Source organism: Cellulomonas sp. NPDC089187 (genome assembly GCF_040685135.1).
GTDB lineage: Bacteria > Actinomycetota > Actinomycetes > Actinomycetales > Cellulomonadaceae > Cellulomonas.
This window is the reverse complement of record NZ_JBFBHI010000001.1, coordinates 683,893-891,858: the sequence shown is the minus strand read 5'-3', so window position 1 is coordinate 891,858 and position 207,966 is coordinate 683,893. Positions and strand designations below refer to the sequence as shown.

Below are 207,966 nucleotides of genomic sequence, written 5' to 3'. Positions count from 1 at the left end.
GCCCGTGAGCCCGTGAGCCCGTGAGCCCGTGAGCCCGTGAGCCCGTGAGCCCGTGAGCCCGTGAGCCCGTGAGCCCGTGAGCCCGTGAGCCCGTGAGCCCGTGAGGTGTCGGTCGAGGGCCTGCGCGTAGACGCGCGCTCTGCGCTTGGGGCGGTCAGGCGGGTGTGAGGAACAGTGCGCCGAGGGGCGGAACGCGCAGCATCGCGGAGAATGCGCGACCGTGGTGGGGCTCGGGACGGGCGTCGACGCGTCCGAGGTTTCCTACGCCGGAGCCGCCGTACTCGTGTGCGTCCGTGTTGAGGGCTTCGGTCCACGCTCCACCCTGGGGAAGAGCGAGGCGGTAGTTCTCGTGCGGGACGCCGGAGAAGTTGATGACGACCGCGACGACATCACCGCGGTCGTCCCGGCGGAGGAACGCCAGCACGTTGTGGTCGGCGTCGTTGGCGTCGATCCATTCGAAGCCCTGCGGGCTGTGGTCGAGCGCCCAGAGGGCAGGGTGGCGGCGGTACAAGCCATTGAGGTCGCGGACGAGCGACTGTACGCCGCGGTGCTCGAGATGATCGAGGAGGTACCAGTCGAGGGAACGGGATTCGGCCCACTCCGTGCCCTGGGAGAACTCGGTCCCCATGAACAGCAGTTGCTTGCCGGGGTGCGACCACTGATAGGCCAGCAGAGAGCGGACGCCGGCACGCTGTTGCCAATCGTCCCCGGGCATCTTGCGCATGATCGAGCCCTTGCCGTGCACCACTTCATCGTGGGATAGCGGCAGGACGAACTGTTCGGAGAAGGCATACACCAGGGAGAACGTTGCCTCGTGGTGGTGGTACCGGCGGTTGATCGGCTGCTCGGCCAGGTAGCGGAGCGTGTCGTTCATCCAGCCCATGTTCCATTTGAGCCCGAACCCGAGCCCGCCCTGGTCGGTAGGTGCGGTGACACCGGGCCAGGCGGTCGACTCCTCGGCGATCATCATGATGCCGGGTGTACGCCGGTAGGCGGTGGCGTTGGCTTCTTGGAGGAAGGCGATGGCCTCGAGATTCTCGCGTCCGCCGTGCACGTTGGGGCGCCACTGCCCGGGCTCCCGGGAGTAGTCGAGGTAGAGCATGGACGCCACCGCATCCACCCGGAGCCCGTCGGCGTGGAACTCCTCCAGCCAGTACGTCGCGTTCGCGACCAGGAAGTTGCGCACCTCGTTGCGGCCGAAGTCGAAGACGTAGGTGCCCCAGTCGAGTTGCTCGCCGCGCATGGGGTCCGGGTGCTCGTACAGGGGAGTGCCGTCGAACCGGGCCAGCGCCCACTCGTCCTTCGGAAAGTGAGCCGGGACCCAGTCGATGATGACGCCGATGCCGGCTTGGTGCAGGGCATCGATGAGGTAGCGGAAGTCGTCGGGGTGGCCAAACCGTGAGGTCGGCGCGTAGTACGAGGTGACCTGGTAGCCCCACGACCCACCGAAGGGATGCTCGGCGACCGGGAGGAACTCGACGTGAGTGAAACCGAGTTCGACCACGTACTCGGTGAGCTGAGTCGCGAGATCGCGGTAGGACAGTCCCTTGCGCCACGAACCGAGGTGGACCTCGTAGATGCTGATCGGACCGGAGTGCGGGTCGGTGGCGGACCGGCGGGCGATCCAGTCGTCGTCGGACCAGGTGTGTGCGGACTCGACCACGACGGAGGCCGTCGCGGGTGGGACCTCGGTGCCCTTGGCCAGGGGATCGGCTTTCTGACGGAACTGACCGTCCGGCCCGACGACCTCGAACTTGTAGCGGGCACCGGCGACCACACCGGGGATGAACAACTCCCACACCCCTGAGCTCCCGAGCGAACGCATCGCGTGGGCTGCACCCTGCCAGTGGTTGAAGTCGCCGACCACCCGGACCGCGCGGGCGTGCGGGGCCCAGACCGCGAAGGCGGTGCCCTCGACCGGGCCGAGCTCACCGGGGTAGTGCTTCACGTTGGCACCGAGCACCTGCCACAGCTGCTCGTGTCGACCTTCTGAGATCAGGTGACGGTCGAGCTCCCCTACGGTGGGCAGGAACCGGTAGGGGTCGTCGACTGTGCTGGTGTCCGAGCCGTAGGTGACCTCGACCCGGTAGTCGAGGACCTCGGTCTCCGGCAGCACAGCGGTCCAGATGCCGTCCTGCTCGTGCTCGGCGGCGGTGCGGCCATGGGGGGTGACGATCACCACCGCATCCGCCAGCGGGCGGAGCGTCCTGACCACGACGCCGTTGGGTGTGCGATGCGGCCCCAGCACCGAATGCGGCTCGTGGTGGAGGCCACCCGCGACAGCACGCAGGGTGTCCGGGTCGACGGTGACGGGCGATGCTCCGCGGTCCATACACCCACCCAACCACCACCGGGGCATTCGCGCAGCGACATGGACTGGTGAATGACCCGGCGTGGCGGCAAGAACCCAGACCCGTCGAGGGGGATCGTGCGGCGAGTCCCGGCGAGTCCCGGCGAGTCCCGGCGAGTCCCGGCGAGTCCCGGCGAGTCCCGGCCAGTCCCGGCCAGTCCTCGTGAGTTCGGCCAGTCCGGTTCGACCCGGCGCGTCCCGCCCGGTCTGGTGCGATCTAGCCAGTCCGGCCAGTCCGCCCAGCCCCGGTGAACGGGAACGGGCAGCGGGCAATCGTGGCGAGCGGATGAGTCTCCGCGCGCCGGTGAGCGGTCAGCTGAGGGTGGGGCCGACCGTGCGCCACCAGAGGTCGGCGATGCGCTGGTGTCCGTCGGGAGTCGGATGCACTCCGTCGGCGGCGAGTGCGGGGCAGCCGTGCTCGATGGCGGCAGCGGCCAGCGCGTGATGGGTTGGCACGAGGATCGCTCCGTGGTCGTCGGCGATGCGGTGGACGGCATCGACCTTCGCGGCGAGGTCCTCGTCCCACCAGCGGGTCTGCTCGTCGGTGACCGGGAGGACGAACGGCTCCATGAGGACGACGACGGTCCGGGGGTCGAGGCTGGTGATCAGGGCGCGGTAGTGGCGTTCGAAGTCGGCGATCGGGGTGAGCTGGTCGGAGTCGTAGCGGCGCCAGGTGTCGTTGATGCCGATCATGAGACTGACGACATCGGGCTTGTCGGCCAGGACATCGGTGGACCAGCGGGCGGCGACATCGGTCACGCGGCTGGCGTCCACCCCGACGTTGCGGACGGTGTGCCCGGCCAGCGGTCCTTCGGCGAGGCGTCGGACGTAGCCGTGGCCGAGCGCATCGGGGTCGTGGCGGCGTCCGCAGTCGGTGACGCTGTCTCCGGCGAAGACGATCTGCATGGCTGTCAGCATGGTGGGCGGTGACCGCCGGTGGCAAAGCGCCCGGCGGGGTAGGTCAGTCCAGCAGGCGCTCGATGCCGTGGAGCGGGATGGGCAGCCAGCTCGGGCGGTTGCGGGACTCGTAGACCGCCTCGTACAGGGCCTTGTCGAGTTCCAGGGCGCGGAGCAGGACGGCGGCGAGGGCCGGATCGAGTGCGGGGGACTGCGCGCTGTAGCCGGACCAGAACGCGTCACGTGCCACCCGGGTCCAGGCGTCCGGCGCGTGGCCGATGGCGGCGGCATAGTCGAAGGAGCGCAGCATGCCGGCCGCGTCCCGCAGCGGCTGGTCGGGTCGGGTGCGCTCGGAGACCGGTCGCAGCGGTTCCCCCTCGAAGTCCAGGACGTACCAGGTGCCGTCGCCGCGGAGCACCTGCCCGAGGTGCAGGTCGCCGTGGACGCGTTGACGGCGGGGTAGGTCGTGCAGGATGCGGACCCGGTCGGCGAGGTCATGGACCCTGTCGTGGTGCACGGCGAGCTCCGGGACGATCTCGGCGGCCCAGGCGAAGCGTTCGGTGAGCGACTCGGCCAGGTCGCGGGCGGCGGGACAGCCCCGCGCGGGGTGTGAGGTGCCGTCCACGGAGCCGGGCGGGGCGTCGGGGTCGGGCGGCGTGTCAGCCCCGGGTAGCGCCTCTGGGTTGGGCTGCGCCTCGGGGTCGGGCCGGGTGTCAGGGTTGGGCTGCGTGTCCGGGTTCGGCTGCGCCTCCTGGGTGGCCTGTGCCTCCGGGCCGGGGCGCGCGTGGGAGTCGGGCTGTGCTTCCGGGTCGGGGAGCACGTCGGGGACGGGCAGCGCCTCGGCCAGGGCGGTGTGCATCTGGGCGATCACCTCACCCAGCTCGCGTGCGAGGTCGGCGAAGGAGTCGCCGCGGGTCGCGAGCGCGCAGGCGAGTTCGAATCCGTCCTGGGCCCCCGGGACGAAGGCGCTGAGCACCTCCAGGTGGCCGTGCACCACACCGTGGCGGTCCGGCCAGTGGGCGGACATCCACGCCAGGGGGCGGGGCACGTGATCCCAGCCGACGCGGGCCAGCGCGCGGGGGACGTCGACGTCCGGGTTCTCTCCCTCGGACAGGCCGCGGAAGACCTTGAGCATGGCGGTGCGTCCCTCGGGGCCGGCACCGGGGAGGATCACCGAGGTGTTGGACTGCTCACCGGAGATGACGCGTGGATCACCGAGCGCTTCGGGGCGGATCGAGGTGGCGGGATCGACCTCGGCGTCGGCGAGCCAGGCGCGCAGGAAGGCGGGATCGCCGGCGCCGTCGCGCACCGCGGTGCCGTCCGGGAGCACACCGATCAGGGCGGTGTCGGCCTGTGGCTCTGTCGCCTTGGGCTCGGGTGGTGCGGTCGGTGCCGGTGCGGCTGACGGGGTCGAGGCGCGCGGCGCGGCGGGGCTGGGGCGCAGGGTGAGCGGCACTTGGAGCACGGACTCCCCGCGGCCGGATTCGACGCGCAACAGCAGGACGCGGACCTCCGCTTCACCCTGTGGATCGACCAGGGTGGTGCCACCGACCGCGGAGACATGAGCGTCGGTGCCTTTGGCCGGGAACCAGCGCCGGTGCGGCAGCCAGGGGCCGAGCAGGGTGGCCAGCGCATCGTCGCGCGGCTCGTGGGTGACCTGTCGGTCAGTCATCACTCCACCGCCAGCCAGTAGAAGTCGCGTGACCCGAGGGTCAGGATGACCGTGCCGTCATCGGACACGGTGGGGAAGTCGCCGCCACCAAAGACGTCGCGCAGGGTGTGGCCGGCCAGGGCGGGGGCGCTCAGGGTGGCGGAGCGGGCGGTGGCGGCAAGGTTCGCGACCACCAGCAGCGTGTGCTCATCGTCACTGCGGGTGAAGGCGAGCACGGCCTCGTTGTCGCTGGCGACGGCGCGATAGTCGCCCAGCCCGAGGGCACGGTGACGGCGGCGAACGGCGAGCATGCCGCGGACCCAGTGCAACAGGGAGGTGGTCTGGGCGAGCTGCGCCTCAACGTTGACGTTGTTGTAGTGGTGCACCAGCGACTGGATGACCGGCAGATGAAGTTTGCCGGGGTCGGCGGTGGAGAAGCCGGAGTTGCGGTCGGGGGTCCACTGCATGGGGGTGCGGACGGCGTCGCGGTCAGGCAGCCAGATGTTGTCGCCCATGCCGATCTCGTCGCCGTAGTACAGGCACGGGCTGCCGGGCAGGGACAGCAGTAGCGCGTGGGCCAGCTCGATCTCTTTGCGGGAGTTGTCGAGCAGCGGGGCCAGTCGCCGCCGGATGCCGATGTTGGCGCGCATTCGGGAGTCGGGGGCGTACCAGCCGTACATCGAGGCGCGTTCCTCGGTGGAGACCATCTCCAGCGTGAGTTCGTCGTGATTACGCAGGAAGGTGCTCCACTGCGCGCCGGCGGGGATGGTGGGCGTGTCGGCGAGGATGTCGACGATGGCGGTGGCCCGCTGGTCGCGCAGGGCGTAGAAGATCCGCGGCATCACGGGGAAGTGGAAGCACATGTGGCATTCCGGCTCGTCCTCGGTGCCGAAGTACTCGACCACGTCCTCGGGCCACTGATTCGCCTCGGCGAGCATGATCCGACCGGGGAATTCGGCGTCGATGGTGGCGCGCAACCGGCGCAGGAACTGGTGGGTCTCCGGCAGGTTCTCGCCGTTGGTGCCGTCCCGCTCGAAGAGGTAGGGCACCGCGTCGAGTCGGAAGCCGTCCACCCCGAGCCGGAGCCAGAACCGCGCGACGTCGATCATCGCCTCAGCCACCCGCGGGTTGTCGAAGTTCAGGTCGGGTTGGTGGCTGAAGAACCGGTGCCAGAAGTACTGCCGTCGCACCGGGTCGAAGGTCCAGTTGGAGGACTCGGTGTCGACAAAGATGATCCGGGCGTCCGGGTAGCGGGTGTTGTCATCGCTCCAGACGTAGAAGTCGCCGTAGGGGCCCTCCGGGTCGGAGCGGGAGGCCTGGAACCACGGGTGTTGGTCGCTGGTGTGGTTCATCACCAGGTCGACCACCACGCGCATGCCCCGGTCGTGGGCGGCCTGCACCAGCACGGTGAAATCCTCGGTGCTGCCGTACTGCGGCGCGACAGCGGTGAAATCCGCGACGTCGTATCCACCGTCCCGCAGCGGGGAGGGGTAGAACGGCGGCAGCCACAGGCAGTCGACGCCCAGCCATTGCAGGTAGTCGAGCCGGTCGGTCAACCCGCGCAGGTCACCCGCCCCGGCACCGGAGGAGTCGGAGAACGAGCGGATCATCACCTCGTAGAACACGGCGGTGCGGTACCACTGCGGGTCATCGGCGAGTCCGGAGGGCTGTGGGCGCTCGGGCACCTCGGGTTGGCGACGCGGGGGCAGCGCGTGTTCGGCGGGCGGCACCGGCACACCGCCCGTCCCGCCCGCCGGGCTCACACCCGCTCCACCTGGATGACGTGCGCCACCCGCTGGTAGGGATCGAGACGCACCCACGGGTGGGCGTCCCAGGCGTAGACCTCCTGGGAGAGCACATCATGGGCGACGAACTGGGCGTCCGGCTCCAGGCCGAGTGCGCCCAGGTCTAGGTCGAGGGTGCCGTCGTGCGCGCCGTGCGGGTCGAGGTTGACCACCACCAGCACGGTGTCGGCGCGCCCGGTGGGGGACAGCTCGGCAGGCAGATGCCGGCTGAAGGCCACCAGGTTGTCGTCGGATGTGGGGTGCACGGTGAGGTTACGCAGCTGCCGCAGGGCCGGGTGCTCACGCCGGATGGTGTTCAGAGCGGTGAGCAGTGCCGCGATGCCGATCGGCTCGGCCTGCGACCAGTCCCGTGGCTTGAACTCGTACTTCTCGTTGTCGATCTGCTCCTCGACACCGGGACGGGGGACGTCCTCGACCAGCTCGTAGCCGGTGTAGATACCCCAGGTCGGTGAGCCGAGGGCGGCGAGCACCGCCCGCAGTGCGAAGCCGGCTGTGCCGCCGGTCTGCATGAAGGGGGTCAGGATGTCGTGGGTGGTCGGCCAGAAGCTGGGTCGCATCCAGGAGCCCTGCTCACCGGAGACCTCCGCCAGGTACTCGGCCACCTCCTCCTTGGTGTTCCGCCAGGTGAAGTAGGTGTACGACTGGTGGAACCCGATCCGCGCCAGGTTGAGCATCATCGCCGGACGGGTGAAGGCCTCGGAGAGGAAGATCACCTCCGGGTGAGCGGCGCGGATGTCGGCCAGCAGCCGTTCCCAGAAGCTCAAAGGCTTGGTGTGCGGGTTGTCCACCCGGAAGGCGGTGACGCCGTGGTCGATCCAGACCTGGAGCACCGCGCGCACGGCGGCGTAGATGCCCTCGGGATCGTTGTCGAAGTTCAGGGGGTAGATGTCCTGGTACTTCTTGGGTGGGTTCTCGGCGTAGGCGATGGTGCCGTCCAGCCGGGTGGTGAACCACTCGGGGTGCTCGGTGACCCAGGGGTGGTCGGGCGAGCACTGGAGCGCCAGGTCGAGGGCGATCTCCAGACCGAGTTCCCTGGCCCGTGCGACGAAGGCGTCGAAGTCCTCGAAGGTGCCCAGAGTCGGGTCGATGGCGTCGTGACCGCCCTCCGGCGATCCGATGGCGTACGGGGAACCGGGGTCACCCGGGCGGGGGTCCAGGGTGTTGTTCCGCCCCTTGCGGTGAGTGCTGCCGATCGGATGGATCGGGGTCAGGTACACCACGTCGAAGCCCATGTCGGCGATCCGCGGCAGGTCCTCGGCGGCGGTGCGCAGCGTGCCGGAGGTCCACTGACCGGTGGCCTCGTCGTAGGTCGCACCGATCGAGCGCGGAAAGATCTCGTACCAGGACCCGGCCAGCGCCAGGGTGCGGTCGACCACCAGCGGGTAGGTCGGCGAGACGCTGAGCAGCTCGCGCACCGGGTGGGCGGCCAGGACGGCGCGCACCTCCTCGGTCAGACCGGCGGCCAGGCGGACCTGTGCGGGTCGGGCACCGTCGCGCAGGGCGGTGGCGGCGTCCGTGAGCGTGCGGGCCTCGGCACCGCTCAGTGGCTCCGCGGCGCGGTCCAGCAGCAGGGCGCCCTCCGCCAGCATCAGCTCGACGTCGACACCCGCATGCACCTTCAGTGGCGCATCGTGTGACCAGGTGCCGTAAGGGTCCGACCAGCCCTCGACCCGAAAACCCCACCGGCCCGGACGGTCCGGCACCAGACGCGCCTCGTACCGGTCCAGGCCGGGGGCAATGTCCACCATCAACGCGTGGGCGTGGTCGCGGCCCTCGGGATCGACCAGCACCGCGGTGGCGGCCACCGCGTCATGGCCCTCGCGGAAGACGGTCGCCCGGATCGGCACCGCCTCGCCGACCACAGCCTTGGCCGGCCACCGTCCGGCGTCCACGACGGGGGAGACGTCCACGACGGGGATGCGGCCGATCGGCGGGTGGCCGAGCAGCGGGGCGGGCGTGGTGGCGGTGGCGCTCGGGGCGCGGCGGGACCGGCGCGGGGCCGGAGTCGTCGGTGTCACATCCGCGAACCTATCCATTGCCGGGGGTCGCAGGCATCCGGTGGCGGAGATGTCCGGCACCGGATGGGTGCCGTGACGGGTGTCACGTGCGTAGGCTGATTGGCGTGAGAGCGATCCGTCGATTCACCGTCCGCACCTCGCTGCCTGCCGCGCTGGCTGATCTGGATGAGCTGGCGCACAACCTCCGTTGGAGCTGGCACGCGCCCACCCGCGATCTGTTCGCCCGGATCGACCCGGAGCTGTGGGAGCAGGTGCACGGGGACCCGGTGGCGCTGCTCGGCGCGCTGGCCCCGGAACGCTTGGCCGAGCTGGCCGCCGACCCGGAGGTGGTCAGTGCTGTCCGGTCCGCCGCACTCGACCTGCGCGAGTACGTGAGCGCGCCCCGGTGGTACCAGCGCCGTCAGGAGAGCGAGCCCGGGCTGCCGTCGTCGATCGCGTACTTCTCCCCGGAGTTCGGGATCACCGCGGTGCTGCCGCAGTACTCCGGTGGTCTGGGCATCCTGGCTGGTGACCACCTCAAGAGCGCCTCTGACCTGGGGGTGCCTATCGTCGGGGTCGGGCTGCTCTACGGTGCCGGGTACTTCAAGCAGGCGTTGACCCGAGACGGTTGGCAGGTGGAGAGCTACCCGGTGCTGGACCCGGACGGGATGCCGCTGACCCTGTTGCGCGAGGAGGACGGCACGGCGTCCACCATCCGGATCGGTCTGCCCGGGGATCGCACGCTGCATGCGCACATTTGGGTGGCGGCGGTCGGCCGGGTGCCGCTGTTGCTGTTGGACTCGGATGTGCCGGAGAACGACGAGCAGGCCCGCAAGGTCACCGACCGGCTGTACGGCGGTGGCGGCGAGCACCGGCTGCAGCAGGAGTTGCTGTTGGGGGTCGGTGGCGTCCGCGCACTGCGGGTGTGGGCACGGTTGAGTGGCACTCCTGCGCCGGAGGTCTACCACACCAACGAGGGCCATGCCGGGTTCCTCGGGGTGGAGCGGATCCGTGAGCTGGTCACCGACGCCGGGCTGGGATTCGACGAGGCGCTGGAGGCGGTGCGTGCGGCGACGGTGTTCACCACGCACACGCCGGTGCCGGCCGGGATCGACCGGTTCGAGACCGGGCTGATCGAGCGGTACTTCGGTGGATCGAATGCGGAGCCGGGCGTGCCGGTGGACCGGGTGTTGGCACTCGGTGCTGAGGACTACCCGGGCGGCGACCCGCTGGTGTTCAACATGGCGGTGATGGGGCTGCGACTGGGTGGCCGGGCCAATGGGGTCTCCCTACTGCACGGTGAGGTCTCCCGGGGGATGTTCGACGGGCTGTGGCCAGGGTTCGACGACACGGAGGTGCCGATCACCTCGGTGACCAACGGTGTGCACGCGCGGACCTGGGTTGACCGGCGGCTGAGCGACCTGGCCGAGGCCCGGCTGACCGACGACCAGGACTGGCTGCGCGCAGACGCGATCACGGATGCCGAGCTGTGGGGCATCCGGCACACCCTGCGTGAGGCGCTGGTGGCGGAGGCCCGACGCCGGGTGCGTCGATCCTGGGGCGACCGAGGTGCCAGCCCGGCCGAGCTGGGCTGGGTGGACGGTGTGCTGGACCCGGATGTGCTCACCATCGGATTCGCCCGTCGGGTGCCGACCTACAAGCGGCTGACCCTGATGTTGCGCGATCCCGAGCGGCTGACCCGGCTGCTCACCGACCCGGAACGGCCGATCCAGCTGGTGATCGCCGGCAAATCGCACCCGGCTGACGAGCAGGGCAAGCGGCTGATCCAGCAACTGGTGCGATTCGCCGACCAGGCGGATGTCCGGCATCGGATCGTGTTCCTGCCGAATTACGACATCGCGATGGCGCAGTCGCTCTACCCGGGCTGCGACGTCTGGCTGAACAACCCGCTGCGTCCGCTGGAAGCGTGCGGAACCTCCGGGATGAAGGCCGCGCTGAACGGCGGGCTGAACCTGTCGATCCTGGACGGCTGGTGGGACGAGTGGTTCGACGGGGAGAACGGCTGGGCCATCCCCACCGCGGACGGGGTCGAGGACGCGGATCACCGCGATGACCTGGAGGCTGCGGCGCTGTACGACCTGATCGAGAACCAGGTCGCCCCGCGGTTCTACGACCGGGATGACCACGGCCTGCCGCAGCGCTGGCTGGCGATGGTCCGGCACACCCTGGCGACCCTTGGCCCCAAGGTGCAGGCCACCCGGATGGTCGGCGAGTACGTCGACCGGCTGTACACCCCGGCGGCAGTGGCAGGCCGGGCGCTCGCGGGATCGGCGGACTTCACCGGGGCGCGGGAGCTGGCGGCGTGGAAGGGCCGGGTCCGGTCCGGCTGGCACGGGGTCCGGGTGGATCACGTCGAGTCCGGTGGGGTCGGTGAGGTGCCCCAGGTCGGCGACAGCCTGCATGTGCGCGCCTATGTATCCCTCGGCGAGTTGGACCCGGCGGATGTCGAGGTCCAGGTGGTGCACGGTCGGGTGTCCGAGAACGACGAGCTGGACGCGTTCAGCACCGACCCGTTGACCCTGGACGAGAGCTACGAGGCCGGTCGGCATGCCTTCGCCGGGGATGTGCGGTTGGAGTCGTCCGGGCCGTTCGGGTACAGCGTCCGGGTGGTGCCCCGGCACGCGGGTCTGAGTTCGGTGGCCGAGGTCGGCCTGGTCGCGAACGCCTAGCCGACGTAGAGCCGCAGACTGAGCGGCTCCATCACCTCGTCCCCCGGTGTGGTCTCGTCCGGGTGCTCCCACACGGAGTCCCAGACCAGCTGCCAGTCCGCGCCGGGGGCGAGGGTGAGCGTCTGCGGTTCCAGGGAGCCGTTGAGCACCAGGAGCGCCCGGTCCTCGCCCTCCACCCGGAGCATCTGCAGGGTGCGCAGGTCTCCGTCATGCCAGCGCGCATGGGTGAAGGGTTCGCCCTGCGGGTCGAACCACGACAGGTCGGGCAGCTCAGCGCCATCGATCGGCCGACCGGTGTAGAACCGCTGTCCGCGTAGCGCCGGGTGGGCACGCCGCAGCGCGGACAGGTGCCGGGTGGTGGCCAGCAGATCCTGCCGCCAGGGGGAAAGCTTCCAGGGCAGCCAGGACAGCTCGCCGTCCTGGCAGTAGGCGTTGTTGTTGCCGTGCTGGGTGCGGCCCATCTCGTCGCCTGCGGTCAGCATCGGGGTGCCCGCCGACAGCAGCAGTGTGCCGAGCAGATTGCGGATCGAACGGCGGCGGATCGGCAACAGGTCGGCAGCGACGGCGGTGGCCTCGACCGGGCCCTCCACCCCGTGGTTCCACGACCGGTTGTCATCGGTCCCGTCCCGGTTGTCTTCACCGTTGGCCTCGTTGTGCTTGTGCTCGTAGGCCACCAGGTCGGCGAGGGTGAAACCGTCGTGGGCGGTGACGTAGTTCACCGCGGCGCGGGTGCCACGGAGCAACGGGGGATCGGAGTGACCGAACAGGTCCACCGACCCCGACAGTCGGGTAGCCAGGTCCCGCACACGATGGCCGTCATCGCCGTGGGTAGCCCGGGCGGGGTCGGCCAGCCAGAAGGACCGCGCGGAGTTGCGGAACCGGTCATTCCATTCCGACCACGGTGACGGGAACTGCCCGGTGCGCCACCCGCCCGGCCCCAGATCCCACGGCTCGGCGATCAGCTTGATCCCCTGCAACACCGGGTCGGTGGCGGTGGCCACCAGGAAGGGGTGATCGGGGTCGAAGCCCATGTGCCCGCGTCCCAGCGTCACCGCCAGGTCGAATCGGAACCCGTCCACCCCGAGCTGCTGCACCCAGTGCCGTAGGGAATCCAACGCGAGTCGGACCACCTCGGGTCGGCGGAAGTCGAGGCTGTTGCCGCAGCCGGTCACGTCCGCGAGCGCCGCGGGGTGCCCACCGTCGTGCAGGTAGTACACCGCTGAGTCCAACCCGCGCAGGCTCAGGTGCTGGCCGCCGAGCCCGCCCTCACTGGTGTGGTTGTAGACCACATCGAGCAGCACCTCGATCCCGGCCTCGTGCAGGCGGTGCACTGCGGTGCGCAGCTCGGCAAGGACGGCGGCGGGACCCGCTGCCCGGGCGGCGGCGCTGGCCCAGCGTGGGTCGGGGGCGAAGAACCCCAGGGTGTTGTAGCCCCAGTAGTTGGTCAGGCCGCGCTCGACCAGGTGTGGTTCTGGTGCGCAGGCGTGGATCGGCAGCAGTTCCAGGGCGGTGACACCGAGCCGGTGCAGATGCTGGATCAGTGCCGGGTGGCCGAGAGCGGCGTAGGTGCCGCGCTCCTCGGCGGGGATCTCCGGGTGACGTGCGGTCAGTCCGCGGACGTGGGCCTCGTACACCAGGGTGTCCGCCCAAGGCACCTGCGGACGGTTGCGGGTCGGGTCGGACGCCGGGTCCGGGGTGAGGTCCAGCACCACACCATGTGGCACGTGGCCCAGTGAATCGCGGTCGTCGGCGGGGCCGTAGGGGTCGCCGTCCTCCACCCGATGTCCGTAGGTCTGCGGTCCGTAGCCGAGCTCACCGCTCAGCCCCACGGCGTAGGGGTCGACCAGCAGCTTGGCGGGGTTGTAGCGCAGCCCGTTGGCGGGGTCCCAGGCACCGTGCGCCCGTAGCCCGTAGTGCTGCCCGACCCGGACACCGGGCACCTGGGCATGGAAGATGCCGAGCTCCGGGCCGTCCAACCGGATGCGACGTTCGGTCCACCCACCCTCGGGGGCGGGGTCCAGCAGGCACAGGTCGATGGCATCGGCATGCGGGGCGAGCACGGCGACCTCGATGCCGTCGTCGATCGGGTGTACGCCGAGGCGGGTGGGGGTGGGGGCGCTCACCGGTCCATTCTGCCGCGCGCACGGACGGGTAACGTTCGGGGGGTGAAGATCGTGGTGTGCGTCAAGCATGTGCCCGACATCCAGGCCGATCGCGAACTCGGCCCCGACCACCGAATGGTGCGTGACGGCGGGGACGGGACGATCAACGAGCTGGACGAGAACGCGCTGGAAGCGGCCGCCCAGATCGCCGAGGCGCTGGACGACGTCGAGGTCGTCGTGGTGACTGTCGGTCCGGATGACGCGGAGGACGCCGCACGGCGCGGGCTGCAACTGGGGGCCGACGCCGCCGTGCACGTTCTGGACGACGGCATCGCGGGCTCGGATGTCTTCGCGACCGCCACCGTGTTGGCTGCCGCGATCCGCCGGATCGGTGACGTGGACCTGGTGCTGACCGGGATGGCGGGGCTGGACGGGTTGACCTCACTGCTACCCGCCGCGCTCGCGGACCTGCTCGAGCTGCCAGCGCTCACCCTGGCCGCCGATCTGCGGGTGGAGCAGGGGGAGGTCATCGTGCGCCGGGACCTCGACCACGCCACCGAGGTGCTCGCCGCGCCGCTGCCCGCGCTGGTGTCGGTCACCGACCGGGCGAACGAGCCGCGGTACCCGAACTTCCAGGCGATCATGGCGGCCCGCAAGAAGCCGGTCGAGACGCTGACGCTCGCGGATCTGGGCGTGGACCCGGTGACGGTGGGGGAGTCCGGCTCGCGGACGAAGGTGCTGGATGCCGCACCGCGTCCGCCACGCACCGAACAGGTGGTAGTCACCGGCGGTGCGGAGCAGGGTCGTCAACTGGCGGCCTGGTTGATCGAGCAGGGGCTGGTCCGGGAGGGCGACCGATGAGCGAGGTCCTGGTCCTGGTGGACCACACCGAGGACGGCGTGCTGCGTCCGGCAGCGCTGGAGGCGGTCACCGCCGGGCGCGCGGTGGGCGAGGTGCACGCGGTGTGGATCGGCGAAGCCATGGCCGAGGACGTGCCCGAGCAGCTCGGGCGGTACGGCGTGGGTGTGCTGCACCGAGTGTTGGTCACCGACGCCGACACTCGGCTGACGGCAGTGCAGGGTGCGGCCCTGATCGCGGTGGCGGGTGAGGCTCATGTAGTGCTCGGCACCTCGGGCTTCGATGCCAAGGAGGTCGCTGCACACCTCGCCGTGGCCACCGGCGGCGGCGTGGTGTCGGATGCGACGGCGGTGCGGCGGGACGACCAGGGTCGGCTGGTCGCGGAGAAGACCGTGCTGGCCGGGACCTGGACCACCCGGTGCGCGGTGCTGACCGAACCGGCTGTCGTGCTGCTGAAGGCCGGTGCCGTGGTCGCGGAGCCGGTCGACGGCCCGGCTGCGACGGTGCAGGAACATCAGGTGTCCGCCGCCTCCGCGGTGCGTGGCGTCCGGGTGGTGGAGCACACCCCCACCACCCCCTCCGACCGGCCCGAGTTGGGCTCGGCGCAGATCGTGGTGGTGGGCGGTCGCGGCACCGACGGCGACTTCGGTCCGTTGGAGGAGCTGGCGGATGTCCTGGGTGCTGCCGTTGGCGCGACCCGGGTGGCCACCGACGAGGGGTGGATCGGTCACGAGGCGCAGATCGGTCAGACCGGGGTCACGGTCACCCCGCGGCTGTACATCGGTGCCGGAGTGTCCGGGGCGGTGCACCACCGCGGCGGTATGCAGGCCTCGGGCACCATCGTCGCAATCAACCCAGACCCGGAGGCACCGATCTTCGAGATCGCGGACTACGGGATCGTGGGCGACCTCTTTGAAGTGATCCCGGCGCTGACCGAGGCGCTGCGGAGCCGCTGAGGGCCGCTGACGGCTCAGGCCAGCTCGGCCAGCCAAAGCAGTGCCTGCTCCGCCTGCACCCGCTGCAGGCGGCGCAGGTTCGGGATGCCCACCGGAGCCGGTTGCACGGCGCCGTAGGTGAAGTACCCGGCCAAGCCGGCGAGCGCTGCACGCAGCTGCTCCGGCTCCACGCCCGCGGACATCGGCTCGGCCCAGAAGATCTCCTGCGGACGGCCACCGCCCTGCATCGCCACACTCGGCAGCAGGAACATCAGATCGGCCCAGCCCGCACCCACGCTGGCGTGCGGCCAATCGATCAGGCTGACGTGGTCACCGTCGAGCAGCACGTTGTCCGCGCGCAGGTCGGCGTGCACCAGGCGGTCTCCGGCCAGAGCGGCGGTGGCGTCCCCCGCCCACTCGGCGAGTTGGTCCAGGTGTGTGCGCAGCCAGTCGCCGGTGCCGGCCGCCCACCCGGCGGTGCGGTCCAGATCCGAGCCGGGGCCGCCCGCGAGCGCGCGCCAGCCACGGAAGTCCTCGGCGAAGTGCTCCGCTGTGGTGATCAGCTGGTGTCCGGGCAGCGGACGCGCCTGCGACAGCACCGCCATCGCATCCAGCACCCGACGCAGCTCGGCCGGACGCCAGGGCAGCAGCGGCGAACGCCCGGTGGCCACCTCGAACCCGAGCAGCACCCAGTCACCGTCGTCGTCGTGCCACAGCAGCGCCGGAGCGGGGACTTCGGGCGGGATCGCCTGCGCGGCGCGCACCTCGGCCCGGGCCAGATCGGGGGACTGCGGGTTCTGCTCCGGGGAGACCGCCTTGACGAACACCCCGCGTCCGTCGGCCAGCTCGAGCACTGCCGCGAAGCCTGGGCTCAGCCCGGAGGTGGCGCTCATCTCCGCGGTGACCTGCGCCCCGGCCAGCTCCTGGATGCGTGCCCGCACCGAGCGCGGAAGGTCGCGCCAGTCCAGGCGCTGCCCACTGAAAGCCAGCGGGGCCGGGTCAGGCGTCGTCGCGTCGTCGGCACTCACGCGCACATCTTGCCAAACCCGTTCGTAGACTCGGAGGTGTGAACGCGTATCTGGACCACGCGGCGACCACGCCGATGACCCCGGAGGCGGTGGCGGCGATGACCGCTCAGCTCTCCGCGGGGAACCCGTCGTCGCTGCACACCGCGGGCAGGACCGCCCGGCGTGTGGTGGAGGAATCGCGGGAACGGATGGCTGCTGCCCTGGGCGCGCGCCCGTCCGAGGTGATCTTCACCAGTGGCGGCACCGAGGCCGACAACCTGGCGATCAAGGGCGCGTTCTGGGCTCGACAGGGCGCTGACCGGCGGCGACGCCGTGTCGTCGTGTCGGCTGTGGAGCACCATGCCGTGCTGGACCCCGCGCAGTGGCTGGCCACGCACGAGGGCGCTGAGCTGGTGTTCCTGGAGGTCGACGGGGACGGCCGCGTCGACCCGGGAGCACTGGCGGCCGAGCTGGCCGAGCACGGCGAACAGACCGCGCTGGTGTCGGTGATGTGGGCGAATAACGAGGTCGGGACGGTGCAGCCGGTGACCGAGATCACCCGGATCGCCGCGGAGCACGGGGTGCCGGTGCACTCCGATGCGGTGCAGGCGGTGGGGCAGGTGCCGGTCGACTTCGCCGCATCCGGGCTGGATGCGCTGACCGTGACCGGGCACAAGCTGGGCGGACCGGTGGGAGCCGGTGCCTTACTGGCTCGGCGGGGTCTGGACCTGACGCCGGTGCTGCACGGCGGCGGACAGGAGCGCGGTGTGCGCTCCGGCACAGTGGACGTGGCCGGGATCGCGGCGCTCGCCGTGGCCGTCGAGCAGGCGGTGACCGAGCGCGCTGCGGTGACCGCACGGCTGGCTGCGCTGCGTGATCGCCTGGTGGCCGGGGTGCGGGCGGCGGTGCCCGATGCGGTGCTGCGTGGGCCGGAAGGACCGGACCGGCTGCCCGCGAACGCGCACTTCACTTTCCCGGGCTGCGAGGGCGACTCCCTGCTGTTCCTGCTGGACAGTGCGGGGGTGGACTGCTCCACCGGCTCGGCATGTCAGGCCGGGGTGCCACAGCCTTCGCATGTGTTGCTCGCGATGGGACTCGACGAGCCGACGGCGCGGGGGGCACTCCGGTTCAGCCTGGGCCGCAGTTCCACCGATGCGGACGTCGACGCGCTGCTGGCGGCCCTGCCCGGTGTGGTCGAACGGGCGCGTGCCGCCGGAATGGTAGGAGTGCGCTGATGCGGGTGCTGGCGGCGTTGTCCGGCGGTGTGGACTCCGCGGTGGCGGCGGCCCGGGCGGTGGAGGCCGGGCACGACGTGGTGGGGGTGCACATGGCGCTGTCGCGCAACCGCGCCCAGATGCGCACCGGCTCACGTGGTTGCTGCTCCATTGAGGACGCGGGCGACGCTCGGCGGGCGGCTGATGTGCTGGGCATCCCGTACTACGTCTGGGACCTGTCCGAGCGGTTCGAGGACACGGTGATCGCCGACTTCCTGTCCGAGTACGAGGCGGGCCGGACCCCGAACCCCTGTGTGCGCTGCAATGAGCACATCAAGTTCGACGCGCTGTTGGACAAGGCACTGGCGCTGGGATTCGACGCGGTCTGCACCGGGCACTACGCCCGCGCGGGCGTCGACGGCGATGGGTTCCCCCTGTTGCGTCGCTCGGCGGATCTGGCGAAGGACCAGTCCTATGTGTTGGCGGTGATGGGGCCGGAGCGGTTGGCCCGGGCGATGTTCCCGCTGGGTGATGTGCCGTCCAAGGAGCAGGTGCGTGCCGAGGCTGCCGCCCGGGGGCTGAGCGTTTCGGCCAAGCCGGATTCCTACGACATCTGCTTTGTCGCTGACGGGAACACCCAGGGGTTCCTGCGTGACCGCCTGGGCTCGCGGCCCGGGCAGATCGTCGACGCTGATGGCACCGTCCTGGGTGAACACGACGGTGCCTATGGCTTCACGGTGGGTCAGCGCAAGGGGCTCGGCATCGACCGACCCGCCGCGGACGGTCGGCCGCGCTATGTGCTGTCCATCGAGCCGGTGTCGAACCGGGTGGTGGTGGGCTCGGCCGAGGATCTGTCGGTGGGCGCGGTGATCGGCGAGTCCGCGGTGTGGTTCGTGCCCGCTCCGACGCAGTGGACCGACTGTCTGCTCCAGGTCCGGGCGCATGGTGCCGCGGTGCCGGTGCGGGCGAGGGCGCTGCCCGAGGGTGGGTTGCGGATCGAGGTGTCCGACGACCGACTGCGCGGGGTCGCCCCCGGCCAGTCCGCCGTGCTGTACCAGGGGGACCGGGTGCTGGGCCAGGCCACCGTGGCGGCCACTGAGCCGCTGTCCCCGCGTCCCGACTCGGCCGCGGTCGAGGTCCGATGAGCGTGCTGGTCTCCGGGGCCGGGCCGTGGCCCGGCGTCGCACAGCTCGAAGCGCAGAGCGCAGTGATTGGTGAAATCGCCGGGGCGCCGGAGCCCGCGGTGGGCATGCCCTGGGTGGTGCGCCTGCCCGAACGAGGGCCGGAACACTCTGCGGTGGGTGCCGGCCTGGGGCTGCTGGTCGACATGCCCGCGGAGATTGGACCTCACGGTTGGCGGCTCGCCGACCGGCCAGGCCACGACGCCGCACGCTTGGACTCGGCGCGCCGGGAGACGGTGGAGGCGCTCGCGGTGGCCGCCCACGGCTGGTCCGGGCCGCTTGCCATGCCGGTGTGTGGTCCGCTGACCCTGGCGGCGTCCACCTATCTGGCCCGGGGCGATCGGGCGGTGGCGGACCGTGGCGCGGTGACCGAGATTGTCCAATCGCTGTCCGCCGGCATCGTCGACCAGCTCGCGGCGATCACACGGACGCTGCCCGAGGTCGAACCGACGGTCCTGCTGCACGAGCCGCTGCTGGATGCCGTGGTCGCCGGGACGCTGCCGACCTTCTCCGGGTATGCCAGGCTGCGGGCGATCCCCTCAGCGGAGGTGGCTGAGCTGCTCGGTGACATGGTGCGGACGCTGCGGGCGGGCGGAGCCCGACGGGTGGTGGTGCACCTGGACGCCGGAGCTGGTCTGGCCGAGGTGGTCCGTCGTGCCGGGGCGGATGGGCTCGGGGTGCGGGTCTCGACGTTGGACGAGCGACGCTGGGAGCAGGTGGCCGAGGCGGTCGAGGACGGCGTTGCCCTGTGGGCCCAGGTCGAGCCGCCGCAGACCTCGCAGTGTGCGGGGCCGGATGTCCGCGGGGTGGCCGAGCCGGTGCTGGCGGGGTGGCGTCGGGTTGGGCTGCCCGTCGCGCAGTTGCGCGAGCTTGCTGTGGTGGCACCGGCGGCCCGGACCGGGGCTCCGGACTCGGTGCAGCGTGCGCGTGCGACGTTGGCCACGGTCACCCGCGCGGCCGGGTTGATCGCGGAACGGGCGGAGGACTGACGATGGCGGGAGCGCGGATGGGTATCCGGCGCGCGGCGGTGCTGCTGGCGGGGTCGGGACTGGCTCTGGTCGGGCTGATCACGCTGATCGTGTGCTGGGTGCAGGTGGCGACCGGGTCGATGCTGACCGGTGCCGGTCAGGAGCAGCCCTGCGTGGCGGCTGCCGCAGCGGGTACGGACGGGGCGCGGGTGCACTACGCGGTGCTCCCTCCTGCCGCGGAGTGCCGATGGGTGCCGGAGGGTGTCGCGCAGACGGTGCCGCTGGATGCCGCCTCGGCCACACTCAGCTGGGCGGCTGCGGCCGCGGTGCTGGTGGGTGTGGTGCTGATCGCCGTGGTCAGTTGGCAGAGCTGGCGGACTCGACGCGCGCAGACGGGATGATTCGCCAAAATCGTGCATGAGCTGGGCTGAGCTACTCATCGATCTGTCGACGGATGTGTAGCGCGGCACGACGCTGGCACGCATGGATCGGGAACTGCATCTGACGCTGGGCGCGGCCCTGCGCGCGATTCGGCAGCAGCGCGGTCTCAGCCAGGAGCAGCTCGCGCATGCGGTGGGATATCACCGCACCTTCATCGGCGCGGTCGAGCGTGGCGAGCGCAACCTCACTCTGAGCACGGTGACGGAGCTGGCTGGTCGACTCGGTGTCGGGTGGCGCGATCTGCTGTGCGGAGCGCCCGGCGCCGACTCCGCGCCGCCGCGCGACTGAGCGCACATCGTCGTCGTCCCCAGGGGTGACGGCCATCGGGGTGATCTGCCTGCTGTCGAGCTGGGCTCTCCCGACCGGACTCGCATCGACCCCTGCGCGGGGCTGCGACCACCTCATCCGCGGTCGGTGACCCCTCAAATCTGGGGCTGGACATCGACCTGTGCTCACCCGGATGCTACTCATCAGTGTGTAGACGGATCAGTAGCGAGGATCGACCGTTGACCAGGTGAGGGGAGAGCTACAGCGCCGAGTTGGGCGGGAGTTACGCCGATTGCGCGAGGAACGCGGGTTGAGCCAGGAGGCCCTGGCTGACCTGCTCGGCGTTCATCGCACGTACATCGGCGGTGTCGAACGCGGGGAGCGGAATCTGACCCTGCAATCGGTGGAACAGCTCGCCGACGACCTCGAGGTCAGCCCGGCACAGTTGCTCGGAACTTCCTGAGCCGACCGGACCCTGTGGATAACTCCGGGTCGATGTCGGCGCTCCTGGTGAATGTGTCGGCACCGAGGGAAACCGCCCTCGGGATCGACCCCAGGAGGAGCCGTGCGGAGTTCGATATCGCCGGAGTGGTTGTCCGAGTCCTGCCCGCCGTGGTGTGTGGTGCTGCACGAGCAAGCGGACCTCGAGCCGGACCGACGGCACATGAGCGCCTCCTTGACCGTGCCGGTCATCGAGCTGCGCGGAGTCGGTGAGACATCGGCGCCCGGTGGTGAGCAGCCGGTGGCCGAGGAGTTGGCGCTGTCGCTGCATCGGATGGCGGGGTCGACCGAGACATGGCTGTACGTCGGGGACGGCCGTCATCAGGCGCTGGAGCTGTCGGTGGGGTCCTGGTCGCGGCTCATCCCCGCGCTGGACCGGATGGTCGGGCGCGCCCATGGCTGAGCCGAGGGGTGGATGTGGGTGGGGCGCGGCATGATGTCCCGCGTGAACGCGACGCCTGAATCCCGCCGTGACCTGGACCCGGCTGACCTCGGCCTGAGCGGTGAGGCGCTGCAGTCCCGCTGGACGGAGTTGGCCGACCGGGTCCGGGCGTTGCAGTTCGCGTACTACCTCAAGGATGCCCCGCTGGCCTCCGATGCCGAGTACGACGCCACGCTGCTGCGCCTGACCGCGCTGGAGGACGCCTACCACTACCGGCCCGCGGATTCGCCGACGCAGCAGGTGGGCGGAACCTTCTCCACCGAGTTCACCGCCGTGGACCACGTCGAGCGGATGCTGTCCCTGGACAATGCGTTCTCGGCTGAGGAGGTCGCCGCCTGGGCCGGGCGGGTGCACCGCGATCTGGAGCTCCCCGATGAGGCAGGGCTGCACTACCTCACCGAGTTGAAGATCGACGGGCTGGCGATCGCGCTGCTGTACGAGCGCACCGGGGACGGGCCGGCCAAGCTGGTCCGGGCGGCGACCCGCGGTGACGGTCGCACCGGCGAGGACGTCACGCTCAACGTGCGCACCATTGACGTGATCCCCGCGGTGTTGGGCGGGGACCCGGCCACCCATCCGGAGCTGATCGAGGTCCGGGGCGAGGTCTTCTTCCCAGTGGCGGAGTTCGAGCGGCTGAACGAGGCCCAGGTGGCCGCGGGCAAGGCTCCGTTCGCCAACCCCCGTAATGCGTCGGCGGGATCGTTGCGCCAGAAGGACCCGCGGGTGACCGCCGGTCGGCCGCTGCGGATGTTCGCTCACGGCATCGGAGCGCTGCGCTGGGGTGCGGGCACCGGGGGGACCGACCTGACCAGGCAGTCCCAGGTGTATGACCTGCTGGCGGGTTGGGGCGTGCCGGTCTCGCCCTACAGCCGGGTGGTCACCGGTCTCGCCGAGGTGCAGGAGATGATCGAGCACTACGGCGAGCACCGGCACGAGGTCGTGCACGAGATCGACGGCATCGTGGTCAAGGTGGATGAGATCGCCCTGCAACGGCGGCTCGGAGCGACCAGCCGTGCCCCCCGCTGGGCGATCGCCTACAAGTACCCGCCGGAAGAGGTGAACACCCGGCTGCTGTCGATCGAGGTCAACGTTGGCCGCACCGGCCGCGTGACCCCCTATGGCGTGATGGAGCCGGTGCGGGTGGCCGGGTCCACAGTGTCCATGGCGACGCTGCACAACAAGGACGTGGTGGCGGCCAAGGGTGTGCGACCCGGGGACATGGTGGTGCTCCGCAAAGCCGGTGACGTCATCCCGGAGATCGTCGGCCCGGTGGCCGCGCTGGCCGACGACGGATACCCGCGCACCGACTGGGTGATGCCCACCCACTGCCCAGAATGCGGTGCCGAGCTGCGACCGATGCGTGAGGGCGAGGTCGACCTGCGCTGCCCGAACGCACGCACCTGCCCCGCACAGGTTCGCGGCCGGGTGGAGCACATCGGTTCGCGCGGGGCACTGGACATCGATGCGCTGGGCGAGGTTACCGCCGCCGCGCTGACCCAGCCGGAGGTGCCCGAGCAACCGCCGTTGATCAACGAGGCCGACCTCTTCGACCTGGTCGGGTACCGGGACGACGCCTCGCAGGAGGACCGCCGCGCACTCCGGGAAGCCAGTCTGGCCACGCTGATGCAGGTCGAGGTGATCGTCCGGGACGCGGAGACCGGTGAGCCCAAGGCCGATGACGACGGCGTGGTGCGTCGTCGGGCGCCCTTCCGCCGCAACCGCACCCCCGCGGAGCGGAAGGCGGCAGGGGAGTCGGCGAGCGACTTCACCTACTCCAAGCAGGCGGTCACGCTGCTGGACGAGCTGGACCTGGCCAAGACCAAGCCGCTGTGGCGGGTGCTGGTCGCGCTGAGCATCCGGAACGTCGGCCCGACCGCCGCTCGGGCTCTGGCCCAGGAGTTCGGCTCGATGCAGGCGCTGCGCGCCGCGCTGGCCGAGGAGGACGCGGTGGCCCGCCTGAGCCAGGTCGAGGGCGTCGGCCCGACCATCGCCGAGTCGATCCGCGACTGGTTCGCCGAGGACTGGCATGTCGAGATCGTCGAACGGTGGCAGCGTGCCGGGGTGCTGATGCGCGACGAGCGGGACGCCACGGTGCCGCTCACCTTGTCCGGGCTCACCGTTGTGGTGACCGGCAGCCTCGCCGGATACAGCCGGGACGAAGCGAAGGAGGCGATCCTCGCCCACGGCGGCAAGGCGGCCGGCAGTGTCTCCAAGAAGACCGACTATGTAGTTGTCGGGGAGAATGCGGGCTCCAAGGAGGCCAAGGCCCGTGAGCTCGGTCTGCGCATCCTGGACGAGGACGCCTTCACCGCGCTGCTCGCCGGTGGACCGGAGGCGGTTCCTGCGCCGCCCGGCGAGGACGAGCCGACGGGGGAGTGACCGGCCCCTCCGCCGCGACCGCCGTGACCAGCACCTGCCGGGTGAGGTTCAACCCGAACATCCGCAACGGCAGGCCGAGGTCCACCAGCACCTGCAAGGCCTCGGGGTCGGCCTACACAGTGAGCTCGGCCGCGGCGGTGGGTCCTGGTCCGGTGCGGGAGTCGATCGCCCCGGAGCTGATCGTGCGGGAGTGGACCGCCGCGCGGTGAGCGCCTCCGGTGGCGATACTGGGCCGATGATCTCCCTGGACCGCGCCGAACTGCTCCAGGCCGCCGGTCTGCGCTGGAGCCCGACCTCCGGCGACCGCTTCGCGATCCGTGCCCCCGGCATGGCCGAAGAGGTCTTCACGATCAGCGAGATGACCATCGAGGCGCACGAGTACCCCACCGGGACGGTGCTGGGCTTCAACGGCACCACCGAGTGGGCGCTGGACTCGGTCACCCAGGAGGACGCGATCTGGCTACCGCGTGAGGACCAACTGCGCGAGCTGCTGGGCGGCACCTTCCGGTCGCTGGCGCGGGCCCTGGACGGCAGCTACCTCGTGGTGGTCGAACTGCCCGGGCAGCCCGAGCGCTCCTTCGCCGCAGGGAGCGCGGCCGATGCCTATGCCGACGCGGTGATGGCGCTGGTCTCAGCCGCGCGGGTCTGATCCCGCCGCAGACCGGGCGACGACTAGACTCGCCGCCATGTCCTCTCTCTCTCGTGACGAGGTCGCGCGCGTCGCGGGCCTGGCGCGGATCGACCTGAAGCCGGAGGAGGTCGACCGTCTGGTCGGCGAGCTCCAGGTGATCGTCGACTCGGTCGCCCGGGTCAGTGAAGTCGCGACCCCTGATGTCCCGGCCACCAGCCACCCGCTGCCGATGACCAACGTCTTCCGCGCCGACGTGCCGGAGCAGCCGCTGTCGCAGGCCGACGCGCTGTCCGGTGCTCCGGCGTCTGAGGACGGCAAGTTCCTGGTCCCGCAGATCCTCGGGGAGGAGTGAGATGACCGATCTGACCCGTCTGAGCGCCGCCGCCCTGGCCGAGCAGCTCACCGCCGGTGAGGTGTCCAGCGTCGAGGCCACCCAGGCGCACCTGGACCGGATGGCGGCCGTCGAGCCCGCCGTGAACGCCTACCTGCACGTCTCAGCCGATGAGGCACTGGCCACCGCCGCCGACGTCGACGCCCGCCGGGCTGCTGGGGAGCAGCTGCACCCGCTGGCCGGTGTGCCGATCGCGGTCAAGGACGTCGTGGTGACCAAGGGACTGCCCACCACCGCGGGCTCCAAGATCCTCGAAGGGTGGGTGCCGCCCTACGACGCCACCCTGGTCGAGCGGATCAAGGCCGCTGGGCTGCCGATCCTGGGCAAGACCAATATGGACGAGTTCGCCATGGGCTCCTCCACCGAGCACTCCGCCTACGGCGACACGCACAACCCGTGGGACCTGGAGCGGATCCCCGGTGGCTCCGGCGGTGGCTCGGCCGCTGCGGTCGCCGCCTTCGAGGCGCCGCTGGCCATCGGCACCGACACCGGTGGTTCGATCCGGCAGCCCGCTGCGGTCACCGGCACCGTCGGGGTGAAGCCGACCTACGGTTCGGTGTCCCGCTACGGCCTGATCGCGATGGCGTCCAGCCTGGACCAGGCCGGTCCGGTCACCCGGACCGTGCTGGACTCCGCGCTGCTGCACGAGCTGATCGGCGGGCATGACCCGCGCGACTCGACGTCCATCCCGGAGCCGCTGCCCGGCCTGGTCGCCGCCGCGAAGCAGGGTGCCTCCGGTGACCTGACCGGTGTCCGGGTCGGTGTGATCACGGAACTCCAGGGTGAGGGCTACCAGCCGGGTGTGCTGGCTCGGTTCACCGAGTCGCTGGAGCTGCTGCGCTCCGCGGGTGCCGAGATCGTCGAGGTCTCCTGCCCGCACTTCGAGTACGCGCTGGGTGCGTACTACCTGATCATGCCGTCGGAGGCGTCCAGCAACCTGGCGAAGTTCGACGGGATGCGCTTCGGCCTGCGGGTCGAGCCGGAGGAGGGGCCGGTCACCGCCGAGCGCGTGATGGCCGCTACCCGTGGTCAGGGCTTCGGCGACGAGGTCAAGCGCCGGATCATCCTGGGCACCTACGCCCTGTCCGCCGGGTACTACGACGCCTACTACGGCTCGGCGCAGAAGGTCCGCACCCTGATCCAGCGGGACTTCGCGAATGCCTTCGCCGCAGCGGATGTGCTGGTCTCGCCGACCACGCCGACCACGGCGTTCAAGCTGGGCGAGAAGCTGGACGACCCGCTGGCGATGTACCTGAACGACGTGGCCACCATCCCGGCGAACATGGCCGGGATTCCCGGTCTGTCACTGCCGAGCGGCCTGTCCGACGACGGTCTGCCCGCTGGGTTCCAGGTGCTGGCCCCGGCCAAGGCCGACGACCGGCTGTACCGGGTGGGCGCCGCCCTCGAGGCGCTGCTGGAGAAGTCCTGGGGCGGTCCGCTGCTCGCCCAGGCCCCTGAGCTGGAGGTGCGCAAGTGAGCGTCGAGCTGGTCGACTACGACGAGGCGGTCAGCCGCTTCGACCCGGTGATCGGGATCGAGGTCCACGTCGAGCTCGGCACCAAGACCAAGATGTTCGACGCCGCCCCGCAGACCTTCGGTGCGGAGCCGAACACCGCGGTCACCCCGGTGTCGCTGGGCCTGCCCGGTGCACTGCCGGTGGTCAACGGCACCGCGGTGGAGTACGCGATCCGGATCGGCCTGGCGCTGAACTGCCAGATCGCCGAGACCTGCCGCTTCGCCCGGAAGAACTACTTCTACCCGGACGTGCCGAAGAACTTCCAGACCTCGCAGTACGACGAGCCGATCGCCTTCGACGGGTGGATCGACGTCGAGCTGGAGGACGGCGCGGTGTTCCGGGTGGACATCGAGCGGGCGCACATGGAGGAGGACGCCGGCAAGAACACCCACGTGGGTGGAGCCACCGGCCGGATCCAGGGTGCCGATCACTCGCTGGTCGACTACAACCGGGCGGGCATCCCGCTGGTGGAGATCGTGACCCGTCCGATCACCGGTGCGGGGGAGCGCGCGCCGGAGGTGGCTCGGGCCTACGTCCAGACTCTGCGGGACATCTTCCGGGCGCTGGAGGTCTCCGAGGCGCGGATGGAGCGCGGCAATGTGCGCGCGGACGTCAACGTGTCGATCCGGCCGACCGCGGAGTCGCCGCTGGGGACCCGTACCGAGACCAAGAACGTGAACTCGTTCCGCTCGGTGGAGCGTGCGGTCCGCTACGAGATCAGCCGCCAGGCCGCAGTGCTGGATGCGCAGGGCAGTGTGGTCCAGGAGACCCGGCACTGGCATGAGGACACCGGCATCACGACCTCCGGGCGGATCAAGTCGGATGCCGAGGACTACCGGTACTTCCCGGAGCCGGACCTGGTGCCGGTCGCCCCGTCCCGGGAGTGGGTGGCGGAGATCCGCGCGAACCTGCCGGAGCTGCCCGCGGCGCGTCGTCGCCGTTTGCAGACCGAGTGGGGCTACTCCGACCCGGAGATGCGCGATGTGATCAACGCCGGTGCGGTGGAACTGATCGAGTCCACCGTCGCCGCTGGGTCCAGCCCGGCTGCCGCCCGCAAGTGGTGGATGGGTGAGTTGGCCCGGACCGCTAAGACCCAGGAGGTCGAGCTCGCCGAGCTGCCGATCACCCCGACGCAGATCGGCCAGCTCCAACAGTTGGTCGACGCCGGGCGGATCAACGACAAGCTCGCCCGCCAGGTGCTCGAGGGTGTGCTCGCCGGTGAGGGCGACCCGGAGAAGGTCGTCGTCGCCCGTGGGCTGGAAGTGGTCTCCGACGATGGTCCGCTGTTGGAGGCCATCGACGCCGCCCTGGCCGCCCAGCCGGACATCGCGGAGAAGATCCGTTCCGGCAACCTCGGCCCGGTGGGCGCGATCATCGGCTCGGTGATGAAGGCCACCCGTGGCCAGGCCGACGCCGGTCGGGTCCGCGAGCTGGTGCTGGAGCGCGTCAACGGCTGATCGACTCACCGGCAACGGCGCGGCGGACGGAATGTCCCCGCGCCGTTGCCATGTCCAGGAAACATCCCCGGCCTAGCATCGCCGGGACGACACCAGGAGGAGTCATGGACAAGCCCACCCTTGAGGGGGAGATGGTCCGATTGCGTCCGGTGCGGGCCGACGACGCCGACGGCATGTGGGAGATGGTCAACGACCCGGAGGCGATGCGCACCACCGGCACCACTGCCACCTTCACCCGGCAGCAGATCGAGCGTTGGTGCGCGACCATTGCCGAGCAGCCGGACCGGATCGATCTGGCGATCACCGCGAACGGCTCCGACGAGTACCTGGGCGAGATCGTGCTCAACGACATCGACCCGGTGCTCAAGAGCGCGAACCTGCGCCTGGTGATGCGACCGGGTTACCGCGGGCGGGGTTACGGCACCGAGGCCATCGAGCTGGTCCTGGGGCTGGGATTCGACGGGATCGGACTGCACCGGGTGGAGTTGGACGTGCTGAGCATCAACGCCCGGGCGCACTCGCTGTACGAGAACATCGGCTTCCGGCATGAGGGCCGACGTCGGGACGCCTACCGCGACGGTGCGGGGTGGTGCGACGCCATCGTGATGTCGATGCTGGAGGACGAGTACCGGGCCGGTCGCGGGGTCTCGTCGTGACATAGCAGAAGGCCGGTCCCCTGGAGGGGGACCGGCCTTCTCGCGAGGTCTGCGGGTGATCAGCGCAGCCACTGGTTGTTGCGGACGATCGGCAGGTTGCTCCACCACTTGCCCAGGCCCCAGGTCTCACCGGCGTAGGAGAAGGCGAACAGGATCAGGGCGATCGCGTAGATGACGTGGTAGTCGACAACCGGGTTCGAGCCCGCGGCGCCGATCGGCCACTCGGCCAGCCACATCATCGCCATGATCAGACTGCCGGCGATCGCAGCGACCCGGGTGCCGATGCCGAGCATCACGGCCAGGCCGATGCCGAGCATCCCGAGCATGAACAGCACGTCGGTGGCGGAGCTGGCCATCCCGTTGAACAGGTCCTTGAACGGGCCGATCACCATCGGGCTGTTCAGGAACCCCTGGCTCGGCTTGCCGCCGTTGATCCAGGCGTTCTCCGAGGGGGTCGAGAAGCCCAGGCCGAAGGTCTTGTCCAGGAACGCCCACAGGAAGATGAAGCCGGTGGCGTACCGCAGCACAGCCAGAGTCCGGCGAACCGGCGCCGAGAGGATCACGTCCTGCTGGGTGCGGATGGCCGGCGCGGCGGCAGCGGTGGCGGCGGCGCTGGGTGCGGTGGTGGCGGTCATGTGTCGGCTCTCCGAATCGTCGGTGCCATCTTTGTGATGGTTTTCCCAATGTCCTGCATGGAGGGGCCTCCCGGCCGGGTCGAAAGTCCTGGTGGCAGCCGGGGGTGTCGTCCGCTCGGGTGATCGTGGCGGTTCGTTCCGCACGGGCTGGGATCTAGGTCCCACGTTCCCGCGGATGCGGAGCGGGGTTCTGCGACGGGCGAGGGTTGGGCGGGGGTGGGCCTGGGTCCGAAGTCCCGGCGGTCAGCGGCGGCGCTGCTCCTGGTACGCCTCCAGGGTGGCTGCCCGCTCCTCGGCGTGGTCCACCATCGGAGCCGGGTAGTCAGGTGCGGCGGAGCGGGGCAGCTTCCACGGTTCGTGCACTGCCTTGCTCGGGATGTCGCGCAGCTCAGGAACCCACCGGCGCACGTACTGGCCCTCCGGGTCGTACGTCAGGCCCTGGCGCACCGGGTTGAACACCCGGAAGTACGGCGCGGCGTCCCGGCCAGTGCCGGCCACCCACTGCCAGTTCAGCTGGTTCTGCGGCACATCACCGTCCACCAGCCAGGCCATGAAATGCTCCGCCCCGCGCTGCCAGCGCACGTGGAGGTCCTTCACCAAGAAGGACGCCACCACCATCCGGACCCGGTTGTGCATCCAGCCCTCGGCGCGCAGCTGTCGCATCCCGGCATCCACCAGGGGGTAACCGGTGCGTCCCTCGGACCAGGCAGTCAGTGCCGCCCGCTCTGCCGCCCCCTCGGCCCAGGAGTCCTCCGGCAGCACCGTGGTCAACGAGGTGTCCCGGGCGGAGGGACTGTGGAACAGCACGTCGGCGTGGAAGTCACGCCAGGCGATCTGCCCGCGGAAGGTGTCCGCTGCGATGGAGCGGCGACGGGCGAGGTCGTGCAGCACGGTGCGCGGGTGCAGCTCGCCCCACTTCAAGGGCACCGACAGGCGTGAGGTGCTGTCCAGATCCGGCCGGTCGCGCTCGGTGTCGTAGCGGTTCAGTGGGCCGTCCAGCATCTCGGCCCAGCGGTCCAGGGCCGCCTCCTCGCCGGCGGCGGGCAGTGTGAGCCCGTCCGGCACTTCCGCCGCGGGCAGATCATCGGACCGACCGGCATCCACCAGTGACAGCCGACCGCGCGCGGTGTGGGCGTCCGGGGCAGGGGAATGCCACCCGTGGTCCTGCCATGCGCGGCGGAACGGGGTGAAGACCTTGTAGCCCTCGCCCGCTCCGGTGCGCAGCCGACCGGGGGTGATCGCATAGGGGGAGCCGGTGCGGACCAGCGGCACGTCCAAGGCTTGCTCCACCCGCTCGTCCCGGCGGCGACCGGCCGGGGCGCAGTCCTCGGCGATGTGCACGGCCTCGGCTGCGACCTCCTGAGTCAGGTCGACGATGACCTGCTCGGGGCGGCCGCGGCGGATCAGCAGGCCGCCGTCCAGCTGCTCGTCCAACGCCCGCAAGCTGGCCAGCAGATAGGCGCGCCGCGGTGCCCCGGAGGCGGCCCACAGGGCGGGGTCGAGCACGAAGACCGGGAGCACGTCGCCGGAATCCGCGGCGGCCATCAGGGCGGGGTTATCACCGAGGCGCAGATCGCGGCGGAACCAGTGCAGGGTTGTCATCGCCGGTCACGCTAGCCAGCGTGTCATGGTCGGGCGACCTGAACCGTGGGCGAGCGACTCTGGACCGGCGGCGATGACCCCGCGCCCAGTCGGGAGGGGACCGGGACCGTCGGCGACGACCCCGTCCCGTCCGTTGGTGACCCGAACCGGCGGTGACGGCCCCGGACATGAGCCGAGGCACCACTGGCCCGGGCGATGAGCCAGTGATGCCTCGACATTCGTTCCCCGAGAGCGGGTCGGCGCTCCGGGAGTGTGCGGAGGTGGGGTGGTGGCCCCTGATCCGCGAACGACAGGGTGCCCTGGGGCACCACGGCTGACCTGGGTCAGTGGTCCCTGGACAGCCCCGCGACCTCGGCGGCGTGTGCGCTGATCGCGTCCCGCAGATAGACCGCCAGGCCCGGTGCCACCGCGTCATAGGTGGCGGTGAAGCGCGGGTCGTCGGCGTACATCGCGCCCAGGTTCCGGTACGCCTCGGCATCGGGGGTCCAGAATCGGCTGACCCACCGGTGATGCCGGGCGACCAGCTCCCGGGTGCGTGGATCGTCGGCGGGGACCCCGGCGGTCATCAGGTCGGCCAGCGCCCGGCTCAGGTCATCGGCCTCGACCTGGTGGGCGTCGCGCTGCTCCTGGGACATCGACTCCCAGCGGGCGGTGCTGCGATTCACGGTGTCCTCACCCCAGCGCTCGCGGGCCTCCTGCTCGTACTGCCGGTGGTCGAAGCCGTTGTACAGGTCGTCTGCGGACATGGTGCTCCCTTCCTCCAGGGCGTCGAGGGTGTCGCGGACGGTGCCGGCCAACCGGTCCAGGCGGTCCCGTTCGGCCAGCAGTCGGTCGTGGTGCTCCCGGAGTGCGGTGGTCCGGTACTCGGGTGAGGCCAGCGCCCGCCCGATGGTGGCCAGCGGCACGCCCAGCTCGCGCAGCACCAGGATCTCCTGCAGCCGCAGCAGCTCCTCGGCGCGGTAGAGCCGCTGCCCACCGGGGGTCGACCCCGCCGGGGTGAGCAGCCCGATCGCGTCGTAGTGCCGCAGCGTGCGCGAGGTCACGCCGGACAGGCGCACCAGCTCCGCGGTGGTCCAGGGACCGCCGTCGACCGTCATCTCGTCCTCCCTCGGCCACGGACTCTCCGTGGCGTCGATGACCACCGTTCCGGTTGACGCTACGTCAAGAGCAAGTCGACTGTGGGTGGTCGGTGTCACAGTGGGCGCATGTCCGATCGCGTCGATTCCACCACCGCCACCCGGCACGCCGACTCGCGACACTGGCGGGTGCTGTTACGCACCCTGACCGGTGCCTTCCGCCCCGCCGACTACGCCACCGGTGCGAGCTTCGCGGCCGAGATCGCCGCCCTGGCCGAGGCCCAGCAGCACCACCCGGAGCTGACCCTGTCCTGGGGCCGAGTAGGCATCCGGTTGACCAGCCATGACATCGGCGGGCTGAGTGCGCGGGACCTGCGTCTGGCCGCGGCGATCACCGACCTGGCCGACCGGATGGGGATCCCCGGCGTGCCGGACACCCTGTCCGCACAGGAAGTCGCCATCGACGCCCTGGACATCCCAGCCGTGCGCCCGTTCTGGCGCGCGCTGTTGGCCTATGTCGACGACGGGGACGATGCGCTGACCGATCCCACCGGCAGCGGACCTGCCTACTGGTTCCAGCAGATGGACGCCCCGCGCCCACAACGCAACCGGATCCACCTGGACATCACCGTCCCGCACGACCAGGCCGAGGCCCGGATCGCGGCGGCGCTTGCGGCGGGCGGCGCCCTGCTATCGGACGAACGGGCACCGGCGTTCTGGGTGCTGGCGGACCCGGAGGGCAATGAGGCCTGCATCTGCACCTGGCAGGCGCGGGACTGACTCGCCTGTCTCGCCGGGTGGTCGATCACTGGACGGACGCTGTCACCAGCATCGGTGCTCCGGACGTACCGTGACGGCTATGAGTCGTCCCCTGCGCTCCCGTACCTCCACCCACGGACGCAATATGGCCGGAGCCCGGGCGCTCTGGCGCGCGACCGGCATGGGTTCCGAGGACTTCGGCAAGCCGATCATCGCCATCGCGAACTCGTACACCCAGTTCGTCCCCGGGCACGTCCACCTCAAGGACATGGGCGACCTGGTGGCCTCCGCGATCCAGGAAGCCGGCGGTGTGGCGAAGGAGTTCAACACCATTGCCGTGGACGACGGCATCGCCATGGGCCACGCCGGGATGCTCTACTCCCTGCCCAGCCGCGACCTGATCGCCGACTCGGTGGAGTACATGGTGCAGGCGCACTGCGCCGATGCCCTGGTGTGCATCTCCAACTGCGACAAGATCACCCCGGGCATGCTCAACGCGGCACTGCGGCTGAACATCCCGGTCATCTTCGTCTCCGGTGGTCCGATGGAGGCCGGCAAGGCGGTGATCGCCGACGGTGTCGCCAAGACGCACCTCAACCTGATCAACGCGATCAACTACTCCGCGGACGACAACGTCTCCGACTCCGCGCTCGCCAGCGTCGAGGAGAACGCCTGCCCGACCTGCGGCTCCTGCTCCGGCATGTTCACCGCCAACTCGATGAACTGCCTCACCGAGGCGCTGGGTCTGTCCCTGCCCGGTAACGGCTCCACCCTGGCCACGCACTCCGCCCGCCGCGAGCTGTTCCTGGAGGCCGGTCGCACCATCGTCGACCTGGCCCGCCGGTTCTACGACGACGAGGACGACACCGCTGCCCCCCGGGGCATCGCCACCCGCGCGGCCTTCAGCAACGCGATGGCGCTGGATGTGGCGATGGGCGGCTCCACCAACACGGTGCTGCACATCCTGGCCGCCGCGCAGGAGGCCGAGGTCGACTTCACCCTGGCCGACATCGACGCGATCAGCCGTCGGGTGCCCTGCCTGGCGAAGGTCGCCCCGAACCACCCGGACTACCACATGGAGGATGTGCACCGGGCCGGTGGCATCCCCGCACTGCTCGGTGAGCTGGACCGTGGCGGACTACTCGACCACGACGTGACCAGCGTGCACACCCCGACCCTGCGCGCCTGGCTGGACGACTGGGACATCCGTGGCGGCAAGGCCACCGAGCGGGCACAGCAGCTGTTCCACGCCGCCCCCGGCGGGGTCCGCACCACCCAGGCCTTCTCCACCTCGAACGTGTGGGAGTCCCTGGACACCGACGGTGCGGCGGGCTGCATCCGCGACGTCGAGCACGCCTACACCGTCGAGGGCGGGCTGGCCGTGCTGCGCGGCAACCTGGCCGAGGACGGCGCGATCATCAAGACCGCCGGCATCGACCCGGATGTCTTCCACTTTGTCGGCAAGGCCCTGGTCTGCGAGTCGCAGGACGAGGCGGTGGAGAAGATCCTCACCAAGCAGGTCGAGCCCGGTCATGTGGTGGTGGTCCGCTACGAGGGTCCGGCCGGTGGCCCCGGCATGCAGGAGATGCTCTACCCGACCTCCTTCATCAAGGGCCGGGGCCTGGGCAAGGTTTGCGCGTTGATCACCGACGGTCGGTTCTCCGGCGGGTCCAGCGGCATCTCGGTCGGCCACGTCAGCCCGGAGGCCGCCGCCGGTGGTGCCATCGGCCTGATCGAGGACGGCGACGAGATCGAGATCGATGTCGAGACCCGGCTGATCCGGATCAACGTCCCGGATGCTGTCCTCGCCGAGCGTCGCGCCAAGATGGAAGCCAGCGAGAACCCCTGGCAGCCGAAGGACCGCGACCGGGTTGTGTCGCCCGCACTCCAGGCGTACGCCGCGATGGCCACCAGTGCCGACCGCGGCGCGGTTCGGGATGTAAGTCGGATTCGCCGCTGAGTGGGATGCGCTAGCCACCCGGTCCGGTGCCGTGCCTCTCGCGCTGCTGACGGGGGCACTCATCCGTAGCTGATCGGGCGATTCGTGCCTACAGTCGGCGCATGAGCCCGGACATCAAGCCGCGGTCGCGGCAGGTCACCGACGGAATCGAGGCTACCGCCTCCCGGGGCATGCTCCGGGCGGTCGGGATGGGCGACGACGACTGGGCCAAGCCCCAGATCGGTGTCGCCTCGTCCTGGAACGAGATCACCCCGTGCAACCTGTCGCTGCAACGGCTCGCGCAGGCGGTCAAGGGCGGGGTGCACGCCGCCGGTGGCTACCCGCTGGAGTTCGGCACCATCTCGGTTAGCGACGGCATCTCGATGGGCCACGAGGGGATGCACTTCTCCCTGGTCAGCCGGGACATCATTGCCGACTCGGTGGAGACCGTGATGTCCGCCGAGCGGCTGGACGGCTCGGTGCTTCTGGCCGGTTGCGACAAGTCACTGCCTGGCATGTTGATGGCCGCGGCCCGACTCGATCTGGCCAGCGTCTTCCTCTACGCCGGGTCGATCATGCCCGGCTGGGTGAAGCTGGAGGACGGCACGGAGAAGGACGTCACACTGATCGATGCCTTCGAGGCGGTCGGTGCCTGCGCGCGCGGTCTGATGTCGACGGCGGACCTGGACCGGATCGAGCGGGCGATCTGTCCGGGGGAGGGTGCCTGCGGTGGCATGTACACCGCCAACACCATGGCCTCAGTGGCCGAGGCGATGGGGATGTCCGTGCCCGGGTCAGCCGCCCCGCCCAGTGCCGACCGCCGTCGCGACCACTTCGCGCACAAGTCCGGTGAGGCTGTCGTGGAACTGCTGCGTCAGGGGATCACTGCCCGGCAGATCATGACCAAGGAGGCCTTCGAGAACGCCATCGCCGTCGTGATGGCCTTCGGCGGGTCCACCAACGCTGTCCTGCACCTGCTGGCCATCGCGCACGAAGCCGAGGTCGATCTGACCCTGGACGACTTCAAGCGAGTCGCCGCGAAGGTCCCGCACCTCGGTGACCTCAAACCCTTCGGTCGCTACGTGATGAACGACGTCGACCGGATCGGCGGTGTGCCCGTCGTGATGAAGGCGCTGCTGGACGCGGGCCTGCTGCACGGCGACTGCCTCACCGTCACCGGCAAAACCGTCGCTGAGAACCTCGCCGACATCAACCCGCCGGACCCCGACGGCAAGATCCTGCGCGCGCTGGACAACCCGATCCACCACACCGGCGGCATCACCATCCTGAACGGCAGCCTCGCCCCCGAGGGCGCTGTTGTGAAGTCCGCCGGCTTCGACTCGGACGTCTTCGAGGGCACCGCCCGGGTGTTCGAGCGCGAACGCGCCGCCCTCGACGCCCTGGAGGACGGCACCATCCGCGCCGGGGACGTGGTGGTCATCCGTTACGAAGGCCCCAAGGGCGGACCCGGAATGCGGGAAATGCTCGCGATCACCGGGGCGATCAAGGGCGCCGGACTCGGCAAGGACGTGCTGCTGCTCACCGACGGACGGTTCTCCGGCGGCACCACCGGACTGTGCGTCGGACACATTGCCCCCGAGGCGGTCGACGGCGGCCCGATCGCCTTCGTCCAGGATGGCGACCGGATTCGGTTGGACGTGGCGAACGCGACCATCGACGTGCTGGTCGACCAGAAAGAGTTGTCCTCCCGGCGCGAGGGATGGGCGCCGTTGACACCCAAGTACACCCGGGGAGTGTTGGCGAAGTACGCCAAGTTGGTGCAATCGGCGTCGACAGGGGCGGTGTTGATCTAAGCTGACGCGCAGCCGCAGCAATCTCTGATTCCCACAAGAGGGCCCGGCTGTGCCCTGGTGCGACTGAATGTGGACACCAAGTCCATCGAGAAGGCGGCGTATGTCATCGACGCGGTGAGTGAGAACGAGCTGAGGAACCTGTTCGACGAACTCAGTCAAGGCGGCGTCGACATCACTCCGTCTACCGGGTATTACGCGAACGGAGGTGGCAAGATGGTGAGGCTGCCTGACGGAACCGAGATCGGGCTCCGGGAGATGTCTACCTCGACGGGGCGTCCGACGATCGATATTAGGTACCCTGATCGGAGGACGTTGAAGATCCATGTTGAGTGACCAGCAACGCGCTGACATCGTGGTCGCGGCCGTGCAGTCAGCTCTCGATGATTGGGTGTCGTTGGGGGAGCTAGACGCCATCGCATGCTTCTACGGGGCCCCGGGGCAACGCGCGGATTCCGGAAGTTTCCGCGCTAGCCAGTCTGATATCGAACCGGTGGTGAGGCACCTCCTCGTGTCCGGATTTGTCAATATCGGCGAGGTGTACGCTACCGGCAGTTTTGTACCATTCGATGGAAGCTCGGATGATGCCCTTCGCTGGATGATGGACATCTTGGCTGCCGCGGAACCGGGATGGTCTTTGAGTGCTTGGCTCGAGGTGACTCCACGTGGCGCGGAATTCGCTCGTTCGATGCCGCGGGCCCGCTACCGCACCGAGCCCTGGACCGATGAGAATGGATCCTCGTCGTGAAGTTGACCGTGACACCTACGGTGGCCCCAGTGGCGGACCGATGGCCGATCTCAGGCTTCCGAATGGAAGGCAGATCAAGATCCGTGTTGAGTGACGCGCAACGCGACGAGTTGGTCGCGGCGGTGCTCCAGTCCGGGCTCGATGATTGGGTAGCTCTGGGTGAGGTCGATGCCATCGCACTCTTTTACAAAGTTGCCGAACCGGTCACACGCTCCAAGATGACCAGTGCTCCTGAGTGGGCAATTGAGCCGGTGATCCGCCACGTGGTGGAGCGCGGACTGATGCTCGCCGGGGAAGTCTATTCGCAGGGCGGGTTCGTTGCCCACGAAGGGGATCGGGAGGCCTCCATCGTCTGGATGATGGATATCTTCCGCGAGGCGGGAGACATGTGGCCGTTTGCGGCGTGGCTTGCCTTGACGGATGAGGGCGAGGCCGCGGCGAAGACGCTGCCTCGGGCTCTATACCTGGACGAGCCCTGGCCCGATGAGAACGGAGCCCTGTCGTGAAGCCGAGCGGCGACACCTACGGTGGCCGCATCGTCCAGAAGCCCGACGGCACCCTCGTCGCGAAGCGCGAGGTATCAAAGCACGGCGGCCCAGTGATCGACATCCGCTACCCCGACGGTCGAATGGAGTCGATTCGTGTCGCATCGCGATGATCTGTCCGCGGATGCCCGCGCCGTGCTGCAGTGCGGCCTCGAGGATTGGGTGTCCCTCGGCGAGTTGCATGCCATCGTGACCTTCCACGGGGCTGCGGTGCCGTTGAACGCGATCAGGTCGTTGGTGACCGAGCTGACCGACCGGGAGCTGGTGCGGATCGGTGGTCTGACGGCGACCGGATTCGAACCCTTCGACGGTGATGTTGCCGGGGCACGCTCGGTGCTGCTGTCCGAGTACGTCGCGGCAGCGCCGACTTGGCCGTTCAACGTGTGGCTGGACAACACCGCCGCCGGTGACGAGCTCGCGCGGTCGCTGCCGGTCGATGGATACCTGACGCGGCCTTAGGGTCCTGGCCTCCGTCGTGGACGGTGTGCCAGGCTTCCCGCCATGAGCTTCACCGTCGAAGACGCCCCCTGGTGGACCCGCTCCACCGTCTACCAGATCTACCCCCGGTCCTTCGCCGATTCGGATGGCGACGGCATCGGCGACCTGCGCGGCATCCTGGAGCATCTGGACCACCTGACCGCCCTGGGCGTGGACGTGGTCTGGCTGTCGCCGATCTACCGTTCCCCGCAGGACGACAACGGCTACGACATCAGCGACTACCAGGATGTCGACCCGTCCTTCGGGACGTTGGCGGATCTGGACGAGCTGATCGCGCAGCTGCATGCGCGCGGGATCAAGCTGGTGATGGACCTGGTGGTGAACCACACCTCGGATGAGCACCCGTGGTTCGTGGCCAGCCGGTCGAGCAAGGACGATCCGAAGCGCGACTGGTATTGGTGGCGTCCGCCCCGCGAGGGGATGGAGCTGGGTCAGCCGGGCGCGGAGCCGACCAACTGGCACTCGTTCTTCTCCGGCGGGTCGTGGGAGCCGGATGAGGCGACCGGCGAGTACTACCTGCACCTGTTCAGCGTGAAGCAACCGGATCTGAACTGGGAGAACCCGGAGGTTCGGCAGGCGGTCTACGCGATGATGCGGTGGTGGCTGGACCGGGGCGTGGACGGGTTCCGGATGGACGTGATCAACCTGATCTCCAAGGACACGTCGCTGCCGGACGGCGCGGTGGTGGCCGGGATCTGGGGCGACGGCAGCCCGCACTACACCGACGGCCCCCGGGTGCACGAGTTCCTGCAGGAGATGCACCGGGAGGTGTTTGAGGGGCGGGACGCCCAGCTGATCACGGTGGGCGAGACCACCGGGGTGACGCTGGCCGAGGCACAGAAGTACACCGACCCGGCCCGGCACGAGGTCGACATGGTGTTCCAGTTCGAGCATGTGGGTTTGGATCACGGTCCGGGTGGGAAGTTCGACCCGCGGCCGATGCGCCTGACCGACCTCAAGGCGACCTTCGGGCGCTGGCAGGTGGGGCTGGCCGAGGCGGGCTGGAACAGCCTGTACTGGGACAACCACGATCAGCCGCGGGTGGTCAGCCGGTTCGGCGACGACGGGGTGTACCGCCGGGAGTCGGCGAAGGCGCTGGCCACCCTGCTGCACCTGCACCGGGGCACGCCCTACGTGTATCAGGGCGAGGAGCTGGGCATGACCAACGCGCACTTCACCCGCTTCGACCAGTACCGGGACATCGAGTCGCTGCGGCACGTGGCCGAGGCGCGGACGTTGGGCACCGCCACCGATGAGCAACTGCTGGCCGGGCTGGCCTGGATGTCCCGGGACAACGCGCGCACACCGGTGCAGTGGGATGCGAGCCCGCAGGCCGGGTTCACCACCGGCACGCCGTGGCTGGCGGTCAACCCGAACCACGTTGAGATCAACGCCGAGGCGGAGCGGGCCGACCCGGATTCGGTGTTCCACCACTACCGGCGGTTGATCGAACTGCGCCGCACCGATGACACGGTGGCGCTCGGCGACTTCCACATGCTGCTGCCCGAGGATGAGCAGATCTACGCCTTCACCCGCACCCTCGGCGACGACGCACTGCTGGTGGTGGTCAACGTCTCCGGGCAGTCGCGGGCGGTGGACCTGGGCGAGGACTGGCCGCTGGTCGACGGGCAGTGGGGTGAGCTGGTGCTGGGCACCCACCCGGTCGAGGGTCAGGAATCGACGGTGCTGCGGCCGTGGGAGGCGCGGGTGATCCGCGCCCGGTGAGTCAGGAGGCGATGTCGATCACGATCCGGGTGGGGTCCGACAGGGCGAACACCCGGTAGTCGGCAGCGGCGGAGCCGAGCCCGATGAATACCTGGCCCTCGCCTTCGAAGGTGCCGGTGAACGCTGCGCCGGTCACCGCGGTGCCGACGGCGGGCAACACGGTGTCGGCGGGCAGCTCGGTCTGTCCGGTTTCATACGGCAGGCCCAGGCCGGACAGGTACAGCGTGAGCACGGCCTGCCCGCCGAGTTCGATCGGGGCGCCGGTCGGACTCTCGAACGCGCTCTGGCTGACTTCGGCGTGCCAGCCGGGTGTGCCGGTGCCGGCCAGTTCGATCACGACACGGTCGTAGCTGTCGTGGCTGCCGGTGCGTAGATCGGTCACGCTCAGCAGCGCGTCCGCGGAGGCGGTGCCATCCGCGCCGGTGCCGAAGCCGGGGGCGGAGCTGTCCGCGTCGGAGTCCGCCTCTGTGGCGGGGGAGACGGTCGGGCTCGGGGTGGACGAGCTCACCGTGCTCGGGGTCGGGGTGGTCGGCTCCGGGGCGGTGTCGCTCTGCTCGGCAGTACCGCATGCGGTCAGAAGGAGTGCCGGGACTGCGACGCTCATCCCTACGTGTGCGAACCGACGACGGCGGGCTGCGATGTCCATGTCCGCCACAGTAGAGGGGGTGGCCGCAGCTGCATCGGGGCGCACCGGATACGTCCAGAGCACGGACCTGCGAACCACGATGTGAGACGGTCGGGTCCGGCGCGTGACACGGGGACCGTCCAGGCGTAGCCTGCCGGACATGCAGACGATCTCCCTCGTAGTACTTCCCGGGCGCGCTGGCTGAAGCCCCGTCGAAGGTCTCGTCAGCGCGCACCCCTCGTCCGGCCCTCACCCGAGGACCCGAGGGGTTTTTTGTTGCCGACGGACCCCCGACGGCACGTCCCGATCAGCCGCAGCACCCGCCCCCGAAGCCAGGAGAGTTCGATGGTCCAGGGCCCACACCCGGCACCGCCCCGCCGCCCGACTGCGCCCGCAGCCGCTACCGCCCAGTCGCGCCTCGCCGCGGCACCGACGGCCACCCCCACCGTGACCGAGCAGGTCACCGGCGCGCAGTCCATCGTCCGCTCGCTCGAGGAGGCCGGTGCGGAGGTCGTCTTCGGCATCCCCGGTGGTGCGATCCTGCCGACCTACGACCCGCTGATGGACTCGACCCGCCTCCGGCACATCCTGGTCCGGCACGAGCAGGGCGGCGGGCATGCGGCTCAGGGCTACGCGCACGCCACCGGCAAGGTCGGCGTGTGCATGGCTACCTCCGGCCCGGGCGCGACCAACCTGGTCACCCCCATCGCGGACGCCAACATGGACTCGATCCCGTTGGTGGCGATCACCGGGCAGGTCGCCGCGCCGCTGATCGGCACCGACGCCTTCCAGGAGGCGGACATCGTCGGCATCACGCTGCCGGTGACCAAGCACAACTTTCTGGTGACCGACCCGGCGGACATCCCGCGGACCATCGCCGAGGCCTTCCACATCGCCAGCACTGGTCGTCCCGGGCCGGTGCTGGTCGACATCGCCAAGTCCGCGATGCAGGCGAACACCACCTTCAGCTGGCCGCAGCAGCTCGACCTGCCCGGCTACCACCCGGTGACCAAGCCGCACGCCAAGCAGATCCGTGAGGCGGCTCGGCTGCTGGCAACTGCCCGCCGCCCAGTGATCCTGGCCGGTGGCGGCATCATCCGCTCCGGTGCCGCCGCCGAACTGCGCCGCCTGGTCGACACCTCTGGTGCCGCGGTCACCACCACGCTGATGGCACGCGGGGCACTGCCCGACACCCACCCGCAGCACCTGGGCATGCCTGGGATGCACGGCACGGTGGCCGCGGTCGCCGCGCTGCAGCGGGCGGACCTGGTGGTGGCGCTGGGTGCGCGCTTCGACGACCGGGTTACTGGCCGCCTGGACTCCTTCGCCCCGAACGCCGCCATCGTGCACGCGGACATCGACCCCGCGGAGATCGGCAAGAACAAGGCCGTCGACGTGCCGATCGTCGGCGACCTGCGCGAGGTGATCGCGGATCTGCTGCCCGAGCTGGAGGCAGCACACGCCCAGCACGGCAAGCCCGACCTCGAGGCCTGGTGGCAGCAGCTGGACTCCTGGCGTGAGACCTTCCCGTTGGGCTACGACGACACCGCGGACGGTCTGATGGCCCCGCAGCAGGTGATCAGCCGGATCGGGGAGATCTCCGGGCCGGAGTCGATCTTCGTCTCCGGGGTGGGCCAGCACCAGATGTGGGCCGCGCAGTTCATCCGCTACCAGCGGCCGAACTCGTGGATCAACTCCGGCGGCTTGGGCACGATGGGCTTCTCGGTGCCCGCCGCGATGGGTGCCAAGGTCGGCGAGCCGGACCGCACCGTATGGGCCATCGACGGCGACGGTTGCTTCCAGATGACCAACCAGGAGCTCGCCACCTGCACGATCAACGACATCCCGATCAAGGTGGCGGTGATCAACAACTCCTCCTTGGGCATGGTCCGGCAGTGGCAGACCCTGTTCTACGAGCAGCGGTACTCCAACACGGACCTGCACACCGGACACGGCACCCGCCGAGTGCCCGACTTCGTGAAGCTGGCCGACGCCTATGGGGCGGTCGGGCTGCGCTGCGAGTCGCCCGCCGACCTGGACGCGACCATCAAGCGGGCGATGGAGATCGACGACCAGCCCGTGGTCGTGGACTTCACCGTCTCCCGCGACGCGATGGTCTGGCCGATGGTGGCCGCCGGCGTCAGCAACGACGACATCCAGTACGCCCGGGGCATCAGCCCGGCCTGGGACCGTGAAGAGGACTGACCGATGACCCGACACACCCTCTCCGTCCTGGTGGAGAACAAGCCCGGCGTGCTGACCCGCGTCGCCGGACTGTTCGCCCGCCGCTCCTTCAACATCCACTCCCTGGCGGTGGGCCCGACCGAACACGAGGAGATCTCCCGGATCACCGTCGTGGTCGACGTCGACTCGCTGTCCCTGGAACAGGTGACCAAGCAGCTGAACAAACTGATCAACGTGATCAAGATCGTCGAGCTTGAGGACGCCGCCTCCGTGCAGCGTGAGCTCGCCCTGATCAAGGTCCGCGCCGAGGGTGCCCAGCGCACCCAGGTGCTCGAGGTGGTCGACCTGTTCCGCGCCCATGTGGTCGATGTGGTGCCGGACACCGTCACCATCGAGGCCATCGGCAGCCCGTCCAAGCTCAACGCCCTGCTGAACGCCCTGGAGCCCTACGGTGTCCGGGAGATCGTCCAGTCCGGCATCGTGGCCATCGGCCGCGGCAACCGGTCGATCACCGACCGCGCACTGGAGCGGGTCACTCGCTCCGCCTGAATCCGTCTGAACCCCACAGCACCAACCAAGAGGAGACCCATCGTGGCCGAGCTGTTCTACGACGACGACGCCGACCTGTCCGTCATCCAGTCCAAGAAGGTCGCCGTCATCGGCTACGGGAGCCAGGGGCACGCCCACGCCCTGAACCTGCGTGACTCCGGCGTCGACGTCCGAGTCGGCCTGCGCGCGGGCTCCGGCTCCGTCGCCAAGGCCGAGAACGAGGGCTTGCGGGTGCTGCCCGTCGCCGAGGCGGTCAAGGAGGCTGACGTCGTGGTGATCCTCGCCCCGGACCAGGTGCAGCGTCACCTGTACCGCGACGAGATCGCCCCGAACCTGAACGAGGGTGCCGCCCTGGTCTTCGGCCACGGCTTCAACATTCGCTACGGCTACATCACCCCCGAGGCCGGTCACGACATCGTCATGATCGCGCCCAAGGGCCCGGGCCACCTGGTGCGTCGCGAGTACGTCGACGGCCGGGGTGTGCCGGTGATCGTCGCCGTGGAGCAGGACGCCTCCGGTGCGGCCTGGGACCTGGCGCTGTCCTACGCCAAGGGCATCGGCGGTCTGCGCGCGGCCGGTATCAAGACGACCTTCACCGAGGAGACCGAGACCGACCTGTTCGGTGAGCAGGCGGTGCTCTGTGGCGGTGTCTCGCAGCTGATCCAGTACGGCTTCGAGACGCTGACCGAGGCCGGCTACCAGCCCGAGGTCGCGTACTTCGAGGTGCTGCACGAGCTGAAGCTCATCGTCGACCTGATCTACGAGGGCGGCATCACCAAGCAGCGGTGGTCGGTCTCCGACACCGCTGAGTACGGCGACTACGTCTCCGGCCCCCGGGTGATCGACCCGCGGGTGAAGGAGAACATGAAGGCCGTGCTGGCGGACATCCAGAATGGTGCCTTCGCCGAGCGCTTCATCGGTGACCAGGACGCCGGTGCACCGGAGTTCGCCGAGCTGCGCGCGAAGGGCCAGAACCACCCGATCGAGCCGGTCGGCCGCGAGCTGCGCAAGCTGTTCGCCTGGGTCAAGCCCTCGGACACCGACTATGTCGAGGGGTCGGCGCAGCGCTGAGCGGAGCGTAGGGGCGAGGGACGAGTCCCTGCCGTAGCTCAGGGCGTAGCCACGGCCCCGACCATCAGGACCGAGGGGTCGGCGCAGCGCTGATCTGCTGGCCATCCGCAGGGGCCGCATTCCCGGATATGGGGTGCGGCCCCTGCGGCGTTCCCTGGCAGGATCGACGCATGACTGACGACCTGAACCCCGAGGACGACAACGCCGCCGCGATCCTGGCGTTCTGGGAGGCCGCCCGGCACCGTGCCGGTGTGGTCCGCACGTCGGTGGTCACCGGGCTCGGCGTCACCGGGGCGATGGTGCCGCCGACCTGGTCCTTCGGGGACAACGCAGCGCTGGCCGATCAGCTGCTCGACCTGGTGCTGGCGGGGGAGAAGACCGGCACCTCCACCGCACTGGCCGAGTTCGAGCACGCCGACGAGCCGCTGCCGGTGAAGGGCGACCTGTCCATCGTGCTGGACTCCGCTGGTCAGCCCCGCGCGCTGGTGCGCACCACCGAGGTCGCGACCGTGCCCTTCGACCAGGTTCCGGCCGAGCACGCTGCCGCTGAGGGCGAGGACGACCGCACACTGGCCACGTGGCGGGCCGAGCACGAGAAGTACTGGCGGCGGGTGCTGGCACCGCTGGGCGAGGAGTTCAGCGAGCAGCTGCCGGTGGTGACTGAGCGCTTTGAGCTGCTCTACCCGCGCACCGGCGACCGCTGAACGGGGCGCATTCGCATGAGGATCGCCCTCCGGGTCCTGGGTGTGCTGCTGGCCGGCCTGGTGTCGATCCGGTTGATCGCGAACGTCGTCACGCCGGCGCAACGCATCTACGTCATCGTCGGTGTGCCGCTGGTGCTGATCATCGCGGCGGTGCTGGTGGTGGTCCTGGCCGGTCGTCCTCGGATGCTCGCGAGCCGGGTGGCGCGGCTGCGGCCGGGCGCGGTCGTGATCGCGGCGGTGACCGTGATCGAGACCCGGGCCGATGCCCGGATGTCCGGTGCGGTGGAGCGACGCTGGGACGAGTTGGGCGGGTCGCCGGTGGCACTGGCGGCGCTGCCGGACCGGATCGAGGTCTGGGCGGCGGGGGAGGACCGGCCACGGTGGGCGATCACCCGGCGCGTGGAGTTCCCGCCGACCGCCGTCCTGGCGACGATGCCCGGGGCCGGCACGGTCAATGTGCAGCCGACTCCCGCGCTGCTGTGCACCGACGGGGTGTCCCGGGTGACGGTGTTGCCGGTGTACTCCTCGGTCGGGGCGACGTCCCCGCAGCGGGCACAGGTCAGCGTGCACCGGGCGCTCGCGGAGCTTGGCGCGCCGCCGTCCAACATGTGACCGCGCGGTTCCGCAGAGTGGGACGGCGGGCTAGGGTCGAGCGCATGGCGCAGCAGATCGACCTGGCAGTCGTCGCAGGTGACGGCATCGGCACCGAAGTGGTGGAGCAGGGGCTCCTCGCCCTGGAGGCGGCGCTGACCGGCACCGACCGCACGCTGCGCACCACGGACTTCGATCTGGGCGCCCGCCGCTGGCACGCCACCGGTGAGACGCTCACCGAGGACGACCTGGCCGCGATCCGCACCCACGACGCGATCCTGCTCGGCGCGATTGGCGACCCGTCCGTGCCCTCCGGTGTGCTGGAGCGCGGTCTGCTGCTCAAGCTCCGCTTCGCGCTGGACCACTACGTGAACCTGCGCCCGGCCAAGCTGTTCCCCGGGGTGTCCTCCCCACTGGCGAACCCGGGGGAGATCGACTTCGTGGTCGTCCGCGAGGGAACCGAGGGCCCATACGTCGGCAATGGCGGCGCGATCCGGACCGGCACCCCGCACGAGGTGGCCAACGAGGTCAGCGTCAACACTGCCTTCGGTGTCGAGCGCGTGGTCCGGGACGCCTTCGCCCGTGCCGCGGCCCGCCCGCGCAAGAAGCTCACCCTGGTGCACAAGCACAACGTGCTGGTGCACGCCGGTCACCTGTGGCGGCGGACCGTCGAGGCCGTGAACGCGGAGTTCCCGGATGTCACCGTCGACTACCTGCACGTGGACGCGGCGACCATCTTCTTGGTCACCGACCCCGCGCGCTTCGACGTGATCGTCACCGACAACCTGTTCGGGGACATCCTCACTGACCTGGCCGGTGCCGTGGTCGGCGGGATCGGACTGGCCGCCTCCGCCAACATCAACCCGGATCGGACCGGACCCAGCATGTTCGAGCCGGTGCACGGTTCCGCGCCGGACATCGCCGGGCAGGGCAAGGCCGACCCGACCGCCACGGTGCTGTCCGTGGCGCTGCTGCTGGACCACCTGGGTCTGCCCGAGGCTGCCGCGAAGGTCGAGGCCGCGGTCGCTGCTGACGTGCTCGAGCGCTCCGGCCGAGTACGGACGACGGCCGAGGTGGGCAAGGACCTCGCCGCGCGCATCGCCGGCTGAGGCACCCTCGATCTGTCCGTCCGGCCGTCGCCCCGGGTACCGTCGTCCCCGTTCCCAGGTGAAAGGCCCCGCGCGATGAGCATCTCCGACACGACCCCCCGCACCTTCCTGGTGCACCCCACCGACACCCCGACCACCGGCGCGGACCTTGAGGCTCTGCTCGCCGCGCCTCGGTTCGGCTCGGTGTTCACCGACCACATGGCCCGGATCTCCTGGACCCAGGACGCCGGGTGGCACGACCACCGGGTGGAGAAGTACGGCCCGCTGCAGCTCGACCCGGCGACCGCGGTGCTGCACTACGCGCAGGAGATCTTCGAGGGCCTCAAGGCGTACCGCCACGACGATGGCTCGGTCTGGACCTTCCGCCCGTGGGCCAATGGTGAGCGGCTACAGCGCTCGGCCCGTCGTCTGGCGCTGCCCGAGCTGAGCGTCGAGGACTTCCTCGGGTCCATCGAGGCCCTGGTCCGCACCGACATCGACTGGGTGCCCGGCGGTGAGGAGACCAGCCTCTACCTGCGTCCCTTCATGTACGCCTCCGAGCCGTTCCTGGGTGTGCGGGCCAGCCTGGAGGCCGAGTACCTGGTCATCGCCAGCCCGGTCGGCTCGTACTTCGCCGGGGGCGTGCGCCCGGTGTCGATCTGGGTGGCCGAGGACTACCATCGCGCGGGCCCCGGCGGCACCGGCAACGCCAAGTGCGGCGGGAACTACGCGGCGAGCCTGCTCCCGCAGCAGGAGGCGTATGCCAAGGGCTGCGAGCAGGTCTGCTTCTTGGACGGGGCGACGAACACCCTGCTCGAGGAGCTGGGCGGGATGAACGTCTTCCTGGTGAAGGCGGACGGCACCGTGGTCACCCCGCGACTGACCGGCACCATCCTGGAGGGCGTGACGCGGTCCTCGATCCTCACGCTGCTCGCCGAGCAGGGCCACACCATCGAGGAGCGGGACATCCCGCTGACCGAGCTGCTGTCCGGTCTGGCTGACGGCAGCATCGCGGAGGTCTTCGCCTGCGGCACCGCCGCTGTGATCACCCCGATCGGTCGCCTGGCCGGTGAAGGCTTCGACCAGACCGTCGGCGACGGCTCGGCCGGTACCACCACGATGGCCGTGCGCGCCCAGCTCACCGACATCCAGTACGGCCGCGCCGCCGACCCGCACGGCTGGATGCACCGCCTGGTCTGAGTCTCCCCGCGCCGAGGGGTCACATTCTGAGCCGCAATGCGCCCGGATCGCCTCAGAAAGTGACCCTTCGGTGTGCACGGCGTCCGGGGTGCGGACGGGTGGGGTCGTTCCGGCGGCGTGTGTGTCAGGATGTGGCCGTGACCACACTGTCGCTCATCGTCATTGCGTAGCGCGTCCGCCTCACCCCGCGGACGCGCCGACCTCCCGAACCCGGGGGGTCTTTTTGTTGTCGCACATCTCCTCGCCGAGAAGAGTCATCGTGAGCAAGAACCCGACTGGTTGGGCGCACCCGCCGCGTGGCGCCGGTGAGCGCCCCGGCACCTTCGACGTCTATGACACGACCCTGCGCGACGGTGCGCAGCAGGAGGGGATGAACCTCTCCGTCGCCGACAAGCTGGCCATCGCACCGCTGCTGGACGAGCTGGGTGTCGGGTACATCGAGGGCGGCTGGCCGGGTGCGATCCCCAAAGACACCGAGTTCTTCGGCCGCGCCGCCAAGGAGCTGACCCTGCGCAACGCGGTCCTCGCCGCCTTTGGGGCCACCCGCAAGCCCGGGGTGCGGGCCTGGGACGACCCGCAGGTACGGGCGCTGCTCGACTCCGAAGCACCGGTCATCACCCTGGTGGCCAAGAGCGACATCCGCCACGTCGAGCGGGCGCTGCGGACCGATGGCGCGGAGAACCTGGCGATGATCGCCGACACCGTGATCGCGTTGCGCGCCGAGGGTCGACGGGTCGTGGTGGATGCCGAACACTTCTTCGACGGGTACGCCTACGACCCGGACTACACGCTCAGTGCGCTGCGGGCGGCGGTGGAGGCCGGCGCGGAGACCGTCGTGCTCTGCGACACCAACGGTGGCATGCTGCCCAGCGGCATCTTCGCCGCGGTCAGTGCCGTCCGCGAGCACCTGCCCGAGGCCCGGCTCGGCATCCACGCGCACAACGACTCCGGCTGCGCGGTGGCCAACTCGATCGCCGCGGTCGAGGCCGGGTGCGTTCACCTCCAGGGCACCGTCAACGGGTACGGCGAGCGCACCGGCAACGCCGACCTGCTCGCCACCGTCGCCAACCTGGAGCTCAAGACCGGGCGCTCCGTGCTCGCCCCACCGCCAGATGGCACCGGGGGGCTGGCCGAGATGACCCGGATCGCGTATCAGATCAGCGAGATCACCAACATCGCGCCCTTCGCCCGGCAGCCCTACGTCGGGGCCAGTGCCTTCGCACACAAGGCCGGACTGCACGCCTCGGCGATCAAGGTCGACCCGGACCTGTACCAGCACATCGACCCCACCGCCGTCGGCAATGACATGCGGATGCTGGTCTCCGACATGGCCGGGCGCGCGTCGGTGGAGCTCAAGGGCCGCGAGTTCGGGCTGGACCTGACCGGACAGCACGACCTGCTCGGCCGGGTCACCCAGCGGGTCAAGGACGCCGAGGCGCAGGGTTACACCTATGACGCCGCCGATGCCTCCTTCGAGCTGCTGCTGCTGGAGGAGGTCGAGGGTCGTCGTCCGGGCTACTTCCGGGTCGAGAGCTGGCGCACCATCGTCGAGCGGGCCGGTTCCCGTGGCACCCCCGCCACCGCCGAGGCCACTGTCAAGCTGCACGCCGGGGGGGAGCGGATCGTCGCCACCGGCGAGGGAAACGGTCCGGTCAACGCCCTGGACGCGGCCCTGCGCCTGGCCCTGCTGCGGGTGTATCCCGAGCTGGCCGAGTTCGAGCTGATCGACTTCAAGGTGCGCATCCTCGACACCAACCACGGCTCGGACGCGATCACCCGGGTGCTGATCGAGACCACCGACGGGAACACTGCCTGGAGCACGGTCGGGGTGGGGCCGAACCTGATCGAGGCCTCCTGGGAGGCGCTGACCGACTCGGCGATCTGGGGTCTGCGGAACCGGGGGATTGCGCCGCGGTGAAGGGTTCGGCACAACCTAGAATGACGCCGTGGTGACGAACGAATGGCATGAGGATGGTCCGCCTGTGACCGTGGAGGACATCGCTGCGGCCGAACGCGCCATCGGAGTGCGATTCCCGGCTGCGCTGCGGGCGTTCTACCTGGAGCACAACGGTGGTTCCCCCGTCGACTCCGCGCCGCATCCGCTGGGGGTGCACGGGTACGAGCCGTTGGGGACACGGGGTGACCTGGTGCAACTGCATGGCGATCTGTCGGAGATCTCCGATGAGGCACGCGCGTTCATTCCGTTCGCCTATGACGCCGGTGGTGCGAGTTTTCTCGCGCCGAGTGCGGATGATCCCGATCCTCGGCCCGCGCTGTTCTTTGTCGATGGTGGCGATCTGGAACGGATCGACCACCCTCTGGAGGCATTGCTCCCGCCCGGGCGCTCATCCGCGCGCTGATCGCGGGCCGGCCCGGATCGACCTCTCCTGAATCGTGAACACATGAACCCCTTTCCGATCGGACAGATCGATGTCGCGCCACGGCGTCGCGCGCCCTCGGGTCCGCCGGTTCAGTCGGTGGAAATCCGTCGGCATCTACGCAGCGGACGACTTCTGCTCAGCGTGGCGGTCCCGCTCGCCGTCGTGGCGGTGATCGGGTGGGTCTGGTGGTCGACTGTCATGAGCGGCGCCGAGGCCGTGCTGGTGAACGGAAGCTGGCGCTCGGTCCCGCCGGGTTTCGTCCCCTCGCGACCGCATCAGCTCGGATGGGTGCTGCTTGCCGTCGTCGGGTTCGGCTGGGCATCGGCGAGTGCGGCAGCGGTCGTGCTGGGCGAAGCACAGGGCAGGATGCGCCGCTTGCACACGCTGTTGCTGTGGCCGATCCGGCACCCGGTGTGGTGGCTGGCTCTGTCCGGAGCCACCGCGGTCATGGCCGCCGCCGCCATCGGGTTGGTGACGGCCACGGCCGTTCTGCTGCTCCGAGGTTCGCGCTCGACGCTGTCCCTCGTCTGCGGGACGATCGCGCTGATCCTGCTGCTGGCGACCGTGCGCGCCTCCCTCGTGCCGCTGTTCCGGCTGATCTACCGCGGCATCATGCGTCAGATCGCGCCCTCCCTTGTCGCGGAACACGGCGAACCGGCCACGACGATCGTGCGGCGGGGCGCGATCGCTCCGGTGTGGTGGTCCTGCGTCGTGGGGATGTCCGTCGGGGCGGTCGCGACCTGGGCCAGCATGCGGTTCGGCTGGCCGGGCTGGGTGAACGGTGGTGTCGCGGCGATCATCGTGCTGGGCTGCGAGGGCGCGGTGCTGGCCGCGTCGCTCGACACCGTGCTGCCGGATGTCCTGCCCGCTCAGGTGGACGTGTCCGGGCCGGTCGTGGCGCGTCGCTGGTCGGGTGTCGTGTTGGTGGCCGTCCTTCCGGTCTTGCTCATCATCGGCACGCCGGCGATGCTGCCCACCGGCGTCATCGCCTTCCGCCAGACCACGATCCCCGGGGGCGTCGCAGCGACCGACCTCAGTGTGGGGGGAGATCGCGCCCTGCTGATCAGCGAGTACTCGCACGACCGCGACCGCATCACCTGTCTCGGGATGGAGTGCGTGCAGCGGCACACGCTTGGCCTGCACAGCGATCGGGTGCTGTCGCAGGATGGTGCGTTGGAGTGGCGGGCGTTCTGGTCGCAAACCGAGGAGGAAGTCGTCGAGGGCGACCCGTGGAGGTCCTCCGATGACTGGGAGAGTGATCCGGACGCCCTCGTCACCTTACGGCTCGATGCGTCGGCGACGGTGGAGTCAGCGGAGGCCAGCGTCCCCAACTCCAGAGAAGTGGTGACCACCACCGCGGGGGAGCTCTTCCCGGAGCTGCCCATCGACGTGATCGGTGCCCAGGGAACGGTGGCCATGGCCGAACGCGACGGTGTGGTCGCCATCCTTGCCACCGGCAACCGCGGTGACCACGTCCCGGTGTATCTGATCCGGTGTGTCACCGGGGAGGAATGCACCGTCGGCCAGACCACCCTCGCCCATCAGGGCAGCACGGTGTTCTCCGGGGGTGCAGTGGCGATCGACTCTGCGGGTGTGGTGCATGCGGTGATGGACGGCATCACTGCGCCGAGCGGCCACGGTGAGTCAGGTGTCGCCGTTCTGTCTCTCGACGCGGGTGGCGCACTGCACAGCGAGTATGTGGCACCCCCATCCGGTGAGGTGGCCCCAGCCGATGGCCGGGGCGTCTCGTTGGCGATCAGCCCCGACGACATGGTCTGGGTGCTCCACGTGGCGGGCGCTGACCGTGGACAGCTCTTCCGATGTGACGACGCGCTGTGTCGCAGCCGCACGGAGAGCGAACACGCCGGGATCGAGCAGGGCACTGATGCGTTGGTGGTGGATGACAGCAACCGGCCGCTGATCGTCACCGCGGACTCGCGACGCCATGGGTTGGTGGTGCGCAGCTGTGTCGACACCGAGTGCAGCGACCTGCGATCGAGATGGTTGAGCGCGACGGCGGAGCGGTATGAGACCGACCCGACATCCTTGGACGACCACGTCGGCCTGGCACTCGACGACGGTCGTCCGGTCATCGCCTTCACCCCGGCCCTCGGCCTCAGAACCGAGGAGGCTCGGCTCATCCGGTGCGAGCGACCGAGGTGTGGGATCGACTGAGCTGCCACCACCCTGAGAGTGAGGCTGTCCGCCCCGGCGGGCCTAGGATCGTCCCCGTGCGAGGCGAGTACAAGGTTCCCGGCGGCAAACTCGTGGCGGCGGAGGTCGAGGTCACCGATGGTGTGCTGTCCACCGTGCACCTGAGCGGAGACTTCTTCTTGGAGCCCGACTCCGCCTTGGAGGTGATCGACCGGGCATTGACCGGTCGGTCCGCCGATGCGCGGGTGCCGGAGCTGACCGAGGCGATCGAGTCGGCGCTGAGTCGGGCGGAGTCCGACGGGACGCTCGACCAGCCGGTGGCGATGGTGGGCTTCACCGCGGAGTCGGTGGCGATCGCGGTGCGCCGGGCGCTGGGGCATGCAACGGGGTGGCAGGACCACACCTTCGAGGTGATTCACCCCGGCCCGCTGCCCCCGGCGATGCTGGGTGCGCTGGACCAGGTGCTGACCGAGGAGCTGGACGCGGGACGACGTGGACCGACGTTGCGGTTCTGGGAGTGGGATGAGCGCGCCGTGTTCATCGGCTCGTTCCAGTCGCTGCGCAATGAGGTCGACCCCGAGGGTGTCGCCAAGCACGACGTGACCGTGGTGCGCCGGATCTCCGGTGGTGGCGCGATGTTCATGGAGGCGGGCAACTGCATCACGTTCTCCCTGGTGGTGCCGGCGTCGCTGGTGGATGGGTTGTCCTTCGAACAGAGCTACCGGTTCCTGGACGACTGGGTGATTGGGGCGCTTGCGGAGGTGGGGGTGAAGGCGACCTTCGCCGGGTTGAACGATGTGGCCTCGCCCGCGGGGAAGATCGCCGGGTCGGCGCAGAAGCGGCTCGCCGGGGGAGCGGTGCTGCACCACATGACGATGGCCTACGACATCGACAGCGACAAGATGCTGGAGGTGCTGCGGATCGGCCGGGAGAAGCTGTCCGACAAGGGCACGACCAGCGCGAATAAGCGGGTGGACCCGGTGCGCTCGCAGACCGGGATGGCACGCGAGGATGTGATCGCGGCCTTCGATGCGTACTTCCGTCGCCGGTACCGCGCGGTGGACTCCGAGCTGCGTCCGGAGGAGATCGCCCGGGCCGAGCAGCTGGTCGAGGAGAAGTTCGGCAACCCGGAGTGGACCGCGCGGGTGCCCTGACGGTCGCCCGAGTTCGGTGCCGCCGCTGCGAGCACGGGGGCGCCGCATCCGAACTCGCCGCCCCTGCGCCGAACTCGCGCCAGCGGGTGTGGCAGGAGAGCGGGTCTGCGTGCCAGCGAGAGCTGCGGTGCCAGGCACGGCAGCTGGCAGGCGAGGAGGGCGATGCCCTTCGCGGAGCCGGAACGGTCAGTGGGTGAGCACGACAGCCAGCGCGGTCAGGCCGAGCAGGAGGGTTCCGCCCGCGCAGAGCACCAGTGTGCGACCGCCCGGGCCGGGTGGTTGGGTCGGTTCCGCAGCGAGGACGGCGGCCCATCGCTGCGCCCGACGCCGACCGGCACGGACCAGTGTCAGCCCACCCAGCGTTCCGGCCACCGCGAGCACCCAGATCAGCGGACCGGTCATCGGCTCGACGACCCGACCGGCCACCAGGGACCCGGCGGACAGGGCCAAGGCTGTCCGACGCCAGGCCAGGGCGGTGCGCTCCGGCTGCACGCCCGGCGGCGCGGTGCCGCTGTCAGCGCTGGGATCGGAGTCGCTCATCGGGTCAGGAGTCCGACCAGCACCAGCACCCCTGCCAGCGCGACACCCGCCGCCAGTGGACCACTGAACGCGGGTGCGGGCAGTGGCCGCCGCTCGCGCAATGCACGTTCTGCGCGCGCCCAGCCCCACCAGGCCTGGGCCGGTGCGAGCACCCCCAGGGCGATCAACAGGAGGGACGCCGCCAACCGCCAGTGCGGTTCCACCGGCAGATCCAGTGCCTCCAGGGCGACCCCGCCGGCGAGCAGGGCCAAGGCCGTGCGGATCCATGCGAGGAAGGTGCGCTCGTTCGCCAGCGAGAATCGGGCGTCGGGTTCGCTGCCTCGCCCGAACACGCTCCGGGGGAAGCGCCGCTCCGGGCCGCTCATGTCCGCGCCCCGAACACGGCGCTGCCGACCCGGACGATGGTCGCTCCTTCGGTCACCGCGAGCTCCAGGTCCCGGCTCATCCCCATGGACAACTCCGACACCCCGATCCGCTCGCCGAGCTCCCGCAGGGTGGCGAAGCCCCGGCGCACGAGGCTCTGGTCCGGGGAGTTCGCCCCGATGGTCATCAGCCCGCGCAGGCGGAGACGGTCCAGCGCGTCGACCTGCTCGGTCAGGCGTGCGGCGTCCTGCGGGGAAACGCCGCTCTTGGTGGGCTCGCCGGAGACGTTGACCTGGATCATCACGTCCAGGGTGCGGTCGGTGGCAGCGCAGCGGCGGTCCAGCCGTTCGGCCAGTTCGGCGGTGTCGACGCTCTGCACGCAGGTGGCCCAGCGCAGGGCGGCGTTGACTTTGTTCGATTGGAGCGGGCCGATCAAGTGCAGTGCGGCGCGCAGGTCGGTCAGATCCGGGGCCTTGGCAACCAGTTCCTGCACCCGGTTCTCACCGAGCAGAACGCGGTGGACGGTGCCGGCGCTGGTGGCCCGTGCCGCGGCGTCGACCTCGACAGCGGCGCGGATGAGGTCGATCGGCTGGGTCTTGGTGGCCAGCAGCAGCCGCACCGAGCCGGGTTCACGTCCGGCGGCGGACTCGGCCGCAGCGATCCGGGCGCGCACCCGAGCCAGGTTCTCGGCGATGCTCATCGTCAATCCCGCGCGACCGGTGCGACGGTGGCGCTGGTCAGGCGCACCAGATCCTCCGGGGCCAGCTCGACATCGAGCCCGCGGCGGCCGCCGGAGACGTACACGGTGTCGAAGAGCCAGATCGACTCGTCGAGGACGGTCGGGTGGGCTGTCTTCTGACCGAGCGGGGAGATCCCGCCGACCACGTAGCCGGTGGCGCGCTCGGCAGTGGCGGGGTCGGCCATCGTCGCCTTCTTGCCGCCAGCGGCCTGCGCCAGCGCTTTGAGGTCGAGAGTGCCGGTCACCGGGACCACGGCAACAGTCAATGCACCGTCCACGCTGGCCATCAGGGTCTTGAACACCCGCTCCGGTTCCACACCGAGCGCAGTGGCTGCCTCCAGGCCGTAGCCCAGGGTGGAGGCCGGGTCGTGCTCGTAGGCATGGGCAGTGTGCGGGACATCGGCGGCAGTCAGGGCGACCAAGGCCGGGGTGCCGGAGGGGGTGTGCTTGGCGCGGCTCACCCGTGCAGCGTAATCACGCGGGACGGGTCAGACCGCCAGACCCACCAGGCTGCCGATGCCGTAGGTGACCGCCATCGCCAGCGAGCCACCGAGCACATTGCGTGCCACCGCACGGGGCACACGGGCACCGCCGAGCTTGGCCGAGATCGCACCGGTCAGGACCAGCGCCAGCACCACGGCACCGAAGGCCGCGGGGATGCGGGCGGTGCCCAGGGGCAGCAGCACCATCAGCAGCGGGATCACGCCACCCACCACGAAGGACAGCAGCGAGGCGAGCGCCGCGTGCCACGGGTTGGTGAGTTCTGCGTCCTCGGCCAGGACGCCATGGGCGCGCATGGTCAGCTCGGCGTCCCGCTGGCTGCTCACCGACACGTACTCCCCAGCGGCCATGGACAGCGCGCCCGCGACCAGGGCGGCGATGCCGGCGACCACCAGCGCCCGGTTGTCCACTGCGGCACCGGCGACACCGACGACGGTGGCGGCTACCGACACGATGCCGTCATTGGCACCGAGCACGCCCGCGCGGAGCCAGTTCAGCCGCTCGGCGCTGGGCACCGGGGCGGGCGGAACGGAACCGGCGGCGGAGGCCGGCAGCGTGTCCTGGCCCGCCGGGGTAGTGGCAGGACGTCCGATCAGGTGCTCCGACAGCGTGCTCATACCGACACGGTAGGCCGCGTTCCTCACACTGTCATCGAAGGAAAACCTTGCCTGACCTGCGCAAACATAGGCCAGCCTGTCCTATCTGAGGTCAGGCTCAGCTGAGCGCGTGCCGGTGCCGAACGAGCGCTTGCGCAGGTCAGAGCGGGCCGACTGCCAGTACCCGCAGCCGGACCTCACCCGCGGCATCGGAGGCGGCCAGGTCGACCAGTGCATCGATCCGCCAATCGTGGTCGCCCTCGGGATCGTCGAGGATCTGCCGCACGGTCCACAGGTCGCCGCGTCCGCCGTGGGCGGCGGGCTTCTCGTCCACCTGGAACAGTCGCGGACCGCGGGCGGGCGGGCCGGTCAGGATCTCGTCGTGGTCGTCGTAGAACGGGTCCAGGGCGTCACCCCAACGGTCCTCGTCCCAGGGGGCGTCGTCGGCGTCCAGGTCTCCGAGGGCGGCCAGCGCGCGATAGTCCTCCCGGGAAGCCAGGTCGACCCGTCGGAACAGCGCACCGCGGACCAGGGCCCGGAACGCCCGGTGATTGGCGGTGATCGGCGGGGGCGCGTCGTCCTCCGGTCGGGCCTCGGTGACGGTGGCGTCGTCCAGGTCCTCCGGGTGGGCCAGCCGCTCCCATTCGTCCAGCAAGGAGGAGTCGGTGCCACGGACCAGCTCGCCCAGCCACTCGATGAGATCGCGGAGATCTTCGGTGCGCGCGTCCTCCGGCACGATCTGGCGCAGCGCCCGGAAGGCGTCGGCCAGGTAGCGCAGCAGCACGCCCTCGGTCCGGTCCAGCTGGTAGAGCGACACGTACTCGGTGAAGGTCGCTGCGCGCTCGTGCATGTCGCGGACCACGGACTTGGGGGAGAGCTCGTGGTCGGCCACCCACGGGTTGCTCTGCCGGTAGGTGGCGAAGGCGGCATTCAACAGCTCGGCCAGGGGCTGCGGGTAGCTGATCTCCTCCAGGAGGGCCATCCGCTCCTCGTATTCCAGTCCGTCGGCCTTCATCTGTGCGACGGCCTCGCCCTTGGCCTTGTTCAACTGGGCGGCGAGCACCTGGCGGGGCTCGTCCAGGGTGGCCTCGATGACACTGACCACGTCGTGCGCGTAGCCCGGGTCCTCGATGTCGAGTAGGTCGAGGGCGGCGTAGGCGAAGGGGCTCAGCGGCTGGTTCAGCGCGAAGCTCTGCGGGATGTCCAGGGTGAGTCGGACCGTGCGTCGACCGTCGGGCAGCGTGACCCGCTCGATCACCCCGGCGGTGCGCAGCGAGCGGTAGATGGCGATGGCCTGGCGGACCAGTCGCCCCCGGGTCGCCTCCGGCTCGTGGTTGTCGAGCAGCAGATGGCGCATGGCGGCCACCGGGTCGCCGTCCGGCCGGGCCAGCACGTTGAGCACCATCGCGTGGGAGACAGCGAAGGAGCTGGTCAGCGGCTCGGGGTCGGCGTCGCGCAGTCGTTCGAAGGTTTTGTCGGTCCAGTTCACTGACCCGGGCGGGGCCTGCTTGCGGACGATCTTCTTGAGCTTCTTTGGGTCGTCGCCGGCCTTGGCCAGTGCCCGACGGTTCTCGATCACGTGCTCGGGTGCCAGGACCAGCACCTCGCCGACGGTGTCGAACCCGGCCCGTCCGGCCCGTCCGGCGATCTGGTGGAACTCCCGGGCGGTCAGGTGCCGCATCTTCACGCCGTCGTACTTGACCAGGCTGGTCAGCAGCACGGTGCGGATCGGGACGTTGATGCCCACCCCGAGGGTGTCGGTGCCGCAGACCACCCGGAGCAGGCCCTTCTGGGTGAGGCGTTCCACCACACGGCGGTACTTGGGCAGCATTCCCGCGTGGTGCACGCCGACGCCGTGCCGCAGCAGCCGGGACAGTGTCTTGCCGAAGCCGCTGCCGAACCGGAAGTCGCCCAGCTCGTCGGCGATGGCCGCCTTCTGTTCCTTGGAGGTCAGGGTCATGGACAGCAGCGCCTGCGCCCGCTCCACCGCCTCCTTCTGGGTGAAGTGCACGATGTACACCGGCGAGCGGTGGGTGCTCACCAACTCCTCGACCAGCTCGTGCAGCGGTTCGGCCACATAGCTGAACGTCAACGGCACCGGGCGCTCGGCCCCGGCAACCACGGCCACATCCGTGCCGGTCCGGCGCTTCAGGTCGTCGACGAAGAACGACACATCACCCAGGGTCGCGCTCATCAACAAGAACTGGGTGCGGGGCAGCTCCAGCAGCGGCACCTGCCACGCCCAGCCGCGCTGCGGGTCCGCGTAGAAGTGGAACTCGTCCATCACGACCTGACCGATGTCCGCGTCTCGTCCCTGGCGCAGCGCCTGGTTCGCCAGGATCTCCGCCGTGCAGCAGATGATCGGTGCGTCCGGGTTGACCGCCGAGTCGCCGGTCATCATCCCGACGTTCGCCGAGCCGAAGGCGTCCACCAGCGCGAAGAACTTCTCCGACACCAGCGCCTTCAACGGCGCGGTGTAGTACGTCCGTCGACCCTGGGCCAGCGCGACAAAGTGCGCCGCGATCGCCACCAGTGACTTCCCGGAGCCGGTGGGGGTGGCCAGGATGACGTGCTGGCCGGTCACCAGCTCCAGGATCGCCTCCTCCTGGTGCGGGTACAGCGTCAGCCCGCGGTCCTCCGCCCACCCGGCGAAGGCCTCGAACAGCGCGTCCGGGTCGGTGGGGTCAGCGGGGATGCGGTCGGCGAGGGAGGACACCGAGCGATCCTGTCATGTTCGACATGCGGATTAGGGTGCAGCCCATGAGCGAGGACACCCCCACCGTGGAGATGTGGACCGACGGTGCCTGCAAGGGCAACCCCGGCGTCGGTGGCTGGGGGGCGCTGCTTCGGGCGGGCAGTCACGAGCGCGAGCTCTTCGGCGGTGAGGAGCTGACCACCAACAACCGGATGGAGCTCACCGCCGTGATCGAGGCGTTGCGGGCGCTGAACCAGCCCTGCCGTGTCACGCTGCATGTCGACTCGCAGTACGTGATGCAGGGCGTCACCACGTGGATCGCGGGCTGGAAGCGCAACAACTGGCGCACCGCGGATAAGAAGCCGGTGAAGAACCAGGACCTCTGGCAGGAGTTGGACGCCGAGGTCGCCCGGCACGCGATCACCTGGCAGTGGGTGAAGGGTCACGCGGGCGACCCCGGCAACGAGCGGGCGGACCAGCTGGCCAACAAGGGTGTGGACCAGATTCGGGCTGCGGGCTGACACAGGAGTGGGCCGCCCGATAGTCGGACGGCCCACTCCGCATGGTGCTGCGGTCAGCTGCTGGGTCGCGGCTCGGTCGGCGCTCCGGTGTCACCGGCCACGGCGGCGGCCTGCTCCACGCGCTTCTCGTCCGCGGCCTCGGTCTCCGGGTCGTCCTCCCGGCCAGGCGTCTTCATGTTGAACTTCACGATGGCCCAGCGGAACAGGAAGTAGTACACGACCGCGTAGCCCAGTCCGATCAGGATCAGCAGCAGCGGCTGTTCCGCGATCCGGAAGTTGAGCACGTAGTCGATGGCCCCGGCGGAGAAGCCGAAGCCGTCCCGGATGCCGAGGGCGTTGACCAGGGCCAGCGAGGTGCCGGTCAGCACCGCGTGGATCGCGTACAGCGGGTACGCCACGTAGACGAAGCTGAACTCCAGCGGCTCAGTGACACCGGTGACGAAGGCGACCAGCGCGGCCGAGCCCATCACACCGGCGATGACCTTGCGGTTCTTCTTCTTGGACGTGTGGATGATGGCCAGGGCAGCCGCGGGCAGCGCGAACATCATGATCGGGAAGAATCCGGTGGTGAAGGTTCCTGCGGTCGGGTCCCCGTTCAGGAAGCGCGGGATGTCACCGCTGACCACCTCGCCGGCGGCGTTGGTGAAGTTGCCGAACTGGAACCAGGGCAGCGAGTTCAGCAGGTGGTGCAGGCCGAAGGGCAGCAGGAGTCGGTTCAGCGTGCCGAAGATGAATCCACCGAGCACGGCCGAGCCGGTGACCCAGTCGCCGACGGCGGTGAAGCCACTGTCGAACCACGGGTAGATCAGGGAGAGCAGCACGCCGATGATCACGGCCGCACCGGCGGTGACGATCGGCACGAACCGGCGTCCGCCGAAGAACGCCAGATAGGGCGGCAGCTTGATCCGCGAGTACTTCTGGAACAGCAGCGCAGCGGTCAGGCCGATGACGATGCCGCCCAGGACGCCGTAGTTGATCAGCTCCTGGGTCTCACCCTCGGCGGCTGCACCCAGGATGGAGGGCGAGAGGGCGTCGGTGACGCCGGTGAACACCAGATAGCCGACCAGGGCGGCCAGGCCGGTGGACCCATCCGCCTTGCGGGCATAGCCGATGGCCACACCCAGGGCGAAGAGGATCGGGAGGTTGTCCAGGAGGGCACCTCCGGCGGCGGCGAACACATCCGCGACCGGCTGCATCCAGGACCAGGTCCCGGCCACGCCATCGGCGCCGAGCATGTCGGCCTGGCCGAGGCGCAGCAGCAGAGCGGCGGCAGGCAGGGAAGCGATCGGCAGCATCAGGGAGCGGCCGATCCGCTGGAGTTGGGCGAAGCCGGGGATGCCCCGCTTCTGCTTAGCGGGGCCGCTGGCGGCCTCGGCGGTGATGGTGGTCATGGCACTCCTCGTCGCGTGCTGGCTGAGTGTCACCGATGTGACGCGGGCAACTTGTCTGGACCAGTTGCGCAAGAGTGGTCTGGACCACCAGGATGTGTCAAGATCGCCCGAAAGGACATGCGATGACGAAGACGTCCGGCTTCAAGCACCAGACGGTGCGGGCCTACCTGGCCGATCTGGTCGGTGAGCTCGGGGTCGGCGACCCGATCCCCTCCGAGCGAACGCTCTGCGAGCGGTTCGATGTGTCCCGGATGACCGTTCGACAAGCCGTGGACGCCCTGGTGGCCGAGGGCGTGCTGCGTCGTGAGCAAGGCCGCGGCACCTTTGTGGCACCCCGCCGGATCGACTTCGAGATGCGGCTGACCACATTCGGCGAGGAGATGCGCTCGCGGGGGATGGAGCCGGATTCCCGGGTGCTGTTCTCCGGGCAGGCGCCCGCCACAGCCGCCATCGCCGAGGCATTGCAGATCGCTCCCGGCGACCCGTTGCACCACCTGGAGCGGGTACGCAGCGCCGACGGTCTGCCGATGAGCGTCGAGCGGCTCTGGGTCCCGGTGTCCCTGGTGCCCGGGCTGTTGGAGGACGGCACCCCGGACAGCGTCTACGCCGCGCTCCGTGAGAACGGTTGCGTACCGTCCTGGGGCGAGGACACGTTGACCGCCGGCGAGGCCACCGAGCACGAGACCCGACTGCTCGGACTGCCGGTCGGCAGTCGCGTGGTGATGCGGGCCGAACGCCGGACCTACTCCGACGACGGACCGTGTATGTACTCCACGGCCTCCTACCGCGGGGACCGGTACAGCGTCTGGGTGCCGTTGAAGGCCCCCGGCGATGTGCTGGTGCCCCGGACCCGAACCAACGACGAGCAGGTGAGTGCATGAACACCCGTCGACTTCGCGTCGCCCCCGCCTCCAGCACCCAGGCCGCCGAGATCCTGGCCGGGCTGGGCGGCGTCAGCAACATCGTCGAGATCGAGCCGTGCACCACCCGACTGCGCTGTCTGGTGACCGACCCGGACCGGGTCGACCTGCCCGCACTGCGCTCCGCCGGGACCTTCGGCGTGATGGCGCAGGGACGGGTGGTCCAGATCGTGATCGGCCCGCAGGTCGACACGCTGGCCTCCGACCTCGACGACCTGCTCTGACCCCCGCACCTGCACCACCCACGAAGGAGAACACCATGAGTAAGGCAGCCCAGATCCTCGCCGCCCTCGGTGGCGACGACAACATCGTCGACCTCGAGCCGTGCATCACCCGGCTCCGGGTCGAGGTCAACGACCCCGAGCAGGTCGACGAGGCGGGGTTGAAGGCCGCCGGTGCGATCGCGGTGGTCTTCGGCGGTGACGGCGTGCAGGTCATCGTCGGCCCGGAGGCGGACACCCTGGCCGCGGACATCGAGGACCTGCGCTGATGGCGGCGCTGACCGTGCTGGCCCCGGTGGCCGGGACCGTGGTGGCACTCAAGGACGTCGACGACCCGGTGTTCGCTGGGGAGATCGTCGGACCCGGGCTCGCCATCGAGCCGGACCCGGTGGCCGGTGCCCGAGTGATCGCCCCGGTGGCGGGCACCGTGATCAAGATGCACCCGCACGCCTTCGTGCTGGCCACTGACGAGGGCAAGGGCGTGCTGGTCCACCTGGGGATCAACACCGTGCAGATGGGTGGCGAGGGATTCACTCTGCACGCCGCCGAGCAGGACCGGGTCGAGCCCGGGCAGCTGTTGGTGGAGTGGGACCCGGCAGCGGTCACCGCCTCCGGTCGTCCCGCGGTGTGCCCGGTGATCGCGCTGGACGCCGACCCGCAGACCGTCGCCCGTCTGATCGAACCCGGCGCGGTCGTCACGCCGGAGGAGCCGTTGTTCACCATCGGCTGACCTGCAGAACCGCACGTCCCGGGCGGCGGATCGAGGACACCGCGATACTGGTCGGGTGTCCTCGATCGCCGCCCGTCTGCGTACCCTGCCTGCCCTGACCGGCGACCTGCCCGAGGTCGATCCATTCAGTCTGTCGGCGGACCCCGCGGAGGCCTTCGTCGAGTGGTTGACCGTGGCGATTGATGCCGGTGTGCCCGAACCCCATGCGCTCGCGGTCGCCACCGTGGACAGCGCCGGGAACCCGAGCGCCCGGGTGGTGCTGTTGACCGACGTCCGCGACGGGTGCTGGGTCTTCGCCACTGACGCCCGCTCGGAGAAGGCCCGGGACCTGACCGCCGATCCGCGTTGTGCCCTGACCGTGTACTGGCAGCCGCTGGGCCGTCAGGTGCGGATCACGGGGCGGGCCGAGCACGTGCCCGAGGCGGAGCGTCGCGCGGACTTTCTGGCCCGGTCGCCGAGTTCGCGTGCCTCGTTGATCGCCGCGCACCCGGGGGAGTCGTTGGCCTCGGTGGAACAGATGCAGCAGGCGGTCAAGCGGGCCCGGGACCGGGTGGACCGTGAACCCGGGCTGGTCGCTGATGACTGGCAGGTGTGGGCGGTGCGCGCCGAGCAGGTCGAGTTCTGGCAGGGCGTCTCCGACCGGGCACACATGCGGTTGCAGTACCGCTGGGACGGCGTCAGGTGGGATCGCCGGTTGGTGTCGCCGTGACCTTGATGTCGGAAGCCCGGTAGGCGATCCGGTGCAGCGCCCACTCGGCCGGACCGCGGCCGATGTGGGTCCGCCAGGCCCAACAGCCGACGATGATCACGACCAGGAACGCCAACCAGACGGTGGCGGTCGGCTCCCAGACAACCTCGCTGCCCAGCAGCCGGATGGCGACGATGTGCCCGATGTACGCGGTCAGGGCCAGCGCCCCGGTGGCAGTCAACGGTGCCACCGCCCGCGGCCACCGCTCGGCGACCCAGAGGCAGCAGGCCAGCGTGACCAGGGCGACCCCGATGTTGCCGAGCACCTCCGGTGAGCTGGAACTGTGCGGCTCCGAGGTGATCAGCTGCGAGACGATGAAGGACGGGTCGTCGATCACCCGGGTGAGCACCGCCGCAGAGCCGTAGCCGAGCACCGCAGCTGCGACTCCGCCGCCGAGCATCCAGAGCCGGGTGGCCCGGGCACCCAGGTCAGCACGGGTGACGGCCACTCCCACCAGCAGGTAGGCGATCCACACCAGAGCCGGATAGTGCTCGCCGATCACCAGGTCGACCACCCCGGCACCGCCGGGCCCGGCCATCGTCGAGACCTGCAACCACATCCGGATCGGCGGGGCGATGAGTGCCACCACCGCCGCGCTGACCAGCAGTGCGGTCGATGAGGTTCGCAGCACGCAGGCGGCCACCGCGAACAGCACCGCATAGGTCGACAGGATCACCACCACCGGCGTGTTCATCAGAGCGAGCACGCCGCCGACACCCAGCAGCACGAACGCGCGGGCCAGGATCCGGATGCGGGACTGCACCAGGGGGACTCCGGTGCGGGGGAGGACGCCGCCGGACATCAGCGCGACGGACACTCCCGACAACACCACGAACAGAGCGGAGGGTCGGCCGTCCGCCACCTGGGTCAACGACCAGGGCAGCGGGCTGTCGGGGCCGCCAGGCGCGACATGGGCGGTGACCATGCCGAGCACCGCCAGTCCCCGGGCGAGGTCGATTCCGTCGATGCGCATCCGGTCACGGTAGTGAGGTGCTCTCACATCTCAGAAAGCAAGACAGCTGGTTCCGGACCCTGGGCGGCGGTTCTAGCGTGGCCCCGTGATCACCCCTGCATCCGAGGTCTACACCCACGGCCATCACGAGAGCGTGCTGCGTTCCCACCGCTGGCGGACCGCGGAGAACTCCGCCGCCTACCTCCTGCCTGCCCTCGAGTCCGGGCAGACGCTGCTCGACGTCGGCTGCGGACCGGGCACGCTGACCCTCGGCCTGGCTGCCCGGGTGGCACCGGGCCAGGTCGTCGGCATTGACCGCTCGGAGGCGGTGATTGCGCTGGCCCAGGACGAGGCTCGGCGAGCCGACGCCGGGAACGTGCGCTTCGTGGTCGGCGATGCCTACGCCCTGCCCGCCGAGGACGACAGTGTTGACGTGGCCCACGCGCACCAGCTGCTCCAACACCTCCAGGACCCAGTGGCCGCGCTGACCGAGCTGCGCCGGGTGGTCAAGCCCGGTGGGCTGGTTGCGGTGCGGGATGCCGACTACGCCGGCATGACCTGGTTCCCTCAACACCCGGCGCTGGACGAATGGTCGGCGCTCTACCACGAGGTCACCCAGGCCAACGGCGCGGAGGCCGATGCTGGACGACGACTGCACAGCTGGGTGTTGGAGGCCGGGTTCGACCCGGACTCGGTGGTCGCCACCGGTGGTGTCTGGTGCTACGCGTCGGACGAGGACCGGCGCTGGTGGTCCGGGCTGTGGGCGGAACGCTGCACCGCATCGGACTTCGCCCGGCAAGCCGTGGCACACGGTTTGGCCGACGAGGTCGGGCTGGAACAGCTCGCCGCGGGCTGGCGCGAATGGGGCGAGCAGCCGGGCGGGTGGTTCGCGGTGCTGCACGGCGAGGTACTGGCCCGGGTCTGACGTCTAGGCTTCCCGTCATGCGTATCGCGAGATTCACCACCGGAGACGACCCCCGCTACGCCATCGTCGAGGGTGAGCCCGGCGCCGAGCAGCTGGTGGTCATCACCGGCGACCCGATCTACACCCCGGTGCAGCCCACCGGTGAGCGCATCCCGCTGGGCGACGGTGTGCGGCTGCTGGCCCCGGTGATCCCGCGCTCCAAGATCGTCGGTGTCGGCCGTAACTACGCCGACCACGCCGCGGAGCTGGGCAATGAGGTGCCGGTCGCCCCGCTGCTGTTCTTCAAGCCGAACACCGCCGTCGTCGGCCCGGACGACCCGATCGTGCTGCCGGACTGGACCGAGGAGGTCTCCTACGAGGCCGAGCTGGCCGTGGTGATCGGCAAGGTCACCAAGGACGTCACCCCGGAGAACGCGCTGCACTACGTCTTCGGGTACACGGTCGCCAATGACATCACCGCCCGCGACGCCCAGCGCACTGACGCCCAGTGGGTCCGGGCCAAAGGATTCGACGGTTCCTGCCCGATCGGCCCGTGGGTCGTGCCCGGACTGGACGTCGAGGACCTGGCGGTGCGCGCGCGGGTGAACGGCGAGGCCAAGCAGGATGGCCGCACCTCCCAGATGATCTTCGACGTGCCGAACCTCATCGCATACATCTCCGAGGTGATGACCCTGCTGCCCGGCGACATCATCCTGACCGGCACCCCCGCCGGTGTCGGGCTGCTGGAGGACCGGGACGTGGTTGAGGTCGAGGTGGAGGAGATCGGCACGCTGCGCAACCCGGTGCTGCGTCGTTCCTGACCCGACCGTTAGGGTCTGCGGGTCCCGCACCCACCAGAACAGGAGCCAGGCGTGGATCTGCAGGCCGTGCTGGATCGGGTCACCGACACCCTCTACACCCACTGGTTGATCTACGTCCTGGTCGGCGTCGGTCTGTGGTTCACGGTGCGCACGGGTGCCGCGCAGATCCGGATGTTCCCGGCGATGCTGCGGCAGCTGGCGTCGTCGCGCTCCGGTGCCCAGGGCGGGATCTCCTCCTTCCAGGCCTTCGCTATCGGGCTGGCCTCGCGGGTCGGCACCGGCAACATCGCTGGTGTTGCCGTCGCGTTGACCCTGGGCGGCCCGGGCGCGGTGTTCTGGATGTGGGTGGTGGCGGCGGTCGGCATGGCCACGGCCCTGGTCGAGGCGACGCTGGCGCAGGTGTTCAAGGTGCGCGATCCGGACGGCTCCTACCGCGGTGGTCCGGCGTACTACATCGAGCGCGGCCTCGGCTCGCGCCGGTGGGGCATTGTCTTCGCGGTGCTGCTGGTCTTCACCTTCGGCTTCGCGTTCAACATGGTGCAGGCCAACACCATCGCCGGCACGCTCGGCTCAGCCCACGGGGTTCCGGTCGGCTGGACGGCGGTGCTGTTGGTCCTGCTCGCCGCCCCGGTGCTCTTCGGCGGCCTGCGCCGAGTCGCGCGCGTCGCCGAGGTGATGCTGCCACTGATGGCCGGTGCCTACCTGCTGCTGGCCGCGGTGATCGTCCTGCTGAATGTCACCTCCATCCCCGATGTGCTGGGGCAGATCGTGCGCGGGGCCTTCGGTCTGGACACCGCCCTGGCCGGGACGGCGGGTGGCATTCTCGCCGCGGTGCTGAACGGTGCGCGGCGCGGACTGTTCTCCAATGAGGCGGGCATGGGGTCGGCACCGAACACGGCCGCCACCGCCACCGTGACCCACCCGGTCAAGCAGGGGCTGGTGCAGTCCCTCGGTGTGTTCGTGGACACCATGCTGGTCTGCACCGCCACCGCGTTCATCGTGCTGTCCGCCGGTCCGGAGGTGTTCGTCCCCGGTCGCACGGAGCAGAGCGCTGGTGCAGTCCTGACCACCGACGCCGTGGTGCACGAGCTGGGCGGGTGGACCAGCGCGCTGATGACGGTGATCGTCTTCGTGTTCGCCTTCAGCTCGGTGCTGGGCAACTACGCCTACGCCGAGGTCAACCTGGTGTTCCTTCGGGTGCGCGGGCGGGGGCTGACGCTGGTGCGCGCCGGGGTGCTGATCGCTGTCGCCCTCGGCTCGCTGGCGGCGCTGAACACGGTGTGGGCCATCGCCGACATCGCGATGGCCCTGATGGCGACGGTGAACCTCGTCGCGATCCTGCTGCTGTCCCGGTGGGCGCTGGGCACGCTCGCGGACTACCGACGCAGTCGGGCGGCCGGTGGCGACGAGCGATTCATCGGGCACGGCAACCCCCTGCTGCCCGCGGATGTGCCCGGTGACATCTGGGCACCCGATGCACAGGACGGTCCACCCCGCACGGAGACGACAGGTCGGGCTCCGCGGGCTCGCTAGGCTGGCGGGCGTGACCTCCGACATCCGCGTTCGCTTCTGCCCGTCCCCGACCGGAACCCCGCATGTCGGGCTGATCCGGACCGCCCTGTTCAACTGGGCCTACGCCCGGCACGTCGGCGGGACGTTCGTGTTCCGGATCGAGGACACCGACCCGGCACGCGACTCTGAAGAGAGCTACCAGCAACTGCTGGACGCACTGCGGTGGCTCGGCCTGGACTGGGACGAGGGCGTCGAGGTCGGCGGTCCGCATGAGCCCTACCGCCAGTCGCAGCGGATGGATCTCTACCGTGACGTCGCCCGGCGTCTGCTGGAGGGCGGCTACGCCTACGAGTCCTTCACTACCCCGGAGGAGGTTGAGGCCCGGCACCGCGCGGCGGGGCGCGACCCCAAGCTGGGCTACGACGGGTACGACCGGCACCTGACCGAGGAGCAGAAGGCCGCCTACCGCGCGGAGGGCCGCGAGCCGGTGCTCCGCCTGCGGATGCCGGAGGAGGACATCACCTTCACCGACCTGGTCCGCGGCGAGGTCACCTTCAAGGCCGGGGCGGTACCGGACTACGTCATCGTCCGGGCGAACGGCCACCCGCTGTACACCCTGGTCAACCCCATCGACGACGCGCTGATGAACATCACGCACGTGCTGCGCGGCGAGGATCTGCTGTCCAGCACCCCGCGTCAGGTCGTGCTCTACCGGGCGCTGCTGGAACTCGGCGTGGCCAGTGTGATGCCCCAGTTTGGTCACCTGCCCTACGTGATGGGGGAGGGCAACAAGAAGCTGTCCAAGCGCGACCCGGAGTCGAACCTGTTCCTGCACCGGGAGCGCGGTTTCACCCCGGAGGGCCTGCTCAACTACCTGTCGCTGCTCGGCTGGTCCATCGGCCCGGACCGGGACATCTTCACCGTCCCGGAGCTGGTCGAGGCCTTCGACATCCACGACGTGAACCCGAACCCGGCGCGCTTCGACCTGAAGAAGGCCGAGGCGATCAACGCCGACCACATCCGAATGCTCGACGCCGAGGACTTCCGCGACCGCCTGGTGCCCTACCTGCACCGCGCCGGACTGGTCGCGGCGGACTCCTATGCCGACCTGGAGCCCGCGCACCGTCAGCTCCTGGACGCCGCGGCCCCGCTGATCCAGACCCGGATCAAGCTGCTCGGCGAGGCACCGGACATGCTGGGCTTCCTGTTCGTGTCCGACGCCGACCTGGTGATCGAGGACGACGCGAGGGCTGCGCTCAAGGGTGAGCCCGCGCAGGTGCTGGATGCCGCCGTCGCCGCGCTGGAGCCCCTCACCGACTTCGGCACCGCGACGGTGGAAGAGGCGCTGCAGAGCGCCCTGGTGGACGGGCTGGGCATCAAGCCCCGGTTCGCCTTCACCCCGTTGCGGGTGGCGGTCTCTGGTCGCCGGGTGTCGCCGCCGCTGTTCGAGTCGCTGGAGCTGCTGGGCAAGGAGTCGTCGCTGGCTCGGATCGCTGCCCTGCGCGCCACGCTCTGACGGACACCTGCCCTCACTGGCCCACGGTGTCACGGCCGGTGGGGGCGGTTCCGTGGTCGGTGCGGCCCTCGGCCGGGGGTGATCGGCGGCACATCGGAGCCGGTTTGGTCTGAGGGCCAGTGGTCCGGTAATGTTCCCGGTCGGTACGGCGTCCACTGCGCGCCGGTCCTCCTCTCCCTCGTGGCGCTGGTCGCCGCGATGGAAAGCGGCCGAACCAGGGGAAATGCCCGACCATTGGGGTATGGTGTAATTGGCAGCACGAGTGATTCTGGTTCACTTAGTCTAGGTTCGAGTCCTGGTACCCCAGCGCACGACCTGAGAGAGATGTCCGATCCGGGCGGATTTCACAGGGCGAGCAGGATGCTGTAGAGTAGTTCCCGGTCAAGCCCGCAAGGGACTGATCACTTAGGCCCCCATCGTCTAGCGGCCTAGGACGCCGCCCTCTCACGGCGGTAACAGGGGTTCAAATCCCCTTGGGGGTACAGAGGAAAGGCCCGATCACAGGAATGTGGTCGGGCCTTTCTGGTGTGTGCTTGGGGAATGCCGCAGTCGAGGTTCGACGATCCGGGTGTGACTTAGCGGTCCTGTCCCGGGGCCTCGGCCACGCGAACCTGGGGCACGCAAGCCTGGACCGTGCGTGCTCGGGCGGCATGTGCCTGGACCGCGCGAGCATGGAGCGCACGAGGTCGGACCGCGCGAGGCCGGACCGCACGAGGCCGGACTGCCCCGCAGGGCAGCCCGGCCTCGGATCGACTCGGGTCGGCTCAGTCCGCAGTGCGCCGTAGGACCTCGGTCAGCCGGTTCGCCGCCGACACCACCGCGGCGGCGTGCAGTCGACCGGGCTGACGGGACAGTCGCTCCACCGGTCCGGAGATCGACACGGCAGCCACGACGCGCCCGGACTGTCCGCGCACGGGGGCGGAGACCGAGGCCACGCCGACCTCACGTTCGGACACCGACTGTGCCCAGCCGCGGCGTCGCACCCCGGACAGGATGGTGGCGGTGAATTTGGAGCCTTGGAGCCCGCGGTGCAGCCGGTCCGGCTCCTCCCAGGCGAGCAGGATCTGTGCGGCGGATCCGGCGGTCATCGTCAACGTGGCGCCGACCGGGATCGAATCGCGCAAACCGATCGGGCGCTCGGCCGCGGCCACGCAGATCCGCTGATCGCCCTGTCGACGGTACAGCTGGGCGCTCTCGCCGGTGTGGTCGCGCAGGGCGGTCAGCACCGGGCCCGCGGCGGCCAGCAGGCGGTCCTCGCCCGCGGCGCTGGACAGTTCGCTCAGCCGGGGCCCGAGCACGAATCTGCCCTGCATGTCGCGGCCGACCAACCGGTGATGTTCCAGCGCCACGGCCAACCGGTGGGCAGTCGGCCGGGCCAGGTGGGTGGCGTTGACCAGCTGCGCGAGGGTGGCGGGGCCCGCCTCCAGAGCGTTGAGGACGGCCGCGGCCTTGTCCAGAACGCCGACTCCGCTAGAGTTGTCCATAGGTCGATATTGGCGTCTCATTCGCTGAGACGCAAGTGCGATACCGACATCAGCATCTCAGCGAGCCCCCACGCGAGAGGATCAGACATGGCCGGCACCCTGGCGGAGAAGGTGTGGGACGCCCACATCGTGCGACGAGGCACGGACGGCGCCCCAGACCTGCTCTACATCGACCTGCACCTGGTGCATGAGGTCACCAGCCCGCAGGCATTCGAGGGTCTGCGGCTAGCCGGACGTCCGGTACGCCGCCCGGATCTGACCCTGGCCACCGAGGACCACAACACCCCGACGCTGGATATCGACCTGCCCATCGCGGACGAGACCAGTCGCACCCAGATCGACACTCTGCGCAACAACGCGAAGGAGTTCGGCATCCGGCTGCACTCGCTGGGTGATGCGGACCAGGGGATCGTGCACCAGGTCGGTCCGCAGCTGGGGCTGACCATGCCGGGGCTGACCGTGGTCTGCGGTGACTCGCACACCTCCACCCACGGGGCCTTCGGTGCGCTGGCCTTCGGGATCGGCACCAGCGAGGTCGAGCACGTGCTCGCCACCCAGACCCTGCCGCTGGCCCCGTTCAAGACCATGGCGATCACGGTCAACGGGCAGCTGCCGCTGGGTGCTACTGCCAAGGACATCATCCTGGCCGTGATCGCCAAGATCGGTACCGGAGGCGGGCAGGGCTACGTGCTCGAGTACCGCGGCGAGGCCATCCGCTCCCTGTCGATGGAGGGCCGGATGACGATCTGCAACATGTCGATCGAGGCCGGAGCCCGTGCGGGGATGATCGCGCCGGACCAGACCACCTTCGACTACCTCAAGGGCCGCCCGCACGCCCCGGAAGGCGCGGACTGGGACGCCGCGGTGGAGTACTGGTCGACGCTGCGCAGCGACGACGACGCCACCTTCGACACCGAGGTGATCATCGAGGCCGCCGAGCTGGAGCCCTTCGTCACCTGGGGCACCAACCCGGGCCAGGGGCTGCCGCTGTCCGGCAACGTGCCGGTGCCGGAGCAGATCGCCGACGCGAACGAGCGGGTCGCCGCCGAGCGGGCCATCGAGTACATGGGACTGACGCCGGGTCAGCCGCTGCGGGAGATCGCGGTGGACACCGTGTTCATCGGGTCCTGCACCAACGGTCGGATCGAGGATCTGCGGGCCGCCGCCAAGCTGATGCGGGGTGCCAAGAAGGCTGACTCGGTGCGCGTCCTGGTCGTGCCGTCCTCGGCGCGGGTGCGGCTCCAGGCGGAGGAGGAGGGCCTGGACCGGATCTTCCTGGACTTCGGGGCCGAGTGGCGCAACGCCGGTTGCTCGATGTGCCTGGGCATGAACCCGGATCAGCTGGCACCGGGGGAGCGCTCGGCCTCCACCTCCAACCGCAACTTCGAGGGTCGGCAGGGCAAGGGCGGACGGACTCACCTGGTGTCCCCGCTGGTCGCCGCCGCCACCGCCATCCGCGGCACGCTGTCGTCGGTCGCCGACCTCGGTGAGGGCGTCGAGGTGCCGGACGGATCCCCGCTCACCGACCTGCAGCCCGCCTGATCCCGACGAATCGAATCGAGAACTGACGATGGAGAAGTTCACTCAGCACACCGGCGTCGGGGTCCCGCTGCGGCGCAGCAATGTCGACACCGACCAGATCATCCCGGCGGTGTACCTCAAGCGGGTCACCCGCACCGGGTTCGAGGACGCACTGTTCTCGGCCTGGCGCAATGACCCGGAGTTCGTGCTCAACCAGGACGCCTACCGTTCGGGGTCGGTGCTGGTGGCCGGTCCGGACTTCGGCACCGGGTCCTCGCGGGAGCACGCGGTGTGGGCGCTCAAGGACTACGGCTTCAAGGCCGTGCTGTCGGCCCGATTCGCGGACATCTTCCGCGGTAACTCCGGCAAGCAGGGTCTGTTGGCCGCCCAGGTCGCGCAGGAGGACATCGAGCTGATCTGGAAGGTGCTGGAGACTCACCCCGGTGCCGAGATCACCGTGGACCTGGCGACCCGCACGGCGACCTGCGAGGACGTCGTGGTGCCGTTCCACGTCGACGACTACACCCGCTGGCGGCTGATGGAGGGACTGGACGACATCGGTCTGACCCTCCAGCACGAGGAGGAGATCACCGCCTTCGAGCAGACCCGTGCCGCCTGGCGACCGAAGACGCTCCCGGCCAAGCACCTCCCGCCCGCCCCTGTTCGCCCGGCACGTCCCATCGAGCTCACCCTGGGCCGCCGCCCCGCCTGAGCCCCCGAACTCACCCCGGCCTCGCCTGAGCCCTCCGAACCTGCCCGGGCTCTGCCTGAGCCCTTCCCGAGCTCACTCTGGGCCCGTCGAGACTACGGAAACCGACGCTGAACGCTCTGTTCGGCGTCGGTTTCTGTCATCTCGACGCGGGACGGTCGCAGCGTGGTGCGCGGGCTGTGCGGGCACGGTGGGGGATGATGTGCGGCATGAGTGATCTGCTGTACGTGAACGGTGGGACTCCCTTGAGTGGGGAGATCACTGTGCGGGGGGCGAAGAACTTCGTCTCGAAGGCGATGGTGGCGGCCCTGCTGGGCGAGACGCCCTCCGAGCTGCGCAATGTGCCGCAGATCCGCGACGTCGGCGTGGTGACCGGGCTGCTGGAGCTGCACGGTGTCCGGGTCGAGGCCGACGCCGAGGCCGGTGTGCTCAAGCTCGACCCGTCGGCGGTTGAGTCGGCGCATGTGGCGGATATCGACGCCCATGCCGGGTCCAGCCGGATCCCGATCCTGTTCTGCGGCCCGCTGCTGCACCGGCTCGGTGAGGCCTTCATCCCCGACCTGGGCGGCTGCCGGATCGGCGACCGGCCGATCAACTACCACCTGGACATCCTGCGGCAGTTCGGCGCGGTGGTGGACAAGCGGGACAGCGGCATCCACATCCGGGCACCGCGTCGGCTCCAGGGCACCAAGATCGCGTTGCCGTACCCCAGTGTCGGGGCGACCGAGCAGCTGCTGCTGACCGCGGTCCGGGCCGAGGGCATCACCGAACTGTCCAACGCGGCCATCGAGCCCGAGATCATGGACCTGATCAACGTCCTGCAGAAGATGGGCGCGATCATCTCGGTCGACACCGACCGGGTGATCCGGATCGAGGGTGTGGACCGGCTGACCGGATTCCAGCACACCGCCCTGGCCGACCGGATTGAGGCGGCCTCCTGGGCGTCCGCGGCGCTGGCCACCGGCGGCGACATCTACGTGCGCGGGGCGACCCAGCCGGAGATGACCACCTTCCTCAACACCTTCCGCAAGGTCGGCGGCGAGTTCACCATCGACGATGACGGCATCCGGTTCTTCCACCCCGGCGGCGACCTGCGGTCCATCGTGCTGGAGACCGACGTGCACCCTGGGTTCATGACCGACTGGCAGCAGCCGCTGGTGGTGGCGCTGACCCAGGCCAAGGGGCTGTCCATCGTGCACGAGACCGTGTACGAGAACCGGTTCGGCTTCACCGATGCGCTGCGGGGGATGGGTGCCACCATCCAGGTCTACAAGGAGTGTCTGGGCGGGCGTCCCTGCCGGTTCGGGCAGCGGAACTTCTACCACTCCGCGGTGATCTCCGGCCCGACGCCGCTGTCCGCTGCCGACATCGAGGTGCCGGATCTGCGCGGTGGATTCAGCCATCTGATCGCGGCCCTGACCGCCAAGGGCACCTCCCGGGTGCGCGGGATCAGCCTGATCGACCGGGGCTACGAGCGGTTCATGGACAAGCTGACCGCGTTGGGTGCGGAGTTCGACCGGGACTGAACACCGCCCGGGTAGCATCGCTTCCCGTGCATCCTGCCCGATCGAACCGTGCCTATCGCAACGTCGCCCGTCTGCTGCGGCCGCTGCTCTACGCGATCCAGCGTCGTGACTGGCGAGGTCAGGAGCACCTGCCGACGGACAGCGGATTCATCGCCGCGGGGAACCACATCACCAACCTGGACCCGGTGACCTTCGCGCACTACCTGTACGACAGTGGGGTCGCGCCGAAGATCATGGCCAAGTCCTCGCTGTTCTCCGTCCCGGTGCTGGGCTGGGTGCTGCGGGTGACCGGGCAGATCCCGGTGTTCCGTGGCACCTCGGAGGCCGGACGGTCGTTGGAGGCGGCCGAGGTGGCGCTGGCTGACGGGGAGTGTGTCGCGGTCTTCCCGGAGGGCACGCTCACCCGTGATCCGGACCTGTGGCCGATGCTGGCGAAGACCGGTGTCGCACGCCTCGCATTGGACACCCGGGTGCCGGTGGTGCCGATCGCCCAGTGGGGTGCGCAGGATCTGCTCGCGCGCTACGGGAAGGTGTTCAAGCCGATCCCGCCCAAGAGGGTGACTGTGGTGGCCGGGCCTGCGGTGGACCTGTCCGACCTGTACGACCGACCCCGGGACGCGGCAGTCCTGCGGGAGGCCACCGCCCGCATCATGGCCGCGATCACCGCACAGCTGGCCGAGATCCGCGGTGAGGAGCCCCCGACCGAGGCCTTCGACATGCGGAAGAGCAAGGCATGACCCGGGCGACGGTGTTGGGCGCCGGGGCGTGGGGGACCACCTTTGCCGCGGTGCTGGCCGATGCGGGCTGTGAGGTCAGGGTCTGGGGCCGGGACGCCGCGGTCTGCGCCCAGATCACACAGGAGCGGCGCAATGAGCGCTACCTGCCCGGTGTCGAGCTGCCGGAAGGGGTCACCGGCGAGGCTGATCTGCTCCGCGCAGCGCAGGACGCACAGGTGGTGGCGGTGGCTGTTCCGGCCCAGTCCGCCCGTGCGGCCCTGGCCCCGTTGAGCGGCACCCTGGGGGAGCAGACCGTGGCGGTCTCCCTGATGAAGGGGGTCGAGCTGACCACCCACCGGCGGATGAGCCAGCTGCTGGCCGAGGCGCTGGATCTGCCCGAGCGGCGGGTGGCGGTGCTCTCCGGCCCGAACCTCGCCGACGAGATCGCCGTCCGGCAGCCCACCGCCACTGTGGTGGCTGCCAGCGATCCGTCCACCGCGGAGCTGGTCGCCCAGGCCTGCGCCAACCCGTACTTCCGGCCGTACACCAACGATGACGTGGTGGGTGTCGAGCTGTGCGGGGCGGTCAAGAACGTCATTGCGCTGGCGGTCGGCATTTCTCAGGGCCGGGGCTTCGGCTACAACACGATGGCCACCGTGATCACCCGCGGCCTGGTCGAGATCACCCGTCTGGGACTGGCGCTCGGTGCCCGGGCGGAGACCTTCGGCGGGTTGGCGGGGATGGGCGACCTGATGGCCACCTGCGCCTCACCGCAGTCGCGTAACCACCGGCTGGGCGTGCACATCGGTCAGGGTCTGAGCCTGGACGAGGCCATCGTGGCCACGGGGGGCACCGCAGAGGGCGTCAAGACCTCCCGCTCGGTGCTGGATCTGGCCGAGCGCGCTGGGGTGGAGATGCCGATCACCGCGGCGGTGGTGCGGGTGCTGGACGAGGAGCTGCCGGTGGACGCGCTGGCACCGCTGCTGTTGGAACGGCCGCGCAAGGCCGAAGGGCTCTGACCGTCACCGCCAGCCCGGGGACGGTCACCGTCCGCTCAGTGCCTGATCCAGGTCGCGCCAGAGGTCCTCGACGTCCTCGATGCCGACACTGAGCCGCAGCAGATCCTCCGGCACGGTCACCGACTCCGACGGCAGCCGGCGACGGCGCTCGATGGTCGACTCCACACCGCCCAGGCTGGTGGCAGGCACCCACAGCCCGAGCGCCGCCACGACCGCATCCGCCCCGTCTGCTCCGCCGGTGGGGCGAAGACCGATCACTGCGCCGTAGCCGGTCATCTGGGCGGTGGCCCGGGCGTGCCCCGGATCGTCGGGCAGCCCGGGGTGACGCACCTCGACCACCTCCGGGTGCGCGGACAGTCGACGGGCCAGCTCCAGTGCGTTGGACTGCGCCCGTTCCATCCGCAAGGCCAGGGTGCGCACGCCGCGCAGGGCCAGGAACACCTCCGCCGGACCCGCGATGGCCCCGTGCAGGGTGCGGTAGGTGAGAAGCCGGTCGTAGAGCTCGGCATCGTCGGTGAGAGCGGCACCCAGCACGACGTCGGAGTGCCCGGCCAGGTACTTGGTCACCGAGTGCACCACCACGTCGACGCCCAGGGCGAGCGGGCGCTGCACCAGCGGGGTGGCGAAGGTGTTGTCCACCACCGTCAGTGCCCCCACCTGCCGAGCGGCGGCGACCAACGCGGGCACGTCAGCGACCTCCAACATCGGATTGGTCGGCGACTCGATCCACACCATCGAGGTGCCCGGGGTGATGGCCGCGACCACCTGGTCGGTCTCGGCGATGTCGACGATCACCACCTCGACCCGAGAACGTTCGCTCAGATCGGCCAGGTACCCGTGCAACGCCTGGTACGCGTGCCGGGGCACCACCACCCGGCCACCGTGTGGGATCAGGGACAGCGCCGCCGCGATGGCTGCGAGCCCGGAGCCGTAGACCAGTCCGGGCTGTGTCGCACCCTCCAGCCGGGCCAGGGTGTCCTCGAAGGGCACCCAGGTCTCGGTCCCGCCGCGGGCGTACAGCAGCTCTGGCGGAGCACCGGGCACCCCCTGGGACACATAGGTGGAGGAGAACACCACCGGCGGATTCACCGGCGCCCCCTGCACCCGGGTCGGGCGACCGGCGGACACGGCCACCGTCGCGGGGGAGAGCTGGTCCAGATCATGGTTCTGCGGCACGGATCGCACACTAAACCCGCCGACCGCGCTGCGGGGAGCACGGTCCACGGATCGGTAGGCTCGGGGCCGATGTCCACTTCATCCGCACCCCGTCCCCGCGTCCTCGTGCTCTTCGGAGGGCGCTCCGGTGAACACGCCATCAGCTGCGCCACCGCGGGCGGGGTCCTGCGGGCCATCGACCGGGAGCGCTATGACGTGCTGCCGATCGGGATCACCCCGCAGGGCCGCTGGGTCCGGGTGGCCGACGACCCCGACCAGTGGGCGATCACCGACGGTCACCTGCCCGAGGTGGCCGAGGCGCCGGAGCGGGTGCTGCTGCCCCAGGAGGCGGGGGCCCGTGAGGTCCGGGTGATCGAGCCCGGTCTGCCCGCCGCCGACCTGGGCCCGGTCGACGTGGTGCTGCCGCTGCTGCACGGCCCCTACGGGGAGGACGGCACTCTGCAGGGCATGCTGGAACTCGCCGATGTGCGCTACGTCGGCGCTGGTGTGCTGGCCTCCGCGGTGGGCATGGACAAGCACTTCATGAAGGTGGCACTGGCTGCTGCCGGGCTGCCGGTCGGCCCCTTCGCCACCCTGCGCGGTGACGACTGGGACACCGACCACGGCGGCATCCGGGCCCGGGTACAGGCCCTTGGTATGCCGTTGTTCGTCAAGCCCGCCCGCGCCGGTTCCAGCCTGGGGATCACCCGGATCACTGACCTGACCGAGTTGCCCGCGGCCATCACCGAGGCGCAGCGACACGACCCCAAGGTGGTCATCGAAGCCGGGATCGTCGGCCGGGAGATCGAATGCGCGGTGCTGGGTGGTCGCGGTGGCGCCCGGGGGCGCGCGTCGCTGCCCGGCGAGATCGTGGTGACCGACGCCGAGCACACCTTCTACGACTTCGAGGCGAAGTACCTGGATGAGGCGGCGGTGTCGCTGCGCTGCCCGGCTGATCTGCCCGCGGAGGTGATCGCCCGGGTGCAGGACGTCGCGGTGCGGACCTTCGAGGCCATCGACTGTGAGGGCCTGGCCCGGGTGGATGTCTTTGTCACCGAGGACGGTGAGGTCATCGTCAATGAGATCAACACCATGCCCGGGTTCACCCCGTACTCGATGTACCCGCGGATGTGGCAGGAGTCCGGGCTGAGCTACCCCGACCTGCTCGACGAGCTGTTGCAGCTGGCGTTGGAGCGTCCGACCGGGCTGCGCTGAACCAGCGGCCACGCGCAGGGCGGGCTCAGACGCAGGACCGGTCCGCGGGCACCTGGGACACGGCCGGAACCAGAGCGTCCAGGAAGGTCGTCGACCGGTCACCGACCACAGCGGCCGGCACCTGCACCTCGATGGCCGGATCGCGCCCGTAGCTCAGGAACGTCCAGTCCGACCCGCCGGGGTCCGACGCCGGGTCCAGTGTCGCCGTCGGGCTCGGCGAGGTGCCGTCGGCGGGCAGTGACTCCGCGCGCACCAGCCAGTCCACGGTCGCGCCGGAGGCGGTCTCCATCGTGACGCACTGTTCGGTGGTCGGACCGGGGGGTTCGACCCCGCAGCGCAGCACTACTGCCTGGTCCGGTGTGCCCCAGGCGGCGGTGGCCTGACTCGTGGTGTCGAGCCGGTCCAGTCCGTCGCCGAGCGAATCGGGCAGTGCCAGGATCACCCGCGCGCACTCCGGGTCCTGCGCGTACTCGGCGGCGGGCACCCCGACCGTCTGGGCGCAGCCGGACAGGATCAGGACAACGCCCCCGAAGGCGACGGTGCGACGCAGGCTCATCGGGCCAGGCTAACCGGCAGCGCTCGGCTACCGTGACCGGCGTGAATGACGCCACACCCGCGCCCGTTCCCACCGGGATCACCGTCGCCGAGCTCGGCGAGGAACGCCTGCTGGCCCGGATCTTGCCGCTGCTGCCCACCGGCGACCACACCCTGATCGGGCCCGGTGACGACGCCGCAGTGGTTGCGACGCCGGACGGACGGTTCGTGGTGTCCACCGATGTCCTGGTCGAGGGCCGGCACTTCCGCTCGGACTGGTCGGACGGGCGTGCGGTGGGACGGCGCGCTGCGGCGCAGAACCTGGCGGATGTCGCGGCGATGGGTGCCCGGCCCACCGCGCTGGTGGTGTCATTGGTGATCCCCGGGACGTTGCCGGTGTCCTGGGTGGAGGGTCTGGCGCAGGGGCTGGCGGAGGTCGCTGGTCCGGTCGGGGCTGGGGTGGTCGGCGGAGACCTGTCGGGTGGTGACGCGGTGGTCGTGGCGGTCACGGTGCACGGGGACCTGGACGGACGTCCGCCGGTGCTCCGTTCGGGTGCGCAGCCGGGGGATGTGGTGGCGTTGGCCGGGACGGTGGGACGCTCCGCCGCGGGGCTGGCGCTGCTGTCCGCGGGTGAGGCCCGGGCCGAGGACGACGAGCTGGTCGACCGGTACCGCGCCCCGCGTCCGCCGCTCGCCGCGGGGCCGCTTGCCGCGCAGGCGGGGGCGACGGCGATGTTGGACGTGTCCGATGGTCTGCTGCGTGACGCGGGCCGGATCGCCCGGGCCTCCGGCGTGGTGCTGGATCTGGACCGTCCGGAGGAGGCGCTGGCGGAGGACCTCGAGGCGGTACGGTCCGCCGCGGACTCGGTGGGTGCGGACCCGGTGGCCTGGGTGCTGACCGGGGGAGAGGATCACGGACTGCTTGCGACCTTCCCCGGGCAGGTGCCCGCGGGATTCCGGGTGATCGGGCATGTGCGTGCTGGGGAGCCCACCGTCCTGGTGGCCGGGCGAGCGCCTGCGGTCGGAGGTCTGGGCTGGGATCACTTCGGCGGCTGATCACCGCGCGGAATCGGACGGCTCAGCCCCGGCGGTAGCGCACCTCGGACAGATCGGTGCCGCCGATCTGCTCGATCCGCTCGGTGCCGTCCGGGCTGAAACCGTGCCGCCGGTAGAAGTGACGGCCGCGCTCGTTCTCCGCCGCGGTCCACAGGGTGACGGTAGAGCGGGCCGGGACTTCGGCCAGGGCGGTCCGCATGAGGTCGCGGGCGATGCCGCTGCCGAACAGGGCCGGCTCCAGATAGACCGTGTAGATCTCCAGCGTGCGGGTGTCGGCGTCCTCGTCCCGGGACGGACCCAGCGAGAGGAAGCCGACAATGGCGTCCTCCTGCACGGCGACCCAGGTGGTGGCCCAGTCGGGGTGTTCCAGCAGATTGCGCCACCATCGACCGCGTTCGGCCAGGTCGAGGCCGTCCAGGTAGGAGTCGGGGAGCATGCCCCGGTACGCGCTCTGCCAGGACCGGATGTGGACCCCGGCGATGCCCTCGGCATCCGCGACCACGGCGGGGCGGATCAGGTGTTCGGCGCGCTGCTGCGACATACCGACCAGCGTGCCACAGCCCTCGGACAGCACGAAGGCCCGCACCGGAACGAATCCGGGCGGGCCTTCGCGGGGAACTGGGGTCAGATGGCGCGCTGCACCTTGCCGGCCTTGAGGCAGGAGGTGCAGACGTTCATCCGCTTGGGGGTACCCGCCACCACCACGCGCACGCGCTGGATGTTCGGGTTCCAGCGCCGCTTCGTGCGCACGTGCGAGTGCGAGATGCTGTGCCCGAAGGACGGGCCCTTGGCGCAGACTTCGCAGTTGGCAGCCACGGTCTTCTCCTGAATCGAATGATGCGTCCGCCCACGCGGGGCGACTCATGCTTGGTCGGATGGGGCGGCCCGCACCGCTGGCTCAGGGCCGGGGCGGAGCTGCCACCTGTGCCAAAACGCGAGACATCGCGGTCGGGCAACCGGGACAGATTAGCTCACGAGTCGGCTCGGACCCAAACCCACCCGGTACGGCACAGTAGTCCCCGGGACGTGAGGCGAGAGGAACTGTCGAGGAACGTGGCTGCGCGACTGTGGGACGGGCCGGTGCTGAGCCGGTGGCTGGTACGGGCGGTGGAGGGTCTGGCGCATGCCGGGCCCCGGATCGACGCGGTGAACGTCTTCCCGGTCGCCGATCAGGACACCGGGACCAACTGCCTGCTCACGTTGCGCGGTGCGCTCGATGAGGTCGGCGCGCTGGACCCGCAGGCCGACGGCCCGACGGTGCTCGCGGCTGCCGCCCGCGGGGCACTGCTGTCCGCCCGGGGTAACTCCGGGATGATCCTCAGCCACTGGTGGGCCGGGCTGGCCCGCGGTGCCGAACACGGGATGGCGGCGGCGCTGACCGGTGCGGCAACCTCGGCGCGCTCGGCGGTGATGCAGCCGGAGGCCGGGACGGTGCTCGACCTGGCCGACGAGTTCGCCCGCGCCGCCCAACAGGCATGGGACCCCGCGACGGATGACCCGGACCGTGTCGCGTTGGATGCCGCGCTGGCCGCCGGTCGCGACGCTCTGGACGCGATCAGCGCCCGGCACCCGGTGCTGCGCGACGCGCGGGTGCTGGACGCCGGGGCGTGCGCCCTGCTGGTGGTGCTCGGTGCCTGGACCCTCGATGACGCTCCGTCCGACCTGTCGTGGCTGCCCGAGTCCGCCCCCACGGCGCTGCCCGCCGCCGGGCTGTCCGGATTCGAGGTGATGGCCGTCCTGCCCGCCGGGGACGATGACGTGCTCCGGGCGGCGCTGGCTGCGGTCGGCGACTCGGTGGCGGTGGTGACTGAGCCCGCCGGCCCGGGACAGACCGGCAGCCGGATCGGGCGGGTGCGCCAGACCCATGTGCACACCCCCGACCCTGCCGCCGCCCTCCGGGTGCTGCGCTCGGCGGCAGGCGGCACGCCCCTGGCGGCGACGGTGCATGCGCTCGATGCGGCGGAGTGCGCGGCGGTGGCCGTGACCGGGTCGCCGGAGCGGGCGCAGGAACTGACCCGGGCCGGAGCCGTGGTGGTGGTCGTTTCGGATGATCCCTCCGCGTCGGCATGGGGTCACGCGCTGGGGCGGGCGGTCCACGACGCTCGCCGTGGAGGTCCGCATGCCCCCGTCGCCGCGGCGACCGTCGATCGGGACCCGCTCCCGGTGCTGCCGGGAGCCTGGGCGCGTGACTGCGCTGCGGTGCTGCCGCCGGACACAGTGCTGGTCGCTGAGGCCGATGACGACGACCGGGTGCTGGCTGTCCTGCGTGCGCTGACGGGGCAGGTGCAGGGATGACCGGCCGAGCGCAGGGCGGACAGTCCGGTGGTTCCGGCCCGGCCCCTGAGGATGCGGTGGTCCGTCCTGGTCCGCTGCTCGACCAACCGATCGGTGCGGTGCTTGGCAAGGCCACCGGGGAGAAACTCGCCAAACTCGGCCTGAACACGGTCGGTGAGCTGCTGCGGCACTACCCGCGCCGGTACGCGCACCTCGGGGAGATGACCGATCTGGCCTCGCTCACCCCCAAGGAGCATGTGACGGTGATGGCGCGGGTCGCCCAGGCCACCGTCCGCACCACGCGCACCGGCAGTGCGCTGATGAACGTCGAGATCACTGACGGGCGCAGCACGCTCGGCCTGGTGTTCTTCGCCAAGCACAAGGGCGCGCTCCGCTATCACGAGGGCCGGTTGAAGCCGGGGGTCGAGGGGCTGTTCTCCGGGGAGGTCGGCACCGACAAACTGAACGGTCGTCCCCAGTTGGCGCACCCCACCTACCGGCTGATCGGCATCGATGTGGCCGATGAGGCCGAGGGGCGGGAGGAGGCGCGACGGCCGATCCCGCTGTACCCGGCCAGTGCCGCGGTGCCGACCGAGCAGATCCAGAAGGCCATCGGCGCGCTCTTCCCGGTGCTCACCCCGGCGGATGTGCCCGATCCGCTGCCGACCGAGCTCCTGACCCGTCGTCGGATGCCCGAGCTGTTGGGGGCACTGCGCGAGCTGCACCGACCGGAGGACGATCAGGAGATCCGCCGGGCGCAGGACCGGTTGAAATTCGAGGAAGCCTTCGTCCTGCAGACCGAGCTCGCCCGGCGTCGAGCCCGGGTGGCACGGGAGGGCGCGGTGGCCCGTCCGCGCCGTCCGGGCGGGATCCTGGACGCCTTCGACGCGCGGCTGCCCTTCACCCTCACCGAGGGCCAGCTCCGGGTCGGGGCCGAGTTGGCGACCGAGATCGCGGGGGAACGGCCGATGCAACGGCTGCTCCAGGGGGACGTCGGCTCCGGTAAGACGGTGGTCGCACTGCGGGCGATGTTGCAGGTCGTCGACGCCGGGGGTCAGGCGGCGCTGCTCGCCCCCACGGAGGTGCTGGCCGCCCAACACGAGCGCACTCTGCGTGCTCTGCTCGGCGAGTTGGCCGAGGCGGGGATGCTCGGCGGCGCGCAGGACGCCACCCGGGTGGTGCTGCTCACCGGTTCCCAGTCGGCGGCGGCACGGCGGCGTGCGCTGGCTGAGGCTGCCTCCGGTGCGGCCGGGATCGTGGTGGGCACCCATGCGCTGTTGTCCGAGCAGGTGCAGTTCGCCGACCTCGGACTGGTGGTGGTGGACGAGCAGCACCGGTTCGGTGTCGAGCAGCGTGACACCCTGCGCGCCAAGGCCCGCAGCACTCCGCACCTGCTGGTGATGACCGCCACCCCGATCCCGCGCACGGTGGCGATGACCGTCTTCGGTGACCTGGAGACCTCGGTGTTGGACCAGATGCCCGCGGGCCGCGCCGAGGTGGTCACCCATGTGGTGCCCGCCGGAAACGACCGGTGGATGCAGCGCACCTGGGAGCGGGTGCGTGAGGAGGTCGCCGCCGGGGGACGGGCCTATGTCGTCTGTGCCCGGATCGACCCCGATGCCAAGGACGACGACGGTGCCGAGCTGATCGCCGACGACGGTCCGACCAAGCGGCCACTGCGCGCGGTGCTGGAGGTCGCCGAGGAGCTGAGCGCCTCCCCGGAGCTCGGCGGGGTCCCGGTCGGGGTGTTGCACGGCCGGATGACCCCGGAGGAGAAGGAGCGGGCGCTCGCGGACTTCGCCGCCGGGACCGTGCCCGTGCTGGTGTCCACCACCGTGGTCGAGGTCGGGGTGGATGTCCCCGATGCCACCGTGATGGTGGTGCTGGACGCAGACCGCTTCGGGGTGTCTCAGCTGCATCAGCTCCGCGGGCGGATCGGTCGTGGCAGCAAACCGGGCGTCTGTCTGCTGGTCGCCAGTGCGTTCCCGGGCAGCCCGGCCGAGACCCGGTTGATGTCGCTGGCCGAGACCCGGGACGGTTTCGCGCTGGCGGCGGTCGATCTGGAACTGCGACGCGAGGGCGATGTGCTGGGCGCGGCACAGTCCGGTGGGGCCACCTCACTGCGGCTGCTGCGGGTCACTCGGGACGCCGACGTGATCGATGAGGCGCGCACGGAGGCACGGGCAGTGATCCACGACGACCCGGAGCTCGTGGATCACCCGCAGCTGCTGGCGGCCATCGAGCTGCTGCTGGACGGGGAACGCGAGGAGTTCCTGGACCGGACGTAGGGCGTGTGGGGCGGCCCGGCGGCGTGCGTAGGCTGGCCCCCGTGTCGAAGCCGCCTGTCATCCGTGCCGTCGATCTGCGCGTCGGGTACGGCGGGGAGCCGGTGTGCGCCCCCGTGTCCTTCGCCCTGCCGCCCGGACGGGTGCTCGCCCTGGTGGGGGCCAACGGGTCGGGCAAATCCACTGTGCTGCGCGCGGTCCTCGGCCTGCTGGAGCCCGCGGGGGGCACGCTCCAGGTGTGGGGCCGCGATGTGGATGAGCGTGAGGTCGGCTTCCGCACCCGGGTGTCCAGCGTCCTGGACGACGACGCCTACTTCCCGGCGCTCACCGTTGCCGAACACCTGTACCTGACCGCCCGCGGGCACGGGGTGGCGGGTGCCGATGACGTGGTGCACGAGCTGTTGGCGGAGTTCGGGCTGGCCGATCACGCCGACTCGCTGCCGGTGGCGCTGTCCTCCGGGCAACGGCGTCGACTGCTGCTGGCCGCCGGTCTGGTGCGGCCACGTTCGCTGCTGGTGCTCGATGAGCCGGAGCAGCGCCTGGACGTGGCGATGCGCGACCGGCTGGCCGACCGCCTGATCGCGGAGAAGCAAGCCGGGGGCGCGGTGCTGCTGGCCACCCATGACCCTGACCTGCTGCGCGCCTGCGCGGATCGCGCCGTCCTGATCGCCGACGACGAGTGCCGCCTGCTCAGCCCAGATGCCGCCGCCGAGGCACTACGCCCGGGGGTGCTGTGACCACCGTCGACGCCCCGGTGCTGCGGCCCGGGGACGGTGTCGGGGCGATCCCCGGTCCGCGGTCGATCCGCCGGTTCACCGCCGCGGTCGCCCGCACTAAGGCCGGGGCCAGCCTGGGCTCGGTGCTGAACGACGCCTACTACGCGGCGATCATGCTGGCGATCGGCATGGGGGTCGCCCTCGGCATCGCGGGGCAGCTGCGTGCCTCGTTGCCGCCGCAGGACGATCAGTCGCTCGGCGAGGGGATCAGCCTGCCCACGGTGGTCGGCGTGGTCGCGGTGGCCCTGCTCGGTGCGGTGCTCTCCTTGGCCGGACGACTCGGCCCGGTCGGTGCGGAGGGTGCGGAGGCCGCCTGGTGGCTCGACCTGCCGGTGGACCGTCGTGGCCTGCTGCGTCCCGCCTCGCTGCGCATCCCGCTGCTGGCCGGTGTGGTCGGTGGCCTGCTGCTGGCCTTGCTCGACGGCGGACTGCTCGCCGATCACGGGTTGGGCCACGTGCTGCGGCTCGGGGTGCTGGCGGTGCTGGTGTGCGCGGCGGTGGTGTTGCTGGCCGGACTGGCGCAGACCGTGCAACTCCCGCGCCGGACGGTGGCGTTGATCGGTGATCTGGTGATCGCGGCGGCCCCGGTGCTGGCCCTGATCGCGGCCTTCACCGGGTGGCGGCTGTCCGCGCTGCCGGATCTGCCGGTGTGGGCGCTGGCCGCGCTCGCGGTGGCCACGGTGGCGCTGGGGTGGTGGCAGGACCGGCGACTGGGCCGGATCCGTGGCCGAGACCTGCGCGAGAGCGGATCGGTGGCCTCCCAGGCTGCCGGTGCGGTCGTCTCGCTGGATTCGCGCGAACTGGGTCAGGCGCTGTCGGAGGCCTCGGCCCGGCAGCGGCGACGCAGGTCCCAACGGATGCGGCTGGTGCGGGGTCCCAAATCCGCCATCGTGGTCGCCGATCTGACCGTGTTGCTGCGTTCCCCGCGACACCTGGTGCAGCTGGTGGTCTCGGCGCTGGTGCCGGTGCTGGTGGTGGTGACTCCGCGGTTGGCCGGGGCGTTGGGGGTCGGGCTGGCCGTGCTGGTCAGCGGCTATGTCGGCATGCTGGCCACCGCTGAGGGTGCCCGGCGGGCGGAAATGGCCCCGATTCTGGACCGGTTGCTGCCGATGTCCGCTCAGGCCACCCGCCGCACCCGTCTGCTGGTGCCCGCCCTGGCGATGTTGCTGTGGTCGCTGGTCGCGTTCAGTGCGGTGGGGTTGTGGCACGGTGACTTGCCCGGCTGGATCGCGCTGGGGGTGGCCTCCACGCCGGTGTGGGCCGGTGCCGCGCTGCGCGGGGCTTTCCGCCCGGCACCCAATTGGCAAGGTCCGCTGGTGTCCACCCCGGCCGGGGCGCTGCCCGGTGGGGTGCTGGCCGTGCTGGCCCGCGGCCCGGATGTCGCGGTGCTCGGACTGATCCCGGTGATCATCAGCGTGGCCCTGGGCAAGGTGCTGCTGCCGGTGCTGGCCGTGCAGCTGGTGTTCTCCCTGATTGCCTGGACCGTGGGGGCGAGTACCCAGACCAAGCCGCTGATGGAGCGTTTGATGGATACCCAGGAATCGTTGGAGAAGCGGTCGTGACCCGGATCGTCGCGGGGGAGTGGGGCGGCCGGGTGCTGGCGGTCCCACCTGCGGGCACCCGTCCGACATCCGAGCGGGTGCGGGAGGCGCTGTTCTCCCGGCTTGAGCACCTGGACGCGGTCGAGGGCGCGCGGGTGCTGGACGGCTATGCCGGCTCCGGGGCGCTCGGCTTGGAAGCCCTCAGTCGTGGTGCCGCGCAGGTGGTACTGGTGGAGCTGGGTCGGACCGCCGCCGAGGTGTGCCGCCGCAATGTGGCCGACCTCGGGCTGCGCGACCGGGCACAGGTGGTCAAGGACAAGGTCGAAACCTTCGTGACCCGCCCGGTGGCCGCACCCTGGGACCTGGTACTGCTCGACCCGCCCTACGACGTCTCGGTGACCACCGTCGACCGGATACTGACCGACCTGGTCCCGGCGCTCGCCCCGGAGGCGGTGGTGGTGGTGGAACGGTCCTCGCGCGGGGTCGCACCGACCTGGCCGGAGGGGTTGGCCGATCTGGGGACCAAGGCCTACGGCGAGACCGTGGTGCACCTGGCCGAGCGAGTTGCCGATGAGCCCGCGGACGAGCCCAGGTAGGTTGAGCCGGTGACCATCGCCGTCTGCCCCGGATCCTTCGACCCGGTCACTCTCGGGCACCTGGACGTGTTCCGGCGTGCCCGGTCGCTGGCCGACGAGCTCGTCGTCCTGGTGGCGCACAACTCGGCCAAGCAGGCCTTGCTGTCGGTCCAGGCCCGGGTCGAGCTGATCCGCTCCGCCACCGCCGAGCTGGACGGGGTGCGGGTGCAGGCCGTCTCCGGGCTGCTGGCTGACGCGCTGCGCGAGCTGGGTGCCGATCTGGTGGTCAAGGGCATCCGCGGTGGGGCGGACTTCGACGCGGAGCTGCCGATGGCACTGATGAACCGGCATCTGTCCGGGGTGGAGACCGTGTTCGTCCCCGGCGACCCGGCGCTGGCCCATGTCGCCTCCTCGCTGGTCAAGGACGTGGCCCGGCACGGCGGTCGGATCGAGGACCTGGTGCCCGCCGGGGTGGCCGAGGCGGTCCGGAGCGCACTGACGTCAGGAGAGAGCCGATGAGTGACCAGACCGACGGACTGAATGGGGTGCTCGACGCCCTGGAGCAGGCGGTGACCGGTGCCCGCCCGATGCCGATGTCGTCCTCGGTGCTGGTCAGTCGGGCCGAGTTGCTGGACCTGATCGCCCAGGCTCGTGATGCGCTGCCCACCCAGATCGCCGACGCCGCCCGGGTGCTTACCGAGGCCGACGCTGCCCGCGCCGCTGCCCGTGAGGAGGCCGAACGGATCGAGGCCGCCGCTCGTCGTCGTGCGGAGGAGCTGGTCAGCGAGCAGGCCGTGATCGAGCAGGCCGAGCAGCGGGCCGCCGAGATCGTGCGCGCGGCGCAGGAGCGCGCGGTGGAGCTGCGACGCGAGGCCGACGACTACTGCGATCGACGGTTGGCGGACTTCGAGATCGACCTCGGCAAGGTGCTCGCCCAGGTGCAGGCCGGACGCGCCAAACTCGCCCAGCGGCTCGACGACGGGGTGTGACCGAGTCGATTCGGTAACCGCGGTCTGGTGCCGTAGGATTGGTCGCTGGTCCTGCCGGTGATTCCACCTGTGGACGGGACCGAGAACCCTCAGCTAAGGAACCGTGGACCGTGGAGCGCGCGACTCACCTCGATCCCCGTTCGCCGTTCGTGCTCGATTCACACGAGCTCGGTCGGCGTCCTGGGTCGATGCGTCATGTGCAGCGCACGGTCGAGGCTCCGGAGGATCTCGGGACCGAGGTCATCGGCGTCCCCGTCGGCACGAATGTCGAGCTGGATCTCCGGCTCGAGGCCGTGATGGAGGGGGTGTTCGTCTCAGGTTCCGCCAAGGCCCGGGCGGTCGGGGAGTGCGTGCGCTGCTTGGATGAGGTTGTCGAGGACATCGACGTCGCCATCCAGGAGCTGTACGTCTATCCCGAGCGTGCCGCTGCTGCGTCGGAGGCCGGGGACGAGGAGGACGAGGACCTGCGCGAGCTGGACGGCGAGTTGATCGACGTCGAGCCCGCATTGCGGGATGCGGTGGTGGTTGCGCTACCGTTCCAGCCGTTGTGTCGGGACGACTGCCCGGGGCTGTGTTCCATCTGCGGAGCGCACCTGGCTGATGATCCCGAACACGGGCATGAGACCCTAGACCCTCGGTGGGCTGCGCTTGGCGGCCTGCAGAGCACGCTTGACGATCAGAAAGAGAGCTAGCCGTGGCTGTTCCGAAGCGCAAGATGTCGCGCAGCAACACCCGTGCGCGTCGGTCGCAGTGGAAGACCACTGCCACGACGACGAGCACCTGCCCCCGCTGCAACGCGGTGACGCGGCCCCACCAGGCCTGCCCCACGTGCGGCACCTACAAGGGCCGGGTGTACGCGGACGCGATGCGGTCCGAGCACGCGGGCTGATTGCCCCGTCGTTGGCCGTCCTCGGATGGTCGCCGGTCAGCATGAGCACCACCGCAGCACAGCTTGCCGAGCAGCTCGGGATCCATCTGGACCCCGAGCTGCTCGTGCTGTCACTGACCCATCGCTCGTTCGCCCACGAGGCGGGTGGCATCCCCACCAATGAGCGACTGGAGTTCCTCGGTGACACCGTCCTCGGACTGGTGGTCACCGAGGAGCTCTACCGCCGGTACCCGGATCTGTCCGAGGGTGAACTGGCGAAGATGCGCGCCGCCTCGGTGTCGCAGCGTGCCCTGGCCGCCGTCGCCCGGACCCTCGATCTGGGCGCGTACACCCTGCTCGGCAAGGGTGAGATCGCCACGGGCGGTCGGGAGAAGGACTCAATCCTCTCTGACACTCTGGAGGCCCTGTTCGGCGCGGTGTACCTGTCGCACGGCCTGGAGCCCTCCCGCGAGCTGGTACTCCGGCTGGTCGGCCCGACCCTGACCGCTGCCTCCCATCTGGGTGCCGGCCTCGATTGGAAGACCAGCCTGCAGGAGCTCACCGCCCAGCTCGCGTTGGGGGCACCCACCTATCAGGTGACCAGCGACGGCCCCGATCACGCCCGGGTGTTCTCCGCTGAGGTGGTGATCGCCGGGCAGGTGCGCGGCACCGGCACCGGATCGGCCAAGAAGCTCGCGGAGCAGCAGGCCGCCGAACACGCGTGGACCACGCTGTCCGCCGAGCAAGCCGCGTCGCAGAACGCCGTTGACGCCGGGTCCGAGGCGGACACCGCGCACGCCGCACTCGCCGACTGACCGACCGTGCCCGAACTGCCCGAGGTCGAGACCGTCCGCGACGGTCTGGAACGCCATGTGGTCGGCCGCCGGATCGCTGGGGTCGAGGTCCGTCGACCCGCGAGCATCCGTCGGCACCTGGGCGGTGCCGCTGATCTGACCGGGCGGCTGGCGGGTCGACGCTTCACCGCCGCCGTACGCCGCGGGAAGTTCCTCTGGTTGCCGCTGGGCGATCCGGAGTCGGATGACGCGCTGCTGGCCCACCTCGGGATGAGTGGGCAGCTGCTGGTGCGCTCCGACCCGAGTGAGGGCGGCGACCACCGCCACCTGCGGGTGCGGTTGCTGCTCGAGGATGGCGGCACACTGGACTTTGTCGACCAGCGGACCTTCGGGCACCTGGCTGTGGTCGACCTGGAACCGACGGTGGACGGTCGTCCGGGTGGGGCCGGGTCGACGGCGGCGCTGGTGCCCGCACCGGCCGCGCACATCGCCCGTGACCTGCTCGACCCTGCGCTGGACCGGGACGCGCTCACCCGGGCGCTGCGTCGCAAGCGCACGGTGGTCAAGCGGGCGCTGCTGGACCAGACGCTGGTGTCCGGGGTCGGCAACATCTACGCGGACGAGGGGCTCTGGCGTGCCCGGGTGCATCCCGAACAGCCGACCCCGGAGCTGTCCGTCGAGCAGGCACACCGGGTGTGGGACAGCGTGGCCGAGGTGATGCGTGAGGCGTTGCGGCAGGGCGGGACCAGTTTTGATGCGCTCTACGTCAACGTGAACGGTGCCAGTGGGTACTTCGACCGGTCGCTGGCGGTCTACGGCCAGGGTGGTCGCGCCTGCCCACGCTGCGGCGCTCCGGTGGTGCGGGAGAAGTTCATGAACCGCTCCTCGCACTTCTGCCCGGTCTGTCAGCCGCTCTAGCGCCGGACCTGGTTCCGCAGCGGCTCGCCCCGGTGGAATGCCGCGATGTTGTCCGACAGCAGCGTGTCCGCCCCGACCGGACGACCCCCGGCGGCATGCGGGGTGAGCAGCAGATTCGGCAGATCCCATAGTGGCGAGTCGGCCGGGAGCGGCTCGACGGCGGTGACGTCCAGGGCCGCCCCAGCCAGCCGCCCGTCCTGCAGGGCGTGCACCAGCGCGCCCTCATCCACCGTGGATCCTCGCCCGACGTTCACGAACACCGCGTGGGCTGGCAACCGCCGCAGCACGCCGTCGTCGATGATCCGCCGGGTCGCCGCGGTGGCCGGCAGGATGTCGATCAGCACGTCGGTGCGGGGGAGCAGATCCATCGCCTCCGCGGCGGTCACCACCGGGTAGCCGGCGCGCTCACCCGCGGTGGAGGCGATCCCCGCCACCTGCGCGCCCAGCAGGGTGAGCGCCGGGGCCAGCCGAGCCGCGATGGAGCCGAATCCCCAGATCAACACTCGGGCACCGCACAGCGAGGTGAAACCCGCCCCGTCCGATCCCGGGATCGGTTGCAGACCGCCCAGGTCGGTGGACCACTGGCGCCGTTGCCCCGCCCGCACCGCGTCGGGCAGCCGTCGGGCGAGGGCCAGGACCAGCGCCAGGGTGTGTTCGGCCACCGGGCCGTCGTGCAGCCCTCGCCCTGAGGTCACCTGCACCTGCGGGTCGAATCCCGCCGCCAACACCGCGTCCGGGCCGGCCGCGAGGGACTGCACCCAGCGCAGTCCGTGCAGGTTACGCGCCGCCTCAGCCAGGCGGTCTGTCGGATTGCCCCAGGCCACCAGGACCTCGGCGTCACGCCATTGCTCGGGGATGGGCTGGTGGACGTCGTACTGCGCTGTGCGCACCCCGTCGGGCAGGCGCGGGTCGAGCGTGATCGTGTCCGGGAGCAGCACGAGTGTCATGGGGGTGAGCGTGACGCACCCGGGGCCGCGCGCGCCAGCCCCGATGCGGGCTTGAGACCCAGGCAATCGCTAGGATGAGCGGGTGTCCGCGACGAATGCCACCCCTGAGCCCGCTCGCACCGCCCCGATCTCGGTCATGATCGTCGACGACCACGAGGTCGTCCGGCGAGGCATTGCCGAGGTCGTCGAACGCGCCGACGGCATGAAGGTCGTCGCCGAGGCGGGGTCAGTGGCCGATGGCGTGCGCCGGGCCGGTTTGGTGCACCCCCAGGTCCTGCTGGTGGACCTGCAACTGCCCGACGGCACCGGGATCGATCTGATGAACCAGATCCGGACCCTGCTGCCGGATGCCCGGGCGATCGTGCTGACGTCCTTCGACGACGATGACGCCTTGGCCGCCGCCCTGGAGGCCGGTGCCGCCGCCTACCTGCTCAAGAGCGTGCGCGGGGCGGAGATCACCGATGTGATCCGCGCGGTCGCTGCCGGTCGCACCCTGCTGGACGAGCGCACGGTCACCCGTCGCCGGGCCGGACACGAGGACCCGACCGAAAATCTCACCCCCAGCGAGCTCAAGGTCCTGGACCTGATCGGCGACGGCATGTCCAACCGCGAGATCGCCGAGAAGCTGGGTGTGGCGGAGAAGACGGTCAAGAACCACATCACCTCCTTGCTGTCCAAGATGGGCTTGCAGCGGCGGACCCAGGTGGCGGCGTGGGTGGCGGCCCGTCGGCACTCCAGCTGGCGCGCCGACAACAGCCAGCACTGATCACTGTCGGCCACCGTCAGGACAGGGCCGCTGCGCCGACACGGGGCGCAGCGTTGGCCATGACCGGTTGAGCAGCGTCCCCAGTGGTCTCCCGTGGGGACCGCAGCCGATCAGCCCAGCGGAACTTCCCAGCTGAGCAACGTGCCCGCACCCTCGGGTGCTGCCCCGAGGGAGAACGTCCCGCCGTGCTGGCGCGCGCGGGTGGCCAGGTTGCCGGTGCCGGACCGTCGGTCGCGCACGGCGGGCAACCCGATGCCGTCATCACGGACCTCCACCCGGACGGTGCCGGTCGGACCCTGACCGTCGACGCACACCCGCACCGACACCGAGGAGGCGTGTGCGTGTCGGGCAGCATTCGCCAGCCCTTCGCGGACCACCGCCACCACGTCATCGGTGCGGTCCTGCCCGATTCGCTCGTCCACCAGGTCGGCCACGATGTAGTCGCCGTCCGGCACGGTCTCGCCGTCCAGCTCCACGATCAGTGAGGGGGCGAAGCCGAGTCCGGTCCGGGCCAGGGACGCTTCCCGGCGCAGGCGCTCGATGATGCCGGTGGCTGCATCCGGGTCACGCAGGGCGTACACGATCTGCCGGATCTGGCGAACGGACTCGTCGACATTGTCCAGCGCCTCCTCCACGATGCTGGTCAGCTCCGCCGGGTCGACGCCACGGGCGGAGCGACGGCGCACCGTCTCCAACTGCATGCCGGTGGCGAACAGCTGCTGGATCGCCAGGTCGTGCAGATCCCGGGCGATGCGCTCGCGCTCGTCCAGCAGGGCCGCGACGTCCTGTGCATGCCGCGCCTCGGCCAGCACGAAGGCCAGTGCCGCCTGGGAGGCAAAGGACTCGGCGGTGGTCAGGTCGTGCGGCTGGAACACCGGGGCGCCTACCCGGCGCAGCAGGATCAGCACACCGACGCCACGCCCGGAGGTCTGCAACGGGGCGAAGATCGCCGATCCGAATGCGCGCATCGCGGGGATCTTCACCTGGCGGGAGGCGGAGATCGACTCCACCAGCATGCCGGAGCCCTCCTGCATCACCGCCCAGGAGCTGCCGTCCTGCGGGAGTGCGGAACCGATCAGGCTGTCCGCGTTGTACCCGTCGGCCAGCTCGATCAGGAGCTCGCCCCCCATCCCGGGCAGTGCCAGGGCCGCCGCGTCCGCCTCGGCCACATCACGGGCGGTCGCGGCGATGTGGGCGAGGGCATCCTCCTCATCGGCTCCGGACAGCAGCATGGTGGTGATCTCCTGGCCCGCGCGCAGCCAGTGTTCACGACGGGCGCCCTCGGAGAACAACTGGGCGTTGGCGACGGCCACACCGGCGGTCGCGGCCAAGGCGATCACGGTGGTGTCGTCCTGGTCGGTGAAACCACCCTTCTTGTCGGCCAGGTACAGGTAGCCGTAGACCTGCTCACGGACCCGCACCGCTGCGCCGAGGAACGAGCCCATCGGCGGGTGGTTGCTGGGCCAGCCCTCGAATGCCGGGTGCTGGGTGAGGTCGGCAAGGCGCAGGACGCCCTGGTCCGGGATCTCGCCCAGGACGCCGCGGGCGTGCGGCGGGTGGCCCATCATCGCGGCCAGCTGCGCGGAAACCCCGGCCTGAACGAAGGTGGTCGACTCGCCGTGGGAATCCAGTACGTTGATCGCGCCATAGGCCGCGCCGGTCAGCTCCACCGATACCCGGACGAACCGCTCCAGCACCGTGGGCAGCTCCAGATCGGACGCCACCGACAGCACGGCGTCCAACAGATCGTTGAGGTGATCGCCGGACTCGTTCTGCGCACCGATCTCGACCCGCGGTCGTCCGTCGGGGTCAGTGAGGTGGATCGTGGTGGTGACGCCGTGCCCGGGGTGCCGGTCGGTCAGTTGGTCGGCCATGCGTCGTTCCCACCCTCGTCGAGCTCTGCGGCGTGGGCCTCACGGTACTGGGCATTGGTCTCCAGCAGGTGGTGATGGGTCCCGCGCGCCGCCACTCGGCCCTCGTCCAGCAGCAGCACCTCATCGGCGGCGGCGAGCGGGGCCAGGCGGTGCGTCACGACCAACACACCACGATCTCCACCGGTGGCACGGGCCAGCAGATCGCCGACCAGGCGGTCCGCAGTGCCCGGGTCCAGGTGTTCGGCGGGCTCGTCGATCAGGAGGAGGGGAGCGGGGGACAGCAGCGCCCGGGCCAGCAGCAGCCGACGCCGCTCACCGCCGGAGACACTGCGGGCATCCGATCCGAGGGCGGTCTCGACACCGTCCGGAAGCCCAGCCAGCCACTCGCCCAGTCCGGCGGAGGTGAGCGCCTGGACGGCCTCGCCCTCGGTGGCATCCCCCCGGGCCACCCGCAGGTTCTCCAGCACAGTGGTCTCGAAGACGTGGGCGTCCTCGGTGGTCAGCGACAACCTGGCCAGACGTGCCCCGGCGTCGGTGTCGGTGATCGGAACCCCGTCCAGCAGCAGATCGCCACCGCGCGACGGCAGGAACCCGGCCAGTGTGAGCAGCAGGGTGGTCTTGCCGATGCCCGAGGGGCCGACCACGGTCAGCGCACGGCCCGGGCGCAGCTCCAGATCGAGTCCGGTCAGCACCGGTGGCCGTCCGGGCCAGCCCACCGCGAGGTCGCGGGCGGTGATCACCGGGCCGCAGGCGGGGATGTCGACCGGACGGGGAACGTCCGAGGTCACGGCAGCGGACTCGGCCGGGTGACCGTCCACGGGTGTGGCTGCACCGGACCCGACAGCCCCACCACCCACCGACCCACGTCCGGGCTCAAGCTCGTCCGCCGCGTCGATCAGCGCCATCAGTCGGGCCGCAGCGGACCGGGACCGGTGCACCTGGATCGCCGCCGCGGGCAACACGCTGGTCGCCTCGAATGCCGCCAGCGGTGTCAGCACGATCACGGCCAGTTCCACCGCAGCAATCTGCCCGTTGGCCAGGGCGGGGATGCCGGTCAGGAGTGCGCCGAGCACCGCGATGCCCACCGCGACGTTGCCCAGAGCGGCGGCCACCGCAGCGGGTCCCGCACCGGCGTCGGTCGCGTCGGCCAGATCGGCATCGGCACCGCGGAGTCGGTCCAACTCACTGTCCGTGCGTCCCTGCACGGCCAGCGGCCCGGCGTCATCCAGCAGCCCGAGGGCGGCCGACGCCATCCGTGCTCGGGCATCCGCAGCCCGAGCCTCCGTGGCCTTCGCCGCGCGCTGGGCCAGCCACGGTGCGACCACTCCGGCGAGCACCAGGCACAGCGCGAGAATCAGGCCGGCCACCGGGAGGAAGGCCGACATCGCCACGACGGTGCCGACACCGAGAGCCAGGGCCACGGTGGCCGGGAGCAGGCCGCGCACGACCACGTCACCGACCGCATCCACATCCGCACCGACCCGCGCGAGCAGATCACCGCGGCGGACCGCCAGCGTGGCCTCGGGACGACCGGTGGCCAGCCGCGTGTACAGCGTGGTCCGCAGCGTGGTCATCCCGCGCAGGGCGACATCGTGTGACACCAGGCGGTCCAGGTACCGGAACACCCCGCGACCGATACCGAAGGCCCGCACGCCCACGGTGGCGACCGACAGCTTCAGCACCGGTGGCATCTGGGCGGCCCGGGTGATCAACCAGGCGGAGACCGCCGCGAGGGCGACCGCACAGCCCAGGGCCAGCGTGCCGAGCAGGGCGGACAACGCGAAGCGCCGACGGTCGACATCGAGCAGCGCCACTGCCCGCCAGAGCGGGTCGCGTCGTCGACCCCGGGCGGTGAGGGTGCCGGGGGTCGCGTCGACGGTGGGCTGCTCCGAGCGCAGCGGAGTGGTCATCACAGGCTCCCGTTCGGTGCCGGGGCGGTGATCGTCTCGGCCCGGACCTGGACCACCTGGTCGGCCAGCGCGATCAGCGAGGGGCGGTGGGCCACCAGCAGCACCGTGCGGCCGTCCGCACGCATCCGTCGGACGGTGTCCAGGACGACCCGCTCACCTGCGGTGTCCAGGTGCGCGGTGGGCTCGTCCAGGATCACCAGAGGGGCGTCGGAGAGCAGGGCACGGGTCAGGGCGATGCGCTGGCGTTGGCCGACGCTCACCCCCGCTCCGCCGCGGCCGAGGTCGGTGTCCCACCCGGCGGGCAGCTCTGCGATCACCCGGTCCAGACCGGTCAGGGCAGCAGCCTCGTCCCGGCGGGCGGCATCGACGTCACCGACCAGCCGGCCGATGGTCGCTGGTTCCAGCACCGGACGCTGGGGGAGCCACGCCACCTGCGGCCAGTAGGTCCGGGAGTCGACCTCGGACAGCGGCAGCCCGACGTCGTCGGGGCCGATCACCTCGGCGGTGCCCGAGTCGGGGCGCAGCAGACCGAGCAGCAGCTCGATGGTGGTGGATTTGCCGGCCCCGCTGGGCCCGGTGACCGCCACGGTGCTGCCCGGCGTGATGGTCAGATCCAGGTGAGCCGGTGCGAGCTGGTCACGTCCGGGTGCCCGCACTGTGACGTCGGTGAGTCGCAGGCTGCTCTGGCGCAGGTCCGGAGCGGGCCGGGTCCCGGTGTCCGGCAGGGGAGTCTCCAGCACCTCGAAGACCTGCTCGGCTGCGGCAACCCCATCGGTGGAGGCGTGGAACTGCGCGCCCACCTGGCGCAGCGGCCAGTAGACCTCCGGTGCCAGGATCAGCACCGCGAGGCCGTCGACCAGCGTCATGTTCCCGTAGACCAGACGCAGGCCGATGCTCACCGCGACCAGGGCGACGGAGAGCGTGGTGAGCAACTCCAGCACCATGCCGGACAGGAAGGCGATCCGCAGTGTGCCCATCGTGGCCTTGCGATGCGCGTCACCGAGGGCCTGCACCCGACGCACCGGACCGCGCTCCCGGCCGAAGGCACGCAGCGTGGCGATCCCGGCGATCAGGTCGAGCACCTGCGAGCCGAGCCGTTGCATGACGGCCAGGCCACGTTCGGAGCGGCCCTGGGTGAGCTGTCCGACCAGGATCATGAAGATCGGGATCAGCGGGAGTGTGCCCGCTGCGATGGCTGCGCTGATCCAGTCCAGTCCGAGGATGACCACCAGCGTGGCGGGGGTCACCGTGGCCGAGAGCACCAGCTGCGGCAGGTACTTCACAAAGTACGCGTCGAGGGCGTCCAGTCCCCGGGTGGCCAGTGTGACCACGCGGGGACCGGCGCCCTCGGCCAGCCAGCGCGGGCCCAGGGCCGCGGCCCGGGCCACCACCTGTTCGCGCAGCTCGGCCACCGCACGGGTGGCGGAGCGGTGTGCGTAACGCTCCTGCACCCCGGTGGCCAGGGCGCGGGCAGCGATGACCACTGCGAGCCACCCGATCCGCGGCAGCAGGTCGGTCAACGGGACGCCGTCATGGGCCGCCGAGGCCAGCACCTGCGCGAGCAGGATGGCATGGGCGATGACGAGTCCGGCGGTGACCAGCCCGAGCGCCACTGTCAGGGCCAGATAGCCCCGGGCGGCACGGGCGTAACGCAGCAGTCGCGGATCGAGCGGCTTCACGCGGTCAGTGTCCCCCTCAGACCTGAGAGGGGGTGGAGTCCTTGCGCGCGGTGACCTGCGCGAAGGTGAGGCCGGCGTGCTCGGGGATGTGGTCGGCGGAGATCCGCTTGCGGAACACCCAGTAGGTCCAGCCCTGGTAGAGCAGCACCACCGGGGTCAGGATCACGGCCACCCAGGTCATCACCGTCAGGGTGTACGACGTGGAGGATGCCGCCTCGATGGACAGCGAGTTCGCCGGGTCGAGGGCGGGCATCACATTCGGGTACATCGACCCGAAGATCAGCACCACCGCGGCCACGATCACCACCGCCGAGCTGATGAAGGCCCAGCCCTCGCGCCGCATCCGGGTCGCGAACACCGTGCCCACCAGACCGAGGGCCGCGACGACCACGGCCGCCCAGGTCCACGCCACGGAGAAGGCCAGCTGAGCCCAGATCGCCCAGGCCGCGGCGACCACCAGGGTCACCACCGACAGGGTGGAGGCGAGCTTGCCCGCCTTCTCCTGGATCTGCCCGGAGGTCTTGAGCGCGAGGAAGATCGCACCGTGGGTGACGAAGATCATCGCGGTGGTCAGACCACCGAGCAGAGCGAAGGGGTTGAGCAGGGCGAAGAACCCGCCCACGTACTGGTAGTCGGCGTCCAGCTCGACACCGCGCACCAGGTTGGCGAAGGCCACACCCCACAGCACCGCCGGCACATAGGAGCCGAAGACGATGCCGCGGTCCAGCCAGGCCCGCCAGGTGTCCGAGTTGATCTTGCCGCGCCACTCGAAGGCGACGATGCGCACGATCAGCGCCATCAGGATCAGGAACAGGGCGAGGTAGAAGCCGGAGAACATCGACGCGTACCACTCGGGGAACGCGGCGAAGGTGGCACCACCAGCGGTGAGCAGCCACACCTCGTTGCCGTCCCAGACCGGGCCGATGGTGTTGATCATGACGCGGCGGTTCTTGTCGTCGCGGCCGAGGAACGGCAGCAGCATGCCCACGCCGAAGTCGAAGCCCTCGAGGACGAGGTACCCCGTCCACAGGACGGCGATCAGCAGGAACCAGAGGATCGAGAGGTCCATTGCGGTGACTCCTGCCTCAGTAGGCGAACGACAGCGGCCGGTCGGCGGACGCGGGGTCGTTCGGGTCGGGCTTGTTGTCCGGGTTGTCGGGGGAGACGTCCTTCTCCTTGTCGGCGACGCCTTCCACTGCGTAGCGCTTCATCAGGCGGAACCACACCACAGCGAGCACCCCGTAGAGCAGGGTGAACAGCACCATGGAGATGATCACCTCGGTGGGGCTGACCACCTCAGAGACGCCGCGCTCGGTGAGCAGACGAATCTGGTCGATGCCGCTCGGGTTCGGGGCCACCACCCAGGGCTGACGGCCCATCTCGGTGAAGATCCAGCCGAAGGCCGACGCCAGGAACGGGGTCGGGATGGCCCAGATAGCGAGCCGGCCCAGCCACTTGTTGCCCGGCACCTTGCCCTTGCGGGTCATCCACAGCGCGGCCAGGGCCAGGGCAGCCGATCCGAGTGCGAAGCCGATCATCAGGCGGAAGGACCAGTAGGTCACCGTCAGGTCGGGGATGTAGTTGACGTCGGTGGCACCGTCGCCGTAGCGCTCGGTGTACTCCTGCTGCAGGTCGTTGACCCCGCGCAGCTCGGAGGAGAAGTCGTTGTTGGCCAGGAAGGAGAGCAGTCCGGGGATCTGGAGGTAGTGGGTGACGCCCTCACAGTTGTTGGTGAGGTCGCCGACTGCCAGCAGGGAGAAGCTCGCGCCCTCCTCGGTCACACAGAGCGCCTCGGCTGCGGCCATCTTGGTGGGCTGCTGCTCGAACATCAGCTGGCCCTGGGCGTGGCCGGAGATGGCCAGGCCCACGCCCGCGATCAACATCGTGACCACACCCATCTGCACCGCCGGGCGGTACACGGTGCGCGCCTTCTCGGCCTGGCCCTTGCGGACCAGCCGCACCATCCACCAGGCGGCGATGCCGGCGACGAAGGTGCCCGCGGTCAGGAACGCCGCGGTGATGGTGTGGGGGAAGGCTGCCAGCAGCGTGTTGTTGGTCAGCACCGCCCAGATGTCGGTCATCTCGGCGCGACCGGTCTCGACGTTGAACTCCGCGCCGACCGGGTGCTGCATCCAGGAGTTGGCAGCCAGGATGAAGAAGGCCGAGAGGTTCGTGGCCAGCGCCACCGCCCAGATGCAGGCCAGGTGGATCTTCTTGGGCAGCTTGTCCCAGCCGAAGATCCACAGGCCGAGGAACGTCGACTCGACGAAGAACGCGGCCAGGGCCTCCATGGCCAGCGGTGCGCCGAAGACGTCACCGACGAACCGGGAGTACTCGGACCAGTTCATGCCGAACTGGAACTCCTGGACGATGCCAGTGGCCACGCCGATCGCGAAGTTGATCAGCAGCAGCTTGCCGAAGAACTTGGTCAGCTTCAGCCAGGTCTCGTTCTGGGTGCGCACCCAGATGGTCTGCATGATGGCGACCAGCGGAGACAGTCCGATGGTCAGCGGCACGAAGATGAAGTGGTAGACGGTGGTGATACCGAACTGCCAGCGTGCCAGGTCGAGGGCTTCCACAGGGGGCTCCGTCCGGGGTTACTGAGGGCGTCGTGGGGGCCGGATGCGGTCAGGTGACCGCGCTGTCGAAAGTATTGCGCCCGCGTTCACAAGCATAGGACGAAGGTCCCGCGATCTGACACCCTGTCGCTTCGTCGTGACGTGTCGCACACGCGTGATCTAGGGCACTGTGCGATACTCGCTCTCGGCAGCAGGGCCTCACACACCCTGTGCGCTGACTTTGCGAGTACGCCTCACCGGCGCGCCGAGTACGCCAGCCGCCGCTCCAGTGCCCCCGTCGAGATGACGGTGGGCCAGGGGCAGGCGATGGTGCCGAGCGCACGGTCGGGCGACCGACACCGACGACTTCCGTCGCCGCGGGGACGCGAGCGACGACCGAACCGCCCACGGAGCACCGGATGTGTGGCCGGGAATTCCGTGGCACTCAGGAGCACACGCACGTGACATCCGAGAACACCGACGCGACCACCGAGAACGCGTCCACCACCCCCACCAAGCGCCCCCGTCGGGCCACCCGCGCCGTGACGACTCCGGCCGCCGCCGCTGCCTCGGCTATCGATGTGACCCCCGCGAGCGAGCCGACCTCCGGCACCGCTGCCCCAGAGGTTGCGGCCGAGACTCCGGTGGCCCCCCGTCGCCGGACCCGCAAGGTCGCCGCTGCTGAGGTGTCCGCCACCCAGACGACCCCCGCATCCGAGCCGCCCGCCGCCGAGGGCTCTGCGGACCAGGTGCCGGTCAAGAAGGCCACCCGCACCCGGAAGAAGGCGGCTCCGGCGCAGGACACCGACGCGCAGGCGGGCTCCAGTGCCGCGTCGACACCCACTGCGGCACCGGTGTCGGACGCCGCCGCTGCGGAGCCGTCCGCGCCCAAGAAGCGCACCCCCCGCACCACCGCGAAGAAGGACGTCGACGAGGTTCCGGCTGCCGCGACCGCGGAGGGAACGGCCGAGTCCGAGGCACCTGCCGCGCCGAAGCGCCGTCGCGCGACCCGCACGGCTGCTGCCCCGGCTGAGGCGGGCGCCGCCGCTGCGGAGTCCGCTGCACCGGCCGCTGAGGGCACGCAGACGCCTGCCAGCCCGCAGCAGGAGAAGTCCGCGTCGACGCAGAAGTCCGCAACGGCCAAGAAGTCGACGGCGAAGAAGACGGCCGGGCGTGCGTCGCAGAAGGCCGCCGATCAGGACTCTGCCGCCCCGGCAGACATCGAGCTGGACGCGTCCGGGCAGCCCGCCGCGGACTCCGTCGAGGCAGACCAATCCGCCGCCGAGCAGGCAGCACCGGCCCGCCGCACCCGGTCGCGTCGCGCCACCCGGCCCGCCGCGGCGTCCACCGCAGTGGTGGAGCCGACGGTCGAGGCACCCTCCGAGGAGTCGGAGGAGGACGAGGAGACCACCGAGGAATCCCCGGCGCTGGACGTGCTGGCCGCGTTCTCCGGTGTCACGCCCGAGCCGGAGAAGCCGACCGCCACCTCCGGGCGTCTGGCGACCACCGCGGTGCTGTTCCAGGCACCGGAGACCCCCCGGCGTCGTCGCCGTGCGCAGGCCCCGGCCGGTTCCCCGGAAGAGATCGCCGCCGCCGCGCACGCTGCCGAGCAGGCCGCCGCCGAGCAGGCCACGGAGCAGTCGGAGACCGATTCGCAGTCCGACAACGGCCAGGACAGCACCGAGACCGGTGGCAGCGGGCGTCGCAGCCGCGGCCGCCGCGGTGGCCGCAAGCGCAACGGTGGGCAGTCCGCAGCGGAGACCGCCGAGGACACCACCGAGGAGTCCGCGCAGGAGCGCCCCGGCGCGCAGCAGCTGGTGGACAGCGACGAGGTCGAGGCCGACGAGACCACGGACAGCCAGCAGACGGACGAGGAGCGCGAGGACAGCGAGGACTCCGGTCCGCGCCGTCGCCGCCGTCGCGGGGGCCGCGGTCGTCGGTCCCGGGCCAAGTCCGAGGGTGAGGACGCCACCGACTCCGACGACGAGTCCGGTGAGGACGAGTCTGCCGATGACCAGTCGGATGCCGAGCAGGACGCGGACGGCGAGGAGGAGGGCACCGGTGGCAGCAGCCGTCGTCGTCGCCGTCGTCGTCGTTCCCGCGGTGGCGAGGGTGGCGAGTCCTCCTCGTCGTCCGGCAGCCGCAGCGGCCGGGATGAGGTGACTGCCCTGCGCGGGTCCACCCGCCTGGAGGCCAAGCGCCAGCGCCGCCGCGAGGGTCGGGACGCCGGTCGCCGCCGTCAGATCATCACCGAGGCCGAGTTCCTGGCCCGCCGGGAGGCCGTCGACCGCAGCATGATCGTGCGGGAGAAGGACGGTCGCACCCAGATCGCCGTGCTCGAGGACGGCGTGCTGGTCGAGCACTATGTCTCCAAGCAGGCCCAGGCCTCCATGGTGGGCAATGTCTACCTCGGCCGGGTGCAGAACGTGCTGCCCAGCATGGAGGCGGCCTTCGTTGACGTGGGCCGGGGGCGCAATGCCGTGCTCTACGCCGGTGAGGTCAACTGGGATGCCGCCGGGGTCGAGGGTGGCAAGTCCCGTCGGATCGAGCAGGCGCTCAAGTCCGGTGACTCGGTGCTGGTGCAGGTCACCAAGGACCCGATCGGTCACAAGGGTGCCCGCCTGACCTCGCAGGTCACGCTCGCCGGTCGCTACCTGGTCTACGTGCCCGGTGGTGGCATGACCGGGATCAGTCGCAAGCTGCCCGACAACGAGCGCAGCCGCCTGAAGAAGATCCTGCGCGAGGTGGTGCCGGACTCGGCGGGCGTGATCGTGCGCACCGCCGCAGAGGGTGCCTCGGAGGAGGAGCTGCGCGCGGATATCGCCCGACTGCAGTCGCAGTGGGAGGCAATCGAGAAGAAGTCGAAGACCGCGTCCGCGCCGTCGCTGCTGCAGGGTGAGCCGGATATGGCCATCCGCGTGGTCCGTGACATCTTCAACGACGACTTCAGCTCCCTGGTGATCCAGGGCGACGAGGCCTGGTCGACCATCTCCGGCTACATCGGCGAGCTGGCCCCCGACCTGGCCGAGAAGATGAGCAAGTACACCGGCACTGGCGATGTCTTCCATGACCACCGGGTGGACGAGCAGCTGGCCAAGGGCATGGACCGCAAGGTCTGGCTGCCTTCCGGCGGCTCGCTGGTGATCGACCGTACTGAGGCGATGACCGTCGTCGACGTGAACACCGGCAAGTTCACCGGCGCCGGTGGCACGCTGGAGGAGACGGTGACCCGCAACAACCTGGAGGCCGCGGAGGAGATCGTCCGCCAGCTCCGGTTGCGGGACATCGGCGGCATCATCGTGATCGACTTCATCGACATGGTGCTGGAGTCGAACCGGGATCTGGTGTTGCGCCGGTTGGTGGAGTGCCTGGGCCGGGACCGCACCAAGCACCAGGTGGCCGAGGTCACCTCGCTGGGTCTGGTCCAGATGACGCGCAAGCGTGTGGGGCAGGGCCTGGTGGAGGCGTTCTCCGAGACCTGTGAGCACTGCCATGGACGCGGATTCATCGTGCACTCCGAGCCGGTGGAGAAGTCCGGCGGCAACAACGGCGGACAGCAGCACCAGCACCAGCCGGAGAAGCCCGCTGCCGAGGGCGGCGAGTCCAAGCGGTCGCGGCGCAAGCGTGGTGGCAGCGCGGCTGCGGCGACGGTCGCTGCGGAGAAGGAGCAGGTCCCGGTATTGCCGGAGGCTCGCGAGCAGGTGAAGGCCACGCTGGCCACCATCGCGGCCGCCGCGGCGCATGCCCATCACGACGAGGAGCCCGCTGCAGGGGAGGCGCAGTCCGCCCCCGAGCAGAGCAAGCCGGTGCTCGACGTGATCGCGGCGTTGGGTGAGCTGGGGGAGCAGAGCTCGACCCCCGGTGACGAGCCTGCCGACGAGCCTGCGCTGGAGTTGACCGCCGTCGACCCGAGCCTGTTCGAGGACGGCGAGCCGATGCCAGAGGCACCGCTGGAGGAGTTGGCCGACGGCGCGGAGCAGCCCGAGGAATGAGTGTCGGATGCGCGGGCCGCACCGCGGTTTGACCCCTGCCGAGCGGCCCGCGTATCCTTGAACGTCGGTGCGCTCTGGCGCGTGCCTCATGGCGACATGAGGCAAGTCGGAGAGCGCCGTTCGTGTGTGAAGCCGCCAGAGTTCTCGATCCGCCGCCGATTGACCGGCGCGTGTGGGACGCGGGCGGGACACACGCCCCAGAACCTGTAGTTCGACGAGCAGAGATGAGCAGCAACGTGGTGTACGCGATCGTGAAGGCCGGCGGCCGTCAGGAGAAGGTCGCCGTTGGCGACGTCGTCGTGGTCGACCGCCTCGCGGCCGGTGCCGGTGCCACCGTCGAGCTGCCTGCGCTGCTGCTCGTCGACGGGGAGAAGGTGACCTCCGACGCCGCGGCGCTGGCCAAGGTCACCGTCACCGCGGAGGTCGTCCGGGACGAGAAGGGCCCGAAGATCGACATCCTGCGGTACAAGAACAAGACCGGCTACCGCCGTCGCCAGGGTCACCGTCAGGCGCTGACCCGTCTCAAGGTCACCGGCATCAAGTGACCTGCCGCGGATTCGTCCGCGTCATGAATTCCCGGATCTAGAAAGCAGGCCTTGAGATGGCACACAAGAAGGGCGCGAGCTCCTCGCGCAACGGTCGTGACTCGAACGCCCAGCGTCTGGGCGTCAAGCGCTTCGGCGGCCAGGTCGTCGGCGCGGGCGAGATCATCGTGCGGCAGCGTGGCACCCACTTCCACCCCGGCGTGAACGTCGGCCGTGGCGGGGACGACACCCTGTTCGCCCTGGCCCCGGGTGCGGTGCAGTTCGGCACCCGCCGCGGCCGCAAGGTCATCGACGTCGTCACGGCGGACTGACCACAGTCTTTCGGTCGAAGGGGCGTACCGCGTCGGCGGTGCGCCCCTTCGCCGTGTTTCAGTAGGGCCCGGACGGTGTGTTCGGGGAGCAGAGGAGTGAACCATGGCCGCCTTCGTCGATCGCGTGGTGCTGCACGCCAGTGGCGGTGACGGCGGCCACGGCTGTGCCTCGATCCGCCGGGAGAAGTTCAAGCCGCTGGCCGGGCCTGACGGCGGCAACGGCGGCAACGGTGGTTCCGTGGTCCTGGTGGTCGACCCGCAGGTGACCACGCTGTTGGATTACCACCACGCCCCGCACCGGCATGCCCCCTCCGGCACGCAGGGGATGGGCGACAACCGGTCGGGTTCCACCGGCGCGGATCTGGTGCTGCCGGTCCCGGACGGCACCGTGGTCAAGAGCCCGGACGGTGAGGTGCTGGCCGATCTGGTCGGCATTGGTGCGACCTATGTGGTGGCCGAGGGCGGTCATGGCGGACTGGGGAACGCGGCCCTGTCGTCGCAGCGCCGCAAGGCCCCCGGCTTCGCGCTGCTGGGCGAGCCCGGTGACAGCGCGGATGTGGTGCTGGAACTCAAGACCATCGCCGACGTCGCTCTGGTCGGTTACCCAAGCGCGGGCAAGTCGAGCCTAGTCGCCGCGATCTCCGCCGCACGCCCCAAGATCGCCGACTACCCGTTCACCACCCTGGTGCCGAACCTCGGGGTGGTGCAGGCCGGTGACGCCCGCTACACCGTCGCCGACGTGCCCGGCCTGATCCCGGGTGCCAGTGAGGGTCGCGGACTGGGGTTGGAGTTCTTGCGGCACATCGAGCGCTGCGCGGTGATCGTGCACGTGCTCGACTGCGCCACGCTGGAGTCCGATCGGGACCCGATTCGCGACCTGGACGTGATTGAGGCCGAGCTCGCCGCATACAGCGGGGACCTACAGATCGAGGGCGGTCGGGTGCCGCTGAACGAGCGCCCGCGCCTGGTCGTGCTGAATAAGATCGATGTGCCCGACGCCCGGGACATGGCCGAGATGGTGCGCCCGGAGCTGGAGGCGCGCGGACTGCGGGTCTTCGAGATCTCCACTGCCAGCCATGAGGGACTGCGCCCGTTGAGCTTCGCTCTGGCCGAGCTGGTCGAGCAGGCGCGCAAGGACGCGCCCGCGCCGGAGGTCGCCCGCGTGGTGCTGCGCCCCAAGGCGGTCGACTCCAGCGGGTTCACCGTCACCCGCCGTCAGGACGGCGATCACGAGTTCTTCCAGGTGCGCGGCAGCAAGCCCGAGCGCTGGGTGCGGCAGACCGACTTCACCAACGACGAGGCGGTCGGCTACCTCGCGGACCGGCTGGCCCGGCTCGGCGTGGAGGAGAAGCTGCTGAAGTCCGGTGCGGTGGCCGGCGCGGAGGTGGTGATCGGCGAGGGCGACAACGCCGTGGTCTTCGACTGGGAGCCGACGCTGATGACCGGCTCGGAGCTGCTCGGCGGTCCGCGCGGCACCGACCTGCGACTCGAGGACCACAGCCGTCCGACCCGCGGTGAGAAGCGCAAGGAGTACAAGGACCGGATGGACGCCAAGGCCGAGGCGCGTGAGGAGCTGTGGCAGGAGCGTCAGGCCGGGCACTGGGCTGACCCGGAGGCCTGATCTGCGGCGGATTCGTCCGCGGGCCGGATGTCAATGACGGGCGGACCCGTCGACGCGGGATGATGGTGCCTGTGAGCGCTGCACCCTTGACCGACCGCCGTCTACTGCCCGAGGTACACCGGGTGGTGGTCAAGGTCGGATCGTCGTCCCTGACCGACGCCGACGGGAAGCTCGACCCGCAGCGGCTGCGCGCCCTGGTGGATGTGCTGGCCGCGCGGGTGGCCTCCGGTCACCAAGTGGTACTGGTGTCCTCCGGTGCGATCGCCGCCGGGATGGACCCGCTCGGGCTGCCCCGTCGTCCGCGCGATCTGGCGACCCAACAGGCCGCGGCCTCGGTGGGGCAGGGGCTGTTGGTGGCGCACTACACCCGGGCGTTCGCCGACCACGGACTGCGGGTCGGGCAGGTGCTGCTCACCGCGGACGACACCATGCGCCGTGGCCAGTACCGCAACGCCCAGCGTGCCCTCGACCGGCTGCTCGACTTGGGCATCGTGCCGATCATCAACGAGAACGACACCGTCGCCACCGATGAGATCCGGTTCGGTGACAACGACCGGCTCGCCGCGCTGGTCTCCCACTTGGTGCACGCCGACGCGATGACCCTACTGACAGACGTCGACGGGCTCTACACCGGACCGCCCAGCCATCCCGGCTCGGAGCGGATCGCGCAGGTACGTGGTCCGGGCGATCTGGACGGCATCGACGTCAGCGCCAAGGGCAGCCGGGTCGGCACCGGAGGCATGGTGACCAAGCTGGAGTCGGTGGCCATCGCGACCGCCTCCGGCATCCCGGTGGTGTTGACTTCTGCGGCCCAGGTCGGCGCGGCGCTGGCCGGGCAGGATGTGGGCACCTGGTTCGCCGCCACCGGTCGACGCACCTCCACCCGTCTGCTCTGGTTGGCCTATGCCGCCCGGACCCGGGGCCGGTTGGTGTTGGACGAGGGTGCGGTGCGTGCCGTGGTCGAGCGGGGCAAGTCGCTGCTGCCGGCCGGTGTGACCGCCGCGGAGGGGGACTTCCATGCGGGCGACCCGGTGGAGCTGGTTGACGCGAATGGTGTGGTGATCGCCCGGGGGTTGGTGGCCTACTCCGCCGAGGAGGTGCCCGATCTGCTCGGGCACTCCACCTCCGACCTGCGCGCCGAGCTGGGCAAGGGCTACGACCGGGAACTGGTGCACCGCGACGACCTGGTGCTGGTCCGGCGTCGCCACTGAGACGGCGGTCGTCGGCTGACGACACCCGGACTACCCTGGTCCGATGACCACCACTGCTGCGCAGCCCGCCGCCGAGGTGAGCGAGCAGGTGCTCGCCGTGGCCCGTCGCGCCAAGGACGCCTCCCGCGCGCTGGCCGTCGCCACCCGGGGCACCAAGGACGCCGCCCTGCACGCACTGGCCGACGCGCTGATCGCCCAGGCCGACCGGATCGTCGTGGCCAACACCGACGACCTGGAGCGTGGCCGGGCGAACGGCACCTCCGCGGGGCTGCTCGACCGATTGGCGCTCACCCCCGAGCGGATCGGCTCCATCGCCGCCGCGTTGCGGGACCTGGCGGCACTGCCCGACCCGGTCGGCGAGGTGGTGCGCGGGTCGACCCTGCCGAACGGGCTGCGTCTACAGCAGGTGCGGGTCCCGATGGGTGTGGTCGGGATGATCTACGAGGCCCGACCGAATGTGACCGTCGATGCTGCCGGGCTCGCGCTCAAGAGCGGCAACGCGGTGATCCTGCGCGGCGGTTCCGCAGCGGCGAGCTCCAACGAGGTGATCGTCGATGTGCTGCGCGAGGCGCTGGAGGCCCAGGGCCTGCCCGCCGACCTGGTGCAGTCCATCGACGCCTGGGGTCGACCCGGGGGAGTGGCGCTGATGCACGCCCGAGGGCTGGTCGACGTGCTGGTGCCGCGCGGTGGTGCCGATCTGATCCGCACGGTGGTCCAGGAGGCGACGGTGCCGGTGATCGAGACCGGCGTCGGCAACTGCCATGTGTACGTGGACGCCACCGCCGACCCCGTAATGGCGCTACCCATCCTGCTGAACTCCAAGACCCAGCGCGTCGGTGTGTGCAACGCCGCCGAGACCCTGCTGGTACACCAGGACGCGGCCGCCGAGTTCCTGCCCTCCGCGCTGACCGCGCTGGCCGAGGCCGGGGTCACCGTGCACGCGGACAACATCACCGCCTCCCTTGCGCCGACCGGGGTCACCGTGGTCCCCGCCACCGACGAGGACTGGGCCACCGAGTACCTGTCGCTCGACATCGCCGTGCGGGTGGTCGACGATCTGGATGAGGCGATCACGCACATCCGGCGCTGGACCTCCGGGCACACCGAGGCCATCGTCACCCGCGACCTGGCGTCCTCCGAGCGGTTCGTCGCCGAGTTGGACTCCGCGGCGATCATGGTCAATGCGTCGACCCGGTTCACCGACGGTGGTGAGTTCGGGCTCGGTGCCGAGATCGGCATCTCTACTCAGAAGCTGCACGCCCGGGGCCCCATGGGACTCGCCGAACTGACCACCACCAAGTGGATCGTGCACGGCGAGGGCCAGATCCGCCCCTGATCGCTGCCCGGGCCGGTCCGGGCATGCGACACTGAACTGTTCCGACGACAACTCCCAGGAGGACCTGTGAACACGGTGCTGCGCGCCGCTGAGGCCGCTGCCGAGCACGGCAACGAGCTCCCCTTCTCGCCCGTGGTGTTCGGGCTGGCCGGATTCGGCGTCCTGATCGCGCTGCTGCTGGTCACCTACGCCTTCCGGAGCGTCGGCACCCGCCACTGAGGCAGGGGCACGGTATGACGCAGCGACGGACCCGACTGGGCGTGATGGGTGGCACCTTCGACCCCATCCACCACGGCCACCTGGTCGCCGCCAGTGAGGTGGCCGCCCGGTTCGACCTGGACGAGGTGGTCTTCGTCCCCACCGGGGCACCCTCGTTCAAGCAGTCCGTTGACGTCACACCGGCTGAGCACCGCTACCTGATGACCGTGATCGCCACGGCGTCGAATCCGCGCTTCACCGTCAGCCGGGTCGACATCGACCGGCCCGGTCTGACCTACACCGTGGACACCCTGCGCGACCTCGCGGCCGAGCGTCCGGATGCGGACCTGTACTTCATCACCGGGGCGGATGCCATCGCGCAGCTGCTCACCTGGAAGGATTCCGCGGAGCTCTTCGAGCTGGCGCAATTCGTCGCGGTGACCCGCCCCGGACACCAGCTCACCCTGGACGGCTTGCCCTCGCACCGGGTCAGCCAGTGGGAGATCCCCGCGCTGGCGATCTCCTCCACCGATGTGCGGGCCCGTGCCCGGGAGGGCCGACCCGTTTGGTACCTGGTGCCGGACGGTGTAGTCCAGTACATCTCGAAATACCGTCTGTACGAAGGTCTGGAGTCATGAGCACACCCGGCACCCCGCTGACCCGGCGGCAGCTGCGTGAACTTGAGGCGGCCCGGTTGGCCGCACAGGGCGGCGCAGCGACGGGCTCTGGCGAGGAAACGACGACGCGGCCGAGCGCGGGGGAGGGCGCCCCGGACGCTCGGTCTGCTGCTGGTCGGGAGGCTTCGGCCCCGACCACCACGGGGACGGCCCGAGTCGCTCCGGCGACTCCCGCTGCCGCTCCGGCGGCCGGGGCTGCTGCTCCGTCGACCGGGGCCGTCGACGCCGCGGCGACCTCGCGGCGGGCGCTGCGGAACCGTCCGGTAGCAGCGGTGGGTCCGGACGGGCAGACCGCAGGACAGGGGGGTGCGCCGTACCAGGTGCCGGGTCTCCACCCGGAGACGCCGGCCCGCACCCGCCGTTCGATCCGGTCGACCGACGACACCGCGGCGACGGGCTCGGCTCCGAACAGCGCAGGAACGGACGAGTCCGCTGTCGTCTCGGGTGCCGGTGCAGGCAGCCGTGCAGCAACACAGTCGACAACCGGGGCACTGGCGGGTGCTCGCTCGTGGAACCCGCTCGGCGCTGCCCCCTCCTCCGCCCCGCTCGCGCCCTCTGCGAGCACCGCCGGGCCGACAGGCGAGTCGGACGAGGCCACACCGCCCCGGGGAACTCCGGTGACGGCTCCGGCCACCGTTGCCGGGAACGGGGGTGCGTCGTCGGAGGACTCCGAGCAGGACGTGCCGGACTGGCGCTCGCTGCTCAAGGCGATGGCGCCCCCGCCGGGGCCCGCGCAGGAGGTCGCCGAGACCGGCAGCATCCCGGTGGTGTCCATCGATGAGGTCGATGCCGAGCCGGACGAGGTGCCCGAGCGCATCCGTCGCCCGCTGCCCTTCACCTGGTTGCAGTGGATCATCCTGATCCTGGTGTTCTTCGTGCTGGGCTTCCTGATCGTGCTGGTCGGCAAGACCGCCGCCGGGGCCGACGGCGACCTGGCACCCACGCTCGCCACCGCGGCCGCTCTGTGGCCCGCACCCCTGACCTGATCCACCCGACCACCCCGAGGAGACCCGTGTCGGCATCCGACCGCGCGATCGACCTGACCATCGCAGCCGCCCGTGCCGCCGCCGACCTGAAGGCGGAGGAGATCATCGCTCTGGACGTCAGCGAGCAGCTGGTGCTCACCGACGCCTTCCTGATCGCCTCCGGTAGCAACGAGCGCCAGGTGAACGCCATCGTCGACGCGGTGGAGGAGTCGCTGCACAAGCTGGGTGCCAAGCCGCTGCGTCGGGAGGGCCGTTCCGAGGGTCGCTGGGTGCTGCTCGACTTCGGCGATGTGGTGGTGCACGTGCAGCACGCCGAGGATCGGGTGTACTACGCCCTGGAGCGGCTGTGGAAGGACTGCCCGGTGATCGAGCTGCCCGCGGATGTGCAGGGTGGCGAGGGAGCCGAGGCGGCGGAGTGACCGCCGGGCGGGTCGTGCTCTGGCGGCACGGCCGGACCGCCTGGAACGCCGGTGCTCGATTGCAGGGCCAGTCGGACATCCCGCTGGACGAGGTCGGACTCTGGCAGGCCGCCACCGCCGCCCAGGCACTGGCCGGTCAACACCGGGTCACCCGAATCGTCAGCTCCGATCTGGGCCGCGCCTACGCGACCGCGCAGGCCCTGGGCGAGGTCACCGGGGTGAGCGTGCAGACCGACATTCGGTTGCGTGAGCGCTCCTTCGGTGACTGGGAAGGGCTGACCGGTGACGAGATCGCCACGGGGTGGCCGGAGCAACAGAAGATCTGGCGCGCCGGGGGACACCCGGAGGGCATCAACGCCGAGTCCCGTGCCACGGTGCAGGCGCGGATGACCCAGGCCGTGCACGCCTATGCCGCCGACCTGGACCGGGACGACGTGCTGGTCGTGGTCTCGCACGGGGCTGCCATCGGATCGTGCCTGACCGGGCTGTTGGGGTTGCCCGCTGAGTGGCGGGGGCTGTCCGGGATGTCCAACGCGCACTGGGCCGAGGTGGTGCCGACCCGACCGGGCACCGACCCGGCATGGACGGTGCAAGTGCTCAACTTCGGGCCGGTCTGGGCGTCCTCGGACTGGAACGCCGGTCCGGACACCGAGGCGCAATCGCTCGCCGAGGAGGTCCGCGATCCGGCGTGAGTCGGATCACCGGAGCCGATTGGCGTTTTGCCTCGTCGATCACCTATGCTCGTACACGCCCGCACGGCGGGTGATGGGGCAGGACCCTTCGGGATCGTGACTCATGGGGCTGTGGCGCAGCTGGTAGCGCACCTGCATGGCATGCAGGGGGTCAGGGGTTCGAGTCCCCTCAGCTCCACCCGTAAGACATGAACCCCCGACCTGGTCCAGGTCGGGGGTTCATGCGTTGTAGGGGGTGACGGGCCCTAGAGTCGTCCCATGCCCACACCTCCCTTCGTCCTCGCCCTGCGCGAGAAGATCGGCCATGACCTGCTCTGGATGCCGGGGGTGAGCGCCGTCGTCTTCCGGGCTGCCGAGCACAGTCCCACCGGGCGCGAGCAGGTGCTGCTGGTCAAGCGGGCGGACAACGGGGCGTGGACGCCGACCACCGGGATCATCGATCCGGGGGAGGAACCCGCGGTGGCCGGTGCCCGGGAGGTGCTGGAGGAGACCGAGGTCACGGCGCAGGCGGAGGCGCTGGTCTGGGTGCACACGTTGCCGCCGATGACCTACCTCAATGGCGACCGCTCGCAGTATCTGGACCTGACCTTCCGGTTCCGGTGGACCTCCGGTGAGCCAGGTCCCGGCGACGGGGAGAACTCCGACGCGCGCTGGTTCCACCTGGATGAGCTGCCGGAGATGTCGGCGGAGATGCTCGCCCGGATCGAGCACGCTCGCACTCCGGAGCTGGGCTGCCGGTTCACCGCGTGACCGGGGGTCGATCCGGCCAGCTCACCGTGATCGCCGCGCTGGTCGGTGCCACGCTGTTCTGGGCGGGGAACTATGTGGTCGGCGCGGCGGCGGTGGAGGAGCTCAGCCCGGTGTCGTTGACCGCGCTGCGATGGGCGCTCGCGGCGGTGCCGCTGCTGGTGATCGCGCAGGTGGTCGAGCGACCGGACTGGCGGGCGGCGTGGCGGGACTGGCGTCGACAGCTGGGGTTGGCGCTGCTCGGGATGGTCGGCTACGCGGTGCTGGTCTACAGCGCGCTGCAGCACACCAGCAGTGTGAACGCTTCGCTGGTGAACGCCCTGAACCCGGCGTTGATCGCGCTGCTGGCCGCCGCGCTGGCCCGTCGTGCGCCGAACCGGCGGTCAGTGGTGGGGATGCTGGTGGGGTTGGCCGGTGTGCTGGTGGTGTTGACCGGCGGACGGCTGGACCAGTTGCTCGGGCTGCGGTTCAACGTCGGGGATCTGCTCATGCTGGGTGCGATCCTGGTGTGGAGCCTGTACACGCTGGGCGGTCGGGGGAGTGCGGCACCGCCGATCACCGGCACCGCGATCCAGGCGACCCTGGCCGCCGCGGTGATGGTGCCCTTCGCGCTGGCCGGGCAGGTGCACTGGCCCTCCACCGGGTCCGGCACGGCGGCGCTGCTGTTCATCGCGGTCTTTCCCTCGGTGGGCTCGTACCTGCTGTGGAACTTTGCGCTGCGTCGGGTACCGGCCGGGTCGGCCGGGGTGTACCTCAACCTGATCACGGTGTTCACGGTGCTGATCAACGCGGTGCTGGGCTACCGGATCGGTGTCGCGCAGCTGGTCGGTGGCGGGCTGGTGCTCGGTGGGGTGCTGCTGGTGCATCGCGCGCCTCGGTAGGGTCCGGGCATGGAACTGCGTCGTTTCGCCCGCTGTGACCTGCCGGGGTTGTACCAGGTCTGCCTGCTCACCGGTGCCGCCGGACAGGACGCGACCGCCGACTACCGGGACCCCGATCTGCTCGGCCACCTCTACGCCGGGGCGTATCCAACCGCCGACCCGTCGCTGACCTGGGTGGTCCGGGACGAGCAGGGTGTGGCCGGGTATCTGGTGGCCACCGACGACTCCGCCGCCTTCGCCGCCTGGCAGGAGCAGCACTGGTGGCCGGAGCTGCGTGAGCGCTACCCGCTGCCCGGCACCGGCCTGCCGGCGGACCTGCGCGCGATCGAGACGATCCACGCCGGGCAGCCGCCGCGGGCCGAGTTGGTGGAGCGGTTCCCGGCACACCTGCACATCGACCTGCTGCCGCGCACCCAGGGGCGTGGGATGGGTCGACGGCTGATCGAGACCCTGGTGGGGGAGCTGCGCGCCCGGGGTGTGCCCGGTCTCCAGCTCGGGGTCGCGGAGACCAACACCGGTGCCATCGCGTTCTACGAGCGGGTCGGCTTCGACACGGCGTCACGCCACGACTGGGGCCGGATGCTGGTGATGGACCTGACCACCGCGTAGGTTGGCCGCGTCAGGGCAGGGAGGAAGCACATGAGCGACACCGGGTACGGCGACTTCGAGTTCGAGCGACGGTTCTTTGTCCGGGATCTGCCAGTGGAGTTGCTCGCCGAGCCTGATCCGGTGTTGATCGTGCAGAGCTACTTCCTGGCCGCCGACGGGTACGCGCTGCGGCTGCGGGTGCAGGCAGACAGCGTCCGGGTGCCGTTGGGCCCGGATGTCGATCCGCTGGACGTGCTGGACCAGATCGGTGACGGCTTCGACTTCTGCGCGGTCAGCCTCAAGGGGCCGATGAACACCGGCACCCGCTATGAGGCCGAGCGGGAGATCGACGTCACCGTCGGGATCGAGATGATCCGCCGTGGCGGGCAGCGTCTGGTGAAGAACCGGTACGCCACCTGGCTGGGCCAGGACGGGTGGGTGATCGACGTCTTCGGCGGTGCGAACGCCCCGCTGGTGATCGCCGAGTGTGAGCGCTCCGGACCGGTGACGGACCTCCAGATCCCGGCGTTCTGCCTGACCGAGGTCACGGACGACCCACGCTTTGCGAACGACGGACTCGCCGGTGCGCCCTACCGTGGCTGGGCAGGGGAGTTCGAGCAGGAGCTGGCCCGCACCGGTCCGCGATTCCTGGCCGGATTCGGCCGCAACGACATCCAGCGCTGATCAGCACTCGACGACGTTGACCGCCAGGCCCGCCTCACTAGTCTCCTTGTAGCGCGAGGACATGTCCGCGCCGGTCTGCCGCATGGTCTCGATCACGGTGTCCAGGCTGACCACGTGCTGCCCGTCGCCGAGCAGTGCGATCCGGGCGGCGGTCAACGCGGTCGCGGCGGCCACCGCATTGCGCTCGATGCACGGGATCTGGACCAGCCCACCCACCGGGTCGCAGGTCAGGCCCAGGTGGTGCTCCATCGCGATCTCGGCGGCGTTCTCCACCTGACGGGGGGTGCCACCCAGCACCGCGGTGGTGCCGGCCGCGGCCATGGCGCACGCCGATCCGACCTCACCCTGACAGCCCGCCTCCGCACCGGAGATGGAGGCGTTCGCCTTGACGATAGATCCGATGGCGGCGGCGGTGAGCAGGAAGGTGTGCACGGCGTCCCGGTCGGCCCCGTGCTCGTTGACCAGGTAGTGCAGCACGGCGGGGAGCACGCCAGCAGCGCCGTTGGTCGGAGCGGTGACCACTCGGCCACCGGCGGCGTTCTCCTCGTTGATCGCCATCGCCCAGACGGCCAGTCGCTCCTCGGCGGCGACCCGCTCGCCCCGGGCGACGCGCTCGTCCAGGGCCCGCTGCGCGGCGGCGGCCCGGCGTCGGACCCGCAAGCCGCCGGGCAGCACACCCTCGGTGCTGACCCCGGCAGCCACGCAAGCGCTCATCGCCGCCCAGATCGCGTCCAGACCGCGGGTGGCCTCAGCCTCACCGTGCAGCGCGACTTCATCGGCCCAGGCCACATCCGCGATCCGGCCGTTCTCACCGACCGCCTCCAGCAACTGGGTGGCGGTGCGGTACGTCGACGGCACCGGGGTCGGCTCCGGCGGACGCGCACCCGCCCGCAGGATGAAGCCGCCGCCGATGGACAGATAGCAGCTGGACCACAGCTCCTCACCGTCCCGGGTGGCGGCGAGGGTGAGCGCATTCGGGTGTCCGAGGTCCCGGGCGAAGGGCTCGAAGGCCACATCCTCGGCCCGCACCGTGATCCCCTCGACCTCCAGCGTGCCGCCGGCGGACAGCTCCGCCCAGCGGCCGTGCACCGCAGCGGGGTCGCAGGTCTCCGGCTCCATGCCGCGCAGCCCGGCCAGCACCGCATCGGGGGTGCCGTGGCCGATGCCGGTGGCCGCCAGCGAGCCGTGCAACCGGATGTGCAGCCGGTCCGCCTGACCGAGCAGACCGTGCTCGCGCAGCTCGGTGATGAAGGCGTGCGCCGCCCGCATCGGCCCGACGGTGTGTGAACTCGACGGGCCGATGCCGATGGAGAACAGCTCCAGCGCGGAGACGTAGACGCCGCTCACGGTGCTCCTAGTTCCAGATGGTCAGTGCCAGCTGCGCGACGGTCGAGGCCAGCAGGTAGGCGGAGGTGATCGAGACCAGGCCGACCGGGATGATCTTCCACCCGATGGCCTTCAGCATGGGCAGGTCCTTGCCCAGACTCAGGCCCGCGATGCTCAGCACCAGGGTACAAACCCCGAGGAAGTCGATCCCGTTCACCAGCTCCAGCAGTGGCTCCTGGATGGGTGACCAGGGAGTGGAGATCAGCGCACCGAGGGTGATGACGATAAACATCGCGCCGATCTTGCCCCGGGCGAGCTTGGCCAGACTGATCCCGACGGCGACCAGCGCAGCCAGCACGAGGAACCCGCCCAGCGCCTTCCAGTCCAGGTTCAGCTCCAAGCTGCGCGGCACCACGGAGTTCACCAGGAACCCGGCGAGCACCAGCACACCGAGGATGGTCCAGGTGGCGATGCTGACCGGCGGGGCCTGCACCATCGTGTGCACCGCGGAGGGCTTCTTCTCCACCACCGAGCCGCGCAGCTGCTGGCGACGGGTGAGTAGCTGGTAGTACTTCTCGGCCAGCGGCAGCGCCACGTACATGCCGACATAGACACCGAGCAGGCTGGTGATCACATTCGAGGTCGCGGCCAGGGCCAGCACGTCGTTGGCGAGCTCCGGGTGCGCGTTGGCCACCGCACCGGAGGCGGCTGCCATCATCGAGCCGGAACCGACGCCGGAGCCCATCGCCAGCGCCCGCGGGTCGAAGATGTCCAGCGCCGCCATCACCGAGGCGATGACCGTGATGATGATCGCGCCGAACAGGGTGCCGAAGGCGTACATGGACAGCACACCGCGGTACTGCGGAGAATCCGGGCCGTAGCGCTCGCTGACCATCGCGAACGCGCCCTCCCGGTCGATGGAGAAGGTTGCACCCACCGTGGCCGGCCCCATCTTGAGCAGCACGGCCAGCGGGAGTGCCAGTGCCAGGGTGCCGAACAGGTGCCCGACCTCCTGGAGCAGCAGCGCCGGACCCGCGTTGAACAGCATCTCGATGTTCGGGCCCATGGTGAAGGACAGTCGGGCGATCAGGAACAGCACCGCCACACCCATCACGGTGGAGGCAGTGGACTGCAGATCGAGCGGGAACTTCTTCCACGGCTGGGCGCTGATCGCGCCGCCGATGAGCAATCCGTACACCAGGGGCAGCACGGCGATGTCGGCGAAGCTCCCGACCGAGATCGTCCACTTGTCGATGAACTGGGCGGTGCCGGCGATCACGATCATCAGCACCACCACGATCCACAGCCGTGGCGAGCGCCACGAGTAGCGCAGCGGAGCTGGCGGGGCGGTGGCGAGGGGCTCGGATTGTTCGGTGCTGGCGGTGCTGGTCATGGGTGTCACATCTCTCGCGTCGTCGGGGGAGGGGTGGGACGCGGCTGAAGCGTGCGGTCAGGCCTGGAGGGTGGTGCGGGTGGCTCCGGCCGGGCGCTCGGCCTGGCGGCGGAGCAGGTCGGCTCGCACCGCGGGGTCGAGGGCGGCATCGATCACCGTCATCGCCAGTGCTGTGGCCCCGTCCAGCGCGGCCTGGTCCCCGGCGGGGGTGGCGGCAGCAGCGGCGAAGTCGGGGGTGTGCGGAGCGGCGGTGCTGCCCAGGATCGAGATGGTCGGGTGGATCGCCGGGACCACCTGCGAGACATTGCCCATATCCGTCGAGCCGCCGCGCAGGGCGGTGTTCGGGTCGATGGTGCGGCCCAGCTCGCCCAGGGCGACATTCCAGAACCGGCTCAGGTCCGGGTCGGAGTTGACCGGGGCGTAGGGGTGCTCGGTGGGCTCGACGGACCACTCGCAGCCAGTGGCGATGGCTGCCCCCTCAAAGCAGGCCAGCACGCGGCGGTAGGTCTCCCGCCAGACGTCGATGTCCGGGGAGCGCACCTCCAGCTGCACCACGGTGCGGGCCGGGATGATGTTGGTGACCTCGCCGCCGTGCTGGACGAAGGCGTTGACGCTGACCCCGGCCGGGAGGTGCTGGCGCAGCAGGCCGATGCCGGTCAGCGCCAGGGTTGCGGCGGCACCCGCGTTGATGCCGTGCTCAGGGGCGGCTGCGGCGTGCGAGGCGCGCCCGGTGAACACGATCTGCACCCGCTGCACCGCCTGGGCCGCGAAGGCCCCGCAGGGTGCGTCCAGCCCGGACATGCCATGCACCATCAGGGAGAGGGTGCTGTCCTCCCAGGCACCCGCCAGCAGCAGGTCGACCTTGCCGCCACCGTGCTCCTCGGCGGGGGTACCCAGCAGCTTGACCCGCAGGCCGGCCTCCGCGGCCAACGGTGCGAGGGCGATGGCCGCGCCGACGCCGGCGGTGGCAATGATGTTGTGCCCGCAGGCGTGCCCGATGCCGGGTAGGGCGTCGTACTCGGCGCAAACGGTGACGGTCATGTCGCCGGTGCCGTAGGTGGCCTCCACCGCGGTGTCGAGGCCGTAGGCGCCGACCGTGACGTCGAATCCGTGGCTGGTCAGCAGCTCACCGACCCGGGCGGCGGCCCGGTGCTCCTCGTAGGCCAGCTCGGGGTCCTGATGGATCGCGTGGCTGAAGGCCAGCAGCTGGTCGCGGTGCTGGTGAACGGCTGCGCTGATCCGGGTCTTCGCGTCGGCGGGAGAGAGAGTCATGGGGTCACTGTGGCCTGTGATTGAATTCACAGATGGTCAATCGCACGGATCACGCGGGAATCGACGTCTCAGCGCAGGAATATCAGCCTGATCGGGTCGATATGCGCATCCTGCATGCCTTGCAGGTGGAGCCGCGGGCGACCTGGGCCGAGCTGGCACCGGTGGTCGGCGCGGATGCCACGAATCTGTCGCGGCGCTGGGCGCGATTGCGCGACGCGGGGATCGCCTGGGTGACCGGGATGACGGACGGGGGTGATCGTTCCGGTGCGGCGCTGATCGAGATCGAGTGCGCCCCGGGTGATTTGCACGCCACGGCAGCCGCCCTGTCCCGCGATCCGGAGGTGGTGACCGTCGACTACACGGTCGGTGGCCGGGACCTGGTCGCGACGGTGATCACCGACAGTCCCCACCAGGTGGCTGACTATGCGCTGGGTCCGATGGCCCGGTTGTCCGGCATCCGCGCCGCCCGCACCCATCTGGTGACCGAACGGCTCCTGGACGCCCGTCGGTGGCGTCTGCGCGAGCTGAGCTCTGCCGACGTGGCCCGCATCCCGCGGTTTCGACCGCCGCGTAGTCGAGCGGCGCGTGCCATCGCCCCGGAGTTGCGGGCGGTGATCCGCCGGGAACTCGCCGCGGACGGTCGGGCCAGCGCGGCGGCGATTGCGGCGCGCAGCGGGTTCTCCGCGCAGCGGGTCACCGATGCCATTGCCACGCTGCGCACCAGCGGGGAGCTCTATCTGCGCACCGATCTGGCCCGCGATCTGTCGGACTGGCCGATCTACACCTGGTACTTCCTCCAGGTGCCGGCCCCGGCGATGGCGCAGGCCCGGATCACCCTGGCGCAGGTGCCGGAGGTGCGATTGGCGGTGCTGTGCGCCTCTCGCTACAACCTGGTGCTCGCCGTCTGGCTGCGCAGCATGCAGGACGTGCAGGCGTTCGAGGTGGCCCTGGCGCGGGCGCTCCCCGGGGCGGTCATCGCGGACCGGTCGGTGGTGGTGCGGATCGCCAAACACCTCGGGCATGTGTTGGGGGTGAACGGTCGGGCGACGGGGGAGGTGGTGCCGATGTCTCGGGAGACTTCGCCTTTGGTTGAACACTCAACTACCATGGAGCCATGACCACGACTCAGGACCGCCTCGCCGCCGACACCGCCATGGGTCCGGTGACCCTGTTGGTGGGGGATCTCGACCTCCAGCTGCGCTACTACCGCGATGTGCTCGGGCTGAGCGTCGTCGAGCGTCCGGATGAGCGAATCGAGGGAGTCGGACGACCGGATGTGGTGGTGCTCGGTCGGGGGAGCACGGCGTTGCTGGTGCTGCGGCACTTCCCGGACCTGCCCCCGACCAGTCGTTCCCAGGCCGGGTTGTTCCACACCGCGATCCTGTTCGACACCCGCGCGGCGTTGGCCGGTGCGCTGGCCTCGGTGGCCGCCCGTGCGCCGCAGACCTACATCGGCAGCGCGGACCACCTGGTCTCCGAGGCCTTCTACCTGACCGACCCGGAGGGCAACGGCGTCGAGCTGTACTGGGATCGGGCACGGGACACCTGGCAGTACGACGACTCCGGACATGTGGTGATGGACTCGCTGCTGCTCGACCCGAATGCGTTCATCGACCAGCACGGCGGACAGACGGTGCAGACCGGGGCGGGCCGCCCCGTGGTGGGGCATGTGCACCTTCAGGTCGGCGACGTGCCCAGTGCGCGGTCGTTCTACGTCGACGCGCTGGGCTTCGACGTGACCGCCGAGTGGCACGGGGCGCTGTTCGTCTCCGCCGGCGGCTACCACCACCACCTGGCGGTCAACACCTGGAACTCAGCCGGGGCGGGTCCGCGCGCATCATCCCTGGGCCTGGGCGAGGTCACCCTGGTGGTCCCGGGCACGGACGACATCGGCGCGTTGCGCGAGCGGTTGACCCACCACGGGGTCGGCGTGCAGGACGACGGCGGCACCGTCACCTTCACCGACCCGTGGCACAACGTGGTGCGAGTCCGCGCGGAGATCTGAACCTCAGCCGCGCATCGCCGAGGCGGTGTGCGCCGGATCCACCTGCTCACCTTCGCGCACCGGGCCGGGCGGGGTGCCGTCACCGAACGGGCGACCACCCAGCACCTCCCGTCCGTGCGGGGTGAGCCAGCCGCTCAGATCCGGTCCGGCGGGCACGATCCGGGTCGGGTTAATGTCCTCGTGCACCACGTAGTAGTGCCGCTTGATGTGGTCGAAGTCGATGGTGTCGCCGAACCCCGGGGTCTGGAACAGATCGCGGGCATAGGCCCACAGCACCGGCATCTCGGTCAGCTTGGACCGATTGCACTTGAAGTGCCCGTGGTAGACCGCGTCGAAGCGCACCAGCGTGGTGAACAGCCGGATGTCCGCCTCGGTGATCGTGTCCCCGACCAGGTAGCGCTGTCCGGACAGTCGCTCGCTCAACCAATCCAGACGACCGAACAGTCGGCGGTGGGCCCGGTCGTAGGACTCCTGCGACCCGGCGAACCCACAGCGGTACACCCCGTTGTTCACATCGGTGAAGACCGCCCGCGCCACCTGGTCGATCTCGTCCCGCAGCGGTTCCGGGTACAGGTCGGGCGCGCCAGCCCGGTGGTAGGCGGTCCACTGCGTCGACAGGTCGAGCGTCATCTGCGCGTAGTCGTTGGTCACCACCTGCCCGGTGGGCACGTCGACGAGTGCCGGGACCGTGATACCCCGGGGGTACTGCGGGTCCCGGGCGAAGTAGGCGTCCTGGATGCGGGGAATGCCGAGCACCGGATCGACCCCGCCCGGGTCGAGGTCGAAGGTCCACGAGCGCACATCGTGGGTCGGACCGCAGACCCCCATCGAGATCGCGTCCTCCAACCCGAGCAGCCGGCGCACGATGATCGCCCGGTTCGCCCATGGGCAGGCACGGGACACCACCAGCCGGTAGCGCCCGGCCTCCACCGGCCAGCCCTCGGCACCGTCCACCGTGATCCGGGTGGTCAGGTAGTTCTGGTCGCGGACGAACTCGCTGCCCTGGGTGACATAGGCGCCTGCCGTGCTGTGCTCGGTCATGGCCTCATCCTCACCCGCCGAGGTCGCCGGTGCCCAGCGGGCCGCGGCCCGGATGCCTACAGTGGAGAGACGTCCCGACTCCGACCCGGTGAGGATCGTGCCCGCCCTGACCCGCTCCCGCTTCGCCGTGTTCGGCGTGCTCGTCGCCGGTGGCCTGATCGCCACGGCCTGCACCGTCGACCCGACTCCCGTGCCCACCCCGGAACCTGTCGCTCTGACCGCCGCTGCCACCGACGCGTTCTCCGGGCCGGTGGTGGTCGATATTGCGGACCCCGTGTCGGCCTCGGTCCGGGTCAGCGAGGAGCTGTATTCGGCTGCGGACCTGGTCGTCCTGGCTGCGCCCGAGCAGGCCGACCTGGCGACCGCAGCGTCCCTGGCCGTGGCCGCCGGAGTGCCGTTGCTGAGGGATGGCCCGACCGGGGACGACGACCCGGTGGCCGACGAGTTGGAACGGTTGGGCGTCACCCACGTGCTCACGGTGGGTGACGTGCGCGAGCTGCCCGAACTGACCGTGACACCGGTCGACGGCGTGCAGACGACGGACGAGTTGGACGCGGCGGGGGTGGAGCTGGCGGAGCCGCAGACCGTACCCGCGGACGGTCTGGTCGACGCCGTCGCAGCGCTGGCACGGCCGGACACCCCGATGCTCACGCTCACCGCCGAGGACGCGACGGAGCCGACCGGAACCGATGACACTGTTCACACGGGCCGCCCGACACCGGGGGACGCCCCCTGGCAGGTGACGGCCGCCGAACCCCGTTCCGACCGCACCGCCCTGCTGATCGACCCTGCGGCCGACGACGACCCCACCAGCCTGCTCGCACCCCTGGCCACCGCCCGCGCTGCGGACCTTCCCGTTGTCCGCGTGCCCGGAGGCGACCCGCGCGTGACCACCGACACCGTGGGCGCGCTGACCGACGCCACCGGTGCGATCGCCCTCGGCGACAGCTTCGGCAGCGCCGACCGGCTCGCGCCCCGACTCGCCTCGGCGGCCACCGGCCAGCAGCTGCCCGGCGGCGGGCAGCTGGTCTTCCCCCGCCAGGAGGGCATCCCCGGCAAGCGGTACATCGCGCTCTACGGCACTCCTGGCACCCCCGCGCTCGGTGTCCTCGGCGAGCAGGACGTGCCCGCCACCATCGCCCGCGCCCAGCAGACCGCCGACGCCTACCGCGCGCTGACCGGCGACACAGTGGTCCCCACCCTGGAGATCATCGCCACCATCGCCTCCGCCGGACCGGAGGCAGACAACTCCTACTCCCGACCGCGCAGCGTCGACGAGCTGCGCCCCCTGATCGAGGCCGCCGCCGACGCGGACATGGCCGTCGTCATCGACCTGCAACCCGGCCGAACGGACTTTCTCACCCAAGCGAAGCAGTACGCCGAACTGCTCGAATACCCGCACGTCGGGCTGGCCCTCGACCCGGAATGGCGTCTCAAACCCGACCAGGTGCACCTGCGCCAGATCGGGTCGGTCTCCGTCGATGAGGTCAACCAGGTATCGGACTGGCTCGCCGGATTCGTCCGCGAACGGCAGCTGCCGCAGAAGATGTTCCTGCTGCACCAGTTCTCGCTGCGCATGATCACCAACCGGGAGCGGCTCAACGTCGACCACGACGAGCTCGCCACGATCATCCACGCCGACGGCCAGGGCACGCAGCCCGCCAAGACCGACACCTGGAACGCGCTACACCAGGGGGCACCGGCGGTGCACTGGGGGTGGAAGAACTTCTACGACGAGGACCAGCCGATGCTGACGCCGGAGCAGACGTACCAGGTGGTGCCGGTGCCGGATCTGGTGACGTACCAGTAGGTCACGCCACCGCAGTGCCTTCGGCGGCCACATCCTCCGCCCGCACGTACACCCGCTGGTGCCCGCTGATCGCCGCCAGCCGGAACGGCGAGCGGCTGGTCACCGGGATCGGGTGCTCACCGCCGTCCACCGGGTTGGCGGGGGCGACGATCCGCAGGTACTCCGCGTGGTCCACCCGGCGGCGGTCGTCTACCCGGCGCTGGTGCTCGGCGGTGCGCAAGTGGTCGCGGTAGCCGGGGACGACCAGGCCGGTGAAGAACTCGCCGACCGCGCCGGAGCCGTAGGAGAAGAAACCGATCCGGTTGCCGGACAGGTCCGCGGTGGCGTGGTCGAGCAGCGAGATCAGGCCGATGTACATCGACGCGGTGTAGCTGTTGCCGATCAGCTTGTTGTAGCGCAGCGAGTCGCCGATCTGCGCGTCCAGCACCTCCGGGTCGCGGGGGGCTCCGACGACCTTGGTCAGGTGCTGGTGCGCCTTGACGGCCATCTTGGTGAACGGCTGGTGGTAGCAGAAGGTGTCGATGTCGGCGAAGCCCGGACCGCCCTGCGCCTGCAGGTCCGCCCACGCGCCGGACAGCGAGTCGGTGTAGGCCCGCAGTGACAGTCGACCGTCGACCACCGCGGTGGTCCGGTAGTTCGGCCGCCAGAAGTCCATGACGTCGTTCGTGTTCAGCCCGGACAGCGGCTCAATTTCCACCAGTCGCGGGTCGGCGGATATCAACATCGCCACCGCGCCGGCGCCCTGGGTGGGCTCACCGGAGGAGCCGATGTCGTAGCGGGCGACATCGGAGCAGATGACCAGCACCTTCTGCTCCGGGTTCCGGGTGACCAGGGCCAGTGCCATCTGCACTGCGGAGGTACCGGCGTAGCAGGCCTGCTTGAGCTCGACGACCCGGCAGGCCGGGTTGAGCCCGAGCAGGTGGTGCACGTAGACCCCGGCCGACTTCGACTGGTCGATGCCGGACTCGGTGGCGAGCAGGACGGTGCGGATCGCGGCCCGGTCGGTCTCGTCCAGGTCGGCGACGATCGGCTGCGCGGCGGTGGCGGCCAGCGTGACCACGTCCTCGTCCGGGGCGGCGACGCTCATCCGCTCCTGGCCCAGACCCACGTAGTACTTCGCGGGCTCTACGCCGTGTACCGGTGCCAGGTCGGCGAGATCCAGGTACTGGTCCGCCGTGGCGAATGACAGGTCGTCGATGCCGAGCCGCATGGAGGGTCCTCAGGGTGTCGCAGACACCGACGGTCGAAGGAGGCCGCCGGTGACCCCCGCCGAGTATGTGCCGGTCGGGAGCCCGGACGACTGTAGTCCGCGTGCGAAGGGGCCACCAATGGCGCAGCGCACACCTTCACCACCCTCGCACGGGACGGTGACGGCGCCGTGATCCGGCCTCAGACGGCGTTGCTGCCGCGCTCCAGCTTCAGGTGCGCGGCCATCAGCTCGCCGGGGTTGGTCTGGGCCGCCATCAGCGACAGCTCCCCGCACAGGACGGTCGCCGCACACAGCACCGCCAGTCGTCGACCGTTCGCCCCCGGCTCGCGGTCCTCCCGGCAGCCCAGGCGTGCCAGGTTCTCCTCGACGAAGTCCAGGCCCTTGCCGTTGCCCACCGACCCGACGATCAGGTTCGGCAGCGTGCAGGAGAAGTACAGGTCGCCGTCCCGGACCTCCGCGTGGGTCAGACCCTGCGAGCCTTCGACGATGTTCGCCGCGTCCTGACCGGTGGCCAGGTAGAACGCCAGCAGCATGTTCGCGTAGTGCGCGTTCGCCGACCGCAGACCGCCGGCCAGCATGGTGCCGATCAGGTTCTTGCGGACGTTCAGCTGGGCGATGGCCTCCGGTGTGGTGTGCAGGAAGCGCTCGACGATCCGGCGCGGCAGCACGATCTCGGTCACCACGTTCTTGCCGCGCCCCAGGATCCCGTTGACCGCAGTGGCCTTCTTATCCGAGCAGAAGTTGCCCGAGATCGACCCGTACCGCAGCCCCGGCACCCGGGTCAGCACGTGGTCCATCAGCCGCTCGGAGGCGTGCGTGACCATGTTGTGGCCCGCCGCGTCCCCGGTGCTCAGCTCGAACCGCACGAACAGCAGGTTCCCCGCGATCTGGGTGTGCACGTCCAACAGCCGCGCGAACCGGCTGCTCCCGGCGACGACCTCCTCCAGTTCGGAGCGGTGCGCCGCCAACCACTGCACCCCGGCGAATGCCACTCCGGCGTCATCGGCCTCGAACAGCACCGACCGGGTCATTCGCTCATCCACCAGCGTCGCTCGGATGCCGCCCTCGACCATCGTCGACAGTCGGGCACCCCGCCGCACACTCGGCCACAGCGTCTGCTCGTAGGTGGCCATCGGCACCTCGGACTCGCCGGTCATCACATTCCCGCTGATCCGGACGGGTCCTACCCACTTCAGCGGGACGGCGGCGGCGGAGTCGGGGGTGATCGCGGTGGACATGGTGCCAGCGTAGGTGAACCGCGTCGCCGTCACTCCGGGGCGATCTCGGACACCGTGACCCCGGTCGCGAGCACGTCGAAAACGTCGTCATAGGACCACAGCCGGAAGTGCTCCACCGGAGCCCAGTCGGGACGGATCGGCAGCCGCTCCCGATAGCGCGACCCCTCGATGCGTTCCAGATCGCTCTGCGGGTCCGGGCCCACAGTGAAGGCACTCGCGGGAATGGCCTCGTAGGTGTCGAGCTCGGCGTGGAACATCGAGACGACGCCCGTGAACGTGATCGTGGCCTGGATGTCCTCGGCTGTCCCGGTGTAGCCGGTCAGATGTGACGTGTGAATGTCGCAGGTGAGGGTGATCGTGCGGCCCTCCCACTCCACCCGTTCGACGATGATGGTGTTCCGCCAGAACCCGAAGACACCCAGGTCGGTGGACACCGGCACGGCACGTTCGCTCATCGGCCCAGGCTAAAACCACCCTCTACGATGCCGCGATGGACATCCGTGCGTCGTTCGGCTGCGGGGGCGAGTCGGTGGTCATGGATCGACCTCTGCGACGGCCGCGCCAGAGTCGTAGCGTGGCCCCATGACCAACCCCCTGCGCATCGGAGTCCAGCTCCAGCCCCAGCACGCCGACTACGCCCAGATCCGCGACGCTGTCCGCCGTGCCGAGGACCTCGGGGTCGACATCATCTTCAACTGGGATCACTTCTTCCCGCTGTACGGCGATGAGGACGGCAAGCACTTCGAGTGCTGGACCATGCTCGGCGCCTGGGCGGAGCAGACGAGCCGGGTGCAGATCGGCGCGCTGGTCACCTGTAACAGCTATCGCAACCCGGAGCTGCTGGCGGATATGGCTCGGACGGTCGACCACATCAGCGGTGGGCGACTGATCCTCGGCATCGGCGCGGGCTGGTTCCAGAAGGATTACGACCAGTTCGGCTACGAGTTCGGCACCGCAGGGTCGCGGATCGCGGAGCTGGGGGCGGCGCTGCCGCGGATCAAGGCCCGGTTGGCTGCGGGCAATCCGGCACCGACCCGGGACATCCCGATCCTGATCGGTGGCGGTGGGGAGAAGAAGACGCTCCGGATCGTCGCCGAGCACGCGGATGTCTGGCACTCCTTCGGTGACTTGGAGACGCTGACCCGCAAGAGCGCGATTCTGGACGACCACGGTGAGGCGGTCGGTCGGGACACGGCGGCGCTGATCGAGCGCAGTGTCGGGGTGGGCGCACCGCCGAGCGAGGTCGGGCAGCAGCTGGTCGACGCCGGGGTCACCCTGTTCACGGTCGGGACCGGGGGACCGGACTACGACCTGTCCCTGGTGGAGGAGTGGGTGCGCTGGCGGGACGCGCAGGGCTGAGTCAGCCGACGCCCTGCCCGGGCACGGTGGGCAGGGTGAGCGTCTCGTCGATCAGCGTCTGTAGCTCGGCCATCTCCTCGTCGGTCCAGCCCTCGACCCGGGTGGCGTCCGCCCAGGCGGTCACGATCTGCGACGCGTAGTTGTGCCCGTGCCCATCCGGCACCGACACCCCGAAGAACTGGTCCACGGTCACCTGGAGGAAGGTGATCACCGGGAACCAGTGCACCCGACCGGAGACGTCGGGGCCACGCGGCTCGGCGAGCCAGTCGGGTTGACGGGTCAGCAGGTCCCAGCTCCACCACACCACCGGGTCGGAGGCGTGCTGGAGGTAGACGACCCGGGGTGACTCCCAGTCGGCGTCGGGCGCGTCCAGATCGCCCGGTGCGGCGGCGAAGCGGATGGTCTCCCCGTCATCGATCACCGGCTGGTACTCCGGGCTGCCCGGGTCGCGGCCGTCAACGACGGTGCGCCACAGACCGGTGAAGTTCGGGGTGCCGACGTAGAGCGCGCCGTCGGTGCGGGTGGTCAGGTCGCCGGCGGAACCGAAAGCTGACTGCGCGGCGTAGGAGCCGAGCGACAGTCCGTAGGAGATCAGCCGCGGTCGGTCGTCCTCGGGGAGTTCGGACCAGCGGGCGTGCACGGCGTCGAAGAGTTCTCGCCCGGCGTCGGCTGCCCGCTCAGCGTCGACCAAGAAGGACAGCCAGGACGGCAGGAACGAGTACTGGACGGTCGCAACAGCGGTGTCCCCGCCCCACAGGAACTCCAGGGCGGCGAGTTGCTGCGGTTCGGTCCACCCGGTCCCGGTGGCTCCGGCGACGACGAGCACACTGCGGTCGAAGGCACCGGTGCGTTCCAGCTCGGACACGACCAGCTCGGCACGAGCGCTCGCGGTGTCAGCAGAGTCCAGTCCTGCGTAGACCCGGATCGGCTCCAGCGCGGGCTCGCCGGTGACCTCGCGGATCTCCGGCGCGGAGGGGCCACCGGCAACGAAGGTCCGCCCGTAGCGGCCGAGCGACTCCCAGCTGACCGCCGACTGCGGCGACCCGGAGCGCAGCGCGGACTGTGGCTGGTGCACCCCCGGCTCGGTCTCGGCGTTGGTTCCGGCGTAGACGCTGTCCGACACGCTGATCACACCGCGGAACAGCACGCCGGCCGCCAGCCAATAGACGACGGCGGCGACCACGACGACACCCGCCAGTGAGGCCACCGGTGCGGGGACCCAGCGGCCCAGGACTCGGGCAACACGTCGAGCGGCCCGACGGAACGCCCGGCAGAGGGTCAGGACCAGAGCGAAGACGACCAGGGCGACCGTGCCCACCAGGATGCCGGAGGAACGGTGCCGTTCCTCGCCGACCAGCACGCGCACGTCGTCCTGCCAGTCCGCGCCCACACCCACGACCATGATCGCCAGCACCGGGCCGAACAGGGTCAGCAGCTGCCAGGCCTGCCGGCGCACACCGGGCCGGGGTTCGCGGACGCCGACCTTGCGCAGAATCCACGCGATCAGCACACCCCAGCCGTAACCGACTACCGCGCCGAGTCCGGCGATGGCCCCGAGGTACAGGGTCGGGCGGGGCAGCAGGGAGGGCGTCATCGCGGCGGCCAGGCCAAACAGTGCCCCGAGCATGCCGGCCCAGGGCAGCTCGCGACGCCGCAGCCACTGCCCGATCCCGATCAGAGTGGTGGCGACGGCGGTCCGCAGAGTGTCGGTGCGCACGGTGCGCTGTCTATCACGCGGCCGGATGTGCACGGAGGAACTCGCGCAGGCCGCGCTCGCCCCGGTTCATCGCATGGGTGTGGGCGAGGCGGAACATCGGGGCCAGCAGGGGCGCTGTCCGGATCATCCACGCCCGGGTGGTGCGGACCTGCCAGTCCAGCTCCAGGGTGCTGCCCTCGGCCGTCGGGGCGATGTGGACCAGGCCGGTGCCGACCAGATCGCCGGCGACCCGCAGGGTGGCGTGGCTCGGTGCATCGCGGTGTTCGATGGCGAGGGTGAACCGGAGCGCGTAGGCCCAGCGGCTGGGGCGCAGGGTGAAGCCGGCGCGATCCGGCGTGGACCAGTCGGCGATCAGGCCGGGCCACCAGCGCGGCCAGGTGAGGTCGGGATCGGCCAGCACAGCCCAGACCCGATCGGGTTCGGCGGGCAGCGTCCAGCGGGTGATCAGGCGGTAGTCGGGCGGGGTGGGCTGCGGCACGGCGGTCACGCTAGGGCGGAATGCCGTCAGCCGCGCCCCGTACCCTGATCCCCGTGAGCGAGACCAGTGAGCTGACCTCCGTGGCCCAGGACTACCTGAAGGTGATCTGGACCGCGGGGGAGTGGTCCGACCGCACCGTGACCACCAAGATGCTCGCCGACCGGTTGGGTGTGGGCCCGTCGACGGTGTCCGAGACGATCCGGCGCCTGGCCGACCAGGGTCTGGTGGAGCACGCTCGCTACGGGGCCATCGCGCTGACCGAGGAGGGCGCGCGGCACGCGGTGCAGGTGGTGCGTCGACACCGGCTGATCGAGACCTTCCTGGTCAGCGAGCTCGGCTACGGCTGGGACGAGGTGCACGACGAGGCCGAGGTGCTCGAACACGCGGTTTCCGACCTGATGGTGCAGCGGATCGACACCCGCCTCGGTCACCCCACTCGCGACCCGCACGGCGACCCGATCCCCGCGCCGGACGGGTCGGTTCCGACGCCCCCGGCGGACATGCTGTGGGATCTGAGCGCGGGTACCGGCACTGTGGCTCGGATCTCGGACGCCGACCCCGGTCTGCTGCGCTACCTCGCCGAGATCGGGGTGGTGCTGGACGCCCGGGTCGAGGTGGTCGAACGACGGGACTTCGCGGGGATGACCTCCGTGCGGCTGACCCCACCCGGTGCGCCGTCGCGCACAGCCGACCTCGGCGAACCTGCCGCCCGGGCGATCTGGGTGCTGCTGGACGATTCGCCACTTTAGGCTGGGTGCACTCCGGAACAGCGACGGCGCTCGACGGCAGGCACCCCGACCGCAGGAGCGCATCCGCATGACCGACGTCCTCGACCCGAATCCCATCGTCCGGCGTGCTCGGTTGCCCTTGCTCGCGCTGGCCCTGGGCGGGTTCAGCATCGGCACCACCGAATTCGCCACGATGGGTCTGCTTCCGCTGATCAGCGAGGACCTGGACGTGACGATCCCGCAGGCGGGACACGTGATCACCGCCTACGCGCTCGGCGTGGTCGTCGGTGCGCCGCTGCTCACTGCTGCCGCGGCCCGGATGGACCGCCGCCGGTTGCTGCTGGTGCTGATGGCGGCGTTCACGGTCGGCAACCTGCTGTCCGCGCTCGCGCCGTCCGCCGGGTGGCTGGTGGTGGCCCGATTCGTCGCTGGACTGCCGCACGGGGCGTTCTTCGGGGTCGGGGCGGTGATGGGCGCACATGTCGCCGGTCCGGGCCGTCGGGGGCAGGCGGTGGCGACGATGATGGCCGGTCTGACCATCGCCAACGTGGTCGGGGTGCCGCTGTCCACCGTGCTCGGACAACTGCTCGGCTGGCGGGTGGCCTTTGTTGCGGTGGGCGTACTCGGCGGCCTGACGCTGCTGGCGCTGTGGCGCTGGATCCCTGGACTGGCGGTGGCCGAGGGTGCCTCGGTGCGGGCGGAGGTCGGTGCCCTGCGCAACCCGCGACTGTGGGTGGCGGCCGGTGCGGGAGCCATCGGCTTCGGGGGAATGTTCGCGGTCTACTCCTATGTCTCCCCATTGCTCACCGAGGTCACCAGGCTGAGCGAGGCGACGGTGCCGATCGTGCTGGCGCTGTTCGGGGTCGGGATGACCGGGGGCACCCTGCTCGGCGGTCGCCTGGCGGACCGATCAGTGATCCGCACCGTGCTGGTCGGATTTCTGGCGACCATCGTGGCTCTGGTGCTGATCGGGTTGCTTGGTCAGTGGGTGGTGCCCGGGGTGCTGGCGGTGGTTGCGCTGGGGGTGGCCTCCCAGGTGCTCGGGCTGGCGTTGCAGTCCTGGTTGATGGATCTGTCCCCGGCCGCGCCCTCGCTCGGCGCGGCGCTCTGTCACTCGGCGCTGAACGCGGGTAACGCGTTCGGCGCGTGGTCCGGTGGGCTGGTGATCGCCGCGGGGTTGGGCTACCTGGCCCCTGCCTGGGTCGGCGCGGGGCTGGCGGTGGTCGGCTGCGTGATCGTGGCGGGGACGGTGGTCCTGAGCCGGAACCGGTCCTCGGCTCGCTAGACTCCAGCGGGTGACCTCGCCCGTTTCCCCCCGCAGCCCTGAGTCCAGCGCGCCCGCCGAGGTGCCCTTCCGCTACACCGCGGCCCTTGCGGAGCAGATCGAGCTCAAGTGGCAGCAGGAGTGGGTCGAGCGCGGGACGTTCTTCGCGGCGAACCCTGATGGTGACTTGACCGACGGTGACGGCGCGCACGCGAAGGCCGGTGCCAAGCCGTTCTTCGTGATGGACATGTTCCCGTACCCCTCGGGGGCAGGCCTGCACGTCGGACACCCGCTGGGCTACATCGCCACCGATGTGGTCGCCCGGCATCGCCGCATGCAGGGCGACAACGTGCTGCACGCGCTGGGCTACGACGCCTTTGGCCTGCCCGCCGAGCAGTTCGCGGTGCAGACCGGTGCCCACCCGCGCACCACCACCGAGGCCAATATCGAGATCATGGCCCGGCAGCTGCGTCGACTGGGCGTCGCGCATGACCCGCGTCGGTCTTTCGCCACCATCGACCCCGGCTACGTGCGCTGGACACAGTGGATCTTCCTGCAGATCTTCGAGTCCTGGTACGACGAGGACGCGGTCCGCCCCGACGGTGGCCGTGGTGCCGCCCGCCCGGTGTCGACGTTGGTCGAGGCCTATGAGAACGGTCGCCCGCTGCCGGACGGTGGCTCCTGGGCTGAGCTGGACGAGGTCGCCCGCCGCAAGGTGATCGACTCCCAGCGCCTGGCCTATGTGTCCGAGACCCCGGTCAACTGGTGCCCGGGCTTGGGCACCGTGCTGGCCAATGAGGAGGTCACCAGTGAGGGGCGCTCCGAGCGCGGCAACTTCCCGGTGTTCCAGCGCACGCTGCGGCAGTGGAACATGCGGATCACCGCCTACGCCGACCGCCTGGCCGACGACCTGGCGCTGATCGACTGGCCGGAGAAGGTCTCCGCGATGCAGCGGAACTGGATCGGTCGTTCCGAGGGCGCGCATGTGCACTTTGAGGTGACCGACGCGGATGAGCCGCTGACCGTCTTCACCACCCGCCCGGACACCCTGTTCGGCGCGACCTATGTGGTGTTGGCCCCGGAACACCCGCTGGTCGACCAGATCGTCGCCGGTGCGGACGAGGCCTGGGGGGATGACATTCCGCAGGTGTGGCGCGGTGGGGCGTCGACTCCGGCCGAGGCGGTCGCCGCCTACCGTCGCGAGGCTGCCGCCAAGACCGCCGTCGAGCGTCAGGCCGATGCGGGTCGTAAGACCGGTGTCTTCACCGGGGGCTACGCGCTGAACCCGGTCAACGGTGAGTCGCTGCCGGTGTTCATCGCCGACTACGTGCTGATGGGTTACGGCACCGGCGCGATCATGGCGGTGCCCGGTGGTGACGCCCGTGACTTCGCCTTCGCGCAGGCCTTCGAGCTGCCGATCGTCTACACGGTGCAGACCCCGGAGGGCTTCGCCGGGGACGCCGCCTGGACCGGCGACGGCGCGGTGGTCAACTCCGCGAACGAGACGCTGGACCTCAACGGTCTGACGGTGGCCGAGGCCAAGACCCGGATGATCGACTGGCTGGAGGCGGAGGGTGCCGGCGAGCGCACCATCACCTACCGGCTGCGCGACTGGCTGTTCAGCCGGCAGCGCTACTGGGGTGAGCCGTTCCCCATCGTCTACGACGAGAACGACCTGCCGGTGGCGCTGCCTGACGACCTGCTGCCGGTCAACCTGCCGGAGGTCCCGGACTACGCCCCGCGCACCTTCGACCCGGAGGACGCGGACTCCTCGCCGGAGGCCCCGCTGAGTCGGAACACCGACTGGGTGGAGCTGACGCTGGACCTGGGTGACGGCCCGAAGACCTACCGCCGCGACACCAACACCATGCCCAACTGGGCCGGCTCCTGCTGGTACTACCTGCACTACTTGGACCCGGAGCACCGCAGCGGGCAGGTCGTCGACCCGGAGCTGGAGCAGTACTGGATGGGCCCGGGCCACAACCCGGGCGACACCCATGGCGTCGGCGGCGTCGACCTGTACGTCGGCGGGGTCGAGCACGCGGTCCTGCACCTGCTGTACGCCCGGTTCTGGCACAAGGTGCTCTACGACCTGGGGCACGTCGCCAGCCGTGAGCCGTTCTACAAGCTGTTCAACCAGGGCTACATCCAGGCACACGCCTACACCGACGCCCGCGGCAGCTACGTGCCCGCCGCCGAGGTGGTCGAGAGCGAGGACGGCTTTACCTGGAACGGCGAGCAGGTGTTCCAGGAGTACGGGAAGATCGGCAAGTCGCTGAAGAACGTGGTCTCCCCGGACGAGATGTACGCGGCCTACGGTGCGGACACCCTGCGGGTCTACGAGATGTCGATGGGTCCGCTGGATCTGTCCCGCCCGTGGGAGACCCGTGCGGTGGTGGGTGCCCAGCGCTTCCTGCAGCGGGTGTGGCGCAATGTCGTCTCCGAGGAGACCGGTGAGGTCACCGTCACCGACGAGGCACCTGCCTTGGAGACCCTGCGCCTGCTGCACCGCACGATCGCCGGCGTTGCCGAGGACATGGCGGAGATGCGGATCAACACCGCGATCGCCAAGCTCATCGTGCTGAACAACCACCTGACCTCGCTACCCGCCGTGCCCCGTGCGGTGGCCGAGCCGCTGGTGTTGATGGTCGCGCCGATCGCCCCCCACCTGGCCGAGGAGCTGTGGCAGCGCCTGGGTCACGAGCGGTCGTTGGGTCACGAGCCCTACCCGGCCCTGGACGAGCAGTACCTGGTCGAGGACACGGTCACCTGCGTGTTCCAGGTGCAGGGCAAGGTCCGTGGCCGCGCCGAGGTCAGCCCGGACATCACCGAGGAGGCGCTGCGTGAGGCCGCCCTGGCCGACGCGAATGTGCAGCGCGCACTTGACGGCCGCGGGGTGCGCACCGTGATCGTGCGCGCGCCCAAGCTGGTCAACGTGGTGCCGGCCTGAGCAGCATGCCCAGCTGGATCGGGCGGCTGCGACTGCCACGGCGGTCGCAGCCTGCCCCGGTCCTGCCCCGGGTCGCTGTGGTCACTGACTCCACGTCGGCACTTGACCCGGAGCAGGCCGCGGAGTGGGGGATCACGGTCGTCCCCCTGGACGTGGCCGCCGGGCAGGAGCGGTTCCGCGACGGCGTCGACCTCGGCCCCGCGGAGCTGATCGATCTGCTGGACCACGGCACCCGGGTCACGACCTCCCAACCTGCCCCGGCGGTCTTCGCGGAGGCCTACCAGCGATTGGCCGACGAGGGTGCGCAGGAGGTCGTCTCGGTACATCTGTCCGGTGCGCTGTCCGGCACGGTGCGCGCCGCGGGCCTGGCTGCCCAACTCGCCCCGTTGCCGGTGCACGTGGTGGATTCGCTGAGCGCCGGGCTCGGTCTGGGCTTCGCGGCCCGTGCGGCTGCCCGCACGGAGGGCGACGGCAGCCGGGTCGCCGCGGAGGCCGAGCGGGTGGGGCGCTCCACCTCCGCCTGGTTCGTGGTGGACTCCCTGGATCACCTGCGCCGGGGCGGACGGATCAGCGGCCCCGCGGCTGCGCTCGGCACCGTGCTCGGCCTGCGCCCGGTGCTCGCCCTACGGGAGGGCCGGATCGACGTGGTCGAACGCGTGCGCACCCGCCCTGCCGCCCGGGACCGGCTGGTGCAGCTGGTGCGTGAGGAGTCCGCACGCCGGGACGGACCGGTGCGGATCGCCGTCCACCACCTTGGCCGCGCGGAGGTCGCCGAGTCCCTGGCGGAGCGACTGCACGAGGTGGACGGAGCGGCGGAGATCCGGGTGGCGGAACTGGGCGCGGTGCTCGGTGGACACCTGGGGCCGGGGGCGCTGGCGGTAGTGGTCGTCGACGACTGACCGGTCTTCGGCTGTCCACAGTGGCGGCACCGGTGGCCGCGTCCCCAACGCAGAATGTGCGGCCTCCGGCCGGTGGCAGCTGTCTCTCTAGCGTGCCGGGATGGACGGGGAGACGACGGGGGAGCGGCAGGTGGGCGCGGGCACCCTCGCCGCGGCGCTGCGGGCGGTGGGTGGTGAGCGATGGCCCGCCGTGCCCGTTGCCGACGAGCAGGCTGCCAGCAGGGCGCATACCGGCGAACAACCACCCGGAGCCCGCAATCGACTCAGAGCAGCGACCGTGGCCGACGGTGATCGGTCGGATCGACCCGGTGTGGAGCTCCCCGGCCTGACGACCCGAGCGCAGCTGTCCGCCGCAGCAGCCGTGGCGCCACCTCAGCTCGACCTCATCCCGGCGCGGCCCCGACCGCGCGCGCGGTGGTCGATCCCACCCCGGACGGCTCTGCTGGCCCTCCTGGCGCTGGCCCTGGTGGCCGGAGCCGCGATCCTGCGCAGTGTGTCCGCTGCCTCCGGCACACCGGTCGACCTCGCCGAACCGCGAGCCACACTGTCGGCATCGGCACCGACTCCCGCGGCGTCCTCGACGCCGGTGTTGGTGCATGTGGTGGGGCAGGTCGCGAACCCGGGTGTGGTGGAGCTGCCTGCGCAGGCCCGAGTGTCGGAGGCACTGAATGCCGCCGGTGGCCCCCTGCCCGACGCGGACCTGTCCGCCCTCAACCTTGCCGCCGTCGTTCAGGACGGTGCCCAGATCGTGGTGCCTGCACCCGGTGAGGCCGCCCCCGCCGCCCCGAGCGCCGCCGGTGCTGCCACGTCTGGACTCATCGACCTCAACCGTGCCTCGGCCACCGAGCTGGAAGAGTTGCCCGGTGTCGGCCCGGTCCTGGCCGAGCGCATCGTCGCGGACCGCGAGTCGCAGGGCCCCTTCTCCTCCGTGGACGACCTCGACCGGGTGTCTGGGATCGGCCCTGCCGTGCTGGCGAATCTGCGGGATCGGGCCACGGTGTGAGCAGCGCGGCCGCGGTGACCACCCCCACGCACCGTGATCCCCCCGACCGGAGCATGCTGGACCTGCGGCTGGCACCGGCGGCGCTCGCGGTGTGGGTTGTCGCGCTGGCCCTGGTCCGTGCCCCCGCATGGTGTGCGGTGGCGACTGCTGGCGCGGCGGCGGTCGCCCTGGTGCTGTTGCGTGCCCTGGGCACCTCCACCAGCCGGCTCTCGCTCACCTTGCTGTGCGGTGCCGTCGTGCTCGTCGCGCTCAGCACCGGCGGCCGCGTCGCCGCGCGCGAATCCGGTGGACTGCGTGAAGCAGCCCGGGATGGTGCCACGGTCGAGCTCCGTGGCACCGTGCGATCGGTCACGGCCCTGGCCTCCGGCGCACCCGGCACTGCACGGGTGGTGGTCGCCTTGGACGCCACCCGTGCTGACGGCGATGACCCATGGACCGCCACCGGCGCGGCGGTGCAGATGTTCATTCCTGACGCACCCGCCCTGGGCAGCCGGATCGAGCTCACCGCGCGCCTGGCACCCAGCCGCAGCGCCTCCGACCGTGCTTTGGCCACCGCCCGGCCACTCGGGGAGATCCGCGTGCGCGCCGGTCCTGATCCGGTCACCGCCTTGCTCGCTGATCGACGGGTCGCGCTGGTCGACATCGCGGCCGCTCTGCCCGGGGACGCGGGTGCGCTCATCCCGGCGGTGGCAGTGGGAGACATGTCGGCCGTGGGGGAGCTGGACGCAATCATGCGAGCGTCCGGACTGGCACACCTCACGGCGGTGTCCGGTGCCCACTTCAGCATGGTCGGGGTCGTCGTCTTGGCGCTGTCCTCGTGGTGCGGTGTGCCCCGGCGGTGGCGGTGGTCGCCGGTTGTCATCGTCAGCGTCGGGTTCGTGATGCTGGTCGGGCCCGGGCCCACGGTGGTTCGGGCGGCGTTGATGGGTGGCGTCGGTGTGCTCGGGGTGGGGGTCGGGCGGCCTTCGCGTGCCGTTCCGGCGCTGTGCGCGAGCGTCCTCACCCTGCTGGTCGCCGACCCCTGGCTGTGCGCTGACCTCGGGTTCCTGCTCTCCGTCGTCGCCACGGCGGGCATCACCCTGCTGGCGGGGCCGTTGGCCGGACGACTGGGCAGTGCCTTGCCGCGGACGGTAGCGATGGCGCTCGCGGTGCCCGTGGCCGCGCAGGCAGCGTGCGCGCCGGTGATCCTCCTGATCGACCCGGCGGTGCCGCTGTACGCGATCCCCGCCAACATCGTCGTCGCCCCGGCGGTGGGCCCGGCCACCATCGGCGGGCTGTGTGCCGCAATGCTCGCCGGGTGGTGTCCCTGGGCGGCGGACTGGGCCGCGGCGGTGGCAGGGACCGGATGCTGGTGGATCGGTGCGGTCGCCCGGGTGGCGGTGGCACTGCCCGGGGCCCGGGTGTCCTGGTTGGCGGGTTGGCCGGGTCTGCTCACCCTGGCCACGGCGACCGGCACCGGCCTGGCGCTGCTGCTGCGTTGTCGCCGGGCCATGGCACCCTAGGGGCGTGCCCGCACCCACCGCAGCCCGCCGCCCCGCCGCCCGTGGTGGGTCCCGTGGCGCGCCCGCCGGCATCGCCTGGGACGAGGTCGAGCTCGCCCCGCTCATCCTGGTCAGCGGCCCGGAGAGCCTGCTGGCCGAACGGGCAGTCGACCGGCTGATCGGCCTCGCCCGGGAGCAGGAGCCCGGGGTGGAGATCTCCCGCATCGACGGTTCCGCCTACGCCGCCGGAGAACTGCTGCTGGCCACCAGCCCGTCGCTGTTCGCCGAGGACCGCGTCATCGTGATCGAGAACGTGGAGAAGGGCACCGACGAGCTGATCCGCGACGCCATCGCCTACGTCACCACCCCCGCCGACGACGTCGTGGTCATCCTGCGGCACGGCGGCGGACAGCGTGGCAAGAAGCTGCTCGACACCGTCAAACAGGCGGGATGCCCGGTCGTCTCCTGCGAGGCGATGAAGCGCGACGCCGACAAGGCCACCTTCGTCACCCAGGAGCTGCGCCGTGCCGGACGGCGGATGGATGCCCGCGCGGTGCGTGCCCTGGTCGACGCGGTCGGCTCCGACCTGCGCGAGTTGGCCTCGGCCTGCACCCAGCTGATCTCGGACACCACCGGGGTCATCGGGGTCGAGGTGGTCGAGCGGTACTACGGCGGTCGGATCGAGGCCACCGGCTTCCGGGTCGCCGACGCCGCCGTCGCGGGATCCTCGGGGGAGGCGGTCGCGCTGCTGCGCCATGCGCTCGCCACCGGTGTCGATCCCGTGCCGCTGGTCGCCGCCCTGGCTGCCCGGGTGCGCACCCTTGCCAAGGTCTCCGCCGTGCGTGGACGAGGGTCCGCTGCGGAGAAGGATCTGGGCCTGGCCCCCTGGCAGATCGACCGCTCCCGCAAAGAGCTGGCGCACTGGTCACCGGAGGGCCTCGCCGACGCCATCACCGCCATCGCCCAGGCCGACGCCGAGGTCAAGGGCGCGAGCCGCGACCCCCAGTTCGCCGTGGAGCGTGCGGTCCTCCGGATCAGCCGTGCCGCGCAGCGCGGCTGACCCCACGCCTCAGATCAAACGCCCGATACTGTCGTGATCCGGCCCCATCAGCGGGGCCGCACTGCGATCCACCACCAAGCACCGCTCCAGCAGATTGCCCTGGTACAGGTCGAAGCCCAGCTGCCGTGACCCGCGCAGCTCCGCGCTCGACTCCACGAACTCGGCGACCAGCAGCGCGCCGTGCGAGCGGGCCAACTCGACCACGGGTTCGCCCTCGACATCGAGATCCCGGGCGTCGATCTTCACGAAGTCCGCCTGCGGCAGCAGCATCCGCTGATCCTGCCGCGACACGAACCCGGACATCGCCACCCGGTAGCCGCGCTCCCGCAATCGCCGCACCCCACCCAGGATCTCCTGGTCGATCCGCGTCGTCCCCGCGATCTCTACCACCAGCCGATCCGTCCGCGTCGGCAACGGCAACGCCCCCACCAGGAACGCCCGCGGGCACCGCACGAACAACCATCGTCCGTGCCCCACTTCATCGACATCCGCCCGACCGAACGTTGCCCGCAGCACCGCACTCGTCGCACGCTCGTGCTGCAGCTCGCTCCACCCCGCGGCATCGATCCCGGCCGACGACTCCGGCGTCCGGAACGCCAACTCGTACCCGAAGGGGTGCAGCCTGGGGGAGAAGATTCCCTGCCGCCCGATCACCGTGCGCTCCGCTGAGACATGCGCGTTCCACTGCTCACGCAGCCGTGCCGGGAACGCGGACTCCACATCAGCGGCGAGGAGCCGGCCGGGCAGACCCTCGGGTCGTGTCATGGTGGTCATGACAACACACGGGGTGCAGATGTGACATCCCGTGGCCCGCGCATTCGCGTCAAATTGCCGAGCGATTGAGGTGATTTCACCCGGACGGCGGAGGAGATGGCCTGTCGTGGTTCCCACGCCGTCTCAGCGTGCGGTGCGTGCCAGCGGCCACCCGAAGGAGGTACCGTCCGCCAGTAGGGGAAATGCGCATCGAAGGGGAATGACGGTGTCCAGGTTGGGCGAGCGTGTCCGGCGAGCCCGGGAACTCGCTGGCCTATCCCAGGCCGACCTGGCGCGCGGTGCGATGTCCGCCAGCCTCGTGTCCCGCATTGAGTCTGGAACTCGACAACCATCCGAGCGCGCCCTCACTCACCTAGCCGCTCGCCTGGAGGTGTCGCCCGAGTGGCTGCGGCGAGGTCCAGCCGAGGCGGAGTCGACATGTGACGCGCTGTGCCGGATGGCGGAGAGTGACCTCGCCTCCGGCGACACGCACTCGGCCCAAGCTCGGCTAGACATGGCCAGCCCCCTCGCCCGCTCGGCGGTCGACCACACGCGCGTCGCGCTGCTGCGCAGTCGGGTGCGGGCGCGGTGCGGTGACCTGGACTCAGCCGTCGCTGAGCTGATGCCGGAATGGCAGCGGGCCCTTGGAGAGGGGGACACCACTAACCTTTTGACCCTGACCCGTGCACTGCTCTACCCCTGCGTTGCAGGCGGGCACAGTCGTCAGGCTGTCGGGCTGGGAACCCGAGCACTCCACGCGTTCGAGGGTCACGACCTCGACGCGGATGAGGTGCAACGAGTGGGGGCAACCGTCGTTTGGGCGCGCGTCGAGTCCGGTGATCACAAGTACGCCCGCTACCAGGGAGAGACGCTGCTGGCTCGGGCCCGAACGTCGGGTGGGCACACGGGGCGGGCCGCGGTGTTGTGGAACCTCGCTCACGTCGAGAGCACCGCAGGGCGGCACGACTGGGCGATCCGCTACGGGGAGTCCACACTCGCTGTGTTGGGTGACCGAGCTGGCGCGCGCGACGCCGACTTCTTCCGCGCGCGCCACAGTATGGGGTGGTTGCTGTTACGAGCACGCCGCTTCGGTGATGCCCTGCGGTATTTCCAGATCGCGAGGTCCAGTCTGGTGATTTTGGGGGACCCTGACGAACTGTTGTGCTTGGACGTCCACCAATCGGCGGCGCATCTGAGTCGGGGTGAGCTGCGTGACGCCAGGCGCTGTGCTGAGGGGGCGGTAGAGCGGATGGCAGACGAGCCTCGGTGTGACCAGGCAGAAGCCGCGATCGTCCTTGCCGATATTCACATGGCGCGGCGTCGACGTCGTTCGGCGGTCGACCTGTGTCGACGTGCCGCCACTCTCGTCGCGGATGCACCCACCGGAGTGCGGACGGCGGCGCTTTGGCGGGGAATCGGTCAACGTTTTCTGGCTCAGGGCGAGTCTGAGGAGGCGTGCCGCGCGTTCACGCGAGCGCTTGCTGATGCAGGTCTGCGGCCTTCCCGTGCTGCCGTTGAAGACGTGGCCGGAGGGGGTCGTCCGTGACCTCGCTGGGCGACCGGCTGCGGGCTGCACGGCGTGATGCAGGCATGACGCAAGTTGCCCTGGCCGGGAGGGATGCCTCGCCGAGTCTGATCTCCCGGATCGAGTCCGGAGACCGAGAGCCCGGGCCGGAACTGTTGACCACTCTTGCCCAGCGGCTCGGCGTCAGCGCGAGGTGGTTGCACGACGGCGAGTCAGAACCTACCGATGTGTCGATTTCTCTGGTGCTGGCTGCAGCCGAGGTCGATCTCGACGCGGGCCGACCTGAGGGTGCCCGCCAGCGATTGCGCTCGCTCGACCTCGACCAGGTGCGGTCCGCTGATCGCGTTTCCGTCGCGATCCTCGTGGCGCTAGCGGAGGAGCGCTGCGGAAACTATGAGGCTTGCTGCGCGCCGCTCGAGCCCTTATGGGATGCCGCCATGAAGGAACGCAACGCCGACGACGTGCTGACACTCAGCCGCGGGCTGGCGCATCGATACATCGTGCTGGGACGAAGCGACCAGGCGCTTCGTCTCGGCGGGGAGGCCGCCACGCTGTTCGCGGACCATCCTGTCGACCCAGACGAGGCGGCCAAACTCGGTTCGACCATGATCTGGGCTCGAGTGGAACAGGGCGAACTGGTTCGTGCCAGGAGCGAGGCACACGCCCTCCTCAACGAGGCGATCACGAACGGGAGTGTGCTTGGGCGATCCGTGGTGCTCTGGAATCTCTCGCTGGTCGAACGTCACCTCGGCCACTTCGAGTGGGCCGCGCGATACGCCCGGGCTGCGGTGTCGCTGCACGAACGGGCGGGTGGAGCAGAGGATGCCAACTTCTTCCGGTTGCACCACCATCTCGCTACTCAGCTGCTGGTCGGCGACTCCGCGAATGTGGACGAAGCCATGGAGCACTTGCGCGTGGCGCGTTCCGGTCTCAGCCGGCTAGCCACTCCCGTCGATATCGTCAACCTGGACGTCGACCAGTCGAAAGCACACCTCCTCAGCGGGGAGTACGGCCTGGCGCAACGTTGGGCGGAGTCGGCTGTGGAACACAGGGGAGCGCCGACACCGCTGTGCTGGGCTGAGGCGGCGCTCATGCTCGCCGATTCGTTGATCGCGCAACGGAAGAGATCGCAGGCGGTCGAGTGGTTGCATGTCGCAGCCGAGTTCCTGACCGAGTGCCCCGAGGGACGAGAAGTGGCGCTCCTGTGGCGTCAGCTAGGGACGCGTTTGGCGGACTGCGGTGCGTCGGGCCCAGCGGCCCACGCGTGGCGTAGCGCACTGACCAACCTCGGGCTAGTCGCCGGGGTGCGGGTTCCTTCCCGTTCGGGCCGATCGGCGAAGACAGGGCAAAGTCAGGGTCTGCCGTGACTTGAAGTCGTGCCTTCAGGTGACTTGCGTGTCCAGGTGACCTGCGTCGTCATGCCTCTCCGTGCTAGCGCCGACGACGGATTTCACCCGTAAAGGGGTGAAACGTCGAGGGGCGGTCCAGGTGTTTGGCGGGACGGCGGAGGTCTTGTCATGATGGTCCTGACAGGAAGTCATAGTACTTGTGAAGGGGCTTGACATGCGACAGTTCAAGAACGTCCTCGCGGTCACTATCGTGACCGTGCTGCTCTCGCTCGGAGTTGCCAGCGGTGCCACCGCGGCACCGGTCGCCACAGCGGCGGTGTGCTGCCGACAGATGCAGTGATGCGGCTGGGCGGTCTATCTCGAATGTGCGGCGCTCTCGCTGGATGGGCCTGTAACAGCTACTCTGACAACCATGACGACTATCGGTGACCGCGTCCGCCAGGCGCGGGTAGCGTCAGGGCTGTCTCAGACGGCTTTGGCTGGTGGCAGCTTGTCGCCCAGCTACGTATCGCTCATCGAGTCCGGTCGTCGAGAGCCGACCGACTCAGCTCTCGCCCTGCTCGCCGAACGATTGGGGCTGACAGTCGAGTACTTGAAGTTCGGTGATCAGGGACCTGTGGAGGCGCGAGCACGGCTCGCGCTCGACTACGCGCAGCTCGATCTGGTGTCGGGGGAGTTCGCGGCTGCTCGCGATCGCGTGCTCGCGATGGATACGTCAATCGTGACGCGGTCGGTCCGGATCAAGGCGCAGTTGACGCTGGCGAGTGCACACGAGAAGTTGGGCGACCTGGACTCCTCTGTCGCGATCCTAGAGCCGCTGGTGCAAGAGCTCAGCGAATCGGGGGACATGATCGATCTCGCCCTGGCGGCTACCGCTCTGGTGGGTGATTATATGGAGAGTGGTGACTTCGGTCGAGCCAAGGAGATCGGGGAGAGCACACTGTCGGCGCTCGACGGAAGCGGGTTGACCGGGACCGATGAGTACCTGCGGCTTGGCGCGACCGTCCTGTGGGTGTACTTCGCTCGTGGTGATCTGGTGTTCGCGACACACCGCGCTGCGGAGTTGGTCCGCGAGGCGGATCGTCTAGGTACCCCCCGGGGTCGGGGATCGGTGTATTGGAATGCTGCTGTCATCGCCGAGCAGCGACACGACTACTCGCTGGCCAAGCGTTATACAGAGCGAGCGCTCGCGCTCCTCGACGATGGAGAGATCAGCCGCGATCTACCTCGTCTTCGAATGCACTTTGCCACTCTGCTCTTGCGGGGCGATTCGCCAGAGCCGGGTTCCGCTTTGGAACAGCTCGATCTGGCCGAGCCAGAGATCAGATTGCTCGGATCGCAGGTCGACCTTGCCGAGATCGATACCGAACGCGCCCGTGCCCATGTGCTCCTTGGTGACGCGTTCACAGCGGTGACTCACGCGCGCTCTGCGCTTGACCGACTGGCGGGGGAGACGCGTCTGGAAGGTGCCGACGCTCAAGTCGTCCTCGGCGACGCCCTTTACGCCCTCGGCGACAAGGACGCCGCCGCCCGCGCCTACAGCTGGGCTGCCGAGATGCTCAGCATGATGACCGCGTCCCGCCAGTCCGCCGCGGTGTGGCGTGACCTCGGTGACCGCTTCTACGGCAGCGGCGAGGTGTCCCGTGCCGCTGTTGCCTACGACCGAGCGCTGCGCGAGGCGGGCTACCCGGCGAATGTGCCGACCCCGGTACGCGAGCTCTGGGCGAGCACCACCGGCTGAACACGCCGGTCCCACAATCTCGAGGGCGCCATCCTGCAGGGGGGATGACGCCCTCGAACCATGTTCGGGCATGAAGAAGGGGCGCCACCCCGACCGGGATGGCGCCCCTTCTCAGCGTTCGAGTCGCGTCAGAGCGCGTGAACCGCCTTGGCCAGCGCCGACTTCTTGTTGGCGGCCTGGTTGGCGTGGATGACACCCTTGGACACGGCCTTGTCGAGCTTCTTCGACGCGGCGGTCAGGGCGGTCGCGGCGGCGTCCTTGTCGCCACCGGCGACAGCCTCGCGCACGCGGCGGATGTACGTCTTGAGCTCGGACTTCACGGCCTTGTTGCGCAGCCGGGCCGCCTCGTTGGTACGGATCCGCTTGATCTGGGACTTGATGTTGGCCACGTTGGACTTCCTCGTGTGTTCGCCGGAGCGATGGACAGGTCGTAGAGGGCGCGTCCGATGCCGGGACTGGGGCGTGGGGACACCCGCGGAGAGGAATCGAACTAGTGCCCGCCGACCTGGGCGGACACGCGACTGACGAGACTACCAGGCAGACGCCGTTCCTCCCTAGTCGCGGTCGGACCGTGAGGCGTGGGCTCGATCACCGGCTGGCATGGGACGATGGTGGCAGTCCGTGTCCCGTGAAGCCGAGAGTGATCGTGTCCCCGATTCCGACGCCTGCCCAGTCCCAGCGCATCGCGCCCGCCGCGACCCCGCCGGAGCTGCTGCGCAACTTCTGCATCATCGCGCACATCGACCATGGCAAGTCCACCCTTGCCGACCGGATGCTCCAGCTCACCGGGGTGGTCGAGGCGCGGGCGATGCGTGCGCAGTACCTGGACCGGATGGACATCGAGCGTGAGCGCGGCATCACGATCAAGTCGCAGGCGGTCCGGATGCCGTGGGCGGTGGATGACACGCCGTACGCGTTGAACATGATCGACACCCCGGGGCACGTCGACTTCACCTATGAGGTCTCCCGGTCGCTGGCGGCGTGCGAGGGCGCGGTGCTGCTGGTCGACGCGGCGCAGGGGATCGAGGCGCAGACGCTGGCGAATCTGTACCTGGCGCTGGAGAACAACCTCCAGATCATCCCGGTGCTGAACAAGATCGACCTGCCTGCCGCGCAGCCGGAGAAGTACGCCGAGGAGTTGGCGAACCTGATCGGCGGTGACCCGGCGGACTGCCTGAAGGTCTCGGGCAAGACCGGTGAGGGCGTCGAGGCGCTGCTGGACCGGATCGTGCAGTTGGTGCCGGCGCCGGTGGGCAATGCGGACGCCGAGGCACGGGCGATGATCTTCGACTCGGTGTACGACACCTACCGGGGCGTGGTGACCTACGTCCGGGTGGTCGACGGTGAGCTGAGCCCGCGCGAGCGGATCACGATGATGTCGACCAAGGCCTCGCACGAGCTGTTGGAGATCGGCGTGATCTCCCCGGAGCCGGTGCCGACCAAGGGGCTGGGTGTCGGTGAGGTCGGGTATCTGATCACCGGGGTGAAGGACGTCCGGCAGTCGAAGGTCGGTGACACGGTCACCAACCAGCATCGTCCGGCAGCGGAGGCGCTGGGTGGCTACTCGGACCCCAAGCCGATGGTGTTCTCCGGTCTGTATCCGATCGACGGCTCGGACTACCCGGCATTGCGGGACGCGCTGGACAAGTTGAAGCTGAACGACGCGGCGCTGAACTACGAGCCGGAGACCTCGGTGGCGCTGGGCTTCGGGTTCCGGGTCGGGTTCCTTGGCCTGCTGCACCTGGAGATCATCCGTGAGCGGCTGGAACGGGAGTTCGGGCTGGACCTGATCTCGACCGCGCCGAACGTGATCTACGAGGTCACGATGGAGGACCGCACGGAGGTGTTGGTCACCAACCCGAGCGAGTTCCCGGGCGGCAAGATCCGTGAGGTCCGCGAGCCGGTGGTCAAGGCGACGATCCTGGCACCCACCGAGTTCGTGGGCGCGATCATGGAGCTGTGTCAGTCGCGGCGCGGTGACATGCAGGGGATGGACTATCTGTCCGAGGACCGGGTGGAGATGCGGTACACCCTGCCGCTAGCGGAGATCGTCTTCGACTTCTTCGACCAGTTGAAGTCCAAGACCCGCGGGTACGCCTCGCTGGACTACGAGCCCATCGGCGACCAGGCGGCCGATCTGGTGAAGGTCGACATTCTGTTGCAGGGCGAGCAGGTCGACGCCTTCAGCGCCATCGTGCACAAAGAGAAGGCCTACGCCTACGGCGTGATGATGGCCGGCAAGCTCAAGGACCTGATCCCGCGCCAGCAGTTCGAGGTGCCGATCCAGGCGGCCATCGGGTCGCGGATCATCGCCCGCGAGACCATCCGGGCGATGCGCAAGGACGTGCTGGCCAAGTGCTACGGCGGTGACATCACCCGTAAGCGCAAGCTGCTGGAGAAGCAGAAGGAGGGCAAGAAGCGGATGAAGACCATCGGTCGGGTCGACGTCCCGCAGGAGGCCTTCATCGCGGCGCTGTCCTCCGATGCCGCACCGGCGAAGGACGCGAAGGACGCCAAGAAGAAGTGACGGTCGAGGGGGCACGTCGCAGGTTCGCCGAGCTGCACGCACGGCCGGGTGTCTGGGCGCTGCCGAATGCGTGGGACCTCGGATCGGCGCGGCTGCTGGCCGCGTCGGGGTTCGAGGCGGTGGCGAGCACCAGCTCCGGGTTGGCCTGGTCGATGGGCATGCAGGATCAGCATCTGACTCGTGACCAGGTGCTTGCTCACGTGCGCGCGGTGGCCCCGGCGCTCGACATCCCGTTCGCAGTGGACGCGGAGGATGGCTACGCGCCGGATGCGGCCGGAGTCGCCGAGACGGTGGCGTTGGTCGACGATGCCGGTGCGGCCGGGGTGTCGATCGAGGACTATGACGCGCGGACCGCGACGGTGCGGGCACTGGATGTGGCGGTCGAGCGGGTGGCGGCAGCGGTGCAGGCTGCACATGCCCGGGCCACGCCGATGGTGGTGACGGCGCGCTGCGAGAACCCGCTGTACGGCATCGCCGATCTGGACGACACCATCACCCGGTTGCGGGCCTACGCCGCCGCGGGTGCGGACTGTGTGTACGCACCGGGACTGCGCAGCCTGGACGAGGTGGCGACGGTGGTGCGCGCCGTTCCGGTTCCGGTCAACGTGTTGGCGTGGGCGGATGGTCCGACAGTGGCCGAGCTCGGGTCGGTCGGGGTGCGGCGGGTCTCGGTGGGGGGCGTGCTCGCCTCGGCGGCATACGGAGCGCTGTTGCGGGCGGCCGATGAGCTGGCTGAGCGTGGCACGACGACCTTCCGGGCCGGTGGGCTGACCGAGTCCGACCGCGCGGCCTTCGACCGGTGATGGCTCCGGCGCTGCCCGAGGGCGACCCGGCACCGCAGGACGGTCAACTGCCGCAAACCGTGCGGGACGGGGCGGAGGGTCGCGGGTTCGGGGTGTACCTGCATGTGCCGTTCTGCACGGTGCGGTGCGGGTACTGCGACTTCAATACCTACACCGCCACAGAGTTGGGCGGTGGGGCCAGCCAGTCGTCCTATGCGGATACCGCGCTGCGTGAGCTGGCCCTGGCCCGTGATGTGGTCGCGGCTGCCGGGCTGCCGGAGCGCTCAGTGCAGACCGTCTTTGTCGGGGGCGGCACTCCGACGGTGCTGCCCGCGCGTGACCTGGGCCGAATGCTCGACGGGGTGCGCGATGCCTGGGGCCTGGCGTCCGATGCGGAGGTCACCACGGAGGCGAACCCGGACTCGGTGACACCGCAGTCGTTGGCGGAGTTGGCGGCTGCGGGCTTCACCCGGGTGTCGTTCGGGATGCAGTCGGCGGTGCCACGGGTGTTGGCGACCCTGGACCGCACGCACGATCCCCGACGCATTCCGGATGTGGTGCGGTGGGCGCGGGAGGCCGGTCTGGCGGTGTCCTTGGATCTGATCTACGGCACGCCGGGGGAGAGCCTGGACGACTGGCGGGCCAGTGTGGAGTCGGCGCTGGCGACCGGGGTCGACCACATCTCCGCCTACGCGCTGGTGATCGAGCAGGGCACCCGGATGGCAGTGCAGGTCCGGCGCGGAGAGCTGCCGCTGCCGGAGGAGGACGACCAGGCGGCCAAGTACGAGCTGGCCGATGACCTGTTCACCGCCGCTGGACTCGGCTGGTACGAGGTGAGCAACTGGGCCCGCACCCCGGATGACGCCTGTCGGCACAACCTGGCCTACTGGCGCAATGACGACTGGTGGGGGATCGGTCCAGGTGCGCACAGTCACATCGGCGGGGTGCGCTGGTGGAATGTGAAGCATCCCCGGGCGTATGCGGACCGACTGTCCACCGGCGCGAGTCCGGCGGCCGGGCGGGAGCTGATCGAGCCGGAGAGCGCTCAGTTGGAGCGGGTCATGCTGGGCGTGCGACTGCGGGAAGGCTTGCCGTTGACCGCGCTGTCCGCGGCGGCGCGGACCCGGGTGGCGGCGTTGGTGGCGGATGGTCTGGTCGACGGGATGGCGGCGCTCGGGCGGGGTGTCGACCAGCCGCGGGTGTGTCTGACCCGTCGCGGTCGGCTGCTGGCGGACGCGGTGGTGCGGGAGCTCACCGACTGACTCGAGCGACATGTCGCCATGGCGGGGAACCCGGGTTTGACCTGGGTGAATGCTGTGCGCTGAAGTCGCGGCGTGAGCCTCACTCAAGCCCTCGGCCCGGCGTTTCGCTTCGCCTGGGAGACCTTTGCCGCGCGATGGGGTCGGCTGGTGGGGATCTACGCGATCATCTGCGGCGTCGTCTTCGTGCCGATCTTTGTGCTCTGGGCGGCGATGGTCATTCACCTCACCCGGTGGGGGATGTTCGAGGCAGATCCGCGACTGGGTTCGCCGGCTCCGGAGGCACCTCCGGCGTGGCTGTTCGTCGGCTTCGGCGTCGTGTTCGTGACGATGTTGCTGCTCGGACTCTTCGGCTGGGTGTGGACGGCGCGGCTGGGCCTGGACGCGACAGCGGGACGTGAGTTGAATCTGCGCCGGTTCTTCACCCTGCGAGGCACGGGGAAGGTACTCGGCGCCACCGTCCTGTTGAGTCTGGCGACCGCGGTCGGCTGTCTGCTGTGCTATGTCCCCGGGCTGGCTATCGCGGTCTTGACCATGTTCGTGGTCCCGTTGATGCTCGATCGGGGGATGGGCTTCGGTGAGGCCGTCGCGGCGAGTGGACGGCTGGTGCGGGAGAACCTGGGAGGCTGTCTGCTGTGGGGGATCGTCGGGGGTGGCCTGATCACGGTCTCGGAGCTGACCGTGATCGGCATTCTGGTGGCGCTGCCGATCGCGGCGATCCTCAACGGCTGTCTCTATCGCGAGGTGGTCAGTCGTGGTGCGCGCACCTGAGTGGTGCCGCGTGCCGTCTTGACACCGGGAATCGGACTTCGGTTCGCTGAGCCGGTTCGGGCGATACGCGCCTGACACGAGGAGGCCTGTGATGACCGACCCCACCGGCGCGAATCCGCCGCGCGACGACGACCCGAACGGAGCGCAGCCTGACGGTCAGCAGCCGACTGCGCCGTCGTACGGCCAGGAGCCGCCCGCCCAGCCGTACGGCCAGGAGCCGCCCGCCCAGCCGTACGGCCAGGAGCCGCCCGCCCAGCCGTACGGCCAGGAGCCCGCGGGTCAGCCCTATGGCCAGGAGCCTCCTGCCCAGCCTTATGGCCAGCAGCCTCCCGCTCAGCCCTACGGCCAGCAGCCTCCGGCGGAGCCCTACGGTCAGCAGCCCCCCGCCCAGCAGCCGTACGGCCAGCCGACGGGTCAGCCCTACGGCCAGCCGACGGGTCAGCCCTACGGCCAGCCGACCGGGCAGCCTTATGGCCAGCCGACGGGTCAGCCCTACGACGCTCAGCAGCCCTACGCCACCGGTGGCTACCAGGCTCCGGTGTCCGCAGGATCGGCCATCGGCGACGGTTTCTCCTGGGCCTGGAACAAGTTCACCCGGAACGCCGGTCCCTTGATCGGCGGACTGGCTGTCTACGGTGCGGCGCTGGTCGTGCTCTCGCTGATCCTCTTCGGGCTGATCATCGGCGGCACCGTGGCGGCCACCGACCAGTACGGGAACCTCCGACCGGGTGCGGCGGGTGCCGCCCTGACCGGGTGGCTGTTCTTCATCGCCCTGGTGCTGCTGTTCTCGGTGTTCGTGCAGGCGGCGGTCGTCCGGGTCACCACCGAGATCATGCAGACCGGACGCACCACCTTCGCCAGCTTCTTCCGGATCGAGCGCTTCGGCACCGTGCTGCTCGCGGCGCTCCTGGTCGGCATCGGCACCTCGATCGGGTCCCTGCTGTTCTACGTCGGCGCGATCGTGTTCGGGTTCTTCGCGCAGTTCACGCTGTTCTACGTGATCGACAAGGGCCTGGGCGCCATCGACGCGATCAAGGCGAGCTTCCAGCTGGCCGCCCGCAACTTCGGCACTGCCGCGCTGCTGTACCTGGTGGTGCTGGTCGCCGGTTCCATCGGTGGCGCGCTGTGCGGCATCGGTGCGTTGGTCACCACGCCGCTGGCGATGCTGATCTCCGGCTTCGTCTTCCGCCGACTGCACGGTGAGGCCGTCGCCGCCTGATCGGCCCCGCACAGTGCGCAGCGCCGTCATCCCCTGCGGATGGCGGCGCTGCGTCGTGTCAGGCGGTGACGAAGTCGATCAGCTCCTCCACCCGGCCGAGCAGCGAGGGCTCCAGGTCCGCGTAGGTCCGCACACTGCGCAGAATGCGCTGCCAGGCCCGGGCGACATCCGCCTGCTCGTCGGCGGGCCAGCCCAGCTCGCGCAGAATGCCGCGCTTCCACTCGGTGCCGCGCTCGATCACCGGCCAGCGGTCCAAACCAATCCGCTGCGGGCGCACCGCCTGCCACACGTCGACGTAAGGGTGGCCGAGCACCATGACCGTGCCGGGCCGCACGGTGCGCAGCGCGGCGTCGGTGATCCGCTGCTCCTTGGACCCAGGCACCAGGTGATCGACCAGGACGCCCACCTTGCGGTCGGCGGTGGGGGAGAAGTCCCGCAGGGCGTCCTCCAGGTTGTCGACGCCCTGGAGCAACTCGACCACGACGCCCTCGGCGCGCAGATCGTCGCCCCAGACCTTCTCCACCAACTCGGCGTCGTGTTTGCCCTCGACCCAGATCCGCGAACCCCGTGCGACCCGGGCGCGCTGGTCGGGGGCGGCCAAGGAGCCGGAGGCGGTGCGCTTCGGGCCGGTGGGAGCGTCGGGGCGGTGTGGCACCAGCTCGACCGGTTTGCCGTCGATCCAGAACCCCGGACCGAGCCGGAAGGTGCGGGTGCGACCCCGCCTGTCCTCCAGGACGACCACGTGTTCACCACCGGACTTCTCCACCCGGGTGATCGCCCCGACCCAGCCGGTGGTGACCTCCTCCACCACCAGGCCACGCTCGGCGGGCACGGGCCGCGAGGTGGGTCGCCGATGTGCGGAGGGGGTGCCGGAGGACAGGACGTCGGAGCCGTAACGGTCGATCACGTCGGGCAGCGTAGGTGTGCACGTCGGTCCACCGTGGTAAGACACGTCGGTGACATCCCCTGCCGCCCCTGCCCCGGACCCGAACCGCTGGCGCGCCCTCGGTGTGTGTCTGGCGATCGGGTTCATCACCATGCTGGACGTCTCCATCGTCAACGTGGCGCTGCCGTCCATCGAGGACTCGTTGCAGGCCTCGGCCAGCCAGCTCCAATTGATCGTGGCGGGGTACACCCTCGCCTTCGGGCTGGTGTTGGTCCCTGCCGGGCGGATCGGGGATGCCCGGGGACGCCGCACGCTGTTCCTGATCGGGCTGGTCGGGTTCGCGTTGACCAGCCTGGGTGCGGGATTCGCGCCCTCGGACGAGGCCCTGGCGGTGTTGCGGCTGTTGCAGGGTGCCAGCGCGGGCATGCTCAACCCGCAGGTGGTTGGCACGATCCAGCAGCTGTTCTCCGGCTACGAGCGTGGTCGGGCCTTCGGGTACTTCGGGGCGACCATCGGGGTGTCCACCGCCATCGGCCCGCTGCTGGGTGGATTGATCATCCAGGCTTTCGGGGCGGAGCACGGGTGGCGCTGGGTGTTCTTCGTCAATGTGCCGGTGGTCGCGGTGGTGCTGCCGCTGGCCCTGCGCTGGTTGCCGAAGACGCCCGCCCGCCCCGGTGCGGCCCTGACTGCCCATGGCCGACCGCGGCTGGACATCCCCGGTCTGGCGCTGATCGCCGTCGCCTCGACCGCGGTGATGCTGCCCTTCGTCACGACCACGGGCAGCGGGGACGACCCGACCCGGTGGTGGTGGCTGGCGGTCGGTCTGACTTTCGCGGTCGGCACTGTGCTCTGGGAGCGGCGGTACCAGCGTCGGACCGGGGCTGCGGTGCTCGACCCGCGGGTGATCGGTGACCCGGCGTTCCGCAACGGCGCATTGTTGGGGATGGCGTACTTTGCCGGGTTCACCTCGGTGTTCCTGGTGGTGACGATCTTCTTGCAACAGGTCTCCGGGTACACCCCGTTGCAGGCCGGTCTGGTGGGGATGCCGTTTGCGATCGGGTCGGCGGTGGCGGCACAGCGCTCGGGCACCTTGGTGGCGCAGCACGGTCGGTCGCTGGTGGTGATCGGCCTGGTGTTGGTGCTGCTCGGCCTGGCCGGGACCGACCTGGTGATCCGGTGGGTCGATCCGCCCGCGGTGGCTTGGGCGGTGGCGGCGACGCAGTTGGTGGCCGGGGTCGGCTCCGGTCTGGTGATCTCCCCGAATCAGACCCTGACGTTGGCGAATGTGCCGGTGGAACGGGCTGGGGTCGCTGGGTCGATGTTGCAGGTCGGACAGCGGATCGGCTCGGCGCTGGGTGTCGCGGTGGTGCTGTCGACCTTCTACTCCGGGCTGTCGGCCGGGCTGCCCGGTGGCGAGTCGGCCAGCCGTGCGCTGTTGGTGACGGTGGGGTTGGTCGCGGTGGCCCTGGTGGTCGGTGTGCTCGATCTGGTGGGCCGTCGACGGGACCGGGAGGGCGTGGACACCGAGGCGTAGGATTGGCACTCGGTGTCCGAGAGTGCTACCCGACGGATCAGGGAGGTGGGGAACCGTGGCCGAGGACCGCAGGCTCGACGTGCTGCGCGCCATCGTCGAGGACTACGTCTCCACCAAGGAACCGGTCGGCTCGCGTGCGCTGGTCGAACGGCACGCCCTCGGGGTCTCCCCGGCGACGATCCGCAATGACATGGCGGCGCTGGAGGAAGCCGGGCTGATCGTCCAGCCGCACACTTCCGCCGGGCGGGTGCCCACCGACAAGGGCTACCGGCTGTTCGTTGACCGACTGGCCACGATCAAGCCGCTGTCCACCCCGGAACGCCGGGCCATCGAGACCTTCATGCAGGACGCGGTCGACCTGGACGACGTGGTGGACCGGGCGGTGCGGCTGCTCGCGCAGCTGACCCACCAGGTCGCTGTGGTGCAGTACCCGTCGCTGCGCCGCACGGCGCTGCGGCACGTCGAGCTGGTCCCGGTCTCCGAACGGCACCTGCTGGTGGTGATCATCACCGAGCACGGCCGGGTGGAGCAGCGCACGTTGGAGCTGGCCGACCCGTTGGACCTGGCGACGGTGGCCCGGCTGCGGATGCTGCTGAACGTCGCCGCCACCGGTCGTCGGCTGGCGGATCTGGACGCGGCGCTGGCCGGGGTCGCCGATGAGGTGGAGCCGGAGTCCTCGGCGCTGCTGCGCGCGGTGATCGGTGTCATCGAGGACACCCTGGCCGGGGAGAGCGAGGAGCGGGTCGTCGTGGCCGGCACCGCTAACCTGGTCCGGGGCAATACCGATGTGGCCCGTTCGCTGAGCCCGGTGTTGGAGGCCCTGGAGGAGCAGGTCGTGCTGCTCCGCCTGCTGACCGACGCCGCGGAGGACGAGGGCGTGTCGGTGCGGATCGGGCGTGAGACCCGGCACGAGGGACTGGTGGACGCCAGCCTGGTGAGCTCCGGCTACGGCGCGGACACCGACACCGGTGGCCCCGCGGTGGCCCGGATCGCCTCCCTCGGCCCCCTCCGGATGGACTATCCGGGCACCATCGCGTCGGTGCGGGCGGTCGCCCGGTACCTGTCGCGCATCCTGGCCAACTGAGCACCGTCAACCCCGAGGAATCCACTCTGTGAACGACTACTACGAGGTTCTCGGCGTCCCGCGTGACGCCGCCCCGGAGCAGATCAAGAAGGCCTACCGCCGACTCGCCCGCGAGCTGCACCCGGATGTGGCCGGTGCGGATGCGGCCTCCGAGGAGCGGTTCAAGGACGTGCAGCGTGCCTATGAGGTGCTCTCCAACCCGGAGAAGCGCCAGATGTACGACCTGGGCCAGGACCCGACCGCGCCCGGCGGTGGCGGCGGTCAGGGTGGCGGCTTCGGGTTCCAGGACATCTTCGAGACGTTCTTCGGGGCGGCGGCCGGGGGTGGCCAGCGTGGCCCGATCCCGCGCGCCCGTCGCGGCCAGGACGCGCTGATCCGACTGGACATCGACCTGTCCGAGGCGACCTTCGGCACGCATCGTCAGGTTCCCATCGACACCGCGGTGGTCTGCCCGACCTGCTCCGGTTCCTGCTGCCGACCGGGCACCTCGCCGCGCACCTGCGAGGTCTGCGGCGGGCAGGGCACGGTGCAGCGGGTCGCCCGGTCGTTCCTCGGCCAGGTGATGACCACTCAGCCCTGTGCGGCTTGCCACGGCTTCGGCACCGTCATCCCCGAGCCCTGCACCGAGTGCGCGGGCGAGGGCCGGGTCCGCTCGCGCCGGACGCTGGAGGTCGACGTGCCCGCGGGTGTGGACACCGGCACCCGGATCAAGCTCACCGCTCAGGGCGAGGTCGGTCCGGCGGGTGGCCCTGCCGGGGACATCTACCTGGAGGTGCGCGAGCATCGGCACGAGACCTTCCTGCGTGAGGGCGACGATCTGCACTGCACGCTCCAGGTGCCGATGACCGCCGCTGCGCTGGGCACCGTGCTGACCCTGGACACCCTGGACGGTCCGCAGGAGGTCGACCTGCGCCCGGGCACTCAGCCGCAGCAGGTGGTCACACTGAAGAACCTCGGCGTCGGACACCTGCACGCCGGGGGTCGTGGCGATCTGCATGTGCACGTCGACGTGCAGGTACCCACCGGTCTGGACGAGGAGCAGTCCGCCCTGCTGCGGCAGCTGTCCACCCTGCGCGGGGAGGAGCGTCCGGAGGCCCGGTTGCAGGCCGCCAGCACGGGAGTCTTCGCCAAACTGCGCGACAAGCTCGCGGGTCGCTGATGACGGCGCCGGTCTTCCTGACCGACCCCGGCACGCTGGACGGGTACCAGGTCGACGATCTGTTCGTGCTCGGCGGGGCCGAGGGTCGGCACGCCGGTGTGGTCCAGCGCCGCTCCGCCGGGGAGCGGATCGACGTCGCCGACGGGGCCGGGCTGCGCCTGATCGGCGAGATCGAGTCGGTCGGGCCCGAGGGTGTGCAGCTGCGGGTCCGCGAGCGGGTGCAGGAGGAACGCTCCGCCCCGCGTCTGGTGCTGGTGCAGGCCCTCGCCAAAGGTGACCGGGACGAGATGGCCATCGAGGCAGCCACCGAGGTCGGCGTCGACGTGGTGATCCCGTGGCAGGCCGAGCGGTCCATCGTGATCTGGCGTGGCGACCGCGCGGCCAAGTCCCGCGCCCGCTGGCTGGCCACCGTGCGGGCCGCAGCCAAGCAGTCCCGACGCTCCTGGGTGCCCGAGGTCGAGCACGCGGCGGACCGGCGCGCCCTGGTCGAGCGCACCCGGCAGGTGGTCGCCGCCGGAGGTGCGGTGCTGGTGCTGCACGAGGAGGCGCACGCGCCGCTGTCCGGCCCCGAGATCGCGGTGCCGGTGGACGGTACCGATGCCGAGGTGCTGATCGTGGTCGGGCCGGAGGGTGGCATCTCCGAGCAGGAGACCGCCGCGCTGGTCGAGGCGGGGGCGCAGACGGTGCGGCTGGGACCGCATGTGCTGCGGACCTCGACGGCGGGGACGGTGGCGCTGACCCTGCTGGCGGCGCGCCTGGGGCGCTGGCACTGACCTGACTGAGGGCTGGCGGGCCGGGCGACGGCACCCGGGCCTCGGACGCAGGCCCGGCGGTCACGCGGCTGCGTGACCGCCGATATCCACGGGCGGCCTGTCATCGCCTGCCGGTAAACTGACACTCACTGTCCACACCACCGAGGGAGCGCGACGGCGCAAGCCGAGCACATGGCTGAATCCACACCGGAGCCGCAGGCCTCCGTATCGTTGCCCGCCGCGCGGGTCGAGCACCGGATCACCGTCCCCGCACGGGTGTCGATGGTCGAGCTGCTCGGGTTCCAGGACCAGGTGCTCCGGGCGGTGGAACAGGGTTTCCGCACGGTCGACCTGCACGTGCGCGGCAATGAGATCCGGATGGCCGGGCCTGCCGGTGACGTGGCCCTGGCCGCGAGACTGGTGGATGAGCTGGTCGAGATGGCCGCTGCCGGGACACCGTTGACCCCGGACGTGGTGACCCGCTCGGTGGCGATGCTGACTGCCGGCACCGACACCCGGCCCGCCGACGTGCTGACCTTCAACATCCTGTCCGGTCGCGGTCGCACCATCCGGCCCAAGACCACCGGGCAGAAGGCCTACGTCGACGCCATCGACCGCAACACCATCACCTTCGGCATCGGCCCGGCGGGGACGGGCAAGACCTACCTGGCGATGGCCAAGGCGGTGCAGGCGCTCCAGGCGCGGGAGATCCATCGGATCGTGCTGACCCGCCCGGCGGTGGAGGCCGGTGAGCGGCTCGGATTCCTGCCCGGCGGACTGTCCGAGAAGATCGATCCCTACCTGCGCCCGCTGTACGACGCCCTGCACGACATGGTGGACCCCGACTCGATCCCGCGCCTGATGGAGGCCGGCACCATCGAGGTCGCCCCGCTGGCGTACATGCGCGGGCGGACGCTCAACGACTCCTTCATCATCCTGGACGAGGCGCAGAACACCTCGGCTGAGCAGATGAAGATGTTCCTCACCCGGCTCGGATACGGCTCCAAGGTCGTCGTCACCGGCGATGTGACACAGGTGGACCTGCCCTCGGGCACCCAGTCCGGCCTGCGGGTGGTGGAATCGATCCTGGCGGATGTCGACGATGTCGCGTTCTGCCGGATGTCCTCCTCGGATGTCGTCCGCCACCGGTTGGTGAGCGACATCATCGACGCCTACGCACGCTGGGATCACAACAAGTGAGCATCGAAGTCAACAACGAGTCCGGCCACGAGGTCGACGAGGCGGAGTTCGCCGCACTGGCCCGGTTCGTCCTGGACCAGATGCACGTGCACCCGCAGACGGACCTGTCGATCCTGTTCGTGGACACCGCCGTGATGACCGACCTGCACATCAAGTGGATGGACGAGCCCGGCCCCACTGACGTGCTGTCCTTCCCCATGGATGAGCTGCGCCCCGGCCGCGCGGATGAGCCGACCCCGCCCGGACTGCTGGGTGACGTGGTGCTCTGCCCGGACGTCGCAGCCGAGCAGGCCCGCACCGCCGGGCACTCCACGGTGGAGGAGATGCTGCTGCTCACCACGCACGGCATCCTGCACCTGCTCGGGTACGACCACGCCGAGCCCGAGGAGGAGAAGGAGATGTTCGCGCTGCAGCGACATCTGCTGCTGACCTTCCTCGCCGGTCGGTGACGCAGGCGATGAACGAGGTCCCGATCGGCCTGCTGGTCGCGCTCGCGGTGCTGGCACTGCTGATCGCCGCCGTGCTGTCCGCCGGGGAGGCCGCGATCCTGCGGGTCTCCCGGAGCCAGGTGGCGGATCTGGCGGCGGCCAAGCATCCCGCCGCCGGTCGGATCGAGCGGCTGTGCGAGGACCGGGCCCGTGTGGCGTCCTCGGCGGGCACGCTGCGGCTGCTGTGCGAGATGGTCGCGGCGGTGTGCATCACCCTGGCCATTGCCGCCAGCACGTTGACCTGGTCGGTGGAGCTGGTGATCGCGGTGATCGCCTGTGCGTTCCTCACCGTGGTGTTGGCCCGGCTGAGCCCGCGGTCGGTGGGTCAGCGGCGCGCGGTCCCGGTGCTGCGGTTGACCTCCGGGCTGCTGTCCGGGGTGCGTCGGGTGATCGGCCCGCTGCTGCGGATCGCCGAGCCCTCGGGTGATCTGGACGAGCGTGAGCTGCGCGAGATGGTCGAGCGGGACGGTCGGGAGACCATCGACGACGAGGAGCGCGAGATGCTGCGCTCCGTGCTCGGTCTGGGGGAGACCCTGACCCGTGAGGTGATGGTGCCCCGCACCGACATGATCACCACCGGCGAGCAGACCCCGTTGCGCAAGGTGCTGTCCCTGCTGCTGCGCTCCGGGTACTCCCGGGTGCCAGTGGTGGGCGACCAGGTCGATGACCTGCGCGGGGTGCTCTACCTCAAGGACCTGGTCCGGCGGATGGAGGAGGACCCGGCGGCGGTGGACGCTCCGGCAGTCTCCGTCGTCCGCCCGGCGGTGTTCGTCCCGGAGTCCAAGCCGGTGGACGAGCTGCTGCGCGAACTGCAAGCCGGTGCCTCGCACATCGCGATGGTGGTGGACGAGTACGGCGGGATCGCCGGGCTGGTCACCATCGAGGACGCGCTGGAGGAGATCGTCGGCGAGCTGACCGATGAGCACGACCCTTCTGCTCCGCAGGTTGAGGACCTGGGCGGTGGGACGTTCCTGGTGCCGGCACGGCTGGGACGGGACGAGCTCGGTGAGCTCTTCGACATGGAGGTTGAGGACGACGAGGTCGACACGGTCGGCGGTTTGCTGGCCAAGGCGCTGGGCAAGGTGCCGATCCCGGGTTCTGCCGGGGAGATCCACGGCCTGCGTCTGGTAGCGCAGGGCACTGAGGGCCGCCGCAAGCGAGTGGCTAGGGTGCTGGTCAGCCGGGTCCCGGAGCGGGAGCCCGCACACGAGTCTGACGCGGAGCACGCGTCGGTCAGCAACATCGAGGAAAGGCCCTGAGGTGACCCATCGTTCCGGCTTCGCCTGCCTGGTCGGACGGCCGAACGCCGGCAAGTCCACCCTGACCAACGCCCTGGTGGGGCAGAAGGTGGCGATCACCTCCGGCCGTCCGCAGACCACCCGGCACACCATCCGTGGCATCGTGCACCGCGAGGACGCCCAGCTGGTGCTGGTCGACACCCCGGGGCTGCACCGCCCGCGCACCCTGCTGGGTGAGCGGCTGAACGAGCTGGTCCGGGACACCCTGACCGAGGTCGACGTCATCGGCTTCTGCCTGCCCGCGGATCAGAAGGTCGGTCCCGGGGACCGGTTCATCGCCGAGCAGCTGGCCGAGCTCAGTCGCGGGCGACGGGGCACCCCGGTGATCGCCATCGCCACCAAGGCCGATCTGGTCAGCAAGCAGCGTCTGGCCGAGCACCTGCTGATGATCTCTGAACTGGGCGATTGGGCCGAGATCATCCCGGTTTCCGCGAAGGACGGGTACCAGGTGGCCGAGCTGGAGTCCCTGCTGACCGGCTACCTGCCGGAGGGGCCCGCGCTGTACCCGGAGGGTGAGCTGACCGACGAGCCCGAGGCCGTGATGGTCGCCGAGCTGGTCCGGGAGGCCGCTCTGGAGGGCGTGCGCGACGAGCTGCCGCACTCGCTGGCCGTCCAGGTGGAGGAGATCGTCCCCCGTGAGGTCGGTGCCGGTGAGCAGCCGATGGTCGACGTGCGGGTGAACCTGTTCGTCGAGCGCGACTCCCAGAAGGCCATCATCATCGGACGGGCCGGCTCCCGGCTGCGGCAGGTCGGCACCGACGCGCGCCGTGGCATCGAGGCGCTGCTCGGCACCCGGGTGTACCTGGACCTGCACGTCAAGGTGGCCAAGGACTGGCAGCGCGACCCCAAGCAGCTCGGTCGCCTGGGCTTCTGATGACCGAAGTCGACGACACCGCCCCGCGCTCGGGCGAGAGCGCATCCCGGCACCGTCGCCGACTGGCCCGGGACGCCGAGCGCGCTGCTGGTGCGCACCGTCCGCGGTCGCCTCGCCGTGATGCGCTCTACCGGCTGATCGGCGGTGTCCTGGCCGGGGCGATCCTGCTCGCGGTGATCGGCGCGCTGATGGGACCTGACTGGCGTCCGCTGCCGGTGACCGACCCGCTGACCGTGCAGTCCGCGTCCACAGCCGTCGGTGACGCTCCGGAGCTGGGCAGCTACGACGTCGAGACCCGGGTGGTGGAGGTGCCGCTGGATGGGGCGGTGGTCCAAGCCCGCATCCTGACCCCGGTGGACGCCCCCGCACCGGTGCCGGCGGTGCTGTTCGTGCACGGTGCCGGGACTGGGAAGTTCGAGGACGCTTTTGTCGACCAGGCCTATGCGCTGGCCGAGGCCGGGGTGGCCACGATGGTGCCGGATAAGCGCCTGGACACCTACTCCATGCGGCACCGCGACTACGTGGCGATGGCGCAGGACTACCTGGTGTCCTTCGATCTGCTGCGCGGTCTGCCCGAGGTCGACTCCAGCCGGGTCGGCATCTACGGGGAGAGTGAGGGCGCCTGGATCGCACCGGTGATGGCCGCCGAGCGCGCCGCGGTGGACTTTGTGGTGCTGGCCTCTGCGCCGGTGGTGCCGCCCCGGCAACAGGCCGCCTTCGCCGTCGACCAGTACCTGCGGAACACCGGGGTGCCCGATCAGGTGTTCCGGGCCATCCCGCGCGCGGTCGGGATGTCGCTGCCCGGTGGCGGGTTCGAGTACGTGGACTTTGACGTCGCGCAGTACCAGCGGCAGATGACCCAGCCGGTGCTGATGGTCTACGGCACCGCGGACCAGTCGATGCCGATCATCCAAGGCCCGGAACAGGTGATCCGGGATATCGCGATCGCCGGGAACAGCGACTACACGCTGCGGTACTACGGCGGTGCCGATCACGGCATCCGGGTCGACGGCGAGGTGTCGGTGACCTTCCTGCGTGACCTGTGTGGGTGGGTGCTCGGCCTGCCGGAGACCGCCGACGCTGCGCCCCGGATCGCCGGCGCGCAGCCCGAGCAGCTGTACCTGGCCCAGCCGGTGCCGCAGCCGCGCTGGCTCGGCGACGGGGACGTGTTGCTGGTGCTGATCCTCGGTGCGATCGGGGTAGCGGTGCTGCTGCCCGGGACGCGCTGGGCGATGGTCGGGTGGCGAAGGCTGCGACACCAGCCGCCCCACGACGGGCGGGATGTACCCCTCACTCAACGGCTCACACTGCTTTCTCTGGCCACGATCACCACTGTGATCGCCCTGGTCTGGTACCTGTTGTCGGTCGCCAGACTCGCGTTGGACTACGAACGCAACGGTTGGGTGGTGCAGGGTGGGTGGCTCGGTGTGCGATTGCTCGGCCTGGCCGCAGTGGTCGCCGCCGTGCTCGTGATCGATCGGATGCGGACACTACGTCGCATGCGTCGCCCACTCGCCCACGGAGTGATCGGACATGTGGCGTTGTGGGGCACGAGTGTCGCCTGCGCCACCCTGCTTGTGGTGCTCGCCTACTGGGGCGTGTACCAGCTCGGGATCTGACCGGCGTCGGCCGGGAACGGGGGAGAGATGCGGACGACCTGGGGTTCGGCCACCGACCGCGGACGGGTGCGCGCACTCAACGAGGACTCGTTGCTCGCCCACCCGCCGGTGTTCCTGGTCGCCGACGGCATGGGCGGACACGAGGCCGGTGACGTCGCCAGCCGACTGGCGGTGGAGGAGTTCGCGCAGACCGCCGGGCTGACCACCGTGGAACCCGCGGACCTGCAAGGCTGCTTCCAGCGGGCGGCGGCCCGAATTCGCAGCACCTTCGAGCGGCGCGAGGGCGGGACCACTGTCGCGGGGGTCGGCCTGGCCGAACAGGACGGCGCCGCGCACTGGCTGGTGTTCAACGTCGGCGACTCCCGGGTGTACCGCTGGTCCGACCAGGACCGTGAACTCGGTCAGCTCAGCGTGGACCACTCGGTGGTCCAGGAGCTGATCGACGCCGGACAGCTCACTCGCTCCGCAGCCGAGCAGCACCCCGAACGGCATGTGCTCACCCGGGCGCTGGGCACCGGCACCGATCCCGACCCCGACTACTGGCTGGTCCCCGCGCACCCCGGTGACCGGCTGCTGCTGTGCTCAGACGGCCTGACCAACGAGCTGACCGCCGAGCAGATCGCGACCGTGCTGGCTGACGGTGCCGACCCGAACGAGACCGCAGCGGCGTTGGTCCGGCTCGCGGTGCAGGCCGGCGGACATGACAACACCACCGCGGTGGTGGTGGACGCCCACGCCGGACCGGAGAATGCGCCGGGATGGCTCGCCTTCAACGGCATTCCGGCCGATGGGACGTGGGACGAGAGTGTGGACGGCGCGACGATCCCGCGCCCCCGGACCCAGGTGGAGGACCAGTGAGCGTGCCCGAGTACAGCCCCGGTGAGTGGTACGGGGTGATCGTCGCGGACACGGCTGTGCTGCTCGACCCGCGCACCCCCGCCCCCGTGGTCCGCGAGGTGTGGACCACCCTGCGCGAGCGTGCCGGACTCAACCGTCCGCTGGAGGCGCTGCTGGTCGACGGGATCAGCGGGCTGCGCCCCTTCGCCGCCGTACGCGTGGTCCCGGACGGACTGCACACCGCGCTACGCGGCGAGGCCAGCATCGTCACCACCCGCTCCGGCACCGAGCAGCGTCGTACCGCCCCGCAGGTAGTGCTGTGGACGGAGGACAGCGAGGCCGCCGCCGACCGGGTCGAGTTGCGCGCCACCGGCACCGACGGGTCGGGGGAGACCCTGCCCGTGACCGAAGGCGTGGTGCGCGCGTCGCGGATCGTGTTGGACGGGGTGACCCCTGCCCGGACGGATCGTGGCGCGGGCTCGGCCGATGCGGCAGAGCAGCGGTCGGCGACGGCTGCGTCCTCCGGCGCGTCTGGTCCGGCCTCCGGGTCGAAGCCCAGCGCCGCATCGAAGCCGAGCCCCGGGCCGAAGCCGGCCCCCGCGATGGGTTCGGGTCCGGCGGGAACGGAGAGTCCCGCCGCAGCCCCGCGCGCGACTGCCGCGTCGTCGGACTCCGGTGTATCGGGTGCGGGGGTGCGTCCTGCCTCCGCGACGGCATCAGGGGCACCGGCCCCCGCCACGGCAGCGCCCGCACGTGTCGTGCCTGCGCCTGTTGCGACGTCGTCGACGGGGGCCGCGGCAACGGGGGAGGCAGCGCCGTCCCCGGTCGCTGCTCAGGCCGCATCGGCTGCACCCGCACCGGCCTCCGCTCCTGCCGCGACGGAGGCCCCGACCGCGTCTGCCGGGGTCACGCCGAAGGCCCCCGCCGCGCCCGCCTCGCCCGCCGCGCCTAGCTCTGCTGCACCGAAGGCCCCGTTTGCCCCGGTCGCACCGAAGGCTCCCGCCGCCCCCGCCACGCCGCAGTCGCCTGCCGCCGCTCCGCAGTCGGCACCCGGCGCATCTCCGGTGGGCGCACCGTCTCCGGCACCCGCGCCGTCCCTGACCCCCGCGTCGTCCACGCCCGCAGCTCCGAGCCCGGCTGCACCATCCGCCCCGACCGCCTCGCCCGCACCGTCGGCACCGGTGTTCCCGGCCCCCGTCACCACCGCCGCGGCACCTGTCCTGCCCGGCCCGGCGTCTGAGGACGACCACGACGGCATGACCATCCTCAGCGGCGAGCTAGCCAGCATCCGTCAGAACCTGCCGTCCTGGGCGGTGTCCCAGTCCGGTCAGTTCCCCTCCACCGGTGCCACGCCCGCGCCCGCCCCGGCACCGGGACCGTCGGCAGCCGGTGCGACGCCGCTGGCCGCTCCGGCCCCGGCACCCGATTCCTTCCCGCGGGTGGCACTGTCCACCGGGGTGGTCGTGCCGGTCGACGGCGTGCTGCTGATCGGCCGCGCACCGCAGGCGGCCCGGGCGCCGGAGGGCGTCCGTACCCGCACGGTGGCTGTGCCCAGCCCCACGCAGGACATTTCCCGCACCCACGCCGAGGTCCGGGTGGAGAGCGGCCGTGTGCTGGTCACCGACCTGTTCTCCACCAATGGGATCACGGTGTCCTCCGGTGGCCTGCCGCCCCGCAAAATCGCTGCGGGTGAGGCCGTGGCGGTGCAGCCGGGCGAGGTCGTCGATCTGGGCGATGGAGTCACCTTCACCGTGGAGCCGCCTGCATGAGTCCCCGCGAGGCCGCGCCGGCACCGCGACTTCCCGGCTACACGTTCCAGAGCGTGCTCGGCGGCGGGGGCGCGGCCGACGTCTACGTCTACGAGCAGCAGCTGCCCCGTCGTGCCGTGGCGGTCAAGGTTCTGCTGCCTACCGTCGGTGATGCGGAGAAGTCCGCATTCGAGCGTGAGGCGGACCTGACCGCTCGGGTCTCCGGGCACCCGTCCATCGTCACCGTCTACCAGGCGGGTGTCACCGAGGACGGCCGCGAGTTCCTGGTGATGGAGTTCTGCTCCCGCCCGAATCTGGGCCAGCGCTACCGCACGGAGCGGATCGGCGTGGCCGAGGTGCTGCAGATCGGGGTGCGCTTGGCCTGTGCGGTGGAGACCATGCACCGGGCCGGCATCGTGCACCGGGACATCAAGCCCGCGAATGTCCTGGCCAACGATCTGGGCCGACCGATCCTGAGCGACTTCGGGATCGCCGCGCCCGTGGACGACCCGCAGCCCGCGCAGGGGATGTCCATTCCGTGGGCGGCACCGGAGCTGCTGGCCGCTGTGCCGCAGGCCGGTCCCCGTGCGGATGTGTACTCCTTGGCGGCCACGCTGTACTCCGCGTTGGCGGGCCGTTCGCCCTTCGAGCGTCCTGGTGGGCAGAACGACGCGGCGGATCTGGTCGGTCGGATCGAGCGTGGGATCCCGACGCCGTTCACCCGGGATGACGTTCCGGCCCGGTTGCGCACGGTGCTGGCCCGTGCGATGGCCGCCGACCCCTCGCGTCGGCATGCGCAGGCTGTCGAGCTCGCGATGGATCTGCGCGCGGTGGAGGCGGACCTCGGCTTGCCCCTGACCCCGCTGGACCTCGGTGAGGAATCGGGTGCCCTGACCGTTGGCGGACAGCCTGGTGTCGGGGTCGGCGACCCGGATGCGACACGCGCACGCGGGGTGCACCAGGTCGAGGCCCAGCCGCGGACCGCGGTCGATGCGGACGCCACCCGGGCCCGGACGGTCACCCAGGTGTCGCCGGTCGCCCCTGGTGCTCCGGCCTTCTCAGGGGCACCGGTGCCCGCGTTGGACGACGACTCCACCCGGATGCGCCCGGTCCGCTCGGTGCCCCCGGGTCAGGCCCCGCTGGTTGACCCGACGCAGGGGGTGGACATTCGGGTCTCGGTGGACCCGGAGCCACGTCAGCGCCGGATCGGTCGTCTGGTGGCCGGCATCGTCTCCGCCGTGGTGCTGGTGGCGGCGGTCGCCGTCGTCGTCCTCGTGACCAGGAACCCGGATCGCGCCGAGAACCTGGACAACGACCAGATGACCGCCCCCGCACCCACGGTGGGGCTGACGGTGCCCACTCCGGTCGGGCTGACCGGTGTGTGGCAGGCCGATGGCAGCGTGGTGTTCACCTGGACCAACCCCGATCCGCAGGACGGCGACAGCTACCTGTGGGGCGTGCGGTCGGCGACCGGACTGACCCAGTTGCAGCCGGTGGAGGAGGAACAGGTCACGATCCGCCCCGAGGATCTGGACGACCTGGCCGGTCAGGTGTGTGTGGAGGTGTCCGTGGTGCGCGCCGACCGTCGTGCCTCCACCACCCCCGCGGAGGGATGTACCCCGTGAAGTGGCCCTGGGATCGCAAGCGGACAGCCTCGACGGCGGCGGTGGTCACCGTCCCGGCGGTATTGGCGACCCTTGCGGTGGTCAACCCGGGGTTCCCGCTGGCCCAGGTCGATCTGAACGACGGAGCGGTCTGGTTGACCGCCACCAGCACGCTGCAACTCGGCCGCTACAACGCCCAGGTCGAGGAGCTGAACGCCGGGCTGGTCGCCAAGAGTGGCGACTTCGATGTGCAGCAGGAGGCCGCGGACGTCCTGCTGGTGGAGCCGGGCGCGCTGACCCTGGTCGACCCGGCGTCGGTGGCGGCAGCGGCCGAGGTGGCGGTGCCCGCCGGTGCCCAGGTGTCGATGCAGGCCGGCACCGTGGCCGTGCTGGACGCCGAGGGGCAAGTCTGGGTCCGCACCCTCGCTGACCTGCCGGCATTGCAGACCTCCACCGATCCGGCCGACGCCACCGTGGACGGCGACGCGCGTGTGGTGGTGGGCAGCTCCGGAGACGCGTTCCTGGTCGCCACGGACACCGGTGCGGTGACCCGATTGACCCCGCGCAGCGGCGGCGCTGCGACCACCACCGAGGAGTCCAGCCTGGACGGCGGCGTCGACGCGGTGACCGCGGTGGGTGACACCGTGATCGGGTTGGACGGCGACACTCTGCGCACCCAGGGCGGCTCGGCCTCACTCGGCCTGAGCTCGCCGGTGCTGCAACAGCCCGGACCGCAGGCCGATGTGGTGTTGGTCGCGGGCAGCTCCGGGCTGGTCGAAGCCTCCATCGCCGACGGCTCGGTCGTGGCCGCGCACGACGGTGGTGGCGGTGGCACTCCGGCTGCCCCGGTCCGGGTCGGTGACTGCGGTCATGCCGCGTGGCCGTCGGTGAAGGACAACTACCTCCTGCTGTGCGACGGGCAGTCTGAGCAGCTGGTCACCCTGGACGGCATGACCTCCGGTGCGACGCTGAAGTTCCGGGTGAACCGGTCGGTGGTGGCGCTGAACGAGACCACCGACGGTCGACTCTGGTTGCCCCTGGAGGACACCGAGCTGCGCGAGCCGGACTGGTCCCAGGTGATCCCGGAGGAGGAGACCGAGGACGAGAACGAGGAGGCCGAGGGCGACCGCACCACCCACCAGCTGGTGGCGGAGTGCTCGACCAACAGCGCCACCCCCACCGCGGTCGATAACGACTTCGGAGTGCGCCCGGGCCGCTCGGCGATCCTGTCGGTGATCGACAACGACACCTCCTCGGACTGCGGCATCCTCGCGATCACCGAGTACGACCCGCTGCCGGAGGCCTTCGGCACCCTGGAACCGGTCTACGGTGGCCGCGCGATGCAGGTGCGGGTGAACCCCGAGGCCAGCGGCAGCGTCAGCTTCACCTACTCGATCAGCGACGGGCGCGGCACCAGCTCCCCGTCCACCGCCACGGTGACGCTCACCGTCCGGGACAGCCAGGACGAGCCCCCGGTGCAGGACCGCACCGGCAGCATCCTGATCGAACAGCAGGCCACCGCGACCTACCCGGTGCTCGCGGACTTTTCCGATCCGGACGGCGATGAGCTGACCCTGGTCGGGGCCACCGCGGAGAAGGGCACCGCCCGGTTCCGCCAGGACGGCACGCTCACCTACGTCGCCGATGGCGGCGACCTGGGGCCGACCACGGTGCACCTGCTGGTCTCGGACGGCACCCACACCACGGAGGGCACCGTCGACGTCGACGTCCGGGCTGCCGGCACACTCGACCTGCAACTGGACCCGGTGCACGCGGAGACCTACGTCGATCGCAAGGTCACCCTGCTACCGCTGGAGGCAGTGCGCACCCACGGTGCGGAGACCCCGCGCCTGGCGGGGGTGGATCAGGTCTCCGGCACCACGATCACCCCAGATCTGGACCAGGGGACGATCCAGTTCTCCGCGCCCCGGGCCGGGACCTACTACGTCTCCTTCACCGTGGCTGCCGCCCCGCAGCAGGCCACCGGTCTGGCCCGGATCGACGTGGTGGACCCGCCGGAGGTGCCGGACCCCCCGGTGGCCGTGCTGGATCGTGCCTGGCTTCCCACCGGTGGGGACGTCACCGTCGCACCGCTCGCCAATGACGTCGACCCCGCCGGCGGGGTGCTGGTCTTGCAGTCGGTGGGCTCCAACGACGAGCTCAAGGTGGCGGTCCGGGGCCACGAGCTGATCGAGATCTCCGCCGTCGGGGCGCTCGCCGAGCCGGTGTTGCTCGAGTACGTGGTGTCCAACGGCAGTGCGGTCGCCACCGGGCAGATTCTGGTGCAGCCCGTGCCACCGGCGACCACCTCGCAGCCCCCGGTGGTGCCGAACGCCGTGGTCGAGGTCCGCACCGGGGGTGTGGTGACAATCCCGGTGCTGGAGGACGCCTACGACCCCGATGGCGACACCATCGCGCTGTCCACCCAGTTCGCTGAGCCGTTGGGCGAGGGCCAGGGGCTGATGTTCGTCTCCGGTGACGTGCTGCGCTATCAGGCACCGGACACTGCCATGACCGTGCGGGCCACCTTTGTGGTGACCGACAGCGCCGGGAACCAGACCGCGGCGACCGCGACCGTCCGAGTGCACGAATCCGATCCGGCGACCAAGGTCCCGCCGCGGCCGAAGGAGGTGGTCGGCCGGGTGTTCGCCGGTGACACCGTCCGACTGGCGATCCCCCTGGTGGGCATCGACGTTGACGGCGACGGTGTGACCCTGCTCGGCGTTGACACGGCGGGCACCAAGGGCCGGGTCACCGCGGTCGGCGCGGACTGGATCGAGTACGAGGCGCTGCCGGGGGAGTCCGGCACCGACGACTTCACCTACGCGGTCGAGGACTGGACCGGGCAGCGCGCGGTCGGCACGGTCCGGGTCGGCATCGTGGACCGTCCGGAGGACAGCAACCGCGTCGTCGCCCGTGATGACGAGGTCACCGTCCGACCAGGCCAGCGGGTCGAGGTCCGCGTGCTGGACAACGATGTGGATCTGGCCGGTGGCGATCTGTCCCTGGACGAGGATCTGGAGGTTCCCGCCGAACTCGTCGCCGAGGTGGACGGTTCGCGCATCGTCGTCGACGCGCCGGGTGGTGAAGGCGCGTACACCATCGGCTACTCGGCCTCCAACGAGCGGGGTGCCCGCTCCGGTGCGGTGCTGACCGTGCGAGTGGACCCGAATGCGACCCTGCTGCCCCCGGTGGCCAAGGACGTGGTGGTGCCGCCCGCCGACACCATCGACAAGACCTCGGTCGACGTGAATGTGCTGGAGGTCGCGCAGAACCCCAGTGGCCCGATGTCCGACCTGGCGGTGTCGGTTCCGGCCAGCGCGCAGGATGTCGCCACCGTGCGGGCGGACGGCACCGTGCGGATCACCTTGACCGAGACCGCGCAGACCCTGCCCTACCAGCTGACCAACACCGCCGATGAGACCGGCACGGCAACCGCCTACGCCTTCATCACGGTGCCCGCGCTCGGCTTCTTCCCGCCGCAGCTGCGCCCCAAGGCAGATGAGCTGCGGGTGGCCAGTGGTGAGACGTTGACGATCTCCCTCGGTGCCCAGGTCCAGGTCGCACCCGGGCGGAGCGCGCAGATCGCGGACGCCACCGCCGTCACCGCCACCCGGTCCAACGGTGCCGAGTTGGTGGTGGACGCCACCACGTTGCAGTTCACCTCCGAGGCGGACTACGTGGGTCCGGCGTCGATCACGGTGCCGGTCACCGATGCCACCGGCCCCGATGACCTGAATGCCCGCACCCGCACCCTCACGCTGCCGATCACGGTCTTCACCGAGGACGACTACCCGCCGACTTTCTCGCCCAGCAGGATCGAGGTCGCTCCCGGTGAGGCGCCGGTGATGGTCGATCTGAAGAACTTCACCCAGGGCGTCGAGGGCGCGGACGGTGACCAGACCTATGGCTTCCGCCTGACGTCGGGCGCACCCGCCGGGTTCTCCGCGTCTCTGGACGGCAGCCGACTGAGTGTCTCCGCGGCCACCACCACCATGAAGGGCTCGGCCGGGACCGTCCAGTTGCAGCTCACCTACGGCCGCGCCGGGGTGATGGACGTGCAGGTCGAGGTGCGGGCCATCGCCAGTACCCGTCGCCTGGCCAGCGTGCCCGACCGGATGATCAACGACGGTGTGCAGGGCCAGGAGATGCTGGTGGACATCCTCTCCGGTGCCTACAACCCGTTCCCGGATCAGCCGTTGACCCTGGTGGGGGCGAGCGTGCAGACCCCCGGCACCGGCACCGCGTCGGTCTCCGGCAGCTCTGTGGCGATCCGACCGGATGCCGACCTCACCGGCCAGATGGTGGTGCAGGTCCGGGTCCGGGACGCCACGGATGACGCCAGCCGCGAGGTCGCCGCCACCATCACCCTGCGGGTGCGTGGCAAGCCGGCCGTGCCCAAGGCCCCACGGATCGGCGATGTCAGTGACGCGACCGTGGTGCTGAGCTGGGATGCGCCGGATGCCCGTGGCGAGCCGATCCAGGGCTACCGGGTCACTGTCAGTCCGGGTGGGGAGCAGCGGGCCTGCGCCTCGACCACGTGCACGATCAACGGGCTGACCAACAACGTCGAGTACACCTTCACGGTCGCCGCACAGAATGCCGTCGGCTGGTCCGACCCGAGCCCGGCCTCCGCCAAGGCCCGGCCCGATGCGATCCCGGATGCACCGGGTGCACCCAGCACCGAGTGGGGTGACGGGTGGATTTCGGCCAGCTGGAATGTGCCGCACACCAACGGGTCGCCGGTCAGCTCGTATACCGCGGTCATCTCACCCGCGCCGCCGGGTGGCCAGGCCAGCAAGACGGTCACCTCGCCGCAGGTGCGCTGGGACGGGTTGGTCAACGGCACCGCGTACACCGTGCAGGTGCGTGCACACAGCGCCGCCGAGTCGCCGAGCGCGTTCAGCCCGTCCTCCTCCCCGCAGATCCCGGCGGGCAAGCCGGACGCGCCGACGGTGAGCGCCAACCGGGAGAACACCCCGGCCGGTGGTCAGATCAACGTGAACTGGACACCAGGTGCCACCAATGGTGCCGAGATCGTCGAGTACCAGCTGGTCATCTCCGGCGGGAGCCCCATCTCCCTGGGCGGTGGCACGACCTCCTACGTGTTCAACGGTGCCCGCAACGGCACGACTTACACCTTTGAGGTCAGTGCGCGGAACAAGGCGGGATTCGGTGCCGCGGGACGTGCGGAGGCCAAGACCTACGGCGTGCCCGGTCAGGTGCAGAACCTCCGCCTGACCCCGTCGACGTCCGGTCCGGCCGGTTCCGGGTCGGTGGCGGCGAGCTGGTCGCCGGTGACCGACACCAACGGCTCCGACCTGCGCTACTACGAGATCGCCATCGACGGCGGCGGGTGGCAGAGCGTGGGCCTGGCGACGTCCTACACCGTGACCGGTCGCCCGGCCGGTCAGGAGGTGGCGATCAAGGTCCGAGCCGTCAACGAGGGCGGCTCCGGTGCGGAATCCGAGACCAAGCGCGCCACCCCGCAGACTCTGCCCTCACAGCCCGGATCGATTACCGCCACACCGCTGGCCGGCGGTGGCCAGACACCGGTGACGCAGGCCCGGATCACCTGGTCCGCGCCGGACAGCGGCGGTTCGACCGTGACCTTCCGGCTGCGGATCACGGCTGCGGACGGTGAGTTCACCTCCGGACAGACCACCGCGAGCTCGCTGGACATGGCTGTGCCCGCCACTGTGGGCCAGGACGGCTGGGTCCAGGTCACCGTGACCGCCGTCAACGCGGTGGGGGAGGCCATCGGCACCTGGTCCGGGAATCCGTTCCCCTGGACGCCGCCCGACCCCGACCCCGGCGACGGAGGGTCCGACGGATGACCCGCGCCACCCCGACCCGCCCGCACCACCCGACAGGAGCACTGCCCCGATGACCCCCGACGAGTCCGCCTGGTTCTCCCACACCTTCGGTGCCCTGACCCGCAATGTCTCGCAGGCGGTGCTGGGTGCCGATGGCCCGGTCCGCCTGGTACTCACGGCGATGGTGGCCGAGGGACACGTGCTGCTGGAGGACGCCCCCGGTACCGGGAAGACCTCGCTGGCCAAGGCGATCGCCGCCTCGGTGCGTGGCGATCATCAGCGCATTCAGTTCACCCCGGACCTGCTGCCCAGCGATGTCACCGGCGTGACGATCTGGGATCAGGGCACCGGCCGGTTTGTCTTCCACGAGGGCCCGGTGTTCACCTCCGTGCTGCTCGCGGACGAGATCAACCGTGCCTCGCCCAAGACGCAGTCCGCGCTGCTGGAGGTGATGGAGGAGGGCCACGTCACCGTCGATAAGGACACCCGTCCGGTGGGTCGCCCGTTCATCGTGATCGCCACGCAGAACCCGATCGAGCAGGCCGGTACCTACCGGCTGCCGGAGGCGCAGCTGGACCGGTTCCTGGTGCGCACCTCCCTCGGCTACCCGGACCGCACCGCCACGGTGGAGATCTTGTCAGGGCAGCGCGACCGCACCGCCGCCTTGCCCGCGGCGATCGGCACCGAGGACGTGGTGCGGATGGCGGACCTGGCCCAGGGCGTGCACATCGACGGTGCCGTGCTGGAGTACGTTGCTCGGCTGCTTGAGGCCACCCGTGAGGACCCGCAGACGTCCTTGGGTGCCAGCGTCCGTGGTGGCCTGGCCCTGGTGCGCTGCGCCCGGGTGGTGGCCGCCGCGGCCGGTCGGGCCTATGTGATCCCCGATGACATCAAGGAGCTGGCGATCCCGGTGTTGGCCCACCGTCTGGTGATGGACCCGGAGGCGGACTTCCTCGGGGCGACCAGCACCGATGTGGTGCAGCGCGCGCTGGACAGCACCCCGCCGCCGGTCGCCCGGGCGTGAGTCGATGACCGGACGTTCGCACACCCGGCTGTCGCCGGTCGGGTGGGGCGCGCTCGCGCTCGGCCTGCCCGCGCTGGTGGCAGGGCTGTGGCTGGGCTGGGCCGAGCTGACCGCGCTGGGTGCGGTGGCGGTGGTCGCGGTGCTGGTCGCGCTGGCGAGCACCCTGGGCCGGTTGCCGCACCGGGTGCGCCTGGACCTCGCCGATCGGCGGGTGCGGGTGGGGGAGCGTGCCTTCGGTGGTGTGGTGGTCACCGCCCCGCAGCGGCGCACCCGCCCCATTGGTCTGGAACTCCAGGTCGGGCAGGGCCGCGCCGAGTTGGACGTCCCGGCGCTGGCACCCGGCGGTGTACACGAGGAGCTGTTCGCGGTGCCGACCCACCGGCGTGCGGTGGTCACGGTCGGGCCCGTGCGTGCAGTGCGCGCCGATCCGCTCGGACTGGCCGTCCGCCACGCCACCACCACCGGTGCCGAGGACCTGTACGTCCACCCCCGGATCGTGATGCTGACCGGCGCGGACTCCGGGCTGCTGCGTGATCTGGAGGGTGGCTCCACCCGCGACCTGTCCGACTCCGACCTGGCGTTCCACGCCCTGCGCGACTACGTGGTCGGCGACGACCGGCGCTCGATCCACTGGCGCACCACGGCCCGTCGCGGCGTGCTCACGGTCAAGCAGTACGAGGACACGCGGCGTACCCAGACCGCGGTGGCGCTGTCCACCGACCCCCGGGACTACAGCCGCGACGAGGAGGACCTGGAACTGGCCGTCAGCGTGCTGGCCTCCCTCGGCGTCCAGGTGATGGCCGAGGAACACCCGCTGGCCGTACTGGCGGGCAGCACCCGGGTCCGCACCACCACCCGTCGCCCGTTCCTGGACGACTGCTCGGCGCTGGCCTGTACCCCCGATGGCGCGCCGTCCTCGATGCTCGGACGTCGGGTGGCCCGGGAGGTCCCCGATGTCACGCTGGCCTTTCTGGTGACCGGATCGCAGCCGAGCGACGCTGATCTGCGCGCGGCTGCCCGGCACGTCCCGGAGGGCACCCGCACCGTGGCGATCGGCTGTCGGCCCGGTGCCGAGGTGCAGGTGCGCACCCAGCGCGGCCTGAGCCTGGTACAGCTCGGTGCTCTGGAGGACCTGCCCCGGGCCCTGCGACTGGCGGCCCGGTCATGAGCGCCCCCGCCACCGCCCCGGCACCGACCCGGACCCGGCGGCGCTCCACCACCCCGCGCACCCCCGCGCGTTCCGGTGCCGCCCGGGTATTGGACGTGATCGTGCCGCTGGTGGCGGTGCTGCTCGCGTTGACCCCCCTGCTGCCGGTCTACGGCGGGACGACCCTGCTGCGGCCCGCGGTCGGTGGTGCCGTGCTCGGCACCCTGTTGGCGCTGGTGATGATCCGCTGGCGGTGGAACGGCCTGGTCGCCACCGCCATCACCCTGGCGGTGGCGGCCATCGTCGGTGGTCCGCTGGCGACCCCGGAGACCACCATTGCCTCGGTGGTGCCCACCCCCGCCTCCCTCGCCCAGGTGGTGCGGGGTGCCGCGCTGGGCTGGAAGGACTCGCTGACCCTGCAACCCCCGCTCGGCGACACGGGGTGGCTGATGGTGCCGCCGTACCTGCTCGCCCTGGTCGGAGCGCTGGCCGGGGTGCGGTTGGCCGCAGCGGACCGGCGTTGGGCACCGCTGGCCGCCGTACCCGCGCCGCTGGTGCTGGCCGGTGCGGTGGTGCTCGGTGCTCGGGACACGGTGCTGCCCGCCGTGGTCGGTGGGGTGCTCGCCCTAGGACTGCTGCTGTGGGCCTCCTGGCGCGGTGGCCGGTTGCGGCTGCGACGCCCGGCCGTGCTGGCGCTCCTGGTGGTCGCCTCGCTCGGTACCGGGATTGGCGGGGGTGCGGCGGTTCAGGCGAACGACGACCGGTTCGTGTTGCGCGAACAGCTGATCCCGCCCTTCGACCCCTACGACTATCCGAGCCCGCTGTCGGCCTTCCGTTCCTATGTCAAGGACGACGACACCGTCGACCTGTTCACCGTGACCGGTCTGCCGCAGGGCGGTCGGATTCGCCTGGCCACCTTCGACCGGTTCGACGGGGTGGTGTGGAACGTGGCGGGTGATGGCAGCTCGCGGTCCTCCGGTCAGTTCCGCCGGGTCGGCAGCACCGTGGACGAGGACGGCCCGACCGCCGCGGGGGAGCGCGCCGAGGTCGAGTTCACCATCGACGGCCTGTCCGGGGTGTGGCTGCCCACCGTCGGCGAGGCCGCCGCGATCACCTTCGACGACAGCACCGCACAGTCCGAGCTGCGCTACAACGACGCGACCGGCTCCGCGGTGGTGACCGGTGGCATCGGCTCCGGCACGCACTACACCGTCGACACCGTCGTGCCCACCGAGCCCGAGGACGAGCAGATCGGCGATGCCGCCGCAGCCAGCACCGATTTGCCGGAGTCCAGCGGGGTGCCCGATGCCGTCATCACCGCCGCGGGCGACGCCGCACGCGATGCCGAGACCTCGTTGCAGGTGGCCCGCGCCCTTGAGCAGGAGCTGTCCGAGGGCGGCTACTTCTCGCACGGACTCACCGCTGCCGGGGACTACCCGTCGCTGTCCGGGCACGGTGCGGACCGGTTGACCAGCCTGCTCGGCGGGGACCTGATGGTCGGCGACGACGAGCAGTACGCCGCGGCGATGGCCCTGATGGCCCGGCAGATGGGGTTGCCCGCCCGAGTGGTGATGGGCTTCATCCCCGGCATGGAGGAGGACGGCAGCATCGCCGCCCGGGATGCCGACGAGCCGATCACCGTCACCGGTGCCGATGTGCACGCGTGGGTCGAGATCCAGTTCGCTGGGTACGGCTGGATCACCTTCGACCCGACCCCACCGGAGTCGCAGACCCCGCAGGAGGACGACGAGACCAGTCCGTCCGAGCCCGAACCCCAGGTCGCCCAGCCGCCGCCTCCGCCCGCCGACCCGGTCGACCCGCCGAATGACGACGCCGAGGACCCGCAGACCGACGACCAGGACGATGCGGGCGCGCTCGCGGTCTGGCAGAAGGTGCTGGTCGGTGTGGCCGCCGGCTCTGGTCTGCTGCTCCTGATCGCCGCTCCGTTCCTGGTGATCATGGCGCTCAAGGCGCGTCGTCGGTTCAAGCGACGCTCCGATCCCGAGCCGGTGCGCCGGGTGATCGGCGGCTGGCAGGAGGTGCTCGACCTCGCCACCGACCTGCGGCTGAGCACCGACCCGCTGGCCACCCGTCGGGAGACCGCCGCCGGACTCGGTGCCGCCTTCACCTCCGGGGGAGCGATGGCCGCGGCCACCCCCGACCGTCGCAGTCGCCGACGCCGTCGCTCCGGCCCCGCCGCCGACGATCCCGCGGTCGCCCCCGCCGTCCGCGACCTGGCCGCACACGCCGACCAGGTCGTCTTCGGCCCGGTCGACCCCTCCGTCGACCAAGCCCGCCGGTTCTGGGCCGACGTCGACAGCACCCTGGCCCGGATGCGGGCCGCCCTTCCCCGTCGGGCACGATGGCGGGGACGGATCACCACCCGGTCACTGCGCACCCGCGCGGCCGCGCGCCGCCAGCGCCGGGCGATCAGAACAAGGAGACAGCAACGATGAGCACCGCCGCCGTGATCGGCGCACCGCCCGCACCCCTGGGGCGACGCATCCTGGCCGTCGTGATCGACGGGGTCGGCACCTCGTTGTGCGCCCTGCCGATCTGGCTGTCGGCGCTGCTGTCCGGTCTGGGCACCAACGGCACCGGTGCGCGGCCCACGCTGGCGCTGCTGCCCACACTGATCGGCGGTGCGCTGCTGCTGGTGTGGGGGATCGTCCAGTGGGTGCTGCACGGCACCCAGGGCTGGACGATCGGACGTCGATTGGTCGGGCTGCGGGTGGTCGATGTGCTCACCGGTCGACCGATCGGCATGGGCCGGGCGCTCATCCGCGGGCTGATCGTCTCCCTCGGCACTCTCGCCTGCGGGGTCGGCCAGTGGGTGGTGTATGCCTCGGTGTTCTGGGACCCCAGTGGCCGTCGCCGTGGTTGGCACGACCGGGTTGCCGAGGCCATCGTGGTCGATGTGTGGGCCCGGCCCGCCTCCGCCCGTCTGGATCAGCACCGGGTTGGTGTGGACGACCGCACCGGATTGGCCGCGGAGTCCGCTGGTTCGCCCGTCGCGAGTGCGCCGCAGGGCGCGCCGGACGCCGGTCAACCCTTCGGCACTGTCCCCGGGGCACCCTCCGGCCCTGACACGACGCGGGCCACGGGCGGGCCATCCGCTGCCGCGCCGGAACTCGGCACACTGTCGAGTTCGCCAGAGTTCAGCCCGCTGTCCGGGGCGGTGCCCACCGTCGCGCCCCGCCCCGGTGACCCGCCGGTGCCCGAGCACACCCGGTGGGCGGGCATGATCGCCAGCGGCCAGCCCGTGCAGGGTCCCGAGTTGGTGCTGCCGCCGCTGCCGGCATCCGAGCGGCCCACGGACCGCGACACCCGCGCGATCCCGCTCGGTGACCGGCTGCCCGGCTGGGTGAACGGTGCACCGGGTGCCGAGCCGGTCAACCCGCCACACTCCGACGCCCCGGTAGCCGCACGGACCGAGCCGTTGCCGCCCGCGAGCCCGGTGACGTCCGGTGGCCCGTCGCAGCCTGGAGCCCCGGTAGCCCCTGGAACCCCGGTGCCCTCCGGAACCCCGGTAGCGCCCGAAGCGTCGTTGCCACCCGGTGGTCCATCGCAGCCGAGACTCCCGCTGCCACCGTCGCGAGCCTCGGTGTCGCAGGCGACGGCGGGTGGTGCCATGCACGACACCACCCAGCTGCCGCCGGTTCCCGCCGATCCGCGGCCAGTCCCGGGGACGCCGGGTCATGCCCCGCAGACGCCCCGCGATGCGGTCGTGCCGCCGATGGACTCGTTCTGGTCCGACCCCGCGGCGACATCCGGCCCATCCAGCCAGTCCGGTGCGGGGCAGGGTCTCGCCGATCTGCTCGGCCCGGCCCCGTCGTTGGCCGGATCGCCCGCTGTGACCACTCCGGAGGGTCGCCCCCCGCAGCCCGGCGAGGTCGCCGCCTCCCGACGACCCGGGGAGAGCCGCGACGCCTCGTCGGCTGGCCGGCAGGACTCCGCATCCGGTCCCGAGCGTCAGCCCGGTCCGGCTGGGTGGGCCGCGCGGCTGCCGGACGGCACGCTGGTCGATCTGGACGGGGGTCCGGTGCTGATCGGACGCAATCCGGCCCCGCTGGTCGGCCTGCGCGCGGTGGCGGTGCAGGACCCGGGCATGTCGGTGTCCAAGACCCACCTGGTGTTGGGCGCGGATGTCGCCGGTGCCTGGGTGATGGACCGCGGGTCGACCAACGGCACGCTGGTCACGCTGCCGGACGGCCAGCGGATCGTCTGTTTGCCGGACCAGCGGGTGCGCGTCGCCCCGGGCTCCGTGGTGTTCTTCGGCGACCTGTCGTTGACCATCGGGCAGCGAGGCGCGGAAGACCTGCCCGGATGACGGACAGCGCTGGCAGCGGCACCCGGCCGGAGTATGGTGGCCGGGTGCTCACGAGCGGCAGCCTCCTCCTTCGCCGCCGCGGCGGGGTCCACTAAGCCGGGTCCCTCGTCGCGGCGTTCGGCATGCCCGGCTCACCCGTAGCGACGATGAGGGACCGACCGATGAGCAAGTACAGCGAGGCCACCGCCCAGCGCCCGTCCGGGATGCCGGTGCACAAGTACCGCCCGTTCGCCGACCAGATCCGGGTCGAGCTGCCGGACCGCACCTGGCCGACCAAGCAGATCACCACCGCCCCCCGTTGGTGCGCCGTGGACCTGCGGGACGGCAACCAGGCGCTGATCGAGCCGATGAACGCCGCGCGCAAGCTCGCGATGTTCGAGCTTCTGGTGCAGATGGGCTACAAGGAGATCGAGGTGGGCTTCCCGTCCGCCTCGCAGACGGACTTCGACTTCGTGCGGATGCTGATCGAGGAGGATCGCATCCCGGACGACGTGGTCATCCAGGTGCTGACCCAGGCCCGGGAGCACCTGATCGAGCGCACCTATGAGGCGATCGCCGGGGCCAAGCGCGCCATCGTCCACCTGTACAACTCCACGTCGGTGCTGCAACGCGAGGTGGTGTTCCGCAGCGATGAGGACGGCATTGTCGACATCGCGGTGCAGGGCGCGCACCTGTGCAAGAAGTACGAGGAGACGATCCCGGACACCGAGGTGTTCTATGAGTACTCCCCGGAGTCGTACACCGGCACTGAGCTGGAGTTCGCGGTCCGGATCTGCAACGCCGTGATGGACGTCTTCCAGCCCACCGCGGAGCGCCCGGTGATCATCAACCTGCCCGCCACGGTGGAGATGGCCACCCCGAATGTGTACGCCGACTCCATCGAGTGGATGAGCCGGCACCTGCACTACCGCGAGCACGTGGTGCTGTCCCTGCACCCGCACAACGACCGGGGCACCGCGGTGGCCGCCGCCGAGCTGGGCTACCTGGCTGGGGCGGACCGGATCGAGGGCTGCCTGTTCGGCAACGGTGAGCGCACCGGCAACGTCTGCCTGGTGACGCTGGGGATGAACCTGTTCAGCCAGGGCGTCGACCCGCAGATCGACTTCAGCGACATCGACCACATCCGGCGCACCGTGGAGCACTGCAACCAGATGCCGGTGCCCGAGCGGCACCCCTACGGCGGGGACCTGGTGTTCACCGCGTTCTCCGGCTCGCACCAGGACGCGATCAAGAAGGGTCTGGACGCGATGGAGGTCCGCGCCGCCGCCGAGGACAAGACGGTGGACGAGATCACCTGGGCGGTGCCGTACCTGCCGATCGACCCCAAGGACCTGGGCCGCAACTACGAGGCGATCATTCGGGTCAACTCGCAGTCCGGCAAGGGCGGCATCAGCTACCTGATGAAGTCCGAGAAGGATCTGGACCTGCCCCGTCGTCTGCAAATCGAGTTCTCCCAGGTGGTGCAGCGGCACACCGATGCCAGCGGCGCGGAGGTCACCGCGGACGCGCTGTGGCGGATCTTCACCGACGAGTACCTGCCGGTGGACGCCGAGTCCGACCTGGCACCGTGGGGCCGGTTCGCGCTGCGCGGCACCCAGGTGACCACCACCGAGGACGGTCGTGCGGACCTGACGGTGGATCTGGTGGACGGTGGGTCCGACCGGACGGTGCACGCGGCGGGCAATGGACCCATCGCGGCCTTCGTGGAGGCGCTGGCCGAGGTCGGGCTCCGAGTGCAGGTGCTGGACTACGCCGAGCATGCACTGTCCGCCGGTGGGGATGCGACCGCGGCGGCCTACGTCGAGTGCGCGGTGGGCGACCAGACGCTGTGGGGGGTCGGCATCGACCCGTCGATCACCACCGCCTCGCTCAAGGCCATCGTCTCCGCGGTGAACCGCGCGCTGCGCTGACAAGGCACTGCTGACGTCCGGGGTGCTAGCACCCGGGCCCCGGACGTCAGCGGGTGATTCCGACCGGCGTCCGGGTGAAAGCCCCGGTCGCAGCGTCCGCGGCGACCTGACGTGGTCAATCCTCGACGCCACAGCACACGCGGCCGAGGGGAGGGGCCATGGGCGTCGAGCTCGCGGTGGTACCCGAGTTCGGGCCGCTGCACGCCTTGGCTGAGCGGGGCTTCGCCGCGCTGCAGCACGGGGACGCGGATGCTGCGGTCCGACAGTCCCGGCTGGTGGCCGTGCTGGCCGCCGCTGCCGGAGACGAACCCACCTGGCGGTACGCGCACTATGTGCTGGGTCGGGCGCTGATCGCCCAACAGCTGCCGTGGGAGGCACTGACCGTCATCGACGCGCTGATCGCCGCCACCCGGACCGATCCGCAGCCGTACTGGCGGGCCAAGGCGTTGGGTGCTCGGGCGGTGGCCCTGCGCGGCACCGGCGCGGAGCACGAGGTGATCGACGTGCTGGCCGAGGTCTGGGTGCTCACCGACGCCGCGGACGGCCGGATCTACAACCAGGTCTCCGCCACGGTGATGCTGGCGAATGCGCTGCGCACCGTCGAGCTCTACGAGCAGGCCGACCGGCTGCTGTCCGGGCTGTGGCGCGTGGTGGAGGCGGGGATTCGGCCGCTGGTGGTGCTGGACGGTGCCCGGGCCCTTGCGGAGTGGACGCTGCACCTGGCCCTGGTCGGTGATCGGCGTCGTGGCGCAGCCGAGCAGCGCCTCGCCTCGCGCGCGCACCTGCTGTGCCGAGTCGCACCGCGGGATGCGGAGCTGCACATGGCCGCGACGGTGTACGAGGCGCTCGCGGCCTACGGCCTGGGCGACCTGCACGGTGCGGCGGCGCTGATCACCCAGGTCAGGCACGAGGGCTGGCCGCGACGGGGCAGCGTGGAGTGGGAGGCCGCCACCTACGTCTCCGGGATGCTGGCCGGGGCGGAGGGCCGGTTCGTGGAGGCGACCGAGGACCTGGGTGATCTGCGCGAGGTGGCCACCGAACACGGTCAGGATCTGTGGACGGTGGTCGCCGAGGAGGGCCTGGTCCGGGTGTCCACCGAGCGCTTCGGTCCGCACCCGGCGCTCGGGCACGCGCGGAACATGTTCCGGCGGGCGGTGTCCCGATGGTCGGCGCAACAGGCGGACCGGTTCGAGGCGGTGCGGACCCGGATCCGCTTGCACGAGCTGCTCCGGGAACACGATGCGATCGCCCGCCTCACCCGGGTCGACCCGCTGACCGGAGTCGGCAATCGACGGGCGTTGCAGGACCGGTTGGACGGGTCGGGGCCGGTGAGCGCGATCTTTGTCGACGTGGACGACTTCAAGCAGGTCAATGAGCGGTTCTCCCACGTCATCGGGGATGCGGCGCTGGTCGAACTCGTTTGTGTGCTGCGGTCATCGGCGGGTCCGGGGGAGGTGGTGGCCCGGTACGGCGGCGACGAGTTCGTGCTGGTGCTGCCGGGCCGGGAGGCGGATGTCACCGAGTTGGACCGCCGCGGTGCCGAACTGGTCCGGCTGGTCCGGGAACACGACTGGTCCGATGTCGCACCCGGGTTGGGGCTGACCGTCTCGGTCGGGGTGGCGGTCGCGGTGGAGGCGGCGTTGGTGTTGGCCGAGGCGAGTATGGCGGTGCTGTCCGCCAAGCGGTCGGGTCGGGACCGGGTGACGGTGGCCGGGCTCGGTGTGTGAGCGTTCCGCGTGCGTTCGGCGCGCTGGTGCGCAGCCCGTGGGTGGCATGGCGGAGAATGGTCCAGTGAGCCTCTATCGCGATGAGGCGATCGTGCTCCGCACCCACAAGTTGGGGGAGGCGGACCGGATCGTCACGCTGCTGACCCGCGGCAACGGCAAAGTCCGTGCCGTCGGCAAGGGGGTGCGGCGTACCACCAGCCGGATCGGTTCCCGGCTCGAACCGTTCATGCACGTCGACCTGCAACTGAACACCGGCCGCAACCTGGATGTGGTGACGCAGGCGGAGACGCTGGGCCCCTACGGTCGCCGGATCAGCGAGGACTACGCGCTGTACACAGTGGGCACGGTGATGCTGGAGACCGCCGAGCGCCTGGTCGAGGCCGAACACGAGCCCGCCCTGCCGCAGTACTGGTTGCTGGTCGGTGCGGTGCGCTCACTGGCCACCCGCGAGCACGCCCCCGGGCTGATCCTCGACTCCTACCTGTTGCGGGCGCTGGCCATCGCGGGGTGGGCACCGAGCTTTACCGACTGTGCGCGCTGCGGTCGACCGGGGCCGCACCACGCCTTCAACGTCGCCGCGGGTGGCGCGGTGTGCTCGACCTGCCGTCCGCCCGGATCGCCCGCTCCGGCACCGGAGACCTTCACGCTGCTCGCCGCCTTGATGACCGGTGACTGGGCCACAGCCGACGCCTCCGCGGAACGGCACCGCCGGGAGGGCAACGGTTTGGTCTCCGCGTACTCCCAGTTCCACCTGGAGCGCCAGCTGCGCTCACTGCCCCTGGTCGAGAGGATCTGATGAGCCCGCAGTTGCCACCGCCGCACCCCAGTGGTGCCCGTCCGCCGTCGATCCCGCCGGCCCTGGTGCCCAGGCACGTCGCCATCGTGATGGACGGCAACGGTCGGTGGGCGAATGCGCGGGGCCTGCCGCGCACCGAAGGCCACAAGGCGGGGGAGGCGGCGCTGCTGGATGTGGTGGCCGGTGCCATCGACCTGGGCATCACGCATATCTCCGCCTACGCCTTCTCCACCGAGAACTGGTCTCGGTCGCCGGAGGAAGTGCGGTTCCTGATGGGCTTCAACCGGGACGTGCTGCGTCGTCGACGGGACATCATGCACTCCTGGGGGGTGCGGGTCCGGTGGGCTGGGCGTCGACCGCGGCTGTGGCGGTCGGTGATCGCCGAGTTGGAGGAGGCCGAACGGCTGACCGTCGACAACACCGCCTGCACGCTGACCATGTGCGTGAACTACGGTGGTCGGGCCGAGATCGCCGATGCCGCACAGGCCATCGCCCGGGATGTCGCCGCCGGGAAGCTCAAGGCCGACCGGGTGTCGGAGAAGACGGTCGCCCGCTACCTGGACGAGCCGGATCTGCCCGATGTGGACATGCTCTGGCGCACTGGTGGGGAGCAGCGCACCTCCAACTTCTTGATCTGGCAGGCCGCCTACGCGGAGATGGTCTTCACCCCGGAGCCCTGGCCGGAGGTCGACCGTCGGGCGCTGTGGCGCGCCGCAGAGACCTACGCACGACGGGATCGGCGCTACGGCGGAGCTATCGACCAGCCGGAGGTCGCGGGCTGAACACGGGGATGTCCGCCCGTGTCGATACCGTGCCGACATGAGCACAGCCCAGCCCAGTACCCGTGAGTCCGGTTCCGACGCGCCCCGCGCGACGATGGCGATGATCACCGTCGATGCTCTCGACGCCACGGCGCTCGCGCACTGGTGGGCCCGACGCTTCGACACCGAGGCGGTCGACCACAGTGGTGGAACTGGTCAGTTCCTCGCGGTGACGATTCCGTCCGCGCCCACCCTCGGGTTCCAGAAGGTGGCAGACCCGACGCCGGGCAAGAATCGCCTGCACCTGGACGTCACGGTTCCCGACCGGGCGGCTGGGGTCGCCGACCTCGTCGCTGACGGTGCCACCGTGATCGCGGAGCACAATCTTGCCGACCTGGGCGGAGCTGACTTCGCGTGGACAGTGCTGACCGACCCGGAGGGCAATCATTTCTGCGTCTCGGACGCGGCCGGTTCCTGAGCCCGCTGTCGCCGACGACGGACCACCACCGCCGCTGTGATCACCGCGACGAGCAGGACCAGCACGCCCGCTAGTGCCCACGGCGAGGCCAGCGACAGCCGGACCACCGCCCACACTGCGCCCAGCCCGACGGTGCCCCAGATGAACGCCCAGGCGATCGAGCCCGGGATCGACGCGAGCACGAACCGCGGGTACGGCATCCGCAGCAGCCCGGAGCCAACGAAGACCGCGGTCTGCACGCCGACGGTGACATAGGCGAAGGTCACGGCCAGCGGCCCCCACCGGTGCACCAGGTCCAGACCCCGCCGTGCGGTGGGGGTGCGCATCAGCCGTTGGGCGTGGTCGCGCCAGATCTGCCACCGGCTGTCGACGCTGGGCTGGTCGCCGCGCTCATCCACCCGCTCGGCCAGCCGCCCGGCACCGGAGAACACCCCACGGCCCAGCCAGTAGAACAGGTGCGAGCGGCCCATCACGATCACGAACAGCGCCCCGATCACGGCCCAGAACGGCCACCCGGCCATCCCGTACGCGGCCGCCACATCGGTCATGCGGTCAGTCTACGAGTGCGTGGTTCAGGCATGATCGGCCGGTCGGCGACGGTCACCGGGCCGCACCGAGGTCGACGTCGTCCGGCAGTTCCGGGTGCGGATCGCGGGCCAGGGCGGCACCGCGGCGTCGGGTGAACAGCGGCCGCAGCACCGCCGTGCCCGCGTAGAGAGCGATGGCCAGCAACACGATGGTGGCACCGGGCGGGTAGTCCTCCCAGTAGGTGATCGACAGCCCGACCACACTGACCGCGATGCCGATCCCGCTGGCGACGCCCATGGTGCGCGTGAACGACCCGGCGAACAGCTGGGCCACCGCCACCGGCACGATCATCAGCGCGGACACCAGCAACAGTCCGACCACCCGCATCGCGACAGTCACGGTCAGCGCGGACATCACCGCCACGATCATGTTGAGGAAGGTCACCGGCAGACCCGATCCGCGGGCGAACTCCTCGTCGTGACTGACCGCGAACAGCGCGTGCCGCAGCCCGAGTCCGACCAGCAGCACCCCCACCGCCAGGCCGACGGTCCACCACAGGTCCTGGGTGCTCACGGTGGCGATGGACCCGAAGAGGTAGCTCATCAGGTTGGCGTTGGTGCCCCCGGCGACCTTGATCAGCAGCACACCCCCGGCGATGCCGCCGTAGAACAGCAGAGCCAGCGCGAGATCCCCGGAGGTTCGGCCCCGGGCGCGGACCCACTCGATGATGACCGAGCCGATCACCGCGGCGATCACTGCGCCCGGGATGGCCAGGGTGTCGGCGGGGGTGAGGTTGGCCCAGGTGCCGACCAGCCAGCCCATCGCCACACCGGTCAGTGCCACGTGGCCGATGCCGTCGCCCATCAGCGCCAGTCGTCGCTGGACCAGGAAGGTGCCCACTACCGGTGCGGCAGCACCGACCAGCACGGCGGCGATCAGGGCGCGCTGCATGAGCGGCGAGCTGAGCATGGTGCCGAGAGTGTCCAGCCAGGTCATGGCAGCACCTCCATGGCCAGGCCGGTTCCGGACTCCGGCGGGGTGTCGGCATGCGGGTGGGTGTGGTCGTGCTCGGGGTCGGCGTGCTCGCCGCGCGGGGTCGGGGGCGGTCCGTCGTGCACCACCCGGCCGTGCCGGAGCACCACCGCCCGGTCGATCAGGGTCTGGAAGGACCCGATCTCGTGCAGGATCACCAGCACCGCGCTGCCGCCGTCGTGCAGTCGCCGGACGGTGTCGACGAACGTCTCCTGGGTGGGCAGGTCGATGCCGGAGGTCGGCTCGTCCAGCACCAGCAGTTCGGGGTCGCGGATCAGCGCGCGGGCGATCAGCACCCGCTGCTGCTGACCGCCGGACATCTCCAGCACCGAACGCTTGGCGAGGGCGGCCATGCCGACCTCTTCCAGTGCGGCCATCGCCTGACGGTGGGCACCGCGGGGCGGCCGCAGCCGACGACCGTGCACCAGCCCGGAGGTGACGACCTCCAGTGCGGTGGCCGGGACGCCGCCGCCGGCCGGGAGTCGCTGGGGGACGTAGCCGACCCGGGCCCAGGGCACCTTGGGGCCGAGCGGCGCGCCGAGCAGGTCGACCCGCCCCGCGGTGTGGGCGGTGATGCCCAACACCGTGCGAACCAGGGTGGACTTGCCCGAGCCATTCGCGCCGAGCAGCGCGACGACCTCACCCGGGCCGACAGTCAGGTCGACGCCGAACAAGATCTGCTGGCCGCCCAGATGGACGTCGACGCCCTGGGCGCGGACGGCGGGTGCGCGCACCACGTCGGCGGATTCGCAGTTCACGAGCACGACAATGCCGTGCGGAGCGCCTCAAGGTTCGCATCCGCGACCGACAGGTAGTCCTGCGTGTCGTCGGTCAGGCCCTCCAGCGGGTCGAGCACGGCGGTCTGCACGCCCAGCTCGGAGGCAAGGGTCTCGGCGACCTTCGGGCTGGCCAGCGTCTCGAAGAAGATCGTGCTGACCCCCTCGGACTCCACCAGGTCGGAGATCTCACGCAGCCGGGCGGGGGAGGGCTCAGCCTCCGGGTCGACACCGGAGATGCCCACCTGGGTCAGGTCGTACTGCTCGGCCAGGTAGCTGAAGGCCTCGTGCGTGGTGACGATGGTGCGGTCGGTGCAGGTGGCCAGCCCCTCGGTGTAGCGCTGGTCGAGGTCGGTCATCGAGTCGGCGAAGGTCGTGGCATTCGCGGTGAACTCCTGCGCGTGCTCCGGGTCGATCTCACCCAGAGCGGCGGCCACGTCGTCGGCGACGCTCGGCAGCAGGGTGGGGTTCAGCCAGAAGTGCGGGTCGGCGGAGCCGTGGTCGTGCTCCTCCTCGTCCTCCTCCTCGGCGTGATCGTCGTGGTCGGCGGCGTGCAGGGTGACGTCCTTGGCGGCGTCCACCACCTGCGACGGCGGATTGGCGTCCACCGCCTGGTCGACGCTGGCCTGGAAGTCGGAGAGGTACACCACCAGATCGGCGCTGCCCAGCTGGTCCACTTGGGAAGGCGAGAGCTCCAGATCGTGCGGCTCGGCACCCGGCGGGGTCAGGGAGGAGACGCTGACGTACTCGCCGCCGACCTGCTCGGCGATGTACTGCAACGGGTAGAACGAGGCGAGAACCGTCAGCCCGTCGCTGTCGCTGCCTCCGGGGGACGTCGAGGAGCAGGCGGACAGGGCCAGACCGGAGGTGGTCAGGGCCGCGGTGAGCAGGAGGGCGCGGCGGGGGGTTCTCATGACATTGATTCTCAACTAGATGAGAACCAGTGTCAAAACGCCTGGCCCCGCACCCGGGTAGCCTGGGCGGAATCTCCCCGGGTCAGCCAGACGCGGGGTCCTCGGCCCTCCAGGAGAGCAGTCACTGTGGCAGCACCGTCCCGTCTCGATTCCGTCATCTCCCTCGCCAAGCGCCGGGGCTTCGTGTTCCAGAGCGGAGAGATCTACGGCGGATCCCGCTCGGCCTGGGACTACGGGCCGCTGGGCGTGGAGCTCAAGGAGAACATCAAGCGCCAGTGGTGGAAGACCTTGGTGCAGGCCCGCGACGACGTGGTCGGCCTGGACTCCGCCGTCATCCTGCCGCGCAAGGTGTGGGAGGCCTCCGGTCACGTCGGGGTGTTCACCGACCCGCTGACCGAGTGCCTGTCCTGCCACAAGCGGTTCCGCGAGGACCAGATGATCGAGGAGTTCGAGGAGAAGAAGGGCCGCGCCCCCGAGGGTGGCCTGGCGGAGATCGTCTGCCCGAACTGCGGCACCCGTGGTCAGTGGACCGAGCCGCGTGACTTCAACATGATGCTCAAGACTTACCTCGGCCCGGTCGAGGACGAGTCCGGTCTGCACTACCTGCGGCCCGAGACAGCGCAGGGCATCTTCGTGAACTTCAACAACGTACTGACCACCGCGCGCAAGAAGCCGCCGTTCGGCATCGGCCAGATCGGCAAGTCCTTCCGCAATGAGATCACCCCGGGCAACTTCATCTTCCGCACCCGCGAGTTCGAGCAGATGGAGATGGAGTTCTTCGTCGAGCCGGGCACGGACGAGACCTGGCACCAGTACTGGATCGACGCCCGCACTGACTGGTACGTCGACCTCGGCCTGTCCCGGGAGAACCTCCGGCACTACGAGCACCCGGCGGAGAAGCTGTCGCACTACTCCAAGCGCACCGTCGACATCGAGTACCGCTTCGGGTTCAGCGGCTCCGAGTGGGGTGAGCTGGAGGGCATCGCCAACCGGACTGACTTCGACCTGAGCACGCACGCGAAGCACTCCGGTCAGGACCTGTCCTACTTCGACCAGAACAAGAACGAGCGCTGGGTGCCCTACGTCATCGAGCCGGCCGCCGGTCTGACCCGGTCGCTGATGGCGTTCCTGATCGAGGCCTACCACGAGGACGAGGCCCCGAACGCCAAGGGCGGCGTCGACAAGCGCGTGGTCCTGCGCCTCGACCCGCGGCTCGCCCCGGTCAAGGCCGCGGTGCTGCCGCTGTCCCGCAATGAGCAGCTGTCCCCGGTTGCCCGGGAGCTGGCCGCCGAGCTGCGCAAGAACTGGAACGTCGACTTCGATGACGCGGGTGCGATCGGTCGCCGCTACCGCCGCCAGGACGAGATCGGCACCCCGTTCTGCATCACGGTGGACTTCGACTCCCTTGAGGACAAGGCCGTCACCATCCGGCACCGGGACGACATGACGCAGGAGCGTGTCCCGCTGGACGAGGTGGTCGGCTACCTTGCGGCGCGGCTGATCGGGGCCTGACCCTGGCACGGTTCTGGCGGTCCGGCCCCCGGGAGGAATCCCCGGAGGCCGGGCCGTCGGCGACTGTCCCGCCCGCGTCGCAGGACCGGGACCTGTCGGCACGCACACCGGTGCACACGCACACGCACGGTGCCGGCCTGCCCCCGGTGGCGATCGGCACTCGACCGCGGGCGGTGGTCTACGGCCTGCTGGTCGCGGCGCTCCTGGTGACCGTCCTCGGGCTGGTGCTGCTGTGGCCGCGCGGCGAGTTGCCGGTGTTGCAGACCGCGCCGGACGGGGCGAGCTACCAACAGATGACGGTGACCGCGGTCGACCCGGACAGCACTGAGCCGACCATCACCGCCGAGGATGCCGCCGGGGATCCGGTGAGTGTGCAAATCGCCCCGGAGTACCTGGAGGTCATTGAGGACGGTGACGCCATCCGGGTGCTGGTGCTCGACGCGTCCCTGACCGGCGGGGTGCCCACCGCGGTGTTCGTCGACCTGGTGCGTGGTCCGCCGATGCTGTTGATGGCCGTGCTGCTCGGGGTGCTGGTGCTGGTGGTGGCGCGCTGGCGGGGGATCGGTGCGCTGCTCGGACTCGCTGTGTCCGTCGCGGGCGTGTTGTGGTTCACCGTCCCGGCGCTGGCCGAGGGGCGACCGGCGCTCGGGGTGGCGTTGGTGACCAGCTCGGCGCTGATGTTCGCGCTGCTCTACCTCGCGCATGGGTTCTCGCTGCGCACCTCCACCGCTCTGCTCGGCACCCTGGGCGGGCTGCTCGCCACCGGTCTGCTCGCAGCCTGGGCCACCGGTGCCACCCAGTTGACCGGGCTCAACGGGGAGAACGCCCTCGACCTGCGCCAACTCGCACCGGAGGCGAATCTGCGCGGCATCCTGCTGTGCGGCATCGTGCTGGCCGGGCTCGGCGTGCTGAACGACGTGACCATCACCCAGGCGTCCTCCGTGTGGGAGATGCGGGCGCTGTCGCCCACCGCCGGACGCTGGGAGCTGTTCCGCGGTGGCATGCGGGTGGGCCGCGACCACATCGCCTCCACGGTCTACACCGTGGCCTTCGCGTACCTCGGTGCCGCGCTGCCGCTGGTGATGCTGGTGGCGATGTCCGACCGGACGCTGTTGGACAGTCTGACCAGCGGGGAGATCGCCGAGGAGGTGGTCCGCACCCTGGTCGGGTCCATCGGACTGGTGTTGGCGATCCCGCTGACCACGGCGGTGGCGGCGCTGCTGGTGCCCGGGCCGGCATTGCTGAGCGGGGCTGAGGCCGATCCTGAGCCCGCGCCCACGGCCTGAGGGAGGGACTGCTGGCGCGTGCCGGCGGGGTGCGGCCATCCCTGGTGTCCGGCGTGGCGGCCCCTGGCGTCGGGGTGTGGCGACTGCTCGCGTCGGGGTGCGGTGCGGCTACTGCTCGCGTCGGGTTGCGGCTACTGCTCGGGGCGGGGTGCTCAGATGTCCCGCGCGCCGTCGCGGCGCCAGCTGGCGAGCAGCCGGCCGGCCAGCGCGGTGACATGGTCGGCGTCCAGCGGCTCACCGAGCACGGCCACCCGGTAGAGCACTGCGCCAATGGCGGCGTCCACCAGATCGGCGGGTTGTGCGGCGGCGGACAGCAGGCCGCGGTCGATCGCGGACTGCACCAGGGTGATGGCCGGCTCGCGGACCGGGTCGATGATCCGCTGGCGGTAGGCGGAGCGCAGCTCGGGATCGGCCTGGCGGTGAATGTCCTGGGCGATGGCGACCAGTGAGGCACCATTCGCGGCCAATCCGGCGACCGCCGTGGTCACCAGGCGCTCCAGATCGGCGAGGGGATCGCCGGTCGGGGCGGTGGTCCGATCACCGAGGGCGCGCTCCACGGCTGCGACCGCCAGGTGCGCCAAGCTCGGCCAGCGGCGGTAGATCGTGGTCTTGGCCACCCCGGCAGCGTCGGCGACGTCGTTGATCCGCAGCCCGGTGTACCCGTGGGTGGCGAGCAGGTCGAGCGTTGCAGCCAGCACTGTCTCATCGACTCCGGCGCGGCGTGGGCGACCCGTGGAGGCAGACATGGGCGCGATCCTGCCATGCCTCTAATTACGCTACTATTGGTAGCGTAATGCCGTGAGAGGACGATGATGGACGAGCTGACCCGGACCTGCGGCGGCCTGCTGGGAGCGTGGCTGGTGCATGACGCTGAGGAGTGGCTCACCATGGGCCCCACCTCCGCCGAGTTGCTGGCAGCGGTGCCGCAGTGGGTGCCCCTGCCGGAGAATCTGCGCTGCCATGGGCTGTCCGACCACCACGTGCGGCTCAGCATCACACTGACCGGCGTGCTGGTCGCGGTCGCCGCAGCAGACGGGGTGCGCACCCGAGGCACGTCGACGCTGTTCCGTGGCGCGCTGCTGCTCTTCGGAGCCCACGGCGTCACTCACCAGCTCGCGTCGGTCACCCGCCGTGGGTACACCACCGGGGTAGTCACTGCCCCGCTGGTCGTGGTGCCGCACTGGTGGCGCGCCCGGCGGGTTCTGCGCCGCCATGGCGTGCGAGACCTCGATCGGCGTTCGGTGCTGGCCGCGGTCGCGATGACGCCGCTGTTGCTCGGAGCGCACCTGCTCAGCTACGCGATCCTGGGGGAGCGGTCGATCCGGCCGGTTGGGTCTGCCCGCGGCCAGGGGTGACAATTGTGCGGTGACTGCCTCGACCGCCACCCCGGTGCTGCCCCCGCTGCGGATCGGCCCGCTGACCATCGACGTGCCGGTGGAGCTGGCCCCGATGGCCGGGGTGACCAATGCGGCGTTCCGCCGGCTGTGCCGGGAAGCCGGCTCCGGGCTGTATGTCGCGGAGATGGTCACCAGCCGGGCCCTGGTGGAGCGGACACCGGAGTCGATGCGGATCATCGAGCACGACCCCACGGAGACCCCGCGGTCGGTACAGGTCTACGGCGTTGACCCGGTGACAGTCGGGGCCGCCGTGCACTTGATCGCCTCGGAGGACCGCGCCGACCACATCGACCTGAACTTCGGCTGCCCGGCACCCAAGGTCACCCGACGTGGCGGTGGCGCGGTGCTGCCCTGGAAGAGCGAACTGTTCCGCAGCATCCTCACCGCTGCGGTGCGCGCCGCCGAGCCCTACGGCGTGCCGGTGACCATGAAGATGCGCAAGGGCATCGACGACGACCACCTGACCTACCTGGAGGCAGGCAAGGTGGCGCAGGACCTCGGGGTGGCCGCGGTCGCGCTGCACGGTCGGACCGCCGCCCAGCACTACTCCGGTCAGGCCGACTGGGAGGCGATTGCCCGGCTCAAGGAGGCGGTCACCGACATCCCGGTGCTGGGCAACGGTGACATTTGGTCCGCCGAGGACGCGCTGGAGATGGTCCGGCAGACCGGCTGCGACGGGGTGGTCGTCGGGCGGGGCTGCCAGGGTCGGCCATGGCTGTTCGCCGACCTGCAGGCGGCGTTCACCGGGTCTGACGTGCGGGTGCGTCCCGGTCTGCGCGAGGTCGCGGCGACGATCCGGCGGCACGGTGAGCTGATGATCGAGCACTTCGGCGAGGAGCTGAAGGCGATGCGGGAGCTGCGCAAGCACATGGCCTGGTACCTCAAGGGGTACCCGGTCGGTGGGACGCAGCGGCAAGCCCTGGCCCTGGTGTCCTCGATGGCCGAGCTGGATGACCGGTTGGCCGCCCTCGACCTGGACCAGCCGTACCCCGGCGAGGCCGCGGAGGGTCAGCGCGGCCGGGCAGGATCACCCAAGCGCCCGGTGCTGCCCGAAGGATGGTTGGACTCCCGCGAGCTGTCCGAGGACTTCCGCCGCCAGCTCCACGAGGCCGAGCTGTCCATCTCCGGCGGCTGACCCCGCCACCCCTCGCCCCCACGCCCTGCCCTCGCGCCCGTCGCCCCGCGCCCCGCCACCCCAACGCTCTGCCTCCTCGCCTCCTCGCCTCCTCGCCCTCGCGCCCCGCGAGTTCGAGGCGTCGGCGTCGAGGTCGGTGCGCGCGCATCCGAACTCGGCGCGGCATGTCCGAACTCGGCGTGCGCGGGCCGGTGTGCTCGTGCGGCAGGGCCGAACTCGGGGTCGAGGGTCAGACCCGGCGCGCCGTGGTGGTGGTGCGACGTAGGGTCGCGCGGTCCAGCGTCGGTGCGCCGAGGTCGGGGGTCGAGACGGCTGCGGCACCGGCGGTCGATGCCCAGGCCAGCGCCGTCGGGATGTCTGCGCCGTCCAGCAGCCCGGTCAGGAGCCCGGCGAAGAACGCATCCCCGGCACCGTTGCTGTCCACCGCGGACGCCGGGGTCGGGTCGACCTCCCAGAACCCCGTGGCATCGCAGGCCAGCGCACCGGCCTCACCTCGGGTGCACACCGCCAGCCGGGTGCCACGGTCGACTGCGGCGCGGAGGTAGGCAACCGGGTCGGTGAGTCGATCGGCGCTGACCTGGAGCACGTCGGCGACCTCCACCCAGGGGCGGTGGAATGCCGCGACGCCGTCGTCATCGTGCACGTCACAGCACAGCAGGGTGCCGGTCGCCCGGGCGACGGCGAGCAACGGTGGCGTCCACGCAGCCAGGTCGACCACCAGGGCATCCGCGGCGGCCACTTGCTCCGGAGTGGGACCAGCGTCCGGCGGGGCCTGCGGTACCTCCAGGTAGACGGACAGCCGGCCACCGTCGTCGGCCATCAGGTTCAGGTGCTGCTCGCTGTGACCGTCGACTGCGGGCCACACGGTCAGGTCGACCCCGGTCAGGGCGGCGCGGATCTGCGCGGCCTCGGCGTCGTCGGCGAGCACCGTGTGCAGCTGGGTGCGCACGCCCAGCGCTGCCAACGTGACCGCCTTCCCCGCTGACGTCCCACCCAGTCCGGCGCGGCGTCCGGTGGCGACCAGGGTCTGCGCGCCACCGCGGGGCAGCTGCGGCACCCGGATCAGGGTGTTCCACGACGCGGGGCCGGCGACGATCACGTCACCGGCCCCGCGCTTGACGCTGCTTGTGCTCACCGCACCCGCAGCCACACGGTGGTGTCGCCGGGTAGATCGGTCGCCGGTGTGGGGTCGCCGGGCAAGCCGGAGGCCAGCACCAGTTCCGCGCCGGTCGGCAGTGGCACCGGGGTCGAGCCCAGGTTGGCCACCACGAGCAGGTCACGGTTGCGGAAGGCGATCACCTGGTCAGTGTCCGCGTACTCCTCGGCCCAGGTCAGCCCGCCCAGACCCAGTCCGAGCTCACGGCGCAGACGCAGGGTCTCGCGGTACAGCTCCAGCGTGGAGCCCTCCTGCCCGGCCTGGACGTCTGCGGCATACGCCTTCCAGGACTCGGGCTGCGGCAGCCAGGCCTTGCCGGTGGGGGAGTAGCCCATCGCGGGGGCGTCGGCCTCCCACGGCAGGGGCACCCGGCAACCGTCACGACCACGCTCGGCACCGTTGGTCCGGAAGAACGCCGGGTCCTGGCGCAGCTCGTCGTCCAGCGCGGTGTGCTCGGGCAGGCCCAGCTCTTCGCCCTGGTACAGGTATGCCGATCCGGGCAGGCCGAGCAGCAGCAGACTGGCCGCCCGTCCGCGCCGCAGTCCGAGCACCTCATCCGGCTGCGGGTCGCCATGGCCGATGCCGTTCGGACGGTCGCCCGGGGTGGGCAGTCCGAGCCGCGAGGGATGGCGGACCACATCGTGGTTGGACAGCACCCAGGTGGTCGGTGCGCCCACCGAATCGTTGACCTGGTAAGAGGCGGCGATGATCTGGCGCAGCGCGGGTGCGTCCCACCCGGTGGCGAGGAAGGCGAAGTTGAACGCCTGGTGCATCTCATCCGGGCGCACGTAGCGGGCCAGTCGGGACAGCGGGTCGACCCAGGCCTCGGCCACCAGCATCCGGTCACCGTCGTACTGGTCCAGGATCTTCCGCCACGCGCGGTAGATCTCGTGCACGCCGTCCTGGTCGAACATCGGGCCCTGGTTGCCGCCGCCACCGCTGGCGTCGGCGTCGGTGCCCTCGATCATCGACACGTGGCCGTCCCAGTCGGGCAGACCCTCGGCCTTGACCATGCCGTGCGCGACGTCGATCCGGAACCCGTCCACCCCGCGGTCCAGCCAGAAGCGCAGCACCGATTCGAACTCGGCCCGCACCTCCGGGTTGGTCCAGTCCAGGTCGGGCTGCTTGGAGTCGAACATGTGCAGGTACCACTGGCCGTCCGGCACCCGGGTCCAAGCCGGTCCGCCGAAGATCGACTCCCAGTTGTTCGGCGGCTGCGACCCGTCGGTGCCCTTGCCCTCACGGAACAGGTAGCGCGCCCGCTCCGGCGATCCGGGCGCGGCAGCGAGCGCCTGCTGGAACCACACGTGCTCGTCGGAGCTGTGGTTCGGCACCATGTCGACCACGACCTTCAGGCCGAGTCCGTGCGCCCGCTCCAACAGTGCGTCGAAGTCCGCCAGCGTCCCGAACAGCGGGTCAACATCCCGGTAGTCCGACACGTCATACCCGGCGTCGGCCTGCGGGGAACGGTAGAACGGGGACAGCCAGACCGCGTCGACCCCGAGGGCGGCCAGGTGGTCCAGGCGGGCGGTGATGCCGGGCAGGTCGCCGATCCCGTCGCCATTCGCGTCGGCGAAGGAGCGCGGGTAGACCTGGTAGATCACCGCGTCGCGCCACCACTCGCCGTGGTCCGGTCCGGGGGCGTGGACGAGCTGGGTGCGGGAGTCGAGCGTGGTCACAGGGGAGTGCCTTCCGGGTGCGAGGGGGGTGCCGAGCCGGTCGACCCACGGACGATCAGCTCGGGATGGAACAGGAGTTCGGTGCGTGAGGCGGGGGTGCCGGCGATCTCGCTCATCAAGGCGGCGACCGCGGCGCGGCCCATCGCCTGCACTGGCTGGCGCACGGTGGTCAGCGGCGGGTCGGTGAAGCCGATCAGCACGGAGTCGTCGAAGCCCACGACGGACAGATCATCAGGTACCTGGAGCCCACGCTGTCGGGCGGCGCGGATCACGCCGAGCGCCATCAGGTCGGAGCCGCAGATGATCGCGGTGTGCCCGCTGTCCAGCAGCTCGTGCGCGGCGGTGGCCCCGCCCTCGACGGTGAACAGGGTGGAGACCACGTGGGCGCTGTCGTCCTCGACGCCGAGTCGTTCGCGCAGGGCCTGTGCGAAGGCCTGGCGCTTGCGCTGGGCGGGGACAAAACGTTCGGGGCCGATGGCCAGACCGATCCGTCGGTGCCCCAGCGAGAGCAGGTGGCGCATGGCCAGGTCGATGGCCACCGAGTCGTCCGCCGCCACGGTGGGGGCGTCGATGCCCGGGGCCGCGCCGTTGACCAGCACGATGGGCAGCCCGCGTCCGCGCAGCGCCTGGTAGCGGTCCACCGGTTGGTGGGTGTCGGCGTGCAGCCCGGACAAGAAGATGATCCCGGCCACATCGTGGTCGAGCAGGATCTCCACGTACTGGTCCTCGGTCGTACCGCCGGGTTGCTGTGCGCACAGCAACGGGGTGTAGCCGCGCTGGGTCAGCACCGACTCGATCACCTGGGCGTAGGCCGGGAAGACCGGGTTGGACAGCTCGGGCACCACCAGGCCGACCAGTCCGGTGGACCGCGGCCGGAGTCGGTCCGGGCGCTCGTAGCCGAGCAGGTCCATTGCGGTGATCACTGCCTGCCGCGCCTGGGCAGAGACGCCCGACTTGCCATTCAGCACACGGGAGACGGTGGCGGTGGAGACCCCAGCCTGTTCCGCCAGGTCAGTGAGTCGAGTACGCACGGTGGGGAGCGTAGAAGACATGGGCTCCTCCTCGTCGTCATCGTCCGTGAGCCGGTGCGGTTGCAAGCCGTTGCAACCGATGCCTGAAAGTTACCGTAACGGGTTGCAAGATTCGTCGCAACGACGTTAACGTCCCGTTTCACCGAGCCAGCGTGGGCACAGATCCGCCATCGCTGGACCCCCGTCAACACTTGGGAGACTCACGATGCGACGGAGCATCTCCGCCGTGGCCGTCATGGCCGGCCTGGCGCTCACCCTCACTGCGTGCTCCTCCGGCGACGACACGTCGTCGGACGACTCCTCGACCGCTGCCGCTGCCGGCGACGGCTCGACTCTGACCATCTGGGTCGACGAGACCCGCCAGGCGGCCGTCGAGGCCGCCGCCGAGGACTTCACCGCCGAGACTGGCACCGCGGTCGAGACCGTGCTGAAGAACTACGACGACATCCGCACCGACTTCATCTCCCAGGTGCCGACGGGCAAGGGCCCGGACATCACCGTGGGTGCCCACGACTGGCTGGGTGAGCTGACCAAGAACGGTGTGGTCGCCCCGATCGAGCTCGGCGACCTGGCCGACGACTTCGAGCCGGTCTCCGTCGAGGCCTTCACCCAGGACGGCCAGGTCTATGGCCTGCCTTACGCGGTGGAGAACATCGGTCTGATCCGCAACACCGCACTCGCCGCGGACGCGCCGACCACCTGGGACGACATGATCGCCGCCGGGCAGGCCGCAGGCACCCAGTACCCGGTGCTGATCCAGACCGGGGAGGAGGGTGACCCGTACACCTACTACCCGTTGCAGACCTCCTTCGGGGCCCCGGTGTTCGAGCAGAACGAGGACGGCTCCTACAACTCGACCCTGGCGCTGGGCGGCGCGAACGGTGAGGCCTTCGCCGCATGGTTGGCCGCGCAGGGTGCTGCGGGCACGCTGGACACCGCGATCACCTACGACATCGCACTGGAGGCCTTCAAGAACGGCGAGTCGCCGTTCATCATCGGCGGCCCCTGGATGCTGGAGAACTTCAGTGACCTGGACCTGGCCGTCTCGGCCATCCCGTCCGCCGGTGGCCAGGAGGCGCAGCCCTTCGCCGGTGTGCAGGGCTTCTACGTCTCCGCGCAGAGCGAGAACGCGCTGCTCGCCAACGACTTCCTGCTGAACTACATGTCCACCGAGGACGCCCAGCTGGCCCTGTACGAGGCTGGCAACCGGGTGCCCGCGCTGACCGCCGCCGCCGACACCGCCTCGCAGGACCCGGTGACCGCCGGCTTCCGTGAGGTCGGAGCCGACGCCGTGCCGATGCCCTCCATCCCGGAGATGGCCTCGGTGTGGACCTTCTGGGGCGTGACCGAGGCGGCGATCCTCACCGGCGCGCAGGAGCCCACCGCCGCCTGGCAGAAGATGGTCTCGGACATCCAGGGCGCCATCGGCGGCTGATCCGCCATCCACGCGGCCGGTGCGGGGGAGCGATCCTCCGCACCGGCCGCGCCAGCTCCACCCCGACAGTCGTAGAACCGCCCGGAGGCACCGATGCCCACCCCCGAAGCTCGCGTGGTCGAGCCTGACGCCGACCCCGCGGCGCCGTCCGCGCGCCGCCGCGGTCGCAACGCGGACAGCTCCCACGCCCGCGACTTCCGCCCCGGCTTCATCGTCAAGCTGGTGCTGATCGCCCTGATCGACGCCTTCGGGGTGTACGGCATCCTCGCCGCCTGGGGTCAGGAGGCCTGGGGCATCCTCACCTCGATGGTGGTGCTGCTGCTCATCGCCAACTGGGTGTACTTCGCCAAGAAGGCGCTGCCGCTGAAGTACATCCTGCCCGGCCTGGTGTTCCTCTTCGTCTACCAGGTCTACGTGATGGCCTACACGGGCTACGTCGCGTTCACCAACTACGGCGACGGCCACAACTCCACCAAGGGTCAGGCCATCGAGGCGTTGCTGGCGCAGAACGAGCGCCGAGTGGACGGCACCGAGACCTACCCACTCACCGTGGTCACCGCCGGGGATGAGCTCGGCTTCGCGGTGCTGGACTCCGACGGCGACGTCCGGGTGGGCACCGCCGAGGACCCGCTGAACGAGGTCGACGCCACCGTCGACTCCGGCATCGTCACCGCGGTGCCCGGCTACGACGTGCTGGACCGCACCGCCGTGCTCGAGCGTCAGGACGAGGTGACCAGCCTGCGGGTGCCGGTCTCCGACGACCCGAACGACGGTTCGATCCGCACCCAGGACGCCCGCACCGGGTATGTCGCCGAGTCGACGCTGCACTACGACGCCGACGCGGACACCATGACCGACTCCACCACCGGGACCGTCTACACCCCGAACGACCGCGGACAGTTCGAGGCCGAGGACGGCAGCACCCTGGCCGTCGGCTGGCGCGTGTTCGTCGGCGGGGAGAACTTCACCACCGCCTTCACCGACAGCCGCTACGCCGGACCGTTCTGGAAGATCCTCGCCTGGACCTTCGCCTTCGCCATCGGCTCAGTGGCCACCACGTTCCTGCTCGGATTGTTCCTGGCGATCGTCTTCAACGACACCCGCCTGCGCGGCCGCAAGATCTACCGGACGCTGCTGATCCTCCCGTACGCCATCCCCGGGTTCCTCGGGGCGCTGCTGTGGGCCGGCATGCTGAACCGGAAGTTCGGCTTCATCAACGAGGTGATCCTCGGTGGGGCCAACATCGGCTGGCTGACCGATCCGGTGCTGGCCAAACTCGCGGTGCTGGGCGTGAACCTCTGGCTCGGCTTCCCGTACATGTTCCTGATCTGCACCGGCGCTCTTCAGTCGCTGCCCGGCGATGTGATGGAGGCAGCCAAGATCGACGGTGCCAGTCCGTGGCGGGCCTTCCGATCGGTCACCATGCCGCTGCTGCTGGTGTCCACCACGCCGCTGCTGATCAGCAGCTTCGCCTTCAACTTCAACAACTTCACGTTGATCTACATGCTGACCGGCGGCGGGCCACGGTTCGCCGACGCTTCCGTGCCCCTGGGCCATACCGACATCCTGATCTCGATGGTCTACAACATCGCCGGAGTAGACGGCAGCGGCGCGAGGAACTACGGCCTGGCCAGCGCGCTGTCGATCATGATCTTCGTGATCGTCGGTGGGATCTCGGCCCTGGCCTTCCGCAAGACCCGTCAGCTGGAGGAGATCAACTGATGTCCGCGACGACTGCTTCTGACCACACCCGGATGTCCTTCGGTCGGTGGACCCGTGAGCTGGGCTGGCGCCACCTGATCGGCGTGATCTTCGTGATCTACGCGGCGTTCCCGCTGGTGTACCTGGTGTCGGCCTCGCTGTCCTCCGGCGGCACGCTGACCGGATCGAATGCGTTGTTCTCCGAGGTGTCCGGCAGCAACTTCGAGTCCCTGAACGCCACCAAGTTCTGGACCTGGCTGGGCAACTCGTTGGTCATCTCCATTACTGCCTCGGTGGGCGCGATGCTGCTGGGAGCCGCCGCGGCCTACGCCTTCAGCCGGTTCCGCTTCAGCGGGCGGCGCGCCTCGCTGACCGGGCTGCTGATCATCCAGATGTTCCCGCAGATGCTCGCCTTCGTCGCGATCTTCCTGCTGGTGCTCGGCCTGGGCGAGGTCTTCCCCGCGCTGGGGCTGAACGGCAAGCTCGGGCTGATCGCGGTGTACCTCGGTGGGGCGCTGGGGTCGAACACCTTCTTGATGTACGGCTTCTTCAACACCATCCCGCGCGAGCTGGACGAGGCCGCCAAGATCGACGGTGCCAGCCACGCACAGATCTACTGGACGATCATCCTGCGCCTGGTCGCACCGATCCTGGCCGTGGTGACGCTGCTGGCCTTCATCAGCACCTTCGGCGAGTTCATCGTGGCCCGAATCCTGCTGCCCGCCGAGTCCAGTTGGACCGTGGCGGTCGGGCTGTACTCGATGGTCTCCGACCAGCTGGCCGCCAACTGGGGTGTGTTCGCCGCCGGTGCGGTGATCGCCGCGCTGCCGGTGCTGCTGCTGTTCCTCTTCCTGCAGAAGTACATCGTCGGCGGCCTGACCGCCGGTTCTGTGAAGGGGTGATCCGTGCTCCAGCCGCATCACGACGGGTCCGCGCTGTACGTCCCGGCGGGCACGCCGCGGCTGGGCGACATCGTGCCGGTCCGACTCCGGGTTCCTGGCCATGCCCCGGAGTCGGTGTGGCTGCGGGTGGTCGAGGACGGCGAACCGCGGGTGTACCCCGCCCGGCACGACGGGCAGACCCACGGCGAGCACTGGTTCACCGCCGACCTCCCGATGACCAATCCCGTCACGCAGTACCGGTTCCTGCTGGTCGGCCCCCAGTACGACGGCGGACAGGCCTGGCTGAACGGTGAGGGCCTGATCGCCCGCGATGTCACCGACGCCGCCGACTTCCGACTCTCCACCACGGAGCCGGGACCGCAGTGGGCGCGCGATGCCGTGGTCTACCAGGTCTTCCCCGACCGGTTCGCCCGCTCGGCCGGTGCCGACCACCGTCCGACCCCCGACTGGGCGCTGCCCGCCGCCTGGGGCGACGAGCCCATCGGCGGCGGACCGGGCACCGGCACCCAGTTCTACGGCGGTGACCTGACCGGGATCGAGGAGCACCTCGACCATCTGGAACGCCTCGGCGTCACCACCCTGTACCTGACGCCGTCCTTCCCGGGCCGTTCGAACCACCGCTACGACGCCTCGACCTTCGACATGATCGACCCGCTGCTCGGCGGCGACGAAGCACTGGTCTCACTCTCGGCTGCGGTGCACCGGCGTGGGATGCGGATCGTCGGGGACCTCACCACCAATCACACCGGTGCCGCCCACGACTGGTTCCTGCGCGCGCAGGCACACCCGGACGCCCCGGAGCGATCCTTCTACTACTGGACCGACACCGCCCCCGGGTACGTCGGCTGGCTCGGGCACGCCTCACTGCCCAAGCTCAACCACAACGCCCCGGCGTTGACGACCCGGATGGCCGAGGTGGTCACCCGCTACCTGGCCGATCCGATGGGCCTGGACGGGTGGCGGATCGACGTCGCCAACATGACCGGACGCCAGGGTGCGGACGACCTCACCCACCAGGTGTCCCGCGAGCTGCGCGCCACCATCGAGGCGACCCGGCCGGACGGGGTGCTGATCGCTGAGCACTTTCACGATGCCGGTGCCGACCTGGTGGCCGGTGGCTGGCACGGCACCATGAACTACTCCGGCTTCACCCGCCCGATCTGGAGCTGGCTGGCGGGCGAGGCCCCCGGTGTCCGCTACGTCGAGCTGCCCACCCCGATCCCGCACCGGCGCGGACCCGAGGTCGTCGCCGCCATGCGGGCCTTCGGCGCGGCGGTGCCGTGGAGCGTGACCACCCGGCAGTGGAACCTGCTCGGCTCCCACGACACCGCGCGCATCCGGACCATCCTGGGCGGTCGGGCGAAGGTCGAGGTCGCCGCCGGGCTGCTGTTCACCTACCCGGGAACGCCGGTGGTCTTCGCTGGGGACGAGGGTGGCGCGGTCGGCACCAACGGCGAGCACGCCCGGGTCACCATGCCCTGGGAGCAGATCGCCGCCGGTGACGGCCCGGACTGGGACGGCGACACCTTCGCGCTCTACCAGCGGCTGATCGCGTTGCGCGCCGGACACCGGGCACTGCGCGAGGGCGGACTGCGCTGGGTGCTGGTCGAGGACGACGCGCTGGGTTACCTGCGGGAGACCGCGGAGGAGCGGCTGTTGATCCTGGCGACCCGCGGGCCGTGGTCCGGGCGCGTGCTGCCGCAGTCGATGGGTCAGCCCACGAACGTCTACGGCAACGCTGTTCTGGGCGCGGACCTGACGGTGACGACACCGGGCCCGAGCGTCCAGGTCTGGCGGCTGGGCTGAGCTGGCCGAACCCTCACTCTCCGCCCCCTCGTGCCTGCCCAGCCCCTCTTCATCGTCGAGGAGTCACTTTCTGATGCTGAATTCGCTCGAATCGTCTCAAGAACTGCCCCCTCGGCGCGGGGCGGCCCACGGGTGAGCACGGGGGTGGGGGAGCGTGTTGATTAGGCTGGGCCTGTGAGCAGCAGCGACCTTCCCGACGGCTACACCGAGGCCGACCGGGAACGGTGGGTCCCGGAGGCTCCGAAGTCGCGTGCCCGCAGCCCCTTCGAGCGTGATCGCGGGCGTCTGGTGCACTCCTCGGCGCTGCGCCGACTCGGTGCCAAGACCCAGGTGCTCGGCCCCAGCTCCGACGACTTCATCCGGACCCGGCTCACCCACACCCTGGAGGTCGCCCAGGTCGGCCGTGAGATCGGCAAGGCCCTCGGCTGCGACCCGGATGTGGTCGACACTGCTTGCCTGGCGCACGACCTCGGCCACCCGCCGTTCGGGCACAACGGAGAGCGCGCACTGGCACACCTGGCCCGAGACATCGGCGGGTTCGAGGGCAATGCTCAGACACTGCGCCTGCTGACCCGGCTCGAGCCCAAGGTGATCGCCGACGATGGCCGCACTGCCGGACTCAACCTGACCCGAGCCAGCTTGGACGCCTCGGTGAAGTACCCCTGGGCGGCCGGCGACGGCCCGATCAGCGCCACCAGTGGCAGGCCCACCCACAAATTCGGGGTCTATGCCGACGACCAGCCGGTCTTCGACTGGTTGCGCGGTGATGCTCCGGCGGGTCGCAAGTGTCTGGAAGCTCAGGTGATGGACCTGGCCGATGACATCTCCTACTCGGTGCACGACGTCGAGGACGCGGTGGTCGGCGGCCGGTTCGACCTCGGGGTGCTGTCCCAGCCGGAGGAGCGGGCCCGGCTGATCGACGCGATCCACACCTGGTACGGCGACGCCATCGACGCCGCCGGTCTGGAGGCGGCGATGGACCGCCTGGTGCATGCCGAGTTGTGGCGGACCGGATTCGACGGCAGTCGCCCGGCGCTCGCGGCGCTGAAGAACACCACCAGCCAGCTGATCGGCCGCTTCGCCCGGGCCGCACAGCTCGCCACTCGCGAGGTCTACGGCCCCGGACCGCTGACCCGCTACGCCGCCGACCTGATCGTGCCCACCGCCACCACCGCGGAGATCCTGGTGCTCAAGGGGCTCGCCGTCGCCTATGTGATGGCCCCGCGCGAGTTGGAGCCGCTCTACCAGCGCCAGCGGGAGATCCTGGCCGATCTGGTGCACGTGCTCGCCGACCGCGCCCCGGTCAGCCTCGAACCACCCTTCGCCGCCGACTGGCGTGCCGCTGCCGACGATGACGCTCGCCTGCGCGTGGTCATCGATCAGGTGGCCTCACTCACTGATGTCTCCGCCGCGGCCTGGCACGCCCGCCTGGCCCCGCCGCCCCGGTACTGAGGTTCGCCCTCGAATCGCCCTAGTCGACTGTGATCTGGGACTCAGATCGGCGGATGAGTCACGGTCCGGGCACGAAGTCCCATGCGCCAGCGCGTTCCACCGGCTGAAATGGGTAAAAGCGGACACCCCGCGCAACCGAGAACCTTCGGAGGAACCATGAGCACGATGAAGGCAGCTGTCGTTCGTGAGCTCGCAAAGCCGCTGAGCATCGACGAGATCCCCGTGCCGACCCCCGGTCCGAACGAGGCCCTGGTCAAGGTCCGCTACACCGGTGTGTGCCACACCGACCTGCACGCCGCCCACGGCGACTGGCCGGTCAAGCCCACTGCTCCGTTCGTTCCCGGTCACGAGGGCGTCGGCGAGGTCGTGGCCGTTGGCGACCAGGTCACCCGCGTCAAGGTCGGCGACATGGTCGGCAACGCCTGGCTGTGGAGCGCGTGCGGCGAGTGCGAGTACTGCGAGACCGGCTGGGAGACCCTCTGTCCCAAGCAGGAGAACGGCGGCTACTCGGTCGACGGTTCCTTCGGCCAGTACATGCTGGTCGACGCCCGCTACGCCCCGCTGATCCCGGAGGGTGTCGACCTGGCCGCGGTCGCCCCGATCCTGTGCGCCGGCGTCACCGTCTACAAGGGCCTGAAGCAGACCGACACCAAGCCCGGTGAGTGGGTGCTGATCTCCGGCATCGGTGGTCTCGGCCACATCGCCGTGCAGTACGCGGTCGCCATGGGCCGTCGCGTCGCCGCCGTGGACGTCGACGACGAGAAGCTGGCCCTGGCCCGCAAGCACGGCGCCGAGGTCACCGTGAACGCCCGGACCTCCGCCGACCCGGCTGCCGAGCTCCAGGAGCTCACCGGCGGTGGCGTGCACGGTGCGCTGGTCACGGCGGTCAACGCCCACGCCTTCCCGCAGGCCGTCGGCGCGCTGCGTCGGGGTGGCACCGTCTCCCTGGTGGGCCTGCCCCCGGAGAAGTTCCCGCTGGACATCTTCACCACGGTGCTCTTCGGTCTGACCGTCCGCGGCTCGATCGTCGGCACCCGCAAGGACATGGCCGAGGCGGTGGAGTTCTTCGCCCGGGGCAAGATCAACCCGACCTACACGGTCCGCCCGCTGGCCGACATCAACGACATCTTCACCGAGATGGAGCAGGGCAAGATCGACGGCCGGATCGTCATGGACATGGAGTCCTGACCTCCCGCTGAGCTCGGCATCGACGGCCGTCGTCCCCCGGTGGGGCGGCGGCCGTCGTGTGCGTCATGGGGGCGGTCCCCAGTGGGTTGATCGTCGGTCCTGGACGGCCTGGCGACGGCCTAGGATCAACCCGTGGCAGGACGGATCCGGCGGGAGGACGTGGAGACAGTCCGCGAGCGTGCCCGGATCGAGGACATCGTCGGCGAGCAGGTCACGCTGAAGACCGCCGGCGTCGGCTCCATGAAAGGCCTGTGCCCGTTCCACGACGAGCGCACCCCCTCCTTCCACGTCCGCCCCCAGGTCGGGCTGTACCACTGCTTCGGCTGTGGTGAGGGCGGCGACGTCATCGACTTCGTGCAGAAGGTCGACGGACTGCCCTTCGCCGAAGCCGTCGAGTATCTGGCCGGACGGGTCGGAGTGCAGCTGCGCTACGAGGAGGGCGGAGGCCCGCGGCCCGGTATAGAGCCCGGCACCCGTCAGCGCCTGCTGGAGGCCCACCGGGTGTCGGCGGAGTACTTCGCCGAGCAACTGCTCACCCCCGGCGCTGCGGTGGCCCGGGACTTCCTGGCCGGACGCGGGTTCGACCGTTCCGCCGCCGAACAGTTCGGGATCGGCTACGCCCCGCAGGGCTGGGACCACCTGCTCCGCCACCTGCGCGGTCGCGGGTTCACCGACAAGGAACTCATCGCCAGTGGCCTGATGAGCCAGGGCGGTCGCGGGATCTACGACCGGTTCCGCGGTCGACTGATCTGGCCGATCCGTGAGGTCACCGGCGACACCGTGGGATTCGGCGCGCGGCGGCTCTACGACGAGGACCAGGGCCCCAAGTACCTCAACACCCCTGAGACCGTCCTCTACAAGAAATCCCACGTGCTCTACGGCATCGACCTCGCCAAGCGGGAGATCGCCAAGACCAAGAAGGTCGTGGTGGTCGAGGGCTACACCGATGTGATGGCCATGCACCTGTCCGGCGTCGGCACCGCCATCGCCACCTGCGGCACCGCCTTCGGCTCGGAGCACGCCCGGATCGTCCGACGTCTGATGGGCGATGTCGGGGACAAGGGCGCGGTGGTCTTCACCTTCGACGGTGACGAGGCCGGTCAGAAGGCCGCGATGAAGGCACATGAGCAGCAGGGTGTGCTCGGTGTTCCCGCCTACGTCGCCGTCGCCGACGAGGGCATGGACCCCTGCGACCTGCGCCAACGTAAGGGTCCGGACGCCGTGCGAGCCCTGGTGGACGCGCCACCGCCGCTGTTCCGGTTTGTCATGCGCCGACAGCTCGCCGATTACGACCTGAGCACGGTCGAGGGTCGGGCCGGTGCGCTGCGGGAGACCGCCCCCACGGTGGCCGGCATCCCGCGGTCCGACCTGCGTGAGGGCTACACCCGGGAGTTGGCCGGCTGGTTGGGGATGGAGCTGCGACCGGTGCAGCAGGCGGTGCGTGCTGCGGCCGCCCGCTCCGCCGCCGACCGTCGACCCGGTGGCCCTGGTCAGCGTCCGGGGCCCGCTGGTGGCGAGAGCGGTCGACCTGGTGCCATGGACGAGGGCCGTAGCCCGAACCAGACGGCCGCCATCCCGGTGGCCCAGATGCCGATGCCCGACCCGCGCGACCCGGTGGCCACCACCGAACGGCGCGCCCTCGAGGTCGTGTTGCAGCTGCCCGAGCTGGTCCCGGTCGAGTTCGACCACCTGGAACCGGAGACCTTCAGCGCCCCCGCGTACCGCGCGGTGCACACCGCCATCCGTGCAGCCGGGGGAGCCGCACAGGCGAAGGTGCTCGCCGGTCAGCACGGGCCGGCCGCCTGGGTCGAGGCGGTGCGGGAGCAGGCGGCCGGACCGGTGCACTCGCTCATCACCCGCCTGGCTGTCGAGCCCATCCCGGAGGACCGCCCGGACAAGCTCCCGGAGTACGCCCGGGGCCTGGTGATGGCCCTGGTGGAGCTGGCGTTGACCCGACACATCGCGGACCTGCGCGGACGGTTACAGCGGATGGACGCGGTGGCAGAGCCGGATGCGCAGCGGGAGTTGTTCCAGCAGTTGTTGGCGGCGGAGGACCGGCGCCGGATGCTGCGGGAGAGCGCCTGACACCACCGTGGAATCGGTGGCCATGGCCGTTCAGTCCTGAGCTTGGCCGAATGGTCGGCGACACCATGCTGGGTGCGGCACACGCCGCACCCAGCAG

The 207,966-nt window shown here is 70.4% G+C and carries 183 protein-coding genes, 3 tRNA genes and 1 pseudogene; 137 read left to right on the top strand and 50 right to left on the bottom strand.

Translation table 11 applies throughout. The features are described from left to right. Window positions 1-154: 154 nt before the first annotated feature. The 5 genes from glgB to AB0N78_RS04200 form a co-directional block, all read right to left on the bottom strand. On the bottom strand, window positions 155-2,332 hold the full coding sequence (glgB, locus tag AB0N78_RS04220) for a 1,4-alpha-glucan branching protein GlgB (RefSeq protein ID WP_363386185.1): 2,178 nt from the start codon (window positions 2,330-2,332) through the stop codon (window positions 155-157). Between the two features lie 330 nt (window positions 2,333-2,662). Continuing rightward, window positions 2,663-3,256 (bottom strand): SGNH/GDSL hydrolase family protein, encoded by a 594-nt coding sequence (locus AB0N78_RS04215; RefSeq protein ID WP_363386183.1) that lies wholly within the window; start codon window positions 3,254-3,256, stop codon window positions 2,663-2,665. A gap of 55 nt (window positions 3,257-3,311) precedes the next feature. Further along, window positions 3,312-4,919, bottom strand: a complete 1,608-nt coding sequence (locus tag AB0N78_RS04210; RefSeq protein ID WP_363386181.1) for an aminoglycoside phosphotransferase — start codon at window positions 4,917-4,919, stop codon at window positions 3,312-3,314. After that, on the bottom strand, window positions 4,919-6,583 hold the full coding sequence (gene treS, locus AB0N78_RS04205; RefSeq protein ID WP_363386243.1) for a maltose alpha-D-glucosyltransferase: 1,665 nt from the start codon (window positions 6,581-6,583) through the stop codon (window positions 4,919-4,921). Before treS ends, AB0N78_RS04210 begins: the two co-directional genes overlap by 1 nt. 74 nt (window positions 6,584-6,657) lie before the next feature. Beyond that, the gene (locus AB0N78_RS04200) at window positions 6,658-8,649 is read right to left on the bottom strand and encodes an alpha-1,4-glucan--maltose-1-phosphate maltosyltransferase (RefSeq protein WP_363386241.1); all 1,992 of its coding nucleotides are present in this window, start codon (window positions 8,647-8,649) and stop codon (window positions 6,658-6,660) included. Window positions 8,650-8,825: 176 nt separating this feature from the next. On the opposite strand from AB0N78_RS04200, the gene glgP reads away from it, so the two are divergent. Then, window positions 8,826-11,390 (top strand): alpha-glucan family phosphorylase, encoded by a 2,565-nt coding sequence (gene glgP, locus AB0N78_RS04195; RefSeq protein WP_363386179.1) that lies wholly within the window; start codon window positions 8,826-8,828, stop codon window positions 11,388-11,390. Here glgP and glgX read toward each other — a convergent pair. After that, complete coding sequence (gene glgX / locus AB0N78_RS04190; protein ID WP_363386177.1) at window positions 11,387-13,582, bottom strand: glycogen debranching protein GlgX; 2,196 nt, start codon at window positions 13,580-13,582, stop codon at window positions 11,387-11,389. The two genes, glgP and glgX, sit on opposite strands and share 4 nt — an antisense overlap. Between glgX and AB0N78_RS04185 the strand changes: the two genes are divergently transcribed. Together AB0N78_RS04185 and AB0N78_RS04180 are read left to right on the top strand one after the other, a co-directional pair. Beyond that, a complete protein-coding gene (locus tag AB0N78_RS04185; RefSeq protein WP_363386175.1) occupies window positions 13,556-14,353 on the top strand; it encodes an electron transfer flavoprotein subunit beta/FixA family protein in 798 nt (265 codons plus the stop codon). The genes glgX and AB0N78_RS04185 overlap by 27 nt on opposite strands. Next, the gene (locus AB0N78_RS04180) at window positions 14,350-15,306 is read left to right on the top strand and encodes an electron transfer flavoprotein subunit alpha/FixB family protein (RefSeq protein ID WP_363386173.1); all 957 of its coding nucleotides are present in this window, start codon (window positions 14,350-14,352) and stop codon (window positions 15,304-15,306) included. Before AB0N78_RS04185 ends, AB0N78_RS04180 begins: the two co-directional genes overlap by 4 nt. Before the next feature lie 14 nt (window positions 15,307-15,320). On the opposite strand, the gene AB0N78_RS04175 is transcribed toward AB0N78_RS04180, so the two are convergent. After that, window positions 15,321-16,313 (bottom strand): phosphotransferase, encoded by a 993-nt coding sequence (locus AB0N78_RS04175; RefSeq protein ID WP_363386171.1) that lies wholly within the window; start codon window positions 16,311-16,313, stop codon window positions 15,321-15,323. 38 nt (window positions 16,314-16,351) lie between these two features. On the opposite strand from AB0N78_RS04175, the gene AB0N78_RS04170 reads away from it, so the two are divergent. The 14 genes from AB0N78_RS04170 to AB0N78_RS04105 all read left to right on the top strand — a co-directional run bounded on the left by AB0N78_RS04170 (window position 16,352) and on the right by AB0N78_RS04105 (window position 28,336). Beyond that, window positions 16,352-17,527: a cysteine desulfurase family protein gene (locus AB0N78_RS04170; RefSeq protein WP_363386169.1), complete on the top strand. Its 1,176-nt coding sequence runs from the start codon at window positions 16,352-16,354 to the stop codon at window positions 17,525-17,527. Then, window positions 17,527-18,651 (top strand): tRNA 2-thiouridine(34) synthase MnmA, encoded by a 1,125-nt coding sequence (gene mnmA / locus AB0N78_RS04165; protein WP_363386167.1) that lies wholly within the window; start codon window positions 17,527-17,529, stop codon window positions 18,649-18,651. Before AB0N78_RS04170 ends, mnmA begins: the two co-directional genes overlap by 1 nt. Further along, a complete protein-coding gene (locus AB0N78_RS04160) occupies window positions 18,648-19,676 on the top strand; it encodes a hypothetical protein (protein WP_363386165.1) in 1,029 nt (342 codons plus the stop codon). Before mnmA ends, AB0N78_RS04160 begins: the two co-directional genes overlap by 4 nt. A gap of 17 nt (window positions 19,677-19,693) precedes the next feature. Next, the gene (locus AB0N78_RS04155) at window positions 19,694-20,056 is read left to right on the top strand and encodes a hypothetical protein (protein WP_363386163.1); all 363 of its coding nucleotides are present in this window, start codon (window positions 19,694-19,696) and stop codon (window positions 20,054-20,056) included. Window positions 20,057-20,138: 82 nt separating this feature from the next. Then, on the top strand, window positions 20,139-20,384 hold the full coding sequence (locus AB0N78_RS04150; RefSeq protein WP_363386161.1) for a helix-turn-helix transcriptional regulator: 246 nt from the start codon (window positions 20,139-20,141) through the stop codon (window positions 20,382-20,384). Window positions 20,385-20,610: 226 nt separating this feature from the next. Continuing rightward, window positions 20,611-20,826: a helix-turn-helix transcriptional regulator gene (locus tag AB0N78_RS04145; RefSeq protein ID WP_363386159.1), complete on the top strand. Its 216-nt coding sequence runs from the start codon at window positions 20,611-20,613 to the stop codon at window positions 20,824-20,826. Window positions 20,827-21,027: 201 nt separating this feature from the next. Continuing rightward, window positions 21,028-21,267, top strand: coding sequence for a hypothetical protein (locus AB0N78_RS04140; protein ID WP_363386157.1), 240 nt, complete (start codon window positions 21,028-21,030; stop codon window positions 21,265-21,267). A gap of 93 nt (window positions 21,268-21,360) precedes the next feature. Further along, on the top strand, window positions 21,361-23,685 hold the full coding sequence (gene ligA / locus AB0N78_RS04135; protein WP_363386239.1) for an NAD-dependent DNA ligase LigA: 2,325 nt from the start codon (window positions 21,361-21,363) through the stop codon (window positions 23,683-23,685). Beyond that, complete coding sequence (locus AB0N78_RS04130) at window positions 23,682-23,894, top strand: hypothetical protein (protein WP_363386155.1); 213 nt, start codon at window positions 23,682-23,684, stop codon at window positions 23,892-23,894. The genes ligA and AB0N78_RS04130 overlap by 4 nt, the downstream gene beginning before the upstream one ends. 26 nt (window positions 23,895-23,920) lie before the next feature. Continuing rightward, a complete protein-coding gene (locus tag AB0N78_RS04125) occupies window positions 23,921-24,334 on the top strand; it encodes a pilus assembly protein CpaE (protein WP_363386153.1) in 414 nt (137 codons plus the stop codon). 37 nt (window positions 24,335-24,371) lie between these two features. Continuing rightward, a complete protein-coding gene (gene gatC, locus AB0N78_RS04120; protein WP_363386151.1) occupies window positions 24,372-24,668 on the top strand; it encodes an Asp-tRNA(Asn)/Glu-tRNA(Gln) amidotransferase subunit GatC in 297 nt (98 codons plus the stop codon). 1 nt (window position 24,669) lies between these two features. Continuing rightward, window positions 24,670-26,184, top strand: coding sequence for an Asp-tRNA(Asn)/Glu-tRNA(Gln) amidotransferase subunit GatA (gatA, locus tag AB0N78_RS04115; protein WP_363386149.1), 1,515 nt, complete (start codon window positions 24,670-24,672; stop codon window positions 26,182-26,184). Continuing rightward, a complete protein-coding gene (gatB, locus tag AB0N78_RS04110; protein ID WP_363386147.1) occupies window positions 26,181-27,680 on the top strand; it encodes an Asp-tRNA(Asn)/Glu-tRNA(Gln) amidotransferase subunit GatB in 1,500 nt (499 codons plus the stop codon). The genes gatA and gatB overlap by 4 nt, the downstream gene beginning before the upstream one ends. 104 nt (window positions 27,681-27,784) lie before the next feature. Beyond that, a complete protein-coding gene (locus AB0N78_RS04105; RefSeq protein ID WP_363386145.1) occupies window positions 27,785-28,336 on the top strand; it encodes a GNAT family protein in 552 nt (183 codons plus the stop codon). Between the two features lie 59 nt (window positions 28,337-28,395). Here the strand turns inward: AB0N78_RS04105 and AB0N78_RS04100 are convergent, their stop codons facing one another. The 3 genes from AB0N78_RS04100 to AB0N78_RS04090 form a co-directional block, all read right to left on the bottom strand. Next, on the bottom strand, window positions 28,396-28,971 hold the full coding sequence (locus AB0N78_RS04100; protein ID WP_363386143.1) for a DoxX family protein: 576 nt from the start codon (window positions 28,969-28,971) through the stop codon (window positions 28,396-28,398). Between the two features lie 243 nt (window positions 28,972-29,214). Beyond that, a complete protein-coding gene (locus AB0N78_RS04095) occupies window positions 29,215-30,573 on the bottom strand; it encodes a deoxyribodipyrimidine photo-lyase (protein ID WP_363386141.1) in 1,359 nt (452 codons plus the stop codon). 323 nt (window positions 30,574-30,896) lie between these two features. Further along, window positions 30,897-31,670: a MerR family transcriptional regulator gene (locus tag AB0N78_RS04090; protein WP_363386139.1), complete on the bottom strand. Its 774-nt coding sequence runs from the start codon at window positions 31,668-31,670 to the stop codon at window positions 30,897-30,899. Window positions 31,671-31,778: 108 nt separating this feature from the next. Between AB0N78_RS04090 and AB0N78_RS04085 the strand changes: the two genes are divergently transcribed. The 8 genes from AB0N78_RS04085 to AB0N78_RS04050 all read left to right on the top strand — a co-directional run bounded on the left by AB0N78_RS04085 (window position 31,779) and on the right by AB0N78_RS04050 (window position 39,674). Further along, window positions 31,779-32,429 carry a VOC family protein gene (locus AB0N78_RS04085; protein WP_363386137.1) on the top strand — a complete coding sequence of 217 codons (651 nt, stop codon included), beginning with the start codon at window positions 31,779-31,781 and terminating at the stop codon, window positions 32,427-32,429. Window positions 32,430-32,508: 79 nt separating this feature from the next. Further along, window positions 32,509-34,368 (top strand): dihydroxy-acid dehydratase, encoded by a 1,860-nt coding sequence (gene ilvD, locus AB0N78_RS04080; RefSeq protein ID WP_363386135.1) that lies wholly within the window; start codon window positions 32,509-32,511, stop codon window positions 34,366-34,368. Between the two features lie 101 nt (window positions 34,369-34,469). Then, the gene (gene ilvD / locus AB0N78_RS04075; RefSeq protein WP_363386133.1) at window positions 34,470-36,161 is read left to right on the top strand and encodes a dihydroxy-acid dehydratase; all 1,692 of its coding nucleotides are present in this window, start codon (window positions 34,470-34,472) and stop codon (window positions 36,159-36,161) included. A gap of 69 nt (window positions 36,162-36,230) precedes the next feature. Further along, the gene (locus AB0N78_RS04070) at window positions 36,231-36,494 is read left to right on the top strand and encodes a hypothetical protein (RefSeq protein WP_363386131.1); all 264 of its coding nucleotides are present in this window, start codon (window positions 36,231-36,233) and stop codon (window positions 36,492-36,494) included. Between the two features lie 495 nt (window positions 36,495-36,989). Beyond that, window positions 36,990-37,412, top strand: coding sequence for a hypothetical protein (locus tag AB0N78_RS04065; protein ID WP_363386129.1), 423 nt, complete (start codon window positions 36,990-36,992; stop codon window positions 37,410-37,412). After that, window positions 37,409-37,564 carry a hypothetical protein gene (locus AB0N78_RS04060; RefSeq protein ID WP_363386127.1) on the top strand — a complete coding sequence of 52 codons (156 nt, stop codon included), beginning with the start codon at window positions 37,409-37,411 and terminating at the stop codon, window positions 37,562-37,564. Before AB0N78_RS04065 ends, AB0N78_RS04060 begins: the two co-directional genes overlap by 4 nt. Next, window positions 37,548-37,910 carry a hypothetical protein gene (locus AB0N78_RS04055; RefSeq protein WP_363386125.1) on the top strand — a complete coding sequence of 121 codons (363 nt, stop codon included), beginning with the start codon at window positions 37,548-37,550 and terminating at the stop codon, window positions 37,908-37,910. The genes AB0N78_RS04060 and AB0N78_RS04055 overlap by 17 nt, the downstream gene beginning before the upstream one ends. 42 nt (window positions 37,911-37,952) lie before the next feature. Then, entirely contained in the window at window positions 37,953-39,674 is a 1,722-nt protein-coding gene (locus AB0N78_RS04050; RefSeq protein WP_363386123.1) for an alpha-glucosidase, read from the top strand. A 1-nt stretch (window position 39,675) separates the two neighbouring features. Here AB0N78_RS04050 and AB0N78_RS04045 read toward each other — a convergent pair whose 3' ends face one another. Then, window positions 39,676-40,320 (bottom strand): hypothetical protein, encoded by a 645-nt coding sequence (locus AB0N78_RS04045; protein WP_363386121.1) that lies wholly within the window; start codon window positions 40,318-40,320, stop codon window positions 39,676-39,678. 324 nt (window positions 40,321-40,644) lie between these two features. On the opposite strand from AB0N78_RS04045, the gene AB0N78_RS04040 reads away from it, so the two are divergent. The 11 genes from AB0N78_RS04040 (at window position 40,645) to AB0N78_RS03990 (ending at window position 53,375) form a co-directional block, all read left to right on the top strand. Further along, complete coding sequence (locus AB0N78_RS04040) at window positions 40,645-42,504, top strand: acetolactate synthase large subunit (protein WP_363386120.1); 1,860 nt, start codon at window positions 40,645-40,647, stop codon at window positions 42,502-42,504. 3 nt (window positions 42,505-42,507) lie between these two features. Continuing rightward, window positions 42,508-43,032 (top strand): acetolactate synthase small subunit, encoded by a 525-nt coding sequence (gene ilvN, locus AB0N78_RS04035; RefSeq protein WP_363386118.1) that lies wholly within the window; start codon window positions 42,508-42,510, stop codon window positions 43,030-43,032. A 42-nt stretch (window positions 43,033-43,074) separates the two neighbouring features. After that, complete coding sequence (gene ilvC / locus AB0N78_RS04030; protein ID WP_363386116.1) at window positions 43,075-44,103, top strand: ketol-acid reductoisomerase; 1,029 nt, start codon at window positions 43,075-43,077, stop codon at window positions 44,101-44,103. 170 nt (window positions 44,104-44,273) lie between these two features. Then, the gene (locus tag AB0N78_RS04025; protein WP_363386114.1) at window positions 44,274-44,807 is read left to right on the top strand and encodes an ASCH domain-containing protein; all 534 of its coding nucleotides are present in this window, start codon (window positions 44,274-44,276) and stop codon (window positions 44,805-44,807) included. Between the two features lie 15 nt (window positions 44,808-44,822). Next, window positions 44,823-45,419 carry a hypothetical protein gene (locus AB0N78_RS04020; RefSeq protein WP_363386112.1) on the top strand — a complete coding sequence of 199 codons (597 nt, stop codon included), beginning with the start codon at window positions 44,823-44,825 and terminating at the stop codon, window positions 45,417-45,419. Window positions 45,420-45,463: 44 nt separating this feature from the next. Continuing rightward, on the top strand, window positions 45,464-46,507 hold the full coding sequence (locus AB0N78_RS04015) for a 3-isopropylmalate dehydrogenase (RefSeq protein ID WP_363386110.1): 1,044 nt from the start codon (window positions 45,464-45,466) through the stop codon (window positions 46,505-46,507). A gap of 75 nt (window positions 46,508-46,582) precedes the next feature. Then, window positions 46,583-47,686, top strand: a complete 1,104-nt coding sequence (locus AB0N78_RS04010; protein ID WP_363386108.1) for a branched-chain amino acid aminotransferase — start codon at window positions 46,583-46,585, stop codon at window positions 47,684-47,686. 259 nt (window positions 47,687-47,945) lie between these two features. Next, a complete protein-coding gene (gene cimA, locus AB0N78_RS04005; RefSeq protein WP_363386106.1) occupies window positions 47,946-49,604 on the top strand; it encodes a citramalate synthase in 1,659 nt (552 codons plus the stop codon). 28 nt (window positions 49,605-49,632) lie between these two features. Next, the gene (locus AB0N78_RS04000) at window positions 49,633-50,046 is read left to right on the top strand and encodes an SMI1/KNR4 family protein (RefSeq protein ID WP_363386104.1); all 414 of its coding nucleotides are present in this window, start codon (window positions 49,633-49,635) and stop codon (window positions 50,044-50,046) included. Between the two features lie 219 nt (window positions 50,047-50,265). Further along, window positions 50,266-52,242, top strand: a complete 1,977-nt coding sequence (locus tag AB0N78_RS03995) for a hypothetical protein (protein WP_363386102.1) — start codon at window positions 50,266-50,268, stop codon at window positions 52,240-52,242. Between the two features lie 56 nt (window positions 52,243-52,298). Then, window positions 52,299-53,375, top strand: a complete 1,077-nt coding sequence (locus AB0N78_RS03990) for a biotin/lipoate A/B protein ligase family protein (protein ID WP_363386100.1) — start codon at window positions 52,299-52,301, stop codon at window positions 53,373-53,375. Window positions 53,376-53,561: 186 nt separating this feature from the next. Here the strand turns inward: AB0N78_RS03990 and AB0N78_RS03985 are convergent, their stop codons facing one another. The 6 genes from AB0N78_RS03985 to AB0N78_RS03960 form a co-directional block, all read right to left on the bottom strand. Beyond that, a complete protein-coding gene (locus AB0N78_RS03985) occupies window positions 53,562-53,915 on the bottom strand; it encodes a DUF202 domain-containing protein (protein ID WP_363386098.1) in 354 nt (117 codons plus the stop codon). Then, the gene (locus AB0N78_RS03980) at window positions 53,912-54,280 is read right to left on the bottom strand and encodes a DUF202 domain-containing protein (RefSeq protein ID WP_363386096.1); all 369 of its coding nucleotides are present in this window, start codon (window positions 54,278-54,280) and stop codon (window positions 53,912-53,914) included. Before AB0N78_RS03980 ends, AB0N78_RS03985 begins: the two co-directional genes overlap by 4 nt. After that, complete coding sequence (locus tag AB0N78_RS03975; protein WP_363386094.1) at window positions 54,277-54,978, bottom strand: YggS family pyridoxal phosphate-dependent enzyme; 702 nt, start codon at window positions 54,976-54,978, stop codon at window positions 54,277-54,279. Before AB0N78_RS03975 ends, AB0N78_RS03980 begins: the two co-directional genes overlap by 4 nt. A 2-nt stretch (window positions 54,979-54,980) precedes the next feature. Beyond that, window positions 54,981-55,478 carry a Cys-tRNA(Pro) deacylase gene (gene ybaK / locus AB0N78_RS03970; RefSeq protein WP_363386092.1) on the bottom strand — a complete coding sequence of 166 codons (498 nt, stop codon included), beginning with the start codon at window positions 55,476-55,478 and terminating at the stop codon, window positions 54,981-54,983. Window positions 55,479-55,505: 27 nt separating this feature from the next. Further along, window positions 55,506-56,135, bottom strand: coding sequence for a VIT1/CCC1 transporter family protein (locus tag AB0N78_RS03965; protein ID WP_363386090.1), 630 nt, complete (start codon window positions 56,133-56,135; stop codon window positions 55,506-55,508). A gap of 139 nt (window positions 56,136-56,274) precedes the next feature. Further along, window positions 56,275-58,830 carry a DUF3516 domain-containing protein gene (locus AB0N78_RS03960; RefSeq protein WP_363386088.1) on the bottom strand — a complete coding sequence of 852 codons (2,556 nt, stop codon included), beginning with the start codon at window positions 58,828-58,830 and terminating at the stop codon, window positions 56,275-56,277. Between the two features lie 44 nt (window positions 58,831-58,874). Here AB0N78_RS03960 and rnhA point away from each other — a divergent pair, with 44 nt between their 5' ends. Beyond that, complete coding sequence (rnhA, locus tag AB0N78_RS03955) at window positions 58,875-59,330, top strand: ribonuclease HI (RefSeq protein WP_363386086.1); 456 nt, start codon at window positions 58,875-58,877, stop codon at window positions 59,328-59,330. A gap of 53 nt (window positions 59,331-59,383) precedes the next feature. Here rnhA and AB0N78_RS03950 read toward each other — a convergent pair whose 3' ends face one another. Further along, on the bottom strand, window positions 59,384-60,721 hold the full coding sequence (locus AB0N78_RS03950; RefSeq protein ID WP_363386084.1) for a PTS transporter subunit EIIC: 1,338 nt from the start codon (window positions 60,719-60,721) through the stop codon (window positions 59,384-59,386). Window positions 60,722-60,843: 122 nt separating this feature from the next. On the opposite strand from AB0N78_RS03950, the gene AB0N78_RS03945 reads away from it, so the two are divergent. The 5 genes from AB0N78_RS03945 to AB0N78_RS03925 are packed head-to-tail and all read left to right on the top strand — an operon-like array spanning window position 60,844 to window position 63,301. After that, window positions 60,844-61,602, top strand: a complete 759-nt coding sequence (locus AB0N78_RS03945; RefSeq protein WP_363386082.1) for a GntR family transcriptional regulator — start codon at window positions 60,844-60,846, stop codon at window positions 61,600-61,602. Beyond that, complete coding sequence (locus AB0N78_RS03940; protein WP_363386080.1) at window positions 61,599-61,865, top strand: PTS transporter subunit EIIB; 267 nt, start codon at window positions 61,599-61,601, stop codon at window positions 61,863-61,865. Before AB0N78_RS03945 ends, AB0N78_RS03940 begins: the two co-directional genes overlap by 4 nt. Window positions 61,866-61,900: 35 nt before the next feature. After that, the gene (locus AB0N78_RS03935) at window positions 61,901-62,131 is read left to right on the top strand and encodes a PTS glucose/sucrose transporter subunit IIB (protein ID WP_363386078.1); all 231 of its coding nucleotides are present in this window, start codon (window positions 61,901-61,903) and stop codon (window positions 62,129-62,131) included. Then, window positions 62,131-62,592, top strand: a complete 462-nt coding sequence (locus tag AB0N78_RS03930) for a PTS glucose transporter subunit IIA (RefSeq protein WP_363386076.1) — start codon at window positions 62,131-62,133, stop codon at window positions 62,590-62,592. The genes AB0N78_RS03935 and AB0N78_RS03930 overlap by 1 nt, the downstream gene beginning before the upstream one ends. 55 nt (window positions 62,593-62,647) lie before the next feature. Beyond that, the gene (locus AB0N78_RS03925) at window positions 62,648-63,301 is read left to right on the top strand and encodes a pyridoxal 5'-phosphate synthase (protein ID WP_363386074.1); all 654 of its coding nucleotides are present in this window, start codon (window positions 62,648-62,650) and stop codon (window positions 63,299-63,301) included. Here the strand turns inward: AB0N78_RS03925 and AB0N78_RS03920 are convergent. Further along, the gene (locus AB0N78_RS03920; protein ID WP_363386072.1) at window positions 63,270-64,313 is read right to left on the bottom strand and encodes a DUF418 domain-containing protein; all 1,044 of its coding nucleotides are present in this window, start codon (window positions 64,311-64,313) and stop codon (window positions 63,270-63,272) included. The two genes, AB0N78_RS03925 and AB0N78_RS03920, sit on opposite strands and share 32 nt — an antisense overlap. A gap of 85 nt (window positions 64,314-64,398) precedes the next feature. Here AB0N78_RS03920 and AB0N78_RS03915 point away from each other — a divergent pair, with 85 nt between their 5' ends. From AB0N78_RS03915 to AB0N78_RS03890, 6 genes are all read left to right on the top strand, one after another. Continuing rightward, complete coding sequence (locus tag AB0N78_RS03915; protein ID WP_363386070.1) at window positions 64,399-65,217, top strand: methyltransferase domain-containing protein; 819 nt, start codon at window positions 64,399-64,401, stop codon at window positions 65,215-65,217. A gap of 17 nt (window positions 65,218-65,234) precedes the next feature. Then, window positions 65,235-66,017 carry a fumarylacetoacetate hydrolase family protein gene (locus AB0N78_RS03910; protein ID WP_363386068.1) on the top strand — a complete coding sequence of 261 codons (783 nt, stop codon included), beginning with the start codon at window positions 65,235-65,237 and terminating at the stop codon, window positions 66,015-66,017. A 51-nt stretch (window positions 66,018-66,068) separates the two neighbouring features. Continuing rightward, on the top strand, window positions 66,069-67,550 hold the full coding sequence (locus AB0N78_RS03905; protein WP_363386066.1) for an alanine/glycine:cation symporter family protein: 1,482 nt from the start codon (window positions 66,069-66,071) through the stop codon (window positions 67,548-67,550). Between the two features lie 10 nt (window positions 67,551-67,560). Beyond that, window positions 67,561-69,045 (top strand): glutamate--tRNA ligase, encoded by a 1,485-nt coding sequence (gene gltX, locus AB0N78_RS03900; protein ID WP_363386064.1) that lies wholly within the window; start codon window positions 67,561-67,563, stop codon window positions 69,043-69,045. A 235-nt stretch (window positions 69,046-69,280) separates the two neighbouring features. Continuing rightward, window positions 69,281-69,352, top strand: a tRNA-Gln gene (locus AB0N78_RS03895). A gap of 102 nt (window positions 69,353-69,454) precedes the next feature. After that, window positions 69,455-69,527 (top strand) — tRNA-Glu (locus tag AB0N78_RS03890). Between the two features lie 282 nt (window positions 69,528-69,809). Here the strand turns inward: AB0N78_RS03890 and AB0N78_RS03885 are convergent. Next, the gene (locus tag AB0N78_RS03885) at window positions 69,810-70,529 is read right to left on the bottom strand and encodes an IclR family transcriptional regulator (protein WP_363386062.1); all 720 of its coding nucleotides are present in this window, start codon (window positions 70,527-70,529) and stop codon (window positions 69,810-69,812) included. Between the two features lie 87 nt (window positions 70,530-70,616). On the opposite strand from AB0N78_RS03885, the gene leuC reads away from it, so the two are divergent. The 5 genes from leuC (at window position 70,617) to AB0N78_RS03860 (ending at window position 76,020) form a co-directional block, all read left to right on the top strand. Further along, window positions 70,617-72,071 (top strand): 3-isopropylmalate dehydratase large subunit, encoded by a 1,455-nt coding sequence (gene leuC / locus AB0N78_RS03880; RefSeq protein ID WP_363386060.1) that lies wholly within the window; start codon window positions 70,617-70,619, stop codon window positions 72,069-72,071. Window positions 72,072-72,099: 28 nt separating this feature from the next. Continuing rightward, window positions 72,100-72,762, top strand: coding sequence for a 3-isopropylmalate dehydratase small subunit (gene leuD / locus AB0N78_RS03875; RefSeq protein WP_363386058.1), 663 nt, complete (start codon window positions 72,100-72,102; stop codon window positions 72,760-72,762). A 206-nt stretch (window positions 72,763-72,968) separates the two neighbouring features. Beyond that, on the top strand, window positions 72,969-74,285 hold the full coding sequence (gene murA, locus AB0N78_RS03870) for a UDP-N-acetylglucosamine 1-carboxyvinyltransferase (RefSeq protein WP_363386056.1): 1,317 nt from the start codon (window positions 72,969-72,971) through the stop codon (window positions 74,283-74,285). A 26-nt stretch (window positions 74,286-74,311) separates the two neighbouring features. After that, complete coding sequence (locus AB0N78_RS03865; RefSeq protein ID WP_363386054.1) at window positions 74,312-75,022, top strand: lysophospholipid acyltransferase family protein; 711 nt, start codon at window positions 74,312-74,314, stop codon at window positions 75,020-75,022. Beyond that, entirely contained in the window at window positions 75,019-76,020 is a 1,002-nt protein-coding gene (locus AB0N78_RS03860) for an NAD(P)H-dependent glycerol-3-phosphate dehydrogenase (RefSeq protein ID WP_363386052.1), read from the top strand. The genes AB0N78_RS03865 and AB0N78_RS03860 overlap by 4 nt, the downstream gene beginning before the upstream one ends. Before the next feature lie 24 nt (window positions 76,021-76,044). Here the strand turns inward: AB0N78_RS03860 and AB0N78_RS03855 are convergent, their stop codons facing one another. Beyond that, a complete protein-coding gene (locus AB0N78_RS03855) occupies window positions 76,045-77,196 on the bottom strand; it encodes an aminotransferase class V-fold PLP-dependent enzyme (RefSeq protein WP_363386050.1) in 1,152 nt (383 codons plus the stop codon). A gap of 69 nt (window positions 77,197-77,265) precedes the next feature. Between AB0N78_RS03855 and AB0N78_RS03850 the strand changes: the two genes are divergently transcribed. Further along, window positions 77,266-78,390: a D-alanine--D-alanine ligase family protein gene (locus tag AB0N78_RS03850; protein ID WP_363386048.1), complete on the top strand. Its 1,125-nt coding sequence runs from the start codon at window positions 77,266-77,268 to the stop codon at window positions 78,388-78,390. Between the two features lie 25 nt (window positions 78,391-78,415). Here AB0N78_RS03850 and AB0N78_RS03845 read toward each other — a convergent pair whose 3' ends face one another. Next, entirely contained in the window at window positions 78,416-78,946 is a 531-nt protein-coding gene (locus AB0N78_RS03845) for a DUF3515 family protein (protein ID WP_363386046.1), read from the bottom strand. 41 nt (window positions 78,947-78,987) lie between these two features. Here AB0N78_RS03845 and AB0N78_RS03840 point away from each other — a divergent pair, with 41 nt between their 5' ends. Continuing rightward, entirely contained in the window at window positions 78,988-79,980 is a 993-nt protein-coding gene (locus tag AB0N78_RS03840; RefSeq protein ID WP_363386044.1) for a thiamine-phosphate kinase, read from the top strand. Between the two features lie 22 nt (window positions 79,981-80,002). On the opposite strand, the gene AB0N78_RS03835 is transcribed toward AB0N78_RS03840, so the two are convergent. Beyond that, a complete protein-coding gene (locus AB0N78_RS03835) occupies window positions 80,003-80,521 on the bottom strand; it encodes a GNAT family N-acetyltransferase (RefSeq protein WP_363386042.1) in 519 nt (172 codons plus the stop codon). An 83-nt stretch (window positions 80,522-80,604) separates the two neighbouring features. Further along, the gene (gene rpmB / locus AB0N78_RS03830; protein WP_363386040.1) at window positions 80,605-80,796 is read right to left on the bottom strand and encodes a 50S ribosomal protein L28; all 192 of its coding nucleotides are present in this window, start codon (window positions 80,794-80,796) and stop codon (window positions 80,605-80,607) included. Window positions 80,797-81,033: 237 nt separating this feature from the next. Here rpmB and AB0N78_RS03825 point away from each other — a divergent pair, with 237 nt between their 5' ends. The 11 genes from AB0N78_RS03825 to mutM all read left to right on the top strand — a co-directional run bounded on the left by AB0N78_RS03825 (window position 81,034) and on the right by mutM (window position 91,000). Further along, window positions 81,034-82,275, top strand: coding sequence for a DAK2 domain-containing protein (locus AB0N78_RS03825; RefSeq protein ID WP_363386038.1), 1,242 nt, complete (start codon window positions 81,034-81,036; stop codon window positions 82,273-82,275). Beyond that, window positions 82,272-84,542, top strand: coding sequence for an ATP-dependent DNA helicase RecG (locus AB0N78_RS03820; RefSeq protein ID WP_363386036.1), 2,271 nt, complete (start codon window positions 82,272-82,274; stop codon window positions 84,540-84,542). The genes AB0N78_RS03825 and AB0N78_RS03820 overlap by 4 nt, the downstream gene beginning before the upstream one ends. Window positions 84,543-84,583: 41 nt before the next feature. Continuing rightward, on the top strand, window positions 84,584-85,276 hold the full coding sequence (locus tag AB0N78_RS03815) for an ABC transporter ATP-binding protein (protein WP_363386034.1): 693 nt from the start codon (window positions 84,584-84,586) through the stop codon (window positions 85,274-85,276). Next, window positions 85,273-86,877, top strand: coding sequence for a DUF6297 family protein (locus AB0N78_RS03810; RefSeq protein WP_363386032.1), 1,605 nt, complete (start codon window positions 85,273-85,275; stop codon window positions 86,875-86,877). Before AB0N78_RS03815 ends, AB0N78_RS03810 begins: the two co-directional genes overlap by 4 nt. After that, window positions 86,874-87,452: a 16S rRNA (guanine(966)-N(2))-methyltransferase RsmD gene (gene rsmD / locus AB0N78_RS03805; protein WP_363386030.1), complete on the top strand. Its 579-nt coding sequence runs from the start codon at window positions 86,874-86,876 to the stop codon at window positions 87,450-87,452. Before AB0N78_RS03810 ends, rsmD begins: the two co-directional genes overlap by 4 nt. A gap of 9 nt (window positions 87,453-87,461) precedes the next feature. Then, a complete protein-coding gene (gene coaD, locus AB0N78_RS03800) occupies window positions 87,462-87,950 on the top strand; it encodes a pantetheine-phosphate adenylyltransferase (RefSeq protein ID WP_363386028.1) in 489 nt (162 codons plus the stop codon). Then, the gene (locus AB0N78_RS03795) at window positions 87,947-88,420 is read left to right on the top strand and encodes a hypothetical protein (protein ID WP_363386026.1); all 474 of its coding nucleotides are present in this window, start codon (window positions 87,947-87,949) and stop codon (window positions 88,418-88,420) included. The genes coaD and AB0N78_RS03795 overlap by 4 nt, the downstream gene beginning before the upstream one ends. A 110-nt stretch (window positions 88,421-88,530) precedes the next feature. Continuing rightward, window positions 88,531-89,112 (top strand): DUF177 domain-containing protein, encoded by a 582-nt coding sequence (locus tag AB0N78_RS03790; protein ID WP_363386024.1) that lies wholly within the window; start codon window positions 88,531-88,533, stop codon window positions 89,110-89,112. A gap of 2 nt (window positions 89,113-89,114) precedes the next feature. Continuing rightward, on the top strand, window positions 89,115-89,309 hold the full coding sequence (gene rpmF, locus AB0N78_RS03785) for a 50S ribosomal protein L32 (protein ID WP_363386022.1): 195 nt from the start codon (window positions 89,115-89,117) through the stop codon (window positions 89,307-89,309). A gap of 41 nt (window positions 89,310-89,350) precedes the next feature. After that, entirely contained in the window at window positions 89,351-90,103 is a 753-nt protein-coding gene (gene rnc, locus AB0N78_RS03780) for a ribonuclease III (RefSeq protein ID WP_363386020.1), read from the top strand. 6 nt (window positions 90,104-90,109) lie between these two features. After that, the gene (gene mutM, locus AB0N78_RS03775) at window positions 90,110-91,000 is read left to right on the top strand and encodes a bifunctional DNA-formamidopyrimidine glycosylase/DNA-(apurinic or apyrimidinic site) lyase (protein WP_363386018.1); all 891 of its coding nucleotides are present in this window, start codon (window positions 90,110-90,112) and stop codon (window positions 90,998-91,000) included. On the opposite strand, the gene AB0N78_RS03770 is transcribed toward mutM, so the two are convergent. Then, window positions 90,997-91,947, bottom strand: a complete 951-nt coding sequence (locus tag AB0N78_RS03770) for an NAD(P)-dependent oxidoreductase (RefSeq protein ID WP_363386016.1) — start codon at window positions 91,945-91,947, stop codon at window positions 90,997-90,999. The genes mutM and AB0N78_RS03770 overlap by 4 nt on opposite strands. Window positions 91,948-92,083: 136 nt before the next feature. Here AB0N78_RS03770 and AB0N78_RS03765 point away from each other — a divergent pair, with 136 nt between their 5' ends. Beyond that, a complete protein-coding gene (locus AB0N78_RS03765; protein ID WP_363386237.1) occupies window positions 92,084-92,713 on the top strand; it encodes a response regulator transcription factor in 630 nt (209 codons plus the stop codon). 110 nt (window positions 92,714-92,823) lie between these two features. On the opposite strand, the gene AB0N78_RS03760 is transcribed toward AB0N78_RS03765, so the two are convergent. The 5 genes from AB0N78_RS03760 to AB0N78_RS03740 are packed head-to-tail and all read right to left on the bottom strand — an operon-like array spanning window position 92,824 to window position 100,755. After that, window positions 92,824-94,587: a GAF domain-containing protein gene (locus AB0N78_RS03760; RefSeq protein WP_363386014.1), complete on the bottom strand. Its 1,764-nt coding sequence runs from the start codon at window positions 94,585-94,587 to the stop codon at window positions 92,824-92,826. Then, window positions 94,572-96,497, bottom strand: coding sequence for a thiol reductant ABC exporter subunit CydC (cydC, locus tag AB0N78_RS03755; RefSeq protein ID WP_363386012.1), 1,926 nt, complete (start codon window positions 96,495-96,497; stop codon window positions 94,572-94,574). The genes AB0N78_RS03760 and cydC overlap by 16 nt, the downstream gene beginning before the upstream one ends. Then, window positions 96,497-98,176 carry a thiol reductant ABC exporter subunit CydD gene (gene cydD / locus AB0N78_RS03750; RefSeq protein WP_363386010.1) on the bottom strand — a complete coding sequence of 560 codons (1,680 nt, stop codon included), beginning with the start codon at window positions 98,174-98,176 and terminating at the stop codon, window positions 96,497-96,499. The genes cydC and cydD overlap by 1 nt, the downstream gene beginning before the upstream one ends. 16 nt (window positions 98,177-98,192) lie before the next feature. Continuing rightward, complete coding sequence (gene cydB, locus AB0N78_RS03745) at window positions 98,193-99,245, bottom strand: cytochrome d ubiquinol oxidase subunit II (RefSeq protein ID WP_363386008.1); 1,053 nt, start codon at window positions 99,243-99,245, stop codon at window positions 98,193-98,195. A 16-nt stretch (window positions 99,246-99,261) separates the two neighbouring features. Further along, the gene (locus tag AB0N78_RS03740; RefSeq protein ID WP_363386006.1) at window positions 99,262-100,755 is read right to left on the bottom strand and encodes a cytochrome ubiquinol oxidase subunit I; all 1,494 of its coding nucleotides are present in this window, start codon (window positions 100,753-100,755) and stop codon (window positions 99,262-99,264) included. A gap of 440 nt (window positions 100,756-101,195) precedes the next feature. Between AB0N78_RS03740 and AB0N78_RS03735 the strand changes: the two genes are divergently transcribed. The 16 genes from AB0N78_RS03735 (at window position 101,196) to AB0N78_RS03660 (ending at window position 115,622) form a co-directional block, all read left to right on the top strand. After that, window positions 101,196-104,726, top strand: a complete 3,531-nt coding sequence (locus AB0N78_RS03735) for an Rne/Rng family ribonuclease (RefSeq protein WP_363386004.1) — start codon at window positions 101,196-101,198, stop codon at window positions 104,724-104,726. Window positions 104,727-104,962: 236 nt separating this feature from the next. Continuing rightward, the gene (gene rplU, locus AB0N78_RS03730; RefSeq protein ID WP_363386235.1) at window positions 104,963-105,271 is read left to right on the top strand and encodes a 50S ribosomal protein L21; all 309 of its coding nucleotides are present in this window, start codon (window positions 104,963-104,965) and stop codon (window positions 105,269-105,271) included. Window positions 105,272-105,327: 56 nt separating this feature from the next. Continuing rightward, window positions 105,328-105,582, top strand: coding sequence for a 50S ribosomal protein L27 (gene rpmA, locus AB0N78_RS03725; protein WP_168631315.1), 255 nt, complete (start codon window positions 105,328-105,330; stop codon window positions 105,580-105,582). Between the two features lie 103 nt (window positions 105,583-105,685). Next, window positions 105,686-107,203 (top strand): GTPase ObgE, encoded by a 1,518-nt coding sequence (gene obgE, locus AB0N78_RS03720; protein ID WP_363386001.1) that lies wholly within the window; start codon window positions 105,686-105,688, stop codon window positions 107,201-107,203. A gap of 62 nt (window positions 107,204-107,265) precedes the next feature. Further along, window positions 107,266-108,414, top strand: coding sequence for a glutamate 5-kinase (proB, locus tag AB0N78_RS03715; RefSeq protein WP_363386233.1), 1,149 nt, complete (start codon window positions 107,266-107,268; stop codon window positions 108,412-108,414). Between the two features lie 43 nt (window positions 108,415-108,457). Beyond that, complete coding sequence (locus AB0N78_RS03710) at window positions 108,458-109,750, top strand: glutamate-5-semialdehyde dehydrogenase (RefSeq protein WP_363385999.1); 1,293 nt, start codon at window positions 108,458-108,460, stop codon at window positions 109,748-109,750. 66 nt (window positions 109,751-109,816) lie between these two features. Next, the gene (locus tag AB0N78_RS03705) at window positions 109,817-109,969 is read left to right on the top strand and encodes a hypothetical protein (protein ID WP_363385998.1); all 153 of its coding nucleotides are present in this window, start codon (window positions 109,817-109,819) and stop codon (window positions 109,967-109,969) included. A gap of 14 nt (window positions 109,970-109,983) precedes the next feature. Continuing rightward, the gene (nadD, locus tag AB0N78_RS03700; RefSeq protein WP_363385996.1) at window positions 109,984-110,586 is read left to right on the top strand and encodes a nicotinate-nucleotide adenylyltransferase; all 603 of its coding nucleotides are present in this window, start codon (window positions 109,984-109,986) and stop codon (window positions 110,584-110,586) included. Continuing rightward, window positions 110,583-111,611, top strand: a complete 1,029-nt coding sequence (locus AB0N78_RS03695; RefSeq protein ID WP_363385994.1) for a hypothetical protein — start codon at window positions 110,583-110,585, stop codon at window positions 111,609-111,611. Before nadD ends, AB0N78_RS03695 begins: the two co-directional genes overlap by 4 nt. Before the next feature lie 26 nt (window positions 111,612-111,637). Next, window positions 111,638-112,030, top strand: a complete 393-nt coding sequence (gene rsfS, locus AB0N78_RS03690) for a ribosome silencing factor (protein WP_363385992.1) — start codon at window positions 111,638-111,640, stop codon at window positions 112,028-112,030. Beyond that, the gene (locus AB0N78_RS03685) at window positions 112,027-112,722 is read left to right on the top strand and encodes a histidine phosphatase family protein (RefSeq protein WP_363385990.1); all 696 of its coding nucleotides are present in this window, start codon (window positions 112,027-112,029) and stop codon (window positions 112,720-112,722) included. The genes rsfS and AB0N78_RS03685 overlap by 4 nt, the downstream gene beginning before the upstream one ends. A 105-nt stretch (window positions 112,723-112,827) precedes the next feature. Then, window positions 112,828-112,900: transfer RNA gene (locus AB0N78_RS03680), tRNA-Ala, on the top strand. Window positions 112,901-112,980: 80 nt separating this feature from the next. Then, window positions 112,981-113,472, top strand: a complete 492-nt coding sequence (locus AB0N78_RS03675) for an NUDIX domain-containing protein (protein ID WP_363385988.1) — start codon at window positions 112,981-112,983, stop codon at window positions 113,470-113,472. Next, complete coding sequence (locus AB0N78_RS03670; RefSeq protein WP_363385986.1) at window positions 113,469-114,350, top strand: DMT family transporter; 882 nt, start codon at window positions 113,469-113,471, stop codon at window positions 114,348-114,350. The genes AB0N78_RS03675 and AB0N78_RS03670 overlap by 4 nt, the downstream gene beginning before the upstream one ends. A 9-nt stretch (window positions 114,351-114,359) precedes the next feature. Next, window positions 114,360-114,959, top strand: a complete 600-nt coding sequence (locus AB0N78_RS03665) for a GNAT family N-acetyltransferase (RefSeq protein ID WP_363385984.1) — start codon at window positions 114,360-114,362, stop codon at window positions 114,957-114,959. Between the two features lie 30 nt (window positions 114,960-114,989). Beyond that, the gene (locus AB0N78_RS03660) at window positions 114,990-115,622 is read left to right on the top strand and encodes a hypothetical protein (RefSeq protein ID WP_363385982.1); all 633 of its coding nucleotides are present in this window, start codon (window positions 114,990-114,992) and stop codon (window positions 115,620-115,622) included. Here AB0N78_RS03660 and AB0N78_RS03655 read toward each other — a convergent pair whose 3' ends face one another. The 3 genes from AB0N78_RS03655 to AB0N78_RS03645 are packed head-to-tail and all read right to left on the bottom strand — an operon-like array spanning window position 115,623 to window position 119,613. After that, the gene (locus AB0N78_RS03655; protein WP_363385980.1) at window positions 115,623-116,969 is read right to left on the bottom strand and encodes an L-serine ammonia-lyase; all 1,347 of its coding nucleotides are present in this window, start codon (window positions 116,967-116,969) and stop codon (window positions 115,623-115,625) included. A 7-nt stretch (window positions 116,970-116,976) separates the two neighbouring features. After that, entirely contained in the window at window positions 116,977-118,341 is a 1,365-nt protein-coding gene (locus AB0N78_RS03650; RefSeq protein ID WP_363385978.1) for a DUF3100 domain-containing protein, read from the bottom strand. 57 nt (window positions 118,342-118,398) lie between these two features. After that, window positions 118,399-119,613 (bottom strand): M20 family metallopeptidase, encoded by a 1,215-nt coding sequence (locus AB0N78_RS03645; protein WP_363385976.1) that lies wholly within the window; start codon window positions 119,611-119,613, stop codon window positions 118,399-118,401. Window positions 119,614-119,645: 32 nt separating this feature from the next. Between AB0N78_RS03645 and AB0N78_RS03640 the strand changes: the two genes are divergently transcribed. After that, the gene (locus AB0N78_RS03640) at window positions 119,646-120,731 is read left to right on the top strand and encodes an Lrp/AsnC family transcriptional regulator (protein WP_363385973.1); all 1,086 of its coding nucleotides are present in this window, start codon (window positions 119,646-119,648) and stop codon (window positions 120,729-120,731) included. After that, window positions 120,728-121,618 carry a VOC family protein gene (locus AB0N78_RS03635; RefSeq protein WP_363385970.1) on the top strand — a complete coding sequence of 297 codons (891 nt, stop codon included), beginning with the start codon at window positions 120,728-120,730 and terminating at the stop codon, window positions 121,616-121,618. The genes AB0N78_RS03640 and AB0N78_RS03635 overlap by 4 nt, the downstream gene beginning before the upstream one ends. A gap of 3 nt (window positions 121,619-121,621) precedes the next feature. Here AB0N78_RS03635 and AB0N78_RS03630 read toward each other — a convergent pair whose 3' ends face one another. Next, window positions 121,622-122,659, bottom strand: coding sequence for a glutathione S-transferase C-terminal domain-containing protein (locus AB0N78_RS03630; protein ID WP_363385967.1), 1,038 nt, complete (start codon window positions 122,657-122,659; stop codon window positions 121,622-121,624). Between the two features lie 97 nt (window positions 122,660-122,756). On the opposite strand from AB0N78_RS03630, the gene AB0N78_RS03625 reads away from it, so the two are divergent. After that, complete coding sequence (locus tag AB0N78_RS03625; protein ID WP_363385965.1) at window positions 122,757-124,469, top strand: hypothetical protein; 1,713 nt, start codon at window positions 122,757-122,759, stop codon at window positions 124,467-124,469. A gap of 1 nt (window position 124,470) precedes the next feature. Here the strand turns inward: AB0N78_RS03625 and AB0N78_RS03620 are convergent, their stop codons facing one another. The 3 genes from AB0N78_RS03620 to AB0N78_RS03610 all read right to left on the bottom strand — a co-directional run bounded on the left by AB0N78_RS03620 (window position 124,471) and on the right by AB0N78_RS03610 (window position 127,372). Further along, window positions 124,471-125,679: a hydroxymethylglutaryl-CoA synthase gene (locus AB0N78_RS03620; protein ID WP_363385962.1), complete on the bottom strand. Its 1,209-nt coding sequence runs from the start codon at window positions 125,677-125,679 to the stop codon at window positions 124,471-124,473. A gap of 179 nt (window positions 125,680-125,858) precedes the next feature. Further along, window positions 125,859-126,917, bottom strand: coding sequence for a hydroxymethylglutaryl-CoA reductase (locus tag AB0N78_RS03615; protein WP_363385960.1), 1,059 nt, complete (start codon window positions 126,915-126,917; stop codon window positions 125,859-125,861). A gap of 29 nt (window positions 126,918-126,946) precedes the next feature. Further along, window positions 126,947-127,372 carry a hypothetical protein gene (locus AB0N78_RS03610; RefSeq protein WP_363385957.1) on the bottom strand — a complete coding sequence of 142 codons (426 nt, stop codon included), beginning with the start codon at window positions 127,370-127,372 and terminating at the stop codon, window positions 126,947-126,949. Between the two features lie 127 nt (window positions 127,373-127,499). On the opposite strand from AB0N78_RS03610, the gene AB0N78_RS03605 reads away from it, so the two are divergent. Next, complete coding sequence (locus tag AB0N78_RS03605; RefSeq protein WP_363385954.1) at window positions 127,500-128,276, top strand: LLM class F420-dependent oxidoreductase; 777 nt, start codon at window positions 127,500-127,502, stop codon at window positions 128,274-128,276. 1 nt (window position 128,277) lies between these two features. Here the strand turns inward: AB0N78_RS03605 and AB0N78_RS03600 are convergent, their stop codons facing one another. Both AB0N78_RS03600 and AB0N78_RS03595 read right to left on the bottom strand, forming a co-directional pair. Then, entirely contained in the window at window positions 128,278-129,993 is a 1,716-nt protein-coding gene (locus AB0N78_RS03600) for an alpha/beta-hydrolase family protein (protein ID WP_363385952.1), read from the bottom strand. Window positions 129,994-130,006: 13 nt separating this feature from the next. Beyond that, on the bottom strand, window positions 130,007-130,471 hold the full coding sequence (locus AB0N78_RS03595) for an SRPBCC family protein (RefSeq protein ID WP_363385950.1): 465 nt from the start codon (window positions 130,469-130,471) through the stop codon (window positions 130,007-130,009). A 20-nt stretch (window positions 130,472-130,491) separates the two neighbouring features. Between AB0N78_RS03595 and AB0N78_RS03590 the strand changes: the two genes are divergently transcribed. From AB0N78_RS03590 to holA, 7 genes are all read left to right on the top strand, one after another. After that, window positions 130,492-131,220 carry a metal-dependent transcriptional regulator gene (locus AB0N78_RS03590; RefSeq protein ID WP_363385947.1) on the top strand — a complete coding sequence of 243 codons (729 nt, stop codon included), beginning with the start codon at window positions 130,492-130,494 and terminating at the stop codon, window positions 131,218-131,220. A gap of 67 nt (window positions 131,221-131,287) precedes the next feature. Further along, window positions 131,288-132,484 carry an MFS transporter gene (locus AB0N78_RS03585; protein ID WP_363385944.1) on the top strand — a complete coding sequence of 399 codons (1,197 nt, stop codon included), beginning with the start codon at window positions 131,288-131,290 and terminating at the stop codon, window positions 132,482-132,484. A gap of 10 nt (window positions 132,485-132,494) precedes the next feature. After that, on the top strand, window positions 132,495-135,413 hold the full coding sequence (gene leuS / locus AB0N78_RS03580) for a leucine--tRNA ligase (protein WP_363385941.1): 2,919 nt from the start codon (window positions 132,495-132,497) through the stop codon (window positions 135,411-135,413). Window positions 135,414-135,418: 5 nt separating this feature from the next. Next, window positions 135,419-136,312, top strand: coding sequence for a DegV family protein (locus AB0N78_RS03575; protein WP_363385939.1), 894 nt, complete (start codon window positions 135,419-135,421; stop codon window positions 136,310-136,312). Between the two features lie 100 nt (window positions 136,313-136,412). Then, window positions 136,413-137,315, top strand: a complete 903-nt coding sequence (locus AB0N78_RS03570; RefSeq protein ID WP_363385937.1) for a ComEA family DNA-binding protein — start codon at window positions 136,413-136,415, stop codon at window positions 137,313-137,315. A 14-nt stretch (window positions 137,316-137,329) separates the two neighbouring features. After that, window positions 137,330-138,817 carry a ComEC/Rec2 family competence protein gene (locus AB0N78_RS03565; protein WP_363385935.1) on the top strand — a complete coding sequence of 496 codons (1,488 nt, stop codon included), beginning with the start codon at window positions 137,330-137,332 and terminating at the stop codon, window positions 138,815-138,817. A 70-nt stretch (window positions 138,818-138,887) separates the two neighbouring features. Continuing rightward, complete coding sequence (gene holA / locus AB0N78_RS03560) at window positions 138,888-139,856, top strand: DNA polymerase III subunit delta (RefSeq protein WP_363386231.1); 969 nt, start codon at window positions 138,888-138,890, stop codon at window positions 139,854-139,856. Between the two features lie 9 nt (window positions 139,857-139,865). On the opposite strand, the gene AB0N78_RS03555 is transcribed toward holA, so the two are convergent. Next, window positions 139,866-140,621: an EAL domain-containing protein gene (locus AB0N78_RS03555; protein WP_363385932.1), complete on the bottom strand. Its 756-nt coding sequence runs from the start codon at window positions 140,619-140,621 to the stop codon at window positions 139,866-139,868. A 208-nt stretch (window positions 140,622-140,829) separates the two neighbouring features. On the opposite strand from AB0N78_RS03555, the pseudogene AB0N78_RS03550 reads away from it, so the two are divergent. The 5 genes and pseudogenes from AB0N78_RS03550 to AB0N78_RS03530 form a co-directional block, all read left to right on the top strand. After that, window positions 140,830-141,006: pseudogene (locus AB0N78_RS03550) on the top strand (helix-turn-helix transcriptional regulator); the annotation flags it as partial. A 117-nt stretch (window positions 141,007-141,123) separates the two neighbouring features. Then, entirely contained in the window at window positions 141,124-142,155 is a 1,032-nt protein-coding gene (locus tag AB0N78_RS03545; protein ID WP_363386247.1) for a tetratricopeptide repeat protein, read from the top strand. Continuing rightward, a complete protein-coding gene (locus AB0N78_RS03540) occupies window positions 142,152-143,501 on the top strand; it encodes a helix-turn-helix transcriptional regulator (protein ID WP_363385929.1) in 1,350 nt (449 codons plus the stop codon). Before AB0N78_RS03545 ends, AB0N78_RS03540 begins: the two co-directional genes overlap by 4 nt. A gap of 196 nt (window positions 143,502-143,697) precedes the next feature. After that, a complete protein-coding gene (locus AB0N78_RS03535; RefSeq protein WP_363385926.1) occupies window positions 143,698-143,823 on the top strand; it encodes a hypothetical protein in 126 nt (41 codons plus the stop codon). 72 nt (window positions 143,824-143,895) lie between these two features. After that, window positions 143,896-145,224, top strand: a complete 1,329-nt coding sequence (locus AB0N78_RS03530) for a helix-turn-helix transcriptional regulator (RefSeq protein ID WP_363385924.1) — start codon at window positions 143,896-143,898, stop codon at window positions 145,222-145,224. 128 nt (window positions 145,225-145,352) lie between these two features. On the opposite strand, the gene rpsT is transcribed toward AB0N78_RS03530, so the two are convergent. Further along, a complete protein-coding gene (rpsT, locus tag AB0N78_RS03525; protein WP_363385921.1) occupies window positions 145,353-145,613 on the bottom strand; it encodes a 30S ribosomal protein S20 in 261 nt (86 codons plus the stop codon). Between the two features lie 257 nt (window positions 145,614-145,870). On the opposite strand from rpsT, the gene lepA reads away from it, so the two are divergent. The 5 genes from lepA to AB0N78_RS03500 all read left to right on the top strand — a co-directional run bounded on the left by lepA (window position 145,871) and on the right by AB0N78_RS03500 (window position 151,782). Beyond that, on the top strand, window positions 145,871-147,751 hold the full coding sequence (lepA, locus tag AB0N78_RS03520) for a translation elongation factor 4 (protein ID WP_363385919.1): 1,881 nt from the start codon (window positions 145,871-145,873) through the stop codon (window positions 147,749-147,751). Beyond that, window positions 147,748-148,554, top strand: a complete 807-nt coding sequence (locus AB0N78_RS03515) for an isocitrate lyase/phosphoenolpyruvate mutase family protein (protein WP_363385916.1) — start codon at window positions 147,748-147,750, stop codon at window positions 148,552-148,554. The genes lepA and AB0N78_RS03515 overlap by 4 nt, the downstream gene beginning before the upstream one ends. Next, entirely contained in the window at window positions 148,554-149,795 is a 1,242-nt protein-coding gene (gene hemW, locus AB0N78_RS03510) for a radical SAM family heme chaperone HemW (protein ID WP_363385913.1), read from the top strand. The genes AB0N78_RS03515 and hemW overlap by 1 nt, the downstream gene beginning before the upstream one ends. A gap of 72 nt (window positions 149,796-149,867) precedes the next feature. Next, a complete protein-coding gene (locus AB0N78_RS03505) occupies window positions 149,868-150,563 on the top strand; it encodes a hypothetical protein (RefSeq protein WP_363385910.1) in 696 nt (231 codons plus the stop codon). A gap of 91 nt (window positions 150,564-150,654) precedes the next feature. Beyond that, window positions 150,655-151,782, top strand: coding sequence for a hypothetical protein (locus AB0N78_RS03500; RefSeq protein WP_363385907.1), 1,128 nt, complete (start codon window positions 150,655-150,657; stop codon window positions 151,780-151,782). Window positions 151,783-151,840: 58 nt separating this feature from the next. On the opposite strand, the gene AB0N78_RS03495 is transcribed toward AB0N78_RS03500, so the two are convergent. Then, window positions 151,841-152,689 carry a DUF3097 domain-containing protein gene (locus AB0N78_RS03495; protein WP_363385904.1) on the bottom strand — a complete coding sequence of 283 codons (849 nt, stop codon included), beginning with the start codon at window positions 152,687-152,689 and terminating at the stop codon, window positions 151,841-151,843. Between the two features lie 49 nt (window positions 152,690-152,738). Between AB0N78_RS03495 and AB0N78_RS03490 the strand changes: the two genes are divergently transcribed. The 22 genes from AB0N78_RS03490 (at window position 152,739) to AB0N78_RS03385 (ending at window position 184,854) form a co-directional block, all read left to right on the top strand. Further along, entirely contained in the window at window positions 152,739-154,202 is a 1,464-nt protein-coding gene (locus tag AB0N78_RS03490) for an MFS transporter (protein ID WP_363385901.1), read from the top strand. A 55-nt stretch (window positions 154,203-154,257) separates the two neighbouring features. Next, window positions 154,258-155,286, top strand: a complete 1,029-nt coding sequence (gene hrcA, locus AB0N78_RS03485; protein ID WP_363385898.1) for a heat-inducible transcriptional repressor HrcA — start codon at window positions 154,258-154,260, stop codon at window positions 155,284-155,286. A gap of 28 nt (window positions 155,287-155,314) precedes the next feature. Further along, window positions 155,315-156,445, top strand: a complete 1,131-nt coding sequence (gene dnaJ / locus AB0N78_RS03480; protein WP_363385895.1) for a molecular chaperone DnaJ — start codon at window positions 155,315-155,317, stop codon at window positions 156,443-156,445. Continuing rightward, window positions 156,445-157,218 (top strand): 16S rRNA (uracil(1498)-N(3))-methyltransferase, encoded by a 774-nt coding sequence (locus AB0N78_RS03475; protein ID WP_363385893.1) that lies wholly within the window; start codon window positions 156,445-156,447, stop codon window positions 157,216-157,218. The genes dnaJ and AB0N78_RS03475 overlap by 1 nt, the downstream gene beginning before the upstream one ends. Before the next feature lie 171 nt (window positions 157,219-157,389). Next, window positions 157,390-158,397 (top strand): PhoH family protein, encoded by a 1,008-nt coding sequence (locus AB0N78_RS03470; protein ID WP_363385890.1) that lies wholly within the window; start codon window positions 157,390-157,392, stop codon window positions 158,395-158,397. Beyond that, on the top strand, window positions 158,394-158,846 hold the full coding sequence (ybeY, locus tag AB0N78_RS03465) for an rRNA maturation RNase YbeY (RefSeq protein ID WP_363385887.1): 453 nt from the start codon (window positions 158,394-158,396) through the stop codon (window positions 158,844-158,846). The genes AB0N78_RS03470 and ybeY overlap by 4 nt, the downstream gene beginning before the upstream one ends. Window positions 158,847-158,854: 8 nt before the next feature. Continuing rightward, entirely contained in the window at window positions 158,855-160,144 is a 1,290-nt protein-coding gene (locus AB0N78_RS03460; RefSeq protein WP_363385884.1) for a hemolysin family protein, read from the top strand. Between the two features lies 1 nt (window position 160,145). Then, window positions 160,146-161,057 (top strand): GTPase Era, encoded by a 912-nt coding sequence (gene era, locus AB0N78_RS03455; RefSeq protein ID WP_363385881.1) that lies wholly within the window; start codon window positions 160,146-160,148, stop codon window positions 161,055-161,057. After that, window positions 161,057-162,676, top strand: coding sequence for a prolyl oligopeptidase family serine peptidase (locus AB0N78_RS03450; protein WP_363385879.1), 1,620 nt, complete (start codon window positions 161,057-161,059; stop codon window positions 162,674-162,676). Before era ends, AB0N78_RS03450 begins: the two co-directional genes overlap by 1 nt. Window positions 162,677-162,703: 27 nt before the next feature. Next, window positions 162,704-163,534 carry a protein phosphatase 2C domain-containing protein gene (locus AB0N78_RS03445; protein WP_363385876.1) on the top strand — a complete coding sequence of 277 codons (831 nt, stop codon included), beginning with the start codon at window positions 162,704-162,706 and terminating at the stop codon, window positions 163,532-163,534. Further along, complete coding sequence (locus AB0N78_RS03440; RefSeq protein WP_363385873.1) at window positions 163,531-165,282, top strand: FHA domain-containing protein; 1,752 nt, start codon at window positions 163,531-163,533, stop codon at window positions 165,280-165,282. Before AB0N78_RS03445 ends, AB0N78_RS03440 begins: the two co-directional genes overlap by 4 nt. After that, window positions 165,279-166,886 carry a serine/threonine-protein kinase gene (locus AB0N78_RS03435; RefSeq protein WP_363385870.1) on the top strand — a complete coding sequence of 536 codons (1,608 nt, stop codon included), beginning with the start codon at window positions 165,279-165,281 and terminating at the stop codon, window positions 166,884-166,886. Before AB0N78_RS03440 ends, AB0N78_RS03435 begins: the two co-directional genes overlap by 4 nt. Next, window positions 166,883-172,702 (top strand): fibronectin type III domain-containing protein, encoded by a 5,820-nt coding sequence (locus AB0N78_RS03430; RefSeq protein WP_363385867.1) that lies wholly within the window; start codon window positions 166,883-166,885, stop codon window positions 172,700-172,702. Before AB0N78_RS03435 ends, AB0N78_RS03430 begins: the two co-directional genes overlap by 4 nt. A 49-nt stretch (window positions 172,703-172,751) precedes the next feature. Continuing rightward, entirely contained in the window at window positions 172,752-173,705 is a 954-nt protein-coding gene (locus AB0N78_RS03425; protein WP_363385864.1) for a MoxR family ATPase, read from the top strand. A 4-nt stretch (window positions 173,706-173,709) separates the two neighbouring features. Further along, window positions 173,710-174,873, top strand: coding sequence for a DUF58 domain-containing protein (locus AB0N78_RS03420; protein WP_363385861.1), 1,164 nt, complete (start codon window positions 173,710-173,712; stop codon window positions 174,871-174,873). Then, window positions 174,870-177,308, top strand: coding sequence for a transglutaminaseTgpA domain-containing protein (locus AB0N78_RS03415; protein ID WP_363385859.1), 2,439 nt, complete (start codon window positions 174,870-174,872; stop codon window positions 177,306-177,308). The genes AB0N78_RS03420 and AB0N78_RS03415 overlap by 4 nt, the downstream gene beginning before the upstream one ends. Further along, window positions 177,305-179,182, top strand: a complete 1,878-nt coding sequence (locus AB0N78_RS03410) for an RDD family protein (RefSeq protein WP_363385856.1) — start codon at window positions 177,305-177,307, stop codon at window positions 179,180-179,182. The genes AB0N78_RS03415 and AB0N78_RS03410 overlap by 4 nt, the downstream gene beginning before the upstream one ends. Window positions 179,183-179,343: 161 nt before the next feature. Further along, window positions 179,344-181,092, top strand: coding sequence for a 2-isopropylmalate synthase (gene leuA, locus AB0N78_RS03405; protein WP_363385853.1), 1,749 nt, complete (start codon window positions 179,344-179,346; stop codon window positions 181,090-181,092). A 158-nt stretch (window positions 181,093-181,250) separates the two neighbouring features. Further along, window positions 181,251-182,819, top strand: coding sequence for a GGDEF domain-containing protein (locus AB0N78_RS03400; RefSeq protein WP_363385851.1), 1,569 nt, complete (start codon window positions 181,251-181,253; stop codon window positions 182,817-182,819). 64 nt (window positions 182,820-182,883) lie between these two features. Next, entirely contained in the window at window positions 182,884-183,615 is a 732-nt protein-coding gene (gene recO, locus AB0N78_RS03395; protein WP_363385848.1) for a DNA repair protein RecO, read from the top strand. Next, complete coding sequence (locus AB0N78_RS03390) at window positions 183,615-184,397, top strand: isoprenyl transferase (protein WP_363385846.1); 783 nt, start codon at window positions 183,615-183,617, stop codon at window positions 184,395-184,397. Before recO ends, AB0N78_RS03390 begins: the two co-directional genes overlap by 1 nt. Before the next feature lie 37 nt (window positions 184,398-184,434). Next, window positions 184,435-184,854, top strand: a complete 420-nt coding sequence (locus AB0N78_RS03385; protein ID WP_363385843.1) for a VOC family protein — start codon at window positions 184,435-184,437, stop codon at window positions 184,852-184,854. Here the strand turns inward: AB0N78_RS03385 and AB0N78_RS03380 are convergent. From AB0N78_RS03380 to AB0N78_RS03365, 4 genes are read right to left on the bottom strand one after another with little or no spacing between them, the layout of a single operon-like run. Beyond that, complete coding sequence (locus AB0N78_RS03380) at window positions 184,821-185,402, bottom strand: hypothetical protein (protein WP_363385840.1); 582 nt, start codon at window positions 185,400-185,402, stop codon at window positions 184,821-184,823. The genes AB0N78_RS03385 and AB0N78_RS03380 overlap by 34 nt on opposite strands. A gap of 52 nt (window positions 185,403-185,454) precedes the next feature. Next, window positions 185,455-186,378 (bottom strand): metal ABC transporter permease, encoded by a 924-nt coding sequence (locus tag AB0N78_RS03375; protein ID WP_363385837.1) that lies wholly within the window; start codon window positions 186,376-186,378, stop codon window positions 185,455-185,457. Continuing rightward, a complete protein-coding gene (locus tag AB0N78_RS03370) occupies window positions 186,375-187,172 on the bottom strand; it encodes a metal ABC transporter ATP-binding protein (RefSeq protein ID WP_363385834.1) in 798 nt (265 codons plus the stop codon). The genes AB0N78_RS03375 and AB0N78_RS03370 overlap by 4 nt, the downstream gene beginning before the upstream one ends. Continuing rightward, window positions 187,169-188,104 (bottom strand): metal ABC transporter substrate-binding protein, encoded by a 936-nt coding sequence (locus tag AB0N78_RS03365; protein WP_363385831.1) that lies wholly within the window; start codon window positions 188,102-188,104, stop codon window positions 187,169-187,171. Before AB0N78_RS03365 ends, AB0N78_RS03370 begins: the two co-directional genes overlap by 4 nt. 126 nt (window positions 188,105-188,230) lie before the next feature. On the opposite strand from AB0N78_RS03365, the gene AB0N78_RS03360 reads away from it, so the two are divergent. Continuing rightward, on the top strand, window positions 188,231-189,616 hold the full coding sequence (locus tag AB0N78_RS03360; protein ID WP_363385829.1) for a glycine--tRNA ligase: 1,386 nt from the start codon (window positions 188,231-188,233) through the stop codon (window positions 189,614-189,616). A 146-nt stretch (window positions 189,617-189,762) separates the two neighbouring features. Continuing rightward, on the top strand, window positions 189,763-190,902 hold the full coding sequence (locus tag AB0N78_RS03355; protein WP_363385827.1) for a YibE/F family protein: 1,140 nt from the start codon (window positions 189,763-189,765) through the stop codon (window positions 190,900-190,902). A 152-nt stretch (window positions 190,903-191,054) separates the two neighbouring features. On the opposite strand, the gene AB0N78_RS03350 is transcribed toward AB0N78_RS03355, so the two are convergent. After that, on the bottom strand, window positions 191,055-191,648 hold the full coding sequence (locus AB0N78_RS03350; protein WP_363385825.1) for a TetR/AcrR family transcriptional regulator: 594 nt from the start codon (window positions 191,646-191,648) through the stop codon (window positions 191,055-191,057). Between the two features lie 66 nt (window positions 191,649-191,714). Here AB0N78_RS03350 and AB0N78_RS03345 point away from each other — a divergent pair, with 66 nt between their 5' ends. Both AB0N78_RS03345 and dusB read left to right on the top strand, forming a co-directional pair. Next, complete coding sequence (locus AB0N78_RS03345) at window positions 191,715-192,257, top strand: HXXEE domain-containing protein (RefSeq protein WP_363385822.1); 543 nt, start codon at window positions 191,715-191,717, stop codon at window positions 192,255-192,257. Window positions 192,258-192,267: 10 nt separating this feature from the next. After that, a complete protein-coding gene (dusB, locus tag AB0N78_RS03340) occupies window positions 192,268-193,434 on the top strand; it encodes a tRNA dihydrouridine synthase DusB (RefSeq protein WP_363385820.1) in 1,167 nt (388 codons plus the stop codon). 229 nt (window positions 193,435-193,663) lie between these two features. On the opposite strand, the gene AB0N78_RS03335 is transcribed toward dusB, so the two are convergent. The 3 genes from AB0N78_RS03335 to AB0N78_RS03325 are packed head-to-tail and all read right to left on the bottom strand — an operon-like array spanning window position 193,664 to window position 197,321. Next, window positions 193,664-194,569 carry a PfkB family carbohydrate kinase gene (locus tag AB0N78_RS03335; protein WP_363385817.1) on the bottom strand — a complete coding sequence of 302 codons (906 nt, stop codon included), beginning with the start codon at window positions 194,567-194,569 and terminating at the stop codon, window positions 193,664-193,666. Then, the gene (locus AB0N78_RS03330; protein ID WP_363385815.1) at window positions 194,566-196,269 is read right to left on the bottom strand and encodes a glycoside hydrolase family 13 protein; all 1,704 of its coding nucleotides are present in this window, start codon (window positions 196,267-196,269) and stop codon (window positions 194,566-194,568) included. Before AB0N78_RS03330 ends, AB0N78_RS03335 begins: the two co-directional genes overlap by 4 nt. Beyond that, entirely contained in the window at window positions 196,266-197,321 is a 1,056-nt protein-coding gene (locus tag AB0N78_RS03325; RefSeq protein ID WP_363385812.1) for a LacI family DNA-binding transcriptional regulator, read from the bottom strand. Before AB0N78_RS03325 ends, AB0N78_RS03330 begins: the two co-directional genes overlap by 4 nt. Before the next feature lie 184 nt (window positions 197,322-197,505). Between AB0N78_RS03325 and AB0N78_RS03320 the strand changes: the two genes are divergently transcribed. The 7 genes from AB0N78_RS03320 (at window position 197,506) to dnaG (ending at window position 207,869) form a co-directional block, all read left to right on the top strand. Further along, window positions 197,506-198,735 carry an extracellular solute-binding protein gene (locus tag AB0N78_RS03320; RefSeq protein ID WP_363385810.1) on the top strand — a complete coding sequence of 410 codons (1,230 nt, stop codon included), beginning with the start codon at window positions 197,506-197,508 and terminating at the stop codon, window positions 198,733-198,735. A 93-nt stretch (window positions 198,736-198,828) separates the two neighbouring features. Next, the gene (locus AB0N78_RS03315; RefSeq protein WP_363385807.1) at window positions 198,829-200,457 is read left to right on the top strand and encodes an ABC transporter permease subunit; all 1,629 of its coding nucleotides are present in this window, start codon (window positions 198,829-198,831) and stop codon (window positions 200,455-200,457) included. Then, window positions 200,457-201,338, top strand: coding sequence for a sugar ABC transporter permease (locus AB0N78_RS03310; RefSeq protein WP_363385804.1), 882 nt, complete (start codon window positions 200,457-200,459; stop codon window positions 201,336-201,338). The genes AB0N78_RS03315 and AB0N78_RS03310 overlap by 1 nt, the downstream gene beginning before the upstream one ends. A 3-nt stretch (window positions 201,339-201,341) precedes the next feature. After that, window positions 201,342-203,144 (top strand): glycoside hydrolase family 13 protein, encoded by a 1,803-nt coding sequence (locus AB0N78_RS03305; RefSeq protein WP_363385801.1) that lies wholly within the window; start codon window positions 201,342-201,344, stop codon window positions 203,142-203,144. A 174-nt stretch (window positions 203,145-203,318) separates the two neighbouring features. Then, window positions 203,319-204,596, top strand: coding sequence for a deoxyguanosinetriphosphate triphosphohydrolase (locus AB0N78_RS03300; protein WP_363385798.1), 1,278 nt, complete (start codon window positions 203,319-203,321; stop codon window positions 204,594-204,596). A 156-nt stretch (window positions 204,597-204,752) separates the two neighbouring features. Beyond that, window positions 204,753-205,784 carry an alcohol dehydrogenase AdhP gene (gene adhP, locus AB0N78_RS03295; RefSeq protein WP_363385795.1) on the top strand — a complete coding sequence of 344 codons (1,032 nt, stop codon included), beginning with the start codon at window positions 204,753-204,755 and terminating at the stop codon, window positions 205,782-205,784. A 132-nt stretch (window positions 205,785-205,916) separates the two neighbouring features. Further along, a complete protein-coding gene (gene dnaG / locus AB0N78_RS03290) occupies window positions 205,917-207,869 on the top strand; it encodes a DNA primase (RefSeq protein WP_363385792.1) in 1,953 nt (650 codons plus the stop codon). The last annotated feature ends 97 nt before the right edge of the window (window positions 207,870-207,966 follow it).

Bases quoted from the DNA above. Each gene is read 5' to 3' on its own strand.
- glgB (WP_363386185.1), bottom strand. From the start codon at position 2,332: ATGGACCGCGGAGCATCGCCCGTCACCGTCGACCCGGACACCCTGCGT.
- AB0N78_RS04215 (WP_363386183.1), bottom strand. From the start codon at position 3,256: ATGCAGATCGTCTTCGCCGGAGACAGCGTCACCGACTGCGGACGCCGC.
- AB0N78_RS04210 (WP_363386181.1), bottom strand. From the start codon at position 4,919: ATGACTGACCGACAGGTCACCCACGAGCCGCGCGACGATGCGCTGGCC.
- glgX (WP_363386177.1), bottom strand. From the start codon at position 13,582: ATGCTTGACGCACACCACGATCTTCACCCCCCGAACGTTACCCGTCCG.
- AB0N78_RS04180 (WP_363386173.1), top strand. From the start codon at position 14,350: ATGAGCGAGGTCCTGGTCCTGGTGGACCACACCGAGGACGGCGTGCTG.
- mnmA (WP_363386167.1), top strand. From the start codon at position 17,527: ATGCGGGTGCTGGCGGCGTTGTCCGGCGGTGTGGACTCCGCGGTGGCG.
- AB0N78_RS04160 (WP_363386165.1), top strand. From the start codon at position 18,648: ATGAGCGTGCTGGTCTCCGGGGCCGGGCCGTGGCCCGGCGTCGCACAG.
- AB0N78_RS04155 (WP_363386163.1), top strand. From the start codon at position 19,694: ATGGGTATCCGGCGCGCGGCGGTGCTGCTGGCGGGGTCGGGACTGGCT.
- AB0N78_RS04150 (WP_363386161.1), top strand. From the start codon at position 20,139: ATGGATCGGGAACTGCATCTGACGCTGGGCGCGGCCCTGCGCGCGATT.
- AB0N78_RS04140 (WP_363386157.1), top strand. From the start codon at position 21,028: ATGAGCGCCTCCTTGACCGTGCCGGTCATCGAGCTGCGCGGAGTCGGT.
- AB0N78_RS04125 (WP_363386153.1), top strand. From the start codon at position 23,921: ATGATCTCCCTGGACCGCGCCGAACTGCTCCAGGCCGCCGGTCTGCGC.
- gatC (WP_363386151.1), top strand. From the start codon at position 24,372: ATGTCCTCTCTCTCTCGTGACGAGGTCGCGCGCGTCGCGGGCCTGGCG.
- gatA (WP_363386149.1), top strand. From the start codon at position 24,670: ATGACCGATCTGACCCGTCTGAGCGCCGCCGCCCTGGCCGAGCAGCTC.
- AB0N78_RS04105 (WP_363386145.1), top strand. From the start codon at position 27,785: ATGGACAAGCCCACCCTTGAGGGGGAGATGGTCCGATTGCGTCCGGTG.
- AB0N78_RS04100 (WP_363386143.1), bottom strand. From the start codon at position 28,971: ATGACCGCCACCACCGCACCCAGCGCCGCCGCCACCGCTGCCGCCGCG.
- AB0N78_RS04095 (WP_363386141.1), bottom strand. From the start codon at position 30,573: ATGACAACCCTGCACTGGTTCCGCCGCGATCTGCGCCTCGGTGATAAC.
- AB0N78_RS04090 (WP_363386139.1), bottom strand. From the start codon at position 31,670: ATGACGGTCGACGGCGGTCCCTGGACCACCGCGGAGCTGGTGCGCCTG.
- AB0N78_RS04085 (WP_363386137.1), top strand. From the start codon at position 31,779: ATGTCCGATCGCGTCGATTCCACCACCGCCACCCGGCACGCCGACTCG.
- ilvD (WP_363386135.1), top strand. From the start codon at position 32,509: ATGAGTCGTCCCCTGCGCTCCCGTACCTCCACCCACGGACGCAATATG.
- ilvD (WP_363386133.1), top strand. From the start codon at position 34,470: ATGAGCCCGGACATCAAGCCGCGGTCGCGGCAGGTCACCGACGGAATC.
- AB0N78_RS04050 (WP_363386123.1), top strand. From the start codon at position 37,953: ATGAGCTTCACCGTCGAAGACGCCCCCTGGTGGACCCGCTCCACCGTC.
- AB0N78_RS04045 (WP_363386121.1), bottom strand. From the start codon at position 40,320: ATGGACATCGCAGCCCGCCGTCGTCGGTTCGCACACGTAGGGATGAGC.
- AB0N78_RS04040 (WP_363386120.1), top strand. From the start codon at position 40,645: ATGGTCCAGGGCCCACACCCGGCACCGCCCCGCCGCCCGACTGCGCCC.
- ilvN (WP_363386118.1), top strand. From the start codon at position 42,508: ATGACCCGACACACCCTCTCCGTCCTGGTGGAGAACAAGCCCGGCGTG.
- AB0N78_RS04025 (WP_363386114.1), top strand. From the start codon at position 44,274: ATGACTGACGACCTGAACCCCGAGGACGACAACGCCGCCGCGATCCTG.
- AB0N78_RS04020 (WP_363386112.1), top strand. From the start codon at position 44,823: ATGAGGATCGCCCTCCGGGTCCTGGGTGTGCTGCTGGCCGGCCTGGTG.
- AB0N78_RS04015 (WP_363386110.1), top strand. From the start codon at position 45,464: ATGGCGCAGCAGATCGACCTGGCAGTCGTCGCAGGTGACGGCATCGGC.
- AB0N78_RS04010 (WP_363386108.1), top strand. From the start codon at position 46,583: ATGAGCATCTCCGACACGACCCCCCGCACCTTCCTGGTGCACCCCACC.
- AB0N78_RS03995 (WP_363386102.1), top strand. From the start codon at position 50,266: ATGAGCGGCGCCGAGGCCGTGCTGGTGAACGGAAGCTGGCGCTCGGTC.
- AB0N78_RS03985 (WP_363386098.1), bottom strand. From the start codon at position 53,915: ATGAGCGACTCCGATCCCAGCGCTGACAGCGGCACCGCGCCGCCGGGC.
- AB0N78_RS03980 (WP_363386096.1), bottom strand. From the start codon at position 54,280: ATGAGCGGCCCGGAGCGGCGCTTCCCCCGGAGCGTGTTCGGGCGAGGC.
- AB0N78_RS03975 (WP_363386094.1), bottom strand. From the start codon at position 54,978: ATGAGCATCGCCGAGAACCTGGCTCGGGTGCGCGCCCGGATCGCTGCG.
- AB0N78_RS03965 (WP_363386090.1), bottom strand. From the start codon at position 56,135: ATGAGCACGCTGTCGGAGCACCTGATCGGACGTCCTGCCACTACCCCG.
- rnhA (WP_363386086.1), top strand. From the start codon at position 58,875: ATGAGCGAGGACACCCCCACCGTGGAGATGTGGACCGACGGTGCCTGC.
- AB0N78_RS03950 (WP_363386084.1), bottom strand. From the start codon at position 60,721: ATGACCACCATCACCGCCGAGGCCGCCAGCGGCCCCGCTAAGCAGAAG.
- AB0N78_RS03945 (WP_363386082.1), top strand. From the start codon at position 60,844: ATGACGAAGACGTCCGGCTTCAAGCACCAGACGGTGCGGGCCTACCTG.
- AB0N78_RS03940 (WP_363386080.1), top strand. From the start codon at position 61,599: ATGAACACCCGTCGACTTCGCGTCGCCCCCGCCTCCAGCACCCAGGCC.
- AB0N78_RS03935 (WP_363386078.1), top strand. From the start codon at position 61,901: ATGAGTAAGGCAGCCCAGATCCTCGCCGCCCTCGGTGGCGACGACAAC.
- AB0N78_RS03930 (WP_363386076.1), top strand. From the start codon at position 62,131: ATGGCGGCGCTGACCGTGCTGGCCCCGGTGGCCGGGACCGTGGTGGCA.
- AB0N78_RS03920 (WP_363386072.1), bottom strand. From the start codon at position 64,313: ATGCGCATCGACGGAATCGACCTCGCCCGGGGACTGGCGGTGCTCGGC.
- AB0N78_RS03910 (WP_363386068.1), top strand. From the start codon at position 65,235: ATGCGTATCGCGAGATTCACCACCGGAGACGACCCCCGCTACGCCATC.
- AB0N78_RS03885 (WP_363386062.1), bottom strand. From the start codon at position 70,529: ATGGACAACTCTAGCGGAGTCGGCGTTCTGGACAAGGCCGCGGCCGTC.
- leuC (WP_363386060.1), top strand. From the start codon at position 70,617: ATGGCCGGCACCCTGGCGGAGAAGGTGTGGGACGCCCACATCGTGCGA.
- leuD (WP_363386058.1), top strand. From the start codon at position 72,100: ATGGAGAAGTTCACTCAGCACACCGGCGTCGGGGTCCCGCTGCGGCGC.
- murA (WP_363386056.1), top strand. From the start codon at position 72,969: ATGAGTGATCTGCTGTACGTGAACGGTGGGACTCCCTTGAGTGGGGAG.
- AB0N78_RS03860 (WP_363386052.1), top strand. From the start codon at position 75,019: ATGACCCGGGCGACGGTGTTGGGCGCCGGGGCGTGGGGGACCACCTTT.
- AB0N78_RS03850 (WP_363386048.1), top strand. From the start codon at position 77,266: ATGTCCACTTCATCCGCACCCCGTCCCCGCGTCCTCGTGCTCTTCGGA.
- AB0N78_RS03845 (WP_363386046.1), bottom strand. From the start codon at position 78,946: ATGAGCCTGCGTCGCACCGTCGCCTTCGGGGGCGTTGTCCTGATCCTG.
- AB0N78_RS03835 (WP_363386042.1), bottom strand. From the start codon at position 80,521: ATGTCGCAGCAGCGCGCCGAACACCTGATCCGCCCCGCCGTGGTCGCG.
- AB0N78_RS03820 (WP_363386036.1), top strand. From the start codon at position 82,272: ATGACCGGCCGAGCGCAGGGCGGACAGTCCGGTGGTTCCGGCCCGGCC.
- AB0N78_RS03795 (WP_363386026.1), top strand. From the start codon at position 87,947: ATGAGTGACCAGACCGACGGACTGAATGGGGTGCTCGACGCCCTGGAG.
- rnc (WP_363386020.1), top strand. From the start codon at position 89,351: ATGAGCACCACCGCAGCACAGCTTGCCGAGCAGCTCGGGATCCATCTG.
- AB0N78_RS03770 (WP_363386016.1), bottom strand. From the start codon at position 91,947: ATGACACTCGTGCTGCTCCCGGACACGATCACGCTCGACCCGCGCCTG.
- AB0N78_RS03765 (WP_363386237.1), top strand. From the start codon at position 92,084: ATGATCGTCGACGACCACGAGGTCGTCCGGCGAGGCATTGCCGAGGTC.
- AB0N78_RS03760 (WP_363386014.1), bottom strand. From the start codon at position 94,587: ATGGCCGACCAACTGACCGACCGGCACCCCGGGCACGGCGTCACCACC.
- cydC (WP_363386012.1), bottom strand. From the start codon at position 96,497: ATGACCACTCCGCTGCGCTCGGAGCAGCCCACCGTCGACGCGACCCCC.
- cydB (WP_363386008.1), bottom strand. From the start codon at position 99,245: ATGGACCTCTCGATCCTCTGGTTCCTGCTGATCGCCGTCCTGTGGACG.
- rpmA (WP_168631315.1), top strand. From the start codon at position 105,328: ATGGCACACAAGAAGGGCGCGAGCTCCTCGCGCAACGGTCGTGACTCG.
- obgE (WP_363386001.1), top strand. From the start codon at position 105,686: ATGGCCGCCTTCGTCGATCGCGTGGTGCTGCACGCCAGTGGCGGTGAC.
- proB (WP_363386233.1), top strand. From the start codon at position 107,266: ATGGTGCCTGTGAGCGCTGCACCCTTGACCGACCGCCGTCTACTGCCC.
- AB0N78_RS03710 (WP_363385999.1), top strand. From the start codon at position 108,458: ATGACCACCACTGCTGCGCAGCCCGCCGCCGAGGTGAGCGAGCAGGTG.
- nadD (WP_363385996.1), top strand. From the start codon at position 109,984: ATGACGCAGCGACGGACCCGACTGGGCGTGATGGGTGGCACCTTCGAC.
- AB0N78_RS03695 (WP_363385994.1), top strand. From the start codon at position 110,583: ATGAGCACACCCGGCACCCCGCTGACCCGGCGGCAGCTGCGTGAACTT.
- AB0N78_RS03675 (WP_363385988.1), top strand. From the start codon at position 112,981: ATGCCCACACCTCCCTTCGTCCTCGCCCTGCGCGAGAAGATCGGCCAT.
- AB0N78_RS03665 (WP_363385984.1), top strand. From the start codon at position 114,360: ATGGAACTGCGTCGTTTCGCCCGCTGTGACCTGCCGGGGTTGTACCAG.
- AB0N78_RS03660 (WP_363385982.1), top strand. From the start codon at position 114,990: ATGAGCGACACCGGGTACGGCGACTTCGAGTTCGAGCGACGGTTCTTT.
- AB0N78_RS03650 (WP_363385978.1), bottom strand. From the start codon at position 118,341: ATGACCAGCACCGCCAGCACCGAACAATCCGAGCCCCTCGCCACCGCC.
- AB0N78_RS03645 (WP_363385976.1), bottom strand. From the start codon at position 119,613: ATGACTCTCTCTCCCGCCGACGCGAAGACCCGGATCAGCGCAGCCGTT.
- AB0N78_RS03640 (WP_363385973.1), top strand. From the start codon at position 119,646: ATGGTCAATCGCACGGATCACGCGGGAATCGACGTCTCAGCGCAGGAA.
- AB0N78_RS03635 (WP_363385970.1), top strand. From the start codon at position 120,728: ATGACCACGACTCAGGACCGCCTCGCCGCCGACACCGCCATGGGTCCG.
- AB0N78_RS03630 (WP_363385967.1), bottom strand. From the start codon at position 122,659: ATGACCGAGCACAGCACGGCAGGCGCCTATGTCACCCAGGGCAGCGAG.
- AB0N78_RS03620 (WP_363385962.1), bottom strand. From the start codon at position 125,679: ATGCGGCTCGGCATCGACGACCTGTCATTCGCCACGGCGGACCAGTAC.
- AB0N78_RS03615 (WP_363385960.1), bottom strand. From the start codon at position 126,917: ATGTCCACCGCGATCACCCCCGACTCCGCCGCCGCCGTCCCGCTGAAG.
- AB0N78_RS03610 (WP_363385957.1), bottom strand. From the start codon at position 127,372: ATGAGCGAACGTGCCGTGCCGGTGTCCACCGACCTGGGTGTCTTCGGG.
- AB0N78_RS03605 (WP_363385954.1), top strand. From the start codon at position 127,500: ATGACCAACCCCCTGCGCATCGGAGTCCAGCTCCAGCCCCAGCACGCC.
- AB0N78_RS03590 (WP_363385947.1), top strand. From the start codon at position 130,492: ATGCCGTCAGCCGCGCCCCGTACCCTGATCCCCGTGAGCGAGACCAGT.
- AB0N78_RS03585 (WP_363385944.1), top strand. From the start codon at position 131,288: ATGACCGACGTCCTCGACCCGAATCCCATCGTCCGGCGTGCTCGGTTG.
- AB0N78_RS03575 (WP_363385939.1), top strand. From the start codon at position 135,419: ATGCCCAGCTGGATCGGGCGGCTGCGACTGCCACGGCGGTCGCAGCCT.
- AB0N78_RS03570 (WP_363385937.1), top strand. From the start codon at position 136,413: ATGGACGGGGAGACGACGGGGGAGCGGCAGGTGGGCGCGGGCACCCTC.
- AB0N78_RS03555 (WP_363385932.1), bottom strand. From the start codon at position 140,621: ATGACACGACCCGAGGGTCTGCCCGGCCGGCTCCTCGCCGCTGATGTG.
- AB0N78_RS03545 (WP_363386247.1), top strand. From the start codon at position 141,124: ATGGCCAGCCCCCTCGCCCGCTCGGCGGTCGACCACACGCGCGTCGCG.
- AB0N78_RS03535 (WP_363385926.1), top strand. From the start codon at position 143,698: ATGCGACAGTTCAAGAACGTCCTCGCGGTCACTATCGTGACCGTGCTG.
- AB0N78_RS03530 (WP_363385924.1), top strand. From the start codon at position 143,896: ATGACGACTATCGGTGACCGCGTCCGCCAGGCGCGGGTAGCGTCAGGG.
- hemW (WP_363385913.1), top strand. From the start codon at position 148,554: ATGGCTCCGGCGCTGCCCGAGGGCGACCCGGCACCGCAGGACGGTCAA.
- AB0N78_RS03500 (WP_363385907.1), top strand. From the start codon at position 150,655: ATGACCGACCCCACCGGCGCGAATCCGCCGCGCGACGACGACCCGAAC.
- AB0N78_RS03475 (WP_363385893.1), top strand. From the start codon at position 156,445: ATGACGGCGCCGGTCTTCCTGACCGACCCCGGCACGCTGGACGGGTAC.
- AB0N78_RS03470 (WP_363385890.1), top strand. From the start codon at position 157,390: ATGGCTGAATCCACACCGGAGCCGCAGGCCTCCGTATCGTTGCCCGCC.
- AB0N78_RS03460 (WP_363385884.1), top strand. From the start codon at position 158,855: ATGAACGAGGTCCCGATCGGCCTGCTGGTCGCGCTCGCGGTGCTGGCA.
- AB0N78_RS03450 (WP_363385879.1), top strand. From the start codon at position 161,057: ATGACCGAAGTCGACGACACCGCCCCGCGCTCGGGCGAGAGCGCATCC.
- AB0N78_RS03445 (WP_363385876.1), top strand. From the start codon at position 162,704: ATGCGGACGACCTGGGGTTCGGCCACCGACCGCGGACGGGTGCGCGCA.
- AB0N78_RS03435 (WP_363385870.1), top strand. From the start codon at position 165,279: ATGAGTCCCCGCGAGGCCGCGCCGGCACCGCGACTTCCCGGCTACACG.
- AB0N78_RS03425 (WP_363385864.1), top strand. From the start codon at position 172,752: ATGACCCCCGACGAGTCCGCCTGGTTCTCCCACACCTTCGGTGCCCTG.
- AB0N78_RS03420 (WP_363385861.1), top strand. From the start codon at position 173,710: ATGACCGGACGTTCGCACACCCGGCTGTCGCCGGTCGGGTGGGGCGCG.
- AB0N78_RS03415 (WP_363385859.1), top strand. From the start codon at position 174,870: ATGAGCGCCCCCGCCACCGCCCCGGCACCGACCCGGACCCGGCGGCGC.
- AB0N78_RS03410 (WP_363385856.1), top strand. From the start codon at position 177,305: ATGAGCACCGCCGCCGTGATCGGCGCACCGCCCGCACCCCTGGGGCGA.
- leuA (WP_363385853.1), top strand. From the start codon at position 179,344: ATGAGCAAGTACAGCGAGGCCACCGCCCAGCGCCCGTCCGGGATGCCG.
- AB0N78_RS03400 (WP_363385851.1), top strand. From the start codon at position 181,251: ATGGGCGTCGAGCTCGCGGTGGTACCCGAGTTCGGGCCGCTGCACGCC.
- AB0N78_RS03390 (WP_363385846.1), top strand. From the start codon at position 183,615: ATGAGCCCGCAGTTGCCACCGCCGCACCCCAGTGGTGCCCGTCCGCCG.
- AB0N78_RS03385 (WP_363385843.1), top strand. From the start codon at position 184,435: ATGAGCACAGCCCAGCCCAGTACCCGTGAGTCCGGTTCCGACGCGCCC.
- AB0N78_RS03380 (WP_363385840.1), bottom strand. From the start codon at position 185,402: ATGACCGATGTGGCGGCCGCGTACGGGATGGCCGGGTGGCCGTTCTGG.
- AB0N78_RS03375 (WP_363385837.1), bottom strand. From the start codon at position 186,378: ATGACCTGGCTGGACACTCTCGGCACCATGCTCAGCTCGCCGCTCATG.
- AB0N78_RS03365 (WP_363385831.1), bottom strand. From the start codon at position 188,104: ATGAGAACCCCCCGCCGCGCCCTCCTGCTCACCGCGGCCCTGACCACC.
- AB0N78_RS03350 (WP_363385825.1), bottom strand. From the start codon at position 191,648: ATGTCTGCCTCCACGGGTCGCCCACGCCGCGCCGGAGTCGATGAGACA.
- AB0N78_RS03345 (WP_363385822.1), top strand. From the start codon at position 191,715: ATGGACGAGCTGACCCGGACCTGCGGCGGCCTGCTGGGAGCGTGGCTG.
- AB0N78_RS03325 (WP_363385812.1), bottom strand. From the start codon at position 197,321: ATGTCTTCTACGCTCCCCACCGTGCGTACTCGACTCACTGACCTGGCG.
- AB0N78_RS03320 (WP_363385810.1), top strand. From the start codon at position 197,506: ATGCGACGGAGCATCTCCGCCGTGGCCGTCATGGCCGGCCTGGCGCTC.
- AB0N78_RS03315 (WP_363385807.1), top strand. From the start codon at position 198,829: ATGCCCACCCCCGAAGCTCGCGTGGTCGAGCCTGACGCCGACCCCGCG.
- AB0N78_RS03310 (WP_363385804.1), top strand. From the start codon at position 200,457: ATGTCCGCGACGACTGCTTCTGACCACACCCGGATGTCCTTCGGTCGG.
- adhP (WP_363385795.1), top strand. From the start codon at position 204,753: ATGAGCACGATGAAGGCAGCTGTCGTTCGTGAGCTCGCAAAGCCGCTG.